This window comes from Calidithermus timidus DSM 17022 (genome assembly GCF_000373205.1).
Taxonomy (GTDB): domain Bacteria; phylum Deinococcota; class Deinococci; order Deinococcales; family Thermaceae; genus Calidithermus; species Calidithermus timidus.
Genome location: NZ_KB890698.1, coordinates 55,389 through 277,852 on the forward strand (window position 1 = coordinate 55,389; position 222,464 = coordinate 277,852).

At 66.5% G+C, this 222,464-nt stretch carries 199 protein-coding genes, 2 tRNA genes and 1 pseudogene (1 of these 202 only partly in view); 130 read left to right on the forward strand and 72 right to left on the reverse strand.

The genetic code is table 11. The features are described 5' to 3' along the window. The 3 genes from B047_RS0110730 to B047_RS0110740 all read right to left on the reverse strand — a co-directional run. On the reverse strand, nt 1–831 hold the 5' portion of the coding sequence (locus B047_RS0110730; RefSeq protein WP_018466968.1) for a carbohydrate ABC transporter permease. 117 nt of this gene lie to the left of the window's left edge; the window shows 831 of its 948 coding nt (coding positions 1–831); its start codon is at nt 829–831; the stop codon falls past the left edge of the window. A 108-nt stretch (nt 832–939) separates the two neighbouring features. Then, nucleotides 940–2,265 (reverse strand): ABC transporter substrate-binding protein, encoded by a 1,326-nt coding sequence (locus tag B047_RS0110735; RefSeq protein ID WP_018466969.1) that lies wholly within the window; start codon nt 2,263–2,265, stop codon nt 940–942. A 9-nt stretch (nt 2,266–2,274) separates the two neighbouring features. After that, nucleotides 2,275–4,101, reverse strand: coding sequence for a glycoside hydrolase family 2 protein (locus B047_RS0110740; RefSeq protein ID WP_040779772.1), 1,827 nt, complete (start codon nt 4,099–4,101; stop codon nt 2,275–2,277). Nucleotides 4,102–4,304: 203 nt separating this feature from the next. On the opposite strand from B047_RS0110740, the gene B047_RS0110745 reads away from it, so the two are divergent. Further along, nucleotides 4,305–5,267, forward strand: coding sequence for an ArsR/SmtB family transcription factor (locus tag B047_RS0110745; RefSeq protein WP_018466971.1), 963 nt, complete (start codon nt 4,305–4,307; stop codon nt 5,265–5,267). Nucleotides 5,268–5,376: 109 nt separating this feature from the next. Here the strand turns inward: B047_RS0110745 and B047_RS0110750 are convergent, their stop codons facing one another. Together B047_RS0110750 and B047_RS0110755 are read right to left on the reverse strand one after the other, a co-directional pair. Beyond that, nucleotides 5,377–6,585: a hypothetical protein gene (locus B047_RS0110750; RefSeq protein WP_020571949.1), complete on the reverse strand. Its 1,209-nt coding sequence runs from the start codon at nt 6,583–6,585 to the stop codon at nt 5,377–5,379. A gap of 9 nt (nt 6,586–6,594) precedes the next feature. Then, nucleotides 6,595–8,088, reverse strand: a complete 1,494-nt coding sequence (locus tag B047_RS0110755) for a phosphodiester glycosidase family protein (protein WP_018466972.1) — start codon at nt 8,086–8,088, stop codon at nt 6,595–6,597. A gap of 427 nt (nt 8,089–8,515) precedes the next feature. Here B047_RS0110755 and B047_RS16700 point away from each other — a divergent pair, with 427 nt between their 5' ends. After that, nucleotides 8,516–10,120: a DEAD/DEAH box helicase gene (locus tag B047_RS16700; protein WP_018466973.1), complete on the forward strand. Its 1,605-nt coding sequence runs from the start codon at nt 8,516–8,518 to the stop codon at nt 10,118–10,120. Between the two features lie 119 nt (nt 10,121–10,239). Here the strand turns inward: B047_RS16700 and ftsH are convergent, their stop codons facing one another. After that, nucleotides 10,240–12,120 (reverse strand): ATP-dependent zinc metalloprotease FtsH, encoded by a 1,881-nt coding sequence (ftsH, locus tag B047_RS0110765; RefSeq protein WP_018466974.1) that lies wholly within the window; start codon nt 12,118–12,120, stop codon nt 10,240–10,242. 181 nt (nt 12,121–12,301) lie between these two features. Between ftsH and B047_RS0110770 the strand changes: the two genes are divergently transcribed. Beyond that, nucleotides 12,302–13,219, forward strand: a complete 918-nt coding sequence (locus tag B047_RS0110770) for a nitrilase-related carbon-nitrogen hydrolase (protein ID WP_018466975.1) — start codon at nt 12,302–12,304, stop codon at nt 13,217–13,219. A gap of 15 nt (nt 13,220–13,234) precedes the next feature. Then, nucleotides 13,235–14,089 carry an NAD(+) synthase gene (nadE, locus tag B047_RS0110775; protein ID WP_018466976.1) on the forward strand — a complete coding sequence of 285 codons (855 nt, stop codon included), beginning with the start codon at nt 13,235–13,237 and terminating at the stop codon, nt 14,087–14,089. A 27-nt stretch (nt 14,090–14,116) separates the two neighbouring features. On the opposite strand, the gene B047_RS0110780 is transcribed toward nadE, so the two are convergent. Then, entirely contained in the window at nt 14,117–14,338 is a 222-nt protein-coding gene (locus B047_RS0110780) for a hypothetical protein (protein WP_018466977.1), read from the reverse strand. Between the two features lie 187 nt (nt 14,339–14,525). On the opposite strand from B047_RS0110780, the gene B047_RS0110785 reads away from it, so the two are divergent. Together B047_RS0110785 and B047_RS0110790 are read left to right on the forward strand one after the other, a co-directional pair. Continuing rightward, nucleotides 14,526–15,794: a carbohydrate binding domain-containing protein gene (locus B047_RS0110785; RefSeq protein ID WP_018466978.1), complete on the forward strand. Its 1,269-nt coding sequence runs from the start codon at nt 14,526–14,528 to the stop codon at nt 15,792–15,794. A gap of 135 nt (nt 15,795–15,929) precedes the next feature. Beyond that, nucleotides 15,930–16,652 carry a zinc ribbon domain-containing protein gene (locus tag B047_RS0110790; RefSeq protein ID WP_018466979.1) on the forward strand — a complete coding sequence of 241 codons (723 nt, stop codon included), beginning with the start codon at nt 15,930–15,932 and terminating at the stop codon, nt 16,650–16,652. Nucleotides 16,653–16,669: 17 nt separating this feature from the next. On the opposite strand, the gene B047_RS0110795 is transcribed toward B047_RS0110790, so the two are convergent. Further along, nucleotides 16,670–17,599: a nucleoside hydrolase gene (locus tag B047_RS0110795; protein WP_018466980.1), complete on the reverse strand. Its 930-nt coding sequence runs from the start codon at nt 17,597–17,599 to the stop codon at nt 16,670–16,672. A 96-nt stretch (nt 17,600–17,695) separates the two neighbouring features. On the opposite strand from B047_RS0110795, the gene B047_RS0110800 reads away from it, so the two are divergent. The 6 genes from B047_RS0110800 to B047_RS0110825 all read left to right on the forward strand — a co-directional run bounded on the left by B047_RS0110800 (nt 17,696) and on the right by B047_RS0110825 (nt 26,709). Next, nucleotides 17,696–18,832 carry a YncE family protein gene (locus B047_RS0110800; RefSeq protein ID WP_157205896.1) on the forward strand — a complete coding sequence of 379 codons (1,137 nt, stop codon included), beginning with the start codon at nt 17,696–17,698 and terminating at the stop codon, nt 18,830–18,832. 22 nt (nt 18,833–18,854) lie between these two features. Further along, nucleotides 18,855–20,741 (forward strand): carboxypeptidase regulatory-like domain-containing protein, encoded by a 1,887-nt coding sequence (locus tag B047_RS0110805; RefSeq protein WP_018466982.1) that lies wholly within the window; start codon nt 18,855–18,857, stop codon nt 20,739–20,741. Nucleotides 20,742–20,760: 19 nt separating this feature from the next. Continuing rightward, nucleotides 20,761–24,093, forward strand: coding sequence for an ATP-binding protein (locus tag B047_RS17245; protein WP_018466983.1), 3,333 nt, complete (start codon nt 20,761–20,763; stop codon nt 24,091–24,093). 71 nt (nt 24,094–24,164) lie between these two features. Continuing rightward, on the forward strand, nt 24,165–24,575 hold the full coding sequence (locus B047_RS0110815; RefSeq protein WP_018466984.1) for a hypothetical protein: 411 nt from the start codon (nt 24,165–24,167) through the stop codon (nt 24,573–24,575). Nucleotides 24,576–24,719: 144 nt separating this feature from the next. Further along, nucleotides 24,720–26,516 carry a S8 family peptidase gene (locus tag B047_RS16710; RefSeq protein WP_018466985.1) on the forward strand — a complete coding sequence of 599 codons (1,797 nt, stop codon included), beginning with the start codon at nt 24,720–24,722 and terminating at the stop codon, nt 26,514–26,516. Nucleotides 26,517–26,520: 4 nt separating this feature from the next. Then, on the forward strand, nt 26,521–26,709 hold the full coding sequence (locus tag B047_RS0110825; protein WP_018466986.1) for a hypothetical protein: 189 nt from the start codon (nt 26,521–26,523) through the stop codon (nt 26,707–26,709). Between the two features lie 24 nt (nt 26,710–26,733). Here B047_RS0110825 and B047_RS0110830 read toward each other — a convergent pair whose 3' ends face one another. Both B047_RS0110830 and B047_RS17250 read right to left on the reverse strand, forming a co-directional pair. Further along, complete coding sequence (locus tag B047_RS0110830; protein ID WP_018466987.1) at nt 26,734–28,776, reverse strand: molybdopterin-containing oxidoreductase family protein; 2,043 nt, start codon at nt 28,774–28,776, stop codon at nt 26,734–26,736. Between the two features lie 46 nt (nt 28,777–28,822). Then, nucleotides 28,823–29,278 carry a GNAT family N-acetyltransferase gene (locus B047_RS17250; RefSeq protein WP_018466988.1) on the reverse strand — a complete coding sequence of 152 codons (456 nt, stop codon included), beginning with the start codon at nt 29,276–29,278 and terminating at the stop codon, nt 28,823–28,825. 25 nt (nt 29,279–29,303) lie between these two features. Between B047_RS17250 and B047_RS0110840 the strand changes: the two genes are divergently transcribed. Next, entirely contained in the window at nt 29,304–29,561 is a 258-nt protein-coding gene (locus tag B047_RS0110840) for a hypothetical protein (RefSeq protein WP_018466989.1), read from the forward strand. A 12-nt stretch (nt 29,562–29,573) separates the two neighbouring features. Here B047_RS0110840 and B047_RS0110845 read toward each other — a convergent pair whose 3' ends face one another. Further along, entirely contained in the window at nt 29,574–30,635 is a 1,062-nt protein-coding gene (locus B047_RS0110845; protein WP_018466990.1) for an MFS transporter, read from the reverse strand. Between the two features lie 45 nt (nt 30,636–30,680). On the opposite strand from B047_RS0110845, the gene B047_RS0110850 reads away from it, so the two are divergent. Beyond that, complete coding sequence (locus B047_RS0110850; protein ID WP_018466991.1) at nt 30,681–30,878, forward strand: hypothetical protein; 198 nt, start codon at nt 30,681–30,683, stop codon at nt 30,876–30,878. Between the two features lie 108 nt (nt 30,879–30,986). Here the strand turns inward: B047_RS0110850 and B047_RS0110855 are convergent, their stop codons facing one another. From B047_RS0110855 to B047_RS0110870, 4 genes are read right to left on the reverse strand one after another with little or no spacing between them, the layout of a single operon-like run. Continuing rightward, nucleotides 30,987–33,200: an MMPL family transporter gene (locus tag B047_RS0110855; RefSeq protein ID WP_018466992.1), complete on the reverse strand. Its 2,214-nt coding sequence runs from the start codon at nt 33,198–33,200 to the stop codon at nt 30,987–30,989. A 21-nt stretch (nt 33,201–33,221) separates the two neighbouring features. Then, nucleotides 33,222–35,486: a primosomal protein N' family DNA-binding protein gene (locus B047_RS0110860; protein WP_018466993.1), complete on the reverse strand. Its 2,265-nt coding sequence runs from the start codon at nt 35,484–35,486 to the stop codon at nt 33,222–33,224. 39 nt (nt 35,487–35,525) lie between these two features. Further along, complete coding sequence (locus B047_RS18615; protein ID WP_018466994.1) at nt 35,526–38,144, reverse strand: GAF domain-containing protein; 2,619 nt, start codon at nt 38,142–38,144, stop codon at nt 35,526–35,528. A gap of 40 nt (nt 38,145–38,184) precedes the next feature. Next, complete coding sequence (locus B047_RS0110870; RefSeq protein ID WP_018466995.1) at nt 38,185–40,620, reverse strand: ATP-dependent helicase; 2,436 nt, start codon at nt 40,618–40,620, stop codon at nt 38,185–38,187. A gap of 207 nt (nt 40,621–40,827) precedes the next feature. Here B047_RS0110870 and B047_RS18720 point away from each other — a divergent pair, with 207 nt between their 5' ends. The 4 genes from B047_RS18720 (at nt 40,828) to B047_RS0110890 (ending at nt 42,596) form a co-directional block, all read left to right on the forward strand. Next, nucleotides 40,828–41,001 (forward strand): hypothetical protein, encoded by a 174-nt coding sequence (locus tag B047_RS18720; protein WP_420805380.1) that lies wholly within the window; start codon nt 40,828–40,830, stop codon nt 40,999–41,001. After that, complete coding sequence (locus tag B047_RS18725) at nt 40,988–41,734, forward strand: DUF2442 domain-containing protein (RefSeq protein WP_018466997.1); 747 nt, start codon at nt 40,988–40,990, stop codon at nt 41,732–41,734. Before B047_RS18720 ends, B047_RS18725 begins: the two co-directional genes overlap by 14 nt. Nucleotide 41,735: 1 nt before the next feature. Further along, nucleotides 41,736–42,227, forward strand: coding sequence for a hypothetical protein (locus tag B047_RS0110885; RefSeq protein ID WP_018466998.1), 492 nt, complete (start codon nt 41,736–41,738; stop codon nt 42,225–42,227). A 129-nt stretch (nt 42,228–42,356) separates the two neighbouring features. After that, nucleotides 42,357–42,596 carry a ferredoxin gene (locus B047_RS0110890; RefSeq protein WP_018466999.1) on the forward strand — a complete coding sequence of 80 codons (240 nt, stop codon included), beginning with the start codon at nt 42,357–42,359 and terminating at the stop codon, nt 42,594–42,596. Nucleotides 42,597–42,671: 75 nt separating this feature from the next. Here the strand turns inward: B047_RS0110890 and B047_RS0110895 are convergent, their stop codons facing one another. From B047_RS0110895 to B047_RS0110915, 5 genes are all read right to left on the reverse strand, one after another. After that, nucleotides 42,672–43,928, reverse strand: coding sequence for a class I SAM-dependent methyltransferase (locus B047_RS0110895; RefSeq protein WP_018467000.1), 1,257 nt, complete (start codon nt 43,926–43,928; stop codon nt 42,672–42,674). Nucleotides 43,929–43,997: 69 nt separating this feature from the next. Continuing rightward, entirely contained in the window at nt 43,998–45,164 is a 1,167-nt protein-coding gene (locus B047_RS16725; protein WP_157205897.1) for a methyltransferase C-terminal domain-containing protein, read from the reverse strand. Between the two features lie 50 nt (nt 45,165–45,214). After that, a complete protein-coding gene (locus B047_RS0110905; RefSeq protein ID WP_018467002.1) occupies nt 45,215–46,252 on the reverse strand; it encodes an NAD-dependent epimerase/dehydratase family protein in 1,038 nt (345 codons plus the stop codon). A gap of 10 nt (nt 46,253–46,262) precedes the next feature. Beyond that, a complete protein-coding gene (gene rfbF / locus B047_RS0110910) occupies nt 46,263–47,069 on the reverse strand; it encodes a glucose-1-phosphate cytidylyltransferase (RefSeq protein WP_018467003.1) in 807 nt (268 codons plus the stop codon). A gap of 212 nt (nt 47,070–47,281) precedes the next feature. After that, nucleotides 47,282–48,556, reverse strand: a complete 1,275-nt coding sequence (locus B047_RS0110915; protein WP_169336600.1) for a TolC family protein — start codon at nt 48,554–48,556, stop codon at nt 47,282–47,284. A 232-nt stretch (nt 48,557–48,788) separates the two neighbouring features. Here B047_RS0110915 and B047_RS18155 point away from each other — a divergent pair, with 232 nt between their 5' ends. The 9 genes from B047_RS18155 (at nt 48,789) to B047_RS0110960 (ending at nt 58,558) form a co-directional block, all read left to right on the forward strand. Continuing rightward, a complete protein-coding gene (locus B047_RS18155; RefSeq protein WP_018467005.1) occupies nt 48,789–49,061 on the forward strand; it encodes a hypothetical protein in 273 nt (90 codons plus the stop codon). A 276-nt stretch (nt 49,062–49,337) separates the two neighbouring features. Beyond that, entirely contained in the window at nt 49,338–50,351 is a 1,014-nt protein-coding gene (locus tag B047_RS0110925) for a LacI family DNA-binding transcriptional regulator (protein WP_018467006.1), read from the forward strand. A gap of 137 nt (nt 50,352–50,488) precedes the next feature. After that, nucleotides 50,489–51,727 (forward strand): ABC transporter substrate-binding protein, encoded by a 1,239-nt coding sequence (locus tag B047_RS0110930; protein WP_026234814.1) that lies wholly within the window; start codon nt 50,489–50,491, stop codon nt 51,725–51,727. Nucleotides 51,728–51,829: 102 nt separating this feature from the next. Further along, entirely contained in the window at nt 51,830–52,807 is a 978-nt protein-coding gene (locus B047_RS0110935) for a carbohydrate ABC transporter permease (RefSeq protein ID WP_018467008.1), read from the forward strand. A gap of 2 nt (nt 52,808–52,809) precedes the next feature. Continuing rightward, nucleotides 52,810–53,739: a carbohydrate ABC transporter permease gene (locus B047_RS0110940; protein ID WP_026234815.1), complete on the forward strand. Its 930-nt coding sequence runs from the start codon at nt 52,810–52,812 to the stop codon at nt 53,737–53,739. After that, nucleotides 53,723–54,754, forward strand: a complete 1,032-nt coding sequence (locus B047_RS0110945) for an endo-1,4-beta-xylanase (protein ID WP_040779749.1) — start codon at nt 53,723–53,725, stop codon at nt 54,752–54,754. Before B047_RS0110940 ends, B047_RS0110945 begins: the two co-directional genes overlap by 17 nt. Nucleotides 54,755–54,791: 37 nt before the next feature. Continuing rightward, entirely contained in the window at nt 54,792–56,135 is a 1,344-nt protein-coding gene (locus B047_RS0110950) for a GH1 family beta-glucosidase (protein WP_018467011.1), read from the forward strand. Then, on the forward strand, nt 56,136–57,728 hold the full coding sequence (locus B047_RS0110955; protein WP_018467012.1) for a glycoside hydrolase family 43 protein: 1,593 nt from the start codon (nt 56,136–56,138) through the stop codon (nt 57,726–57,728). 2 nt (nt 57,729–57,730) lie between these two features. Beyond that, nucleotides 57,731–58,558, forward strand: a complete 828-nt coding sequence (locus B047_RS0110960) for a glycoside hydrolase family 16 protein (RefSeq protein WP_018467013.1) — start codon at nt 57,731–57,733, stop codon at nt 58,556–58,558. On the opposite strand, the gene B047_RS18620 is transcribed toward B047_RS0110960, so the two are convergent. After that, nucleotides 58,522–58,896 carry a tyrosine-type recombinase/integrase gene (locus B047_RS18620; RefSeq protein WP_157205900.1) on the reverse strand — a complete coding sequence of 125 codons (375 nt, stop codon included), beginning with the start codon at nt 58,894–58,896 and terminating at the stop codon, nt 58,522–58,524. The two genes, B047_RS0110960 and B047_RS18620, sit on opposite strands and share 37 nt — an antisense overlap. A 63-nt stretch (nt 58,897–58,959) precedes the next feature. Here B047_RS18620 and B047_RS0110965 point away from each other — a divergent pair, with 63 nt between their 5' ends. From B047_RS0110965 to xylB, 7 genes are all read left to right on the forward strand, one after another. Further along, nucleotides 58,960–59,196, forward strand: a complete 237-nt coding sequence (locus B047_RS0110965) for a hypothetical protein (RefSeq protein WP_018467014.1) — start codon at nt 58,960–58,962, stop codon at nt 59,194–59,196. Next, nucleotides 59,177–59,593, forward strand: coding sequence for a TA system VapC family ribonuclease toxin (locus B047_RS0110970; protein ID WP_018467015.1), 417 nt, complete (start codon nt 59,177–59,179; stop codon nt 59,591–59,593). The genes B047_RS0110965 and B047_RS0110970 overlap by 20 nt, the downstream gene beginning before the upstream one ends. Nucleotides 59,594–59,809: 216 nt before the next feature. After that, nucleotides 59,810–62,020, forward strand: a complete 2,211-nt coding sequence (locus B047_RS0110975; protein ID WP_026234816.1) for a glycoside hydrolase family 3 N-terminal domain-containing protein — start codon at nt 59,810–59,812, stop codon at nt 62,018–62,020. A gap of 190 nt (nt 62,021–62,210) precedes the next feature. After that, complete coding sequence (locus tag B047_RS0110980; protein WP_018467017.1) at nt 62,211–63,359, forward strand: ROK family transcriptional regulator; 1,149 nt, start codon at nt 62,211–62,213, stop codon at nt 63,357–63,359. An 18-nt stretch (nt 63,360–63,377) separates the two neighbouring features. Continuing rightward, on the forward strand, nt 63,378–64,541 hold the full coding sequence (xylA, locus tag B047_RS0110985; RefSeq protein ID WP_018467018.1) for a xylose isomerase: 1,164 nt from the start codon (nt 63,378–63,380) through the stop codon (nt 64,539–64,541). Nucleotides 64,542–64,621: 80 nt separating this feature from the next. Beyond that, nucleotides 64,622–65,542, forward strand: a complete 921-nt coding sequence (locus tag B047_RS0110990; protein ID WP_018467019.1) for an aldose 1-epimerase — start codon at nt 64,622–64,624, stop codon at nt 65,540–65,542. Between the two features lie 150 nt (nt 65,543–65,692). Beyond that, nucleotides 65,693–67,174: a xylulokinase gene (gene xylB, locus B047_RS16730; RefSeq protein ID WP_018467020.1), complete on the forward strand. Its 1,482-nt coding sequence runs from the start codon at nt 65,693–65,695 to the stop codon at nt 67,172–67,174. A 6-nt stretch (nt 67,175–67,180) separates the two neighbouring features. Here the strand turns inward: xylB and pgeF are convergent, their stop codons facing one another. Further along, complete coding sequence (pgeF, locus tag B047_RS0111000; protein WP_018467021.1) at nt 67,181–67,906, reverse strand: peptidoglycan editing factor PgeF; 726 nt, start codon at nt 67,904–67,906, stop codon at nt 67,181–67,183. Nucleotides 67,907–67,987: 81 nt separating this feature from the next. On the opposite strand from pgeF, the gene B047_RS0111005 reads away from it, so the two are divergent. The 6 genes from B047_RS0111005 to B047_RS0111030 all read left to right on the forward strand — a co-directional run bounded on the left by B047_RS0111005 (nt 67,988) and on the right by B047_RS0111030 (nt 73,492). After that, entirely contained in the window at nt 67,988–69,076 is a 1,089-nt protein-coding gene (locus B047_RS0111005; RefSeq protein ID WP_018467022.1) for a prepilin peptidase, read from the forward strand. A gap of 63 nt (nt 69,077–69,139) precedes the next feature. Then, a complete protein-coding gene (locus B047_RS0111010; RefSeq protein ID WP_018467023.1) occupies nt 69,140–70,072 on the forward strand; it encodes a nitroreductase family protein in 933 nt (310 codons plus the stop codon). Nucleotides 70,073–70,097: 25 nt separating this feature from the next. Next, complete coding sequence (locus B047_RS17260) at nt 70,098–71,051, forward strand: GGDEF domain-containing protein (protein ID WP_018467024.1); 954 nt, start codon at nt 70,098–70,100, stop codon at nt 71,049–71,051. A gap of 115 nt (nt 71,052–71,166) precedes the next feature. Beyond that, nucleotides 71,167–71,637, forward strand: a complete 471-nt coding sequence (locus tag B047_RS0111020) for a hypothetical protein (RefSeq protein ID WP_018467025.1) — start codon at nt 71,167–71,169, stop codon at nt 71,635–71,637. A gap of 62 nt (nt 71,638–71,699) precedes the next feature. Further along, the gene (locus tag B047_RS0111025) at nt 71,700–72,386 is read left to right on the forward strand and encodes a response regulator transcription factor (RefSeq protein WP_026234817.1); all 687 of its coding nucleotides are present in this window, start codon (nt 71,700–71,702) and stop codon (nt 72,384–72,386) included. Next, a complete protein-coding gene (locus B047_RS0111030; protein ID WP_018467027.1) occupies nt 72,383–73,492 on the forward strand; it encodes a sensor histidine kinase in 1,110 nt (369 codons plus the stop codon). Before B047_RS0111025 ends, B047_RS0111030 begins: the two co-directional genes overlap by 4 nt. Here B047_RS0111030 and B047_RS0111035 read toward each other — a convergent pair. From B047_RS0111035 to carH, 6 genes are all read right to left on the reverse strand, one after another. Then, nucleotides 73,485–73,952, reverse strand: coding sequence for a c-type cytochrome (locus B047_RS0111035; RefSeq protein WP_018467028.1), 468 nt, complete (start codon nt 73,950–73,952; stop codon nt 73,485–73,487). The two genes, B047_RS0111030 and B047_RS0111035, sit on opposite strands and share 8 nt — an antisense overlap. A 153-nt stretch (nt 73,953–74,105) precedes the next feature. Continuing rightward, nucleotides 74,106–74,906, reverse strand: coding sequence for a DNA-formamidopyrimidine glycosylase (locus tag B047_RS0111040; RefSeq protein ID WP_018467029.1), 801 nt, complete (start codon nt 74,904–74,906; stop codon nt 74,106–74,108). 210 nt (nt 74,907–75,116) lie between these two features. After that, nucleotides 75,117–75,392, reverse strand: coding sequence for a hypothetical protein (locus B047_RS0111045; protein WP_018467030.1), 276 nt, complete (start codon nt 75,390–75,392; stop codon nt 75,117–75,119). A 65-nt stretch (nt 75,393–75,457) separates the two neighbouring features. Further along, nucleotides 75,458–76,381, reverse strand: coding sequence for a complex I NDUFA9 subunit family protein (locus B047_RS0111050; protein WP_018467031.1), 924 nt, complete (start codon nt 76,379–76,381; stop codon nt 75,458–75,460). A 28-nt stretch (nt 76,382–76,409) separates the two neighbouring features. Next, nucleotides 76,410–77,000, reverse strand: coding sequence for a transcriptional regulator LdrP (gene ldrP / locus B047_RS0111055; RefSeq protein ID WP_018467032.1), 591 nt, complete (start codon nt 76,998–77,000; stop codon nt 76,410–76,412). Between the two features lie 109 nt (nt 77,001–77,109). Then, a complete protein-coding gene (gene carH / locus B047_RS0111060) occupies nt 77,110–78,000 on the reverse strand; it encodes an HTH-type transcriptional repressor CarH (RefSeq protein WP_018467033.1) in 891 nt (296 codons plus the stop codon). Nucleotides 78,001–78,037: 37 nt separating this feature from the next. Between carH and B047_RS0111065 the strand changes: the two genes are divergently transcribed. Genes B047_RS0111065 through B047_RS0111075 form a run of 3 tightly spaced genes read left to right on the forward strand, consistent with a single transcriptional unit; the run spans nt 78,038 to nt 80,837 of the window. Continuing rightward, nucleotides 78,038–78,787, forward strand: coding sequence for a class I SAM-dependent methyltransferase (locus B047_RS0111065; protein ID WP_084784992.1), 750 nt, complete (start codon nt 78,038–78,040; stop codon nt 78,785–78,787). Between the two features lie 41 nt (nt 78,788–78,828). Then, nucleotides 78,829–79,656 carry a phytoene/squalene synthase family protein gene (locus tag B047_RS0111070; protein WP_018467035.1) on the forward strand — a complete coding sequence of 276 codons (828 nt, stop codon included), beginning with the start codon at nt 78,829–78,831 and terminating at the stop codon, nt 79,654–79,656. A 32-nt stretch (nt 79,657–79,688) separates the two neighbouring features. Continuing rightward, on the forward strand, nt 79,689–80,837 hold the full coding sequence (locus B047_RS0111075) for a lycopene cyclase family protein (protein WP_018467036.1): 1,149 nt from the start codon (nt 79,689–79,691) through the stop codon (nt 80,835–80,837). 108 nt (nt 80,838–80,945) lie between these two features. Here the strand turns inward: B047_RS0111075 and B047_RS0111080 are convergent, their stop codons facing one another. After that, nucleotides 80,946–81,350, reverse strand: coding sequence for an acyl-CoA thioesterase (locus tag B047_RS0111080; RefSeq protein ID WP_018467037.1), 405 nt, complete (start codon nt 81,348–81,350; stop codon nt 80,946–80,948). Between the two features lie 100 nt (nt 81,351–81,450). Here B047_RS0111080 and crtI point away from each other — a divergent pair, with 100 nt between their 5' ends. Together crtI and fni are read left to right on the forward strand one after the other, a co-directional pair. Further along, nucleotides 81,451–83,100: a phytoene desaturase family protein gene (crtI, locus tag B047_RS0111085; protein ID WP_018467038.1), complete on the forward strand. Its 1,650-nt coding sequence runs from the start codon at nt 81,451–81,453 to the stop codon at nt 83,098–83,100. A gap of 79 nt (nt 83,101–83,179) precedes the next feature. Then, nucleotides 83,180–84,184: a type 2 isopentenyl-diphosphate Delta-isomerase gene (gene fni, locus B047_RS0111090; RefSeq protein WP_018467039.1), complete on the forward strand. Its 1,005-nt coding sequence runs from the start codon at nt 83,180–83,182 to the stop codon at nt 84,182–84,184. Nucleotides 84,185–84,247: 63 nt separating this feature from the next. Here the strand turns inward: fni and B047_RS0111095 are convergent. Then, a tRNA-Met gene (locus B047_RS0111095) sits at nt 84,248–84,324 on the reverse strand. A 143-nt stretch (nt 84,325–84,467) separates the two neighbouring features. Here B047_RS0111095 and B047_RS0111100 point away from each other — a divergent pair. The 4 genes from B047_RS0111100 (at nt 84,468) to B047_RS0111115 (ending at nt 87,923) form a co-directional block, all read left to right on the forward strand. Further along, nucleotides 84,468–85,895 (forward strand): tetratricopeptide repeat protein, encoded by a 1,428-nt coding sequence (locus tag B047_RS0111100; RefSeq protein WP_026234819.1) that lies wholly within the window; start codon nt 84,468–84,470, stop codon nt 85,893–85,895. 88 nt (nt 85,896–85,983) lie between these two features. After that, nucleotides 85,984–86,766, forward strand: a complete 783-nt coding sequence (locus B047_RS0111105; RefSeq protein WP_018467041.1) for an SPOR domain-containing protein — start codon at nt 85,984–85,986, stop codon at nt 86,764–86,766. Nucleotides 86,767–86,850: 84 nt separating this feature from the next. Further along, complete coding sequence (locus B047_RS0111110) at nt 86,851–87,492, forward strand: redox-sensing transcriptional repressor Rex (RefSeq protein WP_026234820.1); 642 nt, start codon at nt 86,851–86,853, stop codon at nt 87,490–87,492. Next, complete coding sequence (locus B047_RS0111115) at nt 87,489–87,923, forward strand: hypothetical protein (protein ID WP_018467043.1); 435 nt, start codon at nt 87,489–87,491, stop codon at nt 87,921–87,923. The genes B047_RS0111110 and B047_RS0111115 overlap by 4 nt, the downstream gene beginning before the upstream one ends. Nucleotides 87,924–87,975: 52 nt before the next feature. Here the strand turns inward: B047_RS0111115 and B047_RS0111120 are convergent, their stop codons facing one another. Beyond that, nucleotides 87,976–88,419 (reverse strand): type II toxin-antitoxin system VapC family toxin, encoded by a 444-nt coding sequence (locus tag B047_RS0111120; RefSeq protein ID WP_018467044.1) that lies wholly within the window; start codon nt 88,417–88,419, stop codon nt 87,976–87,978. 26 nt (nt 88,420–88,445) lie between these two features. After that, a complete protein-coding gene (locus B047_RS0111125) occupies nt 88,446–88,742 on the reverse strand; it encodes a ribbon-helix-helix domain-containing protein (protein ID WP_018467045.1) in 297 nt (98 codons plus the stop codon). Between the two features lie 91 nt (nt 88,743–88,833). Between B047_RS0111125 and B047_RS0111130 the strand changes: the two genes are divergently transcribed. The 4 genes from B047_RS0111130 (at nt 88,834) to B047_RS0111145 (ending at nt 93,053) form a co-directional block, all read left to right on the forward strand. Beyond that, nucleotides 88,834–89,793: a polyprenyl synthetase family protein gene (locus B047_RS0111130; RefSeq protein WP_018467046.1), complete on the forward strand. Its 960-nt coding sequence runs from the start codon at nt 88,834–88,836 to the stop codon at nt 89,791–89,793. A gap of 351 nt (nt 89,794–90,144) precedes the next feature. Next, complete coding sequence (locus B047_RS0111135) at nt 90,145–91,422, forward strand: Glu/Leu/Phe/Val family dehydrogenase (RefSeq protein ID WP_018467047.1); 1,278 nt, start codon at nt 90,145–90,147, stop codon at nt 91,420–91,422. A 76-nt stretch (nt 91,423–91,498) separates the two neighbouring features. Continuing rightward, nucleotides 91,499–92,089, forward strand: coding sequence for a GNAT family N-acetyltransferase (locus B047_RS0111140; RefSeq protein ID WP_018467048.1), 591 nt, complete (start codon nt 91,499–91,501; stop codon nt 92,087–92,089). Nucleotides 92,090–92,141: 52 nt separating this feature from the next. Continuing rightward, nucleotides 92,142–93,053 (forward strand): 2-hydroxyacid dehydrogenase, encoded by a 912-nt coding sequence (locus B047_RS0111145; protein WP_018467049.1) that lies wholly within the window; start codon nt 92,142–92,144, stop codon nt 93,051–93,053. A gap of 55 nt (nt 93,054–93,108) precedes the next feature. Here B047_RS0111145 and uvrC read toward each other — a convergent pair whose 3' ends face one another. After that, the gene (gene uvrC, locus B047_RS0111150; protein ID WP_018467050.1) at nt 93,109–94,890 is read right to left on the reverse strand and encodes an excinuclease ABC subunit UvrC; all 1,782 of its coding nucleotides are present in this window, start codon (nt 94,888–94,890) and stop codon (nt 93,109–93,111) included. Nucleotides 94,891–94,988: 98 nt separating this feature from the next. On the opposite strand from uvrC, the gene B047_RS0111155 reads away from it, so the two are divergent. Next, nucleotides 94,989–95,393: an NADH-quinone oxidoreductase subunit 15 gene (locus B047_RS0111155; RefSeq protein WP_018467051.1), complete on the forward strand. Its 405-nt coding sequence runs from the start codon at nt 94,989–94,991 to the stop codon at nt 95,391–95,393. Between the two features lie 7 nt (nt 95,394–95,400). Here B047_RS0111155 and B047_RS0111160 read toward each other — a convergent pair whose 3' ends face one another. Beyond that, complete coding sequence (locus B047_RS0111160; RefSeq protein WP_026234822.1) at nt 95,401–96,219, reverse strand: cyclase family protein; 819 nt, start codon at nt 96,217–96,219, stop codon at nt 95,401–95,403. Nucleotides 96,220–96,709: 490 nt separating this feature from the next. On the opposite strand from B047_RS0111160, the gene B047_RS0111165 reads away from it, so the two are divergent. From B047_RS0111165 to B047_RS0111200, 7 genes are all read left to right on the forward strand, one after another. After that, nucleotides 96,710–97,120, forward strand: coding sequence for a HEPN domain-containing protein (locus B047_RS0111165; protein WP_018467053.1), 411 nt, complete (start codon nt 96,710–96,712; stop codon nt 97,118–97,120). After that, nucleotides 97,113–97,442, forward strand: a complete 330-nt coding sequence (locus tag B047_RS0111170) for a nucleotidyltransferase domain-containing protein (protein WP_018467054.1) — start codon at nt 97,113–97,115, stop codon at nt 97,440–97,442. The genes B047_RS0111165 and B047_RS0111170 overlap by 8 nt, the downstream gene beginning before the upstream one ends. Before the next feature lie 329 nt (nt 97,443–97,771). Further along, a complete protein-coding gene (locus B047_RS0111180; RefSeq protein ID WP_018467055.1) occupies nt 97,772–98,431 on the forward strand; it encodes a hypothetical protein in 660 nt (219 codons plus the stop codon). 11 nt (nt 98,432–98,442) lie between these two features. After that, complete coding sequence (locus B047_RS0111185; protein ID WP_018467056.1) at nt 98,443–99,999, forward strand: PulJ/GspJ family protein; 1,557 nt, start codon at nt 98,443–98,445, stop codon at nt 99,997–99,999. Nucleotide 100,000: 1 nt separating this feature from the next. Next, nucleotides 100,001–101,395: a hypothetical protein gene (locus B047_RS0111190; RefSeq protein WP_018467057.1), complete on the forward strand. Its 1,395-nt coding sequence runs from the start codon at nt 100,001–100,003 to the stop codon at nt 101,393–101,395. Between the two features lie 51 nt (nt 101,396–101,446). Beyond that, a complete protein-coding gene (locus B047_RS0111195; protein WP_018467058.1) occupies nt 101,447–102,529 on the forward strand; it encodes a hypothetical protein in 1,083 nt (360 codons plus the stop codon). A gap of 13 nt (nt 102,530–102,542) precedes the next feature. After that, entirely contained in the window at nt 102,543–103,235 is a 693-nt protein-coding gene (locus B047_RS0111200; protein ID WP_018467059.1) for a DUF4900 domain-containing protein, read from the forward strand. 147 nt (nt 103,236–103,382) lie between these two features. On the opposite strand, the gene B047_RS0111205 is transcribed toward B047_RS0111200, so the two are convergent. The 7 genes from B047_RS0111205 to B047_RS0111235 all read right to left on the reverse strand — a co-directional run bounded on the left by B047_RS0111205 (nt 103,383) and on the right by B047_RS0111235 (nt 113,688). Next, complete coding sequence (locus B047_RS0111205; protein WP_018467060.1) at nt 103,383–103,808, reverse strand: disulfide bond formation protein B; 426 nt, start codon at nt 103,806–103,808, stop codon at nt 103,383–103,385. A gap of 38 nt (nt 103,809–103,846) precedes the next feature. Then, on the reverse strand, nt 103,847–104,485 hold the full coding sequence (locus B047_RS0111210; RefSeq protein ID WP_018467061.1) for a hypothetical protein: 639 nt from the start codon (nt 104,483–104,485) through the stop codon (nt 103,847–103,849). Beyond that, the gene (gene ftsY, locus B047_RS0111215; RefSeq protein WP_018467062.1) at nt 104,482–105,396 is read right to left on the reverse strand and encodes a signal recognition particle-docking protein FtsY; all 915 of its coding nucleotides are present in this window, start codon (nt 105,394–105,396) and stop codon (nt 104,482–104,484) included. The genes B047_RS0111210 and ftsY overlap by 4 nt, the downstream gene beginning before the upstream one ends. 79 nt (nt 105,397–105,475) lie before the next feature. After that, entirely contained in the window at nt 105,476–109,390 is a 3,915-nt protein-coding gene (locus tag B047_RS16740) for an Eco57I restriction-modification methylase domain-containing protein (RefSeq protein WP_018467063.1), read from the reverse strand. A gap of 171 nt (nt 109,391–109,561) precedes the next feature. Continuing rightward, nucleotides 109,562–110,062 (reverse strand): RES family NAD+ phosphorylase, encoded by a 501-nt coding sequence (locus B047_RS16745; protein ID WP_018467064.1) that lies wholly within the window; start codon nt 110,060–110,062, stop codon nt 109,562–109,564. After that, nucleotides 110,062–110,505, reverse strand: a complete 444-nt coding sequence (gene parS, locus B047_RS16750; protein ID WP_018467065.1) for a type II RES/Xre toxin-antitoxin system antitoxin — start codon at nt 110,503–110,505, stop codon at nt 110,062–110,064. Before parS ends, B047_RS16745 begins: the two co-directional genes overlap by 1 nt. A 12-nt stretch (nt 110,506–110,517) precedes the next feature. Further along, nucleotides 110,518–113,688 (reverse strand): helicase-related protein, encoded by a 3,171-nt coding sequence (locus B047_RS0111235; protein ID WP_018467066.1) that lies wholly within the window; start codon nt 113,686–113,688, stop codon nt 110,518–110,520. A gap of 282 nt (nt 113,689–113,970) precedes the next feature. Between B047_RS0111235 and B047_RS0111240 the strand changes: the two genes are divergently transcribed. The 12 genes from B047_RS0111240 to B047_RS0111295 all read left to right on the forward strand — a co-directional run bounded on the left by B047_RS0111240 (nt 113,971) and on the right by B047_RS0111295 (nt 126,860). After that, entirely contained in the window at nt 113,971–115,365 is a 1,395-nt protein-coding gene (locus B047_RS0111240; protein WP_018467067.1) for a xanthine dehydrogenase small subunit, read from the forward strand. Next, a complete protein-coding gene (xdhB, locus tag B047_RS0111245) occupies nt 115,362–117,722 on the forward strand; it encodes a xanthine dehydrogenase molybdopterin binding subunit (protein ID WP_018467068.1) in 2,361 nt (786 codons plus the stop codon). Before B047_RS0111240 ends, xdhB begins: the two co-directional genes overlap by 4 nt. Next, complete coding sequence (gene xdhC, locus B047_RS0111250; protein ID WP_018467069.1) at nt 117,719–118,594, forward strand: xanthine dehydrogenase accessory protein XdhC; 876 nt, start codon at nt 117,719–117,721, stop codon at nt 118,592–118,594. Before xdhB ends, xdhC begins: the two co-directional genes overlap by 4 nt. 147 nt (nt 118,595–118,741) lie before the next feature. Continuing rightward, entirely contained in the window at nt 118,742–119,209 is a 468-nt protein-coding gene (locus B047_RS0111255; protein ID WP_211209154.1) for a nucleoside deaminase, read from the forward strand. A gap of 52 nt (nt 119,210–119,261) precedes the next feature. After that, on the forward strand, nt 119,262–119,756 hold the full coding sequence (gene uraD / locus B047_RS0111260) for a 2-oxo-4-hydroxy-4-carboxy-5-ureidoimidazoline decarboxylase (RefSeq protein WP_018467071.1): 495 nt from the start codon (nt 119,262–119,264) through the stop codon (nt 119,754–119,756). A 12-nt stretch (nt 119,757–119,768) separates the two neighbouring features. After that, nucleotides 119,769–121,079 (forward strand): urate hydroxylase PuuD, encoded by a 1,311-nt coding sequence (locus tag B047_RS0111265; protein ID WP_040779757.1) that lies wholly within the window; start codon nt 119,769–119,771, stop codon nt 121,077–121,079. A gap of 9 nt (nt 121,080–121,088) precedes the next feature. After that, nucleotides 121,089–121,820 (forward strand): metallophosphoesterase family protein, encoded by a 732-nt coding sequence (locus B047_RS0111270; RefSeq protein WP_018467073.1) that lies wholly within the window; start codon nt 121,089–121,091, stop codon nt 121,818–121,820. Between the two features lie 3 nt (nt 121,821–121,823). Beyond that, complete coding sequence (uraH, locus tag B047_RS0111275; RefSeq protein ID WP_018467074.1) at nt 121,824–122,177, forward strand: hydroxyisourate hydrolase; 354 nt, start codon at nt 121,824–121,826, stop codon at nt 122,175–122,177. A gap of 77 nt (nt 122,178–122,254) precedes the next feature. Then, the gene (locus B047_RS0111280; RefSeq protein ID WP_018467075.1) at nt 122,255–123,487 is read left to right on the forward strand and encodes an allantoate amidohydrolase; all 1,233 of its coding nucleotides are present in this window, start codon (nt 122,255–122,257) and stop codon (nt 123,485–123,487) included. Next, on the forward strand, nt 123,480–124,823 hold the full coding sequence (locus tag B047_RS0111285) for an allantoinase (protein WP_018467076.1): 1,344 nt from the start codon (nt 123,480–123,482) through the stop codon (nt 124,821–124,823). The genes B047_RS0111280 and B047_RS0111285 overlap by 8 nt, the downstream gene beginning before the upstream one ends. A 9-nt stretch (nt 124,824–124,832) precedes the next feature. Then, the gene (gene allE, locus B047_RS0111290) at nt 124,833–125,573 is read left to right on the forward strand and encodes a (S)-ureidoglycine aminohydrolase (protein WP_018467077.1); all 741 of its coding nucleotides are present in this window, start codon (nt 124,833–124,835) and stop codon (nt 125,571–125,573) included. A gap of 45 nt (nt 125,574–125,618) precedes the next feature. Next, complete coding sequence (locus B047_RS0111295) at nt 125,619–126,860, forward strand: M20 family metallo-hydrolase (RefSeq protein WP_018467078.1); 1,242 nt, start codon at nt 125,619–125,621, stop codon at nt 126,858–126,860. 57 nt (nt 126,861–126,917) lie between these two features. Here the strand turns inward: B047_RS0111295 and B047_RS0111300 are convergent, their stop codons facing one another. Then, a complete protein-coding gene (locus B047_RS0111300) occupies nt 126,918–127,991 on the reverse strand; it encodes an aminopeptidase (protein WP_018467079.1) in 1,074 nt (357 codons plus the stop codon). 57 nt (nt 127,992–128,048) lie between these two features. On the opposite strand from B047_RS0111300, the gene B047_RS0111305 reads away from it, so the two are divergent. Continuing rightward, complete coding sequence (locus B047_RS0111305; RefSeq protein WP_026234829.1) at nt 128,049–129,227, forward strand: E3 binding domain-containing protein; 1,179 nt, start codon at nt 128,049–128,051, stop codon at nt 129,225–129,227. A 50-nt stretch (nt 129,228–129,277) separates the two neighbouring features. Here the strand turns inward: B047_RS0111305 and uvrB are convergent, their stop codons facing one another. Then, nucleotides 129,278–131,281: an excinuclease ABC subunit UvrB gene (gene uvrB, locus B047_RS0111310; RefSeq protein WP_018467080.1), complete on the reverse strand. Its 2,004-nt coding sequence runs from the start codon at nt 131,279–131,281 to the stop codon at nt 129,278–129,280. Nucleotides 131,282–131,600: 319 nt separating this feature from the next. Continuing rightward, on the reverse strand, nt 131,601–134,333 hold the full coding sequence (locus B047_RS0111315; RefSeq protein WP_026234830.1) for an S-layer homology domain-containing protein: 2,733 nt from the start codon (nt 134,331–134,333) through the stop codon (nt 131,601–131,603). A gap of 801 nt (nt 134,334–135,134) precedes the next feature. Between B047_RS0111315 and glmS the strand changes: the two genes are divergently transcribed. Further along, nucleotides 135,135–136,949, forward strand: coding sequence for a glutamine--fructose-6-phosphate transaminase (isomerizing) (gene glmS, locus B047_RS0111320; RefSeq protein WP_026234831.1), 1,815 nt, complete (start codon nt 135,135–135,137; stop codon nt 136,947–136,949). Between the two features lie 251 nt (nt 136,950–137,200). On the opposite strand, the gene B047_RS0111325 is transcribed toward glmS, so the two are convergent. After that, nucleotides 137,201–137,277, reverse strand: a tRNA-Arg gene (locus tag B047_RS0111325). An 86-nt stretch (nt 137,278–137,363) separates the two neighbouring features. Here B047_RS0111325 and B047_RS0111330 point away from each other — a divergent pair. The 3 genes from B047_RS0111330 (at nt 137,364) to B047_RS0111345 (ending at nt 140,705) form a co-directional block, all read left to right on the forward strand. Further along, nucleotides 137,364–138,581, forward strand: a complete 1,218-nt coding sequence (locus tag B047_RS0111330) for an MFS transporter (RefSeq protein ID WP_018467083.1) — start codon at nt 137,364–137,366, stop codon at nt 138,579–138,581. A 175-nt stretch (nt 138,582–138,756) separates the two neighbouring features. Continuing rightward, nucleotides 138,757–139,353: a TRAP transporter small permease subunit gene (locus B047_RS0111340; protein ID WP_018467085.1), complete on the forward strand. Its 597-nt coding sequence runs from the start codon at nt 138,757–138,759 to the stop codon at nt 139,351–139,353. Beyond that, entirely contained in the window at nt 139,350–140,705 is a 1,356-nt protein-coding gene (locus B047_RS0111345) for a TRAP transporter large permease (protein WP_018467086.1), read from the forward strand. Before B047_RS0111340 ends, B047_RS0111345 begins: the two co-directional genes overlap by 4 nt. A gap of 52 nt (nt 140,706–140,757) precedes the next feature. Here B047_RS0111345 and B047_RS0111350 read toward each other — a convergent pair whose 3' ends face one another. Next, nucleotides 140,758–141,837 carry a TRAP transporter substrate-binding protein gene (locus B047_RS0111350; RefSeq protein WP_026234832.1) on the reverse strand — a complete coding sequence of 360 codons (1,080 nt, stop codon included), beginning with the start codon at nt 141,835–141,837 and terminating at the stop codon, nt 140,758–140,760. Between the two features lie 432 nt (nt 141,838–142,269). Here B047_RS0111350 and lysJ point away from each other — a divergent pair, with 432 nt between their 5' ends. After that, nucleotides 142,270–143,469, forward strand: a complete 1,200-nt coding sequence (lysJ, locus tag B047_RS0111360) for a [LysW]-aminoadipate semialdehyde transaminase LysJ (protein ID WP_018467089.1) — start codon at nt 142,270–142,272, stop codon at nt 143,467–143,469. Nucleotides 143,470–143,477: 8 nt separating this feature from the next. Further along, nucleotides 143,478–144,563 carry a [LysW]-lysine hydrolase gene (locus B047_RS16755; protein WP_018467090.1) on the forward strand — a complete coding sequence of 362 codons (1,086 nt, stop codon included), beginning with the start codon at nt 143,478–143,480 and terminating at the stop codon, nt 144,561–144,563. A gap of 29 nt (nt 144,564–144,592) precedes the next feature. On the opposite strand, the gene B047_RS0111370 is transcribed toward B047_RS16755, so the two are convergent. Continuing rightward, nucleotides 144,593–145,012, reverse strand: coding sequence for an OsmC family protein (locus B047_RS0111370; protein ID WP_018467091.1), 420 nt, complete (start codon nt 145,010–145,012; stop codon nt 144,593–144,595). Nucleotides 145,013–145,084: 72 nt separating this feature from the next. After that, complete coding sequence (locus tag B047_RS17265; protein WP_018467092.1) at nt 145,085–146,638, reverse strand: GGDEF domain-containing protein; 1,554 nt, start codon at nt 146,636–146,638, stop codon at nt 145,085–145,087. Nucleotides 146,639–146,914: 276 nt separating this feature from the next. Here B047_RS17265 and B047_RS0111380 point away from each other — a divergent pair, with 276 nt between their 5' ends. The 17 genes from B047_RS0111380 to B047_RS0111460 all read left to right on the forward strand — a co-directional run bounded on the left by B047_RS0111380 (nt 146,915) and on the right by B047_RS0111460 (nt 164,100). Beyond that, nucleotides 146,915–147,367 carry a tRNA (cytidine(34)-2'-O)-methyltransferase gene (locus B047_RS0111380; protein WP_018467093.1) on the forward strand — a complete coding sequence of 151 codons (453 nt, stop codon included), beginning with the start codon at nt 146,915–146,917 and terminating at the stop codon, nt 147,365–147,367. A 141-nt stretch (nt 147,368–147,508) separates the two neighbouring features. Beyond that, on the forward strand, nt 147,509–148,324 hold the full coding sequence (gene pyrF / locus B047_RS0111385) for an orotidine-5'-phosphate decarboxylase (protein ID WP_018467094.1): 816 nt from the start codon (nt 147,509–147,511) through the stop codon (nt 148,322–148,324). A gap of 91 nt (nt 148,325–148,415) precedes the next feature. Continuing rightward, on the forward strand, nt 148,416–149,489 hold the full coding sequence (locus B047_RS0111390) for a PA0069 family radical SAM protein (protein WP_018467095.1): 1,074 nt from the start codon (nt 148,416–148,418) through the stop codon (nt 149,487–149,489). 147 nt (nt 149,490–149,636) lie between these two features. Further along, nucleotides 149,637–150,188: an orotate phosphoribosyltransferase gene (gene pyrE / locus B047_RS0111395; protein ID WP_018467096.1), complete on the forward strand. Its 552-nt coding sequence runs from the start codon at nt 149,637–149,639 to the stop codon at nt 150,186–150,188. Next, nucleotides 150,185–151,327, forward strand: a complete 1,143-nt coding sequence (locus B047_RS0111400) for a stage II sporulation protein M (RefSeq protein ID WP_018467097.1) — start codon at nt 150,185–150,187, stop codon at nt 151,325–151,327. The genes pyrE and B047_RS0111400 overlap by 4 nt, the downstream gene beginning before the upstream one ends. Further along, a complete protein-coding gene (locus B047_RS0111405; RefSeq protein WP_018467098.1) occupies nt 151,324–152,328 on the forward strand; it encodes an NAD(P)H-dependent glycerol-3-phosphate dehydrogenase in 1,005 nt (334 codons plus the stop codon). Before B047_RS0111400 ends, B047_RS0111405 begins: the two co-directional genes overlap by 4 nt. A gap of 216 nt (nt 152,329–152,544) precedes the next feature. Beyond that, the gene (locus B047_RS0111410) at nt 152,545–153,459 is read left to right on the forward strand and encodes a sugar ABC transporter substrate-binding protein (RefSeq protein ID WP_018467099.1); all 915 of its coding nucleotides are present in this window, start codon (nt 152,545–152,547) and stop codon (nt 153,457–153,459) included. A 100-nt stretch (nt 153,460–153,559) separates the two neighbouring features. Further along, the gene (locus B047_RS0111415; protein WP_026234834.1) at nt 153,560–154,594 is read left to right on the forward strand and encodes an ABC transporter permease; all 1,035 of its coding nucleotides are present in this window, start codon (nt 153,560–153,562) and stop codon (nt 154,592–154,594) included. 4 nt (nt 154,595–154,598) lie between these two features. Next, nucleotides 154,599–155,441, forward strand: a complete 843-nt coding sequence (locus tag B047_RS0111420) for an ATP-binding cassette domain-containing protein (RefSeq protein WP_018467101.1) — start codon at nt 154,599–154,601, stop codon at nt 155,439–155,441. A gap of 75 nt (nt 155,442–155,516) precedes the next feature. Beyond that, nucleotides 155,517–156,524 carry an inositol 2-dehydrogenase gene (gene iolG / locus B047_RS0111425; RefSeq protein WP_018467102.1) on the forward strand — a complete coding sequence of 336 codons (1,008 nt, stop codon included), beginning with the start codon at nt 155,517–155,519 and terminating at the stop codon, nt 156,522–156,524. Next, on the forward strand, nt 156,521–158,398 hold the full coding sequence (iolD, locus tag B047_RS0111430; RefSeq protein ID WP_018467103.1) for a 3D-(3,5/4)-trihydroxycyclohexane-1,2-dione acylhydrolase (decyclizing): 1,878 nt from the start codon (nt 156,521–156,523) through the stop codon (nt 158,396–158,398). The genes iolG (B047_RS0111425) and iolD overlap by 4 nt, the downstream gene beginning before the upstream one ends. 42 nt (nt 158,399–158,440) lie before the next feature. Beyond that, entirely contained in the window at nt 158,441–159,367 is a 927-nt protein-coding gene (locus tag B047_RS0111435; RefSeq protein ID WP_018467104.1) for a TIM barrel protein, read from the forward strand. A gap of 9 nt (nt 159,368–159,376) precedes the next feature. Beyond that, the gene (locus tag B047_RS0111440) at nt 159,377–160,384 is read left to right on the forward strand and encodes a class II fructose-bisphosphate aldolase (protein ID WP_018467105.1); all 1,008 of its coding nucleotides are present in this window, start codon (nt 159,377–159,379) and stop codon (nt 160,382–160,384) included. Continuing rightward, complete coding sequence (gene iolC, locus B047_RS0111445) at nt 160,381–161,391, forward strand: 5-dehydro-2-deoxygluconokinase (RefSeq protein ID WP_018467106.1); 1,011 nt, start codon at nt 160,381–160,383, stop codon at nt 161,389–161,391. The genes B047_RS0111440 and iolC overlap by 4 nt, the downstream gene beginning before the upstream one ends. A gap of 36 nt (nt 161,392–161,427) precedes the next feature. Continuing rightward, nucleotides 161,428–162,432, forward strand: a complete 1,005-nt coding sequence (iolG, locus tag B047_RS0111450) for an inositol 2-dehydrogenase (RefSeq protein WP_026234836.1) — start codon at nt 161,428–161,430, stop codon at nt 162,430–162,432. Further along, a complete protein-coding gene (gene iolB / locus B047_RS0111455) occupies nt 162,429–163,265 on the forward strand; it encodes a 5-deoxy-glucuronate isomerase (protein WP_018467108.1) in 837 nt (278 codons plus the stop codon). Before iolG (B047_RS0111450) ends, iolB begins: the two co-directional genes overlap by 4 nt. A gap of 28 nt (nt 163,266–163,293) precedes the next feature. Then, entirely contained in the window at nt 163,294–164,100 is an 807-nt protein-coding gene (locus tag B047_RS0111460) for a DeoR/GlpR family DNA-binding transcription regulator (RefSeq protein ID WP_018467109.1), read from the forward strand. A gap of 3 nt (nt 164,101–164,103) precedes the next feature. On the opposite strand, the gene B047_RS0111465 is transcribed toward B047_RS0111460, so the two are convergent. From B047_RS0111465 to B047_RS18730, 5 genes and pseudogenes are all read right to left on the reverse strand, one after another. Then, on the reverse strand, nt 164,104–164,502 hold the full coding sequence (locus tag B047_RS0111465) for a (R)-mandelonitrile lyase (protein WP_018467110.1): 399 nt from the start codon (nt 164,500–164,502) through the stop codon (nt 164,104–164,106). A 128-nt stretch (nt 164,503–164,630) separates the two neighbouring features. Next, nucleotides 164,631–165,650 (reverse strand): aldo/keto reductase, encoded by a 1,020-nt coding sequence (locus B047_RS0111470; RefSeq protein ID WP_026234837.1) that lies wholly within the window; start codon nt 165,648–165,650, stop codon nt 164,631–164,633. A 15-nt stretch (nt 165,651–165,665) separates the two neighbouring features. After that, nucleotides 165,666–166,523: an aldo/keto reductase gene (locus B047_RS0111475; RefSeq protein WP_018467112.1), complete on the reverse strand. Its 858-nt coding sequence runs from the start codon at nt 166,521–166,523 to the stop codon at nt 165,666–165,668. An 8-nt stretch (nt 166,524–166,531) separates the two neighbouring features. Next, the gene (locus B047_RS18455) at nt 166,532–167,107 is read right to left on the reverse strand and encodes a zinc-binding dehydrogenase (protein ID WP_245533739.1); all 576 of its coding nucleotides are present in this window, start codon (nt 167,105–167,107) and stop codon (nt 166,532–166,534) included. Between the two features lie 66 nt (nt 167,108–167,173). Continuing rightward, a pseudogene (locus B047_RS18730) lies at nt 167,174–167,569 on the reverse strand (alcohol dehydrogenase catalytic domain-containing protein); the annotation flags it as partial. 100 nt (nt 167,570–167,669) lie between these two features. Here B047_RS18730 and B047_RS0111485 point away from each other — a divergent pair. Next, nucleotides 167,670–168,584, forward strand: coding sequence for an AraC family transcriptional regulator (locus B047_RS0111485; RefSeq protein WP_018467114.1), 915 nt, complete (start codon nt 167,670–167,672; stop codon nt 168,582–168,584). Between the two features lie 20 nt (nt 168,585–168,604). Here B047_RS0111485 and ppsA read toward each other — a convergent pair whose 3' ends face one another. Further along, a complete protein-coding gene (ppsA, locus tag B047_RS0111490) occupies nt 168,605–170,971 on the reverse strand; it encodes a phosphoenolpyruvate synthase (RefSeq protein ID WP_018467115.1) in 2,367 nt (788 codons plus the stop codon). 266 nt (nt 170,972–171,237) lie between these two features. On the opposite strand from ppsA, the gene B047_RS0111495 reads away from it, so the two are divergent. Beyond that, nucleotides 171,238–172,065 carry a pyruvate, water dikinase regulatory protein gene (locus B047_RS0111495; RefSeq protein WP_018467116.1) on the forward strand — a complete coding sequence of 276 codons (828 nt, stop codon included), beginning with the start codon at nt 171,238–171,240 and terminating at the stop codon, nt 172,063–172,065. Between the two features lie 28 nt (nt 172,066–172,093). Here the strand turns inward: B047_RS0111495 and B047_RS0111500 are convergent, their stop codons facing one another. Further along, a complete protein-coding gene (locus B047_RS0111500) occupies nt 172,094–172,876 on the reverse strand; it encodes a tRNA (adenine-N1)-methyltransferase (RefSeq protein ID WP_018467117.1) in 783 nt (260 codons plus the stop codon). Between the two features lie 66 nt (nt 172,877–172,942). On the opposite strand from B047_RS0111500, the gene B047_RS0111505 reads away from it, so the two are divergent. Continuing rightward, nucleotides 172,943–174,751, forward strand: a complete 1,809-nt coding sequence (locus B047_RS0111505) for an ABC transporter ATP-binding protein (protein WP_018467118.1) — start codon at nt 172,943–172,945, stop codon at nt 174,749–174,751. A 15-nt stretch (nt 174,752–174,766) separates the two neighbouring features. Here the strand turns inward: B047_RS0111505 and sufU are convergent, their stop codons facing one another. The 9 genes from sufU to B047_RS0111550 form a co-directional block, all read right to left on the reverse strand. Further along, a complete protein-coding gene (sufU, locus tag B047_RS0111510; RefSeq protein ID WP_018467119.1) occupies nt 174,767–175,186 on the reverse strand; it encodes a Fe-S cluster assembly sulfur transfer protein SufU in 420 nt (139 codons plus the stop codon). 9 nt (nt 175,187–175,195) lie between these two features. Continuing rightward, nucleotides 175,196–176,419, reverse strand: coding sequence for a cysteine desulfurase (locus B047_RS0111515; RefSeq protein WP_018467120.1), 1,224 nt, complete (start codon nt 176,417–176,419; stop codon nt 175,196–175,198). A 126-nt stretch (nt 176,420–176,545) separates the two neighbouring features. Further along, complete coding sequence (locus B047_RS0111520; RefSeq protein WP_026234838.1) at nt 176,546–176,848, reverse strand: Rieske 2Fe-2S domain-containing protein; 303 nt, start codon at nt 176,846–176,848, stop codon at nt 176,546–176,548. Between the two features lie 59 nt (nt 176,849–176,907). Further along, nucleotides 176,908–178,254, reverse strand: a complete 1,347-nt coding sequence (gene sufD, locus B047_RS0111525; RefSeq protein WP_018467122.1) for a Fe-S cluster assembly protein SufD — start codon at nt 178,252–178,254, stop codon at nt 176,908–176,910. 78 nt (nt 178,255–178,332) lie between these two features. Continuing rightward, a complete protein-coding gene (gene sufB, locus B047_RS0111530; protein WP_018467123.1) occupies nt 178,333–179,742 on the reverse strand; it encodes a Fe-S cluster assembly protein SufB in 1,410 nt (469 codons plus the stop codon). 147 nt (nt 179,743–179,889) lie between these two features. After that, on the reverse strand, nt 179,890–180,648 hold the full coding sequence (sufC, locus tag B047_RS0111535; RefSeq protein WP_018467124.1) for a Fe-S cluster assembly ATPase SufC: 759 nt from the start codon (nt 180,646–180,648) through the stop codon (nt 179,890–179,892). Nucleotides 180,649–180,878: 230 nt separating this feature from the next. Beyond that, nucleotides 180,879–183,683: a tetratricopeptide repeat protein gene (locus tag B047_RS0111540; protein WP_018467125.1), complete on the reverse strand. Its 2,805-nt coding sequence runs from the start codon at nt 183,681–183,683 to the stop codon at nt 180,879–180,881. 79 nt (nt 183,684–183,762) lie between these two features. Further along, a complete protein-coding gene (aceA, locus tag B047_RS0111545) occupies nt 183,763–185,055 on the reverse strand; it encodes an isocitrate lyase (RefSeq protein WP_018467126.1) in 1,293 nt (430 codons plus the stop codon). 320 nt (nt 185,056–185,375) lie between these two features. After that, on the reverse strand, nt 185,376–186,020 hold the full coding sequence (locus tag B047_RS0111550; RefSeq protein ID WP_018467127.1) for a GntR family transcriptional regulator: 645 nt from the start codon (nt 186,018–186,020) through the stop codon (nt 185,376–185,378). Between the two features lie 77 nt (nt 186,021–186,097). Between B047_RS0111550 and B047_RS0111555 the strand changes: the two genes are divergently transcribed. The 13 genes from B047_RS0111555 to B047_RS16765 all read left to right on the forward strand — a co-directional run bounded on the left by B047_RS0111555 (nt 186,098) and on the right by B047_RS16765 (nt 198,820). Further along, a complete protein-coding gene (locus B047_RS0111555) occupies nt 186,098–186,445 on the forward strand; it encodes a UxaA family hydrolase (RefSeq protein WP_018467128.1) in 348 nt (115 codons plus the stop codon). Then, nucleotides 186,445–187,620, forward strand: coding sequence for a UxaA family hydrolase (locus tag B047_RS0111560; protein ID WP_018467129.1), 1,176 nt, complete (start codon nt 186,445–186,447; stop codon nt 187,618–187,620). Before B047_RS0111555 ends, B047_RS0111560 begins: the two co-directional genes overlap by 1 nt. Before the next feature lie 36 nt (nt 187,621–187,656). Next, nucleotides 187,657–188,583 carry a hydroxyacid dehydrogenase gene (locus tag B047_RS0111565; RefSeq protein WP_018467130.1) on the forward strand — a complete coding sequence of 309 codons (927 nt, stop codon included), beginning with the start codon at nt 187,657–187,659 and terminating at the stop codon, nt 188,581–188,583. Next, on the forward strand, nt 188,580–189,575 hold the full coding sequence (locus B047_RS0111570; RefSeq protein WP_026234840.1) for an Ldh family oxidoreductase: 996 nt from the start codon (nt 188,580–188,582) through the stop codon (nt 189,573–189,575). Before B047_RS0111565 ends, B047_RS0111570 begins: the two co-directional genes overlap by 4 nt. Continuing rightward, the gene (locus B047_RS0111575) at nt 189,572–190,834 is read left to right on the forward strand and encodes an ABC transporter substrate-binding protein (protein ID WP_018467132.1); all 1,263 of its coding nucleotides are present in this window, start codon (nt 189,572–189,574) and stop codon (nt 190,832–190,834) included. The genes B047_RS0111570 and B047_RS0111575 overlap by 4 nt, the downstream gene beginning before the upstream one ends. 93 nt (nt 190,835–190,927) lie before the next feature. Further along, nucleotides 190,928–191,833, forward strand: coding sequence for a carbohydrate ABC transporter permease (locus B047_RS0111580; RefSeq protein WP_018467133.1), 906 nt, complete (start codon nt 190,928–190,930; stop codon nt 191,831–191,833). A 114-nt stretch (nt 191,834–191,947) separates the two neighbouring features. Next, complete coding sequence (locus B047_RS0111585; protein ID WP_018467134.1) at nt 191,948–192,778, forward strand: carbohydrate ABC transporter permease; 831 nt, start codon at nt 191,948–191,950, stop codon at nt 192,776–192,778. A gap of 87 nt (nt 192,779–192,865) precedes the next feature. Then, nucleotides 192,866–194,200 (forward strand): fucose isomerase, encoded by a 1,335-nt coding sequence (locus B047_RS0111590; RefSeq protein ID WP_018467135.1) that lies wholly within the window; start codon nt 192,866–192,868, stop codon nt 194,198–194,200. Continuing rightward, nucleotides 194,188–195,021, forward strand: coding sequence for a PfkB family carbohydrate kinase (locus tag B047_RS0111595; protein WP_018467136.1), 834 nt, complete (start codon nt 194,188–194,190; stop codon nt 195,019–195,021). Before B047_RS0111590 ends, B047_RS0111595 begins: the two co-directional genes overlap by 13 nt. Nucleotides 195,022–195,191: 170 nt before the next feature. Beyond that, a complete protein-coding gene (locus B047_RS0111600) occupies nt 195,192–196,181 on the forward strand; it encodes a tagatose 1,6-diphosphate aldolase (protein ID WP_026234841.1) in 990 nt (329 codons plus the stop codon). Nucleotides 196,182–196,299: 118 nt separating this feature from the next. After that, nucleotides 196,300–196,770, forward strand: coding sequence for an iron chaperone (locus B047_RS0111605; protein ID WP_026234842.1), 471 nt, complete (start codon nt 196,300–196,302; stop codon nt 196,768–196,770). Nucleotides 196,771–197,174: 404 nt separating this feature from the next. Further along, nucleotides 197,175–197,579, forward strand: a complete 405-nt coding sequence (tnpA, locus tag B047_RS0111610) for an IS200/IS605 family transposase (RefSeq protein ID WP_018467139.1) — start codon at nt 197,175–197,177, stop codon at nt 197,577–197,579. Next, entirely contained in the window at nt 197,489–198,820 is a 1,332-nt protein-coding gene (locus B047_RS16765) for an RNA-guided endonuclease InsQ/TnpB family protein (protein WP_245533737.1), read from the forward strand. Before tnpA ends, B047_RS16765 begins: the two co-directional genes overlap by 91 nt. Before the next feature lie 151 nt (nt 198,821–198,971). On the opposite strand, the gene B047_RS0111620 is transcribed toward B047_RS16765, so the two are convergent. After that, the gene (locus B047_RS0111620) at nt 198,972–200,189 is read right to left on the reverse strand and encodes a Gfo/Idh/MocA family protein (protein ID WP_018467141.1); all 1,218 of its coding nucleotides are present in this window, start codon (nt 200,187–200,189) and stop codon (nt 198,972–198,974) included. Nucleotides 200,190–200,259: 70 nt separating this feature from the next. Between B047_RS0111620 and glpK the strand changes: the two genes are divergently transcribed. Genes glpK through B047_RS0111635 form a run of 3 tightly spaced genes read left to right on the forward strand, consistent with a single transcriptional unit; the run spans nt 200,260 to nt 202,384 of the window. Continuing rightward, entirely contained in the window at nt 200,260–201,747 is a 1,488-nt protein-coding gene (gene glpK / locus B047_RS0111625) for a glycerol kinase GlpK (protein WP_018467142.1), read from the forward strand. Between the two features lie 59 nt (nt 201,748–201,806). Continuing rightward, nucleotides 201,807–202,148 carry a hypothetical protein gene (locus B047_RS0111630; protein WP_018467143.1) on the forward strand — a complete coding sequence of 114 codons (342 nt, stop codon included), beginning with the start codon at nt 201,807–201,809 and terminating at the stop codon, nt 202,146–202,148. Between the two features lie 11 nt (nt 202,149–202,159). Further along, a complete protein-coding gene (locus B047_RS0111635) occupies nt 202,160–202,384 on the forward strand; it encodes a DUF2905 domain-containing protein (protein ID WP_018467144.1) in 225 nt (74 codons plus the stop codon). A 42-nt stretch (nt 202,385–202,426) separates the two neighbouring features. Here the strand turns inward: B047_RS0111635 and B047_RS0111640 are convergent, their stop codons facing one another. The 3 genes from B047_RS0111640 to trxA form a co-directional block, all read right to left on the reverse strand. Then, the gene (locus B047_RS0111640; protein ID WP_018467145.1) at nt 202,427–202,825 is read right to left on the reverse strand and encodes a group III truncated hemoglobin; all 399 of its coding nucleotides are present in this window, start codon (nt 202,823–202,825) and stop codon (nt 202,427–202,429) included. 104 nt (nt 202,826–202,929) lie between these two features. Then, nucleotides 202,930–204,123: a cytochrome P450 gene (locus tag B047_RS0111645; RefSeq protein ID WP_018467146.1), complete on the reverse strand. Its 1,194-nt coding sequence runs from the start codon at nt 204,121–204,123 to the stop codon at nt 202,930–202,932. Nucleotides 204,124–204,189: 66 nt separating this feature from the next. After that, a complete protein-coding gene (gene trxA, locus B047_RS0111650) occupies nt 204,190–204,585 on the reverse strand; it encodes a thioredoxin (protein WP_275053194.1) in 396 nt (131 codons plus the stop codon). Between the two features lie 91 nt (nt 204,586–204,676). Between trxA and B047_RS0111655 the strand changes: the two genes are divergently transcribed. The 9 genes from B047_RS0111655 to B047_RS0111695 all read left to right on the forward strand — a co-directional run bounded on the left by B047_RS0111655 (nt 204,677) and on the right by B047_RS0111695 (nt 214,094). Beyond that, complete coding sequence (locus B047_RS0111655) at nt 204,677–205,057, forward strand: DUF309 domain-containing protein (protein WP_018467148.1); 381 nt, start codon at nt 204,677–204,679, stop codon at nt 205,055–205,057. A gap of 40 nt (nt 205,058–205,097) precedes the next feature. Beyond that, nucleotides 205,098–206,093, forward strand: a complete 996-nt coding sequence (locus B047_RS0111660) for an asparaginase (protein WP_018467149.1) — start codon at nt 205,098–205,100, stop codon at nt 206,091–206,093. A 76-nt stretch (nt 206,094–206,169) separates the two neighbouring features. Beyond that, nucleotides 206,170–207,330, forward strand: coding sequence for a pyridoxal phosphate-dependent aminotransferase (locus B047_RS0111665; RefSeq protein WP_018467150.1), 1,161 nt, complete (start codon nt 206,170–206,172; stop codon nt 207,328–207,330). 124 nt (nt 207,331–207,454) lie between these two features. Further along, entirely contained in the window at nt 207,455–208,444 is a 990-nt protein-coding gene (locus B047_RS0111670) for a P1 family peptidase (RefSeq protein ID WP_018467151.1), read from the forward strand. Then, complete coding sequence (locus B047_RS0111675) at nt 208,434–209,645, forward strand: M20 family metallopeptidase (protein ID WP_018467152.1); 1,212 nt, start codon at nt 208,434–208,436, stop codon at nt 209,643–209,645. The genes B047_RS0111670 and B047_RS0111675 overlap by 11 nt, the downstream gene beginning before the upstream one ends. A 70-nt stretch (nt 209,646–209,715) precedes the next feature. After that, a complete protein-coding gene (locus B047_RS0111680) occupies nt 209,716–211,215 on the forward strand; it encodes an ABC transporter substrate-binding protein (RefSeq protein WP_018467153.1) in 1,500 nt (499 codons plus the stop codon). A gap of 12 nt (nt 211,216–211,227) precedes the next feature. Next, the gene (locus B047_RS0111685; RefSeq protein WP_018467154.1) at nt 211,228–212,175 is read left to right on the forward strand and encodes an ABC transporter permease; all 948 of its coding nucleotides are present in this window, start codon (nt 211,228–211,230) and stop codon (nt 212,173–212,175) included. Beyond that, nucleotides 212,168–213,025, forward strand: coding sequence for an ABC transporter permease (locus B047_RS0111690; RefSeq protein WP_018467155.1), 858 nt, complete (start codon nt 212,168–212,170; stop codon nt 213,023–213,025). The genes B047_RS0111685 and B047_RS0111690 overlap by 8 nt, the downstream gene beginning before the upstream one ends. 277 nt (nt 213,026–213,302) lie before the next feature. Further along, a complete protein-coding gene (locus tag B047_RS0111695) occupies nt 213,303–214,094 on the forward strand; it encodes an SDR family NAD(P)-dependent oxidoreductase (protein WP_018467156.1) in 792 nt (263 codons plus the stop codon). 20 nt (nt 214,095–214,114) lie between these two features. Here B047_RS0111695 and lspA read toward each other — a convergent pair whose 3' ends face one another. The 4 genes from lspA to B047_RS0111715 all read right to left on the reverse strand — a co-directional run bounded on the left by lspA (nt 214,115) and on the right by B047_RS0111715 (nt 217,811). Beyond that, nucleotides 214,115–214,564, reverse strand: coding sequence for a signal peptidase II (lspA, locus tag B047_RS0111700; protein WP_018467157.1), 450 nt, complete (start codon nt 214,562–214,564; stop codon nt 214,115–214,117). 85 nt (nt 214,565–214,649) lie between these two features. Next, entirely contained in the window at nt 214,650–215,471 is an 822-nt protein-coding gene (locus tag B047_RS0111705) for a sugar phosphate isomerase/epimerase family protein (protein ID WP_018467158.1), read from the reverse strand. Nucleotides 215,472–215,515: 44 nt separating this feature from the next. Next, nucleotides 215,516–216,448, reverse strand: coding sequence for a vWA domain-containing protein (locus tag B047_RS0111710; protein WP_018467159.1), 933 nt, complete (start codon nt 216,446–216,448; stop codon nt 215,516–215,518). A gap of 115 nt (nt 216,449–216,563) precedes the next feature. Beyond that, nucleotides 216,564–217,811: an NAD(P)/FAD-dependent oxidoreductase gene (locus B047_RS0111715; protein ID WP_018467160.1), complete on the reverse strand. Its 1,248-nt coding sequence runs from the start codon at nt 217,809–217,811 to the stop codon at nt 216,564–216,566. Nucleotides 217,812–217,880: 69 nt separating this feature from the next. On the opposite strand from B047_RS0111715, the gene B047_RS0111720 reads away from it, so the two are divergent. The 5 genes from B047_RS0111720 to B047_RS0111740 form a co-directional block, all read left to right on the forward strand. Beyond that, nucleotides 217,881–219,161 (forward strand): thymidine phosphorylase, encoded by a 1,281-nt coding sequence (locus tag B047_RS0111720; RefSeq protein WP_018467161.1) that lies wholly within the window; start codon nt 217,881–217,883, stop codon nt 219,159–219,161. 52 nt (nt 219,162–219,213) lie between these two features. Continuing rightward, the gene (locus B047_RS0111725; RefSeq protein WP_018467162.1) at nt 219,214–220,134 is read left to right on the forward strand and encodes a M23 family metallopeptidase; all 921 of its coding nucleotides are present in this window, start codon (nt 219,214–219,216) and stop codon (nt 220,132–220,134) included. 61 nt (nt 220,135–220,195) lie between these two features. Continuing rightward, nucleotides 220,196–220,585 carry a bactofilin family protein gene (locus tag B047_RS0111730; protein ID WP_018467163.1) on the forward strand — a complete coding sequence of 130 codons (390 nt, stop codon included), beginning with the start codon at nt 220,196–220,198 and terminating at the stop codon, nt 220,583–220,585. A 99-nt stretch (nt 220,586–220,684) separates the two neighbouring features. Beyond that, the gene (gene accD / locus B047_RS0111735) at nt 220,685–221,539 is read left to right on the forward strand and encodes an acetyl-CoA carboxylase, carboxyltransferase subunit beta (protein WP_018467164.1); all 855 of its coding nucleotides are present in this window, start codon (nt 220,685–220,687) and stop codon (nt 221,537–221,539) included. After that, nucleotides 221,523–222,464, forward strand: a 942-nt coding sequence (locus tag B047_RS0111740) for an acetyl-CoA carboxylase carboxyltransferase subunit alpha (RefSeq protein WP_040779807.1), incomplete at its 3' end; no start/stop codon positions are given. The genes accD and B047_RS0111740, both read left to right, overlap by 17 nt.

A 222,464-nucleotide genomic window follows, 5' to 3' on the forward strand; every position in this document is an offset into this window, starting at 1 on the left:
GTTGCCGAAAGCCTCCTCGGTGATGTACATGATCACGCTCTGGGTGCTGCGAGCCGGGCCGCCGTTGGTGATGACCTGCGACTGCCCGAAGAGCTGGAAGGAGGCCAGCACCGTGGTCACGGTGATGAAGAGGGTGGTAGGGGCCAACAGCGGCACCGTGATGTGGCGAAACTTGGCCCACGGGCCTGCGCCGTCGATGTCGGCGGCCTCGTAGACGCTGTGGCTGATGCCGCCGAGCGCCGCGAGGTAGAGCGTCATGTTGAAGCCCACCGTCCACCACACCGTGCCCACGATGATGGGCACCCAGGCCCAGCCCTCGGTGGTGAGGAACTGGATTACGGGCAACCCCCAGAACTCTTGGCGGATGACGTTGACCAAGCCGCTCTGGTTGTCGAACATCCAGCGCCAGAGGATGCCCATCACCGAGACCGAGAGGATGCCGGGCATGAAGAAGATGGCCCGGAAGACTGCCCGCCCGAAGATGGGCCGGTACAGCAGCACCGCCAGCCCCAGCGCCGCGCCCACCAGCAGCGGCGTGCTGATGAGCGTGAAGAGGGTGGTGTTGATCAGGCTCTTCCAGAAGAACTGCGACTGCGGGGTGGAAGGGTCGAAGAGGTTGCGGTAGAAGGTGAGGCCCACGAACTCCTGCTGGTCGCTCAGCAGGTCCCAGCGGTGGAAGCTCACCCACAAGCCGTAGCCCACCGGGTAGACGGTGAAGACGAGGAAGAAGGCCGCATGGGGCAGCAGGTAGAGGTAAGGGACTAAAGGGTTGGAGTCGTTGAGGGCAAAGAGCCTTCCGCGCCGTGGGCTCCAGTCAGACGCGCGGGTCATTCGCACCTCCGGGGTTGAGCCGGGAGCCGGGGCTCGAGGCACCAGACGCTCCCTTGAGGGGTGGGCCTCCACCAGGAGGAGGTCGGTGGAGGCCCAAAGCGAGGGGGGTTAGCGGAAGTTGGGGCGGGCCTGGGCGATTTGCTTGTTGGCCTCGTCCACGCCCTGGTCGAGGGCCTGCTTGACGGGCTGCTTGCCCAGGTAGGCCCGCTCCCACGCGCCGTCGAAGGGCCCGAGCACCTGGCCGCCCCAGGGGAAGCCGCTGGTGGCGTAGATGCTGTCGAGTTTGTCGAAGATGCCGGAGATGGGCTGGGTCTCGAACTTCTTGTCCTGAGCCACGGCCCGCACGGTGGGCAGGCTGCCCGTCGAGGTCCAGACCAGGTTCTGCGGGGCGGCCGACATCCAGTTGATGAACTCCATGGCCGCGGCGCGCTTGTTGGGGTCGTAGCCCTGGCGCTGCACCGGGAGGGTGAGGTGGCTCGAGCCGCCCCAGGTGGCGTCCTGCTTGTTGCCGATGCGCGGGGGGAAGGCCACGCCGAAGGAGAAGTTGGGGGTCTTCTCGAAGCGGTCGAGGTACCACTGGCCCGAAGGGAAGAAGCAGACCTTGCCCTGGCTGAAGGCGGCGAGCTCGGCCTCTTCGGTGGAGTTGGGGCGGGCCACGTTCTCCTTCTGCACGAGGTCTACCAGGAACTGCACCGCCTCAACGGCCTCAGGGGTGTTGAAGTTGGCGTTGAGGTCCTTGTCGACGAGGCTGCCGCCGTTTTGCAGGATGGCCGAGTAGGCCATGCGGGCGCCCACCCAGTTGTTGTAGAGGCTGATGCCCCAGGTCTCGAGGTTCTTGGCGTCGAAGCCGGCCTGGCCGGGCTTGCGGCCTTCCTTGTCGGTGGTGCAGGCGCGGGCGGCGGTGAGCAGCTCGGCGCGGTTGGTGGGCACCTTGCTCACGCCCATCTTCTGCATGAGGGCCTTGTTGTAGAACATCACGTAGGCCACCGCCGAGATGGGCACGCCGTAGCTCTGGCCCTTGTAGCTGGCGGTCTCGAAGAGGGGCTTGAAGAAGCGGTTGGTGTCGATGTTCGCGCTGCGGTACATCTGCGGGGTGATGGGCGTGAGCGCGCCACGGGCGATGAAGCGGGTGATCTGGTCCTCGTTGACCACCACCACGTCGGGGGCGCGGCCCGAGGCGACGAGGGGCTCGAGCTGGTTCCAGGTGGTGCCCCAGGGCTGGGCGGTGGCCTTGACCACGATATTGGGGTGGGTCTCGTTGAAGCGCTTGACCAGGTCCTCCATCACCGGGCGGTCGGGGCCGGTGAAGCCGTGGAGGTAGGTGATCTCGACCTTGGGGCCGGTATAGCTCGACTGCGTTTGCGCGAGGATGAACCCGCCCGTGCCTAGGGCGCCCAGCAGGAGCGCCAAACCGATCTTGCCTTTCCTGTTCATCTTGCCTCCTTACACCGAAACGGCGGCCTTGCGTTGTTTGTCCAGCCAGCGCCGGGAATAGCCCAGCGGGTTGGCTTCGTCGTAGGGCTGCGCGGGCCCGCGGGTGGCGCGGCACAGCCGGTCGAGGTCGGCTTTGGGGGTGCGGTCGGCGTAGAGCAGACCGTTCTTCTCCTGGAAGGTGTCGGTGAGCTGAGTGTAGCAGAAGCCGGCCAGCCCCTCGCTGCGGTGCACGGCCTCGAGCAGCGCGCTGTAGTGCTCGAGGAAGCCCTCCGCGCTCTGGGCGCGGCTGTAGCCCCAGCCGTCGCCCTGTGAGAAGGCGATGCCGCCGAACTCGGTGAGCAGGGCCGGCTTCTCCTGCCACTCGAAGCCCTCCAGCGCCAGGCGGCGCCCGCCGGGGCGGAAGGTCTCGGCGGTCTTCGTAAGGGCCTCGAGGTCGGCGTAGCGCCGCAGGATCACCTCGGGGTCGGAGGTGTAGTCGTGGATGGCGAAGACGTCGCCCGCCGGCTGCTCCCAGCCGTCGTTGGCGCTGACGAGCCGGGTGGGGTCCTGGGCGCGGGTGAGGTGGTAGAGGCCCTTCACGAAGTCGCGCTGGGCGGCGTGGGTGGGCAGGTCGGGCACACCCCACGACTCGTTGAAGGGCACCCAGCCCACCACGCAGGGGTGGGAGCAGTCGCGCTCGATGGCCTCGAGCCACTCCTGGGTGAGGCGCCCTAAGGCCTCGGGGGTGAAGGTGTAGGCGCTGGGCATCTCGTCCCACACCAGCAGCCCGATGCGGTCGCACCAGTAGAGCCAGCGGGGGTTTTCGAGCTTCTGGTGCTTGCGCGCGCCGTTGAAGCCTAGCCGGCGGGTGAGCTCGACGTCACGGCGCAGCTCCTCGTCGCTGGCGGTCATGAGCCCCTCGGGCCAGTAGCCCTGGTCGAGCACCATGCGCAGGTAGTAGGGGCGCTCGTTGAGCAGGAAGCGCCGCCCCTCCAGCCGCACCGAGCGCAGCGCGGTGTAGCTGGACACCCGGTCGAGCACGGTCTCGCCCTGGAGGAGCTCGAGCTCGGCGTCGATGAGCTGGGGGTGCTCGGGGCTCCACAGCAGCCCGTCGCGTAGGTCGTCGATGCCGGGGTCGGGGAGGGCGAGGGTGCGCGCGAGGCGGGGGCCGCTCAGGGCGTAGCGGTCCTCGGCCAGCACCTCGCCGCCCGCCCGCAGCCGCACCCGCAGGCTGAGGCCCGGCAGGAAGGGGCCGGCGAGCCGGGCTTCCAGGCCGAGGCTCCAACCGGGCACGTCGGGGGTCCAGCGCAGCTTGGCGATGCGGGTGGCGGGGACGGCCTCGAGCCACACCGGCTGCCAGATGCCGGTGGTGCGAGGGTACCAAATAGAGTGGGGCTCGCGCTGCCAGTCCTGCTTGCCGCGCGGCTTGGCAAGGTCGTGGGGGTCGTCCTCGGCCCGCACGACGACCTCGAGCACGTCGCCGCCCCCCAGCGCGTCGGTGACGTCGGCGCAGAAGGGGGTGTGGCCGCCGGTGTGCTCGGCGACGCGGGCGCCGTTGGCCCACACCGTGGCGCGGTAGTCCACGGCGCCGAAGTGCAGCAGCAGGCGCCCGGCCTCGAGCTCCTGCGGGGTGAGACGCACGGCGGTGTGGTACCACACCGCGCGGTGGTAGCCCTGGTCCCCGATCCCGCTGCGCGGGCTCTCGGGGGCGTAGGGGACCAGGATTTCGCGGTCGAACTCGACCTCCTCAGGGCGGGTGAAGCGGACCTCGTTGTCGAAGGCGAAACGCCAGGTCCCGCCGAGGTCGCGCCAGTGGGAGCGCTCGAGCTGGGGGTTGGGGTGCTGGGAATCGGGCATGGGGAACTCCACAGGAAACCTTGACCGGAGGTGCTTTGTATGTAGCGAAATATTACAGCTCAGCGCGAAATATGTCAAGATTTGGCGAAATAAATGTGAGAATCGTCCACAAGAGACCTTCCGCGATGCTGCAACGGCTTCCGTGGGTTTGCTAATGTTTCGGATTTTCGTGTAACATCGAAATAAATGAGGGAGGGGTTAGCGTGCCAACATCCGGAAACCGCCGCCTGACCGTCGAGGGTGAAGCCGCCGTGCCCGTTCTGCGGGCCCTGGACTCCGAGACGCGCATGCTTATCTTCAGCCTGCTCTCGCACGAGGGTATGAACGTCTCGGAACTGGCCGAGGCCATGGGCATGGCCCACTCCACGGTGAGCACCAACCTCAAGATGCTCGAGGAGGCCGGGCTGCTGGTGGTGCAGTACGTCCCGGGCACCCGCGGCTCGCAGAAGCTCGTGGCCAAGCGCTACGACGAGATCCTCATCAAGCTGCCCGGCGTGGCGGTGGAGGCCGACCAGGACGTGGTGGAGATCTCCATGCCCATCGGTAACTACCACCGCATCGACGTCAAGCCCACCTGCGGCCTGGCCAGCGACAGCAAGTTCATCGGCATGCTCGACGACGTGCGCAGCTTCTACGAGCCCGAGCACGTCTTCGCCCAGCTCCTGTGGTTCGGCCAGGGCTACGTCGAGTACGCTTTCCCCAACAACGTCCCGCGCGGGGCGATCACCACCGAGCTCGAGCTCTCCGCCGAGATCTGCTCCGAGGCCCCGCAGTACGACCACAACTGGCCCTCCGACATCACCTTGTGGATCAACGGGGTGGAGGTGGGCACCTGGACCAGCCCCGGCGACTTCGGCGGCAAGCGCGGCAACCTCACCCCCGCCTGGTGGCCCGAGGACCAGACCCAGTACGGCGTGCTCAAGCGCTGGAAGGTGAACGCCGAGGGCTCCTTCATCGACGGCGAGGCCCTCTCACCGGTCAAGCTCGCCGACTTGAAGCTCGAGAACGCCAACCACATCGAGGTGCGCCTGGGCGTCAAGCCCGATGCCCGCAACGTGGGGGGCATGAACCTCTTCGGCCGCCGCTTCGGGAATTACCCGCAGGACCTCCTGATGCGGCTGCGCTATACGTTCCCGGAGGGGCAGAAGGTGCATAAAGTTAAGTAGGTCGGTGATTGGTAGCTAGGGGGATATCCCCCCCGTACGTGGGGAGGGCCGGGGGGGGGTTCTTCACCCCAAGCCCCCTCCTGCTGATGGCCGAAGGCTGACAGTTCCTTCACTGCTCGGGCAGCTCGAAGTAGCGCCTCAGCAAGTCGCGCACTTCGGGGGGGAGGGGTTCGGACTCGAGGTAGCGCTCTACCTGCCGCTGGACGCTTTGCGGGGGTTGGCCGCCGCGCCAGGGGTTGGGCAGGTTGCGCGCTTGGCCGCCGGGGTTGTCCGAGCGTCGCAGCGGAGCCTCGCCGGACAGGGGGCGCTTGGGGAGACTCGGGGGTTGGGACGGAGCCTGGCCGTTGGAGCCTGGGCTGCCTGGCTGCCCCTGCTCACCCTGGGCTTGCTTTCCGCCGCGGGTTTCCCGACCCCGCTGGCCGGGCTGGGGGTTTTGCTTTTGTTCCTGGTCCTGAGGGCTATCGTCCCTGGGCCCTCCCTCTGCGCTCCTGTGGGGCTGACCATCCTGCCCCTGTTGGTTGGGCTGGCCGGCGCCGACCTGCTCACCGGGCTGGTCACCCTGGCCGCCTTGACCCTGAACTCGTCCCTGGCCGTTTTGCTGGGGGTTTTGCCCCTGCTGGTCGGAGGGGCTGGACTGGGGCTGCTGTTGTGAAGTCTCCTGGCCCTGCTGGGGTGAGCCAGCTTCCTCGGGCGATGTGCTCTGTCCCTGCGGACTTTGGGGCGGTGAGGCTGGGTTTGTGGCGTCCTGCTGTGGGGGCGCTTGCTCGACTGGCTCCTGGCCCTCCTGGGCAGACTGCCCTGAGCTGGGGAGCTCGGGTGCGGTTGGGGTGCTGGACTGGGTACTGGCCGGCCTGGGGGGCTGTGGGTTGGTCTGGGCGGTGGGAGCTTGCGGAGGCCTGGAAAAGCCGGGAGTGGGTATGGGGGGCAGGATCCACACCAACCCGAGCAGGGTGAGGTAGATGCCGCCTGCGAGCCAGGGGAGCTTGGGTAGCCGGGCCTGGCGCAGGCTTTCTTTGGCTTCGGCCTCGAGCCGTTCGCGCCAGGGGTGGGTAGGGGGGGCCTCGAGGGCGCTGTGGTAGGCCAGGCCGTAGCGCTCGTCGAGCTGGCGCAGGGCGCGGGGGAGCTCGAGGCGGCTGGGGTAGAGCAGGGCGAGCAGGGAGAGCAAACCCCAGGTCGGGTGGACCCACAGGGCCAGCGGCAGCAGCAAGACCAAGGTGACGAGCGCCCACTGCAAGCGCCGCCTCCAGGCCAGGCGGCTCGCCCAGCGCCGGTGAGCGCCGGTGAATCTTCCAGGCCGCATGGGCACCCGGGCCTGCATGGTTCCAGCTTAGGGTCCGGCCTTCGGATAGAGAGCAAGCCCGTTCACAACCGGGCGTGGCCGGGACTCGATGAGCGGGGAGCGCAGCACGCCGCGCACATAAAGCTGGGAGGAGCCGCCGCCGTCCATACGGATGGCGCCCCAGGCTCCCAGGCTTTGCAGGGCCTGGGCCAGCACGGCGGGCGTGGTGGCCTCGGAGACCACCAGCCACACCCCGCCCTCCAGGGTCCAGGCCACCGCCGACTGCGGGGTGACAGCTCCCAGCGGACGGGGGTCGGTGAAGGGCTCGCGTTTGGGGTCGAAGACGTTCTGACCGGCCTGGATCAGCAAAGGTCCGGCCTCGAGGGCGTATTGCACGGGGGGCTCGAGGCTCATGCGGAGCTTGAGGGTCTCGCCCGTGCGGGCGATGGGCGTGTCGCTGGCGGGGAAGCTCAGGCCCCACTGCCCCGGCTTGAGCTCGGCGGGCGCGGGGAGGGTGGCGATGACCCGCTCCTGCTCGACAATAGCCACGTTCTCGCCGGGTCGTCCTGCGGGGCCGGGTGTGGTGTGGGCGGTGAGCCGCGCCCGCCAGAGGTTGACCCCTACCGGGTAGCGCTGCCCGCTTGCGACCTCGACCCAGGCTCCGAACTTGGGGAAACCCCCGAAGACCTGCCCGTTGCCCCATAGCAAGGCGCTGCGCCCGAAGGGGAAGTTAAGCGCCACCCCGTCCTGGATCCACAGCCCGATGGGGGTGGCGGTGCGGTTGTCGAAGTAGCCGCCGTTGAGCAAGGCCAGCGCTGTGGGGGCCATCTGCTTTAGGGGCTTGCGCAGGCCGGGCTGCCCCACCGGCTCCATGCGCCAGCTACCGGGGTCGGCCTGGATCATGTAGAGCCGGAGTGGTTCGGGTGTCCAGGCCCAGCGCTCGAGGTAGCTGATCCCCCGGCTGAGCACCTCGCGGGTTTCGGGCTGCAGGTAGTAGAAGTCCAGCACGAGGCGCCAGGGGTCTTCGAGGGTGTACTGTCGGTAGCGGTAGAGGCGCCCGGTGGGGGCTTGCAGGCTGAGCTGGGTGCCATGGGGTAAGTAGCGGAACTCCAGGCCGAGCTCGGGGGGGAGCCTCAGGGTCTCGAGGTCGGGGAGAAAGTAGGGCAGCTCGAGGCTCAGGCGGCCTGGATAGCTCCCTTCGCGCTTCTCGAGGGGCAGGGCCTCGGGCAGGTCGAACACCAGCCGTAAGCGCCCCGCGCCCCCCGAAAAGCGCACGCCCGCTTGGGGCACCTGCACCAGCCCCGCCGCGCGGACGACTTCCAGCGGCAAGCTGTTCTCGTTGGGGGGCGGCAGGGTGGGCTCGAGCGGCGGAGCCCAGCCGATGCCCTCGACGTAGACCAGCTCGAGGCCCTCTTTCTTGAAGACTACCGCGTAGCTATCGCGCAGGACGCTGAGTCCAAAGCGTTCGGCGGGAATGGCCGTGGGGGTTTGGGCAAACGCCAGGACGAGAAAGACACTCAGGGCAAGGACGCGAACCCACATCACACCCCATTAAACCCGAGATCGCACGGGAGGCCCACATACTCCCTTCGCCGCCCCGTGTCTTGGGACACTTACAAAAGGGGGGTGTGAGGGTCTACAAAGCCCCCGTCTTTCAAGCGTGGGATGTAGTAGACCCCTGATACCGGATTCAAAAAGATAATCACCCAAACCAAAGACCTTCAGAGGCTATCTTTTTGAATCCTAGAGCACTCCCTTCGGTCGGGTCAGTTCGTTCCCGAATGGGAACGAACTGACCGAATCTGGTATGAGACCTTTGACCCGCGTCCCTTGACCTGGGGCGCGGTTGCCCCCATACTGCTAGGGTTGGCCCTCAAGGCCAGAGGCTCGATAGCTGCATTTCCCCTCGATGGTTGAGAAAAACTTTCCGGGTGTGTGCGGTAGAGAGCCCGGAAAGGATCAGGTACAGATGGAGTTTTCTGCTTTTCCCCTCAAGAGCGAGGTGCTTGCTGCGCTGCAAGCCAAAGGCTTTTCCACCCCTACCCCCATTCAGGCGGCGGCCTTGCCGCTGGCCCTCGAGGGCCGCGACATCCTGGGGCAGGCCCGCACCGGCACCGGCAAGACGCTGGCCTTTGCCTTGCCCATCGCCAACCGCCTCGAGCCCTCGCGTGAGCGAGGCCGCTCGCCGCGGGCCTTCGTGCTCACCCCCACGCGTGAGCTGACTTTGCAGGTGGCGAAGGAGCTGGAGTGGGTGGCGAGCGAGCTGGTGGTGGTGAGTGTTTACGGCGGCACCGGCTACAGCAAGCAGGCCGAAGCCCTCAAGCGCGGCTGTGACGTGGTGGTGGCCACACCGGGCCGGGCCATCGACTACCTCGAGCAGGGCATCCTCGACTTGTCCAAAGTCGAGATCGCTGTGCTGGACGAGGCCGACGAGATGCTCTCGATGGGCTTCGAGGAGGACGTGGAGAAGCTCTTGCAGCAGACCCCCCAGACCCGCCAGACCCTGCTCTTCTCGGCCACCGTGCCCACTTGGGCCAAGCGCCTGGCCGACCGCTACCTCAAGGACTTCGTCCACGTCAACGTGATCAAGGACGAGCGGGTGAGCTACGAGGAGCTGGCCCTGCAGGCCCCCCTCCAGACCCGCCTCTCCACCCTGGCCGACCTGCTCTACGCCTATGCTCCCGAGCGCTCCATCGTCTTCACCCGCACCAAGGCCGAGGCCGACGAGGTGGCGCTGGGCCTGCAGGGGCGCGCCCTGGCGGCGGCGGCCATTCACGGCGACATGAGCCAGCGCGAGCGCGAGCTGGTGATGGGCCGCTTCCGCAGCGGGCAGGAGACCGTGCTGGTGGCGACCGACGTGGCTGCGCGCGGTTTGGACATCCCCGAGGTGGACCTGGTGGTGCACTACCGGCTGCCCGAGCAGACCGAGTCCTACCAGCACCGCTCGGGCCGCACGGGCCGAGCCGGGCGTTCGGGTAGGGTGATCGTCCTCTACGGGCCTCGCGAGCGCCGGGAGCTGGAGCAGCTCGAGCGCGAGGTGGGCCGTAAGTTCCGCCGCATCAATCCCCCCACGCCCGAGGAGGTGATGGAGGCCAAGTGGAAGGGTTTGTTACACCGCCTGAGCGGCCAGCCTGCCGCCGACCGGGCCATGTGGCGCGAGTACGCCGCCCGGCTGGTGGCGGAGGGGGAACTCGAAGCGGTGGCCGGGATGCTGGCGCTGCTTTTGGGTGGCGCGCCCGTGCCCAGGAGCCTGATCACCGGGGAAGAGGGCTTGGTCACGGTCAAGCTGGTCGGGGGTCGCCTGTCGGTTCCCCGTGTGGTAGCCGTGCTCAAGAAGGCCGGCGCTGGACGCATCGGGCGCATTCTGCTCACCGAGAGTGCCGCCTACCTCGATTTGCAAAGCGACGAACTCGAGGCCATCCAGTCCCAGCTCACCGAGTTCCACCTCAGCCGGGCGCACGAGATACCTGCTGAGGCGGGTGCGAGCCAGCGCGAGGAGAGGCCCCGCGGCCCCCGCCCCCCTGAGGGTCGCGAGCGCCGGCCCTTCGAGCGCCGTCGCCCGGTAGCCCGCTGAGTCAACTACCCTGACCAGAACCTGTTAGGGTTTGGTCAGGGTAGTTGACGCCTTCGCGCTAGCGTGTAGGAGGTGAAATCTGGTGAGCGACTTTGGCCTTGAGCCTTCGGCGTCCTACCTCACGCCCCGCCCAGGTTCGGCTTGATCTTGGGCACGATGCGCGGGGGGTCCTTTTCCTCCTGGTCCTTGGGGGGCTCGCTCGAGGGGCTTTCCTCCAGCGGCAGGCCCTGCACCACCCGCTCGAATTCCTCGGCGTTGAGGGTTTCGTACTCCAGCAGTGCCCTAGTGACCCGCTCGAGGACTTCTCGCTTTTCCTTCAAGAGTTGCATCACCTTCTCGTGCTGCTCCTCGAGCAGACCCTTCACCGCCTCGTCGATGCGGCGGGCGGTTTCCTCGGAGTACTGGCGCACGTCGTAACCGCCCAGGTAGGTGTCCTCGCGCACCTGGTAGGCCACGGGTCCGAAGTCCTTGTGCATGCCCCATTCGGTGATCATGCGGCGGGCGAGGTCGGTGGCCTGGCGGAAGTCGTTCTCGGCGCCGGTGGTGACGTCCTCGAAGACCAACTCCTCGGCGGCGCGGCCCCCCAGGGCCACGGCGATCTGGTCGGTGAGGCGCTTCTTGCTCCAGTGCAGGATGTCCTCCCGACGGGGCATGGCGAAGCCCAGCGCGCGCCCGCGCGGGACGATGGTGACTTTGTGGGGCGGATCGGCGTGTTCGAGGTAGTACATCGCCAGGGCGTGCCCGGCTTCGTGGTAGGCGGTGATCTCACGGTCGCGCTGGGTGAGCACCATGCTCTTCTTGGCCGGGCCCATGATCACGCGATCGGCGGCTTCCTCGAGGTCTTTCATGGTGATCTTCTTGCGGCCCTCGCGGGCGGCCAGCAATGCGGCCTCGTTGAGCATGTTTTCCAGGTCGGCCCCCACGAAGCCCGGCGTGCGGCGGGCCAGCAGGGCTAAGTCCACGTCCTCGGCCATGGGTTTACCCTTGGCGTGGATGCGCAGGATCTGCTCGCGGCCTCGCACGTCGGGGGCGTCGATGGCCACCTGGCGGTCGAAGCGGCCAGGCCGCAGCAGCGCGGGATCGAGCACGTCGGGCCGGTTGGTGGCGGCCATGATGATGACGGAGGAGTCCTTTTCGAAGCCGTCGAGCTCGACGAGGAGTTGGTTGAGGGTCTGCTCGCGCTCGTCGTTGCCGCCTCCCACCCCGCCGCCGCGCTTGCGGCCTACCGCGTCGATCTCGTCGATGAAGACGATGCACGGGGCGTGACGCTTGGCGGTCTCGAAGAGGTCGCGCACCCGGGCAGCCCCCACGCCCACGAACATCTCTACGAAGTCGGAGCCGCTGGCGGTGATGAAGGGCACCTTGGCCTCCCCGGCCACCGCGCGGGCGATGTGGGTCTTGCCAGATCCCGGCGGTCCCACCAGCAGCACGCCCTTGGGGATGCGCGCGCCCATCTCGTGGAAGCGGCTAGGGTTCTTGAGGAACTCCACGATCTCCTTGAGCTCTTCCTTGGCCTCGTCGCAGCCAGCTACGTCGCGGAAGGTGGTCTTGGGGGCCTCGGTGAGCACCTTGGCGCGGCTTTTGGTGAAGCTGAAGGCGCTATCGCCGGAAGGCCCGCGGTTGCGCGAGAAGTAGTAGATGGCCGCGAAAGCCAAGCCCACCAGCAGGATGGGCAGCAAGAAGCCCAGGAGGGGGTTCTCCCTGGGAGGGGGTGTCACATCGACGCTGATGCCCTGGGCGCGCCACTTCTCGAGGTCGGCGTTGCTCACGGGGGCGCTGGCGTTGGTGGTGAAGCGCTCGCCGTCGGTGTACTTGCCGCTGATGCGGGTTCCCTCGCTCTGGACCACGATCTCCTTTACGCGGTCGTTTTGGATGGCGTCCAGGAAGGCTCCGTAACCGATCTGGCCCTGGGGGGTTTGGTTTCCGGTCAAGCTGAATGCCCACGCGATGAGGATGGCTGCGATGAGCACGAACCAAAGGTTGAAGGGCAGTCGGTTCATCTAGGGTCCTCTCTCCTCTAGTGTTTATAGGGTACATCGCCTCAGGGGGATAAAGGTAGCCAAACACACCCAAAATGCCCTCTGGGGCGTTGAGCTTGGATTTATATTGCCCTCGGGCACCCGTCGCTAACCGTGAGCCACGAGCCAACGAGGCCGCTGCTCGAGGCGTAGACTAGCCGTGATGATTCGCCACGCCGTGCTGCAACTCAAACCCAAGAAAGGCCACCTCGGGCACAACCTCGAGCGCATCGGCCAGGCCCTGCGGGAAATCCGCCATCACCGCCCCGAGGTGGTGGTGCTGCCCGAAGCTTTCCTCTCGGGCTATTTCCTGCAAGGGGGGGTGCGCGAGGTGGCCCTGACCCAATCCGAGCTGACCGCGGCCATGAGCGCGCTCTACGACTCACTGGCCTGGGACGGCCCGCTGGACGTGGTGCTGGGCTTTTACGAGCAGGACGGGGGCATCTACTACAACAGCGCGGCCTACCTCGAGCTCGGTGGGCGCGGGCTGCTCAACGTCCACCGCAAGGTGTTTCTGCCCACCTACGGCGTCTTCGACGAGGAGCGCTACATCTCGCGCGGCAACCGGGTCGAGGCCTTCGACACGCGCTTTGGGCGGGTGGCCATTCTCATCTGCGAGGACTTCTGGCATTCCATCACCGGTATGATCGCCGCGCTGGACGGTGCCGAGATCATCTACGTCCCCTCGGCCTCCCCGGCGCGGGGCTTCGCGGGGGCCGAACCCGCCAACGTCATCCGCTGGAAGAGCCTGACCCAGGCGGTGGCCGCCGAGCACGGGTTGTACGTGGTGCTCAGCTCGCTGGTGGGCCTCGAGGCGGGCAAGGGGCTGGTGGGCGGCAGCGTGATTGCCGGCCCCGAGGGCAACCTCCTGGGCACGGCGCCGGTCTTCGAGGAGGCCGTGCTGTTGGGCGACATCGACTTGGCGCGTATCCCCCCGGTGCGCTACGACAATCCTCTACTGGCCGACATGGAAGCCGGGTTACCGCTGCTGATGAACGACCTCGAGCGGGTGATGGCCGGTTTCAAGGTGCTCGAGAAAACCCCCCGCCCGGTGCGCGGCAAGCTGCCGGTGCGGGGTTAGCCTGGGGTTGGGGTCATGCTCAAAGTCATCGAAGCCGTCCCCGGACGCGAAGTGCTCGAGCTCAACTACCCGCTGGTAGCCGAGTTCCTCACCCGCTTCATCGCCGAGGAGCTGGAGTGGCGCGGCTACAGCCGCGCGGTGGTCGCCAATTCGGGCGGGGTGGACTCCGCCACCACCATTGCCCTGGCCGTGCGGGCGCTGGGGCCTCAGAACGTCTTCACCGTGTTCATGCCCCACGCCATCTCCAGGCCCGAGTCCGCCGAGCACGCTCGGTTGGTGGCCGAGCACTACGGCACCCCCTACGAGGTGGTGGACATCACCCCTATGGTCGAGGGCTACGCCGCCCAGACCCCCGGCATCACCCCCCGCCGCCTGGGCAACGTCATGGCCCGCGCCCGCACCATCGTGGGCTTCGACAAGGGCGAGCAGTACAAGGCCTTGCACCTGGGCACCGGCAACAAGACCGAGCGCCTGTTCGGCTACTACACCTGGCACGACGTGGCCGACACCGGCCCCATCGCCCCGCTGGGCGACCTGTACAAGACCCAGGTCTGGGGCCTGGCCGAGTATCTGGGCGTGCCCGAGGTGGTGCGCGGCAAGCCCCCCACCGCCGACCTCGAGGCCGGTCAGACCGACGAGGGCGACCTGGGCATCTCCTACCGCAAGGCCGACGTGATCCTCGAGCACTACCTCAAGGGCTACCCCGACGCCTACATCGTGGGCCTGGGCTACACCGAAGCCGAGGTGGCGCGGGTGAAGAGCCTGGTCAACAAGACCCACTGGAAGCGTCACCTGCCCACCAACGCCGTGGTGAGCACCACCGCCATCCACGAGTTCTACCTGCGCCCGCTGGACTTCCGACTGGGCTAGGTCAAACTGCTCCAGCAGCCCGGCGATCTACCCGAGCAACCGCCCCGCCAGAGCGAAGATCAAGGCCAACAGGCCGGCGCTCAGGGCCAGGGCCAGCCAGGGTGGGCCCTCTTGCAGGTAGCGGAAGAAGCGGGTCTTGCCCAGCAGGGCCCGGCTCAGCGCCACCAGCAGCACCCCGCTGCAGAAGACCGTCAGCAGCACCACCAGGCGCAGGGGCTCGAGGCCGCTCAGCCCTTCCAGCCGCTCCACCCCTCCAGCTTATACCGGATTCAAAAAGATAATCCCCCAAAGCAAAGACCTTCAGAGGCTATCTTTTTGAATCCTAGAGCACGCCCTTCGGGAACGAACTGACCGAATCTGGTATCAGAGCCTGGCGGCGGGAAGGTTAACGATTCCCCAAAGCCCCGGCTTCCCCTGCGAGTGCATAATCGGTGGGATGTTGCGCGTCCTTCTCCTGGCCGCCGGGTTGCTCGTAGGCTGCCAGCAGAGCCCCTTCCAGGCCACCCCCGGCTTCGAATTGGGCCTGGCCAGCCCCGCCCTCGAGGTCAGCGCCGGGCAGAAAATCAGCACCAGGGTGCTCATCCGCGGCTCGGGTGTGGAAAGCATCGTGCTGAGCCTGGAAAAATCCGATGGGGGTGCCCTTCCCGAGGGGATGAGCGCCACCTTCAGCCCCAACCCCTCGAGCACCGACCAGGGGTACAGCCGGCTCGAGATCGGCGCTGCCTCGAGCCTGCCGGTGGGGGAGTACAGCCTGCGGGTCAAGGGTGAGGGCGGCGGGGTCACCCACGCCGCCGCGTTCAAGCTCACGCTAAGGGCTCCGCTGAGCTGTCCCGTGGGCGAGTTCTGCCTCGAGCTACCCTCCACGCTGGAGGTACCCCGCGGGCAGTACCGCCTCTTCGAGCTGAGGGTGCTGGGGTCGGGGGTTGCGGGCATCGCGCTTTACCTCGAGCAAGCCGACGGCAGCCCGCTGCCCGGCTTCGTCAGCCCGGCCTTCGACCCCGAGGGCCTCGAGGCAGGGGACCGGGGCTTGTTGGTGGTCTACGTCGAGCCCTCGGGCAGCCCCCAGGACGTGCCCCTGAGGGTGCGGGCGGTGGGCGGGGGCAAGACCAAGACCTATCCCCTCACCTTGCGCGTGCTGGCGGGGAGGGTTTGCGACTACGAACACGAGGAGAACTGCGCGGCCAGCCTGGGACCGGACCTCCTCATCAACGGCGGTTTCGAGCAGGTGGATCAGTACGGCCCGGTGGGCTGGGATGGCACCGCCAAGCCGGAGGTTCATCTCGAGAGCAGCGGGTCCCACTCGGGTCTGCGGGCCATCCGCATCAACGGCAACCTCTCCGACGGCGATTACTTCACCCAAGCCTCGCCCAAGCTAAAGCCCGCCACCACCTACCGCCTGTCGGGCTGGATCAAGACCGAGGGCTTCGTGGACGGAAAGATCAACGACTTCTACAACTTCGCCAACCTGCGCTACGTGGTGCTCTCGCCCAGCAAGATGGTCTACAACCTCCACGCCGAGTACAATCCCCGGCACATCTCCACCAACACCAACGGCTGGCAGTACTTCTACCGCGACTTCACCACCCCCCCAGACTTCGTGGGTGGCAGTCGCATCGACGTGCATTACAACGTCAACGAGGGCCAACAGACCGTGTGGTTCGACGACATCAAGCTGCAGGAGGTGCTGGGGTATAGCGCTCCATGAGCTTGTGGGGGCCGTACGCTCAGCGCCCCCATAACCCCGCCTCAGATTTTCGACGCAGCCTTCTGCGGTGATTTCATCTGCTTTTCGCGTCTTGCGCTTTGCACGCAACTTGTGGGCTGGCTTAGACTAGGCTCTGTGAACGGGTCCGACGCGCTGGCCGAATTGTTTCGTTTGCAGGAGAAAGACCTCGAGCTAGACCGCATCCGTGAGGAACAGGCCAACCTGCCTGAAGAACTCAAAGCCGCCCGTGCTCACTGGCAGGCCCTCGAAGCCGAACTGGCCAAGCGCCAGGGTGACTTGCGCGAGCAGGAGATGGAGTACCGGCAAAACGAGGCCGAGATCGCTAACCTCAAGGAGAAGCTGGGTCGGGCCAAGGACGCACAGCGCCAGGCTCAGAGCGCTCGCGAGCAGACCCAGTACGAGAACGTCATCCAGCAGCTTGACGACCGCTTCAAGGAACTCGAGGAGATCAACAAGCCCAAGCTCGAGGAGATCGTCGAGCTAACCGGCGAGGTCGAGCGGGTCAGGGCGCTGCTGGAGGAGGCCAGGCCCAGGCTCGAGGAACTCGAGGCCGCCAACGCCGCCCGCGTGGAGGCGCTCGAGGCCAGCTACCAGGTCAAGCTGGTCGAGCGCAACGCCCTGGCGGCCACCATCCCGGCCAGCTTGGTCAAGGAATACGAAGCCGTGCGCAAGTCTCGCAAGGGGCAGGGCGTCGCCAAGGTCGCCCGCACCGGCTCGGGGTACCGCTGCATGGGCTGCAACGTGCAACTGCCCATGAACGTAGCGCAGAAGGTATACCAGGGCAATCAGGTCGTGCGCTGCCCCTCCTGCGGGCGCATCATGTGGAAGGGCGAGTAGCCCCTGCAGGAAGCGCGCTAGCCGTAAGTCCCTATGCGCTCGACCAGAAGGTCGTAGAAGCGATCGGTGTCGATGTGCAGCCCCACCTCGCAGTTGGGGGCCTTTCCCGTCACCCGCCAGTAGTCGCAGACCGTGCGACCAAAGGCCAGCCCCTCGTTGGCCTCGATCTCCACGTGATAATGCCCGGTCTTGAAGAGTTCGGGCCGCAGCAGGTAGGCCACGGCGCAGGCGTCGTGGATGGGGGCTCCCGCGAAGCCATAGCGTTGTCGGTGATGGATTTGGAAGAACTCCAGCAGATCGGCGGTGAAGGCTCCAGCGCGCGTGCCCAGCGCACGGAAGCGGGCCACCCGCTCGGGCGTGGCGGGGGTCTGGTGGGTGAGGTTGAGCCCCATCATCACCAGCGGGATGCCCGCCTGGAAGACGATTTTGGCCGCGTGGGGGTCGCAGAGGATGTTGAACTCGGCGCTGGGGCTGTAGTTGCCGAGGTCGATGGAACCGCCCATCAGTACGATCTCGCGGATGGCCGGGCCGAGGCGCGGCTCGAGCCGCAGGGCCAGCGCGAGGTTGGTCAGGGGCCCCACCGGGACCAGCGTGACCTCACCGGGGTGGGCCAGGACGCTTTCGATGATGAAGTGTACGGCGTGCTTGTCCTGGGGCCGCTGGCGCGGCTGAGGCAGGTTGGGCCCCTCGAGCCCCGAGAGGCCGTGCACCAGCTCGGCGCTGATGCGCTCGCGCACGAGTGGGCGGTCGGCGCCGGGGTAGACCCCCACGCTCGTGCCCAAGACTTCCTGCACCACCAGCGCGTTGCGGGTGGTGCGCTCCAGGCTCACGTTGCCGTAGCTGGTGGTGATGCCCAGCACCTCGAGCTCGGGGCTCGCCAGGGCCAGCATCATGGCGATGGCGTCGTCGTGGCCGGGGTCGCAGTCGAGGATGATCTTGCGGGGCACGGGAGATAGTCTACCCTCAATACCTCCTGCGCCGTACGCCTAACGCTGAACTAACGCTCGCTGCCCTACCCTCCGGGTGGTGCTCCTGGGGGTGGCATGGATATGCGCGCACGGTTGTGGCTGAAGCCGGGCCTGCTGGCGCTTAGCCTGACGCTGGTGGCCTGCTCGCAGCGGGTCGCGACTACCGGGCATTGGGTACTGGTGAGCCAGGCTGGCTCGAGGAGCGTGGCCGTGGTGGACCCCGAGGAGGGACAGGTGATCAAGCGGATCACGGTGGGCATGTTGCCCCACCGCCTGCTGCTCGCCCCCGGTGGTCGCAGCGCCTATGCCGTGTTGGTGGGTTCGCAGGCGGTGGCCGAGATCGACCTGGCCTCCCTCACCCTCCGTCGCACCTTCCTCACCGCCCCCGTCCCCGAGCGGCGGGCGGACGGCAGCCTGATAGCGGGCCACCAGGAACACAACGCCTTCACCCACACCTCCTGCTTCGACTGCCACGGCGGGGGCTCGGCCCAGCCGGCCATCGTGGGGACGCGGCCCTTTGGAATCACCCTCAGCGAGGAGGGGGAAACCTTGATCGTAAGCCAGATCCGCGATGCCAGCCTGGCCCTGATCGCGCGAGAAAGCGGCGAACTCGAGCGCACCCTGCCGCTGCCCCCCAGCGCTCAGGCCCACGAACCGGTGGACGTAGCCCGACTGGGAGACAGCCTCTACGTGGCGCTGCGGCCCACCCAGCCCGCCACCACCCCCGCGGTCATCCGGCGGCTCGAGGCGAAGAGCCTGCAGGAGCAATCCGAGGCCCAGACCGGCAGCGACCCGGCCATGCTCCTCCCCGACCCCGAGCGCTCTCGCGTGCTGGTCTCCAACTTCGAGACCAACACCCTCACTGCCTTCGGTCCCTCGGGGAAGGAAGCCGTCTACACCGTGAACCCCGGCCCGCTGGGGATGCTGCTGTTGCCGGGCGGGCGTTTGCTGTCGCTGAACTACTACTCCAACTCACTCTCGCTGGTGGACCTCGACACCGCCGAGGTCGAGAGCCTGCCATTGGAGTTGGGCGACCGGAAGTACGCCAACCCTACCCACGCCGCGCTGCTTCCGGGCGGGCGGCAGGTCTACATCGTCTCCAGCGGTACCGAAGGCCACCTGCTGCTTTTCGACCTCCAGGAGAAGCGCGTCGTGCGGGATATCCCCATCGACGGGCTCTCCTTCGACGTTTTGGTGGTGCCCAAGCCTTAGGGCACAGAGGAAGGAAGGGGCTATGAGCGTGAAATTTTTGCTGGTTGGGTGTTTGGGACTCCTGTTGGCAGCCTGCGGCAGCGGCAGGCCCGGCACGGGTGGTAGCGGCACGGTCGCTGGCTTCGTGACCAACATCGGCAACGGGGCCAAGCTGGCCGGCGTGAGGGTGGAGGTGGTGGGGGGTAGCCAGTCCACCACCACCGACGCTTCGGGGCAGTTCAGCCTCAGCGGCCTGGGGAGCGGCACGGTCAAGCTGAGCTTCTACAAGGAGGGCTACGCGCCGGGTTACGCCACCTTGCAGACCACTCAGGAAGCGAGCGCTCTGGTGGCGCTCAAGAAGGAGGGTCCTGCCCAGCCCTACGACCCCAACACCAGCCGGACCCTCTACACCCTCACCGAAGCCGGGCCCTACGCGGTGATCTTCGCCCCCGGTAGCCTCGACACCACGGACACCAACCTGAAGGTGCTCATCACCCCGCTCGACCCCACCAAGGAGGACCAGGCCCTTCCCGGTCAGCTCCGGGCTGGCTCGAGCCCCCTCATCCCCGTCACCTTCGCCGAGTTCAGCATCCTCGACTCCTCCGGCAGGCGGGTCAACCTCAAGGCGGGGGCCTCGGCCATCGTCGAGCTGCCCATCCCGCCTGAGCTGCGCAAGGCTTACCCCCTCGGTACCAAGATCCACTGCTACGCCTACAACCCCCAGACCGGCCAGTGGGAGGACTTTGTCGAGGGCACCGTGGAGCCCTCCAGCGTAGACGGCAGCACCCCGGTGCTCCGGGCCAGCATCCGCCACTTCTCCTGGTACGGCGGCGCGCCCGAGGGGCAGAAGTGCCGCAATGCCGCAGTGCAGGTCGTCGACGCCAGCGGCAAGCCGCTGGAGGGGGCCACCGTGGTGGTGACCCCCGGCGTCAACGGCACCACCGACGCCAAGGGGGTAGCGAGCGTGTGGATCGCCGAGGGCAGCCCCAACCCCAAGATGTACGCCTACAAGGTCTCCTACAACTCCGACGGGCGAATACCCGAGCTGCCCAAGACCGCCAAGATCATCGACATCGGCTACTTCACCACCGACGATCTCGGCGTGATCCTGCCAGGACTGGTGGAGAAAGACTGCGCCAGCATCACGCCCTCGAGCGCCCCCCTGCGCCCGCAGGCGGGTAACCCCGGAAGCCCGGAGAACCCCCTGCTCATCCGCCTGGGGCCGGTGGGCCCGGCGGTGTACGACGTCGAGGCTTTTTTGCTGGCCTCCGGCCCTTCATCTTCGGCCTCTGTCCACCTCGCCCAGGGTATCCCCAACCCCGATGGTGAACTCGAGGACACCGAGCCCGTGGACGGGGCCAGGATCACCCTTGGCGACGGAAGCGGCCAGCCGGTGGTGCTCACGGGGCTTGGTGGGGGCACCTACGTCCTGCAAGGCAGCCTGACCCTGACCCCCGGCAAGCGCTACACCCTGACCATCGACGCCGATAACAACGGCAGCGTCGAGGGCAGAGGCTCCATCGTCGCGGTGGGCAACCTGGCCTGGGAGGCGGGCCTCGAGGGCTCCACCCGTCCCGCGCAGGGCTTTGTAGCCCGCTGGAGCGACTCGGCGAGCGGCGCCCCCGGCTACACCCCGGTCTACTACGCTTTCTTGAGCAGCGACCCCACCGACCCGGCTGGCTACGACTTCGACTACTACATCGGCCCCGAGACCGAGTTCACCCCTCACTCCAACGCCCAGGGAGCCACGGGCGACACCCCCCTCAGGCCGGGGAACTACACGGGTTTGCTGTGGGCCTTCAGCGGGGCTTTCGTCCCCGCGGGCAGCAACAACTACACCGTCAGCGACAACATCACCGGCCCGGGCATCGGCGGTCGCTTCTACAGCTACAGCCTGGCGGGCGAGGTGCACCTCACCCTCACGCCGTGAGGTCGGCTACAATTGGTTTGTGGAAAGCGGGGCCTGGGAACTGAGGTTGTTGGGGCCGCCCAGCCTGATCGGACAGGGCCGCACGCTGCTGCTGGAGCGCAAGCCTGCGGCCCTGCTGGCTTACCTGGCGCTGGAGGGCCCCACCCCGCGCTCGAGGCTGGCCGGCTTGCTGTGGCCTGAAGGCAGCGAGGCCTCCGCTCGCAACAACCTGCGCCAGGCCCTCTTCACCCTGCGACGCTACCCCGCCCTCTTCGAGGGCAGCGATCCCCTGGGCCTCGGCCCTCTGGTGGGCAGCGACGTGGCCGAGTTACAGAGCCTGCTGGCTTCGGGACAAGGAGACCTGCGGCTCGAGTACGGCGATTTACTGCAAGGTTACGACTATGACGACTGCCCCGAGTTCGAGGAGTGGCTCATCTACGAGCGTGGGCGCTTGCAGGAGCTGCGCGTCGAGGCGCTGAAGCTCATCTGTGAACGCCTGGAGCGCGAGGCTAGCCTAGCCGAGGCCCTTTCGTGGGCGCAGAAACTGCTGGAGGAAGACCCGCTCTCCGAGGCGGCCCACCGCCGGGCGATGCGGCTGCACTACCTGTTGGGGGATCGGGGGGCAGCTTTGCGGGCGTACCACCGCTGCCAGGAGGTTCTGCGGCGGGAGCTGGGGGTAGAACCGCTGGAGGAGACCCGCCTGCTGGCGCAAGAGATCGAGCGCGGGAGGGTGGTGACCCCCCTCCTCACCGCCCGTAAGCGCATCCCGCTCTCGCTCGAGCGTCCCCCCGTGCTGGTGGGGCGCGAGCGCGAGTGGGCGCAGATGGAGGAGGCCTGGGAGCGGGGGCAGCACCTCGCCCTCAGCGGGGAGCCGGGGATAGGCAAGACCCGTCTGGCGCTGGATTTTGCCACTTCCAAGGGTTGGTTCATCGTCTTCAGCGGGCGGCCAGGGGATGCGCTGGTGCCCTATGCCACCCAGGCGCGGGCCTTTCGCCAGCTGTTGGCCGAGAAACCCGGCCTCGAGTTTGCCCCCTGGGTGCGGCGCGAGCTCAGTCGTATCCTGCCCGAACTGGCGGACGAGGAGCCCCCGCCCCTGCAAAGCGAGGCCGACAAGCTGCGCTTCTTCGAGGCCCAGGGCGAGTTGCTGCGCCTGGCCGGCCAGGGTGCGGTGGCCTGGGTGCTCGACGACCTGCACCTCTTCGACCCACCCAGCCTCGAGGTGGCCTTTTACCTCGGCGGCAAGCCCGGCCTGCTGCCCAGGGCGATCCTGACCTACCGCAGCGGGGAACTGCGCCCGGAGGTGGAGGGCCGGCTGCGGCAGCTGGAGGAGGCCGGGGGGCTGTGCGGTCTGCGGTTGGGGGCGCTGTCCGAGGAGGCGGTGCGGCTGTTTTTGCTCGAGCTGCGGATTCCTGGCTTGGAACAGCACCTCGACTCGCTCATGGGCCTCACCGGGGGCAACCCGCTGTTTTTGCTGGAGACCATTCGCCACCTCATCGAGACCGACCGCCTCGAGCGGGGTTGGTCGGGCGAGGGTGGGTTGCCCGGCAGGGTGGGCAGCATCATCTCCCGCCGCCTGGAGGGGCTTTCTCCCGGGGCCTTACAACTGGCCAGGCTACTGGGGGTAGCGGGCAGCGACTTCTCGCTGGAGTTTGCCGCGCGGCTTTTGGAGCGCGAGGTGCTGAGCCTGCTGCCGGCTTGGGAGGAGCTGGAGCGGGCTCAGTTGGTCAGGGGCGAGCGCTTCAGCCACGACCTGATGCTGCAGGCGGTGCTCGCGGGGATGCCCCAGGGGGTGGCGGCGTTGCTGCACCGCCGCGTAGCCGCCAAGCTGGCTCAGGAGAGGGCCAACCCGGCCCGCGTGGCCGAGCACTGGCTCTCGGGGGGTGAGCCCCAGCGGGCAGCGCCCTTCCTGCTGGAGGCGGCCCGCCACGCCGAGCACGCCTCGCTGCTGGAGGAGGCCCTGCGCTTTTACCGACAAGCCGCCCAGATTCTCCAGGACCACGGCACCCCCGAGCAGATGTTCGACGTGCAGGAGGCCATCACCACCGTGCGGCTGCGGCTCGAGCCCTCCGAAAGCCATCCGACGCTGCTCGAGCGGCTCTTCAGCCTGGCCCGCACCCCCCACCAGAAGGCCAGGGCCTGCTATGCCCAGGCCACCGCCCTGCTGCGCACCGGGAGGGGTGAGCTGGTGGAGGAGGCCGCCCGCAGCGGCTACGAGCTGGCCCGGCACAGCGGCGACCCGGCGCTGGAGGCCCGCCTGCTCACCAGCCTGGCCTCGGCGCTGTGGCTCAAGGGGCGGCCTGGCGAGACCCTGGCCCTGCTCGAGCAGGCCCTTGCCCTCTACGAGCGCTTGGGCGAGCAGGAGGAACTCGCCGCCAACTGGGGCCGCGTCGCCGTCGTGCTCGACGCCCTGGAGCGCCACCGCGAGGCCCTGGAGCACCACCGCAAGGCGGAAACCACCCTGCGCCGGCTGGGCAACGAGTACCGCCTGCTGATCGTGCTCAACAACCAGGCCGTGAGCCTGGGCGCGCTGGGCTACAAGCGCCAGGTCCGTGAGGTTTTGCAGGAAGCCATGGGGCTGGTGGATACCCTGCAGGGGGTGGGCGAGGTGGCCGTGTCGGTGCCCATGCTGCTGGGCGATGCCCTGCGCGAGCTGGGCGACTACGGCGGGGCTTTGCACTACCTCGAGCTAGCCCACGCCCGCGCCAAAGAGCAGCCCTATTGGCGCATGGGTTTCCTGGCCAGGGCCCTGACCCTGACCTACCTCGAGCTGGGGCAGCCGGCGCGGGCTCAGGGCGTGCTCGAGGCCCTGCATCTCGAGAGCCTTCAGCCCGACCAGCGCAACTTCCTGCGCTTGGCCTGGCTTGGGCTGGCGCGGTGGCGGGGATACGGGGCAGGGGAGTCGCTGCGGGCCCTCGAGGCCGAGTTGGGCCCCTCGCGAAGCCTCCGCGCAGCCTTCTACGTCACTGCCTCTGCCCTGCTTCCTCCGGAGGAGGGGCTGCCCTGGGCGCGAGGGGCCCTCGAGCTGAGCCAGCAGGCCGATTTGGGCGGCCTGCAGATCGCTGCCCATGCCTGTTTGGAGCAGCTCCTGCTGGCCGTAGGCCAGCTCGAGGAGGCCGCAGCCCACGGCCGGGCCGCGCTCGAGTTGCGCGCGACCTACGAACCCGGCGACTTCTACTGGGGCGAGGTGCTGCTGGCCCACGCCCGCACCCTCGAGGCCCTGCGCCACCCCGAAGCCCCCACCTTCCGCCAGCAGGCCCAGAGCTGGGTGCTCCAGGCTGCTGAGCGCGTGCCCGCTGAATACCGCGAGAGCTTCTTGCACAACCCCGTCAACGTGGCCCTGCTCGAGCCCTCTAACCGCCTAACGCTCGGCTAACGCCCCCTCTTCTACCCTTCTCTTGCCGCCTGGCCGAAGAACGATCCGGCGGGTGGGCGGGGAGACTGCCGATGAAAAAACTGGCTTTTGCGGGCATTGCGGCCTTGATCGTGCTGGCGGGTTGCGCGGGGGGCATTGGCGGGGCGGGCGAGATTTCAGGCAAGGTCAGCCGCTCCGGGGGCTCGAGTGCCGGGGCTTTGGTCGTAGCCTGCTTGGTGGCCGATGATTGCGCGACCTATGGGCAGGCCACTGCCGCGGGCGACGGCAGCTACAAGATCACCGGGCTCGGCGATGGCAAGGAGTACTACGTGCTCGGCTTTCTCGATGTCAATGGCGACGGAAATGCCGACTACGTTGGCTGGTACGAGAACGTCAACGCCGACCCCACCGTGGTCAAGCCCCCCAAGGGTGGGGTGAACTTCACGCTGGTCGCGGTGACGGGAGCCGCGAAAATCGGGATGGTGTCCAATTTTTTCAGATAGGTATCCGCCTACGGATCTTCCTTTTACCCGGGGGCCCGTGGGTTAGTTCGTCACCGAACGGTGACGAACTAACCGAATCACAGAGTCAAGACAATCTCGGCCCTCCCAGAGGAGATATTCATGCAAATACACAAGTGGGTTGGCATGTTGGCTGCACTGAGCCTGCTGGCAGCCTGCGCTCCCCAGGGTGGCGGGAGCAACGGGGGCGACATCAGCGGCCAGGTCAGTCTGGGCAGCAGCATTCCCCAGGGGGGGACCGGCGGCGTTGTTAGCAAACCTGTTCTGGAGCGCGGCCTTTCCTTTGCGGTCGGAAAGATGGCCGGGCTGGCCACCGAGCAGGACTTCGTGGTCGGCGAGCTGATCGTGCGTTTCCGTCCCGGCGCGGTGCCGCGCCGGGACGCAACCATGATGGCCAATGGGCTCGAGCTCAGCCTGGTGCGCGACCTGGGCCTGGAGAACACCCGGCTCCTGCGGGCGGCGGTGCGGGACAAAGAGGCTACGTTGGAGTTGCTGAAGAGCTTCAAGAGCCGCAGCGACGTACTCTACGCCCAGCTCAACTACATTCGCCACGCCTTCAAAACCCCCGATGACGAGTTCTACCCCCTCCAGTGGCACTACCCGGCCATGAACCTGCCCCAGGCCTGGGACCTCGAGACCGGCACCTCCAGCGCCGTCACCGTGGCGGTCATCGACACCGGCATCCTCTCGGGCCACCCCGACTTTACGGGCAAGCTGCTGCCGGGCTACGACTTCATCAGCAACCCCAGCATGGCCAACGACGGTGACGGGCGCGACAACGACCCCGAAGACCCCGGCGACGAACCCGGTGGACAGGGCAGCTACCACGGCTCACACGTCGCGGGCACCGTGGCCGCGGCCACCAACGAGGGCAAGGGCGTCGCGGGCGTGAGCTGGGGGGCCAAGATCCTGCCCGTGCGGGTGCTGGGGGTAGGCGGTGGCACCGACGCCGACATCATAGACGGCATCTTGTGGTCAGCCGGCCTTAGCGTGAGCGGTGTTCCGGCCAACCCCAACCCGGCACAGGTCATCAACATGAGCCTGGGGGGTTCGGGCAAGTGCAGCGACCTTCCGCTCTGGCAGGACGCCGTCAACAAGGCTGGCGCCAAGGGGAGCATCATCGTCGCGGCTGCAGGGAATGAGAATGAAGATGCCAGTGGCTTCATCCCAGCCAGCTGTAGCGGCGTCATCACCGTCGGGGCCACCGAGACACGGGGCTACCGCTCCCCTTACTCCAACTACGGCGCCCGCATCGACGTGATGGCCCCCGGCGGCGACACCAGCGTCGACCGCAACGGCGATGGCTATGCCGACGGCGTGCTGAGCCCCATACGCAGGGATAGCGATGGGGTGTACATCTGGGCCTTCTATCAGGGCACCTCCATGGCCTCGCCTCACGTGGCCGGGCTGGTAGCGCTGATGAAGAGCAAGAAGCCCAGCCTCACCCATAGCGAAGCCCTCGCGATCCTCAAGCAGACTGCCCGCCCCCTAAGCGCGACCGCCTGCCAGCGCCCGAGCGCTTCGGATTGCGGCGCCGGGCTGGTAGACGCGGCGGCGGCCTTGCAGGCCCCGAGCGGGCCTCCGGGAAGCCTCAAAGGGACTCAACTCTTCGCCTGCTACTACCTGGCCGAGTCGGATAGCTGCGACCCCGGCAAGAGCCAGACGCTCACGCTTTCCCAAGACGGCTCCAGCGCGCCCTACAAGTTCAGCGGCCTTTCGGGCGGAGACTACGTCATCTACGGCTTGAAGGACGTCAACAAGAACGGGAGCCTTGACGCCGGGGACTACCTGGGCTTCTATCGGCAGGACGGTCAGGTCGCACTGGTCAAGCCTGGAGCCAGCGGTGTGAACTTCACCCTGGAGCTGGTGACGGGCGCAAGCGCCAGCAAGGCGCTCGAGCGCCTGCAATCCCTGAGGCGCTAAAGCCATGAATCCCCCTCCCGCTCAGACCTACATCGTCCGCATCTGGTGGGAAAAAAGCCCGGAGCGGGAGGGGGGGGTCTGGCGGGCTTCCCTCACGGAAGTCCACAGCAAGGAGCGCCACTACTTCAAGAGCCCCGAGGAGCTTCTGCGCTACCTTTCCCAGCGCCCTGACGAGCCACGCTCACAGACTTGAGCAGGGCTAAACGGTGCGCCCGGATCAGTCCAGGGCTTCCAGCCGCACCGGGTTGGAGTGAAAGGTGGAGCCCGCGCCCATGTCGGTGAGGTGCTCGCCGGTGAGCCAGTTCGCGCCCTTGCCGTCGGGGGCGTAGCGCTCCCACCAGATGCCCTCCAGCACCACCGTCCCCGGCATGGGGGCCTCGCTCACGCGGGCTTTGCGCACCACCGCGCCGTGGCGCGAGCGGATACGCACCCGTCTCCCGTCCTTCACGCCGTAGGCAGCGGCGTCTTTGGGGTGCACCAGCAGCACCGGCTCGCCACCCTCGCCCTGCACCAGACGCTCGACGTGACCATAGCTGGAGTTGAGGAAGTGCTTGGCGGGTGGGGTCATGAGGATGAGGGGGAAGGCCTCGTCGGGCTCGGTGAGGATCACGGGTGGGGGCGGGTCAAAGCGCACCTTGCCGCTTTGGGTGTTGGCCCCGTCCTTGAAGGGCAAAAACTCGCGGGGGGTGTTGAGCCGCACGAAGCCCTCGGCCTTGAGGCGCTCGAGGGTGATCCCCTCGAGCCAGGGGTGATCGCTTGCGAGGAGGCTTCGGGCCAAGTCCTCGGCGCTCCAGTAGAGGGTGGGCTCCTCCAGGGAGAGCCGCCGGGCGAGTTCGGCGAAGACCCAGGTGTTGGGGCGGGCCTCGCCCTGCGGCCTCATCACCGGCTCGTTCCAGGAGAGGTAGAAGTGGCCGTAGGCGGTGTAGAGGTCGGGGTGCTCGAGAAAGGTGGTGGCGGGGAGCAGGTAGTCGGCGTAGTGGGCGGTCTCGGTCATGGCCTGCTCGAGCACCACCGTGAAAAGGTCCTCTCGTGCCAGGCCCTGCTGCACCAGGGCGGTGTTGGGGGCCACGACCAGGGGATTCGAGTTGAAGACGAACAGCGCCCGCACGGGCGGGTCCAGGCGGGTGAGGGCGCTGCCAAGCTGGGTCATGTTGACGTGGCGTACGGCGGGATTGGGGCGAAAAAAGCCCTTGTGCTCGTGCGTTCCGCTGAGCAGGTGGGCCCCGCCCAGGTAGCTGCGCTCCAGCCGGAAGGCCCCCGAGGTGGTGAGCAAAGCCCCCCCACCCCGGTACTGCCAGGCCCCGATGAGGGCGGGCAGCAGCAGCACCGCCCGCTGGGCGCTGGCCCCGCCGGGGTGGCGGGTCATGCCGTAGCTGGTGCGGATGAGGCTGGCTTTGGCCCGGGCGAACTCGAGCGCCAGCCGCTCGATGGTGGCCGCCGGAACGCCCGTGACCGCTTCGGCCCGCTCGGGGGTCCACTCCTCGGCCACCGCTCGGTACCCCTCGAAGCCCTGGGTGGCTCGAGCCAGGTAGGCCGCGTCGTAGAGCCCCTCGCGCAGGATCACGTGGGCCATTGCATAGGCCAGCGCCCCGTCGCTGCCGGGCCGCAGCCTGACATGCTCGTCGGCGAAGCGGGAGGTGAGGTTCTCGTAGGGGTCTACGTGGACGATCTTCGCCCCCTTATGGCGGGCTTCTTTGAGAAGGGGGGTGAGGTGGGTGTTGGTGTGCAGGCTGTTGATGCCCCACAGGAAGATGAACTTCGCCTTGGGCACGTCCTCGGGATCGATGCCGTAGCGGGGTGAGCCGTAGGTGGCCTCCCAGGCCGCCGCTCCCGCCGTGGCGCAGATGGTCTCGTCGAGCTCACAGGCCCCGATGGCGCGGAAGAAGGCCAGGGGATGGGCGTACTGGTGCAGGCCCATGGTCCCGGCGTAGTGATAGGGCAGCACCGCTTCGCCGCCGTGCCGCTCGAGCACCTCGCGCAGCCGCTCGGCGATGGCGTCGAGGGCTTCCTCCCAGCTCACCCGCTCGAAGCGCCCCGATCCCTTGGGCCCGCTTCGGCGCATGGGGTAGAGGGGGCGCAGGGGGTGGTGGTTGCGCTCGGGGTAGCGGTAGGTCTTGACGCAGGCAAAGCCCCGGGTGAAGGGGTGGGCGGGGTCGCCCTCCACCTTCAGGAGCCGGCCCGCGTCGTCGTCGAGGGTGAGGATCAGCGAGCAGGCGTCGGGGCAGTCCAAGGGGCAGGTGGCTCGAGCCGTGCGGGTCATGTTCCCTATCGTACTGCGCGGGCCGCGGGGCTTTGTCACCTGGCTCCTACGGGCCGGGGCGGGCGTAGCCCAGCGCCAGGAATCCACTCTCGTCGGGCTCGAGGCTGCGCGGGGTGAAGCCTTGCGACTCCAGACAGCGCAGGCTGGCCTGGTTGTCAGGCTCCACCGAGGCCACAAAACGCCGGAAGCGGGCGAGGTTGGGGTGCTCGAGCATGGCCTGTAGCATGCGCCTACCGTAGCCCCGTCCGCGCAGATCGGGGCGCACCGCGAAGGCGAAGTGGAAGGTGGTGGGGTCGTGCTCGTCGGGCTCGCCCTGCAGGTAGCCCACGGCTTCCTGCCCCTGCCAGGCCAACCAGAGCTCGACGCCGGGGGTGCCGTGCTGCAACAGCCACCAGGCCGCGTCCGGAGGGGAGAGCCTGCGGGCGAGCTCGGGGTCTTCAAACCAGGCTTCGATCAGTCTTCGCCCCGCGTCATCCACGGGGGCCAGTCGCAGCCGTTCCACGCCTGAATCAGCATACGATGGAAGCATGGGTACTCCCAGGACTCAACTCCTCCTGGCCAATTCACTCATCTGGCTGCCGCTGCTGCTGGGCCTTTTCCACCTCAGCCCGGCCCTGCTGGCTACGCTGGCCCTGGGCGGCATCGTGCTCTCGTTGCTGGTGCTGTGGGTGGGGGTCATCGGGAGCATCCGTCAAGGACAGTCGGCGGCCAACCTGCCCCTGTTCGCAGCCTACGGCGTCGGGGCCACGCTCTGCTTGTTCCTAGCCCGCAGCCTCAGCCCCTGACCGCGGGGTCGCTCATCTCTGGAGCGCCCTGGCCGCCAGCCCCCAAGACAGCGCAGCTACCGAGAGGGCCAGCCCCAGAGCCAGTCCCGCGCCCAGGTGCAAAAACGGTGGATACACCAGCCCGGCCATTGTCCCGCCCAGGTAGAAAGCCGCCACATAGGTTCCGCTCACGCCGCTGCCCCCTCGCCCGGAGGCTGCCCCGCCCAGGCCCTGCGCGGTGAACAGCCCCGCCATCATCAGCACGAAGCCCAGCAGGATGAGCCAAGGCCGGTCGGGGAATTGGAGCAGCAGCCCGGCTGCGACCACCCCGAAGGCCAGCCGCAGGGCCCTCACCTCCCCGAAGCGGGCGGCCAGCCGCCCGGTGAGGGCGCTGCCGGGGATCCCGGCCAGGTAGGCCAGCATCACCCCCCCGATCTGGGATTGGGAGAGGCCCAGGGCCTCGAGGCGGTATGGCAACAGGTTGGCGACGAAGAAGTTGATGAACAGCAGGGAGAATCCCAGCCAGTACAGCGGCCAGGACGACAGCGAGTAGCGCGGGGCGGGCAGGTCCAGGGTGTCGCGCGCGCGCAGCAGCCAGAGAGCGGGGATCGCCAGCGGGAGCGTGAGCGCCAGCAAGGCCAGTCGCACCCCCAGCGCCTCCCCCAGTATCCCGCCCAGTGCCCGCCCCAACCCTCCGCCCAGCACGTTCCCCGCCACCCAAATCCCGGCCATCTGCTGCGCTCGGTTGGGGAAGAGCCTGGGCAGCAGGGCCAGCGAGAGCCCCGGAACCGCGGCGGCAGCTACCCCCTGCAAGCCCCGCGCCAGCGTCCAGACCTCGAGGCTTGGCGCCAGCGCTGCGACCACCCCGAACAAGCCCACCAGCAAGAGCCCCCCGCCCAACACCCGCCCCACCGGCAGCCGCAGCCGGGGGACGAGGGGCGAGAGCAGCACCAGGGCCAGAAAAGGCAGGCTGATGCCCAGCCCCGCCGAGCCGTGCGGTGCGCCAAAGAGGCGCTCGAGGGCGGGCAACAGCGGAACCGTGCTGTAGAGCGCAGCGTAGAGCAAGGTGCCACAGAGCAGTACGGCGAGGTGCATGACCCATGCTAACCACAGCGAGCTTCGTAACGCTGTCAGCCTGATATGGGGATCGTGGGCGACTGTTCCTTGCTGCTCTTCAATAACCACTCCACGGGTGGCACTTGCTTCGGCGACTCCAACGTGGTGGGCGACGTGACCTCCTTCGGCCTCAACGGTAATTGCGGGGGCACGGGCGGCGTGTACCGGGTGGACCGCAAGGACGACCTCGACTGGCTGGCGACCTTCGGCGTGACGCCGTGAGTGCCGGTTGTACGCCAAGCGCAAGACTTGCCCTTCTTCCTGCTGATCGCTTTCCCCACATTTACGCCGCACGCGAGGCAGCCGTAGGCGGTATGCGTGGGAACCGCTCTAGTGGCTCTCCAAGCTCACCTTGGGCAGCCTGCGGCGCAGGCGCTCGGGCAGCCACCAGTTCCACTTGCCTGCGAGGAGCATCACGGCGGGGACCAGGATCAGTCGGATCAGGGTGGCGTCGAGGAAGACCGCCAGCGCCAGGCCGAAGCCGATGGCCTTGTTGACCACCAGCTCACTGCTGACAAAGGCGGAAAACACGATGATCATGATAGCGGCGGCGCTGGTGATGACGCCGGCGGTGCGCTCGAGCGCCGCCTTCACCGCCTCGCGGGTGGACAGGCCGCGGAGGTGGTATTCCTGGATGCGCGAGAGCAGGAAGATCTCGTAGTCCATGGACAGCCCAAACAGCACCGCGAACAGGGTGATGGGCAGGCTGGGGTCGAGCGAGGCGGTCTCGGGGTCCACGTTGAAGAGTCCGCCCAGGAAGCCTTCCTGGAAGATCAGGGTGATCACGCCGTAGGTCGCGCCGATGGTGAGGGTGTTCATCAGGATGGACTTCAGCGGGATCAGCAGGCTGCGGAAGACCAGACTCAGCAGCACGAAGGTGGCGGCGAAGACCATCAGGATGGCGAGGGGCGTGGCTTGGATGAGCACGTTGTTGAACTCCATCGCCCCGATGGGGCTGCCGCCCAGCAGCACCTTGTCGAAGCCCGCCTGCCGGGCCTGCTGTCGCAGCTTCTGGGCCCACAAGGGGATCTCGGGGGCCTGAACCGGCTCCTTGGGGATGACCGAAAGGCGCAGGTAGCGCCGGTCCTGGCTGATGGAACGCTGGGTGAGGGAGAGCAGGTCGGCGAGGCCGCTGGAGCTATCGCCTAGCGAGACCCGCCCGGCCAGGAAGGGGGAGATCACCAGCCGCACCTCGGGGAGGGCGGAGAGGGATTGCTCGAGCTGGCTCCAGCGCCGCCGGGCCTCAGGGGTGAACCCCCCCTCACCCAGGTCGAGGAGTACCTCGAAGGCGTCGAGGCTGCCGCCGAGCTCGAGCGAGCGGATGAGCTCCAAACCCTTACGCGACTCCACGCTGGGGGAGAGCCCGAAGGCCCCGGTGTAGCCCAGCCGCATGCCGAGGAGGGGCCAGGCCAGCGCCAGCATGACTGCGGTGACGCTCACGGTGAAGAACCAGGGGCGGCGCATGACGGCCTCGGCCCAGCGGCGGAAGAGGGGCAGGGTCTGGCCGCTGCTGGCGGCCCTCAGGGCGAAACGCTGAGGCCAGTTGACCCGCTCGCCCAGCAGGCAGAGCAGCGCCGGGACGGCGGTGACGGAGGCCAGCACGGTGAGGAGGATGGCCAGCACCCCGCCCAGTCCCATCGAGCGGATGAAGGTCAGGTCGGGGACAAACAGCGAGGCCATGGCCACCGCCACGGTGAGCCCGCTGAAGGCCACCGCCCGCCCGGCGGTGCGGGTGGTGTGGATGGCGGCTTCGCGGGGTGGCTGCCCCCGCGCCAGCTCCTCGCGGAAGCGGTTGACCATGATCAGGGCGTAGTCGATGCCTGCTCCCAGGCCCAGCATGGTGATGACGCTCTGGGCGAAGCTGGAGACCTCGGTGAGCTGGGTGAGGCCATAGAGCATGGCCATGCCGACGGTGATGGAGATCAGCCCCACCACCAGCGGTATGCCCGCGGCCACGAAAGTCCCAAAGGCCAGGAGCAGCACCACGGCTACGAGCGGCAGCGCTACCAGCTCGCTGCGCCGGATGTCCTTCTCCACCAGGTGCAGGAAATCCTCGGTGATGGCGCTGGAGCCGGTGAGGTAGAAACGGGTCTGGGGGATAGCTGCCGAACGCAGCTCGGCGCGGATGGCGGCGATGACGGGGTCGGGGTTCTCCAGGCGGGTCTGGAGCACGGTCACCGTAACCCGGTAGTCCTCCGAGTGCAGCTTGAGGGGGCTGGGGGTGTCGAAGCGGGTTAGGCTCAGCACCCCCTCGATGCGCTCCAGCCGCCCCACCAGCCGCTCGTAAGCCTGGCGGAAACGCGGGTCGGTGGCGGGGAGGCCCTCGCTCACCACCAGCGAGCGGTCGGGGAGTTCTTGGCCGAAGGAGCGCTCGAGGATCCGCGCGACCTGCTGTGCCTCGCCGCTGGAGACCGAGGAGGCGCTGGCCGACAGCGCCTTGGGTGCGTGCTCGGCCAGGGGGGCGGAGAAGAACACCACGATTGCCCAGGCGATCAACACCGCAAAGGGATGGCGGGTGACCCAGTGACCAAGACGGGCGAACATACGGCCCCCAGCATAAGGCCCCTAATCCTCCAGCAGCCCTACGAAACTGTGCGGGTCGGGATCGATGCGCAGGCGGGCTCTGGCCGGAGGCAGGCCCTGCATGAGCTCTCGCAGGCGCTGGGTAGAGCCTTTTAGGAGCAGGTGAAATACGTACTGGCCGCGCACCTTGGGCACGGGGGCGGGGGCTGGGCCCAGCAGTTCGCCCGGCCGGGTGCGGCCCCGCAGGAACTCGGCCAGCTCCATCGCCGCGTCGCGGGCTACGGGCTCCTTGGCGTGGGAGAGCTCGAGCTTGATCATGCGTTGGACGGGGGGGTAGTCCAGCGCGCGACGCAGCAGCAGCTCGTTGCGCAGGAAGCCCTCGGGGTCGGCCTGCTGGAGGGAGAGGTGGGCGGGGTGGGCGGGATCGAAGGTTTGCAGCGCCAGCAGGGGGCGGCGGCGGGGGTGCAGCTCGGTGAGCTGCCACAGCAGGCGATGGTAGCGCTCTGAGGCGCGAAAATCCGAGTCCAGCAGGAAGCCTTCGGCGTAGGGCAGCAGCACCAGGGCCAGCTCGGGCAGGGTGGGGGCGCGCAGGATGGCGGTGGTGCCCACCAACAGGCCCGGTTCGCCCGCCAGGAGGGGCTCGAGCCTATCCTTCTCCTCGGCGGTGTAGCGGTAGCGGGGGAGGGAGGGAACCGCGGCTTGCAGGGCCTCGAGCAGCCACTCCACCCCCGGCCCCCTGGGCTCGAAGACTTCCGAGCCGCACTGCGGGCACAGCGGGGGAGCCTTCTCTTCGTGACCGCACTGGTGGCACAGCAGGCGGCCCGCTCGCCCGGCCCGGTGCAGGCGCAGTGGCAGGGCGCAGTCGGGACACATGGCCTTCCAGTCGCAGTGCTTGCAGCGCAGCAGGGCGCTGTAGCCCCGCCGGGCCACCAGCACCACTGCCTGGCGCTTCTTCTCGGCCACCTGCTGCAGCAGGTTGACCGCCGCTCCCGAGATGGGCCAGCCCCGCTCCTGTCGCATGTCGAGCAGGTGGAGGCGGGGGGGCTGGAGCGGCAGCCCGTGTCCCTGGCGCAGCTCCCACTCGGACTCGAGGCTGCTCACCAGCGAGACGGTGGTGTAGGGGATGCCCGCCAGCTTAGCCCGCAGCTCGGCCAGGTAGGGGATGAAGGCCCTCGAGCCCGCCGAGAGCTTGTAGGCGTCGCTGCCTTCCTCCATCACCACGATGCGGCGGGGGCTGAAGGGGAGCAGCAGGCCCTGGTAGGTCGAGAGGACCACACCCCCCGGGGACAGACCCTCACCGGCAATCCGATGGAAGATCTGGCGGCGCAGCTCAGGCGAGAGCTCACCGTGGAAGGGGAGGGCATGGGGAAAGTGCGGCAGACAGCGCTTGAGCTGGGCCACTTCGGGGAAGAGCACCAAGGTGGGGCCTTCGCGCACCAGGCCGCTGAGCGCGCGCAGGCGCAAGAGCCAGCGCCCCCCGCTGATGCGCTGCGCTTCGGGGGGTAGGGGCAGGGGCTCGAGGGCGCGCCCCTCGACAGCGGGACGATCCCCTATCGGGACAGCCTGCGGCTGTGCACCGATGGGCAGCTCGAGCGGCGACTCCTGGAAGGCGGCGTAGCCTTTTTCCACCAGCCCCCTGACCACGCCTGCGCTCACCCCGGCCTGCTGGGCCAGCGCGGCCATGCTCTCGGCCCGGCCCAGGGCGTGCAGGGTCTCCAGGGCCAGGCGGCCCTTGGCGCTGAGGGCAGTGTCGGGGGTTTTGAGGGGGACTAGGATCTGCCGCGAGGGGCGCTGCTCCTCGACGAGCTCCTCGAGCACCCCGCCCTCGCGCAGGTAATCCAGCAGCTTGGGGTCGTAGCCCCGGCCCTCCTGCCAGCCCTCCGCCAGGCTCTCCAGGCCGCTGGGCAGCACGCTGGTGGCGGTGCCGGGGAGCAGGCGCAGGCGGTGCTTGAGGGGGGGCTCGAGGAAGGGCAATAGGTCGGCCAGCACGCTGCCCAGCGGGGCGAAGAGTTCCTGGGCGGCCTGCTCGAGGAAATGGATGTCCTGGGGCCTGAGCCAGGGGTAGGGCTCGAGGTAGGCCACCGCGTGGCGCAGGGTGAAACCCTTGTGGGCGCTATCCTCGAGACCCACCACTATCCCCACCCGCAACTCGCCGCGCCAGGGCACCACCACCCGCCGCCCCAGTGAAGGGCTGTGCGGCCCCTGGCGATGCCGGTACTCAAGGGCCTCCTCCCCCTGGGGGGTGTGGGGGGGAAGGTAGCTCATGGGTTCGAGTGGCAGGGGCAGGGCCACGCGCAGCGCTTGCACGCCCCATACCATAATCGGGTTTGGCTCAAAAGGGGTGAATCAGGCCAGCAGATCGAGGAAGGCCCGCACCACCTCGGGGTCGAGGGTCTTGCCGGCTTGGGCCTCGAGTTCTGAGCGCACGGCCTCAGGATCCCAGGCTTCCTTGTAGGGGCGGGCGTGGGAGAGGGCGTCATAGACGTCTACCACGGCGAAGATGCGAGCCTCGAGCGGGATCTCCTCACCGCGCAGGCCCAGCGGGTAGCCCGAGCCGTCCCAGCGTTCGTGATGGTAACGCACCACGTTGAGGGCTACTTCCGGCAGGAAGGAGAGCGCTTGCAGCATCTCGTAGCCGATCTGGGGGTGGGTTTTCATGATGCGCCACTCCCCCGTACTCAGTTGCCCGGCTTTCTGCAGAACCTCGTCGGGGACTGCCATTTTGCCCAGGTCGTGCAGGTAGGCTCCCAGCCGCAGGCCTTCCAGGTCGGCAAAGCCCAACCGCTCTCCCAGGGCTTGGCTCAGGGCCACTACCCGGTCGGTGTGACCCTTGGTCTCAAGGTCGCGTAACTCCAGACCCAGGCCCAGCGCCCGCAGGGCGGCTTCGCGGGTGCGGGTGATCTCCTCGAGGTAAGTCGCCCGCTCTAAAGCCCGCTCTAGCCGCCGCGCAATGGCCTCGAGCAGTCGCACGGCATCGGGATCGAGGCTCACCACCCGGCTGAAGCTGCCCAGGGCCAGCAGTCCATAGGGCTCGCCTTTCTGACGCACGGGGGTGATGATCATGGAGCGGAAGCCCACTTCCAGGTAGCCCGGTAGGGCTTCGGGAAGGGTTTGATAATCCCGTGCATACAGGGTGCGCCCCTCCTGCCAGACCCGGCCTAACATCCCGTCTTGGGGGCCAATGGGGAAGTGGCGGTAGAGCTCCAGCAGCTTTGGTGGGAAGCTCCCTAGGTTCACCACCGGCCAGAAATGCGGTGGTTCGCCCTGGAGCATGTAAAACCCACCAGCCTCCATGCCGCTGAGGGCTAGCATGGTTTTGAGGGCCCGCTGGGCGACCTCGAGGGGATCGGTGAGGGTCTCGAGGTCGGCGGACATCTGCACCAGCGCCCGGTAGTCCTCGGCCCGGCGTTGGGCTTGCTCGAGCGCGGAGAGCCTGGAGATGGCGACCCCGGCTACCTGAGCCAGCGCCTCGAGGATGTAGCGGTCTTCCGGGGTGATGCGCCCTGGCCTCGCCAAGTCGCCCTGCCCGGCGGTGTCTACCGAGAGCACCCCGATAAACTGCCCTTCCAGGTCGGAGAGGGGGACCCCAAGGTAGGCCCCGGTGCTGCGCTTGCCGGAGGCGAACCGCGCTGCTTCCACCCCGGAGGCGTCGGCGACGAAGAGGGGTGCTTTGTTGCGGTAAACCTGCCACGCCATTCCCTGGCCGTGGTAAAAGCGCATTCCCACGGCCTGCTCGGCGGCATATCCGGCTGCTGCGATCACCTCCAGGCTCTCGTCGACTGGGTTCAGGCGGCTGAGCAGAGCGGAGACCGCGTGGGTCTGGCGCAGGGCCTCCTCTACAGTGCGCCGACAGACCTCCTCGACGCTGTGGGCCGGGCCGAGGGCCTGGGTGGCCTTGGCCAGGGCTTCGAGCCGCAGCACCTGTCGGGCCTGGGCGGCTTGGGCATCAAGCCTGGAGAGGACGCTGCCCACCCCCTGCGCCAGCACCTTCAGCAGCGCGGCGTCCTCAGGGGCGAAGGCCTGCTCGCCGTAGAAAGCCAGCACCCCCAGCGCCTCGCCCTGGGAGTTGAAGAGGGGCACGAAGGCAGCGTGGACGATCCCCTTTGGGATGGCCTGGCGCCCGTACGCCGGGTGGTAGCCCTGCGGGTCGGATCCACTGACCAGATAGACGCGGGGGTCGGAGAAGAGGGCGAATTCCACCTGGCGGCGTTCGATGGCCTGCCAGGACATTCCCACCCCCTTGGGGACGAGGTAGCCAGGGGGAAGGTCCGGGCTGAGGCTGCTCACCACCCGCAATACCTCGCCCTCGCGGCGCAGCGCGGAGGCCTGCTCGAGGGGCAGCAGCTCGGTGACGAGCTGCGGCAGGGAGGCCCACAGAGCCTCGGCGTCCTTGAAGCTGCTCAACGAGGCCAGCACCCTCGAGAGGGCTTCCTCACGCTGTAAACGCTGGTGCAGGCGCTCCTGGTCGCGTAGCGAGTGCAGCACCACCTCCAGGCTCTTGCCCAGCTCCTCGGCCAGCTCGAGGGCCTCTGCTGGGAAGGGTTCGGGGTTTCTGCGGTCGAGGTTGAGTACGGCTTCGATCTCCCCCGCCAGAGGGATGGGCACTACCAGCGTCCAGTGGAAACCCTCCATAGCAGCCTCGAGCTGCTTCAGCCCGGAGGGGTGGTATTCGACGCGGTGGGCCTGGGGGCGAGCCTGCAGGGCCTGCTGCAGGCTGCCGCCGTACCAGGCGAGGGTCTGCTCGAAGGAGAAGCGAATATCCTGCACCAGCCGAGGATCGAACCCGGCCAGGGCGGCGTAACGGTAGCCGTCCCTTCCTCGCACCACGATGCTGCCCGCGTCGGCAGAGGGGATGAGCTCGAGGGCCCCGTGCAGAGCCCGCTGGAAGAGCTCATCCGTGCTCACCGAGCCGACGAGCTGGCGCAGGAGCTCGAGCAGGGCTCGGTGGCTGTGAACGCGCTTCACGACAGCCGCAGTTTAGTCAGGCCAACCCCCTAAGACAAGGTTATCTAACCCTGCGCCCGCCCTCCTCGCTCCGCGATCCTCCGATGACCTCGAGCCGCGCGTAGCGCAGGGCCAGCCGCCGCAACCCGTCGCCGAAGGCCACCATCGCCACCCCATCCTCCAGGTGGACCACTGTGCCCAGTCCAAACTGCGGGTGGCGCACCTTATGGCCGGGGCGCAGCTTCTCGGGGGGGGCGGGGACGCGGGGCAGGAACTGGGCCAGGTCGCGGAATTCTTGGGGATCGGGCGGAGTCTCCAGCGGTCCCAGTGCCTCCCAGACCCTGCGCTGGGCGGGAGCGAGGCCCAGGGCCTCGAGCCAGCCTTCCCGCTCCGCCGCCGCGAACAGCCGCAGCACCTTCTGGGCTACGGCGCGGGCCTGCTCGAGCGGGACGGGCCACCATTGGTAGAGGTAGCGCTCCAGGCCCAGGGCGCTTAGGTCGCGGGCTAAGGTAAGGGTCTCGAGGCTGGAGAGCTCCTCGGCTGGCTTGAACAGCGCCGCCCCCAGCCGCTCGACCGCCTGCAGGGTCTCGGCGGCTTCCGCCTCGCGCAAAAAGCGCGAGGGCGTGCCGGAGAGGGGCGCATAGAGGTGGGTGTCGCCCTTACTGCGCGTGAGGGCCACATAGAACAGGCGGCGCTCCTCTTCGGTGTTGGGGTTGCCCCCGTAGGGAAAGGTGCCCTCGGTGCAGTCAGGGAGGAAGACCAGGGGCCACTCTAGCCCCTTGGCCCGGAACACCGTCATCAGGGTGATGGCCTCGGCCCCCTCCTCGTGGCCCAGTTGCAGATCGGCCAGACGATTCAGGTGCTCGCATAATTCCCGCGCGCTGCCTTTGTCGCGGGCATAGTCCAAGAAAGCCTTCACGCTGGCCACCTTGCCCTCCCCCACCTCGGGGAAACCGCTGTGGGCCCGCAGGTAGCGGCTGTATTCCAGCCGTGCGTCCAGGGCAGCCAGCACCCCCGCCGCCGGTTGCTCTTGGGCCTGGCTCAGCCACTCCAGCACCCCCGCCAGCTCCTCCAGCCGCTCGCCCAGGTGGGCTTCGGCCTCGAGGGCGGCCTGCCGCAGGGCCTGGCTCAGGGGGAGGCGCTGGGCGGTGGCCCGCTTGCGGATGGCCTCGGCCAGGGTGCGGCTCAGGTAGCGGGTGGGACGGTTGTAGGCCAGGTTCCAGGCTTGGGCCAGGCGGTCGGGGTCGGAGTTGGGGGTGAGCTCGAGCCGCCCGAGCTCGAGGTAGGCCAGCAGGGTCTCGATCTCGGGGCGGCGGTAGAAGGGCGGGCTGCCCACCACCCGGTAGGGGATCTGGGCCTCGATGAGGGCCTGTTCGATGTAGGGCGTCTGGGCGTAGAGCCGTACCAGGATGGCGATATCGCCCAGGCGCTTCCCACGCCGCAGGGCTTCGGCGATCTCTCCCACCAATGCGCGGGCCTGGTCGGGGACGCTCTGGGGGCTGTGGACGAAGACCTGTCCCTCGAAGCCTCGAGTCAGGCTCAGGCGCTTGGGTTCGCGCTGGCGGTTGTGGGCGATGAGGCGCCCGGCCAGGGCCACCTGGGCCGCTGAGCAGCGAAAGCTATCGCGGATGAGGTACTTCTTCGCTCCGTAGCGCCGCTCGAACTCGAGGATAAAGCGCGGGCTGGCCCCGCGCCACTCGTAGATGGTCTGGTCGTCGTCGCCCACTACCATGTAGTTGCGCTCGGGAGTGAGGAGGTCGAGGATCTCCGACTGGGCCAGGTTTACATCCTGGAACTCGTCCACCAACACTGCCTGAAAGCCCCTGGCCAGGGTTTGGGTCAATCCCCCGTGCCGCACCAGCAGTTCCCAGCCCACCAGCAGCAGGTCGTCGTAGGTTAGCACGCCTTCCTCCTGCCGCACCCGTTCGTAGAGGCGGTAGAGGTCTAAGTACCACTCGAGCCCCGCCGGAGCCTGGGCCTGCTGCGCCACCTTCCGGGCTTGGGGGGGCAGGGCGGCGGCCTCGAGGTCGGCGTAGTGCAGGTTGCCCTTGCAGGCCCCCACGTAGCTCAGGAAGTCCTCGAGGTCGAGGGTCTCGAGCTCGTCGGCGTAGTCCACCCGCAGCTCCCGCGCCCGACGCAGGGCTTTGGCCAGCAGCGCGCGTTCGTGCCCCTCGCCCAGCGGCTCGTCCTTCAGCGCAACGAGGCCCTCCTTGGCCGCCCGCCGCACGATCCACAAGCCCAGCGCGTGCAGCGTCGAGGTGCGCACCGCGTCGCAATGCGGCCATACCGAGAGGGCGCGTTTGAGGTCGGCCACGGCCATGCGGCTGAAGGAGGTCAGCAGGATGCGCCGGGGATCGAAGACCCGCTGCCGTACCAGCCGCTCGACCCGGTGCACCAGCGCGGTGGTCTTGCCCGCCCCGGCCACCGCGAACACCAGCGCGGGCCCGTGGTCGTGGGCCACGATGGCCTCTTGCTCGTCGGTCAGGCGCACCGCCATGGGCTTATAGACTACCAAAAGCTTACCGGAGGTGGTCACCACAAGATCAAAAGCCGGAAAACCCAAGCGAATTTGAAAAACCCAAGCGACTGTTGTACCTTATAGGAGGGAGACTGATATGCTCTTAGATAAATGCCAAGCCGTAGGATAGATGGATTCCGGATAGTTATATATCCCAACGATCATCGCCCTCCCCACGTTCATGTCATGACCACCGATGGTGAAGTCCTTATCCTTCTTGGCCTCGACGGAGAGGCTGTAGAGATTCGCGAGATTCGCGGGGGTGTCAAAAACGGCGATGTAGTGAGAGCTGTAGAGGTAGTGAGTCGAAACAACGACTCCCTGTTGGAATGGTGGCGAGAGATCCATGGTGACTGCTGATCTTCTTCAACAAATTGAGGCTGCCCGGAAGGCGGGTGAGCTGGCGGAGCGGTCTGAGCCCGTGGCTCGCCACGCCCGCTACAACCCACTGTCCCGGGAGCTCGAGGTCGAACTTAGAGATGGCCGCCGTGTATCGGTCAGCGTTGACCTGATCGAGGGGTTACAGGGGGCTAGTGACGAGGCGCTCAGCCAGGTCGAGGTGACCCCGGCTGGGACCGGTCTCCATTGGGAAGCGCTGGATGCCGACGTGAGCGTGCCTTTCCTCGTGAAGGGCGTTTACGGGACGCGGGCCTGGATGGCCCAGTTAGGACAGCGAGGTGGTAGGGTCAGCAGCCCGGCCAAGGCTGCAGCAGCTCGTGAGAATGGGAAGAAAGGGGGGCGGCCTCGAAAATCTTCGGCCTCACAGCCGGAGAAAGTTCCCATTGCATCCACAGACTGTACGGTTCAGCTGCGCTTGCCGCGCACCTTGTATCGGCAATTGCAGGAGGGTGCCCGGGAGGAGGGGGTGGCTCTCGAGGCTTACCTCCTAACCCTCGTGGCTCAGGGCGTGTCACACCACCGGCTGCACCTTGAACTCAACAACATCTGTCAACGGCTGGACCGCATAGAGTACCGGTTACTCGCGTGGGACTGGCAGATCGAAACTCAAGTCCGTGAGAACGCCTTTGAGTCCCTGCGTAGACCTCGCGTTATAGCTTTAGCAGAAAATTTCCAACGTTTCTTGGGGGCCTAGCGTGAGTAAGAAGTCTGCCAATACCCGACCAGCTCTGAGCCCCGCCGAGTATGGGAAGTTCATCGAAGGGTTGGAGCTTCTCGAAGTTCGGCTGGTTCGCCTCAATGTCGAAGCCAGGAGCTTCCCGATCAAGCCCGCTGATACCCGGCTCGAGGTCGCAGATGAGGCGAGCTACACACCCGTAGAAGGCGGCTTTGAAGTTTTCCACCGCTACTTGCTGCTCGCGACCAACGCCCAGCCATCTTCCGAACCCGTTGGAAGAATCGAAGCGGAATTCGGGTTGCGCTTCACGAGCGTTCAACCGATCGGCCAGCCATACTTCGAGATTTTCCGTGACATCAATCTCCCGGTGAACACCTGGCCTTACTGGAGAGAGCTGGTTCAGGCGATGACGGCGCGTATGGGATGGCCACCTATCACACTGCCTTTGTTGAAGCGGGGAACTCAAGCTGCCAGTAGGTCTATCGCCCAGAAAGAGAGGAAAAGGAAGTAGCCTCCACTGGCCGACTTTTCCATGTAGGGGCCCAATTGATATTGACAACTGGCGATTTTGCTTACAATAGGGCGCAGACGGTGGCCGCTCGGCCAGAGCCCAAACCGTTATCCCCCAGGAGGTGAAGCCATGCCCCACGTGATTACCGAGCCGTGCATCGGCGTCAAGGACAACTCGTGCACCGAGGTGTGCCCGGTTGAGTGCATCTACGACGGCGGTGACCAGTACTACATCCACCCCGACGAGTGCATCGACTGCGGAGCCTGCGTACCGGCCTGCCCCGTCTCGGCCATCTACCCCGAGGAGGACGTGCCCGAGCAGTGGCAGAGTTACATCGCTAAGAACCGCAAGATGGCGGGGCTGGAGTAGGCGGCTCGGCTGTCGGCCCTGGACCCTCCCCGCGTGCGGGGAGGGGTTTTTTCATCACGAGCCTATTGCCGAGTCCTACCTCGCCCCCACCCCCAGCATCTCGGGGTGCAGGCCCCGCTCGGCGAGCATCTTGCCGATCTCGGGGAGGTAGATGGGGTTCATGACGAGCACCACGTCGGGGCGGTAGGCCTCGAGGAAGTCCGGTCCTACCACCTTGTGGCCGGTGGCGGGCATGTAGAAGCCCTGCTTGTAGGGGTTGATGTCCACGGCGTACTCGATCTCGTCCTGCAGGCCCAGGGTGGTGAGGAAGGAGACGCCCTTCGAGCCCGCACCCCAGATCACCACCTTCTTGCCCTCGGCGTGCCAGCCCCGGATCAGGCCTTGCCAGTGGGCGATCTCCTGCACCACGGCCTGCTTGAACTGCGGGACGAGGGTGTTCAGCAGCTCGAGGTCCTCCTCCTCGGGCAGCGGCGCGTTGGGCTCGCCCGGGCGGGCGTAGAGCAGGATGTACTGGCCGTTGTAGGCCCGCAGGTTCTCCAGCACGTGGAACCCGGCCTGCCGGTGCAGGCGACCCAGCGAGCCCTGGGTGAAGTAGGAGGCGTGCTCGTAGAAGATGTCCCAGAAGGCGCACTCCTCGAGGATGCGGCGTACGTCGGGCACCTCCATGAAGTACAGCGCATCGGAGCGCATGTTGGCCCGCACCATGTGCACGAACTGCGCGACCTCGGGGATGTGCTCGAGGGTGTGGCGGTGCATCACCGCGTCGGCTTCGGGGGTGCGCCCGGCGTGCTTCTCGTACCAGTCGATGACGTACTCGATGATGCCCTGGGCCTCGGGCAGGCGACTGGGCACGGCGGCGGGATCCATGCCGATGCCGGTGTTGCCGCCTTGCTTGCAGACCTCGAGCAAGAACTCCCCCTTGCCGCAGCCGATCTCCAGCAGCTTCTTACCCCGGATACCGTAGTCCTCGACCAGCTTGCGCGCCAGCTCCCTGGCGAACTTGCCGAAGGTGGGGGAGAAGCCCTGGGTTTCCTCGTAGTTTTCGTCGTAGGAGAGCAGCGCGAAGTCGAACTCGGTGTTCTGGATGAAGCCGCAATTGGGGCAGTAGGCCAGCTCGAGGTCGCCCCGGGGCACCGTCAGGGCTTCTTCCCGCGTGGCGATGAGCCGGATGCAGTGGATGGGGATGTTGGGGGCGCGGTAGAAGGGCTCGAGGCGGGCGTGACCACAGGCCCGGCAGTGCTTAGCCCCCGGCTTGGCTTGGGGATAGGGGTTGGTCTGGGGTTGAGGGATGGACATGGTGTGAAAGCTCCGTTGGTTGATGCCTTCATGCATCAGCGCTCAGTGGAAGACTCGTGGCGTGTGGCGTAGGACCCACGACCCGCGCCCGGCGTTCTGCCTTATTCACCGCTTGACTCCCACCGCCTCCTCCACCGCCGGCCCCACGATCTCCGGGTGCGGCAGCGGCACGATGAACTTGCCGCCCAGGCGGGTGAACTCGGCCTGCTGCTCGATGATACGCTGGGCGTAGTCCCAGGCCAGGATCAGCAAGTAGTCCGGGCGGCTCACCAATGCGTGCTCGGGCGAGAAGACGGGCAGGTGGACGCCGGGGACGTAGAGCCCCTGCTTGAAGGGGTCGGGGTCGACGACGTACTCCACCACCTCGCGGCCCAGGCCCACATAGTTGAGCATCAGCACGGCCCGCGCGCTCGCTCCGTAGGCGGCGATGCGCCTGCCCTTGGCCCGCAACTCCAGCAGCAGCGCCAGCAGTGCCTCGCGGGCCGAGGCCACGCGGGAGGCGAATTCTTGGTAGAAGGCCAGGCCGGACATGCCCAACCGGCGCTCGAGCTCGAGGTAGCGGTACACCGAGGGCTCGGCGGGGCGGGTCTTGCTGGCGTAGAAGCGCAGCAGCCCTGGGCGGGTGGGGTGGCGCTCGAGGCGGAAGAGCCTGAGGCCGTGGCGCAGCAGCAGGGTCTGGATCGAGGTCACCGAGAAGTAGCTCCTGTGCTGGGGGTGCAGCGTGTCGAACTCACGTCCTTCGATGAGGTAGCGGATGTAGGGGCTCTCGAAGAGCGCTACGCCGTCCTCGTGCAGCGCCAGCGCGATGGCTGCGACGAAGCCCCCAGGATCGTCGGTCTCGGCCAGGGTGTTGTGGGCGAGGATCAGGTGAACCTTGGGGTGGTGCTGGGTGTAGTCGCGGCTGAGGTTTTCCACCCCCCGCACCTTCACCGTGCTTTGTTGCAGCTTGGAGCGCAGCTCGGCCAGGGGGTTGCCCAGCTCGAGCACCACATTCCCCTCGCCCAGGTCCAACTCCTCGACGAGCTGCTGAAGGTCCTGCGCGCTGCCCAGCCCGAAGTAGGCGAAGTCCTCAAGTTCGCTGAAGGGGGAACGGGTGGCGATCATCTGCTGCACCAAAGCGCAGCGCTGACACAACCCCAGCTCGATGGGCACCCGGCCCTCGAGCACCCCCAGGTGCTGGGCGGGGATGAGCCCTTGTGGTAGCTTGCCCAGCTCGAGGAAGCTCACGAGCTGAGCCGAACCACACGAGCGACAGCGGTGTATTTTTCTCACGATGATATCCTCACCCTTCCTCGCAGTGCTCACCGCCGGAAGCCTCGGGGTTATTGCACGGTCTCCTTCCAGTAGAGCCCCTCGTCGAGCCTGCCCTCGGCCTGGAGCTCTTTGATGCGCTTGATGCGCATGAAGCGCGAGCTCTTGAAGCTCTCCAGCGTGAGGGAGGGGTTGCGCCGGTATTCGTCATAGAGCTGCTCGATGCCCTTGCGCACCGTCCAGACCGGCTTGAACTCGGGTAGCACGGCCCTGATCTTGTCGCAGTTGACCCGGTAGTTGCGGATGTCGGGCTCGGCCCCGTCGGAGAAGGTGGCCTCGCTGCCGGGGACTACCTCGGCCACCATCTGGGCTACCTCACGCACGCGGTAGTTCTCGCTGGTCTGGCCCACGTTCAAGGCCTCCAGGTGCACGCGCTCGCGGGGGGCCTCGAGCGCCGCCAGGAAGGCGCGGGAGATGTCCTCGATGTGCACGAAGGGCCGCCAGGGCATGCCGTCCGACTTCATGGCGATCTGGCCGGTGAGATAGGCCAGGCCAGTGAGGTCATTGACCACCAGATCCGAGCGCAGCCTCTGCGAGAAGCCATAGGCGGTGGCGCAGCGCATGAAGGTGGGGCTGAAGTTCTCGTCGGCCAGGAGGGCGAGGTCGAACTCGCAGCGGATCTTGGACTCGCCGTAGGGCGTGACCGGGTTGAAAGGGGCGCTCTCGTCGAGGAAGTCCTGCGGCCCCGCGCCGTAGAGGCTGCACGAGCTGGCGAAGAGGAAGCGCTTGACCCCGGCTTTTTTGGCCGCCTTGGCCGTGCGCACCACGCCGTAGTGGTTGATGGCGTAGGTGGTCTGGGCGTTGAGATTGCCCAACGGGTCGTTGGAAAGGGCGGCCAGCGCGATCACGGCGTCGAAACCCACGAAGTGCTCGGGCTCGACTTGCCGCACGTCCACCCGGAGGGAGGGGATGGCAGGGGGCTCCTCGCTGAAGTGGCAGCCCTGGTAGAGGAAGCTATCCAGGCCCACCACTTCGTGCCCGGCCTTCTGCAAGAAGGGCACCATCACGCTGCCGATGTAGCCGTTGTAACCCGTAACCAGGATCTTCATGCATGCTCCTCTAAACCTGCCCGAATACTTTCCCGTCCAGGCTGCGGGCCTGCTCGTCCCAGATCTTCCAGGGAGCGCGCCCGCTTTCCCACAGCTTCTCGAGGTACACCTTGTCGCGCTGAGCGTCCATGGGCTGAAAGAAGCCCTCGTGCTTGAAGGCCATGAGTTCGCCGGCCATGCTCAGGCGCTCCCAGGTCTCGGCCAAGTCGCTCTGATCGCCTTCGATGTACTCGTCGCAGACCCCAGGTTCCAGCACCGCGAAGCCGCCGTTAATCCAGGCGCTCTCCAGGGGCTTTTCGCTGAAGTCGGCCACCCGGTCGCCCTCGAGGATGAGTTGCCCGAAGCGGGGCGGGGGGTGGACGGCGGTGAGGGTGGCCAGCTTACCGTGACCCTTGTGAAACTTCAGCAGTTGGGGGAGGTTGACCGTGGAAACCGAGTCGCCGAAGGTCATGAAGAAGCTTTCCTCGAGGTAGGGGCGCAGGCGTTTGATGCGCCCGGCGGTGTTGGTGTGCAGCCCGGTATCCACCAGCTTGACTTTCCAGTCGAGGGCGTGGGGGTTTTCCACCTCGATGGTGCCCCGGCCCAGGTCGAGGCTCATGTTGCCCGAGTAGGCCGCAAAGTCGGCGAACCACTTCTTGATGTATTCCCCCTTATACCCCAAGGCGATGATGAATTCGTTGTAGCCGTAGTGCGAGTAATGCATCATGATATGCCACAGGATCGGCATGTTGCCGATCTCCACCATGGGTTTGGGCTTGACCACCGTCTCCTCGGAGAGCCGACTGCCCACCCCACCCGCCAGAATCACTACCTTCACGCCTTGCCACCTCCTGAAAATCCCAACTTAAAGCTTAGAAGCCGCAGCGTGACAGCTCCGTTATGGAAGCCCAATCCCGTCTCCACCAGCCCACGATGGGCGGCGTTAACTGCTTTGGGGGGTGCGTAGCGTGGGCAACGGGAAGATAACGGGCAGCTTCACAAAGGGTCGTAGGCCGTACGCAAAACGCCACTTCCCCATGGCTTCCCACTTCACCGCCGCAGCGTCCAAGGCAGACCGGTGAGCTCGAGGTACTCGCTGACCGCATCGACGTACTCACTCCAAGCGAAGCTGTGGTCGATCTCGCTGCGGGCGTCGGCGACGCGCTCGAAGTATTCCTCGTCGGTGAGCTCGCCCCGGTCGTAGAGGGCTTTGCTCTGGGCGAGGTATTGCTGCTCCAACGCCATGGCCCGCTCACCCAGGGCCAGGCGGCGCTCGAGCAAGGCCAGGCGTTCGCGGCGGGCCTGGAGTTCGGCGGCGATTTGGGCCTGGAGGGTTTGCAGGAAGAGGCTCTGGCTTTGCACCCGGGCGCTTGCGCCGTAGGAGGTGTTGAAGATCAGGGCGTAGAGGTTGATCTCGGCCTCGAGGGTGAGGCCCCAACTGGGTTCTACGGTGGCGTTTGGGTCGGTGGAGGGCTTGCGTAGCTCGAGGCTGGTGCCCACCCCCAAAACCCCCTCGTTGAAGCTGAGCGCACCCCCGATGCCGAAGGCGTCGCGGTTGCTGCTCATCCCTAGGCCGATCCTGAAGGTGGGCAGCCAGGCAAAGTTGGCGCTGTGCGAGTCGATTTGAGCCTGGGTGAGGTTGGCCAGTTCGCTGAGGTACCTCGGGGTGGCCTTGGGATCGACCTCGGGCGTGGCGAAGCGCACGGTCCGGTTCTCGGCGGTGCCCCTCAGGCCGTAAGCAGCGGCATTGCGCTGGGCATCGTTCAGAGCGCTGCGGGCGAGCTCGAGGTTCAGGCGAGCCCCCTCGAGGCCGAGCTCGGCCCGCTGCACGTCGAGGTCGGTGGCTTGGTTCTCTTCGCGGCGCTCGCGGGTGGCGGCGAGGCGGGCCTGGGCCAACCCCACCCGAGCTTCGGCCTCGCGCAGGAAGAGCTGCTGCTGCCACACGCGGATGTGGGCTTGCAGAGCGGAGCGGGTGCTCTCGCGCTGTAAGCGCAGGTAGGCCTCGCGGACGTCCTCGAGGCTGCGCGAGAGTTGCCCGATGCTGCTGGAGTTGAGCGTCCAGCCCAGCTCAAAGCGCAGGCCGTAGCTGTTGGATGTGATGGTGTTGCCAAAAAAATACGGGTCGGGGGACTGGCCGTAGTTGAAGGTAGGCACCGCCCTGCTGCTGATCCCTAGCTGGGCGAGCTGCAAGGCCTGCTGGGCGGCGTCGAATTGGGTCTTGAGCAGTTCCAGGCGAGGGTCTTTGTACTGCAGGGCATCTTCCGGGCCGAAGGCAGCGGCCAGGCCGCCTAAAATCCAAACCACCGAGATTGCAGCACGTTGCAAAATGGATCCCATCTCTCCTCCGTGGGTTCGAGCCGCTGATAAAAACGATCCAAACGCCTTGCTCAGAGTGTAGCCACCTGGCGTAAAGTGGGCGTTAAGGATCGGCTGGCACTGGGCTCTTCCCCGCCACAGCTCCTCCGGAAGGCTCTCAGAATGGCCTGCCGTCGCCTGAAACGCGCCGCTTAACGGCCCAGGTAACGAGCGCCGTGTTCGCTGAGCTACACTGGAGGGCATGAGGGGATTCCGGCACGGGGTAGGAAGCCTGCTGCGCCTTGCCCTGATCGTGCGCCTGAGCTTACACGAGCGGCTGCGCTGGATATGGCTCCCCGGCCTCAATCCCCCGGCCATGTTTCGCCGCAGCGATCAGGCCCGGCTGCCTCTGAGCCTCGAGCAGGCCTACTACCCGGCCCAAAGCCGGGGCAGTATCGTGCTGATCCCCAAGGATGCGTACTACCGGGAAGCCGAGGAGCTGCTCGAGCGGGTGAGCCGGGATGGCGCAGCGTAAGTGATGCGCGAGGGTGGTCTGCGAATTTAGAAAACGCTTTCCAGTCCTCTTAGCGGCTACGATCTCTCGGTGACGGGACGTAAATCCTCTCCAGTAAGCAAATTTCTCGATTTAGGGTTTGAGATTGACCTCCTGGGCCGACAAAAGATCCCGGTGTGCAAAAATTATTCGATTCATAAAATGCCTGTTCTCAGGCTATTGACAGCGCTTTCAAAACATGCTTTACTGTGGCTCAATCAACACCGTTGCGGCTGAGCCATCGGCCTGGAGGGAAGCGTGCCTGATTCGGTCACCTTGAGCCACGTTGCGCGGGAAGCTGGGGTTTCCCCCAGTACGGTCTCGAGGGTCATCAACGGCACGGCGCGGGTCGCGCCCGAGAAGGAGCGCGCGGTCTACGAGGCGATCCGGCGGCTGGGGTACCGGCCCAACCTCTTCGCCCAGGGCCTGGCCAGGGGCAAGTCCATGAGCGTGGGGGTGATGACCCAGGACGTGGCCAGCCCTTACTACGGCGAGGTGATCAAGGGCATCGAGCAGGGGCTCGACGGCAGCCCTTACTATCCGATCTTCGCCAGCGGTCACTGGCGGCCCGAAGCCGAGCGCGAGGCTTTCAAGGTGCTCAGCGGGCGTAAGATCGACGCTTTGATCGTGATGGGAGGGCTGCTTCCCGACGCGGAGCTGCTCGAGATGGCCGCCCACCTGCCCATGGTGGTGATTGGCCGCACGGTGCCGGGCCTGGAGAAGGACTGCCTGCACGCCGACCAGGTACAGGGCGCTTATGAGGCCACTCGCCACCTCATCGAGCTGGGCCACCGGCGCATCGCCCACATCGCCGGGCCGCTGTACCAGCAGGATGCCCGCGACCGCCTCGAGGGCTACCGCAAAGCCCTCGCCGAGGCCAACCTCAACTTCGACCCCCGCCTGGTAGTCGAGGGCGACTACCACGAGCCCTCCGGCCTCATGGCCGTCGAGGCGCTGCTCTCTCGCGGGGCGCTGTTCACAGCCATCTTCTCCTCCAACGACCAGATGGCCTACGGGGCCCGCCTGGCGCTGTATCGCCGGGGTATCCAGGTGCCGGGGGAGATTTCGCTGGTGGGCTTCGACGACTTACCGATCTCGAGCTACACCACCCCGCCCCTCACCACGGTGGCCCAACCTACGTTGGAGTTTGGCCGCGAGGCGGCCAGGGCCATCCTGGCCAAGCTCGAGGGGCGGCCCTACTCCCTTCCCGCGCTGGCCAACAAGCTCATCATCCGCGAGTCCACGGCGCTGCTACGCCAGGGAGCGCGCTGATGCCCCATCCCCACGAACTCCCCGGAGCTTGCTCATGAGGCACGACCACGGTGAAGGAGGTGCGAGGATCCAGATCTGAAAGCGTTTGCAGACCCTTGACAATCGGCATTTGGAGAAGTCAGGCAAGGAGGCGCTGAATGAAGAAGACCGCAGTTGTGTTGCTGGCCGCGCTGGCCCTGGGCGGGATGGTCCTGGCCCAGAAGAAAGTGATCACGGTGGGGATCTTCCCCAACCTCGACGACGCCATCAAGGCGCAACTACCCGGTTTTAACAAGCTCTACCCCAACATTGAAGTCAAGCTGGTGACGCTGCAATACGCCGATCACCACAACGCCCTGACCACCGCGCTGGCTACCGGCCAGGGCCTGCACGACGTCGAGGCCATCGAAATCGGCTTCGTAGGCCGTTTTGCCGAGGGGCAGGGCTTCGAGGACCTCAACAAGCCGCCCTACAACGCCGACTTGTACAAGAAGCTCTTCACGCCCTACACCATCGCCCAGGCTACCTCCTCCGATGGCCGCTTCATCGCCATGCCCGTCGACATCGGACCGGGCACCTTCTACTACCGCAAGGACATCCTCGACAAGGCCGGGATCAACCCCGCCAGCATGATGACCTGGAACGGGTACATCGAGGCGGGCAAGAAGATCAAGGCCATGGACAAGAACATCTTCCTCATCGCCAACGCCGCTGACGTGGCCTGGATCAACATCTTCGCCACGGTGGGCGCGGGAGAGGGCTACTACTTCGACAAGAGCGGCAAGGTCATCGTCGACAGCCCGCGCTTCGTGCGCGCCTTCGAGTTGGCCAAGCAGATCCGCGACGCCGGGCTCGACGCCAAGATCGGGGCCTGGACCAACGAGTGGTACGACGGCTTCAAGAAGGGTACCGTTGCCACGCAGTTCTCCGGCGCCTGGTTGCAGGGGCACCTCCAGAACTGGATGGCCCCCGAGACCAAGGGTCTGTGGCGCGTGCAGCAGCTCCCCGAAGGGCTGTATGGCTCCTGGGGCGGCAGCTTCTACGGCATCCCCAGCGCCTCGAAGAACAAGGCCGAGGCCTGGACGCTGATCAAGTACCTCACCACCAACCGCGCCGCGCAGATCGCCGCCTTCAAGGCCATCGGGGCTTTCCCGGCGTTGCTGTCGGCCCAGACCGACCCGGTGTTTGAGGAGGGCGTGGACTTCCTGGGCGGTCAGAAAGCCCGCGTGCTGTGGCGCGAAGCCGCCCGCAAGGTCAAGCCGGTGGAGGCCAACAAGTACGACCGCGTGGCCAACGAGATCATCAGCACCGCGCTGTCGCAGGTGCTGGACGAGGGCAAGGACATCAAGGCCGCGCTGGCCGAGGCCAAGACCCTCATCGAACGTCGCATGCGCTAGGGCTGTCCGTAGCGGGAGGACTCGAGCCCACACCGGACTCGCTTCGGTGTGGGCCATACCTGAAAACCCCTACGGCGCTGCTTGAGCGAAAGGAGCGTCTGAGTGCAACACAGCAGCACCGCCCCTCCCAGGGCCAGCAGCCGGCAGATGCGCTGGAGCAACCTGCAGCGCCGCTGGGCCCCTTATGTCTTCATCAGTCCCTTTTTCGTTTTGTTCTTGGCTTTTGGGCTCTATCCCACGCTGTTTTCGCTGTACATGTCCTTCCAGTCGTGGTCGCAGACCGACGGCTGGGGCCACTGGAAGTTCGTGGGGCTGGAGAACTACAGCTTCACCCTCACCGATCCCATGTTCTGGCGGGCGATGTACAACACGCTCTGGCTGGGCGTCGTCTCGGGCCTGCCACAACACCTGCTGGCGATTCCGCTGGCCTTCGTCATCCACATGGGCCTCAGCCGCTTCAAGACCTTCGTCAGCGCGGTGTACTTCCTGCCCTACATCACCTCGACGGTGGCGGTGGCCCTGATCTTCAGCACGCTCTTCTCGACCCAGAAGGGCGTGATCAACCAGACCATCGCCTACCTCAACACCCTGCCGCTGTTCGGCTGGTTTTTGCCGGACGAGAACATCAACTGGTTCCTCAACTCCACCATCAAGTGGGGGATCGCGTTGGTGGTGGTCTGGAAGTACACCGGCTGGAACACCCTGCTCTACCTCTCGGCCATCCAGGCCATCCCCCGCGAACTCTACGAGGCCGCTTCGGTGGACGGGGCCACCCGCTGGCAGCAGTTCCGTTTCGTGACGCTGCCGCTTTTGCGCCCGATGATGTTTTTCGCGGTCTCGCTCACCATCATCGGCAACATGCAGCTTTTCGAGGAGCCTTTCGTGCTGCTCAACGGCGGGGCTAGCTCGGCCACGCAGGGCGGCCAGACCGTGGCGATGTACATGTTCCGCACCGCTTTCGAGTGGCTCGAGATGGGCACGGCGGCCTCCATCGCCTGGATACTGTTCGCCTTCATCGCTGTGCTGACGATCATCAACAACCTGGCCTTCGGGCGCGCAGCCCAGGGAAGGGGGGAGTGAGCATGGCCCTACAAGCACCCAAACCCACCGCTGGCCGCAACCTCGGCGGCAGCCTGGCCCGGTTGAGCGGCTACGGGCTGTTGCTGCTGGGCGGGCTGGTGACGCTGGCCCCCTTCTACTTCATGTTCGTCTTCGCCACCCACGAGCGCTCGGAGATCTTCGGCTCCCCGCCGCCGCTGTGGTTCGGGGGCGACCTGGCGACGAACTACCAGATCCTCCTGCAGAAGATTCCCTTTTGGCGGGCCTACTGGAACAATGTCTACCTGGCGCTGGTGGTCACGCTGTGCAACTTGTTCTTCTGCAGCCTGGCCGGATATGCCTTCGCCATGTACGAGTTCCGCGGGCGTAACCAACTCTTCGCCTTCGTGCAGGCTACCTTGCTCATCCCGGCCATCCTCAACCTCATCCCCTTCTACCTGGTCATGACCCAGCTCGACCGGGCCATGGATCCCCTGGCCAACGCCTTCGCCGGGACCTTTCTGGGGCGGATCCACCTCTTCGACTGGATCGACACCCCTAAGGCGCTGTGGTTGCCGGGCATGGCCGGGGCCATCGGCATCTTCATGATGCGCCAGTACATTGCCTCGGCCATCCCCCGCGACCTCATAGACGCTGCCCGCATCGACGGGTGCAGCGAGTTCGGCATCTACTGGCGCATCGTGCTGCCGCTGGTGCGCCCGGTGCTGGGCACGCTGGGCCTGATCACCTTCATCGGCTCCTGGAACCGCTTCGCCGACGTGGCGGTGATCCTGCGCAGCCAGGAGACCCAGACCCTGCCGGTGGTGCTGCGCACCCTGCAAGGAGCGACCGACGTGGAGTGGGGCGCGATCATGGCGGGAACCGCGCTGCTGGTGGCTCCGCTGCTCTTGCTGTTCGTCTTCGCCGCCCGCCAGCTCATGGAAGGACTGACCTCCGGTGCGCTCAAGAGCTAGCGCGTACTGGTTCGGCGTGGGGTTGGTGGTGGCGCTGAGCCTGGCTCAGACCCCTTCCCCCCAGTCCCTGCGCGCGCTGGCCGAGCGCCAGGGGCTGCTGGTGGGAGCCGCGGTGGACCTAGCGGCCCTGTACGACCCCCTCGAGCCCGAGTACGCCCAACTCCTCGCCCGCGAGTTCAACCTGGTGGTGGCCGAGAACGCCATGAAGTGGGCCTCCCTGAGCAACGCGCGGGGGCAGTACAGCTTCACCGGCGCTGACGCCCTGGTGCGCTTCGCCCGCCAGCACGGCCAGCGCTTGCGCGGCCACACCCTCATCTGGCACGAGCAACTGCCCGCGTGGGTGCGCAGCGGCACCTTCTCCCGCGAGGCCATGCTGGCGGTGATGCAGGAGCACATTCAGGCGGTGGCCGGGCACTTCCGCGGCCAGGTGGCCTACTGGGACGTGGTCAACGAGGCGGTGAGTGACCGGGGCGGCCTGCGCGAGACCCCCTTTCTGCGGGCGGTGGGCCCCGACTACCTCGAGCACGCCTTCCGCTTCGCCCGCGCCGCCGACCCCCAGGCCAAGCTCTTCTACAACGACTACGGCGCCGACGGCATGGGCGCTAAATCGGACGAGATCTACGCCCTGCTCAAAGCGCTCAAGGCCAAGGGGGTACCCGTCGACGGGGTGGGCTTCCAGGCCCACCTCGACAGCACCTTCTCGGTCCAGCAGGCGCGGATGCGGGAGAACCTAGAGCGCTTCGCCGACCTGGGCCTCGAGGTGCACATCACCGAGCTGGACGTGCAGCTAAAAGGGGCGGGCTCGCGGGAGGAACGGCTGGAGGCGCAGGCCCGGATCTACGCCGAGGTGCTGGCGACCTGCCGCGCGGTCCGCGGCTGCAGCGCCGTGACGCTGTGGGGCTTCACCGACGCCCACTCCTGGCGAGCCGCCGCCGAACCCCTGATCTTCGACGCGCTCTACCGGCCCAAACCGGCGTACCAGGCTCTGCTGCGGGCTCTGGGAGGCAACCCTTGAGCCTTTTCAGCCCAGTTTTGCCAACGAGGACAGCACTATGAGCATTCAACGCGACGACTTTCCCGCCGACTTCGTGTGGGGCACCGCCACCGCCGCCTACCAGATCGAGGGGGCGGTAGACGAGGATGGCCGCGCCCCCAGCATCTGGGACACCTTCAGCCACACCCCTGGCAAGACCCGCGACGGTGATACCGGCGACACCGCTTGCGACCACTACCACCGCTACCGCGAGGACGTGGCCCTGATGCGGGAGCTGGGCGTCAACGCCTACCGCTTCTCCATCGCCTGGCCGCGCGTGCTGCCCCAGGGGCGCGGTGTGGTCAACGGGGCCGGGCTCGACTTCTACGACCGCCTGGTGGATGCGCTGCTGGGAGCCGGGATCACCCCCTGGGCTACGCTCTACCACTGGGATTTGCCCCAAGCCCTCGAGGACGCGGGCGGCTGGCCCCGGCGCGACACCGCCTACGCCCTGGCCGAGTACGCCGCCGTGGTGGGGCGGCGCCTGGGCGACCGGCTCAAGCGCTGGATCACCCTCAACGAGCCGTGGTGCTCGGCCTACTTGGGCTACGGCAACGGGGTGCACGCGCCTGGTCGCCAGGACTTCGCCCTCTCCTTGCAGGCTGCCCACCACCTGCTGCTGGGGCACGGCCTGGCGACAGAGGCGCTGCGGGCGGCGGTGCCCGGGGCTCAGGTGGGGGTCACCCTCAACCTCACCCCCACCCACCCGGCCACGCCCGATCCCCGCGACCTCGAGGCCGCCCGCCGCTACGACGGCTTCTTCAACCGCTGGTACCTCGACCCGCTGTTCGGTTTCGGCTACCCGCTGGACATGTGGGAGCTCTACGGGCCGATGGTGCCCCACGTAGAGCCGGAGGACCTGAGGCGCATCGCCGTTCCTCTCGACTTCCTGGGCATCAACTACTACTCGCGCTCGGTGGTGCGGCACGCGGAGCAGGGTCCCCTGCTCGTCGAGCACGTGCGCCCGGAGGGCGAGTACACCTACATGAACTGGGAGGTCTATCCCGATGGCATCCGCGAGATCGTGGCGCGGGTGGCCCGCGAGTACCGGCCACGTTCCATCTACATCACCGAGAACGGGGCCTGCTATCCCGACGGGGTGGAGGACGACGGGGAAATCCACGACTCCAAGCGCCTGGAGTACTACCGTTCCCACCTCAGCAAGTGCGCCCAGGCCATCCGCGAGGGGGCGCCGCTGAAGGGCTACTTCGCCTGGAGCCTGCTGGACAACTTCGAGTGGGCCGAGGGCTACGACAAGCGCTTTGGGCTGTTCTATGTCAACTTCGCCACCCAGGAGCGCCGCCTCAAGCAGAGCGGGCGCTGGCTGAAGGGCTTCCTCGAGGGCGCTGCGGAGGCCGGTTGAATGATCCGCAACCCCATCCTCAGCGGCTTCAACCCCGATCCCTCCATCGTGCGCGTGGGCGAGGACTACTACATCGCCACTTCCACCTTCGAGTGGTATCCGGGGGTGCAGATCCATCACTCGCGCGACCTGGTGCACTGGCGGTTGGTGGCGCGGCCCCTCGCCCGCCGCTCGCAGCTCGACCTGCTGGGCAACCCCGACTCCGGGGGCGTCTGGGCCCCCTGCCTGAGCTACGCCGATGGCCGCTTCTGGCTCGTCTACACCGACGTCAAGACCTGGGCCCCCGGTGCCCCTTTCAAGGACACCCACAACTACCTCGTCACCGCCGAGCGCGTGGAGGGGCCGTGGTCGGAGCCGGTCTACCTCAACTCCTCGGGCTTCGATCCCTCGCTCTTCCACGACGACGACGGGCGCAAGTGGCTCTTGAACATGCTCTGGGACCACCGCAAGGGCCGCAACCCCTTCGGCGGAATCCTGCTGCAGGAGTACGACCCCGTGCGCCAGAAGCTGGTGGGCCCGGTGCACCACATCTTCCGCGGCACCTGCTTGGGCGTCACCGAGGGGCCGCACCTCTACAAGCGCGGCGGTTGGTACTACCTGCTCACCGCCGAGGGGGGCACCTCCTACGGGCACGCCGTGACCCTGGCCCGCTCGCGCTCGATCTTCGGGCCCTACGAGCTGCACCCCGCCAACCCCCTCCTCACCAGCCGGGAGCACCCCGAGCTCCCCCTGCAGAAGGCGGGCCACGCCTCGCTGGTGGAGACCCAGACGGGGGAGTGGTACATGGTCCACCTCACCGGCCGTCCGCTCGACCCACCCACCGCCCCACTGCGCCGCTGCAACCTGGGCCGCGAGACCGCCATCCAGAAGCTCGAGTGGGCCCCGGACGGCTGGCCGCGGCTGGCCGGGGGTGGGAACACCCCGCGCCTCGAGGTCGAAGCCCCCAAGCTCCCGCCCCATCCCTGGCCCCCGGAGCCCGAGACCGACCCCTTCGACGCCCCCACCCTCAGCCCGCACTTCCAGACCCTGCGCCTCCCCGCCGACGTCTCCTGGCTCTCCCTCAGCGAGCGTCCTGGCTTCCTGCGCCTCTACGGGCGTGAGTCGCTGATCTCGCGTCACCGCCAGAGCCTGGTGGCCCGCCGCTTGCAGCACTTTTACGCCGAGGCCGAGACCGCGCTGGAGTTTGAGCCCCGGCACTTCCAGCAGATGGCCGGGTTGGTGTGCTACTACGACACGCGCCACTGGGTCTACCTGCGCCTCAGCCGCGACGAGATACTGGGCAAGACCCTCAACCTGCTGCTGTGCGACGCCGGGCGCTACGACGAGCCGCTGGAGCGCGAGGTGAGCGTGGGGGAGGCCGCGCGGGTATACCTCAAGGTGCGCTTCGAGCGTGAGACCTTCCGCTTCTTCTACGCCCTGCAGGGCCAGGACTGGCAGCCCATCGGCCCCGCCTTCGACTCGGGCAAGCTCTCCGACGACTACTGCAACGGCCTCTCCTTCACCGGCACCTTCATCGGCCTGTGCGCGCAGGACCTGAGCGGGGCGCGGCTGCACGCGGACTTCGACTACTTCACCTACCGGGGGCTCGCGTAGAGATGAAACCAAACTTTCCCAAACTGCTGTTCCTCCTGGCGCTGGCCCTCCCCGGCGCCCTGGCTCAGGAGCTGCCCGGGTGGCGGCTGACCTGGGCCGACGAGTTTAACCTGCCGCTGGGCAGCCCGGTGGACCGCGGCAAGTGGAACGTGGAGACCGGCGGCTGGGGCAACGGCAACAGCGAGCTGCAGTACTACACCGAATCCACCCTCAACGCCGTGCACGACGGGCGCAACCTGGCGATCACCGCGCTCGAGCAGCGCAGACCCGGCCTGCGCTGCTGGTACGGCCCCTGCCGCTACACCTCCGCGCGGCTCAACACCCGCGGCAAGTTCGAGCAGCGCTACGGGCGCTTCGAGGCCCGCATCAAGCTTCCGCGCGGGCAGGGGTTGTGGCCCGCGTTCTGGCTGCTGGGCAACAACATCGGCACGGTGAGCTGGCCGCTGTGCGGCGAGATCGACGTGATGGAGAATATCGGGCGCGAGCCGCACACCGTGCACGGCACCATCCACGGCCCCGGCTACTCGGGCGGCGCGGGCATCGGCAAGCCCTACACCCTCCCCGCCGACTTCGCCGACGCCTTCCACGTCTTTGCGCTCGAGTGGGAACCGCAGGAGCTGCGTTGGTACGTCGACGGCGTGCGCTACCAGACCCGCACCCCCGCCGACCTCCCCGAAGGCGCCCGCTGGGTCTTCGACCGCCCCTTCTTTCTCATCCTCAACCTCGCCGTAGGCGGCGCCTGGCCCGGCATGCCCGACGCGACCACGCGCTTCCCGCAGCGGATGCTGGTGGACTACGTGCGGGTGTATGAACGGATCGATGGCCCATAGCCGGACGCCGGGTGTGGGTCGTGCGGCGTACGCAAAACGCCAGACGCGGGACGCCCCTCGCCCTCACCCAGACGATCCATCCCACGGAAGAGGCCCTGCAAGTCCATTTTGGCGCAGATGGCCGAGGTGCTGGGACTGGCGTGGCCCAGCAGGCAGGCCGTGGTATGCAGATCCCTTGAGCTTCGGTAGAACCGGGTGCCCGCCGTGTGCCGCAGCATGTGAAGACCACCATAACGGCTCGGCAGGCCGATGGCCCGGTAATGCCCGGTGATGCGCCACCACAGCCCGTTGGCGGAAAGCCGCCTGCCCAACTTCCCATTCTTGAGGCTCGGCAGCATCAGGTGCGGCTCTCCCGCCGGGGATAGCACTCGCCGGATTTTAGATTATGCTAATATGGCTGTATGCGCACCACCCTGGACCTCCCCGACCCCCTTTACCGGCACCTCAAGCTCCAGGCCGCCAAGGAGGGCAAGACCCTCAAGGAGCTGGTAGCGCGCCTTTTGGAGGAGGCCTTGAGCCGCCAAGCCCCCAGGGGTCTCCGCCCGCTGCCCCTGGTACCAGCCAAGGAACGCCGCATCCTCCCCTTGCGGGACGCCGACCTCTGGGAGCTTTTAGAGGATGGATCTTCCCGACCTTAACGTCTGGTTCGCCCTCCTGGTGCCGGAACATCCCTTTCACCCTCGAGCCCGATCCTACTGGGAGGAAGCGGATACCGTGGGATTGGTTCGCGTGACCGCCCTGGGCCTTTTGCGGCTTCTGACCAACCCCAAAGCCATGGACGGAAAGCCCATAGAGCTAGGGGAGGCGTGGGGGATCTACCGGGAGCTTAGGGTTGGCTCGGGGGTTCCCCTGTGGGAGGAGCCCGATGGCCTGGAGGAGACCTTGGCAAACTTGGTGGCGAAGGGATTTCCGCCGCGGCTTTGGACCGATGCCTACTTGGCCGCTTTTGCTATGGCCGGAGGGTATCGGCTGGTGACCTTTGACCGAGATTTCCTTAGCTTTTCTGGCCTGGAATGGCTGCTTCTCGAGGCGTGACATCCTCCCCCGAAGGCTGGCAGGAATGGTTGCCCGAAAGCAGGGCAACGCGGGGTTAGCATCCACAAGCAGCCCCAATCTGGTCGGGGTCTGCAACCCGCACCCCAAACGCTCAAACGGAAGCGTGCCGGATCGCTCTCAGGCATCGAGGATTGAGCTCACCACGAGCCACACGCCATGTGCCTACCACTGATAACCCACTCGAGGAGATCGGTTGTGATCAAAGGATGGAGATTCGCCCTCGCCTGTGCCGTGCTGCTGGGCTTTTGCCCTGCGCTGGCCCAGCCCCTCTACAAAGACCCCGCGCAGCCGGTGGAGAAGCGCGTCGCCGACCTGCTCGCGCGCATGACGTTGGAGGAGAAGCTGGGGCAGATGACGCAGGTGGCGGTGTCCAAGCTGATGTCGGACGGCTGGGGGCTGGGGCCGCTGAAGGGGGAACTACTCGAGCGCTACCTCGTGCAGCGCGGCATCGGCTCGGTGCTCTCGGGTGGGGGGATGGGGCCAGTGCCTAACACCCCTCGCGCTTGGGCCGAGATGACCAACGCCCTCCAGCGGACGGCGGTGGAGAAGGGCCGCCTGGGTATCCCCCTCCTCTACGGCGTGGATGCGGTGCACGGGCACAACAACGTTGTGGGGGCTACCCTCTACCCCCATAACCTGGGCCTGGCGGCTACTTGGAACCCAGTCCTGGTGGAGCAGGTGGCCCGGCGGGTGGGGCAGGAGCTGCGGGCTACGGGCACGCTGTGGAATTTCGCCCCCGTGGCCGACCTGGGCCGCGACCCGCGCTGGGGGCGCTTCTACGAGACCTTCGGCGAGGACCCGCTGCTGGCGGGCAGCCTGGTGGCCGCGATGGTGCGGGGTCTGCAGAATGGCCGCGTCGCCGCGACGCTCAAGCACTTCACCGGCTACGGCCAACCTTTGGGCGGCACCGACCGCAGCCCGGCCTTCCTGGCCCCCCGCACCCTGCAGGAGCTGTGGCTGCCGCCCTTCCGGGCGGGCCTCGAGGCCGGCGCCCTCACGGTGATGGCCAACAGCGCTTCGCTCAACGGCGTGCCGGTGCACGCCTCGCGCTACCTCCTCACCGACGTGCTGCGCGGCCAGATGGGCTTCAAGGGTGTGGTGATCTCCGACTGGAACGACATCGACAAGCTTGTGGGCGACCACAAAGCCGCCGCCGACCTCGCCGACGCCGTGGCCATGAGCATCAACGCCGGTGTGGACGTGTACATGGTGCCCATGGAGGTCGAACGCTACCTCCAGACCCTCAAGGAGCTCGTCGAGGCCGGCCGGATCTCCCGCGCCCGCGTCGACGAGGCGGCGGGCCGCGTCCTGCGGTTGAAGTTCCAGCTCGGCCTCTTCGAGCGCCCCTACGTCGAGGCAGCCGAGGCCGAGAAGGTGGTCGAGGCCCAGCGCCCGCTGGCCAAGCAGGCCGCCCTCGAGTCCATCACCCTGCTGGAAAACGCCGCCTCCACCCTGCCGCTCACCAGCGTCAAGACCCTGCTCGTCACCGGCCCCGCCGCCACCGACAAGACCATGCAGATGGGCGGCTGGAGCATTGACTGGCAGGGCAAGGAGGGGGCCAAGGCCCCCGGGGCGACGCTGCTCGAGGGCCTCCAGCAGGGCGCCCCCCAGGGCGTGAAGGTGGCCTACGCCGACCCCAAGGACGCCCGGGCCCTCGCCGCTGCGGTCAGGGCCTCCGACGCGGTGGTGGTGGCCCTGGGCGAGAAGCCCTACGCCGAGAGCGAGGGCAACAACCCTACTGGCGAACTCCCCGCCGAGCAGTACAAGCTGCTGCGCGAGCTCAAGGCCCTGGGCAAGCCGGTCGTGCTGGTGCTGCTCGCCGGTCGCCCCCTGGCCTTCCCCGACGACGTGTGGCTCGTTCCCAAGGCCATCCTCATGGCCTACCTCCCCGGCTCCGAAACGGGCAGCGCCCTGGCCGACGTGCTCTTCGGCCGCTACAACCCCAGCGGTCGCCTGCCCTTCACCTGGCCCAAGCACTTCGGCCAGGTGCCCTTCACCTACGACCGCTACCCCGACCTCTACCCCAAGGCCGAGCCGCTCTACCCCTTCGGCTACGGCCTGAGCTACACCGACTTCACCTACCGCCTACAGGCCGCCAGAGCCACCGCCAACGCCGTGGAGGTGGATGTCGAGGTGCGCAACACCGGCAAACGCGCTGGCAGCGACGTGGTGCAGCTCTACACCCGTTTCCCCCCGCTCGGCCTCCTCGCCCCCCGCGAACGCCTGGTGGCCTTCGCCAAGGTGAACCTCGAGCCCGGCCAAACCCGCACCCTCAAGCTCACCGTCCCCCTAGATCGCTTCGCCCTGGTACCGGGCGACGTGTTCAGCCTCGAGCTGCCGCGCGTGCTGCCTGGTCGCTACGTTTTGCGGGTGGGGGAGCAGACGGCGGGGGTGGAGCTGCGTTGATGGCCGATAGCTAAACGCCTCGTTGAAGTCGATCATCCGCCTGGGGCAGGCCAGATTACGCCCCCACTGGGCGCTCATCCCGCGCTGGCTCCCCCGCCGCCCGTTTGACGGGCTGGGCGGTCGTCCGCTAATATGTTCATGTCTCGAACTTTAGCCCACGGCCCAGCACGAACGCACGGAAGGAGGGTCCATGCCTGCTCGCTCCAAAACCACCAGCGCCAACTCGGGAACGGGGGTCCTGCGCCAGCTCAACCGCTCGCTGGTGCTGCGCACCCTCTGGCGGCGGCCGGGCCTCTCGCGCTCGGAGTTGGCGCGCGAGCTGGGGCTGGCTAAATCCACGGTCTCGGTGGTGGTGGCCGAGCTGCTCGAGGAGGAGTTGCTGCACGAGGGAGAGGAGGTGCCAGGGGGAGTGGGGCGGCCCTCGCGGGCCCTCGAGCTCGAGGGCGAGAAAAACCTGGTGTTGGCCTGGGAGATCAGCGTGGACTACCTGGCGGTGCGGCTGCAAAACCTCATGGGCGAGGTGCGGTGCGGCCAGGATCTGGAGCTGGGGCTGGGGCCCGACCCCGAGGCCTGCTTGGACCGGTTGGCCCAGGCCAGCAAGGAGCTGCTGCGGGGACTGGGCCACAATGTCTATCTGCGAGGATTATGCCTGAGCGTGCCGGGATTGGTCGAACCACGGCCGGGGCACCTCACCCTGGCCCCAAACCTGGGCTGGCAGGACCTGCCGCTGCTGGAGATGCTGGAGCACAAGCTCATCCAGCACAAAATCCGGGTGGAAACCCCGCCCATCCTCGAGAACGAGGCCAACGCCGCCGCGCTGGGGGTGTACACCCTGGGCGAGTGGCGGGTTGCCAATCTGGCCTATCTGAGCCTGGGCATTGGGCTGGGCAGCGGTCTGGTGCTCGACCGGCAGCTCTTTTGGGGCAGCCACGGCCACGCGGGGGAGATCGGGCACGTCCCCCTCGATCCGCAGGGGCCGCCCTGTCGCTGCGGCAAGCGTGGCTGCGCCGAGACTTTCGTCAGCCTCAAGGCCTGGCGGGCCGACCCCACCGAGGCCGGGCTGGAGCGCATGGCCGACAAGCTGGGGCTCTTGTTGGCCCAGCTTCTCAACCTGCTCGACCCCGATGTGGTGGTGCTGGGCGGGCCGCTGGTCGAGGAGGTCGGGCCCCGCCTGCTGCCGCTGGCCCGCGCCGCCGCCCGGCGCTACGCCCTCGAGCAGCCCGCCCGTACCGCCCAGATCGCGCTCTCGCCCTTTGGCCGCGACAGCGCCATCTTGGGGGCGGGCGTGCTGGCTATCCGCGCCTTTCTCGAGGCCCAGCGGAGCGGGGTGGACATCTGACATCACAGGAGCTTTGACATGGCCTATCAACCCAAACCCGAGCACAAGTTCAGCTTCGGCCTGTGGACCGTGGGCAACGTGGGGCGCGACCCCTTCGGTCTGCCCACCCGCCCGCCCCTCGAGCCCGACTATATCGTCTACAAGCTGGCCGAGTTGGGAGCCTACGGGGTCAACCTGCACGACAACGACCTCATTCCCCTCGATGCCTCCAAGGACGAGCGCCGGCGCATCCTCAAGCGCTTCAAGAAGGCTCTGCAGGACACCGGCCTGGTGGTTCCCATGGCCACGACCAACCTCTTCGGCGACCCTGTCTTCAAGGACGGTGCTTTCACCTCGCCCGACGCGCGGGTGCGGGCTTATGCCCTCCAGAAGACCATGCGGGCCATGGACCTCGGCGCCGAGCTCGGCGCGAAGACCTACGTCTTCTGGGGTGGGCGCGAAGGGGCCGAGGTGGACGCTGGGGGCAACGTGCTCGACGCCCTCGCTCGTTACCGCGAGGCGCTGAACTTCCTGGCCGAGTACTCCGAGGACCAAGGTTACGGCTACCGCTTCGCCCTCGAGCCCAAGCCCAACGAACCCAGGGGCGACATCTACCTGCCGGTGGTGGGGGCAGCGCTGGGCTTCATCGCCACGCTGGACAAGCCCCACCTCTTCGGCCTCAACCCCGAGGTGGCCCACGAGACCATGGCCGGCCTCAACTTCGTGCACGCGGTGGCCCAGGCCATCGACGCGGGCAAGCTCTTCCACATCGACCTCAACGACCAGAAGATGGGCCGCTTCGACCAGGATTTGCGCTTCGGCGCCGAGAACCTCAAGACGGCCTTCTTCCTGGTCAAGCTGCTGGAGGACTCCGGCTACGACGGCCCCCGCCACTTCGACGCCCACGCCCTGCGCACCGAGGACGAGGAGGGGGTCTGGGAGTTCGCCAAAGGCTGCATGAGGACCTACCTGATCCTCAAGGAGCGAGCCGAGCGCTTCAACCGCGACGAGGAGATCCAGGCCCTCATCAAAGCTTACAAAGTGCACGATGAGAAGCTCGCCGGGCTCAGCGCGAAGTACTCTCGCGAGGGTGCTCGAGCGCTGAAGGAGCTCGAGTTCGACCGTGAGGGGCTGGGTCGGCGAGGGCCGGGGTTGGAGCGGCTGGACCAGCTCACGGTCGAGCTGCTGCTGGGGGTGCGGTGAGGGGGGGTGTAGGGGGTAGGGTCGGCGATTGCGTTCCCTATTCGCTCATTCCTGCTAGAGTTGTCTTGGGTTAACAAGCCGTGAGACCCGAAATTCTGCACAACGACAGGCTCCGCCTCACGGTGCTCCCCGCGCTGGGAGCCAGCATCGCCGGCCTCGAGCTGCATCGCGAGGGTTTCTGGCTTCCCCTGTTGCGCCCGACTTCGCTGGCGGCCATCGCCGGCGGAGCTTCCCCCGAGACCTCGAGCTACATCCTGGCCCCCTACTCCAATCGCATCCGCGAGGGGCGCTTCAGCTTCCGGGGCCGGAGTTACCAGCTTTTGCCCAACTGGCCCGACGGGGTGCAGACCATCCACGGCGAGGTGCACGGGCGTCCATGGGCGGTGGTCGAGCGCAGCGAGGGCCTGTTGGTGTGCCACTTCAACGCCAACAACCCCCAAGCCCTCAACTTTCCCTTTCGCTACACCGTGCGGGCGGTGTACTGGTTGGGCGACAGCAGCCTGCGGCTGGGCCTGGAGCTCACCAACACCGGCGAGGAGGCCATGCCGGCGGGCTTTGGCTTCCACCCCTACTTCATGCGCCGCCTAGGCCTCACCCCCGACCCCTTGATTTCCTTTCGCGCGGCTTGGGTTTACCTCACCGGCGCCGAGCGCATCCCCACCGAACCCCCCGTCCCGATCCCCCCGGCCCTCAACTTCTCCAACCCCCGGCCCCTGGGCGAGGCCCTGCTCGATCACGTGTTCGGCGGCTGGGAGGGCACGCTCAGGCTCGAGTGGCCTCGCAGTGCTGTGCGGGTGGAACTCGAGGCCGACCCCGTCTTCTCTCACCTCGTGGTGTTCACCGCCCCTGACGGAAGCGTGGCCCTCGAGCCCGTCTCCCACGCCACCGACGGCTTCAACCTGATGGACCGGGGCTGGCCCAACACCGGCGTGCGGGTGCTGGAGCCGGGCGAAAGCCTCTCGGGCGAAGTGCGGATCAAGGTCAGGGCGGAGGGATGGTAGGGGTGGGGCAGGGGGGTTGTCGATGCTCAGCCACCAGCCTTCAGCAAAAAGCCTATGGTCCATTCCCCGCCGGCGGGAGGGAGGATCTCCTAGGAGAAGGGCGTAGAACGTCCCACCCCGCCCGGCCATCAGCGATCGCACAGGAGTTCCATGAAACCCGTTAGCATCGGCATCGATCTGGGAACCAGCGGCCTCAAGGCCCTGGCCCTCACCCCCGAAGGCCACAGCGTGGCCGAGGCCAGTGCGTCCTATCCCTTGCTCACCCCCCGGCCCGGCTGGACCGAGCAGAATCCCTCGGATTGGCTCGAGGCCGCCCGACGGGCCCTCGGCGAGCTGGCCGAGAAGCTCGAGGCCGCAGGCCATACCCCCGTCGCCCTGGGGCTCTGTGGGCAGATGCATGGGGCGGTCTTCCTCGACGCTTGGGGCGAGGTTGTGCGGCCTGCCCCGCTGTGGAACGACCAGCGCACCGCCGAAGCCTGCGCCGAGATCGAGGCGGCGATTCCGCGCTCCGAGCTCATCCGTCGCACCGGCAACCCGGCGGTGACGGGGTTTCAGCTCCCCAAGCTGCTTTGGCTGCGCCGGGCCGAGGGCGAGAACTTCGCCCGCACCCGGCGGGTGCTGCTGCCCAAGGACTACCTAGCCTTTGCCCTCACCGGCAACGCCACCACCGAGCCCTCCGACGCCTCAGGCACTGGGGGGCTGAACCTGGCCGCGCAGGACTGGGACAGCGAGCTGCTGGCAGCTTTGGGCCTAGGGACCGACCTCTTTCCCGAGTTGATCCCCTCGCACGGCGTGGTGGGCGGCCTCCGGGCCGATTGGGCGTGGGCCACGGGCCTGCCTGAGGGCTTGCCGGTGGTCGCCGGGGCAGGTGACAACGCCGCCGCTGCCATTGGGCTGGGGCTCTCCAGCGCCCGTCCGGGCGTGGGCAGCGTTTCGTTGGGAACGTCGGGCGTGATCTTCTTGCCCTTGGAGCGCCCCACCCCCGACCCCCAGGGGCGCATCCACCTCTTCTGCCACGCCGACGGCGGTTACCATCTGCTGGGGGTGACCTTGGCTGCCGCCGGGAGTCTGCTGTGGTACCGCGATCGGCTGACCCCCGGCGTGGCCTTCGACGCGCTGATGCAAGAAGCCGCCGCCGTGGCTCCCGGAAGCGAAGGGCTGCTGTTCATGCCCTACCTGGCCGGGGAGCGCAGCCCTCACCTCGACCCGGACTTGCGCGGGGCCTGGCTGGGCCTGAGCCTGGCCCATACCCGAGGGCACCTCACCCGCGCCCTGCTCGAGGGCGTGGCCTTTAGCCTCAAGGACGTGCTCGAGGTCATGAGGCCCCTGGCCACCATACGCCAGCTGCTGGCCATCGGCGGCGGGGCCCGTTCCGAGCTGTGGCTCTCCATCCTCTCGGCGGTGCTGGGGGCTCCCCTGGCCCGTACCCCCATCGAGGAGGGCCCGGCTCGGGGAGCGGCCCTGCTCGGCTTGGTGGGGGCCGGGGTCTACCAGAGCGTCGCGGAGATGCTGGAGGCCACCGCGCCCGAGGCCCAGGCCATTCCTGCCCACTCCGAGCCTGTCTACGCCGCAGCCTACGAGCGCTTCAAGGCGGCTTTCAGAGCGGTGGGGAGCCTGGCTCGAGGGGCGTGAGGGGTTTTATATGGGCAGTTGGATCAGGCCCCACATGCGCCCGGTGATCCCCCGCTCGCGGCGGTGGGAGAAAAAGCGGGGGTCGTGGAGGGTGTCGGCTCCCATCGCCCAGAAGTGCTCGCTTCGGATGCCCAGGCCCAGGGCTTGCTGCCGCAGGGCCGAGGCCAGGTCGAGGCAGAAGCGGCCTGGGGCGCTGGGGTCGGGGCGGAAGGTCTCGAGACCCGCCTGAGCGAAAGCTTCGGCCACCTCCGGCCCCACCTGAAACCCCGGCCCAGCCCCCGGCCCTAAAGCTATCCGGATGTCCCCTGCCCGGCTGCCATAGCGCTCTCGCAAAAGCCCCAACGCTGCCGGAAGAATGCCCGCTATGGTTCCCCGCCAGCCCGCGTGCAGCGCCCCCACCACCTGCCGCACGGGGTCATAGAGCAGCACCGGGTAGCAATCGGCCACCCCCACCCGCAGCAAGAGCCCCGGCGTATCCGTCAGCAGCCCATCCCCCTGCCACACCCCCGGCCCCTCGACCGCGTGCACCACGTTGCCGTGAACCTGATCCAGCGCGGCGACGGGCGGGTTGCCGAAGCGCTCGAGCACCCGGCGCTGGTTCTCCCGCACGTGCTCGGGGTGGTCGCCGGTGGAAGGGGAGAGATTAAGGCTGGCATAAGGCCCCTGCGAGACCCCACCCTCGCGGGTGGTGAAGCCGTGGGGAACCTCGAGCAGGGGAGAAGAGAGCAGCACGAAGACTATCCTAAAGCCCTGCTGGCGTTTTCCCTATGGCTTTGCACCGGCTCGAGGCGGCCTGCCGCGTAAAATACGCCCGTGACCTCGGCCCTGCTCATCGTGTTCGCCTTCGTGCTGGGAGCGGTGATCGGCTCCTTTCTCAACGTGGTGATCTACCGCCTTCCCGCGCGCAAGTCGGTGGTGTTTCCGCCCTCGAGCTGCCCCTCCTGTGGAACTCGCCTGGGGCCTGCCGAACTCGTGCCCATCCTCTCTTGGCTGCTCCAGCGCGGGCGTTGTAGGCACTGCGGGGCGCGGATTTCGGCCCGTTACCCAGCGGTCGAAGCCCTCACCGGGCTGCTCTTCGCGGCAGCGGCCTGGCTGCGCCCAGGGCTTCCCGAGTTGGTTTTGATCTGGGCCTTCATCGCCCTTTTGGTGGTGCTCTCCTTCATCGACATCGATACCTATACCGTGCCGGACGGCATCAACTTCGGCGGACTCTTCCTGGGCCTACTGGCCGCAGCCCTGCTGGCCTTCCCCCAGCCCTTCGACCAAGCCCTCGACGCGGCCCTGATCTGTGCGGGCATCATCGCCCTCATCGGCGGCTACGGTTCGCTGATCGTGCGGCGTTTGCGCGATGGTAAGCGGGAATACCCCGTGGGCCTACACACCCTGCACCTCGCGGCGATGGTGGGGGCCTGGTTTGGCCCGGCGGCGGGGCTGGTGGCGGGCTTTCTCAACTGGGCGCTCAACGCCCGCACCGGGCGGGTGTGGGCCCTGCCCGACGGCCTCACCCTGGGACTGGCCGCGTTGGGTCCCATCGTGGCCTACCTGGTCCCAGACTGGCCCTTCGAAAGCCTGCGCGGGCTTTTGATCGCGGCGGGGGGGTTGGCCCTTAGCGGCGGCCTGTACTGGGCCTTCCAACCCGAGCCCGAGGAGGACGAGGGTGAGGTGGTGGTGATGGGCTTCGGTGACGTGAAGCTGGCCGGGCTCTTGGGGGCCTGGGTGGGCGTGGGCCCCTTCCTGGTAGGCCTGATGGTGGCGGTGGTGGCGGGCGCGCTGGTCGGGCTGGCGCTGCGCGAGCGCAAGGTGCCCTTCGTGCCCTACCTGGCCCTGGGCGGGCTGGTGGCTTTCTTCTTCGGGCAAGACCTGATCAACTGGTACCTGGGCTACTTGGGCGTGGGGCCGTAGCCTCGAGCCCTCCGAGACTTACGCTCCAATCGCCTGAGACCTGAGGGCTTTAGGCTTTAGGGCATGGACCTCTACGCCCTCTTCCTCCGCCGCGCCAGCGTGCGCACGTTCAAGCCCGAGCCCCTGCGGGAGGGGGACCTCGACAAGCTCCTCCTGGCCGCCCAGCGAGCGCCCACCGATGCCACCGCGCAGATGTACAGCCTGCTGCGCGTGACCGACCCCGCCCTGCGCTCCGAGCTGGCCCGGCTTTCCGACAACCCCCACATCCAGGTGGCCGCCGAGTTCTTCTTGGTCCTGGCCGATGTGCATCGGCTGCGCCGTCTGGTTGAGCACCGGGGCGGAGCCTGGGGCTACTGGCCCCGCACGGCGGCCCACTTTGCCATCGTCGACGCGGTGCTGGCCGGTAGTGCGCTGGCGATGATGGCCGAGAGCCTGGGCTACGGAATCTGCTGGATCGGGGGGGTTCTGGAGTGCATCGAGCAGATCGGCGAGCTGTGCGCCCTGCCCGAGGGGGTGTTTCCGGTAGCCGGGCTGTGTGTGGGTGTGCCCGAGGAGATTCCCGCACCCCGGCCCCGCCTCAGTCGCACCCTGGTCGTTCACGAGAACCGCTACCGCGAGCCCGAGCCAGCCGAACTGGAGCAGGCCTACGAGGACATGCGTCCCATCACGCGTAGCGGCGACTGGTATAAGGTGTTGGGGCGCTACTTCACCCAGGGCGGCATCATGGAACAGCGCGAGCCGGCTTACCAGCGCTTCGCAGCCCGTGGGGGCTTCGACCCCGACCTGCCCCCAGGCTCGGAGGCCCCTTCCCTGGGAGGGCTGATCGAGCAGGCCCTCGAGCGGGGTTGGCGCGCGGTGCTGTTTCGGGAGGGGGTCTGCTGGCTCGAGCGCGAGGTAGAGGCCAGCCGGGGGCAGGGCCGGCCCGGTGCAGCGCTGAGTGAAGCCCTGGCTTCGGCGGGAAAACCATTCTGGCCACCCTTGTCCAAGGGTACCTAGGGGGGCTATGCTTGATGCAACAGGAATGAATTGGCTCGAGTCCCCTCAACAAAGGGCCTACCGCACGTACTGGCTCATCGCGGTGGTGGGGATGGTGCCGGCGTTGTTCATACACCCATTCTTCGGACGCTGGCCCGATTTCCTGCTCGACGGGGCCTACCTCGCCGCGACCGCGCTGGGCTGGTGGCTGGCCCGCCGCCTCGCGCCCAGGCCCGCCATCACCCTGCACCTGGTGCTGGGCTTCCTATTGGTGACGTGGTACATCGCCCAGCCCGAGAGCTTGCCCAGCCGCTTCGACTTCCGCGAGGAGGCCTACGTGGCCTTGGTAGCCCCTACCCTGCTGGGGCTGTCGGCGGTGTGGGGTGTGTGGGGCTTCGCCCTGGCGTTGTTGATGGGCTTCTCACGCCTGCAGAACTCCACCCTGCCCGAGCAGCTCAGCGCAGGCTACGTGCTGGCTTTCGTGGCCCTGGTGGGGCTGGTAATCCACTACGGCCTGCGCCGCCTGGAGGAGGCCCACGAGAATTTGGCCAACGCGGCTTTGCAGGACCCCCTGACCCACCTGGGCAACCGGCGGGTGCTCGAGGCCGACTTCGTGCGCCTGCAAGCCCTGGCCAAGCGGGCCGGGGTGCCGCTGCTGCTGACGCTGTGGGACCTCGATGACCTCAAGGGTGTCAACGACGGCCAGGGCCATGTGGCCGGGGATGCCTACATTCGCGACTTCGCCCAGGCCCTTCGGCTCAACGTGCGCGAGGGTGACGGGCTCTATCGGCTGGGTGGCGACGAGTTCTGCGGCCTGCACTTAGGCCTCTTTGAGGGTAGCTCGGTGAGCCTGCGGGTGCGGGCGGTGTTCCCCAACGTCTCGGTGGGCTGGAGCGAGGCGCTGGGCACCCTCGAGGAGACCCTGGCTCAGGCCGACCGACACCTCTACGCCGAGAAGGCCAGCAAGCGACCGATCAAGCTGCCCAAGTTACCCTCGTAACGGAGGCGGAGGGTGTTCTTCGAACGTTCACAATCCTTCCCCGATCGCTTCACTTCCCGGGGCTAGCCTGCAGACAGCCCTGGGAAGCGTGCTTTCCAGGCGAAAGGAGAAGCTTATGAACGCGAAGAAACTCCTCATCGGTGCAGCCTTGTTGAGCCTGGGTCTCTCGCTGGCCCAGACCCCCCAGCAGCCGGCCCAGCCCAACCGGCCCGCGCCGGGCCTCAGCCGCATGATGGACATGCGCGGGGGAAGCTTGCTGCGGACGGCAGCGCAGTTCCTGGGAGTGATGCCCCATGAGTTGGCTTTGCTGAGCAACGGGCAGAAGACCATCGCCGACGTAGCCCGCGATCTCGGAGCCGACGTGACCAGGCTCGAGGCCGCCCTGACCCAAGCCCGCAACCAGGCGATCGACCAGGCCGTGCAAAATCAGGTGCTCACCACCGAGCAGGCTGCGACCTATAAGAAGGCTACACCCGCCGTCGTCAAGGCCTTCCTGGCGCAGAAGCTCGACGCCAGCAGCTTCGGCTCCGGACGCGGAGGCTTTGGAGATTGGGGGCGGGGCTTTGGCCCTGGCGGGCGGCGCTAAGCCCGTGAGCTTGAGGACTCAGGGACAACCACCCGGTTGTCCCTGAGCTGTGGGGGCCTAGAATGGGTGCGGTGGCCGGTGGACTCATCCTGATCGTCGAGGACGAGGCCCGCATCGCCGAGGTGCTCGAGCGCTTCCTGCGAGCGGAGGGCTTTCGCACCGAACGGGCTGCCGACGGGCGGCGGGCGCTGGAGCTGTGGCGGGCGGCCCGGCCCGACCTGGTGCTCTTGGACCTGATGATTCCCCCGCCGGATGGCCTGGAGGTCCTGCGCACCATCCGCCGCGAGGCCCAGACCCCGGTGATCGTGCTCACCGCCCGCGTGGAGGAGATCGACCGGCTGCTGGGGTTGGAGCTGGGAGCCGACGACTACGTGACCAAGCCCTTTAGCGCACGCGAAGTGGTGGCCCGCGTCAAGGCCGTGTTGCGCCGGGTCAACGGGCGGCTGAGGGCCCCGCAGCGCTACCGGGTGGGGGAACTCGAGCTCGACCTCGAGGCTTTCCAGGTTCGCTGCCGGGGCCAGGCCCTCTCCCTCACCGCCACCCAGTTCCGGCTGCTGCACGCCTTCATGGCCCACCCCGGCAAGGCCTTCAGCCGCGGCGAGCTGCTCGACCTCTTCGGTGAGGAAGCCCCCGACGAGCGCACCATCGACGCCCACATCAAGAACCTGCGGGCCCGGCTGGGCGATTGCGGAAGCTTGCTCCAGACCGTGCGCGGGGTGGGCTACCGGCTGGCTGGGGAGCAGGCGTGAAGCTCACCACCCGCCTGATCCTCTCCTTTGCCCTGGTCGCGCTGTTTGCGGCGGGGCTGGGGGCTTTTCTGGCGATCCGGGCTGCCCAGACCGACGTGCGGCGCTTCTTCCGCGACCAGTTCGGCGAACAGCTCATGCCCCTTGCCCCCGCCGGGCCGGGGCGGCGTTTTGGCCCTCCGGGGCTGCGCGACCGTGAGCAACTGCTGGCCCGCTTGCGCAACTCACAGCTTCAGGCTGCGTTTTTCGCCGTGTTGGTGGGCCTGCTGGCCGGGGGCTACTTGGCCTATCGCTCGGTGACGCCTATCCGCCACCTCACCGACGTGACCCGCCGCTATGCCCGGGGAGAGCGCGGAGCGCGGGTCTTGGTGCGGGGCACCGACGAGATCGCCGAACTGGGAGCCTCCTTCAACCAACTCGCCGACCAACTCGCCGCCGAGGAAGCCCAGAAGCAGCGCATGGTGGCCGACATCGCCCACGAACTGCGCACCCCCCTCACCGTGCTGCGGGGCGAACTCGAGGCCCTCCAGGCGGGTCTGATGGAACCCAGCCCCACAAACCTGGGCCGCCTGATCGAGGAGGTGGACCTGCTGACCCGCCTGGTGCAGGACTTGCGCCTGCTGACCCAGGCCGACTCGGGGGGGTTGAACCTCAAACTGGGCGAACTCGAGCTCTCCAGCCTGGCTCGGGAAGTCCTGGCCGCCTTCCAGGCGCGGGCCGAGGCCAAGGGGGTGAGGCTGGAGTTCGGTGGGACCGAACTCTTCCTCACCGCCGACCGCGAGCGCTTGCTGCAGGTGCTCTACAACCTTCTCGACAACGCCCTGCGCCACACCCCCCAGGGGGGAGTGGTGCGGCTCGAGGTGCACTCCGAGGGCCCCTGGGGCCTGCTACGCGTGCGCGACAGCGGCCCCGGCATCCCCCCAGAGGACTTGCCCCACATCTTCGAGCGCTTTTACCGTGCCGACCGGTCTCGTACCCGTGAGACGGGGGGCTCAGGGCTGGGACTGGCCATCGCCAAGGCCCTGGTCGAGGCTCACGGCGGGCAGATCAGCGCCGGCAACGATCCTGCGGGTGGGGCGGTGTTCGAGGTGCGGCTGAAGGCTACTTGAGCCCCAGCTTTTTGCGCAGCTCGAGCACCTGGGCTGGGCTGAGCTTGGTGGCGCGTTTGGCCTTGACCTCTGCGGCGTTGAAGAGCTTGAAGTCTTTGGACAGGGCCTTGTCGTTGCCCCACTGGGTGGAGATGTGGTTGAGCACGCCCGCGACTTGCTCGTCGCTGAGCTGGGCGAAGGCGGGCATGGCCCCGTTGTACTTCTGCCCATTCACGCTGATCTCACCGGCGAGGCCGTAAAGCAGCACGTCGATCAGGTACTCGCGCCCACCCTTGGCCGCCAGGACTTGGGGAATGTGACCGGCCAGGGGAGGGAACACCCCGGGAATACCCGCCCCGTTGGCCTGATGGCAGCCCTGGCATTGCTGGTAGACGTTGCTGGTCTGTGGGCCAGGCTGCGCGCTCACCGCTACAGCGGCAATTCCTGCGGTCAAAAGGACGAAAAGGCCGCTTTTTTTCATGAGATCACCTCGAGCAGGCAGTCCTGCCTGCTCCTAAAGTCTATGCTAGAAATTAGGGAGGGATGTCACCGTGCCTTCCAAAAGCCCTCGTGAACCTGGACGGCCTCGAGCGCAGACTGCGACGGAGTGCTGCCCACGGGCGGCGAGGTGGGGCTAATGCTGGCACTGGGGGCAGAAGTGTGTACCCCGGCCCCCCACCACGGTCTTAGCGATCCGGCCCGTGCAACCGGGAGCCTTGCAGGGCAGGCCGGCGCGGTCGTAGGCGTTGTGCTCGAGCTGGAAGTAGCCGGGTTTGCCGTCGGGCTGCTGGTAGCTGGCATCGGAGAGGGTCGAGCCACCGGCGCTCACCGCCCGGCCCATCACCTCGCGGATGGCCTGGTACAGCCGCTCGACCTCCTCGAGCCGCAGGCTGCAAGCCGGGCGCTCAGGGTGGATGCGGCTCATCCACAGCGACTCGTCGGCGTAGATGTTACCTACCCCGGCCACCGCCTCCTGCCCCAGCAGCACCTCTTTCACGCGGCGCGGCGTGCGGGCTAGGGCCTGGCGAAAGGCTCCAAGCTCGAAGCTCTCGGAGAGCGGTTCAGGGCCCATGCGGCGCAGCAGGCCGATCTCGCGGTAGTCGCCGGCCTCGACCACCCACCACCTGCCGAAGCGGCGTGGGTCCACGTAGTAGATCACCGCGTCGCCCAGGTGGACGGTGAGCCGGGTGTGCGGGTGGGGCGTGAAGCGGAATCCCCCGGTCATCCCCAGGTGCACGATGGCCTCGAGCTCCCCCTCGAGCTCGAGCAGGATGTACTTCCCCCGCCGCCGGGTGCCCAGCACCGCCCGCCCCTCGGCCAGCTCGGTGCGCCGGTAACGCACAGGGTCGGCGTGCTCGAGGCGTAGCAGCGTGCGCCCCAGCAGGTAGGGCTCGAGGATGCGGCGGGTGGTCTCGACTTCGGGCAGTTCAGGCATAGTTGGCAGGCTCCAGCATGCGGAAAAGGTGGGGGAGAGACCGTGAGCTGTGGTGCTATGGTGGTGGTGCGCTGAACGTCGGGCGCGGGTCGTACGCAAAACGCAAGACGCCTTGTTCCCCCTTAGCAAGGGGGGATAAACCCTCCCCGCAGGCGAGGAGGGCTGGGGTGGGGGCTGCCACGAGCCTTTCGCGACCGATAACGGGTTGCTTCACTGCGCCATCCGCTGCCGCTTGGGGTTGGCCAGGGCGAGGCGGCTTTCGCGCAGGACGTATTGGGCGAGCACCTTGAGGGGGAGGTCGGGGAGCTCGAGGGCCTGGCAGACCGAGCGGTAGCGCTGGGGATCGGCGGCGCGGACCAGCGGGGCGACCTGGCGCCATACGGTGTAGACACGCTCCCGGTCGGTGAGGCTCTCGGGCTCGAGTTGCTCGAGGGGTCGGGGGGTGTACAGGCACAGGATGTGCGGGGGGCGACCGGAAGTCTTCACAGCCCGAGCATACGGCAGTGCCGGGGATAAACCGTAGGCCATGCTATCCACATGACCCGCGCGGCTCAGGAAGCCGAGGGGTGTCTAAGTTTTGTACCAAGCAAAAGCGGCAACTCGGCCTCGAGGCGGCGCTCCTCGAGGGCGAAGGCGGCCCGCATGGGGGCGGGGTCGGCGGTGTTTCCGGCCTTGAGCATGCGGTACTGGTCGAGGGTGATGGGCGTGAAGGGGAGGGCGTTGAGCAGCGGGACCGCCAGGTCCATGAGGGCTAGCGGTATGGGAAGGATCGGCTTGCGCGAGCCCAGGCTTTGCTTCATCAGCCGCAAGAGCTGGCGGAAGGTGTACTCCTGCGGGCCCACCAGGTCGTAGGTTTGAGCGACGGTGGCGGGCTTCTCGAGCGCCTGGGCGAAGGCCTCGGCCACGTCGCCCACCCAGACCGGGCGAAAGGGGAAGCGCCCGTCGCCGATCTGCGGGATGAAGGGGATCGGGGCGGTGACCAAGCCCTTGAGCACCCCGCCGAAGAATTCGTCGCCCTCGCCGAAGATCAGGCTGGGGCGGAAGATGGTCCACTCGAGCCCCGACCCCCGCACCCATTCCTCGGCCTCAGCCTTGGCCTCGTAGTAGCGACTGCCGGTGCCCCGCGCCGCACCCAAAGCCGACATGTGCAGCAGCCGCCCCACCCCGGCCCGCCGCATGGCGGCGATGGTATTCTTCACCCCCTCGACGATGGTGCCCTCGAAGCTCTGGCCCCCGCGCTCCCGGATCAGCGCCACGAGGTAGACCACCGCGTCCACCTCGCGCACGGCCGCCTCGAGCCCCTCCCCGGTCACCGCGTCGCCCCGCACGTGCTGCGCCCCCTGGCCCGCCCCCGCTACCCGCGGGGTGGGTCGGCCCCTGCGCGAGAGCGTGCGGACTGCGTGCCCCCGCGCCAGCAGTACGCGCGCCAGGTGGCTCCCCACGTACCCCGTTCCGCCGATGAGCAGGACCTTCAAGGCAGTCTCCCGCGGCGGGCCTTCCTGCTCACACCGCTTCCAGCAGTTGCGTCTCGGCCTCGGCCTCGAGGCTGTGCCAGTCCACGAGGTAGATCTTGCGGTAGCCGGTGTCGAGGATGCCCTCGTGGCGCAGGTCGGAGAGGAGCTTGCTCACCGACTCCCGGGTAGAGGCGGTGGCGTCGGCGATTTCCTCGTGGGAGGCCGTCACATAGACCCCGCGCTGGTCCTGACCGTGGGCGGCGGTGGAGGCGAGGTAGAGCAGGTAGCGGCAGATGCGGCTGCGGAGTTCCCCCCACTGCAGGTGGGTCTCGTAGGCTTGCACCTGGCCCATCTGGCTGGCCAGGCTGCCGGCGACTTGGCGCAGGTCCTCGGAGGAGAGGGTGCGGGGGTCGAGGGCGTGAACCGCGGCCTCGGTGAGGGCCTCGGCGGTGTAGCGGTGGTTGCGCTCAGATAGGCTCTCTTCCCCGAAGTAATCGCCCGGCAGTACGTGGCGCAGGGTGAGCTGGCGCCCGTCGGGCAGGATTTCGACGATGCGCACCAAGCCCCGCTCGAGCTGGTACAGCGCCTCGGCCCGGTCACCCGCGCGGTAGATCGCTTCCTTACGACGAACGCGTTTCATCAACCCACCTCCTCGAATGCAGCACCCCTAGCGCGAACACGACACCTCGACGCTCCTCGTGGCGTAGAAGCTGGAAGTCGTACAGGCGAACGAAAGGCTTGGCTCGAGCTTACCATAATCCCCCCTCCTTGAGCACCCGCGCCAGGCTGTCGGCCAGCTTGCGGGGGTCGTTGCCCAGATAGCGCGCGCCCAGACGCTCCACCAATCCCGGCAGCCCCTCGGCTGCCCGTCCGCCCACCACCACCACCGGGGCCAGGTCGGCGAGGGCGCCGTGGGGCAGGGACTCCAGCGAGACCGCCTGCGCTGCCGAGAGCACCACGGCTTGGGCCCCAATGCGCTGCGCGAAGCTGCGCAGGTCTTGCAGGGGGGTGTTGGGGCCTAGGTAGAACACCTGGTAGCCCGCCCGCCGCAAGAACAGCGCGCTGATCAGGCCGCCCAGCTCGTGCTGCTCGCCGGGCAGGGTCGAGACCACCACCACCGGGCCCAGCGAGCTGCCCATCAGGTTGAGCAATTCCTGCAGGCGGCCCCGCAGGTAGGTGCTCGCCAGGTGCTCTTGGGCGGTGGTGACGCGGCCCGAGTGCCAGCCGTCGCCGATGCGCCTGAGCGCCGGGGAGATCACCTCCATCACCACCTCCTCGAGCGGGTGCAGCCGGAAGGCTTCGGAGATGGTGCGCTCGGCGGCCTCGAGATCGGCCTGGAGCAGGGCGTTCTCGAGCTCGAGCGAAAGGGCCTCGGGGGGGCGCGGCCTCTCCTGGGTGAGGCCCTCGAGGTAGCGCTTGACCGCTTGCGCCGGGGTGACCCCCTCGGCGATGAAGCGCTTGATCTGCTCCAGCGCGTCGAGGTCGGCCTCGGAGTAGAGGCGGTGCCCACCAGGGGAGCGCTCGGGACGGGGAAAGCCGTAGCGCCGTTCCCACTGCCGCAGGAGCGCGGAGGACAGCCCGATGCGCTCCTCGACCTCCGCAATGGTGTAGACCCCCATGTCTTTGCGCGCAGTGTTCATCTTCTGTACAAGATTATGCTAGATTGTTGTCCAGGTTATGTCAAGTCTCGCTTGTCCCCGCTGCAAGAGCGCCTTCCTGGATGGCACTGCCACCTGTACAAGCTGCGGCTGGGTGTGGCCCCGGGTAGGTGAGTGGACCGACTTCCGCGGCGGGCGGCCGCTGAGCCCTGCCGCCGCCGTTAACCTCTGGTCCCTCACTGCCTGGGGCTACGAGGCCTGGCGGGTGCGGGCGCTTTCGCTGTTGTCGGGGCGGCCCTTCCCCCTGGGCGAGGAGCTGGACCGGATGCGGGCGAGCCTCGAGCCCGTGAGGGGCGGGGTGTTCCTCGACCTGGGCACCGCCACGGGCCTGTATGCCCGGGCTCTGCTGCAGGCAGGGGCCGCCCGGGTCTACGCCCTCGACCTCTCCCCGGCCATGCTGCGCGTGGCTCGGCGCCGAGCGCGGGGGCTTGGGGGCTTGGTACCCCTGCTGGCGCGGGCCGAGGCGCTGCCCCTGTGCCCAGCGAGCCTGGACGGGGTGGCGGTGGGAGGGAGTTATAACGAGTTCACCGATCCCGAGGCGGTGGTCCTTGAGGTCGTGCGGGTGCTCAGGCCCGGCGGGCGGCTGTGGCTGATGTTCACTCACCGCTCGGGCAGCCCTTTGCAGCGGGCCTTCGAGCGGGCCGGCTTGCGCTTCCCTCGCCTCGAGGATCTCCTCGCCCTGCTGGCCCCGTTCGGCTTTGCGCTTGAAGGTTGGCGCGAGGGCTCGGTGGGCTTTGTGGCGGGGACAAAACTCTCTGGTGGCGAGTAGCCCCATCCTTACGGCAGTACCTCTGGCGAAAGGAGGTCGCTTTGGAACCTAACTGGACCGAAGTCTCCGCGATCATCCGCCGTCACTCGGCGACCTTCTACCTCGGGAGCCTGCTCTTCCGCGGTGAGGCCCGCAAGGGAGCCTGGGCGGTCTACGCCGCCTGCCGCCTGGGCGACGACGCGGTGGACGAGTCGCCTGACCCCCGCGCCGATCTCGAGCGCTGGTGGGCGGGGGTGGGCCGGGCCTACGCGGGCGAGCCCGAGGCCGAGTGGGAGCGGGCGTTGGCCTGGGCGCTGGAGCGCTGGGACATCCCCCTAGAAGGCTTCGCCGACATGCGCCAGGGCTTCTTAGCCGACCTGGGCCCGGTGCGGTTGCAGCGCATGGACGAGCTGATGACCTATTGCTACCGGGTCGCGGGCACCGTGGGCCGCATGATCGCACCCATCGGTGGAGCCGGACCCGAGGCCGAAGAGGCCGCGATCAAGCTGGGACAGGCCATGCAGCTCACCAACTGCTTGCGCGACGTAGGCGAGGACCTGGCGCTGGGGCGGGTTTATCTCCCGGCTGAATTGCTCGAGCGCTACGGGGTTGCGCTCGAGGACCTGCGCTACGGGCGCGTGACGCTTGCCTACACCGCGCTGATGCGCGAGCTTGCCCAGCAGACCCGCCGGCTCTACCGCGAAGGCCTGCGCGGCCTGCGCCACCTCCACAATGGCCGCGCCGCCGTCGCCCTGGCTGCCTTGCAGTACCAAAGCATCCTCGACAAGCTCGAGCACAACGGCTGGGACAATCTCTCCCGCCGCGCCGCGCTCTCGCCCTACGAGCGCTTTAAGCTCCTGCCCAAGGCCCTGTGGATGCGGGGGATCTGAGCAGGCGTGGCGTATGCTGAGCACCTGAGGCCATGGCACAACGCTTCGACTATATCGTCGCGGGGGCCGGGGCCGCGGGGTTGAGCCTGCTGCACCACCTCGAGCAGGCCGGGCTCTCCGAGCGCCGCGTGCTTCTCCTCGACCGCGCGCCCAAAACCCACAACGACCGCACCTGGTGCTTCTGGGAGGCAGGGGAGGGGCCCTTCGAGGCCGTAATTTTCCGACGTTGGGGACGCTTGGCCTTCCACGCTCCAGGCTTCTCCCGCACCTTCGACATCGCCCCCTACACCTACAAGATGCTGCGGGGCCTCGACTTCTACCGCCACATGGACGAGCGCCTGGCCCGCTGGCCCCGCCTCACCCGCCTCTACGGCGAGCTCGAGGCCGTCGGCGACGGCTTCGTGCGGCTGGAGGGCCAGACCTACACCGCCGACTGGGTCTTCAGCAGCGTTCCCTCCTCACCCCTCGCCCCCCGCCCCCCGTACCACCACCTGCTCCAACACTTCCGCGGCTGGGTGCTCGAGGCCCCCCACCCTACCTTCGACCCCGGCGTCGCCACGTTCATGGACTTCCGGGTCGAGCAGCAGGGTGAGGTGCGCTTCGTCTACGTGCTGCCCTTCGACGAGCGCCGGGCGCTGGTGGAGTACACCCTCTTCTCGGCGCACCTGCTGAGCGAGCTCGAGTACGAGGCGGGTCTGCGGGCCTATATCCACGAGGAATTGGGACTCAGGGAGTACCGGGTGCTCGAGACCGAGGCGGGTGTGATTCCCATGACCGACATACCCTTCCCGGCTCGCCTGGGCGAGCGCACGCTGTACATCGGCACCGCCGGGGGCCAGACCAAGGCCTCCACCGGTTACACCTTCCAGCGCATCCAGCGTCAGTGCCGCCACATCGTCCAGTCCCTCGCCCAGGGCCGCGAGCCCGCCCCCCCGCCAAGTCCCGCCCGCTTCGCCTTCTACGACAGCGTGCTGCTCAACGTCTTCGCCAAAAAGCGCTACCCTGGTGCCCACGCTTTCCGTGACCTCTTCCGCCGCCGCCCGGCCCCGCAGGTGCTCAAGTTCCTCGACGAGTCCACGACGCTGCTCGAGGAACTCCCCATCCTCTTCAGCATGAACGTCCCCGTCTTCACCCTGGCCGCGCTGGACGTGCTGGCGTTGGCCGTCAGCCGTAAGCGCTAAGCAGCTTGTGCTGGACTCCACCTTGCCCCTCCCATAGAGAGGGAATATCCTCCAGCGGGAACAAGGCGTCTTGTGTTTTGCGTACGACCCGTCAACCGCCGTCCTACTTCACTCCACCGGATCCACCGGCGTCGGCTTGCCCTCCGCGTCGATGGCTACGTAGGTCAGGTTGCCCCGCGTCGCCAGCACCTTGGCCTCCTTGAGGTTTTCGCGGTACACCTCGACCTCCACCGTGATCGAGGTGCGGCCCACCCGCACCACCTTCGCCACCACCTCGAGCAAATCCCCCACCTTGATGGGCACCTCGAAGATGACCTCACCCACCCGCACCGTCACGCAGCGCTTGCGGGCTCGCCGGATCGCAGCGTAGGAGCCCACCTTGTCCATCAGGCCCAGCACAAAGCCGCCGAAGGCGTTGCCACCGGGGTTGGCGTGCTCGGGGAAGACCAGCTCGAGGGTGCGTGCGACACCCAAGGCTTCTTTCTCGCTGGTTGGATTCGTCAATTCGCTCATCGCTAGGCTATTCTAAGTTCTTGTTGCTCGACTTTCCCTCCGTAGCAACTGTGTTCCCGCAGCTAAATCGCGGCTCGAGGCCCTCGCTATTCTTGGGCTCATGAACTTCGCGCCCAAGAAAGCCCTCGTCATCGGCAGCGGTATCGGCGGGCTGGCCATGGGCATCCGCCTGTGCAGCCTGGGCTTCGACACCACCGTGCTCGAGAAGCTCGACGCCCCCGGTGGGCGGGCCTACGTGCGCCGGGCCCAGGGCTTCACCTTCGACATGGGTCCCACCGTCATCACCGTCCCGCACTTCATCGAGGAGCTGTTCAGCCTGGGCCGGGGCGATCCTAGGCTGGGCCAGCCCGACTTTCCCCCCGCCGTGCTGGGCGAGGATAAGCGGGTGCGGGAGGGTGTCTCGGGTGGCCCCAACACCTCGCGCTACGTCACCCTCGTTCCCATCCTGCCCTTCTACCGCATCTATTTCGACGACGGTACCTTCTTCGACTACGACGGCGACCCCATCCGCACCCGCGAGCAGATCCGGGCGCTGGCCCCCGAGGACCTCGAGGGCTATGAGCGCTTCCACCGCGACGCGAAGGCCATCTTCGAGCGGGGCTTCCTCGAGCTCGGCCACACCTACTTCGGCGACGTGGGCACCATGCTGCGCGTGGTCCCCGACCTGCTGCGCCTGGATGCGGTGCGCACGCTGTTCTCCTTCGCCAAGAAGTACTTCAAAAATCCCAAGATGCAGCAGCTCTTCAGCTTCGAGACGCTGCTGGTGGGGGGCAACCCGCTCAGTGTGCCCGCCATCTACGCCATGATCCACTTCGTGGAGAAGACCTGGGGCATCCACTTCGCCATGGGCGGCACCGGGGCGCTGGTGCGGGGCTTGGTGCGGAAGCTCGAGGAGCTCGGCGGGCGCATCCGCTACGGCGCCGAGGTGCGCCGGATCAACGTCGCCCGCCAGGGCGGCCGGAAGGTCGCCACCGGCGTCACGCTGGCCTCGGGCGAGGTGCTGCAAGCCGACGTGGTGGTCTCCAACGCCGACTACGCCCACACCTACCTCAAGCTCGTCGAACCGCAGTACCGCTTCTGGAACGCCGACCCGGTGGTGCGGGCTCGCCGGCAGAGCATGTCGCTGGTGGTGATCTACTTCGGCTTCAAGGCCGACGGCAGCGAGGGCGAGCGGCTGCGCCACCACAACATCATCCTGGGGCCGCGCTACGAGGGGTTGCTCAAAGACATCTTCGGGCGCAAGGTGTTGGCCAAGGACTTCTCGCAGTACCTGCACGTCCCCACCCTCACCGACCCCTCGCTGGCCCCGCCCGCTCACCACGCCGCCTATACCCTGGTCCCCGTGCCCCACAACGGCTCCGGGCTCGACTGGGAGCTCTTGGGCGAGCCCTTCGCGAACAAGGTGCTGGGCTTCCTCGAGCAGCGCGGCTACCTCCCCAACCTCTCCGAGCGCCTGGTCTACAAGAGCTTCGTCACCCCCGACTACTTCGAGCACACCCTGCTCTCCCACCTCGGCAACGCCTTCGGCCCCGAGCCCATCCTGACGCAGTCGGCCTTCTTCCGACCCCACAACCGCTCGGAAGACGTCGCCGGGCTCTACCTGGTGGGCGCAGGGGTTCAGCCCGGCGCGGGCACCCCCAGCGTGATGATGTCGGCCAAGATGACCGCCCGCCTCATCGCCCAGGACTTCGGCCTGCCCTTAGAGGGCAGTGACGCGCGCTCGCCCCAGGTGGTGGAGCCCGTAGCATGAGGCAGAAGGGTGAAGGGGTAAAAAGGTAAAAAGCGGAGAACACCCCTCACCTTTTGCCCTTTTAGCCTCCCGTGACCCTATGGACATCGCCGCTCGCAAGCGCAAGCACCTCGAGGTCTGCCTCGAGGGACCTGTGAACTACGCCCGCCTGACCACGGGGCTCGAGCGCTACCGTCTGGCCTACCGGGCGCTGCCCGAGCTGCGCTTGGAGGACGTAGACCTCTCGACTTGCTTCCTGGGCAAGCGGCTGGCCGCGCCCTTTTTGATCGGGGCCATGACCGGGGGTGAAGAGTACGGGGGGCGCATCAACCGGGCGCTGGCCGAGGCCGCCGAGCGGGTGGGGGTGGGGATGATGCTGGGCAGCCAGCGGGTGATGCTGGAGAAGCCGCAGAGCAGGGCCAGCTTCCAGGTGCGTGAGGTGGCCCCCACCGCGCTGCTGATCGGTAACCTGGGGCTGGTGCAGCTCAACCGGGGTTACACCGCCGAACACCTGCGCCGCGCGGTCGAGGCGGTGGGCGCCGATGCCCTTGCCCTACACGCCAACCCCCTGCAAGAGGCCGTGCAGCGCGGCGACACCGACTTCGCGGGCCTGAGGGCCAAGCTGGAGCAGGTCCTGCGGGAAGTCTCCTTCCCCGTATTGCTCAAGGAGGTGGGGCACGGCTTTTCGGGGGAGGTGGCCCGGGGGCTCGTCGGCCTGCCGCTGGCCGCGCTCGACGTGGCCGGGGCCGGGGGCACCAACTGGGCCAGGGTCGAGGAGCTGGTGCGCTACGGCGAGGTGCGCCATCCCGAGCTCTGCGAGGTCGGGCTGCCCACCGCCCAGGCCCTCGTCGAGTGCCGCGCGGCCCTGCCCGGCCTGCCCTTGGTGGCCTCCGGGGGTATCCGCAGCGGCACTGACGCCGCCAAGGCCCTGGCGCTGGGGGCGCAGGCGGTGGCGGTGGCGCGGCCCCTGCTGGAGCCTGCCCTGCAGGGCCCCGACGCGGTAGTGGCCTGGCTCGAGGACTTCCTCTGGGAGTTGCGCGTGGCGCTCTACGCCGTGGGGGCCCGCACCCCAGCCGAAGCCCTGGGGCGCGTCGTGGCAGTCTAAAGTTTTGATTAACCGAAGATTTATGAACAAAAAAACCGGCTCCAGGGCCGGTTTGCTCTACTTTGGTTGCGGGGACAGGATTTGAACCTGTGACCTTCGGGTTATGAGCCCGACGAGCTACCAGACTGCTCCACCCCGCGCCGTGAGGGTCTTCCCGCCAAGCCTCGCCAGGCTATCAGGGGAGCGTTCGGGTGTCAACCCATTAGTTCACCCTGGCCCAGCGTGCTCCGTTGCGCGTGCTAGAATTCCTGCCAGCATGACCCAAGATTTCGGGAGAAACGCTATGAAAGCAACCTGGTTGGCCCTTGTGCTCTCTTCGCTGGCTTGGGCCCAGCAGCCAAGCGTGGACGACCTCCTCAAGCGAGGGTTGGCCGCGCTCGAGGCGGGCCGCAACGCCGAAGCCGCACAACTGTGCGAACAGGTGGTCACCCGCGAGTACACCAACTACAGCGGACACTTCTGCCTTGGTCTGGCCCTCTACCGACAGGCTGACCTCAAGGGAGCCCGCTTCGAGTTCACCCAGCTCACCCTGCTGGCCCCCGACCGCTTCGAGGGCTGGTTCAACCTGGGCGTGACCCTCGACCGCCTGGGAGAGTCTGCTGAGGCCGCCCAGGCCCTGGCCAAGGCCATCGAGGTCGGGGAGAAGGCCGGGGTAGCCCCCGCCGACCTGCGCACTTCCTACTTAGGCCTGGCCAAGGCCCAGCGCGACCAGAAGCAGTACGAGCAGGCCGCCGCTACCCTGGCAGACGCGTTGAAGAAGTTCGCGAACGACCCGGAGGTCACCTTCCTATTGGCCGATAGCCTCTACCGCGCGGGCAAGCCCCTCGAGGCGCTGCCTTACCTCTACACCCTGCTCAACCAGAACCGCGCCAACGTGGGTGCGGTGAGCCTGGTGGCCGATATCTACGTGGGCCAGGGTCTGCCCGAGAGGGCCATAACCGAGCTCGACCGCTCCATCGCAGCGGCACAGGACCCCAAAGTAAAGGCTCAGATCGTCTACAAGAAGTCTTCGTTGCTCAGCGGAAAGGCCCAGCAGGACGCGCTGGTCGAGGCGACTCGGCTGGATCCTAGGCTCTGGACCGCCCAGTACGACCTGGGCCGCGTGCGCTACCAGGGTGGCGACTTCAGGGGAGCCCTCGAGGCCTTCCAGGCTGCCTACAACCAGGTGCCCGACGAGCCCCGTGTGGCGCTGGCGCTGGCCCTGACCTACGACCGCCTGGGTCAGTTCGCCGAGGCCGGGCGCTTTGCGGCCTTGGCGGCCAAGGTCTCGAGCGGGGCCGAGAAGGCCGAGGCCCTGTTCGTGCAGGGCAAGGCTGCCTACTTCCAGCAGCGCTATGACAGCGCCGAGGAAGTCCTGCTCCAGGCGGTACAGCTTAAGGCCGACCAGGGTGCGGCCTGGTTCTACCTGGGCCGCGCCCAGTTTGCCCTCAAGAAATACGAAGCGGCCACTGCCTCGCTCGAGCGCGCCCAGGCCCTCGAGCCCACCGGCGACACCGCCGCCAGCTTAGGCGCCGCCTACCTCGCCGCCAACCGCTTCTCCGACGCCGAGCGCCTGCTCAACCAGGCTGTGACCCTCAACCCCCGCGACGCGGTGGCCTGGTACAACCTGGGCATTGCCCTGCAAGCCCTCTCACGCAGCGCCGAGGCCCGCCGTGCCTTCCAGCAGGCGCTCAACCTGGGTTACGAGCCTGCGCGCCAGTTCCTGAAGTAAGCGCTGAAGGAGTGAATTTTTCATCGTCGGGCGGAAACCCCGCCCGACGATGGTTTGCAAGGTGCTGTGGGTGGGGTAGTTTAGAGGTATGGGTTGGCTGCGCAACAATTGGCTCGACCTGCTGATCTTCGTGCTATTTAGCCTGGTGGTAGCAGGTATCGTGTTTTTCCTCACCGGCATTAACCCCTTTCAGCGGCTCCAGACACACACTCCCCCGTCGCCCCAGCCTCCAGTGGAGCAGGTAACGCCACCACAGGAGGTCCAGCCGCAGCCCCAGATTCCTCGACCTCAGGACGACAGCGCCGCTGAGCCGGTCATCAACGCCTTGCCCATTCCCCAAGCGCCCAGCGAGACCCCGCAAGCCCAGCCCTCCCCAAGACCCCAGGAAGAGCCGGCCGTGCGCGAGACACCCGCACCCCAGCCCGCCTCGGGTAGCTGGCGGGTGGCGGTGGGCTCGTTCTCCAACGCACAGAACGCCTCGCGCCTGGCCCGGCAACTCGAGGCCCAGGGCTACCGGGTCCAGCTCGAGGCCGCCGGTGCGCTGACCAGGGTCACGGTGGGCCCTTACGCCACCGAGGAGCAGGCTCGAGGGGTGGCGCGCAGCTTTGCCGGGGCCCAGGTGTACCGGGGAGCCCGCCCCGCATCCCAACCCGGCGCCCAGGCCTCCGCCGCTTACGTGCAGGTGGGAGCTTTCAAGAGCCAGGCCTCCGCCGAGGCCCTGGTCGAGAAGCTGCGGGCTGAGGGGCTGCCGGTGGTGCTGGTCAAGGACGGAAGCCTGATCAGGGTGCGGGTTGGTCCCCTGGGCAACGACCGCGAGCAGGTCATCGCCAGCCTCAAGGCCATGGGGCTGCCGACCCTGGCCGTTCCCTAAGCTCAACCTATGATGGTCTGGAGGGTTCGGCGTTGGCTCGCGGGGCTTGTGCCCCCCGGCACTTGAAGTATGGAGGGAGTTGGAATGGCGAAAGTGCCCAGTGCAGCGATCTCACGTCTGGTGACCTATCTGCGTATTCTCGAAGACCTCGAGGCCAGGGGCGTCAACCGCACCTCGAGCGAGCAACTCTCCGAAGAGGCCCAGGTCACGGCCTTCCAGGTACGCAAGGACCTCTCCTACTTTGGAAGCTACGGCACCCGCGGGGTGGGCTACACCGTCCCGGTGTTGCGCCGGGAGTTGCAGCAGATCCTCGGCCTAAACCGCCGTTGGGGGCTGTGCATCGTGGGCATGGGCCGTCTGGGCCAGGCCCTCGCCGACTACCCCGGCTTCGACGAGCACTTCGACCTACGCGGCTTCTTCGACATCGACCCTGCCAAGCACGGCCTGAGCTTTCGTGGGATCGCGGTCGAGGCGCTGGAGAACCTGCCCAGGGTGGTGGCCGAGCGAAGGATTGAGATTGGATTAATAGCCGTCCCGGCGGATTCGGCCCAAAGTGTGGCGAACCGGATGATAGACTCTGGCCTGAGGGGCATCCTTAACTTCGCACCCGTCGTCCTCGAGGTGCCCAGGGAAGTGGCGGTGGAGAACGTGGACTTCCTGGCTGGCCTGAGCCGCCTGAGTTTCTTTATCCTGAACCCGCGTTTGAGGGAGGAGATGATCGGATGAAACAAGTGCGCTATGGGTTGATCGCAGCGATGCTGGTCGGGTTGCTGCTTACGGGTTGCTCTAACTTTGGGCTTATTTTTGGGGCCCCCACTGCTCAGCTTAGCGTTCAAGGCTACAGCTTCACCTACAACCAAACTTCCAACCAGTACGAGCTCAAGTTCACTCTGGTGGCTTTGCCGCTCAACGGATCGCCTTCAGGCGTGATTCGTAACCTCAACTTGAGCAATGGTGGGCAGGTTTCTATTAACCTGGCTATTGCGGCTTGTGGTCCTACGGATACCTGTACCGAGGCCACCAAAGACGTTTTGCTTGGCTTTGCCACTCCCCCATCGGGAGAGATCAAGGCAGTGTCTTATACCGCAGCGGGTAACAATAACATTGCTCGTGAGGTGGAGCTCAATCCACCCTTGGGGCTTTATCCCCTTTTCTAAGGGGCACTAACGCCCTCCGCTACGCGGATAACTCTGTTGACCGGATCTGGTATCAGACCAATACCACCCCGAACCCCTCGGCAGCCGCCGCCGCCGCTTGGGCTTGATCGGCCGTCCAGAACTCGAGCTGCCCAGGCTGGATGCCTGCTGCCTGCACGATGGTGAGGGCGGTGGCCAGGTGCATGGCATCGTAGGCCCGCAGCGCGTAACTGAGCAGCAGCCGCTTGGCTTCGAGGTAGGTACCGGGTTGAGGGGCAACCAGCTTGTATTCAAGCGAGACATGGCCCTCGAAAGCCATCAGCGCCAATTGAACCTCCCCGGCAGTGAATACACCGTTGCGTTCTTTGATACGAAAGGCGGAAACCACCTCGATGGGGGTCAGGGTGCTGGTGAGCACGGTAGCAGGGCTGCTCAGAAGGGCGATGACCTTTGCCGCTCCTTTTTCGTTGGGGTCGTAGCGCTTGACCAGGGCCGAAGTGTCGACGTAGCAGGCCATAGCTCCTCAGCAGGGCACCCCCATTGTTAAGCCCCTTGCTTACGCTCCTCCAGCACCGCCTCGGCCAGACCCAGTTTGCGCTGTCCGATCTGGTTGAGGTAACGCTGATAGGCGCTCTGTGCCTGGGTAGGGTTGGCAGGAATCGTGGGGGACTCGAGCAGGCCCTTGCTATAAAGCGCAGCCAGCACCGGGTCAGCGGTCTCCGGCAGCGCGTCCAGGGCCTCGCGGATGATCTCCGCCTCAGTGCGCCCGGTGGCTCGGGCCAGACGCTTGAGTTTGGCTTCCTGCTCAGGAGCCAAGTAAATCTGCTTGCGAATCATCATACATCATCAATATACATCACTTTGGCGTACCGCCCCCCAAATGGGTAGCCCGGAGCAGCCTGGTCTCAGGGGGGCTGCTATACTCTTGTGGATGAGCGTGAAGCCCTTCGCCACCTCCCTCGAGCTTCCCCTCGAGGCCTTCGAAGAGCGCCTGCGGGAAGTCATCCGCTCGGACGTGGAGTTCATCCGGCTGATCGAGGAGGACCTGGTGACGGCGGGTGGCAAGCGGGTGCGGCCACAGTTGGTGTTCCTGGCCAGCGGCGCGCTCGGCGGCGCCCCCCACGCGGTGGACATGGCCCTGGTGGTCGAGCTGCTGCACTCGGCTACGCTTTTGCACGACGACCTGGTAGACGACGCCGAGACCCGGCGGGGCCAGGTGGCGGCTTTTCGCAAGTACGGCAACGCGGTCTCGGTGCTCTCCGGCGACTACCTGCTGGCCCGCCTGATGCACCTGCTGGCCGAGATGGGCCGGATGGAGTTGGTGGCCCTGGTGGCCCAGACTGCCCGCGAGCTCTCCGAGGGGGAGGTCTTGCAGTTCCAGGTGGCCGCACTTGCGGATTACTCGCTGGAGGCTTACGAGCGCATCATCACCGGCAAGACCGGCTCGGTGACGCGGCTGTGCTGCGAAGGGCCGGCGGTGCTGGCGGGCGCTCCTGTTCAGCAGCGCGAGGCGTTGGCGCAGTTCGGCTTGCTCTACGGGCAAGCCTTCCAGATGCGCGACGACTACCTCGACCTCATGGGTTCACCGGAGGTCTTGGGCAAGCCGGTGGGTGGGGACGTGCGCGAGGGCAAGCTGACCCGCGTCACCCTGCGGCTGCTGGAGGAGTTCCCCGAGGAGGTGGGTGCGATCCTGCGGCGCAAGGGGGAGGGATTGGGCGACCTCGAGCGCCTGCGCACCCTCGCCACCCAATCGGGCATCGGCCGGGAGATCGTGGAAGCCATCCACGAGCGGGTCGAAGCGGCGGTGGCACGCTTGGGGGCCCTGCCCCCCAGCCCCTACCGCGACGCGCTCGAGGCGCTGGCCCGTAAGGAGTTGTCGCGCCTTAGCTGAGCAGAGGGTCGATAGCCGATAGCCAAAAAGGTGTGGCCTGTGCGGGAAAGCACTCCACCCCGGACCTCCCTACGGTCGAGGGTCTAGAGCTGAGGCGTCTTGCGTTTTGCCTTTAGCGCTGGACCTTCGACGTAGGACGTACGACGTATCCCGCAATGCATAATACCGGATTCAAAAAGATAATCACCCAAACCAAAGACCTTCAGAGGCTATCTTTTGAATCCTAGAGCACTCCCTTCGGTCGACCGCCCCGCCTTGGCGGGGCGGCGTTCCCATTCGGGAACGAACTGACCGAATCTGGTATAAGCAGGCTGTATTCTATACAGGGCAATAAGAGCCAACGGAGCAGCTATGCGAAGTGAACCGCTTTCGTACCTCTCAAGTGAGAACAACGGCCCCTGGGAGATCTACCTCGAGCAAGTCGAGCGCGTGACGCCTTACTTGGGCAAGCTGGCCTACTGGGTCGAAGACCTCAAGCGACCCAAGCGTATCCTGATCGTGGATATCCCCATACGCATGGACGATGGGTCGGTGGCCCACTTCGAGGGCTACCGGGTGCACCACAACACCTTCCGGGGCCCGGCCAAGGGCGGGGTGCGCTACCACCCTGACGTGACCCTCTCCGAGGTCATGGCCCTGGCGGCCTGGATGACCATCAAGAACGCGGCGGTGGGGGTGCCCTACGGCGGCGGCAAGGGGGGCATTCGGGTAGACCCCCGCAAGCTCTCGACGGGCGAGATCGAGCGCCTGACCCGGCGCTACACCTCCGAGATCGGCATCCTGATCGGCCCCAACAAGGACATCCCCGCCCCTGACGTGGGCACCGCCGAGCGTGAGATGGCCTGGATGATGGACACCTACTCCATGAATATCGGCCATACCACCCCCGGCGTGGTGACCGGTAAGCCCATCCAGGTAGGGGGTTCGCTGGGCCGCCGCGACGCCACCGGGCGCGGGGTGTTCGTGGCGGCGGCGGTGGCGGCGGAGAAGCTGGGGATGAACCTCGAGGGGGCCCGCGTGGCCATCCAGGGCTTCGGCAACGTGGGCAACGCCGCCGCGCGCATCTTCCACGACCACAAGGCCCGCATCGTGGCGGTCTCGGATGTGACGGGAGCGGTCTATAACGAAGCCGGGATCGATCCTTACGACCTGACCCAGCATGTGCAGTCTACGGGGGGGGTGCGCGGCTATCCCAAGGCCGAGCCCATCCCAGCAATGGACGTGCTCACCGTGCCCTGCGAGTTTTTGATCCCGGCGGCGCTGGAGAAGCAGATCACCGAGGCCAACGCCTGGAAGGTGCAGTGCAAGGTGGTGGTCGAAGGGGCCAACGGCCCCACCACCCCGGCTGCCGACGACATCCTGGCCGAGCGTGGCATCCTGGTGGTGCCCGACGTGGTCGCCAACGCGGGCGGCGTGACGGTGAGCTACTTCGAGTGGGTGCAGGACTTCAACAGCTACTTCTGGACCGAGGCTGAGATCAACCAGCGCCTCGAGCAGATCATGCGCAACGCCCTCGAGGCGGTGTGGCAGGTGCACGAGGAGCGCAAGGTGAGCCTGCGCACGGCGACCTACATCGTCGCCGCGACCCGCGTGCTCGAGTCGCGCGCGATGCTGGGCTTGTACCCATAGGGCCGCTGAGGCGCTTAGCCGGAAGTGGGGTCGGGGGTTCACCTCCGACCCCTAAAACTTGACGTATCCTGAAGCTGTGCTGATCTCCGATACCTGGCCCCGCTCCGGGCGGGTGACCCTCAAACCCTTCGGCGAGGGCCTCACCGAGGAGGAGTGGCGGCGCTTTTACGAGTGCTTCCGCGACCCCGAGATCGCCGAGTGGAACGGCAGCCGTCCCCTGCGCATGCCCATATGGCTGTTCAAGCGGGTGGTGATGGGCGAGGTGGCCCGGGGCGACCGGCTGGGCTTCGGCATCCTCGACGAGTGGGGGGAGTGGTTGGGCACGGTTGAACTCTACGACCTCAGCCGCAGCGAAGCTACCTTGGGCATCCTGATCGGGGCTAAGGACCGTTGGGGCCAGGGCTACGGCACCGAGGCGGTACGGGCGGTGTTGCGCTACGCCTTCGAGCGCATGAACCTGCAGCGGGTCAAGCTCAAGACCTTCAAGCACAACCTGCGGGCCCAAAAGGCCTTTCAAAAAGCGGGCTTCCGGGTGGTCGCGGTGCTTCCCACCCCCAGTCCACGGGTGGCCCTTTCGCTCGGCCCGGTGCGTCCCAAGCCAGAGGAGCGGCGGCTGGAGGACGTGCACATGGAGATCACGCGGGAGGAGTGGCAGAGCCTGGGGTGAGGGGGCGAGTGGTCGAGGCCAAAGCGTCTTGCGTTCGACGTATATTTAGCCCATGTTCCTGCTCGTGCAAGAAGGGGTTGAACCTCGCTACCTCGAGGGCATCCCCGCTCAGATCGTCTATCTGCCCAAGCAGGGTCCCTTACCCGCTGAAGCCGCCCAGGCCGAGTTTGCCGTGGCCCCCTATGGTTCAGCCCGGCGCTTCTTCGACGAACTCCCCAAGCTCGAGGCCCTGAAGGTCGTGCAGACCCTCACCGCCGGGGTGGATTGGATCTTGCCCAAGCTGCCCCCCCACCTCATCCTCTGCGATGCTGCCGGGGTACATGACGTCCCGGTTTCGGAATGGGTGGTGGGGGCCATCCTGGCTGCCATCAAGCGCTTCCCCGAGTTCCGTGACGCGCAGCGCGAGCAGCGTTGGGCCTACCGGTGGGTGGGAGACCTCGAGGGCTCCACGGTGCTGTTTTTGGGATACGGCTCCATCGCCCGGGCCACCGAGAAGCGCCTCGAGCCCTTCGGGGTACAGTTCATCCGGGTAGCCCGCAGCGCGCGGGAGAACGTCTACGGCTTCTCCGAGCTCCCCGATTGGCTTCCTCAGGCCGACGTCGTGATCAACCTGCTACCCCTCACCCCTCAGACCGAGAAACTCTGCGGGGCCGGGTTCTTCGCCCAGATGAAGCCAGGGGCCCTCTTCGTCAACGCCGGGCGGGGCAAGACCGTCGATCAGGACGCTCTTATCGAGGCGATCAAGGCCAAGCGCATCCGCTTCGTTTCCGACGTGACCGACCCCGAGCCACTGCCCGAGGGGCACCCGCTGTGGTCACTGCCCGAGGTATTCTTCACGCCACACATGGCCGGTTCGACCCACAAGCTCTTCGAGCGGGGGTTCCGCCTGGTGCGCCAGCAGGTCGAGCGCTACCTGCGGGGAGAGCCTCTGCTCAACGTGGTGGTGCGGGAGAAGGGCTACTGATACCAGGGCGATTCGAGTTATCCACAGAGTTATCCACATCCTCTGTGGATAACTCCTACTCAAGCGTAGAAAGGGCCTCGAGCACCGCTCTGGCGCTGCGCCTGTCCATGCCCGGCAGCTTGGCCAACTCCTCGGGGCTCATCGCGCGCAGTTCCTCGAGGGTGGAGAAGTGGTTCAAGAGGGCCATCTTGCGGCTGGGGCCGATGCCTTTGATGCCGTCGAAGACGCTCTTGAGGGCTTTTTCAGTGCGCAACTTGCGATTGAACTGCAGGCCGTTGTTGTGGGTCTCGTCGCGCTGGTAGATCAGGAGTTGCAGCGCGGGGTGGGTGAGGGGGAGCTCGATGGTCTTGCCGTCGGGGAGCACCAGGGTTTCCTCGCGCTTGGCCAGGCCCACCAGGGGGATGTCGAGCCCGGCCCTCTCCAGCGCCTTCTTCGCCGCCCGCACTTGGCCTAAGCCGCCGTCGATGAGCAGCAGGTCGGGCAGGGGCATGCTCTCGGCCAGCGAGCCGGTGAAGCGGCGGTAGACGGTCTGCTCCATGGAGTAGAAGTCGTCGGCGGCGCCCTTGAGGCCCTTGATCTTCATGCGGCGGTATTCCGGCTTCTTGGGCCTCCCCCCCTCGAAGACGGTGATCGAGCCCACCACCGCCTCGCCCATCAGGTTGGAGATGTCGTAGCCCTCGATGCGGTAGGGACGGCGCGAGAGGCCCAACACCTCGGCCAGGGCCTTGAGGCCGGGGTGGTCGCCCTTGCGCTCCATGAGCTTGAGCTCGGACTCGAGCGCGCTCTGGGCGTTGCGCTGGGCGAGCTCGACGAGGCGGGTCTTATCGCCGCGCTGGGGCACGCGCACTTCGACCCTGCGCCCTTTGGAGCTTAGGAAGGCCGAAAGCGCATCCTGGTCGTCGATGGCGAAGGGCAGCAGCACCAGGGGCGGGAGGGGGGTGGCCTCGAGGTAGTAGTCGCGCAGGAAGGCCCTGAGCAGCTCCTCGTTGCTGTCCTCCTTGACCCCCTCCGCGAAGCGGCTGGTGCGGCCCAGTATCTGCCCGCCGCGCACCTGGTAGAGCTGGATCACCACGTAGTCGGCGGCGCGGGCGAAGCCCAGGAAGTCGAGGTCGCCCAATTCCACGTCATAAGCCTGCTGGGGGGTGCCGAAGAAGGCCTGCACCGCCCTGATCTGGTCGCGGATCTCGGCGGCGCGCTCGAAGTCCTGGCTCATGGCGGCCTGGCGCATCTGGGCCTCGAGGCCCTCGAAGAGCTCGCCCACCTTGCCGTCGAGCAGCTTCTCGACCTGTTTGACCGCGGCGGCGTAGGCTTCGGGGTCGGCCCGGTCCACGCAGGGGGCTAAGCAGCGGCCCATCGAGAAGTTGAGGCAGGGGTAGCGGCGCTTCTTCATGGGGAAGCCGCTGTTCTTGCGCAGGGGGAAGAAGCGGTCCACGAGCCGCTTGATGCGGCGCACCGCGCCGCCGTCGGGGAAGGGGCCCCAGTAGCGGGCGCCGTCGGGCAGGATGCGGCGCACGATCATGAGCATGGGGAAGGGCTCGTTGGTGAGCTTGAGGAAGGGATAGTGCTTGTCGTCCTTCATCAGGACGTTGTACTTGGGGCGGTGCTGCTTGATGAGGTTGGCCTCCAGCAGCAGCGCCTCCACCTCGTCGCGCACGACGATGAACTCGAGGTGACTGGCCTCCCGGCTGATCCGCAGCGACTTGCCCTCGGCGTGGAAATAGCTCGTCACGCGGGCCTTGAGGTTTTTGGCCTTGCCTACGTAGATGATGCTTTCCCTTTGCTTCCAGAGGTAGACCCCTGGTTCCTCGGGCAGGGGCGGCAGGTCGGCGAGCTGCATCCAGGCTACTTTAGCGCAGCCACGTTGGCGACGTAGTGAGCCGGGTCCCGGGAATAGCCCTTTCCCCCTCCCCTTTCCCGCTTGGTAAACTGCTCACCATGAGCGCCCTTCACGACCCTCACCACGACGAGATGCTGTACAAATCCTGGGTCCAGGTCCTCGACTGGATGCGGGAATACGCCGCCCAGAAAGGCGTGCTCTTCACCAAGGAGTCCGACTTCCCCGACTTCATCTACCGCATGGAGCGCCCCTACGAGGTGCCCACCACCATCATGGCTGCCTCCCTCTCCGACGCGCGGGGTGAGCCCTTCTTCTTCGCCTCGGTCTCGCCGCGCCACGCCGAGCTCAAGCACATCCAGTTCCGCGTGCCCGGCGGGCACATCCACTACCACGCCCACTGGGAGGAGGGGAAGGGGCTGGTGCTGGAGGGCAAGATCCCCCTCACCAAGGAAAAGCTCTTCGCCATGGCCGACCGGGCCCAAAGCGCCTTAGCCAAGGCCTGAAATCCGGCTACCACAGCGCGAGCACCCGCGCCGGCCCGCCCGAGGCGTTTTTGTGCTTGGGGCCGCCCACCACCACCATCGCCCCGCTGGGCGGCACGTTGGCGAGGCCGGCGAGGTTCTCCAGGCCGTACTTTCCCGCCCCCAGCACCGTGACGTGGGTCTTGAAGTCCTTGGAGGCGCCGAAGTCGAGCGAGAGCGTGTCCACCCCGATGCCCACGATGTCCCGCTCCTTCACCAGCAGCTCGGCCGCCGCCGGGTTGAAGCCGGGGTAGTGCTGTACGTTGGCGCTGTCGAGATTGACGAAGGCCTTGGGGTCGCCCACCTTCGCGTCCCAGCCCGAGTACATCGCCACGAAGGCCCCCGCCGGGATGCGTCCGTTGGCCCGCTCCCAGGCCAGGATGTCGTCGGGGGTCACCTCGGCGTCGGGGTTGGCGTCGGCTTTGGCCTTGATGTTGAGCACCACCAGCGGCGCGATCAGGCGGCTGGCGGGCAGCGTCTCGGCGGTGGGGGCTCCGTCCACGAAGTGGGCCGGGGCGTCCATGTGGGTGCCGGTGTGCTCGTCGAGGGTGAGGGTGTTCTTGTAGAAGCCGTTGTTCTTCACGGTGACCAGCAGATCCATCTTCATCTGCGCCGCGCCGGGGAAAACGGGGAAGTCGGACGAGACCACGTGGGTCAGGTCGGCCACGTTGCTGAAGGCCTTACCCTGCACCTGTGCGTGGGCCTTGCCCACGGCGGTCGCCACCGCCGCGGCTCCCAAAGCCATCCTGAACAGCTCCCTGCGCGAGAGCGCCTGCTCCACCAACCCCATCACGTGCGGTGCACACATAGGCGACCTCCATCCTGGTGAAGAAGTTATCTCGACGTAAAGGGCAAAACGCGGAATGAGCCGAGTCTACGCCGGGCGCTCGAGCCCGCGCAAGGGCTCGAGCGGGGGGTGTTGAAAGCGCTCCGTACACTGGAGCAACGCGCCTATGGTCGCCCGCTCATCAAGGGGAGGCATGTGGAGCTGCGTCCCGCCCCAGTGCACGATCCTTGGTTGGGCACGCATAATACCCTTTCATGCTGAGGCCTTCGCCCTAGGCCGCCAGTGGAAGAGGATGTGCCGCCATGTCCGCCCTCCGGTGCCGGGGCCTTGGGGTGCGCAGGGAAAAGCCCATAGATCTCAGTTTTCGACGCTTGGTGCCGCAAGGCAGAACCCCCGGTTACGGGAGTACTCCCAAGAATCCCACGGCTTCAACCGTGTGGGGTGTCAAAAGTTGTGATAAGAGTCTGGAGTCCGACGCAACCAACCACGATGGGTGCGCTAGAATCAGAGAGTGAAGCTATTCGACCAGGAGGAGTACGCCCGCTGGTGGGGCCAGGCCAAGCACCCCCTGGCCTCGGCCCGGCGCGACGCCCAAGCGGGCGACTTCGACTGGGCCAGCTTCAAGGCCCAGCAAGCAGGCGAGTACGCCCTCAAGGGCTTATTGCGGGGGTTGGGGCAACCTGCTTACGGCCATGCCCTGCTGCGGCTGCTAGAGGCATTGGCCGGGGCAGGAGTGGAAGCGCCCGAGGCCCTCTGGGAGGCCGCGCGGGAACTCGACCCGCACTACATCCCGGCCCGCTACCCGGATGCTTTTCCGTCGGGGAGCCCATTTCAGTTTTACTCGCGCAAGCGGGCCGAGGCCGCCCTGGAAGCAGCCCAAAGCGTGCTGGAATGGGTAGAGGAGGTGCGAGGCTGTGCTTGAAACTGCCCTGGCCTGGCGAGAAGTCGAACGCGATGCCCTACTCGAGCAGGCCCGCCGCTTTGCCCGGCAAGTGCGCGAGCGGCTGGGTGAGGCCCGGATCTGGGTGTATGGCTCGGTGGCGCGGGGGGATTTCAACCTGGAAAGCGATGTGGACCTGCTGGTGGTTTCGCCTCACCTGCCCCCCGATCCCCTCGAGCGTCAGCGCTTTCTGACCGGCCTGGCCTGGGGGCGGCTCGAGGCCCGGGGATTATTGCCTGACGAACTCGCTCATCTCCAGGCCAAGGGGGCGCTGGCTTTTTTGGAAGAGGGGCTCGAGGTCTAGGAAGCCGGCATCGCCCGCAGCGCCATGCCCTTGATGCGCAAGGCCCGCAGGTTGCCCGCCTTCACGTTGGGCCGCACCACCACGTTCGACACGATCCCTACCCCGGCCCCCTCGGGTGACTTCGTGGTTGTCGGTGTAGAAGACCGGGTTAACTCAAAACTTGCACCTATTCATACCGGATTCAAAAAGATACTCTTCAAAACCAAAAACCCAGGGGCTATCTTTTTGAATCCTAGAGCACTCCCTTCGGTCGGGTTAGTTCGTCACCATTCGGTGACGAACTAACCGAATCTGGTATCACTCAGCCCAGGATATATGCACCAGGGGACTTGAAGGACGAGAGGCCCGAACCGGATCTGGATGCGCTCCAGGTGGACGTGCGGCAGACCTACCACAACCTCCTCCAGCGAGAAGGAGAGCTCTACGTCCGGTTCTATCCCTACGACCAATATCCCGGGGTCGTCGTCGAGAAAGTGGACCACATGGGCTATCGGAGCGCGATGGAAATTTCCCCGGATGTGGTGAGCATCGTGCAAACCTGGGGCAGCGATACCTACTGGGATCGTTGGTGGGCCGACAAGGAAGCAATTTACTACGGCGGCACCGTCGATAACGGGGAGTACCGGGTCATGCCCGACTGGGTGGCCGAATTCCCGCCCCACAGCCCGGAGCGGATCGAGGCCTTGGCAGAACGGCTTGGGGAACGCCTACATTCCTTCCTCGCGGAGGTCAATGAAAAGGAAGCCAAGACTTACGACCTTAAAGCTACCGTACTGGCCCTTTTGGAAGAGGGCTACCGGCCAAACCCCGTCTTTTACACTTACGAGGGCAATCCTTGCGCCGAAGTGGTTTTCCAAAAGGAGGGCGATTCGAAGACCCTTTCAATAGGCCCCCTGCAAAGAGTTGAGACGCTTGAGGGGGGGGAGTTCTGTTACGAACCACCCACCTGGCTCAAGAAAGCCTCTTTGGAGGTGGAACGCGAGTTATGAGAAGGGCAGGCGTGACCCTGGTAGAGCTGCTGTTGGCAATCGCTGTGGCCAGCCTGTTGGTGGCCGGAGCGGTGCGGCTGATGACGGTCTCCTCCGATCAGCAGCAAGCGGTGCTGCAGGGCGCCGACTTGCAGGCCGAGCTGCGCCGGGCCAACAGTACCGTGCAGCAGGTGCTGGCCGAGCGCCCCTTCCTGTTGCCGTTGCGGGGGGCTCCGGCGGGCTTCGAGTTCCTCCAGGGCCTGCCCGAGAGCCGCTTCCAGGTGCTGGGAGTGAGCGCCACCGGTCTCAGCGTGCGCTTTCTCAACCCCTCCTACGACCCCCGGGCCCTGCGTCGGGTGGTGGTGGTGGACACGGGGGGCAACGGCTACGTCTACACCCTCTCCCGGGTGACCGCCCTGGACGCCGCCACCGGCCTGTACAGTCTGGAGGGTACGGCCTGCGCCGTGCCGGGCGGACGGGGCCTGCGGGGGGTGGGGGCTACCCTGGCCCGGCTGGGTAGCGGGGCGGCCCTCAACACCTTTGCCGGGAGCGGCAGCCTGGGAGCCGGGCAGCTCTTCTTCCAGCAGGAGGACGGCGCTCCCGAGGCGCTGATGAGCGCGGCCGCCCCGAACCTGCGCTACGTCTACCGGGCCCCGGACGGCCAGACCCTCTACCGCGAGACCCCGCTCCTCTTCGAGCAGTCGGGGGGACAGCGCTACGACCTGGCCGGCTTGTCCCTCTCCTTTGAGCTTCGCAGCGGCCAGAACACCAAGGAGGCTCGCCGCTCCCTGGAGAGTGACCTGCTCTTCCAGGCCGATGCCGGGCTGGGCCTGCGCCGCCTGGACTGCAGCGCCGCCGGGCCCCCGCCCCTGGCCGCCGGGGACTGGCAGGTGAAGGTGATCGGCCTGGACCCGGGGGTGGAGGCCTCGGTGCCCATCGACGGCCCCGGCGGCTTCAACCGCACCCTGACCGCCGCCGCCGTCCTCTCCGGCCTGCAACAGGGGGTCTACCGCCTCTCGGCGAACGGCGTGGTGCACCCTGCCCTGCCCTTCGTGCGCTACCGCCTGACCGCTCCCCCCGAGGGCCGCAGCCTGGAGGTGGAGGTGGGCGGGGCCAACCGGCCGGTCACCACCGTGGCCTATACCCGGCTGCGGGGCCGTTTGCGGGTGCAGGTGACCAGCCAGCCGACGGGCAATCCGCCGCGCAACCTACCGCAACCGGTCACCCTCCAGGCGGAGGGCACCTTTGCCCGCTACAACCCCTCCTTGCCTGAAGGGACGCAGGTGCTCGAGGTGGAGCCGGGACGCTACACCCTCACCTGGCTCGAGCTGTCCGACCCCTCCGGCCTGGGCAAGTGGGTCCCCGACCGCGCTGCCGGCTACAGCGTGGATGTGCCCAGCGAGGGCGAGGCCGACGGAGGGGTGGTGCGCTACAGCTTCAAGCCCTACCCTTATAAGCTGCGCCTCACCCTGGAGTACCAGGGCGCCGACGTTCCTTCGGCAGAGCCTATAGTCTGCATACAGCCCAGCGATGAGATCTCAGGCTCGATCCCTCCCGAAGCCGAAATCAGGGATTGCCTGTGGAGGTGATATGCACAAAGCGCTACTGTTCTCGCTCGCCTTGACCCTGGCCTCGGGCCTGGCCCAACAACAAGAACAACTCCCGACCCGGGCCGTCCACGATAGGGGCTGGGGAACCTTCGACTACGAGTTCGCCCCCAAGTCCGACGGCAGCCCCACCGACTACACCGTCTACGCGCTGACCCGCCGCCCCCAGGTGGGGGTGGAGATGAGGCCGCTGGACCGAAATAGGAGACCGGTCAACACCGCTGTGCAATCCGTGCGGCTCGACCCCCGCCAGGTGCAGAAGGTTTGGGTAGGGTACACCAATGAGAAGGTGGCCTACCTGCGCATCGACCAAAGGGTAGATGTGACGGACGGGGCTCTATACCGCGGGGGCGTGCAGGTGCTCTACAAGCATGGGATAGACTACGGCAACCTTCTGTGGGGGACGCTTTGGGCGAGCACCTTCGGGCTGGTGAGCCTGTTCTGGTGGCCCAACACCTCGGTGACCCAGACCTACACCGAGGCCATCCCCCTCGACTCTCCTCCCATCACCTTCGAGTACAGCGGGGGTGGGGGTTGTTTTGCTTTTCAGGGCTTCTCGGGCCGATTCGCCGTCGACCCCTCCCTGATGCAACCCGGGAAGCTGTACTACATCAACACCGGGATGCTCTGCGACGGACCCGGCAACGGAATCAGGGGTTACGCCCTTGGCATGACCAACCCCGTTGCGGTGAACTACGCCATCGAGGGCGTAACCCGCTACCACGACGGAGGCGGTTTCTCCGTGGCCTCGCTGGGACGTGACGCCCAGGGGGGCCAGGCGGAGTGGTTGCTGGACCGTTTACTCATCCCCAATGGACGCACCTGGCCGCAGTCCTCTCCCTCCTACCCCGTCGAGCGCGCGTGGAGTGATTCAGTGTGTCTGGAATACAACCGCGGCGATCCGGGTGAACCCCGCGGGTGCCAGGTGAGCGTCCCACTGAGCCGGGTCTGGACCGACACCCCCCAGAACCCGATCGCCGTACCCCTGAATCCCCACCTCGACGGCAGCGTGTCCAGCCGTCAGATCAGCCACGAGGGAAAGGAAGCCACGGTGCTTGAGGTCAGCCCTACCCTCACCTGGAGCCGGGTCGTCATCACCGACCGCTTCGATGTCGGCGGTCGGGCCGTCGTGACCTTCAGCAGCCGCAGCTCCAGCTACCCGGACAAGGGGTACACCCGCGGGACCAACCTCACCACCGGCCAGGTCTACGAGCTTAGGAACGACGGGAGCGGCCTTGATAAATTCATCAAGCCCGGGCGTTACCACTTCGACTACCTCTGCGGCTGGACCAGGGACGGGGGCTGGGATGTGGTGCTCGGGGACGGGGATGGGCTGTCCCCCTGCCTTGCCTCGGGGCGGGAGGATACGATCAACTGATCCTCTCATAATCGCCCGCCGGGCAGTCGAACTCGCACTAGAATGGGTCTCATGAAGCGCATCGCACTGCTGATCCTGGTTCCCGCTCTGCTGGCCGCCGCCTGCAACCGCGTTGAGCCCCCGCCCCCCCCGCCGCCGGCGGATCCCCCCGCCGACGGCCCCATCGTCTGGGGCAATGCTGCTAATAACCCCGAGCTGGTCTTCTACTACTTCAAGCAAGCGGCCCGGGGCCTGGAGGTGACCACCTACATCGAGTCGCCGGACGGGAAGCAGCGCCACCAGTGGTACGGCACCCCGGACGTTCCCGAGAGCAGGAAGCTGTATTCCGAAAAGCAGAGCTTCGGCTTCGATCAGGGCTACATCCTGCACTACGGCCAGGACGTAACCTGGGACAAGCGCTTCGGCGGGCGCAAGTTCTTCTGGAAGTACGGGTTCAAGATCGACCTCGAGCGGGGCTTCCCCTGGAAGTTCGAGGCCCCGGTGGGGCCGGTGACCTTCCTGGAGCTCGATCGCTTTCCCTGGGAGGAGCGGCCTGGGCTGGCGGGCAAAACCCCGAGGGACGATGCGGTCTGGAGCAGCCTCAACACGGTTCCGGTGAGCGGCCCCTTCATCAGCTGCTTCCAGCAGGACTCGGGGCATTACTACCCCAAGGGCATCTACATCTCCCTCTGGAAGTCGGCCTCTGTTCAGGGGCGGGAGGTGGGTCAGCTAGATCTGCCCCCCAGCTTTACCGAGCTCTGGTCGTGGACCAACGGGGTGTACAAGGGGATGGGTGAGGCCAGGGATGTTCTCACCAACCACTCCATCGGGGTGGACTCCCCCGAGATCGTCCTGAACAACCGCACCGACAACTGGGTGATCTACTACGCCGCCGCCCAGGGCAGAGGGCCTTTCCTGCACCCCTGGGAGAAGCGGCTGTGGCGGGTGATGGGGCGCAACTTCGGCGCGGTGGAGCAGCCCGACGGCAGCGTGCGCTGCGAGAAGGGCGATTGGCGCGTCGAGGAGGTCACCGAGCCGCAGGAGCTGGTGGATTTCTACATGGACCTGCTCTACCGCTCCACCAACCAAAACCCAGACGGCCTCCCCGAAGGCACCCTCATCTTCCCGCCCCACCAGCCCCCCAACTGGCCCTGAGCGAGATATCGGTATGCTCTCCCTGCGCTATCTACTCCTCGGCATACCTTCGGGCGGCCTGCTGGGCCCGGTGGCGGTGGCCTGGACCCTGGGCCGCCTGACCTGGCGGCGGGCTCTGGTCCTGACCGCCCTGGCCCTGCCCCTGTGGGCGCTGCCGATCTGGCAGCCTTACCTCTGGGCGACGCTGCTCTGGCTGGTTGGCCTGACCGCCCTCAACGCCTGGGCCGGCGGGGGGCTGCGGGAAGGCCGCCACTGGCTGCTGGGGGCCGGGGCGGTGCTGGGCCACCTGTTGCTGGCCCTGGGGCTGATCCTGCTCTTCCTCGTCTGGTTTTTGTCCGAACAGGGCCATTTCGTGTGGCCCCGGGAGTGGATCCTGGGCATAGGCGCGGCGCTGACCCCGAGCGGGCTCCTGCTGCTGGACAACGCTTACGATTTGGCCGGGAAGCTCTACCTCCTCGACGGCACGGCGGTGCTGGAAGGTCGGGTGCACGTGGCGGGGGTTCTGGGAGTGCAGGGGAGCCCCTGGTTCGCCGGAGCGGTCACCTCCGGCAGCTGTCCTGCGCTGGGTGTGGACGGGAGCTGTGTGGGGCGAGGGAGTGGACCTGGGTGTGACCGGCCTGCGGATCTCAAACCTGAGCCTCACCGGCTGGACGCCCAGCCTGGTCCTGAACAACGACTCGAGGCAGCATCGGCGCCGAAGATCTGATCGGGGGCGAGGCCGGCCAGGGCACCGCCTATGTGCTGGGGGCTCTGGCTATGGGGCTTGAATGGCGCGGGTCGTACGTCGTACGCCAAACGCGAGGCACCTCGATCCTCGACGGCGGGGAAGCACGGCCCGCACGCTTTTTAGCCATCAGCCCTGTTTGGGTCGGATCAGGAGCATCGCCACGCTGATGAGCGCGAAGGCGATGAGGGCTTGCAGCGGGATGGGAAAGCTGGGGATGTACTCGACCGAGCAGGGCACGGTGCTGCTGCACACCGCCGAGGTGTCGAGCAGGCCGCGCTGCTCGAGCAGGTGGATCACGCTGATGCTACCGCCCACCAGGGAGAGCGGCAGCACGTAGTACTTCACCTTCAGGTCGCCGCGCCACAGCGCGGTACCCAGGATGAACACCAGCGGGTACATGGCGATGCGCTGGTACCAGCACAGCGTGCAGGGCACGAACTTGCGCACCTCGGAGTAGTAGAGGCTGCCCAGCATCGCCACGATGGCCACCAGCCAGGCCAGGGCCAGCAGGAGAGAGCCCCAGTCCAGCGGGCTTTTGTTCTTCGCGTCCATATCAAAGCCATTGTAGGGGGTGCTGTAGGGGCATTTGCCTAGGCGGGTCCGTAGCGTACGAAACGCTGCAACACCTCGCCCGGAAACTCCGCCGCGCTCCCGGCCAGGCGCAGGAAGGGCATGGGAGCGATGCGCCCCAGCAGGCCCACACCGGCCCCGGCGCCCTGCCGGGTGGGCACTACCCCGGCCATCAGCCCTACGCCCCGGTAGGTCACGACGGCCCCCACCGCCTCGCCGTAGAGGTAGGCGAAGAAGGCGCTCGAGCCCTCCTTGCGCAGCAGCTTGCCCAGCGCCTGGGCAAAGGGAAAACGCCACTCGGGGGCGCCGTAGGCCTCGGTGAGGACGCGCGACAGGCTCCAGGCCTCGCTCCAGGGCACCTGCTCGGTCCAGAAGGAGCGCTTGGAGGGCTGGGCCTGGCACAGCTCGAAGGTGGCGGAAGGGGAGAGGCCTGAAGCCGCCAGCTCCGGCAGTGCCGGATCGTCCTCGGGCAGGGTGAAGGCCAGCGGAAGACCGGCCTGGGCGAAGCGGGCCTCGAGCCCGTCCAGTGCGCCCGGGTCGAAGCCAAAGGCGGTGTTGGCGAGCAGCAGCGGGAAGCTGGGCTGGAGCAGGTAGGGAACGCCCGCTACCTCCCCGGCTTGGGCCGCGAGGGGCTGGAAGAGGTCGAAGAGCTTGCTCACCCCAGCAGTGCCTCGACGAACTCGCCCGCGTCGAAAGGCTGCAGGTCGTCGGCCTTCTCGCCCACCCCGATGAACTTGATGGGCACGCCCAGCTCGCGCACGATGGGCACCAGCACCCCACCCTTGGCGGTGCCGTCGAGCTTGGTGACGATGACCCCGGTGAGGCCGGCGGTCTCGTTGAAGCGCTTGGCCTGCTCGAGGCCGTTCTGACCCGTCACCGCATCGAGCACCAGCCACACCTCGCCGGGCTCGCCGGGGTCGGCCTTGGCGATGGAGCGCTTGACCTTGGCGAGCTCCTCCATGAGGTTGTGCTTGGTGTGCAGCCGCCCGGCGGTGTCGACCATCAACAGGTCCACGCCGCGCGCCTTGCGGGCCGAGGCCGCGTCGAAGGCCAGGGCCGCGGGGTCGGAGCCCTCCTCGCCCTGGATCACCGGGATGCCCAGCCGCTGGCCCCACAGCCCGAGCTGGGCCCCGCCTGCCGCGCGGAAGGTGTCGCCCGCGCAGAACATCACGCTCTTGCCCTTCGAGCGGTAGTACTGCCCCAGCTTGGCGATGGTGGTGGTCTTGCCCACGCCGTTGACCCCCACCATCAGCACCACCTTACCCTGAGGCTCGACGGTGGCCTTCTTGGCATCGGGCTTGAAGCCCAGCTTGCGCAGCTTGGCCCGGCGGGCGTCGGGCTCGAGTTGCAGCACCAGCGCCTCCTTCACCGCCTCGCGCAGGTCGCGCTTGCCCGAAGCCCGCACCTCCTCGAGGATCTCCTGCGTGGCCTCCACCCCCACGTCGGCGGCGATGAGGGCGTACTCGAGCTCCTCGAGCACCTCCTCGGGGTTGCCGCTCCAGGGGATGGCCTTGGTGATGTTTTCACGGGTTTTGGTAAGCCCCTCGCGGAGGCGTTGCAGCCAGCTCATAGACCGCTTAAGTCTAAGCTATCGGGGAAGGGTCGTTTGGGAGTACGCACGAACTGCTTTACGAGTTCTGAGCGATGCCCTACTCCTCTGCATCCGAATCCTCTGACACCGGGCGGGCGGACTGGTTTTTGGCCGCGGACTGCTGGATCAGGCGCACCTCGGGGATGCTATCCAGGGAAAAGACCAGGCTGCGCAGCGGGTGGTTGGGTTCGGATAGCTTGCGCACCAGCGCCCGCAGCTCGTCCAGAGTGGGGTTCTGGGGCCAACACACCTCCGAGAGCACCCGCAGCGGAAAGCACCCCGCCCGGTGCAGCTCCTCCGGCAGGTACAGCTCGTACACCAGCGCATCCACCACCTGCTCCAAAACCCTCACCACCTCGCCAGCGCCCTCCCGCGCTGCTAGCAAAATGTAGTCCACCAGCCGGGTAACCAGCGCCTCGGCTTCGGGGGTGGGTTTGGGGATGGGGATTTGTTCTACGTATATTGACTTATATCGCATAAAATCGCCACGAACTTTTGGCGAAATATACCCAAAGAACCAAGTTACCAGCGTAGAGTTCAACAACCCTAGAAGATAATTGTCTGCCGTTGGAATGAGAAATAGTGTACAGTCAACGTAGTATCCTTCGGTGTCAAGAGCAAAGTTGTTGCTAATTGAGATGTCAGGATAAACAATCTTCGGCTGCTCGAACTCTTTCCAGTAGGCACAAGCTCGGAGCTCCCAGTAGTAGTGCCCTTGGTCGTATCGCTGGATGAGCTGGTTGCGATACTTTTGCATGAAAGCATGGATTGCAGGGTAGGTTTTCTCGAAAATCCTCTCGGCCTCCTCCTGGGGTTTACCCGACCATGGGTGCCGAACATTCTCGGAGGATTCTATCTTGATCAGGTATTGCTCGCTAAAGTCCACTTGCCAGCGCTTCACGTCCCGCCCGCGCAGGAAGGGCTTGAGCACCTCGGCGCTGCTTGGGTGTTCGGCCATCAGGCGGTCGCGGGTGGCGCGGTCTACCACAAAGGCTTCGTTTAGGCCGGTCTTTATACCGTAGTAGAACCTACCCCCCACGTACTCGCCCAGCGGCGTGCCGGCTTTGCGCAGCTTGTCCAGTAGGGCCAGGGTTTCCTGGCCTTCGATGCGCCAGCCGTCGTCGGTCAGGCTGGACTGGGGCATGGGGAAGTGCGCTTGCTCGAAGGTGTCGCGGAAGTTTTCGATGTTGTGTTGGGGGTTCCAGTTCAGCACCCGCATCACCTGGCCGCCCTGCCGGGCGTTTTGGGTCAGGAGGATGCTGGGGTAGGCGATGGCGGTAAAGACCGGGGCATCGCCGAAGTCTACCAGCAGCCGGATGCGGGTCTGGCGGGCCAGGTGGTGGCGTAGCTTGGCCCCGTAGGCGCTGCGGAAGTATTTGTTGGAGCAGATGTAACACAGCACCCCGCCCTCGCGCAAAAGCTTCAGGCCCAGGCGAAAGAAGTAGACGTAGAGGTCGGCGGTTCCGACGTATACGTCGGGGTATACCCGCTGATAGAGGGGTTTGTCGGCCTTAATTTTCTCCTGGCGGATGTAGGGGGGGTTGCCAATGACGATGTCGAAGCCGCGCTCGAGGCCAAACATCCAGTGCGCATCGAAGAAGCGGGCAAAGTCGTTTTGGTTGTAGGGGTCGAACTGGGCCATGCGGCGGGCTTCGTCGCTGGCAAAGCCGCTGTGCTCGAGGATTTGGGCAATTTCGGCCCGGATTTGCGCGTCGCGCTGGCGCAGGGCTTTCTTTTTGGCGAAGCTGCGGGCCAGAAAGTGCTGGTGGCGAATTTTCTGGAGCTCGGCCTCTTTCGCCTCAACCTCGAGGGGCAGCATGGCCGCCTGCTGGTTTAGGGGAACGAGCGAGTTGGCGGCCACAAACTTGGTCTCGAGGTTGGGCAGGGGCAAAATACCCCGGTTGGGGCGGGTGTCGTCGTGCTTCTGGTCTACCACCAGGGCAATAAAGCAACGTAGCTTGGCAATCTGGACGGCGATGGGCTGGATGTCCACGCCGTAGATGCAGTTTTCAATCAGGTAGAGCTTGCGGGCGTAGTCGGGGTAGGTGAGGTGGGGGTCGAAGGCGTCGCGCAGGGCTTGGAGGCGGGCCTGGAGGCGCTCGAGCACCTCGCGTTCGGCCTTGGTGCGGGCTTCCTCGAGGCTGATTTTCTGGATGGTCTGTAGGTCGAGCTTGAGCCTTTGCACCTCGGGGTCGCCCTCGATCTCGCGCCGCAGGTTCTCTTCTTGCCGCTCGCGCCAGAGTTGGCCGCCGGGGTCGAGCTGCTCGAGGATGTGCACCAGCTTTTGCAGCGCCCCCAGCAAAAAGGCCCCCGAGCCACAGGCCGGGTCTATGATTTTGCACTCGTCTATGGCCTCGATAATCCACCGTTTTTCTTCCTCCGAGAAGGGCGGGGTTTCGTTGTGAAAGGCCAGCAGTTGGCGCAGGCGGGCCTCGAGGTTCGTCTGGATCCCGTGGCCGCCGCTCAGCTTTTCGTGCAGATAGACCCGCAGGCTCTCGTCTACCATGAAGTCCACCACGTCGCGGGGGGTGTAGAACGAACCGGTTTCCTTGCGGGCGGTCTCCTCGGTCTCGGGGTTGTAGGCGGCCAGCAGGTTCTCGAACACCTTGCCCAATAGTTCGGGGTCGAGGGCCACTTCTTCCTCGATGGGGGTGTTCTCGCTGACGGTGAATTTGTAGCTGTTCAAGAGTTCAATCAGGCCCCGCACCCGGTAGCGCTTACCTTTGGTTCCATAAAAGCTGTTCAGGTCGGCTTCTAGCTCCTGGGCAAAAAAAAGCTCGTTGGGCACATAGGCCCGGCGCTCGGGGCGATCCGAGAAGCCGTCTATGCGCTGCTCGGGCAATCCCAGGGCCTTGTCGGCCTCGCGATCGAGGCACTCGAAGAGGCCGCCGTTTAGAAAGGGGACGCTCGAGAACACCTGCAAAGCGGCTTGAGGGTCGCGGAAGGCCGATTGGTAGCGGTAGAGGCTGTGCACCATGTAGCCGGGGTTGTAGCCGCCTTTGTCCTCCTTGAAGCGCCGCCCCTCGCCCATCTCGGTATTGAGGGTGGCGAAGAACAGGTTTTGCAGGATGGCCTGGTAGTAGGTGCTGTCCTGGGGGTCTTCTGGCTTGAAGTCTTTGAGAAAGGTCTTTAGCTTGCTCGGCTCGAACAGCTCATCGGGAACCAGCCCTTTCTCCCGCAAAAACCACACGAAGATCAGGCGGGTGATGAGCCGGATAAGCTGCATCTGAAGCTTGCGCTTTTTCTCGGCGGGTTGGGTTTCGGCCCCTAAGTCCGGGAACCGGACGCCTGGGTGCGTAGAGGCCCAGTAAAACCAGTTGGCCAGCTCCCGATAAAAGCGCTGGTTGAGTTCTTTGGTGTCCAGTTGCTTGCGCCAGGCCCGGTCTAGCTCCACAAAGTGCGTAATGGTTTTGCTGGCGCTCAGACTGGAGAGGGCCAGGTCGGCCAGGATGTCCAGGTGGGCGCGGTGGGGCTTTTGAAAGCGGATGTCCTTGATGAGCGTGACCTTGTTCCGCTCGATCACGTCCTTGCGCTCGTCCCGCTCGTTAACCCGCCGCTCTACGGCAGCGATGGTCAGGTACTCGCCGTACTTGAAAAGCACCATCACCGGCATGGGGAAGGCCCGGCTCAGCCTGCGGGTGAACTCGGCCAGTTGGCCCCGGGTGTACTCAAGCTCTTTGAGTTCCAGGGCCACAAACACGTAGGACTTCACAATTTGGTTCTCGTAGCGCCCCGCACCCAAACCCAGGCGAATCTCCTCGGTGGTGAGCTGGAACAAGAAGCAGAACTGGCGGGTATGGGCCTTTAGCTCGGAAAGCCTTTCGGGCTCGGGTAGGTCGTCCAGGTTGAGGGGCGCGGTGCGGCTGCTCTGGTAGCCCAGCGAGCGCCAGAGGGTGCGTGCGGCTTGCTCGAGGGGCTTATCGGCAAAATCCCTTAGAGCAATTACGAGATTCTTGCGCAGCTCCTGGTTCATTAGCCATAAATATACCGTTGCGGCACCTGCGGCAGTTTTTGACCAAGGGGTGCTGGAGTTTTCGCGAAAAGGCGGTTCTGAACCTACTTGTTTAGCCTGGGGTCAAAGGTAATACCGGATTCAAAAAGATACTCTTCAAAACCAAAAACCCAGGGGCTATCTTTTTGAATCCTAGAGCACTCCCTTCGGTCGGGTTAGTTCGTCACCATTCGGTGACGAACTAACCGAATCTGGTATAAATACCCGCTGCTCCCCGATGTGTACCTTGGCATAGTCGGGGTGGAGTACGTTCAGCACGTAGTTATGTTCCCATGTCACCACGGCACTGGGCACCCGTAAGAGCGCGCTCTTGCCCTCCTGGGCCCACCGGCTCCCCAGGCGCTTGGTGCTTTGGGGAGCCGGGCTTTGCTGCCAGTCGGGGGGTAGCTCGGGTAGTTCCGCCACCAGGCTTTCGTCGAACTCCACCGGAAAAGCGCGGTACTCCGGCAGCTCGTCGTAGCTCTCGGCGTGTACCAGCACCTCGAGGGCGGCCAGGCTGGTGGTGGAAGCAAGGTAGACCACCCGCGTTCCTGGGTGATTCCAGCGGTTGCCATAGCGGTAGCTGCCCTCGCCGTCGAAAGCCGTATCGGCCCGCGCAACGCTCACCAGCCGCCAGGCCTGTATCACCGCCATTAGGCGGGGCCTCCATCCAGGAGGCGCTCCAGCACCCGCTCGACTTCCTCCGCCCCGATGGGGGTGCTGGCGTACTCGAGGGGGGTTTTGCCCCCGAGGGCACGGTTGGGCTTTTTGAACCACCGGGCCACACCCTGCTCAGTGCGGAAGACCTGCTGGGCTTGTGCCACCAGTCGGGCGATGCGCAACAGGCGTTCGCTTTCCTCAGGGGTGAAGCGCCCGGTCTTCTTGCGACGGGCCAATGTGGTGAGGGGAAGCTGCACGACCTCGGCCAGCGCCTTTTCGGTAGTGTCCAGGGCGTGAACCAGGGCTGCCCACCCCTCCACCGGCAGGCCACTCTTGAGCTCCCGGATGCCTTCGTCGGTACTGTGGGGGTTCAGGCCGAAAAACGCCAGGGGCTCGAGGGTAGGGTCGGTGCGGGCGGGGAACATGGCAATTTCCATTTGGCAACTTGATTATACCAAATGGTTCTTGGGCTGTTCCAGAACGACCAGCCAGGTCACCAGCTCAAAAGGGGTTTCTTCAGTGACCTGCTCTTCCTGCTTGGGCACCATGCCCCCACGCCCTGTAAACAGGCTTTGCGTGGCTTTGCGCTGGAAGGTCTGGCGAATGCTGTCTAAGGCCGCGCGCAGCAGAGCAGAGGGCTGCTCGAGGTTTTCCAGATTGCCCGTTTGCTTGTCGAAGTAGTCGTGCAGGGTTTGGTCGGCCTTGGGTTGGTTGGCGCAAAGGGTGCGGTAGAGCTCGAGGGTCTGCTTGGCCTGGGCATAGGTGTAGCGCACCGTGCCATCGGAACGCACATATACCAAAAAGTAGGGACTCAGGGGGTTCAGGCCGACGTTGGCCGCAGGGCCGGTCTGGCGGAGGCAAAAGACGATGCCTGGCTGGGCGGTAGCGGTTTCGCTCACCAGGGCAAACAAGCCCAAGGGGGCGCTCTCGAGGGCCTCCCGGTGTTCGTCCAGAAAGTTGTTCAGGTCCATGCGGAAGTCGTCGAGGCTAAAGTCGGTCAGGGTCACGCCATCCTCGAGGTCTTCCAGGTCGAGCACCTCGTCCTTCAGGCGCAGGAGTTGGTGGTCGCGGTAGGAGAGGTCGGTGCGCACCTGTTCGGGGGTCAGGGGGTTGTCCTGCGCGGTGGCGGCGAGGTCTACCAGGGCCATACGGGCTTCTACCCGGTTCTTAAGGTTCAGGTAGGCATTCAGGTCGCCGGTGGGCCAGAAGTTGACCATCTGGATACTCTGGTTAGGGCTGCCGATGCGGTCTATGCGCCCGAAGCGCTGGATGAGCCGCACCGGGTTCCAGTGGATGTCGTAGTTCACCAGGTAGTCGCAGTCCTGGAGGTTTTGCCCCTCGGAAATGCAGTCGGTTGCAATCAGAATGTCGATCTCCTGGTCTTGGGGGAAGTTGGGCAGGCGTTCGCGGCGCTTGGCGCGGGGCGCAAAGTTGGTCAGAATGGCGCCAAAGTCGCTCTGGCCCAGGGTAGCCCGGTTCTCGCCGGTTCCCACCACCAGCCCGATATGCACCCCCTGGGCCCGCGCCCAGGGCTCGAGCTGTTCGTAGAGATACTTGGCCGTATCGGCAAAGGCGGTGAAGACCAGGGCTTTGCGGTTGGGCTGGCCCTGCTTGTTGCAGGTGGGGTTTTTGATTTTGGCCTCGAGCAACCCCCGCAATTCGGCCAGCTTGGCATCGCGTTCGGGTGTGACCGTGCGGGCCACGCTCAGAAGGTCGTTGAGCTGTTCAAAGTCGGCCCGCAGGTCTTGTAGCCAGCGCTCCACATCGAGGTGGCGCAGGTCGTACTTGATCTGTTTGCCCACCTGAAGGGCTTCTTGCAGCTCCTCGTCCTCTTCGGCCTCGAGTTCCACCGACTCCAGTTCGCCGTTTTGCTGGCGGGCTTTGAAATCCTCGAGCTTGCCGATCAGCTCTCTTATCTTTTCGCAGGTGCGCTCCAGGGTCAGGGCAAAGGAATGCACGCTGCTCTCCAGGCGCTTGAGGAAGTTGACCTTCATCATCCCGATCAGGTAGCGCTCGCGGTTGGCCTGGGTAAAGTTGGCCACGCCATCGCGCTCGTACCGCTCACGGAAGTCCTCGAGCACGTAGTTGAACGGGTTAAACAGGGCCAGCCGGTACTTGTCTATGTCGCTATGCACATCGTTGTATTCAGGAAAAATGCCCTCAATATCAATCTGAGCGTAGATGGCTCTGGGCTTTTGCCGCTCGGGGAAACCCCCTAGCCGGGCCATCTCGTGGGCGTAGTAGGTCTCAATATGTTTACGTGAGCGGGCCAGGGTCAGGCCATCGAGCAGCTTGAAGAAGGCTGGGCTCAGGCGCTCGAGCAGCTCTTCCGGAACGCGGAGCTCTTTGAGCGCCCACTGGTTGAATTCCCGCTGGGCCACCGCCAGCACGTCCTTGAGGCTCGAGACCCCCAGGGACTCGCCGAAGACGCCGTCTTTCCCACCCGAAATCAACATGAGCTGGTTACGCAGGTCGGAGAGGTCGGTGTTGACCGGGGTGGCCGAGAGCAGCAAGACCTTGGTGGGCACCCCTGCATTGATGATGTCTTCCAATAGCCGCTCGTAGCGGCTCTTGCGGATTACCTGCCCGTCCGAGCCTCGCCGCCCCCGGTTGTTGTTGCGGAAGTTGTGGCTCTCGTCTATGACCACCAGGTCGTAGTTACCCCAGTTGAGCGTTTGGAGGTTGATGTCCCCCACCACGCCACTCTCCCTGGATAGGTCGGTGTGGGAAAGCACCGTGTAGGCAAAGCGGTCTTTGAGGAAGGGGTTGAGTGGACTGTTGTTGTGAGCCTGGTAGACCGTCCAGTTCTCCCGCAGCTTCTTGGGGGTGAGCACCAGTACCCGGTCATTGAGGTTCTCGAAGTACTTGATGACCGCCAGTGCGGTATAGGTTTTGCCCAACCCCACGCTATCGGCCAGGATGCAGCCCCTGTGGGTGAGCAGCTTACGGATGGCCGCCTCGGCCCCGTGGCGCTGGAACTCAAACAGGGTTTTCCATATCTCGCTTTCGCTCAAACGTTGGCGTTGCTTGAGTTCTGGCCCTTCGCCGGCACTTTGCTGGGGAAAGAGGTGGTAAAGGGTTTTATAGTAGACAAACCTTGGGGCAGTAGGGGTGTAGAGGCGCTCGAGGTAGTCCAACACCTGCTGCTTTACGTCCTCTACAAGCTCGGTGTTGTTCCAGAGTTCCTCGAACCACTCCCAAACATCGTCACGGTCGCGGCGATCGGTGACCTCTATGTTCAGCTCGATGTTGCTGCGTTTGCCCAGCCCCAGCCCCTGCACGGTAAAGTTGCTGCTGCCCAGGATGGCTTCCTGGTAGTCGCCCTGTCGGATCTGGTAGACCTTTCCGTGCACAAAGCCCGGTCTTCGAACCGAACGAACCTCGACTTTTTCCTTGATCCAATCGGCGCACAGACGGGCTACCCGGCTTTGCTTGAGCTGCTGGGCAAGCTCGAGGGAGTCCTGCTCAATACGGGCGGTGGGGGGGCGTTGTTTGCTGGGGTCAAGGGTACGCACAAAGTTCGGCTCGCCAAACAAGAAGCGCATGCCGGATATGGTGTCGAGTTGGGTCTTGAGTGCCTCGTAGGCATAGATGGTAAAAAATGCTGATACCACTGCCATTTCTGACCCTGGGCGAATTTTTTCGCGCAGGAAATCGCCTACCGAGCCTCTGGAATGGTTGTCCTTCAAGCTGGATGCAACGGTTGCTCGAGGCATATAGCCTATTTTAGGCACTTTTATCTTTCCCCCAACTTCAGGCGGCGCTATAGGGGGTCGGGCAGCTCTGGTGTAGTGCCCATATGGCAAAAGCCCCATTCGGAGCCAGCCTGTGATTTTCTAAGCGGCAGCGCCTAGAATGGATGATTAACGGTGTACCGGATGGGTGCTCGAGGGGGTTCATAGATGGAATTCGTTCTCAACGGTCGGCGGGTGCAGCTGGAAAAGTTCGCGCCCCAGACCACGCTGCTCGATTACCTGCGGGCTTCGGGGCTCACCGGCTCCAAGGAGGGCTGTGCCGAGGGGGAGTGCGGGGCCTGCACGGTGGTGCTGGTGCGGGAGGGGCCGGCGGGCACCGAGTACCGCGGGGTCAATAGCTGCTTGCTGTTCCTGCCGATGCTGGCGGGGCAGGAGGTCTACACGGTGGAGGGGCTGGCCCAAGGCGGCAAGCTGGCCGAGGTGCAGGCGGCGATGGTACGGCACGGCGGCTCGCAGTGCGGTTACTGCACGCCCGGCTTCGTCATGAGCCTCTTCGCCGAGCAGTACCGCCCCGACCGGGGCCCGGACTTCGACCTGCACGCCCTGTCGGGCAACCTCTGCCGCTGCACGGGCTACCGCCCGATCAAAGACGCGGCGCTCTCGCTGGGGCCCGCCCCCGACGACGCCTTCAAGGCCCGGCTACGCGAGCCGGCCCCGGCGCTGGGGCCGGCGGTGTACGAGAGCGAGCAGGGGCGCTTCGTGCGGCCGGGGAGCCTCGAGGAGTGCCTCACCTTTCTGGCCCTGCACCCCGAGGCCAAGCTGATCGCGGGTGGAACCGACGTGGCGGTGGAGTCGAATTTGCACTACAAACGCTGGGAACTGCTGGTGGGCCTCGAGGCCATCCCCGAGCTCAAGGTTTTCGAGGAGCGGGGCGATGCGGTGGAGATCGGGGCGGGGCTCAGCCTGGGCGAGCTCGAGCGCCGCTGGAAGGGAGCGCCCCAGGCCGTGCGCGACCTGCTCCCGCTGTTCGCCTCGCCCCTGATCCGCAACAGCGCCACGCTGGGGGGCAACCTGGGCACGGCCTCGCCCATCGGGGACTCCCCGCCGGTGTTGTTGGCGCTGGATGCGGTGGTGCGGATCGCCGGGAAGGACGGGGAGCGCGTGGTGCCGCTGGCCGAGTTCTTCAAGGGCTATCGCCAGACCGCGCTGGGCCGGGGCGAGGTCATCGTCTCGCTGCGGGTGCCCAAGCCCTACCCCACCTACAGCCGCTTCTACAAGGTGGCCAAGCGGCGCATGGACGACATCTCCACGGTGGCGGCGGGCTTCGCCCTCGAGCTCGACGACGTGGGCCGGGTGGCGCGGCTCCGGCTGGCCTACGGTGGGGTGGCGGCCACGCCGGTGCGGCTGTTCGCGGTGGAGGAGGCCCTCACCGGCCGACCCTGGAGCGCCGCGAGCCTGCGGCGGGCCCAGGGAATGATCGCCGAGGCGATCAAGCCCATCAGCGACCACCGGGGCAGCGCCGAGTACCGCCTGCGGATGGCACAGAAGCTGCTGGAGAAGTTCTACTACGAGACCACGAGCGCGGAGGGGGTGAGAGGATGAGGGCCGAGGACAGATTCCTTTTTGGGACCAGCTACGTCGGTACGCCTGTAGGCAAGGCCATTCCCCACGAGAGCGCGGTGGAACACGTCACGGGGCGCGCGCTCTACACCGACGACCTATTGGCCCGCTTCCCCGAGCTGCTGCACGCCTGGCCAGTGCTGGCGCCGCACGCGCACGCCAGGGTGCTTTCGCTCGAGCCTTCGGGGGCGCTGGCACTGCCCGGCGTGGTCACGGTGCTCACCGCCGCGGACGTGCCCGGCGTGGGCCACTCCTCGCACTACCACGATGAGCCCCTTTTCCCCACCGAGGTGATGTTCTACAGCCAGCCGGTGGCCTGGGTGCTGGGGGAGAGCCTCGAGGCCGCCCGGATGGGGGCGACCCGCGTCGAGGTCGAGTACGAGCCCCTTCCGGCCATCCTCAGCCTCGAGGAGGCCATCGCTGCCGAGAGCTTCCTGGCCGGGCCGCTGCGCCTGAGCCGAGGCGACGCCGCCGCCGCGCTGGCGCGGGCCCCCCACCGCCTGAGCGGGGAGGTGCGCATCGGCGGGCAGGAGCACTTCTACCTCGAGACCCACGTGACAATCGCCCACCTCGACGAGTCGGGCGGGGTGATGGTGCATTCCTCGACCCAGCATCCCAGCGAGACCCAGGAGGTCGTGGCGATGGTGCTGGGCCTGCCGCGCAACCAGGTCACGGTGCAGTGCCTGCGCATGGGCGGGGGCTTCGGCGGCAAGGAGACCCAGGCCAACCCCTTCGCGGCCATCGCCGCGCTGGGGGCTTGGAAGACCCGCCGCCCGGTGCGGGTGCGGCTGCCACGCCACCTCGACATGGCCCTCTCGGGCAAGCGCCACCCCTTCCTGGGGCGCTACGAGGCCGGCTTCGACGACGAGGGCCGCCTGCTGGCCGCCCGCATCGAACTCTACTCCGACGGCGGCTATAGCCTCGACCTCTCCGAACCCGTGCTGTGGCGGGCGATGTTCCACAGCGACAACGCCTACTTCGTGCCCGACCTCGAGGTCACCGGCCACGTCTGCAAGACCCACAAGACCTCCCAGACCGCCTTCCGCGGCTTCGGCGGACCGCAGGGCATGGTGGTCATCGAGGACCTGCTCGACCGGGTGGCCCGCAGCCTGGGCCTGCCGCCGGAGGTGGTGCGCGAGCGCAACTTCTATCGGGAGGGCCAGAGCACCCACTACGGGCAGGTGGTCAAGGACGCCGGGCGCATCCACGCCATCTGGTCCGAGCTCAAGGCCAGCAGCGAGCTCGAGCGCCGCCGCGCCGAACTCGCCGCCTTCAACGCCTCGAGCCCCCACGTCAAGCGGGGCCTCGCCATCACGCCGGTCAAGTTCGGCATCTCCTTCACCGCCACCTTCTACAATCAGGCCGGAGCGCTGGTGCTGATCTACCGCGACGGCAGCGTGCAGATCAACCACGGCGGCACCGAGATGGGGCAGGGGGTGCACACCAAGGTGCTGCAGGTGGCCGCGCAGAGCCTGGGGGTGCCGCTGGAGCACATCCGCATCATGCCCACCCGCACCGACAAGGTACCCAACACCTCGGCCACCGCCGCCTCCACCGGCTCCGACCTCAACGGCGCGGCGGTGCGGCAGGCTTGCGAAACCCTCAAGGAGCGGCTGGCCCCGGTGGCGGCCCGCTACCTGGAGTGCCCCCCCGAGCGGGTGCGCTTCGAGGAAGGCCGCGTCTTCCCCGAGGGACAGCCCGAGCGCTTCGTGCCCTTCGCAAGGGTGGTGGAGGCGGCCTACTTGGAGCGCATCCCCCTCTTCGCCCAGGGCTACTACCGCACCCCGGACATCCACTTCGACAAGGGCAAGGGGCAGGGCAAGCCCTTCCACTACTTCGCCTACGGCGCGGCGGTGAGCGAGGTGGAGGTCGATGGCTTCACCGGCGAGTACCGCTTCCTGCGCACCGACATCCTGCACGACGTGGGCGACTCGCTCTCCCCGCTCGTCGACCGCGGCCAGGTGGAGGGTGGCTTCGTGCAGGGGCTGGGCTGGCTGACGCTGGAGGAGCTGGTCTGGGACGCGCAGGGTCGCTTGGCGACAGGCGGGGCGAGCACCTACAAGCTGCCCTCCTGGTCGGAGCTGCCCGAGCTGCTCAACGTGCGCTTCCTCGAGCGCGCCACCGAACCCGGCGTGATCTACGGCTCCAAGGCGGTGGGCGAGCCCCCATTCATGCTGGCGATCTCGGTGCGTGAGGCCCTCAAGGATGCGGTGGCCGCCTTCGGCAAGGGCGGCATCGTCGAGCTCGATGCGCCCTCCACCCCGGAGCGGGTGTACTGGGCCATCGAGAAGGCGCGCGCGGAGAGGGAAGTGGCGGTGGGGGACGATCCTCTGCCATGACAGGGCGGGCCGATGCGCCGGGGGGATTGATGGACTGGGACTGGACCGCCAAGCTACGCGAGCTCGCCGAAGGGGGTGAGGCGGTGGTGATCGCGACCGTGGCGGCGGTGCGCGGCCACGCCCCGCGCGAGGCGGGGGCCAAGATGCTGGTCACGGCGGGTGCGGCCTACGGCACGGTGGGCGGGGGGAACCTCGAGGAACTCACCCTCCAGAGCGCCCGCGAGATGCTGGCGGGGCGTGAGCCGGGCCCCCGGCTGCTCACCGTGCGGCTCAACCCCAAGGAGGGGGAGTTCGGCCTGCAGTGCTGCGGCGGCGAGGTGACGCTGCTGCTCGAGCCCTTCAGCACCACCCGCCCGGCCATCGCCATCTTCGGCGTGGGGCACGTGGGGCTGGCCTTGGCCCGCGTTTTGTGCTTGTTGCCCATCGAGTTGTGGTTGGTAGACTCGCGTGCGCACATGCTGTCCGACGAACGCCTGGCCCCGCTGACCGGGGGCGAGGCCCGCCTGCACCCCCGCCACCTGCCCATCCCCGAGCAGGCCATCGCCGAACTGCCCGCCGGGGCCCACCTGGTGGTCATGACCCACGACCACCACGAGGACCTGGCCCTGCTCGAGGCCGCCCTGCGCCGCGGCGACCTGGGCTTCATCGGCCTGATCGGCAGCAGCGTGAAGTGGTCCAACTTCCGCCAGACCCTCAAGGCCCAGGGCTTCGGCGAGGCCGAGCTCGAGCGCGTCACCACCCCCATCGGGATCGAGGGCATCCGGGGCAAGAAGCCCGCCCACATCGCCATCGCGACGGCGGCCCAGTTGGTGCAGGTGCTCGAGGGCGAAGGCGCGTCTACTCCCTTGCCGAAAGGGAAACTCGAGGTTTAAGCTTGCGTTGTACCAGGCTGTTCTGCATGGATAACCAGACCTGGGAACCCTTTCCCGCATAGCGATGGGTTTGCGTTCCAACCATGCGAGCCGCAGGAGCCCCTTGGGGGTGACCTGCTGGCTCGAGCGCGTGCGTTGGAGGTGACGATGAAACGTGAGTTTATGCAGGAAGCGGCCCGGCTGGCGCTGGAGAACGTGCAATCGGGGCTGGGCGGTCCCTTTGGCGCGGTCATCGTGAAGGATGGGCGCATCATCGCCCGTGGAGCCAACTGCGTCACCCGCACCAACGACCCTACCGCCCACGCCGAGGTGGTGGCCATCCGCGAGGCTGGGCGGGTGCTGGGCACCTTCGACCTCTCAGGCTGCGAGATCTACAGCAGTTGTGAGCCCTGCCCCATGTGCCTGTCGGCGATCTATTGGGCCCGCATCGGCAAGATCTACTACGGCTGCACCGCCAAAGACGCCGCGGTCATCGGCTTCGCCGACCAGTTCATCTACGACGAGCTTTCCCGCCCTAAGAGCGAGCGTCGCCTGCCTTTAGAGCAGCTCGAGCGCGAGCTGTGCCTGCGGGCCTTCGAGGCCTGGGAGCAGGACGCGAATAAAATCCCGTATTGACGCGGACGGCGATTGCCTATGGCAAAAAACCGGCAATACGCACCCTTCACCTATGCGACTCGACGCGATCAACCAACTCGACAAGGAAGCTTTCGTAGCGCTGCTGGGCGGCGTTTTTGAGCACTCGCCCTGGGTGGCCGAGCGCTCGTGGGCTTCGCGGCCCTTCGCCAGCCTCGAGGCGCTGCACCAGGCGATGTGCTTCGCCATGCGCCAGGCCCCGGCCACCCAGCAGATCACGCTAATTCGCGCCCACCCCGAGCTCGCCAGCCGCGCCCGGATGAGCCCGGACTCGGTGCAGGAGCAGCGGGGCGCCGGCCTCGACCGCCTCACGCCCGAGGAATACGAGCGCTTCCAACAGCTCAACCGCCTCTACCGCCAGAAGTTCGGCTTCCCCTTCATCCTCGCGGTCAAGGGCAAGGATAAAAACGACATCCTCCAAGCCCTCGAGGCCCGCCTCCCCAACGACCGCGAGAGCGAGTTCGAGACCGCCTTGAGCCAGATCGAGCGCATCGCCCGCTTCCGGCTCGAGGCGCTGGTGGAGGAGTAAGAGGAGGTCCTTTTGAACCCGTTGCATCAAGACCGGCTGAGGCTGATCAAATGGCCCTGGATCCTCGCGATGGGGGTGCTGCTGGCGCTGGGCTACGTGCTGGTACAGGTCAACGGCTGGCAGGCCCACGCCCGCGAGTGGCTGGGCCTGGTGGTGCGCTGGCTGCACATCGTCTACGGCATCGCCTGGATCGGGGCGAGCTTCTACTTCATCTTCCTCGAGAACGCCCTCGAGCGCGTGGGGGTGCGCTCCGAGCTCTCGGGCAACATCTGGACCATCCACGGCGGGGGGATTTACTACCTCGAGAAGTACAAGACCGCGCCCAAGGAGCTGCCGCCCTACCTGCACTGGTTCAAGTGGGACGCCTACTTCACCTGGGTCACGGGCTTTTTGCTCCTGGTCATCGTGTACTACGCCGATCCCAAAGCCATCCTGCTGGCGCCGGGGAGCCCGCTCTCGGATGGGGCGGCCATCGCGCTGGCGGTGGGGAGCTTGGTGGCGGCGTGGCTGGTGTACGTGGCGCTCTCGCGCACGGTGCTGCTCTACCGCCCGGCCTTGTTTTTGTTGGTGGGTGGGGTGCTGGTGGCGGTGGCGGCCTGGCTGCTCTCGCAGGTGTTCAGCGGGCGCGGCACCTTCATGCACATTGGGGCCATGCTGGGCACCATCATGGCGGGCAACGTCTTCTTCGTGATCATCCCCTCGCAGAAGGCGCTGGTGAGGGCTGCGCAGCGGGGCGAGGCCTTGGACCCGGCCTTCGTGAGCTGGGTGCAACTGCGCAGCCGCCACAACAACTACATCACCCTGCCGGTGCTCTTCACCATGATCGCCCACCACTTCCCCACCACCTACTCCGGTGGCCTGGGCTGGCTGATCCTGCTGCTGCTCTTCGTGGCCGGGGTGGCGGTGCGGCACTTCATCAACGTCACCGAGCAACGCCACCACACCACGCTCAAGGAGGGTGGGGCCATGCCCTACTTGTTGGTGTTGGCGCTGGCGCTGGTGCTGGGGGCCTTCTACCTCAGCGCGCCTGAGAAGTCGGCAGCCGCTGCCGAAGGCCCGGCGGTGCCCTTCAGCCAGGTGCAGGGCATCGTCGCCGCGCGCTGCCAGGGCTGCCACTCGAGCCGCCCCACCCAGCCCGGCTTCGCCTCGGCCCCGGCCGGCTTCGTGCTCGACACGCCCGAGCAGATCGTGGCCCAGGCCCAGAAGATCAAGCAGGTGGCCGTGGACTCCGAGTACATGCCGCTGGGCAACCTGACCCAAATGACCCGCGAAGAGCGCGAGCGGCTGGGGCGCTGGGTCGAGCAGGGGGCCAAGGGGCCTTAAAGTAGGCATATGCGGATCGCCCTATTCTCCGACGTTCACGGTAACCGCTTTGCCCTCGAGGCCGTGCTGCGAGACGTCGAGGCGGCCAAACCCGACGCCATCGCCAACCTGGGCGACCAGGTGTGGGGCGCCGCCGACCCGGCGGGAGCCTGGAGGCTCCAGCAGGGCCTGGGGGCGGTCACGGTGCGGGGCAACACCGACGAGTTCCTGAGCGACCCCGAGGGGGTGCGCAAAGCGCATACCGGCGTTGCCCTCCCCCTGGCTGCCTGGCTGCGCGAGCAGTTGGGGCCGGGCGTCCCCGAGGCCCTGAAGGCCCTGCCCACCGTGGCCGAGCTGGCCGAGGGCGCGGTGCTGATCGCCCACGGCTCGCTGCATAGCCCCCACGAGGCGCTCTTCCCGACTGCGCAGGCCAACACCCCGGTGGGGCAGGTTTCGGCGCGGATGCTCGAGCAGGTCGCGGCCTATCCCAAAGCCCGCGTGGTGGTGGTGGGGCACACCCACACCGAGATGATCGCGACGGAGGGGCCGATCAGCTTCGTCAACGCCGGGGCGGTCTCCCGCCAGAAGGACGGCAACCCGGTGGCTCGTTGGGTGCTGCTCGAGGAGCGGCAGGGGAGCTGGAACGTGAGCTTCCGCCGCGTGCCCTACGACTTCGAGGCCGCCGCCCGCTGGGCGCTGGGACATTCCCCCATCGGCGAGCAGGAGGCCTGGCAACTGCGCAGTGGAAGATTGCCGAGGTGAGGCATGGCCCGACTTTCGACCCACGTCCTCGACACCGCCCACGGCAAGCCCGCCGCCGGCTTGCGCATCGAGCTGTTCGCGGTTTCGGGTAGCAAGCAAATCCTGCTGCGCGAGGCCGTGACCAACGCCGACGGCCGCACCGACGAGCCCCTCTTGTCGGGCGAGACCATCCCCACCGGCACCTTCGAGCTGGTCTTTCACGCGGGGGAGTACCTGCGGGGGAAGGGCCTCGAGCTCCCCGACCCGCCCTTCCTCGACCAGGTGGTGGTGCGCTTCGGCATCGCCGAGCCTCATGGCCATTACCACGTGCCGCTGCTGCTGTCGCCCTACGGCTACAGCACTTATCGGGGGTCTTGAGGGGTTGTACGCCCCACGTCGAACGCAAGACGCAAGAGGCTGAAAGCACAGCCTGAGAGTTCCCCTACCACCTGCTTATGACCGATCTCGAAAGCCTCACCCAGCGTGTTTTGAGCGCCTGCGCCGATCTGGCCCGCATGAGCCAGGAGCCGGGGCGCATCACCCGTACCTTCCTTTCCCCGCCCATGCGCCAGGTTCACGCCTACCTGAAGGAGTGGATGGAGCGGCTGGGGATGTCGGTGTGGGTGGACCCCATCGGCAACCTGCGCGGCTACTACCCGGCCAACAAGCCCACCGCGCCGCGATTGCTGCTCGGCTCGCACCTCGACACCGTGCCCAACGGGGGCGCTTACGACGGGGCCTTGGGGGTGGTGCTCGCCGTCGCCCTGCTCGAGGCCCTCGGGGGGCGCAGGCTGGGCTTCGGGGTCGAGGTCATCGGCTTCTCGGAGGAGGAGGGGGTGCGCTTCGGGGTGCCCTTCCTGGGGAGCCGGGCGCTGGTGGGCCGGGCCGACGCCGCCTTGCTGGCGCTGAAGGACGAGCAGGGGGTGAGCGTGGCCCAGGCGCTGCGGGACTTCGGCCTCGAGCCCGAGCGCGTCCGGGAAGCCGCTCTGCAGGGGGAGGTGCTGGGCTACCTTGAGTTCCACATCGAGCAGGGCCCGGTGCTGGAGAGCCTGGAGTACCCGCTGGGCCTGGTGGAGGCCATCGTGGGGCAGAGCCGGCTCGAGGTGGGCTTCCGGGGCAAGGCGGGCCACGCCGGCACCACCCCCATGCACCTGCGCCGCGATGCGCTGGCGGGGGCCGCGGAGTGGATCGGCCTGGTCGAGCGCGAGGCCTGGGGCGAGCCGGGGCTGGTGGCGACGGTGGGGCAGATCCAGGCCCTCCCCGGCGCGGGCAACGTGATCCCCGGCGAGGTGCGCTGTAGCCTGGACGTGCGCCACGCCTTCGACGAGGTGCGCACCCGCTCGGTAGCCCACCTCATCACCCGCGCCCAGCAGGTCGCCCAGCGGCGGGGCCTCGAGCTGGCCTGGGAGGTCAAGCTCGACCAGGGGGCGGTGCCCTGCGACCCCACGCTGCTCGAGCGGCTGGAGTGGGCCGTGCAGGACTGCGAGTTGCCCGTCCACCGCATGCCCAGCGGCGCGGGCCACGACGCGATGATCCTGGCCGAGCGGGTGCCCAGCGCCATGCTCTTCCTGCGCAGCCCCGGCGGCCTCAGCCACCACCCCGACGAGCGCGTGCTGCCCGAGGACGTGACCGCGGCGTTGCGGGTGGGCTTGCGCTGGCTGGAGATCCTGGAGGAACACGGTGTTTGACCTGGTGCTGCGCGGCGGGACGCTGGTCCTCGAGCGGGGGACCGTGGCGGCCGACCTGGCGGTGGAGGACGGAAAAATCGCCCAGGTCGGCCCGGAACTGGGGGCGGGCCGGGAGGAGATCGACGCGCGGGGCCTGCACGTCTTTCCCGGCCTCATCGACGTGCACGTGCACTTCAACGAGCCCGGCCACGAGGACTGGGAGGGCATCGCCACCGGCAGCGCGGCCCTGGCGGCAGGGGGCGGCACGCTGTTCTTCGACATGCCGCTCAACTCCATCCCCTGCGTGCTCGACGCCCGGAGCTTCGACGCCAAGCTCGAGGCCCTGCGCGCGAAGTCCCTCACCGACTTCGCCCTGTGGGGTGGGCTCACGCCCCATAACCTCGAGCGCCTCCCCGAGCTGGCCGAGCGCGGCGCGATCGGCTTCAAGGCCTTCATGTCCAACTCGGGCCTTCCCGAATTCCCCCACGCCGACGACTACACCCTCTACCGGGGGATGCAGACCGCCGCCCGGCTGGGCCTGCCGGTGGCCGTCCACGCCGAGAGCGACAACCTCACCGCGCGGCTGGCCGCCGAGATCCGGGCCAAAGGCGGGAAGGGCGTGCGCGACTACCTGGCCTCGAGGCCGCTGCTCGCCGAGCTCGAGGCCATCCAGCGGGCCACGCTGCTGGCCCAGGAGACCGGCTGCAAGCTGCACCTCGTCCACATCAGCTCGGGCCGGGGGGTGGTGCTGGCCGCCGAGGCCCGCGCACGCGGGGTGGACGTGAGCCTGGAGACCTGCCCCCACTACCTCTTCTTCGACGAGGAAGACCTGGAGCGCCTGGGCGCCGTCGCCAAGTGCGCCCCGCCGCTGCGCCCGCAGGCCGAGCAGGAGGCCTTGTGGCGGGCCGTACTGGAGGGCTCGGTGGACCTCGTGGCCTCCGACCACTCGCCCTCCTCGCCCGACCTCAAGGAAAACCCCGACTTCTTCGCGGTGTGGGGCGGGATCGCCGGGGTGCAGTCCACGCTGGCGGTGCTGCTCGAGGCCGGCTTCCACCGCCGGGGCCTGCCGCTGGAGGCCGTCGCCCGCCTCACCGCCCACAACCCCGCCCGGCGCTTCGGGCTTGGGGGGAAGGGGGGGCTCGAGGTGGGCCACGACGCCGATTTAGCCCTGGTGGACCTCGACCAACCCTTTACCCTGCGTCCCGAAGACCTCTTCTACCGCCACCAGCAGAGCCCCTACCTCGGCCACGGCTTCCGCGGCACCCTCCGGCGCACACTGCTGCGGGGGGAGACGGTATTCTTGGACGGGAAGCCCGCCGCGAGCGTCCAGGGCCAACTGGTGCGCCCCAAATCCTAGGAGACCGCCATGCAGCAACTCGGCTTCACCCGCAGCAGCGTTCAGCCCGACCACGCCCTGCTCACCCCCGACACCTTCATCCGCGCCCTGCTCCCGGGGATGAGCAAGGCCGTCGCCATCGTCCACACCGCCCCGGCGCTGGGGGCCGCCTTCACCGAGTACACGGTCGAGTTCGAGGCCGGAGGCCGCGTAGGGCCAGCGCCCGAGGCCGTGCAGCGCTTTGTGTACGTGCTCGAGGGCGAGGTGGTGCTCGAGGTAGGCCGCAAGAAGCACAGGCTCAAACCCGGCGGCTACGCCTACGTCCCCGCCGACGTGGCCCACAGCCTGGCCTCGAGTCAGCCCAGCCGCGCGGTGCTCATCGAGAAGCCTTACCAGGAGCTGGGGGGCGTAGAACCTCCCAAGCTCTTCGTGGGCGACGAGGGCAAGATCCCCGGCACCCCCCTGGGCGGCGACGAGGCTTTGCAGGTGCGGGTGCTCCTCCCCGACGTCATGCCCCACGACTTCCAGGTCAACACCATGACCTTCGCCCCCGGCGCCAGCCTGGCCCTGGTCGAGATCCACCTGATGGAGCACGGCCTCTTGATGCTGCAGGGCGGGGGCATCTACCGCCTGAACGAGAAGTGGTACCCCGTGCAGGCCGGGGACTTCATCTACATGGCCCCCTACTGCCCGCAGTGGTTCGGCGCGCTGGGCAAGACCCCGGCCAAGTACCTGCTCTACAAGGACTGGAACCGGCACCCGCTCGAGTGAAGCCCATATATCGGCAAGACCCCGGCCAGCACGACGGGAGGATTCATGGAAGTTCACGTCGACATCGACCGCCTGAGCCAGGAGCTCGAGACCCTGGCTTCCTTCACCGACAGCCCGCCGCCCTCGGTGACGCGGGTGCTCTACACCCCTACCGACCTCAAGGCCCGCGAGTACCTCAAGGGCCTGTGCCGTGAGGCGGGGCTCGAGGTGCGCGAGGACCCGCTGGGCAACACCTTCGCCCGCTGGGCCGGGGAAGACCCCCAGGCGGGCGCGGTGGGCACCGGCTCGCACATCGACGCCATTCCCCACGCGGGCCGCTACGACGGCACGGTGGGGGTGCTGGGGGGCCTCGAGGCCCTGCGGGCGCTCAAGTCGGCGGGGTTCCGGCCCAAGCGCTCGCTCGAGCTGCTGATCTTCACCTCCGAGGAGCCCACCCGCTTCGGCATCGGCTGCCTGGGGAGCCGCCTGCTCTCGGGGGCCTTGAGCCCCGAGGCGGCCCGCGCCCTGAGGGATTCCGAGGGCGTCGGCCTGGAGGAGGCACGGCGGCAGGCGGGCTTCGGGGGGGAGCTGGGGCGGGTCCCCCTGCCCCAGGGCTACTACTCGGCCTTCGTCGAGCTGCACATCGAGCAAGGGCCGCTGCTCGAGCGCGAGGGCCTCCCGCTGGGCCTGGTGACGGCCATCGCGGCCCCGGCCGCGGGCTGGTTCGAGCTCGAGGGGCAGGGTGGCCACGCCGGGGCGGTGCTGATGCCCGACCGCAAGGACGCCTTCACCGCCGCCGCCGAGCTGGCGCTGGCCGTCGAGCAGGCCGCCCGCGAGAGCGGCAGCCCCGACACCGTCGCCACCACCGGCATTTGCGAGGTGTTCCCCGGCGCGGTCAACAGCATCCCCAGCCGGGTGCGGCTGAGCCTCGACCTGCGCGATACCCGCCTCGAGACCCGCGACCGCGCCTTTGCCCAGATCCAGCAGCACGCCGAGCGCATCCGCCGCGAGCGCGGGGTGGAGGTGCGCTACACCCCCACCAACGCCGACCCCCCCGCCCGCTGTGGCCTACAGGTGCTCGAGGCCCTGCGCCACGCAGCCCAGGCTTGCGGCCTGCCCTACCTCGAGATGGTCAGCCGCGCCTACCACGACTCGTTGTTCATGGCCCGCATCGCCCCTACCGCCATGCTCTTCATCCCCTGCAAAAACGGCTGGAGCCACCGCCCCGACGAGTACGCCTCCCCCGAGCACATCGAGCAGGGCGTGCGGGTGCTGGCTCACGCGCTGGCGGAGTTGGCGGGAAGCTAAAGGCCCCTCAAGAGCCGAGGGTTCAGGGTCAAGGCGTTCGACGTAGGCCCCCTGCCCTCAAACCCCCACGAACTTCCCGTCCTCCTGCAACACCTCCCCATCCGCCAGGATGCGCCCGCCCTGGCGCAGGTCGAGCACCAGGTCCCAGTGGATCGCCGAGCGGTTGGTGCCGCCGGTCTCGGGGTAGCTGTTGCCCAGCGCCAGGTGGACGCTCCCGCCGATCTTCTCATCGAAGAGCACGATGCCGGTGGGCTGTTGGATGCCGTAGTTGGTGCCGATGCCCAGCTCGCCCAGGAAGCGGGCGCCGGGGTCAGCCTCGAGCATCCCCAGCAGGTACTCCTCGCCCTGCTCGGCGCGGGCTTCCACCACCCGGCCCCGCTCGAAGCGCAGATAGACCCCCTCCACCCGCTTGCCCGAGACCACGGCGGGCAGGTTGAAGCGCACCTCGCCCTCGGCGGAGTCCTCCCAGGGCCCGGTGAAGACCTCACCGCTGGGCATGTTGCGCTTGCCGTCGGAGTTGACCCAGCTGCGGCCCTCCACCCACAGGTGCAGCTCGGTGCCGGGGGCTTCGATGCGGATCTGGCTCACCTTTTCTAAACGTTTGATTAAGGCCGCCTGAAAGGCCGAGAGTTCGCGCCAGGCCGCCACCGGGTCGGGGTGTTGCAGGAACAGGGCCTGCTCGACCATCTCGCGAAATTTCACGCTGCTCATCCCGGCCTGCTGGGCGTAGCCGGGGGTGGGATAGAGGGTCAAGCTCCAGCGCTTCTTCAGCCGCAACTCGCTCAGAGGGCGCCAGGCCTTCTGCCAGCGGGAAAGCACCGCGCTGGGCACGTCGGAGAGCTCGAGCGGGTTCTCCAGGCTCTGGATGCGCAAGGAGGCGTCGGCCTGTTCCATAAGGGCGCGGCGGGTGGGGGGGATGCGCTCGAGCCACTCCCCGCCCCTGAGCAGGAAATCGCGCTGCTGGCCGGGGTATTCCAGCAGGATCAGCGGGTAGGCGCCGCGCTCGAGCAACAGCGGGTTGAGGGCTTGCAACAGGGGCAGGGCGGGGGTCTGGGCCTCGATGAGCACGTTCTGGCCGGGCCGGGCCTCGAGGCAGTAGTCGGCCAGGAGTTGGGCAAAAGCTCGTTCCACGGCCCCAGGCTAACATTCACTGGCCCCCTGTCGGGGTTGCGTTATCATAAGCGGGAAATGAGCGATCCGCAGATCACGCCTTTGGCCCGTCGCCTGGCTGAAGAGAACGGCATCAACTGGCGCAGCCTCACGGGCAGCGGTCCCGATGGAACCATCGTCGAGCGCGACATCCTGGCCTATCTGGCCAAGGTGATGGCCGGTGAAATCACCCTTCCCCCCGCCCCCGACCCCGGCCCCCCAATGCCGGCCCCTGCCGAGGTTCCCAGCTTTGCCCAGGCCCAGGCCGCCCTCGAGCGCGAGGGGATCAGCCTGGGGGAGCTGGTGCCCGAGCCTCAGGTGGCCGACGAGCTGGACTTCGAGCTCGACCTCGACCTGTCCACCACCCAGGAAAGCTTCTCCCCGGCCCCCGCCTCCCCCGAGCCCGAGCCGACGCCGCCCCCCAGCTTTTCCAAACCCCTCGAGGCCTGGGAAGCCCCCTCGGCCCCCGAGCCCGAGCTGAGTTGGGAGCCAGCGGAGCCCAGTATTCCCCCGGCCCCCTCCTGGCCCCTGCCCAGCGAGCCCGCTGGCGCTGCCCCGGCAGAACCCATGCCTGCCCCCACTTGGGAGATGGCCGCGCCCGTGGCTGAGCCCGAAGCTGGGCCAGCCCCCGAGCCCGCTCCTGCGGCCATGCCCGACCTACCTCCCTTGCCGAGCTTCGAGCCCCCAGCGCCCGCCATGGCCGTGACCCCGGAGGCCGAAGCCGAGCCTGTTGTGGCGCCCGCCCCAGTCCCTGTGCCAGTGGCTCGAGTCCAGCTGCGCCAGCGGCTGATTAACCTGGCCGCTGCCCGCGAAGCCGCCGAAACCCTCAGCCAGGCCTGGCGGCAGGAGGTGGACCTCGCCGTCTTGCTCTACCGCGCTGCCGACAAGGCCCTGTCCGACCTCGACATCGCTCAGCTCGCCCTCAAGGGCGAGCTCGAGGGCGACAGCCTCAAGGGCTACCGCGTGGCACCCGCCCACACCCTGCGCGGCACCCTGGAAAACCTGGCCGCCGCCCGCGAAGCCGCCGACGGCCTGGTGATCTTGGCGCTCGAGGGCGACGAGCTGGTGCTGTTCCCCGGCGCCGAGGTGCTCGCCCTCTCCCAGCCCAGCGAAGGTCAGGCCCTGCTCTCCTACAGCGGCAGCCTCGCCGCCGCCAAGGCCGGTGCCCTGCTCGAGCGCGTGAGCTACTACCTCGAGCGGCCCATCCTGCTGGCCTGAACCCTATCAACCAAGTAGGGGTGCACCGCAGCGCCCCTACAGCGTTGAGCTTAACGCCGCCTTCTGCCGCGCCGGTTCTTGCCCGCCGTGGTCGGCTCGGGCAGGCCCTTCATGCGGGCTTCCAGCGCGCGGATCTGGTCGCGCAGCTCCATGGCCCGCTCGAAGTCGAGCGCTTCCGAGGCCTTCCACATCTCCAGCTCGAGCTGCCCCAGCGTTTCGGCCAGCGCCTCGGGGTCCTCCAGCAACACCTCGGCGGCGGCCTGCTCGTAGTCATCGGGCCGGATCACCTTGCGCACGGTCTTCTGCACGGTCTGGGGGGTGATGCCGTGCTCGGCGTTGTAGGCCTCCTGCAGGGCGCGGCGGCGGTTGGTCTCGTCGATGGCGGCCTGCATGGCCTCACTCACCGCTTCGGCATAGAGGTAGACCTCACCCCCTGCGTTGCGGGCGGCTCGCCCGATGGTCTGGATCAGCGAGCGCTCGCTGCGCAGGAAGCCGGTCTTGTCGGCGTCGAGGATGGCCACCAGGCTCACCTCGGGCAGGTCCAACCCCTCGCGCAGCAGGTTGATGCCCACCAGCACGTCGAAGTGGCCCAGCCGCAGGTCGCGCAGCAGTGCCTGGCGCTCGAAGGCATCGAGCTCGTGGTGCAGGTAGCGGGCCCGGATGCCGTGCTCGGTGAGGTAGGCGGTGAGCTCTTCGGCCATACGCACGGTGAGCACCGTGACCAGCACCCGTTCCTTGCGCTGGGCCCGCACCTTTATGGCCCCCATGAGGTCTTCGATCTGCCCCTGGGCGGGCTTCACTGTGACCTTGGGGTCTAAGAGGCCGGTGGGCCGGATGATCTGCTCGACCACCCGCCCGCTGTTCTCCAGCTCGAAGGGCCCTGGCGTGGCCGAGACGAAGACCAGTTGCCCCACCCGCTCCAAAAACTCTTGGAAGCGCAGCGGGCGGTTATCCAGCGCCGAGGGCAGGCGGAAGCCGTAGTCCACCAGCGTCTTCTTGCGCATGTAGTCGCCGTTGTACATGCCGCGAAGCTGCGGTACCGTCACGTGCGACTCGTCGAGGAAGGCGATATAGTCCTTGGGGAAGTAGTCCAGCAGGGTATAAGGCGGCTCGCCGGGGGCCTTGCCGCTGAGGAAGCGGCTGTAGTTCTCGATGCCAGGGCAAGTACCCATGACCTCGAGCATCTCCAGGTCGTAGAGGGTGCGCTCCTTGAGCCGCTGGGCGTAGAGGATCTGGCCCTGCTCCTCGAGTTCGGCCAGGCGCTGCTCGAGCTCGGCCCGGATCTGTGGGATGGCCTCCTTGAGCCGCCACTCGGGGGTGGCGTAGTGGGTAGCCCCCACCAACACCACGCCGGGCAGGTCCCGGATGCGCTCGCCGCTCACCGGGTGCATCACGCTGATGCGCTCGACCTCTTCGCCGAAGAGCTCGACGCGGATGGGCTCGGTGCCGTAGGCCGGCCAGACCTCGAGCACCTCCCCCTTGGCCCGGAACTTGCCGGCCTCGAGCTGCAAATCGCCGCGTTCATACTGCAAATCCACCAGCCGCTCGATCAGCACGTCGCGCGGCCAGCGCTCGCCCACCTGCATCACGAAGCTCATGTTCCGGTAGTCCTCGGGCGAGCCCAGGCCGTAGATGGCCGAGACCGAGGCCACCACGATCACGTCGCGCCGGGTCAGCAGGCTGTGGGTCGTCGAGTGGCGCAGCCGCTCGATCTCGGGGTTGACCGCCGCGTCCTTCTCGATGAACAGGTCGCGCCCCGGCACGTAGGCCTCGGGCTGGTAGTAGTCGTAGTAGCTGATGAAGTACTCCACCGCGTTCTCGGGGAAGAGCTCGCGAAACTCGGCGGCCAGTTGGGCCGCCAGCACCTTGTTGGGTGCGAGCACCAGCGCCGGACGGCTTAGGGCGGCGATGGTCTGGGCCATCGTCACCGTCTTGCCGGTCCCCGTCGCCCCCAGCAGGGTGACGTAACGTTCACCATCCTCCAGCGCCTCCACCAGCCCCCTAATGGCCTTCGGCTGGTCGCCTTTCGCTTCGGGTCCCTGGTAGCGGAACATAGGTTCTCAATTCTACCGAGGAGCAGTGTATTCTGTCTACATCAGAATGCAACCCCACCAAAAGATCTGCACCCCAAAGCCCCTTATTTTGGGATCGTCGGTGAGAAGAAGCGCTGCTTCGACCTGGCTTCTTTGGGCTGCCAGGGTGCGATCAAAGGGATCTTTATGGTCGGTAGGGAGTTGTGGGGCAATGACTACATGAGCACCCTCAATAAATAGCTCATCTGCCAAGAACACGTTTGAGAAAATCACCCCCTAGCACTACACGATCTCAACAAAAATCCCCACCCGAAGGTGGGGACTTGGCTCGCATCCGAGCTTAGAAGGAGTAGCTGTAGGAGATGCGGAAGCCGTAGCTAGGGGTCTGAGTGCCAGCAGTGCTGTTCACCAAGTCGCCCCAGTGTGCGAAGACCCCGAAGCCGCCGTAGGTGTAGTTGACGTACAGGCCGCGCAGCTCGAAGTTGATGGTAGAGCCTGTGGTATCGTCGGAGTAGATGTAGCTGGTGGTGTAGTCGAAGAGGTGGTTCTCCACGCCGGCTGTAGCGGAAGCGCTGCTGAGGCCCGTGCCGCTATAGGAGGCGTAGGTGACGTTGAGCTTGGCACCTGCAGCCAAGAAGTCGGTCAGGCCCAGCCCGAAGTTGTAGTAGGTTTCACCACGGGAGGAGCCGATGTTGGAGGTACGCTGCACGTAGGCGCCCGTCAGGTTGGGCTTGAGGAAGCCCAGGTTCAAGGGGTCGGTCGTGAGCTGTACGCCGAACTTCAGGGCAGAGCCGCTGGCGCTGCCGCTTGCCGCGTCGAAGTAGAAACCGGGCTTGATGGCGATGGGACCGAGTTTGGTGTCGAGGTCGGCGTTGACCAGGATGTCGCCGCGGTCGTAGTCACCCGCAGCAGCCGTTTCGATTTGCCTGTACTCGACGCCCAGGTTCAAGCCCTTAATGAAGGCGTTATCGGCCTTGCCATCGTGAGAGAGCTTGAGACCGTACTTGCTGTCGAAGCGGTCGCTGCTAGGCAGCAGGGTACCACTGGCGTCGGTAGCGTTGTAGAAGTAGCCCATCGCGCTGAAGCCAGCGAAAAGGTTGGCGGTAATGTCCCCACCCAGGCTGTTCACAACGCTGCTGGAGCTGTCGTAGAAGTCCGCATCGTGGTCGTACAAACCGCTGACGGTGATGAAGCCCAGACCCAGGGTAAGCTTCGCACCGTAGCCGCGCTCGTTGTTGCTGTAAGGACGCGTGTCGTTGCGGCTGGTCTGGAAGTCGATCGACAGACCGGCGTTGTTGGCGTTGTAGCCGCTCGCATTGAAGTTCGGGTCAATGGCGCGGTAGTTCGCCTCGATGGTGATGGGGCCCAAGGAGATGCTGGGCTGGACGTAGAAGGCCTGGTCAACGATGAGGTCGTTGGAGAAGTCCCAGTTGGGGAGACTGGTCGGCTTGGTAGCGACGTACTCACCCTTCAGGTTCAAGAAGCCCAACGCTTTGCCGTTCCAGTCCACCGCGAAGCCTGCACGCCCGGTGCCGTCGGTGTTGCGGGTGTTGTACTCGGCGTAGTTCAGGCCCACGTTGAGACCGAGCAGGTTGTAGACCGAGCGCAGGCCGAAGTAGTCGTTCACCGCCGAGGGGTCACTACCGAAGCCCGTGCCGCTGTTATTAGCAGTGCTGCCCATCACCACGGTGAGCTTGGGGCTCAGGAAAAACTTGTTGGCTTCAAAGGTCACCCTGGCTCCACGCCCTAGACCGCCGGTGTAGTTGGGGTCGGCGTTGGACATGAAGTAGTCGGTGAACTTGAAGTCGTTGAAGCGGGAGTAGCGGAGGGTGAAGGGCTGGCTGTCGATGTTACCGGCCAAGTTGACCAGCAACACCTGAATGGCATTGTCCTCCAGACGAACAGCCCCATCCTGGGTAAAGCGCAGCTGGGCACGAGCCTCGTCGAGGTTGAAGCCACTGCCAGTGCCTACGGGAGTCCGCTTGACGCTGAAGGTCAGGATAGCACGGGCGCGGGTATCGCCGCCGCTGAAGAAGTCGGGGTTGTCGATGGTTTGCCCATCGTCATTGGCGTCCCAGGTGTAGTCACCCCAGACGTTGGGGTACAGACGCTCGATGTCGTAGTTGGCCCCGGTGGTGTAGCTGTAGCCGTAGCGGGCGGTCAGGTTACCAGTGAGGGTGAACTTGTACCCTTCCAGTGCGGCCACGCGCTTGTCCAAGCCCGACACGGCGGTCTCGAGCGCGCTCACCTTCTCGGAGAGGGAGACGAGGTCGGTGCGCAGGGCCGAGGCGAACTCCTGCAGCGCGGCGACGTCCTCGAGGGTGGCGTACTGGCTGAGGTCGATGGCCGGCTGACCCTGGAGATCGGCCAGGGCCTTCTCCACCGCGGTCACGCGGTCCTGCAGGGAGAGCACGTCCTGGTTCAGCAGCACCGCCAGCTCGTTGAGGGACGAGATGCTGTCGGCGTTGGCCTCGACTTCGCTCTTGAGCGCGGCCACGTCGCCTTCGACGGCGTCAAGACGCCCACCCAGCTCCTGGGCCTGGGCCAGGGCGGTATCGGCAGCTACGGAGGCGGCCTCCACCCGGTCGGCCAGGTCTTGCAGGGCCTGCTGGTCCATCGCTTCCCCGGTGGGGGCCTGGGCACCCTTCAGCTCGTCGATCTGGGCCTGCAGGGCGGCGATGTCATCCTTGGTGGCGGCGTTGTCCTCGAGGGCCGACACGCGCACGCCCAAGGCGGCCAGCTCGGCGGCCAGCTCCTGAACGGCGTTTTGCAGCGCGGCCTTCTCCTCCTCGGTCATGGCCGTCACGGCCTCGGTGGTGGGCCCTTTGCCCTTCTCAGCCTCGAGCTGCTGCAGGAGGCGGTAGATGATCAGGGCGGCCTGATAGCGGGTCAGGTTCTCGTTGCCCCGGAAGGTGCCGTCGGGGAAACCAACGATGATCCCCCGAGCCGTGATGGCCTCCACGGCTTCCTGAGCCCAGTGTCCGGCGGGAACGTCGGAGAACTGAGCTGCGCCGAAGCCCATGGAGAGCACGGTCAGGAGACCGGCCAACATGATGACTAGCTTCTTCCTCATAAGCCTCCTCACCCCTCGTGGGGGTTGGAACTGTGGGTCGCGGGGTGGGAATGAGCCTGAGGCGAGTTGCCGCGTTTCCTCTCTCTGGCTAACCCTTTCCGCTTCCCAGATGTGCAGGCAAACCTCACCCCTCATTGGGCTAAGCTACTTCTCACCTTGCACATCCGGCGGCATCATACCGATGCAAGGCCATAAATGTCAAGTTTTTTCACGCTCCAGGCCCAAAAAGTCTTAAGCTATACTGCCATCTGGGCATGACCTGGGCATGACGCACGGTCGGACCCCGAGAAATTCAGTCACAGACGGCTCTGTAGAAAGGAGGGGTGGTAGAGAACCACGGGGAGCGCAGGGGGTAGAGGGGTGGTTACGATAGACCGAGTTCAAACTTCTTTCTACCTTACGCGGCGGTGGAGCCCGAATGCACGAACAGCGGTGCAATGGGGTATATCCGGCATCGAACCCAGCCGGTAAAGAGCGAAGGATTCCGCGGATGCCACCAGGGAGCGACCCCTCCCTCCCGTCTGGAGCAAGCTCCAGCAAGCGTCAGGCAAAGCCATCACCGTGAGGGGTGGACAAACCGGGCGCAGGGTCGAGAATGCGCGAGAAAAACCCTACAGTGGGTCCAGAGCGCCAGATTTGGGCTCGAGATGGCGGGGCGGTCCTTTGGGGTGACCCATCGGGCCCCTTGCGAGAGCGCCCGCGGGTTTAAGGCGTCTGGTCCTGATATGGCCATCGGCGGCTCCCACAGGGGGTCTTATGACATGGCAGCACCGGGGGTGCTGCGCGGTGAGGAACTGAACTATGTGCGGAATCGTGGGATACGTGGGTTTTAGGAACGCTACCGACGTGTTGATGGAGGGCTTGAAGCGCCTGGAGTACCGGGGCTACGACTCGGCGGGGGTTGCGGTCAAGGTGGGGGGTAGGCTCGAGGTGATCAAGAAGGCGGGCAAGCTCTCGGTGCTGGGCGATGTGCTCAAAGACGAGAAGCTGCCGGGGCACTTCGGCATCGGGCATACCCGCTGGGCCACCCACGGGGCGCCCAACGACCCCAACGCCCACCCCCACACCACCGAGGACGGCCAGATCGCGGTGATCCACAACGGCATCATCGAGAACTACCTGCCGCTGAAGGAGGGCCTGCTGGCGCGGGGTCACCGCTTCAGCTCGGAAACCGACTCCGAGGTGCTGGCCCATCTGATCGAGGAGAAGTACCGGGGCGACCTGGTGGAGGCAGTGCGGCTGGCCCTCTCGGAGGCCTACGGGGCCTATGCGTTGGTGGTGGCCCACCAGGACCACGAGGAGATCGTGGTGGCCCGCACGGTGAGCCCACTGGTGATCGGCCTGGGGGAAGGGGAAAACTTCGTAGCCTCCGACGTGCCCGCCCTGCTGCCCTACACCCGCCGGGTGATCTTCTTGCACGACGGCGATATGGCGGTGGTGAGCCGGGAGGGCGTCAGGGTCACCGACCTGCAAGGAAACGAGGTGCGGCGGGAAGTGGTGGAGGTGGACTGGAGCCTCGAGGCTGCCGAGAAGGGCGGCTACCCCCACTACATGCTCAAGGAAATCTACGAGCAGCCGCGCGCGCTGGAGAACACCCTGGGCGGGCGTCTGTCCGAGGCGCGTGCGGGCGTCGAGCTGGATTTGCGCCTTGATCCCACCCGCTTCGACCGGATCCACCTCGTGGCCTGTGGTACGGCCTACTACGCGGGCTGGGTGGGCAAGTACCTCATCGAAAGCCTGGCCCGCGTGCCGGTCGAGATCGATGTGGCCAGTGAGTACCGTTACCGTGATCCGGTGGTAGACGACAGGACCCTGGTCATCGCCATCAGCCAGTCGGGGGAGACCATCGATACCCTCGAGGCCCTGCGCGAGGCCAAGCGCAAGGGGGCGGGAACGCTGGGCGTGATCAACGCCAAGGGCAGCAGCATCACCCGCGAGGTCGACGACACACTCTACATCCACGCCGGGCCCGAGATCGGGGTGGCCTCGACCAAGGCCTACATGGCCATGCTGGGCGCGATGGCCATGCTGGCGGTGTGGATGGGCCGGGCTCGGGGCGTCCTCCCAGAGGCAGAGGCCAGGGCCTTTTTGGGCGAGCTGCGCAAGATGCCCCGGTTGGTGGAACAAACCTTAGAAAAACGCCAGGAGATTGCGCACATCGCCGAAAAGTACCATCAGGCCGCCGACTACCTTTTCCTGGGCCGCCACATCCAGGCCCCTACCGCCTACGAGGGGGCCTTGAAGCTCAAGGAGATCAGCTACATCCACGCCGAGGCCTACCCGGCTGGCGAGATGAAGCACGGCCCCATTGCCCTCATCGACGAGCACTTGCCGGTGGTGGTGCTCACCACCGAGAGTCCCATCTACGAGAAGACCCTCTCCAACATCCAGGAGGTGCGGGCGCGGGGCGGGCGGGTGATCGCGGTGGCCACCGAGGGCGACCTCGAGGTCCGTCGTTTCGCTCAGGACGTGATCTACGTGCCCCGCACCCATCACCTGCTGGCCCCCATGGTCTCGGTGGTTCCCCTGCAACTGCTGGCCTACGAGACCGCGGTGCTGCTGGGGCGAGACGTGGACCAGCCGCGCAACCTGGCTAAGAGCGTGACGGTCGAGTAGGGTCGTACATCTCACGCAAGACCCCGGTTTGCTGATCGCAGCCTCGCCTACGTCCCCGGCATCTTCGCTGCCGGGGACGCTGGTCTCGAGCAGGAAGGGGTCGCGCTTCAAGGCCCAGCCGCTGGGGCACTTGCCCTCGAGCCCTAGGTCGGTGCCGGTGAGGGCGCCGGCCGCGCCCATCATAGGACGGTCGCATCAAAAACAACCCCTCAGCTCAGAGCCCGAAAGCTCGTTCCTGAGGGGTTTTTCTCTGGCGGGCGCGGCAGGATTCGAACCCACGACCTACTGATCCGTAGTCAGTCGCTCTATCCAACTGAGCTACGCGCCCAAATGCGTCCAATAGGGTAGCACAGGGCCTAGGGAGTGTCAACTTGAGGGAAGGCGGTGTCCTGGGCTTCGTATACTGAACCTCAAATGTCAGCCAATACGACCCCCTGGTTCGCGATCCTTTCCTCCTATTGGTTCGCCACCAGCTTCAAGTGGTTCCTGATTCCCCTGGTATTGCTCCCGGCCCTGGTAGATCGCCTGGTTCCCGAGACCGAGCGAGCGGCCCGGCTGGGGCTCATCTATGCCATCACCATCGCACTGGCGCTGATGGGGCCGCCGCTGTTTGGCTATCTGTCGGATCGGGTGGGTCGGCGGATGCCTTTTTTGGGTATCGGGGCGGTGCTGACGGCAGTGGCCCTGCTCTGGATGGCCTTCGCACCTAACTACACCCACCTGCTGCTGGCCTACATACTGCTCCAGCTCTCCGACGACCTCTCCACCGGCCCCTACTCGGCCCTGATCCCAGACCTTGTAGCCCGCTCGAGGCGCGGGGTGGCTTCGGGATGGATGGGTACCCTGCAGGTATCGGCCCAACTGCTGGCTGGGGGGGTGGGTTTCCTGCTGCCCAACCTGCAACTCCAATTGCTCGTCATCGCCCTGGTGAACCTGGCGGCAGCGGCCTTGGTGATCCGCAGCGTCGGCGAGGTGCCGGGACTCAAGCCCAGCCTGCGCGGCCTCGCTCCGAGCCTGCTATCCCCTTGGCGCAACCCCGACTTCCGCTGGGTCTGGGGAACGCGTTTTTTGGTGATGTTGGCGGTGTTTGCCATGCAGAGCTACCTGCAGTTCTACCTCGAGGACGTCGTGCGTAGCTTCCAGGCCTTTGGCCGGGTGCTGGCCGCTGAGCCCTTCCAGGCGGTGGCTTTGCTGGGGTTGTTGATCGCGTTGGGCGCTGCGGTGTCGGCCATTCCGGCGGGAGGGGCCTCCGACCGGCAGGGGCGCAAACGGGTCATCTATTTCGCGGGAGCGGGCCTAGCTGGGGCGGTGCTGCTGATCCTCCTGTTCCCCCGCTACGACCTCTTGCTGGTGCTTTCGGTGGTGTTTGGGGTGTTCTATGGCGCCTACGTGGCGGTAGACTGGGCCTTGGTCTCGGACGTGCTGCGCGACCCCCACTCCCACGCCACCGACATGGGCCTGTGGCAGATCTCCATCGTGCTGCCCCAGGTGGTGGCCGGTGCCCTGGGGGGGATGCTGGAGCGCTTCAATGCTCAGGTGCCCGGCCTCGGCTATACCCTGCTGTTCTTGTCGGCGGCGGCCTGCTTCGTTGCGGGAACCTGGCTCGTGAGCCGAATCCGGACTGCCCGTTGAGGCTAAGGTATGTTTATGCTTGCGACGCGTGTAGATATTCCATTCCGAGTGCAGCAGACCTGTGGGAGAAGATGCCTATGATGGGGCCGATCATCCAGCTCGGGCGGTTGACGTGGCTGTGCGTGCCAAATAGGATGGCGGGCGACGAAATGCACAAGGTTATGAGGAGGCGGTTGTGAAGGCACTTCTTGGCTTATCGCGCGTCATAGACAGCCTGAACACCTGGATCAACCGTGGCGTGATCTGGCTGATTCTCCTGGTTACGCTGGTGGCGGCGGGCAATGCGGTGATGCGCTACGGACTCAAGATCAGCTCGAACGCCTGGCTCGAGTTGCAGTGGTTCATGTATGGCCTGATCTTTTTGCTCGGCGCCAGCTACACCCTGCAGAAGAACGGCCACGTGCGGGTAGACGTACTCTACGGCAAGTACCCACCTAGGTTGAAGGTCTGGGTGGATCTGCTGGGCACGCTCTTCTTCCTGATCCCTACCACCGTGGTTATCTTCCTCACCACCTTGCCCTGGGTGCGCGCTTCCATCAGCATCCGCGAGATGTCCCCAGACGCTGGGGGGCTGCCCTACTGGCCCATCAAGCTGGTGTTGCCCATCGCCTTCGCCCTGCTGTTCTTGCAGGCCATCTCCGAGCTGATCAAGCGCATAGCCATGCTCACGGGGCATCTGGAGATCCCACAGTACATGACCGAGGAAGAAGCCGAGGTTCAGGAGGTCAAGGCAATCGTCGAGCAAAACGATCAGAAGGAGGATGGGCAGTGAGCTTCGAAGTGATGGCCCCGCTGATGTTTGTGGGCCTGGTGGTCTTTCTCCTGCTGGGCTACCCGGTGGCCTTCAGCCTGGGCGCGGTGGGGCTGCTCTTCGGCTGGATCGGGGTGCAGTACGACTTTATCCAGCCGGTGTTCCTGCAAAATATCCCTTTGCGCATCTTCGACACCCTCAAGAACCAGACCCTGCTGGCCATCCCTTTCTTCACCTTCATGGGGTTGATCCTCGAGCGCTCCGGCATGGCCGAGGAACTGCTGGACACCGTGGGTCAGCTCTTCGGGCGGCTGCGGGGGGGCGTGGCTTTTGCGGTGATCCTGGTGGGGGCGATGCTGGCCGCCACCACCGGTGTGGTGGCGGCTTCGGTCATCGCGATGGGCCTGATCTCACTGCCGGTGATGCTGCGCCACGGCTACTCCCCGCGCATCGCCTCCGGGGTGATCGCGGCCTCGGGCACCCTGGCCCAGATCATCCCGCCCAGTCTGGTGCTCATCATCATGGCCGACCAGCTCGGCGTGAGCGTGGGCGACATGTACCGGGGGGCCTTCGTCCCTGGCTTCATCCTCACCGGGCTCTACCTGGTCTACGTGGTTTTGGTGGCCCTGATTAACCCCAAGGCCGTGCCCGGCCTGCCCGAGGAGGCCCGCACCCATCGGGGCGCCCAGCTGGCTTGGCGGGTGCTCACGGTGATGATCCCGCCTTTGGTGCTGATCTTCCTGGTGCTGGGCACCATCTTCCTGGGCATCGCTACCCCCACCGAGGGGGGGGCGATGGGCGCGGTGGGGGCTCTGGTGCTGGCCCTGGCCCGCCGTCGGCTGAGCCTGAAGGTGCTGCTGCAGGCCATGGAGTCCACTGCGCGGCTGACCTCCTTCGTGACCTTTATCCTGGTGGGCTCGCGCATCTTCAGCCTGGTCTTCGTGGGCGTGGACGGTGACCGCTGGGTGGAGAACCTGCTCGAGACCGCCCTCCCCGACAACCCCATCGCCTTCTTGCTGGTGCTCAACCTGCTGGTCTTCCTCATCGCCTTCTTCCTCGACTTCTTCGAGATCGCCTTCATCATCATCCCCCTCATCCTGCCGGCGGTGACGGGCATCATGGAGGGCCTTTATCCGCAGGACTACAAGATGGGGCTCTACTGGTTCGGGGTGATGCTGGGCGTGAACCTCCAGACCTCCTTCATGCATCCGCCCTTCGGCTTCGCACTCTTCTACCTGCGTAGCGTGGCCCCTCCCAGCCTCAAGACCAGCGACATCTACTGGGGCGCGGTGCCCTTCGTGGTGATCCAGGTCATCATGGTGCTGATCGTGCTGTTCAACCCTTGGTTGGTGACGAATTGGTTGGCCAAATAGCGCCCATCGCAAGAACCCCCGCCTTTGGGCGGGGGTTCTTGCCACTACAGGATCAAATGCCGGGGAAGGCAAACTGCTCGTAGCCCAGCTCCTGCACCGCCATCTCGCGGTAGCTCTCATCGCGGAACTTCTTCCAGGGGGTGTAGATCTTCTTGAACGAGGCGTTCTTGGCGGCTTCCTCCTCGTAGATCTCGAAGGCGGCCTTCTGGGCGGCCTTGAGGATCTCGTTGGAGAACTTGCGCAGCTTGACCCCGTTCTTGAGCAGGCGCTGCAGGGCGGGCGGGTTCTGCGCGTCGTACTTGGCCAGCATGTGGACGTTGGCCTCGGCCGCCGCGGTCTCGAAGGCCATCTGGTAGTCCTTGGGCAGCTTCTTCCACTCGTTGAGGTTGACGATGAAGGACAGGCCGGGGCCGGGTTCCCACCAGCCGGGGTAGTAGTAGAACTTGGCCACCTTGTAGAAGCCGAGTTTTTCGTCATCGTAGGGGCCCACCCACTCGGCGGAGTCCACGGTGCCGCGCTCGAGCGCCGGGTAGATCTCGCCGCCGGCGATGGCCTGGGGCACCACGCCCAGCCGGCTCCAGACCTGGCCGCCGATGCCGGGGATGCGCATCTTGATGCCCTTGAGGTCGGCCAGGCTGTTGACCTCCTTGCGCCACCAGCCGCCCATCTGGGCTCCGGTGTTGCCGCCGGGGAAGTTGATCACGTTGAAGTCGACCAGGAATTGCCGCATGGCCTCCACGCCGCCACCGTAGTACCACCAGGCGTTCTGCTGGCGAGCGTTGAGGCCGAAAGGCAGGGCAGCGTCGAAAGCCATGGCCAGGCTCTTGCCCACGTAGTAGTACATCGCAGTGTGGCCCACCTCAACAGTGCCTTGCTGCACTCCATCGAGCACCTGCAGGCCCGGAACGATCTCGCCGGCAGGAAAGGCGCGGATCTGGAACTTGCCGTCGGTGAGCTGGCTGACCCGCTCGGCCAAAATATCCGCCGCCCCGAAGATGGTGTCGAGGCTCTTGGGGAAGCTGCTGGCCAGACGCCAGCGGATGGTGGGAGCAGCTTGGGCGTAGACGGGCCCGAACACCGAGCTTGCCGCCACAGCTACACCGGCTTTTTTCAGCATTTCACGACGGTTCATGATTCCTCCTTGGCTTGTAGCATCCGCACCAGCACGGACACGAAGCATTTGAGCGCTGAAGCGGTGTGAGTCAACCCCTCGAGCCCGCCTGGCATTGAAAGATGCGCTGTGATTATATGCAATGGATATGGGCCTTTCAACCTGATGAAAGTGCGCGATGGCGATGGCTATGTAAATACACGAACACCCTTTCTGCCATCCTAAGCAGGGCGCGGCTTTGGCTGAGTTCCCAGCGGCAAAAGAGGCCTTAGCACGTAGCGGTGCTTGACAGGAGGTGTAGAAAGTCTTAGCCTGAGCCCGGCATGTTCGTGTCCTCGCGCAAACCCGTGCGACGGGAGGTGGGTTAGGCCCTATAGGCTTTGAACCCTGCTCCCGGCCCTTTCGCATGGGCCGGGTTTTTGTTTGGGGAGGCGAACGTAGAATGGAGGGAGCATGCAGACGGCGCTGAACTGGCTCGAGGTGGAGAAGACCCACGACTCCGGCGTGTACAACAAGCACGACGTGGTGATCGTGCGGGGTGAGGGTGCTCGCGTGTGGGATAGCGAGGGCAACGAGTACATCGACTGCGTGGGTGGCTACGGGGTGGCCAACCTGGGGCACTCCAATCCCCACGTGGTCGAGGCCGTGCAGCGACAGGCGGCTACGCTGATGGTGATGCCCCAGACCCTGCCCAACGACAAGCGGGCCGAGTTTTACGCGGCCATCACCGGTATCCTGCCCCCCTCCTTGCGGCGGGTGTTCCCCTGTAACTCGGGCACCGAGGCCAACGAGGCAGCGCTCAAGTTCGCCATGATGGCTACGGGCAAGCGCAGATTCGTTGCGGCCATGCGCGGCTTCTCGGGTCGCACCCTGGGTGCGGTGGCGTTGTCGTACGAGCCGAAGTACCGCGAGCCCTTCGGTCCCTACGGCCACGAGGTGGTGTTCATCCCCTACAACGACGTCGAGGCCCTGAAGGCTGCGGTGGACGAGCACACGGCGGCGGTCTTCCTCGAGCCCGTCCAAGGCGAGGGGGGGGTGCGCCCGGCGACGGCGGAGTTCCTCCAGGCCGCCCGCCAGGTTACGTCCGAGCGCGGTTGCCTGCTGGTCCTCGACGAGATCCAGACCGGTATGGGCCGTACCGGCAAGCGCTGGGCCTTCGAGCACTTCGGCGTCGTGCCCGACATCCTCACCATGGCCAAGGCCCTGGGCGGGGGTGTGCCCATTGGTTGCATGGTCATGACCGACGCGGTGGCCGACAAGATGCCCAAGGGCGGTCATGGCACTACCTTCGGCGGCAACCCGCTGGCGATGGCCGCGGGGGTGGCGGCGATCGGCTACCTCGAGCGCACCCGCCTGTGGGAACGCGCCGCCGAGCTTGGCCCGTGGTTCATGGAGCAACTGCGTTCCATCGGCTCGCCTAAGGTGCGCGAGGTGCGCGGCCTGGGTCTGATGATTGGCGTGGAGCTCAAGGAGAAGAGCGCGCCCTACATCCAGCGCCTCGAGCGCGAGCACCGCGTCCTCACCTTGCAGGCCGGGCCTAACGTGATCCGCTTTTTGCCGCCCTTGGTCATCGAGCAGGCCGACCTTGCGCGGGTCGTGGAGGCGGTGCGCGAGGTGCTGGCCTGGAGCCCCAAGGCAGAGCAGGTGGGGTGAGGCGGCCTATGGAAGCGCTGGAGTTTCTCAAGGGGGCGCTCGAGATCCCCTCGCCCTCGGGGTCGGAGCGCCTGGTGGCGCAATACCTGGTTCATGGCATGGAGCGCTTAGGCCTCAAAGCCTGGGTGGATGAGGCCGAAAACGCCCGTGGGACCTGGGGACACGGCCCTTTGCAGGTTGTGCTGCTGGGCCACATCGACACCGTGGCCGGGGTGGTCCCGGTGCGGGTGGAGGGGGACAAGCTCTTCGGGCGGGGTTCGGTGGACGCCAAGGGCCCCTTCGTGAGCTTCGTGCTGGCGGCGGCGGGGCTGCCGGAGGAACTCAAAAGCCAGATCACCGTGCACCTGGTTGGAGCCACCGAGGAGGAGGCCCCTAGCTCCAAGGGGGCCCGCTACGTGGCCGACAAGCTCGAGCCCGATTACGTGGTGATCGGGGAGCCTTCCGGTTGGCAGGGCATCACCCTGGGCTACAAGGGCCGCTTGTTGGTCAAGGCTCGCCGCCAAAAGGATCACTTCCACTCCGCACACCACGAACCCAACGCCGCCGAGGAGCTCATCAGCTACTTCACCTCCATCAAGGCCTGGGTCGAGGCCATGAACGTGGGCCAGGGGGCCTTTCACCAGATCCAGTACACCCTGCGCGACTTCCGCATCGAACCGGCCGAGCTCGAGCAGGTGGCCGAAATGTTCTTCGACCTGCGCCTACCCCCCCGCCTGCAGCCCGAGGACGCGGTGCGGCACCTGCTGGCCTATGCTCCCCCCACCATCGACCTGGTGTTCTCCGGGCGCGAGGTGCCCTACGTAGGCCCCAAGGACACCCCCCTCACCCGCGCCATGCGCCTGGGCATCCGCCAGGTGGGGGGAACCCCGGTGTTCAAGTACAAGACCGGCACCTGCGACATGAACGTGCTGGCCCCCCACTGGTCGGCCCCCATGATCGCCTACGGACCCGGCGATTCTACCCTCGACCACACCCCCTACGAGCACGTGGAGATCCCCGAGTTCCTCAAGGCCATCGAAGCCTTGCGGACGGCGCTGGTTCAGCTCAGCCGCAGCGGGGTTCCAACGGGGGTAAATGTGGATGAAAGCCGGTAGCTATCCTTTGAACCTTCTCCTCGCTCCGCTTAGATGAGCCTGGCCTCGAGCGTGATCTCGGGTACGGCGGCCAGCGCCTTCGAGACGGGGCACTTTGCCTTGGCCTCCTGGGCTAGCTCCTGGAATTTCTCCTCGGAGAGGCCGGGAACTTTGGCTTCGAGCCGCAGCTCGATCTTGGTGATGGTGGGCCCTTCGCCCAGGTGAACGCTGGAGCTGGCGTGCAGGCGCTCGGGGGTGAAGCCGTTGTTGGTCAGCAAGGCCGAGAGGAACATGGCGAAGCAGCCCGCGTGGGCGGCCCCGATCAGCTCCTCGGGGTTGGTGCCGGGCGCGTTTTCGAAGCGCGAGGCGTAGGTGTAGGGGCCTTCATAAACCCCGCTTTGCAGCTTGAGGTGGCCTTTACCCTCCTTGAGGGTGCCCTGCCAGACAGCTTCCGAGGTACGTACGGGCATAGCTTCCTCCAAAAATCAGCATATCTACCGCCCTTGAGGCGCATTTGTCCTCTGGTCTACTATTGCCTCTGTCTACTGCAAAGTCGTCCTGCGCGGCTCGAGATCCTGGCTGCGCGGGGCTTCGGTGACCATCACCCGGTTACGGCCAGCCTCCTTGGCCTGCAGCAGGGTCCAGTCGGCTTGGAGGACCCAGGCCTCGAGCAAGCCCTCCGAGGTGGGGATGCCACCCCCGGTGAGGCCCGCCGAGAGGGTGATGTTCCAGGAGATGGGCTCGACCTCCAGCGCCCCCAGCTCGGCCCGGATGCGCTCGAGCACCCGCCGGGCCTCCTCCAGCCCTGCCCCGTAGAGGAACAGGGCGAACTCCTCGCCCCCCCAGCGCACCGCCAGGTCCTCGGTGCGCAGGTGGCGGCGCAGCACCCCGGCCAGGGTTTGCAGCACCCGGTCGCCCACCGGGTGGCCGTAGGTGTCGTTGATGCGCTTGAAGTGGTCGAGGTCGAGCATGGCCACGCTCAGAGGGCGCTGACTGGTGTGGCAGAGCTCGATCAGGCGGGGAATCTGGCGCTCGAGCCCCCGGCGGTTGAGTAGGCCGGTGAGGGGGTCGGTGAGGGCGCGGTGGCGCCACTCTTCCAGCGACAGCGCCGAGCGCAGCTTCTCGGCCACGAAGGGGCCCAGCACCTCGAGGTCGTGGGCGTCGGAGGGGCTGGGGGTGTGTTCGAAGTACAGCCGCCCCTCGGCTTCATGGGCGTAGAGGGGAAAATGCTTGGCGTAAAGTGTGACCTTTCCCACCCGCACGGATTCGCGGTTGCGGATTTCGATGCCCACCAGGTGAGGGAATACCGGCTGCAGGGCATCCAGCACGCGCTGCATCAACCCGGCTGCCCCGAGGTTTTGGGTGGTCTGTACCCCGGCCTCCAGCTCACCCAGCCGCTCCAATAGCGAGGTCCAGCGCTCCAATCTCTCCTCGGCCCACTGGCGCTTGCGGTAGAGCAAGCCCGAAAAGGCCAGCACGATCACCAGCAGGGGGTAAGCCGCCAACAGCGCTGCCTCGACCAGCATCGACGGGTACAGCAGGCTGGCGGTGTGGATGAACAGCAGATAAACTCCCAGGGTGCTGGCGATGCCCAGCAAGTAGGGCCAGAATCTCGCCTGCCGCTCTAGATCACGTGCCTCGAGGTAGGCCCCCAGGCCCATGAGGGCGTAGCTGCTGCCCCACATGCTGAAGTCCAACATGCCCAGCGCGGGTTGCCCCAGCCAGTAGTACGCACTGTGCACGCTCACCCGCATGAAGATCCCCAGACCTAGCAGTAAGCGCCCCACCGAGGCCTGACCTCGCAGGGCGGGCTCGAGCACCGGCAGGGCGAAGATCATGAGCAGGAGATCCAGCGACGAGACTACCGCGGAGAGCAGGGCCGAAGGGCGGGCCAGCAGAGCGACCGTGCAGAGCAGCAAGGCGGGCACCAGCAACAAGACCCAGCGCGGGGTGGCCCGCACCTCGAGGCGGATGAGGGTGGTCATCCAACTGGCCGCTCCTGCGTAGAAAAACACGTCGGCGGGGGTGATTACCGCACCGAAGCCCTGGCTGCGCTGAACCCACCAGGTTAGCTCCTCCAAAGCCCACAGCAACAAACCCCACGCCGCTCCCTGCCAGACGGGCCGACGCCTTGCTTCGCGCAGAAGCAATAACCCAAATCCCAGAGCTATTACGCAAAGCAAAAGTTCAGCCCCTAGCACGTTACTCCCTGCGGGTATCCTAACATGAGGATAGGGCGCTTCTGGTTCGATTGGGGTAAAAAGTGCTTATGGAGGGACAGGAAGCCGGAAAAGGCCGTCGGTGCTTGGAGAGCTGTAATTATCGACGTAGAGGTGGCCTGATGGCTATCGACCGGCGGCTATAGTGGGCCTATGTTGCGCGTGGTGCTCTACCAGCCCGACATTCCGCAAAACACCGGCAACATCGCTCGCACCTGCGCTGCGGCAGGGGCTGAGTTGCACCTGATCCGTCCCTTTGGCTTCCGCTGGTCGAGTGATCCCAGGCTCAAGCGGGCCGGCCTGGACTACTGGCCTCACGTGCATTACGTGCTGCACGACTCCTGGGCAAATTTCGTCGAGCAGTTGGAAGCGGGGGCGAGGGTGTGGGCCTTCAGCTCTAAAGCCCGGCAGCCCTACACCGACGTTGGGTACCAGCCCGGCGACTACTTGCTCTTTGGCCCCGAAACCCGCGGCCTGCCCGAGGAAATCCTGCGCCAGTTTCCCGGAGTGAGCATCCCCATGCCCGGCCCGGTGCGATCGCTCAACGTCTCGGTGGCGGTGGGCATCGCCTTGTTCGAGGCACTGAGGCAACTGAGGAGCGATTAAGTACAGCGTCGTACAGGTATCTATGCGACGGTGTATTAAGTACCCCACGGGAAGCGTTTGTCGGCACGCTCCAAGACGCGAAGCTTCCCGTAAGAGCCCCGGATGAGGGAAAACCAAGCGGAGAGTGCTTAGTATGGGGGCGTGGTCTTTGATTTCGTCGAAGAAGTCTTGCAGCGCCCCCCGCTGGTCTTGGGCGTTGACCCCCGCCCCGAGCTACACCGGGTAGAGGGGGTTCGCGAATCGCCCCTGCGGCACATCCGCCGTTACACCCTCGAGCTGATGGAAGCCTTGGCCGCCAGGCTGTGTGCGGTCAAGTTCCAAGCAGCCTTCTTCGAAGCGCTGGGGCCGGAGGGCTTCGCGCTGATGCACGAGTTGGTGGCTGGAGCACGGGTATTGGCCCTGCCGGTGATCTTCGATGCCAAGCGCGGAGATATCGGTTCTACCGCCGAGGCCTACGCCAGGGCCTACCTCGAGGCCTATCCCGGCAGCGCCCTCACCGTCAACCCCTACCTAGGCGAGGACGCCCTGGAACCCTTCCTCCAGGCCGCCTTGGGCAGCCGCGGCGCGCTGTTCGTGCTGGTCAAGACCTCCAACCCCGGTTCGGGCTTCCTCCAGGACCTGCGCTTGGCCGACGGGCGCAGGCTCTCCCAGGCGGTGGCTGGCTGGGTGGCCGCGCAGGCCGAGCGCTGTCGGGTGGGGGAGTGGAGCCGGGTGGGGGCGGTAGTGGGGGCGACCTATCCCGAGCAGGTGGACGAACTGCGTTCGGCCATGCCCCGCTCCCCCTTCCTCCTGCCCGGCCTGGGGGCTCAGGGTGGGCAACCCCTGCGGGGAGCCGGGCTGCTCAACTCGGCCAGTCGGGCGCTGTACTATCCGGGGGGAAAGCCGCAGCTCGAGGCCGCCGTGGCCCAGGCCGAGGCCTACCTGAGCGCGCTCAGCGCACCCACCCCGTCGCTTTGAAAACCACCCGGCTCAGGCTGGCCCAGGTTCCTGGGAGGGCTCATTACGCCAATAGCAAAATTTTGACTCACAATATGCTACCATTTATTCCATGGGCTTCCCCGACCACCCTCACCCCAGCATCGTCGGGCGTGGCGCAGCCTCCAACCCCTCCAACCGCTTCGAGCGGCTGCAGGTCACCCTCGACCCGCACGACGACTGCTTCGAGCCCGAGGCGATCAAGCCACAAACCCAGTATTTCAAGGACCATTCCCGCTCGATCCTCGCCCGCAACGACTCCCCCGACGTGGGGGCCAAGGTCAGCATCAACCCCTACCGCGGGTGCGAGCATGGTTGCGTGTATTGCTATGCCCGGCCCACACACGAATACCTGGGCTTCTCCCTGGGCCTGGACTTCGAGAGCAAGATCATGGTCAAGACCGACGCGCCCGAGCTGCTGCGCAAGGAACTCGCGCACCCGCGCTGGCAGCCGCAGGTGGTGATGTTCAGCGGTGTGACCGACATCTACCAGCCGGCCGAGCGCCACTTCGAGCTCACCCGCCGCTGCCTCGAGGTCTTTCTCGAGTTCCGTAACCCCGTGGGGATGGTCACCAAGAACTACCTCATCACCCGCGACCTCGACCTGCTCGTGGAGATGGCCCGCTACCGCTGCGTGTCGGTGGGCATCTCGCTCACCACCCTCGACGAGGAACTGCGGCGGCTGATGGAGCCGCGCACCTCGGCGCCCAGGCGCCGCTTGGCGGCCATCGAGGCCCTGGCGAGCGCCGGGGTGCAGGTGGGGGTGATGACCGCGCCCATCATCCCCGGCCTCAACGACCACGAGATCCCCGCGCTGATCCGCGAGGCGGCCCAGGCCGGCGCCAGGTGGGCCGCCTACACCGTCGTGCATCTACCCTACGGGCTCAAGGAGCTCTTCACCGACTGGCTCTCCCGCCACTACCCCGAGCGCAAGGAGAAGGTGCTCGGGCGCATCCGGGCTATGCGGGGTGGCCAGCTCAACGACCCCCGCTTCGGCTACCGCATGACCGGCGAGGGTGTATTTGCCGACCAGATCCGCCAGCTCTTTCGCGCCGCCTGCCGCAAGGCGGGGTTGCCCAAGCCTGCCTACCGGCTCACCACCGAGCACTTCCGGGTGCCTGGGGTGCACCAGCCCCGGCTGTGGTGAGGGGTTCTCATCGGCTCGAGGCCGCTCCCCAAGCCGTCGCAGTCCCTCGCTGGGTGCCTCAACGCAGGTCGTACGTCCTGCGTCGTACACAAGACGCCCCTTCTTCACCTCCCGTGGCAAACTGTGTGCCCCTTAGCATAGAGCCTGATGGACGTGCTTCAGATGTACCGCGAGACCGGAGCCCTGCACGAGGGCCATTTCCTGCTCAGGAGCGGGCGGCATTCGCCGATGTTTTTGCAATCGGTCACCCTGATGCAGCACCCCCTGTATGCCGAGGCCATCGGGGAGGCGATTGGTAAGCTGTTCGAGGACGTGGGGCTGGAGTTCGTGATCGGCCCGGCGATGGGCGGGGTGACGCTGGCCTTCGTGGTGGCGCGGGCCCTGGGGGTGCGTTCGCTCTTCGCCGAGAAGGACGGCGCGGGCGGGATGTACGTACGCGAAGGGCTCACCATTCACCCCGGTGACCGGTTCCTGGCGGTCGAGGACGTGATCACCACGGGGGGCTCGGTGCAGCGGGCCATCCGGGCCGCCGAAGCCAAGGGGGGAGTGTGCGTGGGGGTGGGGGCCATCGTGGACCGCAGCGGGGGCCAGGCCGATTTCGGCGTGCCCTTCAGGGCCCTCACCGCCCTCGAGTTCCCCACCTATGATCCAAGCGACTGTCCGCTGTGCCGCCAGGGGGTACCCTTACGAGAGATATGACCGTGCCGAAGGCTCAATACCCAACACACAACGTCGAAGCTTTATTGCCGAGGGCGGGGCGGCGAGGGCTGAGTAGCTGCTCCCTCCTCACCCGCTGCGGCCTGGGCTTGCTTTTTGCCTTGCTCTTTACCCTCAGCCTTGGTTTTTCCCTGGCCCATGGTGAAGAGATCGAGGCCGCGAGGCAGGCGGTTCAGGAGTGGCAGGCCGGGAAGTATACCGTAGACCCTAGCCAGGCCTTCGGCAAGCCCGCCGAGGAGTCGGTGCGCATCCTCGAGCGCTACATCGCCTTCCCGCCCCCGCCGCAGGGGCTCGAGGTCAACCTCGAGTCGCCCCTGGCGGAAGAGAGCACGCGGGGCAGCGTGGTGAGCTTCCCGGCCAGCGTAGGCGAGCAGACCGGCGAAGTGCGGGTGCTGTTAAAAAACGGCGAGCCAACCCGCATCACTTGGGTGCCCGCCGGGGGGCAACTCCCGCCGTGGATCGAGAGCCCGGTGACTTGGGGGGTGTTCGTCCTGGTGTCGCTGGGCTGGGTGCTGGCCCTGCGGGGTGGGGGCATCCTGGCGCAGTGGTGGCGCGAGGGCTGGGCCCTGGTGCGCGCTCACGCCCGGTTGTACCTCACGCTCAACGCCGTGCTCTACGGACTGTTCATCCTGGGCTCCCTGGCGGCCTACGCCTCGCCCGAGATGGCGGGCTTGGTGCAGCGGCTGGTGGGTGGCGCCCTCGAGCAGATCGGCATCGGGGAGGGGGGCGTAAGGGGCGGGGTGCTCGAGTTCGCCCTGCTGATCTTCTACTGGAACTTCACCCGCGGCCTGGTGCTCACCACCGCCATGCCAGGGCTGTTGTTGGGGGTCCCGGCCCTGCTCATCAACGCCTTCCGCTACTTCTTCTTCGGTTTCGCCCTGAGCCCGGCGCTCTTCCCCACCGTAGCCTTCCTGGCCCATGTGCCCACGCTGATCATCGAGTTGCAGGCTTACATCCTGGGCACTTTTGGGGGGATGGTGCTGGCGGGCAGGGTGCTGCGCGGTGAGGGCTTTCGTCCGGGGTTGCGGGCGGTGGGCCTGATGGTCTATCTGGGTGGCTTCTTCCTGCTCATAGGCGCCTGGTACGAGGCTTTGGAGATCGTGGTGCTTCTGGGGCGATGAGCGATCCCTCCACCTCCTCCTCGGGCAAGGTCGCGGTCATCGGCGCGGGGGCCTGGGGTACGGCGATTGCCCTGCTGATGGCGCAAAAGGGCCTCGAGGTAGCGCTGTGGGCCCGCCGAAGGGAGCAGGCCGAGGCCATGCTGGCCATGCGGGAGAACCGGGAGTACCTGCCGGGGATCGCCCTGCCCGCCAACCTGCAGCCCACCTCCCATGCCGCCGAAGCGCTCGAAGGCGCGGCTTTGGCGGTGGTGGCGGTGCCCTCGAGGGCGCTGGCCGAAACGCTCGCCCCCATGCCCAGGGCCCCGGCCTATCTCTCGCTCACCAAGGGATTGGCCCACACCGACTGCGGCCTCACCCGCATGAGCCAGGTCATCGCTGAGGTGACGGGAGTGGAGCGCGTGGCCGCCCTCTCAGGCCCCAACCTGGCGGAGGAGATCGCCCGCTTCCAGCCCGCCGCCTCGGTAGTAGCCGCCTCCGACGCCGAACTAGCCCGGTGGGTGCAGAAGATCCTTAGCGGCCCCAGCTTTCGGGTCTACACCAGCAACGACCTCGTGGGGGTGGAGCTGGGCGGAGCCCTCAAGAACGTCATCGCTCTGGCGGCGGGCATGGTGGATGGCTTGCGGCTGGGCGACAACGCTAAGGCCTCACTGATGACCCGCGCCCTGCGCGAGATCGTGCGCTTCGGGGTCGCCCAGGGGGCGCAGAGCGAAACCTTTTACGGGCTTTCGGGTCTGGGTGACCTGATCGCCACCTGCACCAGCCTGCACTCGCGCAACCGCGGGGCCGGAGAGAGGATCGCCCGCGGGGCTACATTGCGGGAACTCGAGGCCAGCAAGCAGGTCGTCGAGGGTATCTACACCGTCAAGGCCCTGCACGAGTGGGGGCAGCGCTCGGGGGTGGAGATGCCCATCACCGAAGCGGTCTGGCGGGTGATTTACCGGGGCGAGAAGCCGCTCGAGGTGCTCTCGGCGTTGATGGGGCGAGAGGCCAAGTCGGAGTAGGGGATTTCAACTTTCTAATACGAAACTTTTTTCTTCGTTTCGCTTTCATTAAGACCCAAGAATGATTGACAAACGAAATATGCCGCGCTTACAATACCGCTGACCTGAGAGTCTAACGGTCGCCGCCGACGGTCTTAGGAGAGCATCCTGTGGCTAACCAGTGACGGGTTAGGTCTGGGAGGTGTTTTTCTGTGTCCCGGCGGGGGAGGTATGGGTATGAAGAAATTGCTGTTGGGTGCGCTGTTGGTGATGGGGATGGGCCTGGCCATGGCTCAGCAGATTCGCATCGTCGTGGTCTCCCACGGGCAGGCGGCTGACCCCTTTTGGTCGGTGGTCAAGAACGGGGTGGACCAGGCGGCCAAAGACATGAATGTGCGGGTGGAGTACCGAGCGCCCGAAACCTTTGACATGGTGCGCATGGCCCAGCTCATCGACGCTGCGGTGGCTTCCAGGCCCAATGCGATCGTGGTTTCGATTCCCGACGCCAAAGCCCTGGAAAGGTCGATCACCGCCGCGGTGAAGGCGGGCATCCCGGTCGTCTCGATGAACTCCGGCTCCGACGTGGCCGAGAAGCTAGGTGTGCTGCTTCACGTGGGCCAGACCGAGTACGAAGCCGGTCTGGGGGCGGGCAAGCGCATGAAGGCGGCGGGCGTGAAGAACGCCATCTGCATCAACCAGGAAGTCGGCAACGTTGCGCTCGACCTTCGCTGCAAAGGGTTCTTTGATGGGCTGGGGATCAAGCCCAACGTGATTCCCGTGAAGATCGGCGATCCTACGGGCATCAGGAACGCAGTCGCCGCCGCCTTGCAGAAGGACCCCACCATCGACGGCGTGCTGACCCTTGGCCCTACGGCTGCCGAGCCCGTGTTGCAGGCCATCGAGGGCAAGAAGCTGGTCTTTGGCACCTTCGACCTTTCGCCTGCGGTGCTCAAGGCGCTGAGCGAGAAGAAGATGGCTTTTGCCATCGACCAGCAGCAGTGGCTGCAGGGCTACTTGCCCATCGTGATCCTGGCCAACTACGTCCGCTATGGCCTGCTGCCGGCCAACAACGTCATCCTCACCGGGCCGGGCTTCGTCACCCCCGAGAACGCCGCCCAGGTGATCGACCTGAGCAAGAAGGGCATCCGCTGAGTCGCTGGCGCCGGTTGGGTGGAGCTTTTGCGGCTTCGAGGCCCCCAACGAAGGCTGTTGGGGGCCTCTTTTTCCAGAAGAGCATTCGGGGAGTGAAAGCATGGCGGTGAGAACACAGGACGAGCGGTTGCGGCCCATAAGCCTCTGGCAGCGACTATTGCTGCGCCCTGAGCTCGGTTCGATCGCGGGCCTGATCGTGGTGTTCGGTTTTTTCGCGATTGCCGCGGGGGATAGCGGTTTCCTGACCTGGGCCGGCACGCGCAACTACCTCGAGGTCGCCGCACAGCTGGGCATCCTGGCGGCGGCGGTAGCCTTGCTGATGATCGGGGGTGAGTTCGACCTCTCGGTGGGCTCGATGATCGGGGTGGCGGCGGTCATGATGGCCATTCTGAGCCACCCCGATTACGGGGGCTTGCCCATCTCCTTTTCCCTGGTGATCACCCTTGGCTTTGCCCTGCTGATCGGTTACTTCAACGGCTGGCTGGTGCTGCGAACCGGGTTGCCCTCCTTCATCGTGACCCTGGCGATGATGTTCATCCTCTCGGGCGCGAACATCGGCTTTACCAAGCTGATCACCAAGCTCACCATCGTCTCGGGGCTGGGGGATTCGCTGGCCAAGGACCCCTTGAGCTTCCTGTTCACCGGCGCTTTATTGGGGCTTCCGGCAGCGGTGTGGTGGTGGTTGGCGGCGACGCTGGTGTTGAGCTGGGTGCTGCTGCGAACCCCTTTTGGCAACTGGATTTTCGGGGCCGGGGGTGACCCTACCGCCGCCCGCAACGTGGGGGTTCCGGTGCGCCGGGTGAAGATCACCCTCTTCATGCTCACCGCGGCAGCAGCAACTTTGGTGGCCGCGATCCAGGTGATGGGCCTGGGCTCGGCGAACGTACTCCAGGGGCAGGGTAAGGAGCTCGAGGCCGTCGCAGCCTCGGTGATCGGCGGCTGCCTGCTGAGCGGGGGCTATGGCTCGGTGATCGGCGCGGGTATCGGGGCTTTGATCCTGGCCATCGTGCAGCAGGGCATCGTATATACCAACATCGACCTCGACTGGTTCAAGGTGATGGTGGGGGGCATGATCCTGGGCGCGGTAATCCTGAACAACTACCTGCGCAAGCTCTCCCTGCAGGTGCGGAGGTGAGGTCATGACGCCACTGATCGAGCTGCGCAAGGTGAGCAAGTACTTCGGGCCGGTGGTCTCGCTCAAAGACATCGACCTGAGGGTCTACGCGGGCGAAGTCCACTGCCTGCTGGGCGACAACGGCGCGGGCAAGAGCACCCTGATCAAGGCCCTTTCGGGGGTGCACCAACCCTCGGAAGGCCAGATCTACATGGAGGGGCAGCCCGTGGTCTTCAACTCGCCCAGGGATGCCCTGGACAAGGGCATCGCCACCGTCTACCAAGACCTGGCCATGCTGCCTTTAATGAGCATCAGCCGCAACTTTTTCCTCGGGCGCGAGCCCAAGCGGAAATTCGGTCCGTTCAACCTCTACGACGGGCATTTCGCCGCCAGGGTGGCCCGTGAGGAACTGCGCAAAATCGGCATCGACATCCGCGACCCCGACCAGCCGGTGGGCACCTTGTCGGGGGGCGAGCGGCAGTCGGTGGCCATCGCCCGGGCGGTCTACTTCGGGGCCAAGGTGCTCATCCTCGACGAGCCTACCTCGGCGCTGGGGGTCAAGGAGTCGGCGGTGGTGCTCAAGTACATCGTGCAGGCTAAGCTCAAGGGTCTGGGGGTGATCTTCATCACCCACAACGTGCACCACGCCTGGGCGGTGGGGGACACCTTCACCGTGCTCAACCGGGGCCGCAGTTACGGCACCTTCAAGAAAGCCGAGACCACCCGCGAGCAGCTTTTGCAGATGATGGCCGGGGGGGAGGAGCTGGAGGCCTTGTCGGTGGAGCTCGAGCTCATCGCCAAGAAGGACCCCACCACCGCCGCCCAGATCGAGCACAAGGCGGCGGAGGAGTTGCACAAACCCAATTGAAGCCAATGCTCGATCGCTGGTAGCCGAAGTGCAGCAAACGAAAAACGTATTCGGACGAGACCCGTAGGAGGTTTTGTGAAAGCACTGAACATGGCCATGATCGGCGCAGGCCGCATGGGCCTGGCCCACGCCCGGGTGCTGGCCGGATTGGCCGAGTGCCGGGTGGTGCGGGTGGTGGACACCCTCGCCCAGAACGCCGAGCGGGTGGCCGCCGAGCTCGGGGCCGAACCCAGCACCCACCTCGAGGACGCCTTCCGGCCCGAGGTGGATGCGGTGATCGTCACCACCCCCACCCCCACCCACGCCGAGGTGGTGGAGGCCGCGGCCCGGGCGGGCAAGGCCATCTTCGTGGAGAAGCCCATCGCCGAGAGCCTGGAGGCCGGGCGGCGGGTGGTGGCGGCGGTGGAGCGCGCGGGGGTGCCCTGCCAGGTGGGCTTCCAGCGCCGCTACGACCCGGCTTATGTGCGGGCCAAGGCGATGATCGAGGAGGGGGCGCTGGGGCGGCTGGAGGGCATCCGGTTGGTGGGGCGCGATCCGTATCTGCCCCGGCTCGAGTTCCTCAAGACCAGCGGGGGCCTCTTGGTGGACATGGGCATCCACGACCTGGACTCGGCCCGCTTTCTGCTGGGCGAGGTGGCCGAGGTCTATGCCATTGGAGGCGTGCTGGTCGAGCCGGAGCTGAAGCAATACGGCCTGTTCGATACCGCCGTGGCCACCCTGCGCTTCGAAAGCGGCGCGGTGGGAACCCTGGAGGTGGCCTTGCGCACGGCCTACGGCTACGACATCCGCTGCGAGGTGTTGGGGGAGCGGGGCCGCATCCACATCGAGCGCGACCGCCGCCCCGACCTGACCCTCTACGACGAGCGCGGGGGAAACTTCGACCGCCCCCGCAACTTTGAGGAGCGCTTCCCCGAAGCCTACGCCGCCGAGATGGTGGCCTTCGCCCGCAACCTACACGCGGGCAGGCCCCTGGAGCCTGGCGTGCGCGACGCCTGGTACTCGCTGCGGCTGGCCAAGGCCGCCCAGCACGCCCTGGAGACCGGACAGATGGTGAACGTGAAGGAATTTGGAGGAGAACTGTGAGCACCCAGCGGCTTACCGTGGCCCAGGCCCTGGTCAAGTTCCTGGCCGCCCAGTTTACGGAGCGGGACGGCCGGGAGGAGCGCCTTATCCGGGGGGTCTGGGCCATCTTCGGCCACGGCAACGTATCGGGGCTGGGCCAGGCCCTGGAGGAGTACGGCGACGCGGTGGGCCTGCCCACCTACCGCCCCCAGAACGAACAGGCCATGGTGCACGCGGCCATCGCCTACGCCAAGCACAAAAACCGCCTCTCCACCTTCGCCTGCACCGCCTCGGTGGGGCCGGGATCCACCAACATGCTCACCACCGCGGCCACCGCCACCGTCAACCGGCTGCCGGTGCTGCTGTTGCCCTCGGACTACTTCGCCAACCGCCTGCCCGACCCTGTCTTGCAGCAGCTCGAGCACCCCCTCGAGCACGACGTGAGCGTGAACGACGCCTTTAGGCCCCTCTCCCGCTTCTTTACCCGCATCACCCGGCCCTCCCAGCTCCTCTCCGCCCTGCCCGAGGCCATGCGCGTGCTCACCGACCCCGCCGAGACCGGGGCGGTCACCCTCTGCCTACCCGAGGACGTGCAGACCGAAGCTTACGACTGGCCCGAGGGCTTCTTCGCCAAGCGAGTCTGGCGCATTCGCCGCCCCACGCCCGAGCCGGAAGTACTCGAACAAGTGGCCGAACTCATCAAGAGGGCCAAGCGCCCGCTGATCGTGACCGGAGGGGGCACGCTCTACTCCGAAGCCCACACCCAGCTCGCCGCTTTTGCTCAGACCTACGGCATCCCGGTGGCGGAGTCGCAGGGGGGCAAGGGGGCTTTGCCCTGGGATCACCCCCTGTGCGTGGGCGCGGTGGGTTCGAACGGGGGAACCGCCGCCAACCGCCTGGCCAAAGAGGCTGACCTGGTCCTCGCCATCGGCACCCGGCTGGGCGACTTCGTCACCGCCTCCAAGACCGCCTTTGAGAACCCAGAGGTGAAGTTCGTCGGGGTGAACGTGCTCCCCTTCGACGCGGCCAAGCTGAACGGTCTGTCGCTGGTGGCCGACGCCCGGCGGGCCCTGGAAGCGCTCGGCCAGGCCCTGAAGGGCTTCGCGGGCACCCCGGCCTCCTACCGCGAAGAGGTGGAGCGGCTCAAGCGCGAGTGGGACGAGACCGTTGCGGCTTACCGCACGCCCCGGCCCGAGAAAAAGGAGATGGCCCAGGCCGAGGTGATCGGCCTGGTGAACGAGGTGTATGGCGGCAAGGCCACCGTGATCTGCGCGGCGGGGAGCCTGCCGGGCGACTTGCTCAAGCTCTGGCGCTGCGAAGACCCCAAGGCCTACCACCTCGAGTACGGCTTCTCCTGCATGGGCTACGAGATTCCCGCCGGGCTGGGGGTGGCGCTGGCCGAGCCCGGGCGGGAGGTGGTGGTCTTCGTGGGGGATGGCAGCTACCTGATGATGAACTCGGAGATCGTCACCGCGGTGGCCGAGGGGCTGGATTTTACGGTCATGCTGATCGACAACAAGGCCTTCGGCTCGATTCGCGGCCTGCAGATGTCGCTGGGCTCGCCCTCCTTCAACAACGAGCTGCGGGCCCGCAACCCCCAGACCGGCCGCACCGACGGCCCTCCGGTGGGGGTGGACTTCGCCGCCCACGCCCGGGCCATGGGGGCGAGGGTGTGGAGCCCCAGGAACTACCGCGAACTGGAGGAAGCCCTCAAAGAGGCCCGCAAAGCCCGGGGCGTGAGGGTGATCGTGGTGCCGGTGAGCCTGGACGACCGCATCCCGGGCTTCGAGGGCTGGTGGGACGTGCCGGTGGCCGAGGTCTCGAGCCAGCCCGGGGTGAGGAAGGCCCGCGAGGACTACGAGGCCTACTTGAAGAAGCAGCGGCGCTATTTCTGAGACGCAAGACGCTTAGGACCTCCTGGAAAGGAACTTTGGACAATGGCGATCCGTTTTGGCAACGCCCCATGCAGTTGGGGCACCATCGAGGGCTGGGGGCAGGGCATCGGCTACGCCCAGATGCTCGATGAGCTTGTGGAAACCGGTTACCGCGGCACCGAGCTGGGCGACTTTGGCTACATGCCCACCGAGCCTGAGCGCTTGCGGCTGGAGCTTAGCTCGCGTGGCCTGACCATGCTGGGGGCCTACGAGGGGGTCTACCTCAAAGACCCCGCCCTTCACGCCGCCGGCGAAGAGCGCGTGCTGCGCACGGCCCGCCTCTTGAAAAGCGTGGCCGACGTGGGCGACGGCTGGCAGCCCTTCGTGGTGCTGGCCGATGAGCATAGCCGCGACCCGCTGCGCTTCCAGAACGCCGGGCGTGTCCGGCCTGAGCTGGGCCTTTCGGCCTCGGAGTGGAAGACCTTCGCGGCGGGGGCCACGCGCATTGCCCGGGCGGTGCGGGACGAGACCGGCTTGCGCACGGTATTCCACCACCACTGCGCGGGGTACGTGGAGGCTCCCTGGGAGATCGAGGCCTTCCTCGAGCACACCGACAGCGCGATCATCGGGCTGGTGTTCGACACGGGGCACTACCTCTACGGGACGGGCACCAACGAGCCACAGCAGGTGCTGGAGGGCCTCGAGCGCTTCAAGAGTCGGGTGGGGTACGTACACTACAAAGACTGCCACCCCCTCGTCGCCAGTGAAGCCCGTAGCAAGAGCTGGAACTATAAGGAGGCCGTCGGCAAGGGCGTGTTCTGCGAGCTGGGCCAGGGCCAGATCGACTTCGGCGCGGTGACCCAGAAGCTTTTGGCGCTGGGCTACGACGGCTGGATCACGGTGGAGCAGGACGTGCTGTCGGGCATGGGCCAACCCAAAGAGAGCGCCAAGCGCAACCGCGAGTACCTGCGGGCTGTGACCGGCCTCTAGGGGGTGGGGATGCTGCTGGACGCGCTGCAAGCACGCGAGCTCTTCAAGCTGGCCCTAAAGCGGCGCTTTGCGGTATTAGCGGTCAACGTGGACAGCCCCGCCGCCCTCACCGACTGCCTCGAGGCCGCCCGCCGGACGCAGGCTCCCATCATCCTCCAGACCAGCCTGTGGCAACTCAACAGCCACAGCTTCGGAGCCGGCGATGCCCTCACCGGGATGGCCCGCTTCATCGCCCAGCTTGCGGTGCTTGCCACCTCCGAGCGCTATGGCAATGTCCCGGTGCTCTACCACACCGACCACATCAAAGGCCCCCAGACCCTAAAGATCCTGGGCGCTGCGATTCGGGGTCTGCCGGTAAAGCTCGAGGGAAGCGAGGTGCGGCTGCGGGCTTCTACGCTTTCGCTGGATTCTTCCGAATTATCCGAGGCACAAAATATCGCTACCGTCAAGCGACTTTGCCAAATCGCAGCCGAGAGCGGCCTCGAGCTCACCCTCGAGATGGAAGCCGGGGTGGACGAGGGCCCGACCCCGCTCGAGGTCGCCGAGCGCCTGCTGCTCGGCGTCGAGCGCGAGTACCCGGGCAAGGTCTACCTGTGGGCCCCTGGGGTGGGCACGCGGCACGGTTTGGGCGATCAGAGCGCTTTTTCATCGGACGCGGTAGCCCAACACCAGGCCCTTGCCTCTCGGCTCACCGGGCGGCCTATCGGCATCGCGCTGCATGGCTCGTCGGGTTTGAGCCCAGCCAGCCTGCAAGCGGCGGTGCGGGCCGGGGTATGTAAGGTTAACTGGTCGTCGGAAAGCCTTTTGCTGCGCTCGAGGGCGGCCCAGGAGTACTACGCCACCCATGTCGCCGAGCTGCAGCCGGGTCACCCGCGCTGGAAGGCCGCTGCCATGGACGACGGGCTGCAACGCTACATTGCAGAGCGCTATGTTCCGGTGGTGATGGAGCGCATCCGGCTCCTAGGCGGGTCGGGCATGGCTCCGCTGCTGCTGGAGCACCTGGGGGTGTCGGCGTGAGCACGCGCTATGACCTCATCGCCATAGGCCGTTCCTCGATCGACCTTTACTCCAACGACATCGGGGCGGCTTTCCCCGATATCCGCACCTTCGGGGCCTACATCGGCGGGAGCCCCCTCAACATCGCCGTCGGGGCGAGCCGCCTGGGGCTCAAGACCGCCCTGCTGACGGCGGTGGGGGTGGACAAAATAGGGGAGTTCATCCTCGAGCGCCTGCGCCGCGAAAAGGTAGAGACCCGCTTTATCCCGCAAAAGCCCGGAACCCGCACCTCGGCGGTGCTGTTGGGCATCGAGCCCCCGGATCGATTCCCCATCACCTTCTACCGCGAGAACGCCGCCGACATCCAGCTTTCGATCGATGATGTGCTCCATACGCCCATTGGCCAGGCCAGAGCAGTGCAGCTTTCTGGTGTTGCCCTGGCCAAAGAGCCCAGCCGCAGCGCTACCTTCTTTGCCGCCGAACAGGCCAAGGCTGCGGGGGCCACGGTCTTTTTGGACCTCGACTTTCGGGCCGACGGCTGGCACGACCCCCGCGCCTACGGGGTGCAAATCCGCGCCTTATTGCCGATGGTGGATGTGGCCATCGGCACCGAGGAGGAGGTCAACGCGGCCATGCTGCGCCGAGCCGAGGACATCACCATCCGCCACTCGCAGATCACCGCGCCGGAAATCCGGGGCGACCTGGAGGCCAACATCCGGGCCTTGCTGGGCAAGGGGGTGGAGGCCCTGGTGGTCAAACGGGGGGCCAGGGGGGCCGATGTGTACTTGCCGGACGGCAGCGTCGTGAACGCCCCTGCCTTCGAGGTGGAAGTGCTCAGCGTGCTGGGTGCGGGGGATGCTTTTGCCGCGGGTTTTATCTATGGGCGCTTGCAGGGCTGGGACTGGTACAAGAGTGCGCGCATGGGCAACGCTTGTGGGGCCATCGTCGTGACCCGGATCGGCTGTGCGGAATTTGCCCCGTACTTGGGCGAGGTGCTCGAGTTCATCCGGTCTAAGGGTGGGTTTTGATGGCGCTTGTGTTTGCCAAACTTATGGGAGGTTCACATGAGTAAAACCTATGGTGTCGCTTTATTGGGTGCAGGACGGATGGGGATGGAACACGCCCGCACCATGCTGGGTGTGGCCGAGGCCCGGGTGCTGGCGGTCGCCGATCCCAATGTCCAAGCGGCAGAGGCGGCTGGAGGCTTGCTGCGGGCGGAGAAGGTCTACGCTGACCCCGAGGAGGCCATCCACCACCCCGGCGTGGAGGCGGTGGTCATCGTCACGCCCACCGACACCCACGCCCGCTACATCGAGCTAGCAGCCCAAGCCGGCAAGGCCATATTCTGCGAAAAACCCGTGGCCAAGGACCTGGAGGAGACCCGGCGGGTGCTGGGGATCGTAGAGCACAAAGGGGTGCCCTTCCAGATCGGCTTCCAGCGCCGCTACGACCCGCCCTATGCGCAGGCCAAGCGCAAGATCGAGGCGGGGGAGATCGGGCAGGTCGAGCAGTTCATCGCGGTGATGCGCGACCCCGCCCCGGCCCCCCTGGACTACCTCAAGGGCTCCGGGGGCATCTTCATCGACCAGTCCATCCACGACATCGACTGCGCGCGCTTTTTGGTGGGGGAGGTGGAGGAAGTCCACGCCTGGGGCGCGGTCAGGGTGGACCCCAGAATAGGCGAGATCGGCGACGTGGACACCACCAACCTGAGCCTGCGCTTCGCAAGCGGCGCGCTGGGGGTGATCCAGAACTCCAGGCGGGCGGTGTATGGCTACGACGTGCGCACCGAGGTCTTCGGCTCAGGGGGCAAGCTGGTGATGGATGCCACCCCCAAGACCCCTCTGTGGCAGTACGGCGACGGGGTCAGGGCCGACCACTACCACTTCTTCATGGACCGCTTCAAGGAAGCCTACCGGCTGGAGCTCGAGGCCTTCTTCGGCTTCTTGAGCAAGGCACAGATCCCCACCCCCGGAGCCAGAGATGCCATAGAGTCCCTGCGCATCGCGTTGGCGGCGACCAGGAGCCTCAAAGAGGGGCGCAGCGTGCGACTGGAGGAGATCCCATGAGCTCGCCCAACCACCTCAGGCCCCGCTCGGGTGTGGGCAACCTCGTCGCGGTCAGCCCGGCTTCGGCAGGGTGGAAGTACCTGTCCTTCCAGGCCGTTGCCCTTCCGGCAGGCTACACCCAAAACGGCAGCTCCGGCGCTCGGGAGGTGGCCGTGGTGCCCCTATCGGGCGAAATACGGCTCGAGGTGGGGACCCAGTCCTTCGAGCTAAGGCGCAGGGATGTCTTTTCGGAGTTGCCTTCGGTCTTGTACTTGCCGCCGCGCACCGAATACCGGATCCAAGCGCTCACGGACGCCGAGTTTGCCCTGGGGGGCGCGCCCGCGGAGGGACGCTACCCCGTGCGGCTGTTCAGGCCCGAGGAAATTCGGGTGGAGATGCGGGGGGGAGCCAACGCCACCCGCCAGGTGAGCCACATCCTGGGGCCACAGCTTCCCGCCGAACGCCTGCTTTTATACGAGGTCTACACGCCCTCGGGTTTCTGGTCGGGCTGGCCGCCGCACCGCCACGACGGACGGATGGGCTCGTTGTATATCGAGGAGACCTACTACTACAAGATCCAGCCCGCCCACGGCTTCGCCATCCACCGCAACTACAGCCCCGAGGACGGCCTAGACGAGCTTCTGCTGGCCAAAGATGGCGATCTGATCCTCGCGCCAAAGGGCTATCATCCGGTTGTGGCGCCGCCCGGGTCCAACGTGTACTACCTCAACTACATGGCCGGCGAAGCCCTGAACGAGGCTCGAGCCACGCCGCCGGTGGATGACCCCGATTGGGCTTGGATGCGAGAGGATTGGGCGGGGAAGCCGCTGAAACTTCCCATCGGGAAGCCTTGAGCTAAGCGACCAATAGGAGAGCCAGAGCATGAAGACCGAGGATCGGCGCAGGAAGATCGTCGAACTGCTGGAGCAGAGGGGTTCGGTTTTGGTAGAAGACCTGGCGGCTGAGTTCCAAGTCAGCCAGGTGACCATCCGCAAGGACCTGACGGAACTGGAAGGACGCGGCCTGCTGCACCGCACCCACGGGGGGGCCACCTATACCCACAAGAGCCTGTTCAACCCTTCCTTCCGCGAGAAGATACACCTTCAGCAGGCCGAGAAGCAGGCCATCGTCAAAGCCGCCCTGGAGCACATTGAAGAGGGCGACACCCTGATTCTGGACGCGGGCAGCACCACCCTGACCCTGGTGCGGCTGATGAAGCGGTACTTCCGCTCGCTGTACATCATCACCAACTCCATACCCATCGCCAGCGAGCTGGTGGATACCCACTTTGAGCTTTTGCTGACCGGCGGCCAGGTGCGCCACCACAGCATGGCCCTCATTGGTCCGGCGGCGGTGCGCACCCTCGAGGTCTACCACGCCGACAAGGCCTTCATGTGTGCGACGGGCGTCTCGGCTCACAAGGGCTACAGCACTCCCAACCCCTACGAGGCCCAGACCAAACAGGCCATGCTGAGGGCCGCCGACACCGCCTTTGCCCTGGTGGACTCCAGCAAGCTGGGGCGGGCGACTTTGGCCAGCTTCGCCGCGCTGGAGGAGATCGACCTGCTCATCACCGACGAGGGCGCGCCTAAGGACTTCCTGGAGTACCTGGAGCGCCAGGGGCTGAAGTACCGGGTTGCCGAGCTCGAGGCTGGCCCCGCCCTCAAGCAGGTCTCTAGGGTAGGCTGACGCTCAGCCCTGGTACTGCGCGTCGTTAACGGGCTCGAGCCAATCCACGGCTCTGCCCTCCAGCGCCTCTTGGAGGGCCAGGTGAACCATGGGGGCCTGGTCGGTGGCCCCGTGCCAGTGCTTGACCCCTGGCGGAATCCAGACCACGTCCCCTTCCCGGAGGGTCTCCTTGGGTCCGCTCTCCTCCTGTACCCAGCCTGTCCCCTCCAGAACGATGAGGGTCTGCCCCAGGGGATGGGTGTGCCAGTGGGTGCGGGCCCCCGGGGCAAAGCGCACCCGGGCCACCCGAACCCGAGCCGGTGGCGGGGCTTCCAGAAGGGTTTCCACCTCCACTTGCCCGGTGAAGTAAGCAGGGTTGCCTGCGGTCTTGGGGTGGGCTCCTTTTCGGTGTACCTGGAGCATGCTTACCTCCTTTCAGCGTATCAGCGTACCCACTCTACCCGCACACGGCCCGCTTCCAGGCCTTGTCTTGGGGTTGCCGGCTCGAGCACTTCCCCACACCGGACCCGGGTGGGGGCGCTGTAGTGTGGTTAAGCGATCCCACCTTTAGGCGGTGCTTCCACGTAGGTCATCCGCTCCAACTCTTCGGGGTAGCGCTCGCCCACGACCTGAGTGGAGGCTTCCTCTAAGGCTTGTAGGTCCTCCGCTGAGAGCTCCAAGCCAACTGCCCCGATATTCTCCTGAAGGCGGTGAAGCTTAGTTGTGCCCGGAATCGGCACAATCCAGGGCTTCTGCGCCAGCAACCACGCAAGGGCAATCTGTGCCGGGGTGGCCCCTTTCTGCTCGGCCATGCGTTGCAGCAGGTCCACCAAGGCTCGGTTGGTTTGGCGTGCCTCTGGGCTAAAACGTGGAATCCGGCTCCTAAGGTCAGAAGGGGCAAACGAGGTGCTTTCGTCAATCGCCCCGGTCAGAAAGCCTTTGCCCAGTGGGCTATAGGGAACGAAGCCGATACCCAACTCTTCACAAATGGGCAAAATCTCTGCCTCCGGCTTGCGCCACCAAAGCGAATACTCGTACTGCACCGCGCTTACCGGGCACTCAGCATGGGCCCGACGGAGCGTCTGGGGGCCCGCCTCGGAAAGGCCGAAATGCTTCACCTTCCCCTCTTCTATCAGCTCCTTGACCGTGCCCGCCACATCTTCAATAGGCACCTTGGGGTCGACGCGGTGCTGATAAAGGAGGTCTATGGCCTCCACCCGCAGGCGCTTGAGAGAACCTTCCACCGCTCGCCTAATCTGCTCAGGGCGACTATCTAAACCGTTGGCGGGGCTTGGGCGACCATCTTTATCGTATTGGAAACCGAACTTGGTAGCGATGACCACTTGTCCCCTAAAAGGCTGCAGCGCCTCGCCCAAAAGCTCTTCGTTTAGAAAGGGGCCGTAGACCTCAGCGGTGTCAAAGAAGGTTACCCCTAACTCCACGGCTTTACGGATCAGGGCGATCATTTCCCGCCGCTCCGGCGAGACGCTGTAGCCCCCCGTCATGGTCATGCAGCCCAGTCCGATGGCCGAGACTTCCAAGCCGCTACGGCCGAGTTTCCGCCTTTTCATGAACATCCCTCCGCTTTAGTCTGGAAGCCGATACTGGCACAGCCGCTGCACAGTGCTTGGGTCACGGTGATCTAAAAAAAGGCTGCTCCCCGTATCCAAAAGAGCGATGGCATCCATATCAGCCGGCGTTAGCTCAAAGTCAAACACGCTAAAGTTTTCCTCTATGCGCTCCGGACGTGCAGATTTGGGGATCGCGATGATCCCACGTTGAAGCAGCCAGCGCAAGACTACTTGAGCCACGGACTTTCCATGCTTTTCTGCTAGGGAACGCAGAAGGGGGTTTTGGAAGAGGTTGTTCCTCCCTTCGGCAAAAGGAGCCCAGGCCATGTGCTGCACGCCGTGTTCCAGCAAAAATCGCTGGGTGGGCCCCTGCTGGTAAAAGGGATGGGTTTCCACTTGGTTGACGGCAGGCACCACCTCGTGATGCAAGATGAGGTCCATCAAGCGATCCGGATGAAAGTTGCTGACGCCGATGGCCCTCACGCGCCCCTCGTGGTAAAGCTCTTCCATTGCCCGCCAGGTTCCGTGGACATCGCCGTAAGGCTGATGGATTAAGTAGAGGTCCAAGTAGTCCAGACCGAGGCGCTTCAGAGAGCGTTCAAAGGCGATTTTGGCTCGCTCATAGCTGGCATCCTGAATCCACAACTTGGTCACGACGAAGAGGTCCTCTCGGGGAAGGCCGCTTTTACGAATGGCCCGGCCCACCGCTTCTTCGTTCTGGTAAGCCGCCGCGGTGTCAATCAATCGGTAACCCACCGCCAGGGCGTGGGAAACCGCCCGCTCACATACCTCCAAATCCGTGATCTGGAATGTTCCGAAACCCAAAATGGGCATCTCTACACCGTTGTGGAGTGTTGCCTTGTGCACGGGCATACCTCCTCTTAGGGTTCCAACAGCACCTTGATGGCCCGGCGTTCGTCCATGGCTCGGTAACCTTCCGCCACTTGGTCCAAGGGCAGGGTTAGGTCAAAAACGTGGCCAGGCTGGATACGCCCTTCTAGCACATCCGTCACCAGCTCAGGCATGTAGGCCCGCGTGGGGGCTGGCCCGCCTGCCACCACTGCGTTTTTAAAGAAGGTAGGGGTGGCAGGTATGCCTGCATGGTGTGGTACACCAACCCGCCCGATGGCCCCGCCCGGCCGCACCATCTCCACAGCCATTTCCACGGCCTCTTGGGTGCCTACGCACTCCAGAACGGAATGGGTTCCAAGGCCCCTGGTAAGCTCCCGCACACGCTCAACCGCGGCCTCGCCGCGCTCGGTAACCACATCGGTAGCTCCAAAGGCCCGTCCTAGGTCGAGGCGGTCGGGGTGGTGTCCGAGCAGGATGAGTCGCTCTGCCCCTAGGCGGCGAGCCGCCAGCACACCACATAGTCCCACAGCGCCATCACCAATCACCGCGACGGTCTTTCCGGGAGCCACACGAGCCGTTACCGCCGCGTGATGGCCGGTGCCCATCACGTCGGTAAGGGTAAGAAGGTGGGGGAGAAGTCCTCGGTCTTTTTCGGTTACCGGCACTTTGAAGAGCGTGCCGTCGGCATAGGGTACCCGTATTGCCTCCGCCTGGGCTCCGCCTATACCTGGGGAACCGAAGAAGCAAAGGTGCTCGCACGCGGTGGTTAGCCCTTCTTGGCAGAGTTCGCAGCTTCCGTCGGAGATAGCAAAGGGCATGAGGACCACATCTCCGGGCTTTAGGGTGCGCACCTCAGGGCCAACTTCCTCCACTACCCCTACAGCTTCGTGCCCCATGGGCCGTCCGCCCTCCGGGATGGGGTCAAATCCTCGGTAGGGCCAGAGATCTGAGCCGCAGATGCAGGAGACCAAAACCCGGATAATGGCGTCCGTAGGTTCCTGAATCGCGGCGTCAGGCACATTTTCCAGCCGAACGACTTTGGGTTCATACATCACTGTGGCCCGCATATTCGCCTCCTTGTTTTAAGATGGCCTTTCTCTTCCCCGATGTGTTGCCCGATTCTCCGGAGTTTTTGCCTGATTCTCCGAGCTTGGCTATGATAAGGCCGTGTTGGTCGGCAGCAAGGCTCAGGTGGATAGCCTGGTGGAAAGGCTTTCTCGCTATGCAAAGGAAGATGGCAGTTTCCCCTTACCTTTGCCCGGGGTCTACGTGTACCGGAACTCCCAGCGGGAATCCGAGGTCCGGCCGGCGCTGTACGAGCCCGCGGTTTGCCTGGTGGCCCAGGGAGCCAAGGCGGTCTTCTATGGGCAGGAGATGGTGCGATACGACCCGGCCCACGTCCTCATCAGCGCGCTAGACCTGCCCCTCAAAGCCCAGGTTCTCGAGGCTTCCCCTACGCGACCTTTCCTCTGCTTGAAGCTCGTTCTGGATCCCGTGGAGGTGGCGGAACTGGCGGCCAGGGTTTACCCAGAAGGAGTTTCCCCTGGCGAAGCGCATCCGATCTTCGTAGGAAAGACCACCCCTGCCCTTCTAGACGCCGCCTTGCGGTTTTTAAAGGCGTTAGAGGAGCCCAGCGAACAAAAGCTTCTGGCCCCCCTCTACCGGCAGGAGCTGCTTATCCGCCTCCTGCAAGAAATCCCCGCTTTGGCCCGGCTCAGCCTTTTGGACCCCCACTTGCGCCGCGTTGCTCGGGCTGCAAACTACATCCGAGCCCACTTCCGTGAGCCCCTGGATGTGCGGGCTCTGAGTCAGCTGGCCCACATGAGCGAAAGCGCTTTTTACGAGCACTTTAAGCGCGTAACCTCCCTAACCCCGTTGCAGTACCAGAAAGCCTTGCGCCTGCAGGAAGCGCGAAAGCTTCTCTTGGATGGACTTTCTGTGGCGCAAGTGGCGCGGGAGGTGGGCTACGCCAGCCTCTCCCAGTTTGCTCGAGAATACCGCCGTTTCTTCGGTGCGCCCCCCTCCAGGGATAGCGCCAGGCTGCGGGAGCAAGGTGGGCTGGTTGGCTCGCAGGCTGGATGAAAAGCGCAGCCCAGGCGGGTTTAGCCGCTCACCTTTTCCCGTTGCTTCTCGGCTAGGTAGAGCCAGGTCTCGAGCACGCTGTCGGGGTTGAGCGAGATGCTCTCGATGCCCTGCTCTACCAGCCACAGCGCGAACTCGGGGTGGTCGGAGGGGCCCTGGCCGCAGATGCCGATGTACTTGCCCATCTTCTTGGCCGCCCCGATGGCGCGAGCGAGCAGGAACTTCACCGCCTCGTCCTGTTCATCGAAGAGCTCGGCTACCAGCCCCGAGTCGCGGTCGAGGGCCAAAGTGAGCTGGGTGAGGTCGTTGGAGCCGATGGAAAATCCGTCGAAGAGCTCCAGGAACTGCTCGGCCAGGATGGCGTTGGAGGGTACCTCGCACATCATGATGAGCTTCAGGCCGTCTTGGCCGCGCTCGAGGCCGTGGGACTTCAGGACCTCGATCACCTGCCGTGCCTCACCTACGGTGCGTACGAAGGGGACCATGATCCATACGTTGGTCAGACCGAACTCGTCCCGTACTTTTTTGAGTGCCTGGCACTCGAGCGCGAAAGCTTCAGCAAAATCGGCGCTGCGGTAGCGTGAGGCGCCCCGGAAGCCGATCATGGGGTTTTCTTCCTTGGGCTCGTAGAGGCTGCCGCCCAGGAGGTGGGCGTACTCGTTGGACTTGAAGTCCGATAGGCGCACGATCACGGGGTGGGGCGCGAAGGCGGCGGCGATCATGGCCACACCCTCGGCCAGCTTTTCGCGGAAGAAGTCGGCGGGGGAGGCGTAGCCGGCGCTGCGCCGCTCGATCTCGGCCTTGAGCGCGGGCTCGAGGCGCTCGTAGTCCAGCAGGGCCTTGGGATGGATGCCGATGACGTTGTTGATGATGAACTCCAGGCGCGCCAACCCCACCCCGGCGTTGGGCAGGTTGGCGAAGCTGAAGGCCCGCTCGGGGCTGGCGACGTTCATCATGATCTTGACCGGGATCTCGGGCATCTTGTCGAGCTCGATGCGCTGGAGCTCGAACTTCGGCGCCCCGGCATAGACCCGCCCGGTGTCGCCCTCGGCGCAGGAGACCGTCACGGTGGCGCCGTCTTGCAGCACGCGGGTGGCCTCGCTGGTGCCCACCACCGCCGGGATGCCCAGTTCGCGGGCCACGATGGCCGCGTGGCAGGTGCGCCCGCCCCGGTTGGTTACGATGGCCGCGGCCCGCTTCATCACCGGCTCCCAGTCGGGGTCGGTCATGTCGGCCACCAGCACGTCGCCCGGCTGCACGCGGTTCATCTCCTTGGGCGAGTGGATCACCCGCACGGGGCCTATCCCGATGCGCGAGCCCACCGCGCGGCCCGTGACCAGGATTTCGGCCCCCTCGCTCATGCTGAAGCGCTCGATGACCCGCCCGCTGCGGCTTTGCACCGTCTCGGGCCTGGCCTGCAGGATGTAGATCTGCCCGTCCAGGCCGTCCTTGGCCCACTCGATGTCCATGGGGCGGCCGTAGTGCTCCTCGATTAAGAGGGCCTGGCGGGCCAACTCGGTCACCTCGGCGTCGGACAGCGAGAAGCGGCGGCGCTCCTCGGGGGAGGTCTCCACCGTTACCACGCCATTTTCGCCGTAGACCATCTTCTGTAGCTTGCTGCCCAGGCTGCGCTGGAGGATGGCCTTTTTGCCCGCGCGCAACCCCGGCTTGTAGACGTAGAACTCGTCGGGATTGACCGCGCCCTGCACCAACATCTCACCCAGGCCCCAGCTCGAGGTGATGAAGATCGCCTCGCGGAAGCCCGATTCGGTGTCGAGGGTGAAGGCCACGCCGCTCGCGCCCAAATCCGCGCGCACCATGCGCTGCACCCCCGCCGAAAGCGCCACCTCTTCGTGGGCGAAGCCGTGGTGGACCCGGTAGGCGATGGCCCGGTCGTTGTACAGCGAGGCAAAGACCTTCTTTATATGCAGCAGGACGCTATCCACGCCCTTGACGTTCAAGAAGGTCTCCTGCTGACCGGCAAAGCTGGCCTCGGGCAGGTCCTCGGCGGTGGCCGAAGAACGCACCGCGACGGAAAAATCAGCGCCGGACTGGCGCTGAAGGCGGATATAGGCGTCTACGATGGCTACCTCGAGGTCTTTGGGTAGCTCAGCGGCCTCTACGGCAGCTCGGATCTGCGCGCCTACGCGGGCTAGCTCGTCCACGTCGTCGATGTTCAGACCTTCTAGGGCTTTGCGGATGCGCTCCTCGAGGCGGTTGTGGGCCAGGAATTCCCGGAAAGCCAGCGCGGTGGTGGCGAAGCCGCCCGGCACCCTTACCCCGGCCTGGGAGAGCTTGGCGATCATTTCCCCGATGGAGGCGTTCTTGCCCCCTACGTGCTCGAGGTCTTTCATGCTGAGGGTGTCGAACCAGCGAATGTAGGCCATGGGCTTCCTCCTGGGATCCAGGGTGCACCAATCGGTGGTGTGTAAAAAGCTGGGCCGGGGTTCTTGTGTACACCGTTACGGGCTTTGTAACAACAACACCTACACTATCTGACCGGGGATTTATGGCCCCTTGATACCGGATTCAAAAAGATCCTCTTCAAAACCAAACCCCAGAGGCTATCTTTTTGAATCCCAGAGCACACCCTTCGGTCGACCGCCCCGCCAGGGCGGGGCGGCGCCACCGAATCTGGTATTACATTGAAGCCATGGACCAGCGTTCTCGAGCGGTGTTCATCGTTTCCGACCACACCGGTCTGACCGCCGAGGCGGTGGCCCGTAGCCTGCTGGCCCATTTCGAGGGGGTGCGTTTCGAGTACTTAACGCGCCCCTTCACGGACACCGAGGCCGAGGTGCAGGCGGTGGTGGAGGAGATCAACGAGCGTTACCGCAGTGGGGGCGTGCGGCCCATCCTCTTCACCACCCTGACCAATCCCCGCCTGCTGGCGCAACTCGAGACCGCCCCTGCCCTGTTCTTCGACCTGTTCACGCCCTATCTGGGCGTGCTCGAGGCCGAGTTGGGCCAGCCCACCACCCCCCGGGTGGGCCGCTACCACAGCATCGGCGACGTGAGCGCCTACTTCACCCGTATCGACGCGGTGGACTTCGCCCTCACCACCGACGACGGGGTAGGGGAGAAGCACTACCAGCTCGCCGACGTGATCCTGATCGGGGTCTCGCGGGCGGGCAAGACCCCCACCTGCCTCTTCCTGGGCCTGCAGTACGGCATCCGCGCCTCCAACTACCCCCTGGCCGAGGACGACTTCGAGCGCCAGCGCCTGCCTGAGCCGCTGAGGCCCTACGCGAACAAGGTCTTCGGCCTGACCATCGACCCCCGGCGGCTGCACCAGATCCGCACTCAGCGCAGGCCGGGGAGCAACTACGCGGCTTTAGAGCGCTGCGAGTACGAGGTGCGGCGGGCCGAGCAGCTCTTCCGGGCCAACGGCATCCGCTTCTTCGACACCACCGCCGCCTCCATCGAGGAGATCGCCACCGCCATCGTGCAAAGCGCCCACCTGACCCGGCGCATCGGGTAGGACCGAGGAGGGTCTCCCACGGGCCGGCTCACCGCTCCCTACTCCCCACCAGCCGCCGCAACTGCACCAGGAAGGCGGTGTGGCCCACCTGCTGAAACTTGGGGTGGGCGATGGGGGGCCGGATGTCCCACTCGCGGTGGATGACCTCGAGCGTGCGCTCGTGGAGGTAGGGGAGGGCCTGGGCCTTGAGCTGCTTGAGCAGCGTGACCACCTGGGTGAGGTTGGGCAGGTAGCACACCACGAAGCGGTCGGGCTTGAGGGCGGGGGTAAGGGCGGGGAGGACGGCCCAGGGCTCCATCAGGTCGAGGGCAACGCCGTCGAAGGGTTCGGCGGGGGGCTCGAGTTCGGCTACGTCGCCCAGCACCCACGTCACGTTGCTCCAGTCCTCGAAGGCTTGCAGGTTGTGGCGGGCCTTTTGTTGGTGGCGCTCGCGGCTCTCGTAGCTCCAGACCTCCCCGCCGGGGCCCACCGCGCGGGCGAGGAAGAGGGTGAGGCCGCCCGAGCCCGAGCCGGCCTCGAGCACCCGCATCCCCGGGGCCAGGTCGAGCAGGAAGGCGATGGCGGCGGCGTCCTTGGGGTAGGTGGGGGTGGCCTCGCGCGGCATGTGCAGCACGTAGTCCTCGAGGGTGGGCTTGTGCACGCTGAAGGGCTCGCCCTGCGGTGTGGCGACGGTGCGGCCATATCCGGCCCCCAGGACCTGCTCGTGCCGGATGGAGCCCCGCTGGGTGTCGAAGCTGCCGCCCTCCTTCAGGCGGAAGAGGTAATTGCGCCCGCGCCGGTCCTGCAGCAGGACCCACTCGCCGTAGTTCACGAAGGCCAGTCTACCAACCGTGTCCGGGGCGAGGGTCGGCCCCTGAGGAAGGGCTAGAATGCGCTCATGTTTTCGCTGCCGCGCAGCCGCCGCGAGCCCGCCCGCCCCCCCAGCCGCCGCGACCTGGGCCAGTTGCGCCGCCTGCTGGCCTACACGAGGCCCTACCGCTGGGGGTTGGTGGTGGCCGGGCTCGCCAGCCTGGTCTCCACCGCCTTCAACCTGATCTTTCCCCAGGTGGTGGGCCGCTTGATCAACGCCTCCTTCCTCGAGGCCAACCTCGCCCGCCTCGACCAGCTCCTGTTCGTGTTGCTCGGGGTCTTCGCGGGACAGGCCGTCTTCAGCGGGGTGCAGAGCTACCTGGTGGCCCGCGCGGGCGAGGGGGTGGTGGCCGACCTGCGCAAGTCGCTCTACGCCCACCTGCTCACCCTCTCCCCCCGCTTCTTCGAGCGCAACAAGACCGGCGACATCACCAGCCGCCTGACCTCGGACATCGCCACCGTGCAGGCGGTGGTCTCGAGCACCCTCGTCCAGCTCTTCACCCAACCCTTGGTGCTGGTGAGCACCCTGCTGATCCTCTTCCTCACCAACTGGAAGCTCACCGCGCTGATCCTGGCGGTGGTGCCGGTGGTGATCCTGGCGGCGATCTTCCTGGGCCGCATGATCCGCCGGGTCTCCAAGGAGTTCCAAGACCGCGTGGCCGAGGCCAACGCCCGTGCCGAGGAGACCCTCTCGGGCATTCGGGTGGTGCAGTCGTTCACGGCAGAGGGGCTCGAGGCAAAGCGCTATAGCGAGCTGATCGGCAACTCCTTCCGCGTAGCGCTGCGGCGGGCGCTGCTGGGGGCGGTGCTCAACCCCGTCGTCTTCTTCGCGATCTTTGCCGCGCTGGGGCTGGTGCTGTGGTACGGCGGGCGGCTGGTGGTGCTGAAGGAGATCAGTCCCGGCCAGCTCTTCACCTTCGTGCTCTACACCTTCAACATCGCCGCCACGGTGGGCACCTTCACCGGCATCTTCACCCAGATCCAGAGCGCCCTGGGCGCTTCCAGCCGCATCTTCGAGCTGCTCGACGAGCGCCCCGACCTGGTCGAAGCGGTCCAGCCCAGGCCGTTGGAGCGGGTGCAGGGGTGGGTGCGCTTTCAGGACGTGCGTTTTGGCTACGGCGAGCGCGGCGAGGTGCTGCGGGGGGTGAGCCTCGAGGCCAGACCCGGTCAGGTGGTGGCCATCGTGGGTCCCAGTGGGGCCGGAAAGAGTACCCTGGTGGCCCTGATCCCGCGCTTTTACGACGTGACCGGCGGCAGCATCGCCATAGACGGCCTCGACGTGCGGGAGGTCGCCTTGCGCGAGCTGCGCTCGCACATCGGCATCGTGCCCCAGGAGACCCTGCTGTTTTCCGGCTCCATCGCGGAGAACATCGGCTACGGTCGCCCCGGCGCGAGCGAGGCCGAGATCGTCGCCGCGGCCAAGGCAGCCAATGCCCACGACTTCATCAGCGCCTTCCCCGAGGGCTACGGCACCCTGGTGGGCGAGCGCGGGGTGAGGCTCTCGGGCGGTCAGCGCCAGCGCATCGCCATCGCCCGCGCCCTGCTCAAGGACCCCCGCATCCTCATCCTCGACGAGGCCACCAGCTCGCTCGACTCGGAGTCGGAGATGCTGGTGCAGGAGGCGCTCGAGACCCTCATGCGAGGCCGCACCACCTTCGTCATCGCCCACCGCCTCTCCACCGTGCGCCGCGCCGACGTGATCGTGGTGCTCGAGGCGGGCCGGGTGGTGCAGCAGGGTACCCACGAGGAGTTGCTGGCGATGGGCGGCCTGTATCGCGACCTCTACGAGCTGCAATTTCGCGAGGAGGGGGAAGTGGAACCGTTCCGCAGGGCGTAAGCTGGACTGTCGACCCTACTCCTTCAGTGCCTCTTCCAGCGTGTTCCACGCCAGCGTGGCGCACTTGACCCGCGCGTGCAGCTTGTGCACCCCGGCCAGCGCCTTGAGGTCGCCAAGCTCGGGCGCCGGCTCGGCCCCGTCCACGATCATGGCTTTGAACTTACGGGTGAGCTCGAGCGCTTCCAGCGGGGTCTTGCCCTTGATCAGTTCGCTCATCAGCGAGGCCGAGGTCATGCTGATGGCGCAGCCCTGGCCCTGCCAGGCGGCCTCGGCAATGCGCCCGTCCTCTAAGCGCAGGTAAAGCTCCAGGCTATCGCCGCAGGAGGGGTTGACGCCGGGCATCCTCACGCTGGCGTCCTCGAGGGCGCGGAAGTTGAGGGGGTGCTTGTAGTGGCGCAGCAGGATTTCCTTGTAGAGCTCCTCGAGCAGCTTCATTACGCCCCCCTACAGCCAGTCCTTGAAGAACCCCCGTACCTGCTTGAGCCCCTCGACGAAGCGGTCGACCTCCTCGAAGGTGGTGTAGAGGTAAAAGCTGGCCCTGGCGGTCGAGGCCAGGCCCAGCTTGCGGTGCAGCGGCTGGGCGCAGTGATGCCCCGCCCGCACCGCGATGCCGTACTGGTCGAGGGCGCAGGCCACGTCGTGGGCGTGCAGGTTGCCCAGGGTAAAGGCCACCACCCCGCCCCGGTCCTCCCCGCGCGGGCCGAAGGTGCGCACCTCGGGGAGCTCCGCATCGAGGCGCTGGAGGCAGTACTCGACCAGGGCGCGATCGTGCTGCCAGACCTGCTCCATGCCCACGCCCATGAGGTATTCGGCTGCCGCGCCCAGGGCGATGGCCTCGGCGATGGGGGGGGTTCCGGCCTCGAAGCGCTGGGGCGGCCTGGCGTAGCTCGAGCGGTCGAGGTGAACCTCCAAGATCATCTCCCCCCCGCCCAGGAAGGGGGGCAGCTCCCGCAGCACTTCGGCGCGGCCCCACAGCACCCCGGCCCCCGTCGGGCCGCACATCTTATGCCCGGAGAAGGCGAAGAAGTCGGCTCCCAGGGTCTTGACGTCGATGGGCATGTGAGGTGCGGACTGGGCCCCGTCTACCACCACCAATGCGCCTGCGGCTTTGGCCCGGCGGGCCACCTCGGCCACCGGGTTGACCGTGCCCAGCACGTTGGACATGTGCACCAGGCTCACCACCCTGACCCGCTCGGTGAGCAGTTCGTCCAGCGCGGTGAGCTCGAGCCGCCCCTCCGGCGTGACGGGGATGGCTTTGATGCGGGCGCCGGTGCGCCGGGCGACGAGGTGCCAGGGCACCAAGTTGGCGTGGTGCTCCATCTCGCTGAGCAAGATCTCGTCGCCCTCGCGCAGGTGGTGCAGGCCCCAGGCGTAGGCCACCAGGTTCAGCGCCTCGGTGGTGTTGCGCACGAAGACGATCTCCTCGGGCTCGGCCCCGATGAAGCGGGCCAGGATGCGTCGGGCCTGCTCATAGGCTTCGGTGGCGGCGAGGGAGAGCGCGTAGGCTCCGCGGTGGACGTTGGCGTAGGACTCGCGATAGAAGCGCGACAGCGCTTCGATGACGGAGTGGGGCTTCTGGCTACTGGCGGTGGAGTCGAGGTAGACCAGGTCGGGCTTTCCCGCGATCAGCGGAAAGTCCTGACGGATGGACTCGAGGGTAAGGGGCATCTTCGTCTCCCTTCGGGGCCGTAGCTTGAATTCTAACCGCATTTGTCGGGACCGCCATGCCCTGGCCCCCTTCAGCTTAGGCAAGGGAGCCGGGGACTTTTGTCGGAGCTTTTGCTCGGTGGCCTTCTAGACCTCGAGCCAGACCTGCCCGTTCTCCAGCTTGGCCTTATAGGCTTTTACCGGGCGTGGGGCGGGCATGGTCTGCTTGCCGGTGCGGATGTCGAACTTGGCCCCGTGACGGGTGCACTGGATGGTGTAAGCCTCGAGCGGCCCGTCGGAAAGGGGATTCTTGTCGTGGGTGCAGATGTCGGAGATGGCGAAGACCTCTTCGCCCACCAGCAGCAGCAACACCGGGGTCTTCTCGCCCTCCACCCTGACCACCAGGCGGCCGTTCTCGAACTCTTCGGGGGTAGCGACGGGGATCCACATAGCGAAGTCGAGCGCCGAACGCCAAAACCCTCGGCTTGCGCGGCGTTCGGCCTTGGGCATTAGAGCTTGACCTTCTCCTCGATGATCCCCTCGATGTGCTGGCGCAGCGGTTCGATGGGGATGCGCCTGAGCACGTCGGCGAGGTGGGCCTTGACCAGGATCTGCTGCCCGACGTGCTTTGGCAGGCCGCGGCTCATGAGGTAGAACAGCTGCATCGCGTCGACGGGGGCAGTGGAGGAGCCGTGCGAGCACTTGACGTCGTTGGCGCCGATCTCGAGCTGCGGTACGCTGTCGGCGCGGGCGTCGGGGGAGAGCAGCAGGTTGCGGTTGGTCTGGTAGGCGTCGGTCTTCTGGGCACCGGGCTCGAGTTTGATCAGCCCTGCGTACACCGTGCGGCTTTGGTCCTTGGCCGCACCCTTGTAGAGCACGTCGGAATAGGCATGGTCGGCGACGTGGTGCTGGAGGGTGTAGTGATCGACGTGCTGGTTGCCGGAGGTGAAGTACAGGCCCAGCATCTCCGAGTACGAACCGGCTCCCAGCATCTGCGACTGCACCTCGGCGCGGCTGATGGTGGCCCCCATGTTGACGACCAGGTCGTTGAGGGTGGCGTCGCGGCCCAAGTGGGCCCGCTGGCGGTGGAAGTGGTAGAAGCCCTCGCCCAGGGTCTGGATGTGGGCGTGACGCACCCTGGCCCCGCTGCCGAGCACGATCTCGGTGGCCGAGAGGTTGACCGAGGGGGGCACCTTCGGGGGGGAGAGGTACTCCTCGATGTAGACCGCTTGAGCGTTGGCTTCGCTCACGATGAGGGTGCGGCCCACCGACAGCGCGTTGCCCTCCAGGTACTTGAACACCCCCAGAGGCTTGGAGAACTCCACGCCCTGCGGCACGTAGAGAAAGACCCCGTGGGTGAAGAGCGCGCTGCCCAGGGCGGGAATCTTGCTGTTTTCAGGGCGGTTCTGCTGCGAGCCCACCAGGTCGGAGGCGTTCACCGCCTTGAACAGCGCCTCCTGCACCTGCTTGGGGTGGGACTTCAGCGCCTGGTGCAGGCTGGTGAGCACCACGCCCTGCTGGGTGAGTTCCTCGGGCAACTCGGCGTACACCAGCTCAGGCCCCACGAACACCGCGAAACCCGCCAGGTCGGCCTGGGCGATGCGGGCCTGCACCGCTTGGGGCAGCTCCTCGCGGGTGCGCGGGGGCGCGTTGGTGGGCTCCTCGAGCGCCAGCCCCTCGAAGGGGACCTCGGTGATGTCGGTGTACTTCCACTCCTCGGTGCGGGGGGTGGGGTAGGGCAGCTTGGCGAAGGTGTCCCAGGCGGCCAGGCGCCGCTCGAGCAGCCACCGAGGCTCGCCCAGCTTCTTAGAGACCTCGAGCACGAGGTCGCGTGAAAGGGTTGAGGTCAGCTCCATCGTTTCTCCACAGACATGCGTATAGCAAATAGCCGAGGGCGCTAGGCTTTGCCGCCGGCTACCGGCTAGGGGTGGGTTTCAGCCCACCGAACCTTCCATCTCGAGCTCGATGAGGTGGTTGAGCTCGACGGCGTACTCCAGCGGCAGCTCCTTGGCGACGGGCTCGATGAATCCGCGCACGATCAGGGCGGCGGCCTCATCCTCGGGCAGGCCGCGGCTTTGCAGGTAGAAGATCTGCTCGTCGTTGAGGCGGCTTACCGTGGCCTCGTGGCCCACGCTGGCGGTGTCGTCCTCGATCTCCATGTAGGGGTAGGTGTCGGTGCGCGACTCCTCGTCGATGAGCAAGGCGTCGCACTCGACGTTGACCTTGACGTGCTTGGAGCCTTCGTACACCTTGATCAGGCCGCGGTAGGACGAGCGGCCCGAGCCCTTGGAGATGGACTTGGAGACGATGGAGCCGCTGGTGTTGGAGGCCGCGAAGATCAGCTTGCCCCCGGCGTCTTGGTGCTGGCCGCTGCTGGCGAAGGCGATGGAGAGGATGTCGGAGCGGGCCCCCTCTTCGATGAGGTAGGAGGAGGGGTACTTCATGGTGAGCTTGGAGCCCAGGTTGCCGTCGAGCCACATGTGGTAGGCGTCTTTGTGCACCAGCGCGCGCTGGGTCACGAGGTTGTACATGTTGTGCGACCAGTTCTGGATGGTGGTGTAGCGGCTCTTGGCCCCCTCCTTGACGATGATCTCGATCACGCCGGAGTGGAAGGAGTCGGTGGAGTAGGTGGGCGCGGTGCAGCCTTCGATGTAGTGCATCTCGGCGCCTTCGTCCACGATGATGATGGTGCGCTCGAACTGGCCCAGCTCGGCGGTGTTGACGCGGAAGTAAGCCTGCAGGGGCAGCTCCACCTTCACCCCCTTGGGCACGTACACGAAGCTCCCGCCCGACCACACTGCCGAGTTGAGGGCGGCGAACTTGTTGTCCTCGGGGGGGATCACGCTGGCGAAGTACTCGCGGAAGAGGTCCTCGTGCTGCTTGAGCCCCTCCTCGATGCTCACGAAGATCACGCCCAGGCGTTGTAACTCCTCCTTGACCTGGTGGTAGACCATCTCCGAGTCGTACTGCGCCCCCACCCCGGCCAGCACCCTGCGCTCGGCCTCGGGGATACCCAGCCGCTCGTAGGTGCGGCGGATTTCCTCGGGCACCTCGTCCCAGCTTCGGGCGTCGCGGACTTCGGCGGGCTTGGCGTAGAAGTAGATCTCGTCGAGGTTGAGGCCCGAGAGGTCGCCGCCCCACTTGGGCATGGGCTTGGATTCGAAGATCTCCAGCGCCCTCAGGCGGAAGTCGAGCATCCACTGGGGTTCGCCCTTGTGGTAGCTGATAGCCTCCACGACCCGGCGATTCAGGCCCTTCTCGGCCTTGAAAACCGGCTTGACCTCGTCGACGAAGCCGTATTTGTACTCACTGCCTATGGTGGCAACATCGAAGTTATCGGACATCTTTAGGTTCCTCCGGGTAGAGCCAGAAGGCGAAAAAGTGAAAAGGCGAAAAGGTGAAAAGCAGCGGTGAAGCCCTTAGCTTTCCCTTTTGACCTTTTTCCCTTTTCACCTCCTAGCTTTGTAGCCCTTGCCAGCTCTCCGTGCGGGTCAGCTCCCAGCCACGACGAGTTCTTTGACCCACTCGTAGCCCTCGGCCTCGAGCCTGAGGGCCAATTCGGGACCGCCCGAGGTCACGATGCGGCCATCCATCATCACGTGAACCACGTCGGGGATGATGTAATTCAGTAGGCGCTGGTAGTGGGTGATGACCAGCGCGGCGAAGTTGGGGGAGCGCATGGCATTGACGCCCTTGGCCACGACCTTGAGGGCGTCGATATCCAGGCCCGAGTCGGTCTCATCGAGGATGGCGTAGGCGGGCTCGAGGACCAAAAGCTGTAGGATCTCGTTACGCTTCTTCTCCCCGCCCGAGAAACCGTCGTTGAGGTAGCGGCTCAGGATGCCCTCGTCCCACTCCAGCACCTCCAGCGCCTTCTGGAGCTTGCCGTAAAACTCCATCACGCTCACGTCCTCGCCTTTGCGGGCCTGTAGGGCCAGCCGCAGGAAGTTAGCGTTGGTCACGCCGGGTACCTCGACGGGGTACTGGAAGGCCAGGAACAACCCCTTGCGGGCGCGTTCATCAGGCTCCAGTTCCATGATGTTCTCACCGTCCACCAGGATCTCGCCCTTCTCGATGGTGTAGCTGGGGTCTCCGGCGATGATCTTGCCCAGTGTACTCTTGCCCGCTCCGTTGGGGCCCATGATGGCGTGCACCTGGCCTTTGGGGACCACCAGATTCACGCCCTTGAGGATCTGTTCGCCGCCTTCGATAGAAGCGTAGAGGTTCCTGATCTCGAGCTGGTTGGCCATTCGTTTTTCCTCCGCGAGTCTGGTCGGTACGGACTTATTGCAAACCGTTACCGCTAGCAATAAGAGTATAGGGCCTTAACCCTATAATCTCTAGTAGTCTAGTCGGAATTGATCCGCGAGTTTGAGCATTGCGCAAGAATTGGCTACCAAACCACGCTGCGCCGGGAGCCCCTGGGGAGGAGCTGGTCAGCGTGGCGCCAGCCATACCTCTTGGCCCTCGAGCCCTGGAGCTATCGACGATCGGCCATCGGTACCGGTGGGCTCAGCAGCCACATGGCCAGGGCCTCGCTCGCCTCGAGCGGTTGAAACGGCCCTAGGCGTTCCTTGAGCAGCTTGGGCGGCCAGACCCTGCCCAGCAGCCGCCCGAGCTGGACGCGGAAGGGCTCGGGGAGGTGGCTCAGGTTTTGCAGCCGCTCCCAGGCAGCCTCCTCCTGCTTGAGGCCCAGCAGGGCCTGGGCCTCGAGGGCGCTCTTCCAGGCCTGGGTACCGGGGTCGGATTCCAGACTGCTGAGCTGGACCAACTGGGCCAGTACCTCGCCCCAACGTCCCTCGCGGCCCATCGCGTCGGCGTAGCCCAGCCGGGCCTGATCGCGTAGGTAGGGGTTTTCCAGCCGGAGGAAGGGATGCATGAGGGCCTGGGCCGCGCTCGGCTCGAGCAAGAGTGACAGCATCAGCGCGGTATCGAGCATCAACCCGGTGTAGCGGTCGCCTTTGGGCGATTCCTGCTGCAGCTCCTTCCACAGGCCCTCGAGCAGGCGCTGGGCCCGGGGGGCGGCCTGACCCCCGCGAAAGGGCGGGCGGTAGGGGTCGCCGGTCTCCCAGACCCAATAGGCCACCGCCAAGCGGAAGATGGTGCGCCGGTAGCGGTAGAGGGCTTCGCTGCGACGTTCGCGCGCGCCCCGCAGATAGCGCTCGGCCTCGGTGGTGAGGCTGAGGGCCTCCCAGGGATGGTGGCGGGCGGCCTCGAGCACCCCCGCCTCGCTCTGGGCGCGGGCGCGGGTGAAAGCGTCGGGGGCCTCGGCGATGGCCCGGTAGAGGTGCTGGGCTGCCTCCTCGTAGCGCCCGATGCGGCGCAGGGCGGTGCCCAGCCGGGCCCGCACACGCGCGGCCTCCTCGGAGGCGGTAGGGGTCAGACCTGCCAGGGCGCTCTTCATGCGCTCGACGGCCTCCTCGCCCCGCCCCAGCCGCATCAAGAGGTCACCGGCCTGGTAGCGGGCGCGGCTGGAGAGCAGCGGGTCGTGCTGGACTTGCTCTAGCGCTTCCAACGCCTCCTTGAAGCGGCCCGCGTCCTTGGCCACCAGCCCTTGCCACAGTCGCACCCGGTCGGCCAGGAAGGGCGGGATGGGCAGGGCCAGGGCTTGTTGCACGTCGTCCTCGGCCTGGGCGTAGTCACCCTGCCAGCGGGCGATGGCCGCGTGCACCAGCAGCCCCTCGGCCAGTACCTCCCCGCTCAGGGTGGAGAGGTCGGGCAAAAGGGCCTGGGCGGCTGGATAGTCGGCGGCGTCTACCTTGGCTTCCGCCGCCTTGACCCGCGCCCAGGCCCGGGTGGCTGGGTTCTTCGAGCCTGAGAGCAGCTCGAGCGCCTCCAGCGCCTCGGGGTGGGCATACTGCCCCAGCACTGCGCGGTAGCGCACCAACACCGTGGCCAAGGCCTCGCGCTGCTCAGCGGGCCACTCCTGCGAGCCTGCCCACAGGCCCGGCAGCAGCGAAAGCCTCGAGGGGTCGGCAGCCAGCAACCCCAGTAGCACCTCGAGCGCGCCCGCCCCCCAGGCGTGGTGCAGGGCCCGGAAGAGGTCGCGCTGGTGGTAGTACTCGAGCGCCAGGGCGTGCAGGCGCCGGGCCTCGGCGCCCGGCACCTCAGGCAGCAGGGTACGCAGCACCGGGCGCACCAGCGCCTCGCCCTGTCCCCGGCCCGAGCCGTCGCTGGCCGGTTGCAGCAGCGCGCGCTCGGCCTGGGAGAGGGTGGAGAGGCTGCGGCCCAGCGCGGCCTCGAGCAGGGGCACCGGTACCGCCGGGTCGGACTCGAGCGAGAACACCGCCAGCGCCTCGAGGATGGGCTGCAGCGCGGGGTCCTGGCGCAGGTCGCTGGAGGGCTGGGCCTGATGCTGAGCGGCCTCGAGCAGCACCAAGCGCGAGAGCTCGCCGAAGTTGCGCCCGGCCTGATTGACCAAGGCCTCCACCCGCTCGGGGGGCAGGTCGGGCAGCCGGTCGCGCACGTAGCGGCGGGCCTCGGCCCGACTGGGGGCCGAGAGCGGGCTGTAGCTTAGGCTGGCCGGGGGCTCGCTCAGCGCGGCGATGTAGGGCACCGAGAGCTGGCGCAGCAGGGGCTCGAGCCACAGCGTCAGATTGGTGCGCTCGCCCCCCACCCGCAGCGGCAGCCCGCCGAGCTGCCCCTCGGCCTCGGCCCGCAGCAGCAGGGGAACCCCCTCCCGCTCGATGGCCTCCTTCAACAACCCCTTGATCTCGTCCTGTAGGGCACTCTGTAGCGCGTAGGGTTGGGTGGGGGAGAGCTGGGCCAGCAGCGCCTCGAGGCCCTCCCGTATCCCCAGCCGCTCCCCGATCAGGTAGAGCTGGGGCGCCATCTCGCCCCCCAGGTTCACCCGCAAGCTGCTGGGCAGGGTGCGCTCGATGGCCCCCAGCAGCACCCCCTTCCCCGTGGCCGGGCCGCCCACCACCACCATCTGCACCCGCTCCCCGGCTTCCACCCCCCGCACGAAGCGGCGGAACAGCCGTCGCTTGTCCCGTCCCAATGCCCGTCGCGCGGCCTCCTGGGCTAGTTCGCCCGGGAAGGGCGGGGGCTCGAGCCCCACCTCCCGGAAGAGATCGACGAGCACCTCGAACAGCCGCAGCTTCTCGTCGGGCGAGCCCAGGTCCTTGTAGAGGATGTTGCGGACCGTGCCGGCCCGCCCCCCGCGCTCGGCCAGCACCGCCTCGAGCCAGCGCAGACTCCCCCGCCGCCCCCGGTGGTCCTGCCCCGAGAGGTGTGGGCGCAGGGTCTCGAGGTGTTTGAGCCAGGGTGTAGCGGCTTCACTCACGGTGTATACACTATACGCCAATGGTCAATAGTCGATAGCCCCATGACCTGGCTATCGACGATGGGCTACCGACCCGCGCTCAGTGGAACTGTGCCTCTTCGGTCGAGCCCGCCAGCGCCGCGGTGGAGGCCTGTCCGGCGGTGATGGCCAGCAGCACCTCGTCGAAGTAGCCCGCGCCCACTTCGCGCTGGTGGCGCACGGCGGTGAAGCCTTCCCGCTCGGCGGCGAACTCGAGCTGCTGCAGCTCCACGAAGGCGCTCATGCCGCGCTCCTTGTAGCCGCGGGCGAGCTCGAAGGTGCGGTAGTTGAGGTTGTGCCAGCCGGCCAGGGTGATGAACTGGAACTTGTAGCCCATCGCCCCCAGCTCGCGCTGGAAGCGGGCGATGGTTTCGTCGTCGAGGTTTTTCTTCCAGTTGAAGCTAGGCGAGCAGTTGTAGGCCAGCATCTTACCCGGGAACTCCTTGTGCACGGCCTCGGCGAACTTGCGGGCTATTTCGAGGTCGGGCGTGGAGGTCTCCATCCACAGGAGGTCGGCGTAGGGCGCGTAGGCCAGCGCGCGGGCGATGCAGGGCTCGAGGCCATTGCGCACACGGTAGAAGCCCTCCGGCGTGCGCTCTCCGGTCACAAAGGGCTTATCGCGCTCGTCCACGTCGGAGGTGAGCAAGGTGGCGGCCTCGGCGTCGGTGCGGGCGATGATCAGGGTGGGCACGTCCAGCACGTCGGCGGCCAGGCGGGCGGCGTTGAGGGTGCGGATGTGGGCCTGGGTGGGGATGAGCACCTTGCCGCCCAAGTGCCCACACTTCTTTTCGCTGGAAAGCTGGTCCTCCCAGTGCACCCCGGCGGCCCCGGCCTCGATCATGCTCTTCATCAGCTCGAAGGCGTTCAAGGGGCCGCCGAAGCCGGCTTCGGCGTCGGCCACGATCGGGGCGTACCAGTAGCGCCCACTCCCGCCCTCGGCCCGCTCGATCTGGTCGGCCCGCATCAGGGCGTTGTTGATGCGTCGCACCACCTGCGGCACCGAGTTGGCTGGGTAGAGCGACTGGTCGGGGTAGGTCTGCGCGGCCAGGTTGGCATCGGCGGCCACCTGCCAGCCCGAGAGGTAGATGGCCTCGAGGCCCGCCTTCACCATCTGCACTGCCTGAGCCCCGGTGTAGGCCCCGAAAGTGTTGACGTAGGGCCGCTCGTGCAACAGCTCCCACAGCCGCTCGGCCCCTCGCCGCGCCAGGGTATGCTCGACCTGAAGGCTGGGCCGCAGCCGCACCACGTCCTCGGGGGTGTAATCCCGCCGAATCCCCTTCCAGCGCGGGTTATTCTCCCACTCCTTACGCAGTTTATCGGCTTCCAGTCGCATTTCAGGGGTCAGTTTGCTCATGCTCTTCCTCCTAAAGAATGCACTCCCTCGAGCCTTGGATCACCCCTTGCCCGGGTTGCGCGTCCACCCCCGAGAAAGCTCGTGGCGCTCGGTTGTGTGGCGGGTTAACGCTGGGTGAGCGTTACGGTTCTGATTGTGCGGGAAGCCTCCAGGAACTTTGATCGTGTATAAGTTGTACACGAACACCTCGAGACTGGTGTAAACCACTTGAGGCTACACGAGCGGAGAATACACAAGCGCCTTTGCAGCAATCGCCGAGCCTTGGGGTATTAGGTGGCCGAGCGAAGATCACGGCATCGGGGGTTTTGATGCAGCCCCCGCTAACCCTGAAAAAACCGGGTCAGGGCCTCCCTCGCCCGCTGCACGTGCGCCCGCATCGCGGCCTCGGCGCCCTCGGCATCGTGGCGGCTGACGGCCTCGAGCACCGCCTCGTGTTCGGCCAGGGAGAGTGGCAGGCGGCCGGGGATCACCGCCGAGGAGTTGATGAGCAGCCGGATCTGGCCGTCGATGGTCTCGGCCACGGCCAGCAGGCGCTTGTTGCGGGAGGCTTCCCAGAGGGTCTTGTGGAACTCGAGGTCGAGGTCGCCGTAGGCCTCGAGGTCGCTCGCCTGGGCGGCCTTGCGCTGCTGGGCCAGGATTTTCTCGAGCTTCTTGGGTAGGGTTTTGCCGTTGTTTTCCACCGCCAGCCGCGCCGCCAGGCCCTCGAGCACCTCGCGCAGGCTGTAGATCTCGCGGATGTCTTCGGGCGAGGGGTTGCTCACGAAGTAGCCCCGGTGGGGGATGGCCTGTACCAACCCCTCGCGCTCGAGCGCGGCCAGGGCCTCCTTGATGGGGGTAGGGGAGAGCCCGAGCTCCTCGGCCAGCACCCGCACCACCAACTTACGGCCTGGAGGGAGCTTGCGGCCCAGAATGGCCCTGCGCAGGGCCTTGTAGGCCTCACGGTTGAGGGTGGTACGGCTCAGCATCTCAATTGCAAGTTTAGCACGATTGACGACAAAAGATTTTAGATATAAAATCTCGCTGCGTACAAAAGGAGGCAGGCGTGGCGCATAGAGCCCTGGCGCACAAAAGCACAGACGACGTGGCGGTGGCGGTGAGCGAGCTCAAAGCGGGCGAGACCCTTACCATCGAGGCCCTGGACGGGGGTGAGCCCCATGAGGTCAAGGTGCTCGAGGCCATTCCCTTGGGCCACAAGATCGCCCTGCGCGACTTACCCGAGGGGCACGTGGTGATCGAGTATGGCGAGAAGATCGGGCGGATGACGCAGGCGGTGAGGAAGGGCGGTTACGTGCACACCCACAATATCCGCACGCTGCGATGGGCTAAAGCAGGTAAAGCGCCTGTGGCTCGGAGCACCGCGGGGAGGTCGGCAAAGAAGGGGGGGCGGTGATGGCTCGCAAAAAAGCCTCCTCCCTTCAACTCAGCGGATACCGACGTCCTAACGGGAAGGTCGGGGTGCGCAATCACGTGGTGGTACTGCCGGTGGACGACCTCTCCAACGCCGCCGCCGAGGGGGTGGCTCGGCTGATCAACGGAAGCGTGGCTCTGCCGCACCCCTATGGGCGCTTGCAGTTCGGCGAGGACCTCGAGCTCACCTTCCGCACCTTGAGCGGTCACGGGGCCAACCCCAACGTCTACGGGGTGGTGGTCATCGGCATCGAGCCCAGGTGGGCCGAGCGGGTGGCCGAGGGCATCGCCCGTAGCGGCAAGCCGGTGGAGCTTTTCTCCATCGAGCGCCACGGCGACCTCAATACCATCAACATGGCCGCTCGAGCGGCCTACCGGCTGGTGCAGGAGGCCTCCGAGCTTCGGCGCGAACCCATCAGCCCCTCGGAATTGGTGACTTCGATCAAGTGCGGGGAGAGCGACCCTACGTTGGGCCTGGCGGGCAATCCCGCTCTGGGCCGCGTGGTGGACCGGCTGGTGGACTTGGGCGCCAGCGTGATCTTTGGGGAGACCTCCGAGCTCACCGGCGGCGAGCACCTCATCGCGGATCGCTGTGCCACCCCAGCCCTCAGGAAGAAGTTTCAGGAGATGTACGACGCCTACATCCAGATGATCGAGGCCCAGGGCGTAGACCTCTTGGGCTCGCAGCCCACCGAGGGCAACATCCGCGGCGGTCTTTCCACCATCGAGGAGAAAGCGCTGGGCAACATCCAGAAGACCGGCTCCCGCCCGGTGAACAGGGTCATCGGCTATGCCGAGCCGGTGGGGCCGGGACAGGGCTTGGTCTTCATGAACTCCTCCTCGGCGGGGGCCGAGCACGTCACCTTGTGCGCGGCGGCAGGGAGCGTGCTGCACTTCTTCACGACCGGTCAGGGCAACGTGGTGGGTCATCCCCTCATCCCCGTGATCAAGATCTCCCCCAACCCCATCACCTGCTCCACCATGAGCGAGCACATCGACGTGCCGCTGCCCGACCTTCTGCTGGGCGAGATCGGATTGGACGAAGCCGAAAGCCGCATCATGGACGTATTCGAGCGCACCGTGAACGGGCGCATGACCGCCGCCGAGTTGCTGCGGCACAACGAGTTCGTGATCACCAAGCTCTACCCCAGTGCTTAGTGGCATGTCCATGACCAACAGTAGCTTTTACCAGCCATGATCCTCGTCTGCGAGTTCATCACCCCCAGTGGCCTCGAGCGCCTGCGGCACAGCGGCGTCGAAGTCCATTACGACCCCGACCTCTGGAAAGACCGCGGCGCGCTCAAGGCCCGGCTGGCCGAGGCGAGTGCCCTCATCGTGCGCAACCAGACCCGCGTTGATGCCGAGCTGCTCTCGGCGGGGCCGAAACTCAGGGTCGTGGGGCGACTGGGGGTGGGACTGGACAACATCAACCGGGCGGACTTAGAGGCCCGGGGGGTGAAGCTCTACTTCGCCCGCGGGATCAACGCGGTGGGGGTGGCCGAGTACGTGATGGCGGCGATGCTACACCTCTCGCGTAAGCTCGCCGCCGCCGCCCAGCACGTGGCCGAGGGCGGCTGGAACCGCAGCGCCTTTGGGGGTTTCGAGCTCTCGGGCAAAACGCTGGGCCTGATTGGGCTGGGCGAGGTGGGTTTGCGGGTGGCGAAGCGGGCTGGGGCCTTCGGTATGAGGGTCGTGGCCGCCGACCCCCAGCGCCTGCCTTGGGAGAGCGCGGTGGAGGAACTGGGGATCACCCTCACCTCCGTCGAGGAGGTTCTGCGGCAAGCGCAGTTCCTCTCGCTGCACGCGCCGCTGACCCAGGAGACCCGCCACCTCATCCGCGCCGAGACCCTCGCTACCATGCCCAAGGGGGCTTACCTCATCAACACCGCCAGGGGTGAACTCGTGAACAACGAAGACCTCGCCGCGGCGCTGCGCTCGGGTCGGTTGGCGGGGGCGGTGCTGGACGTGGTGGACGAGGAGCCCCTCCCCAAGCGCCATGTGCTGCGGGCTGTGGATAACCTGTGGATAACCCCTCACGTGGCCGGGCTCACCGCCGAGGCCCAGGAAGCGGTGGGCCTGCGGGTGGCCGAGGGCGTGTTGGCGGCGCTGGGGGTCGGATGAAAATCGCTTACGCTCAGCTTCTGGAAGTCGTGCAGGGCCACTTTGTCGCCCTGGGGCTCAGGGTGGAGCACGCAAGGGCCATGGCCGAGGTGCTTTTAGAGGCCGAACTCGAGGGCAACGCTGGGCACGGCCTCTCCCGTATCCCGCAGTACACCCACCAGCTCAGGGCCGGGGGGCTCAACGCCCGGCCCGCGATGCGGCTCGAGCACACCCGCCCCTCGGTCGCGCTGCTCCACGCCGACGGTGCCCCTGGCCCGGTGGCCGGGCTCTTTGCGGTGCAGGTACTTGCCAAGCTGGCTAAGGAACAGGGGAGTGCGAGCGTGGCGGTGCGGAATGCGGGGCACTCGGGGGTTTTGTCGGCTTACGTGGGAAGGCTGGCGCATACCGGCCTGGTCGGCCTGGCTTTTGCCAATACCCCACCCGCCCTTCATCCGGGGCCGGTGCTGGGCACCAATCCCCTTGCCCTGGGTGCGCCTGCCGAGCCCGAGCCGGTGGTGATCGACACCTCGGTCGCGGTGGTGGCGCGGGGCAAGGTCATGGGCGCTGCCAGGCGGGGTGAGCCCATCCCCGAGGGTTGGGCCGTGGACAAGGAGGGTCGGCCCACCACCGACGCCAGAGCCGCGCTCGAGGGCTCCTTGCTGCCCATCGGCGGCGGCAAGGGCTTTGCCCTGGCGGTGCTGGTGGAGGTGCTGGCGGGGACGCTGGCCGGGGCGGTGCTCTCGCCGGAGCTGCCCCTGCCCTGGGCTCCGCCGGAGCAGGCGGCAAAGCCGGGGCTGTTGCTGGTGGCCTTCGACCCGGCGGCCTTTGGCGAGGGTTACCGTGGGCGGGTGGCGCAGATGGTGGGGGCGCTCGAGGCCGCCGGGGCCCGCATCCCCGGAGCCCGGCGGGCGGCGTTGCGGGAGAGGGCTATGCGCGAAGGCGTCGAAGTCGGCGAAGCTTTGCAGGTTGAGCTGGGTAAACTTGGGTTGAACGTACAAGGAGGAGTGGCATGAAGAAGCTGTTTTGGCTCGTGTTAGCGATACTCGTGGCTTCCGTGGCGGTGGCCCAGCAGGCCACCCGGCTGCGGGTGTTCATCGGAGGGCAGCAGCGTCCCGATGTGATGCGCAAGATCCTGGACGCCTACCAGCAGCGCAACCCCGGCGTGCGGGTGGAGATCGAAGTCGGTGGGGCCACCTCCGACCAGCAGCAGCAGTACCTCACCACCGTGCTGGCCTCACGCGATCCCTCGATCGACGTCATCCTCATCGATGTCATCCGGCCTGCCCAGTACGCGGCGGCCAAATGGTCGGATACCCTCGACAAGTACCTCCCGGCGGCCAGCAGGGCCAACCTGCTCAAGCAGTACCTCCCGGCCTACGCCAAGGCCAACGTCATCAACGGCCAGCTCATCGCCCTGCCCAGCTTCGCCGACGCGCAGTTCCTGTACTACCGCAAGGATCTGCTCGAGAAGTACAACTTCAAACCCCCCACCACCTGGGACGAGGCCATCAAGCAGGCCCAGACCATCCTGGCGGGCGAGCGCAACCCTAACCTAGGCGGCATCGGCTTCATGGGCAACATCTCCGAGGGCACGGTGTGCAGCTTCCTGCTGCCCGTCTGGGCGGCGGGGGGTGACGTGGACGACGACTCCGGCAAGCTCATCCTCACCGAGGCCCAGGCCCGCAACTCCTTGCAGTTCTGGCTCGACCTCATGGACAAATACAAGGTCTCCCCGCCCAACATGGCCGAAAAAGCCCAGGACACCATCCGCCAGGAGATGCAGGCCGGACGTTGGATCTTCGGGACGCTTTTCGCCTATGCCTGGAACAGATTCCAGAACGACGCCGACAGCCAGGTTAAGGGCAAAATCGGCGTGGTGCCGCTGCCTAAGTTCGAGGGTGGGCGCTCGGCGAGCTGCTTGGGCGGCTGGCAGTGGACCATCTCCGACTTCTCCAAGAACAAGGCCCAGGCCTACAAGCTGGTGCGCTACCTCAGCAGCCCCGAGGTCTCCAAGGTCCTGGCCATCGAGGCCTCCAACCTGCCGGTCTTCCCCGCACTCTACAAAGATCCCGACGTACTCAAGGCCAACCCCTGGTTCGCCGACGCCCTGCCGGTAGTGCAGGCCGCCCGCGCACGCCCCGTCCACCCCCGCTACCCCGAGGTAGCCGATGTGCTGCGCAAGGCGCTGAACGCGGTTCTGGCCCGCACCAAAACGCCGGAGGCCGCGGCCAAAGAGGTCATCAGCGGCTTGCAGGCGATTTACGGGAAATAAGGCCGAGGCTATGCCATACGTCGTGCGTTCTGTACGGGTACTTCTGGTGCGATGCGCTTTGCGTACGACGTATGACCTAAGGCGGGAACGACGATGAACCGACCCCAGCCCCGCTACCGCAGAAGCTTTGGCGACCTAAGCGAGGGGGCGCTGGCCTTCTGGCTGCTGCTTCCGGCTGGACTGCTGCTGGGCCTCATCGCCCTGTATCCGGTACTCCGGCTCGTCTACACCAGCTTTTTCCAGTACCAGCTCACCCTCGGGCCCGAGGCCAGCTTCAACGGGCTGGAGAACTACGCCGCTGCCCTGCGCGACGCCCGCTTCTGGAACGCACTGAAAAACACCTCGCTCATCGTGCTGATCACCGTTCCAGGGGCGCTGGTGGTGGGGCTCTTGCTGGCTTTGCTGGCCAATTTGCCCTTCCGGGTGAAGTGGCCGGTGCGGCTGGGACTGCTGTTGCCCTGGGCCCTGCCGCTGGTCTTCGTGGGCCTGATCTTCCAGTGGTTCTTCGACAGCCAGTACGGGGTGGTCAACGACCTCATCGTACGGCTGGGGGGTGAGCGGCAGTTCTGGCTGTTCAGGCCCGACCTGGCCTTCTGGGCCATCTGCTTCACCATCATCTGGAAGACCAGCTCCTTCGTAGCGTTGATCCTGCTGGCGGGCTTGCAAACCATCCCCAAGGAACTCTACGAAGCCGCCGAGGTGGACGGGGCCAACCCCTTTCAGCGCTTTTGGCGCGTGACCCTGCCGCTTTTGACCCCTGCCATCCTGGTGGCGCTGATCTTCCGCACCATCACCGCCTTCCAGACCTTCGACATCCCCTACGCCATGACCAAGGGCGGCCCTGGCAACGCCACGGAGACGCTGGCGATGTACGTACGCGTGACCAGCATCGAAAACCTCAACTTCGGCTACGGCTCGGCGCTGGCGGTGCTGCTGTTCTTGCTGAGCATGGCGATCACCGTGATCTACCTGCGCTACGTGAGGGGGGCAGATGAGTAGGCTGCGCCGTAGGGGTCGTACGTCGTACGTCGTACGCGGAAGAGGCAAAACGGGTAGTTCGTGCTTTGGGGCGCTTAGTGCTTGGCGGGTTTTAACCGCGGCCCGGGGGGCTGTATGAACCCCTTCAAGAACCCGCGCCTGTGGGTGTGGCTCGCAGCGGCCATCGTGGTGGTCAACGGCTTCTTCCCCTCGGTGTGGATTTTTTTCACCTCGCTGAAGCTCGAGGGCGAACTTACCCGCATCCCCATCACCTACTGGCCGCAAGACCCCACCTTCCAGAACTACCTCCAGGCCTTTCGCGAGCAGCCCCTGGGCCGCTACTTCCTCAACAGCGTGATCGTGGCGGTGGGTTCGACCCTGCTGTGCGTGGGGGTGGCGAGCCTGGCGGCCTATGCGCTGGCCCGGCTGCGCGTGCCCCGGCGCAACCTGATCCTCTCGCTGCTGGTGGGGGTCTCGATGTTCCCGGTGGCCTCGCTGATGGTGCCGCTGTACCAGATCTTCAACGAGCTGGGCCTGCGTAACAACTACCTGGCCCTGATCCTGCCCCACGCCGCGCTCTCCCTGCCGGTGGCCACCCTCACGCTCGTGAGCTTCTTCGCCGGGATCCCACGCGACCTCGAGGCGGCTGCGATGGTGGACGGCTCGAGCCGCCTGGGGGCCCTGTGGCGCATCGTGGTCCCGCTCTCGGCGCCGGGGGTGTTCACCGCCGCTATCCTGGCCTTCGTCAATAGCTGGGACGAGTTTTTGCTGGCTTCCACGCTGCTCCCGGCCAAGGCCATGCGCACGCTGCCGGTGGGCATCCAGCTCTACCAGGGCGAATACGTCTTCCCCTGGCCGCTGATCTCGGCGGCCTTGGTGGTGGCGCTGGTGCCGGTGGCGCTGGTTATCGCCATTTTCCAAGAGCGGGTGGTGGGCGGCCTGACCCAAGGAGGGGTCAAGGGATGAGGCAAGAAGGCGTACGTCGTACCTCCCACGCCGTACGCGAAAAGGCGTGCGGTTCTGGGCGTTTTGCGCCTTGCGTTTAGCCATCTTATGTTGCGCATCGGACTTGTCCCCATCGTGCGGCCCCTGTTCCGGGGGGCCCGCTTCGGCCTCGAGCGCGCCTCGAGCCAGGCCCTTCGGCGCCTCGGAGGCGAGCTGGGCTTCGAGCTGGCCTACGTGGCCGACCCCGTGGCCGAGGTTGCCCAGGCGGCAGCGGCGGCGAAGGCAGCTCAGGCGGCTGGGCTAGACCTGCTGCTGGTCGAACACGTGACCTTCGCCACGGGGGAGGTGTTCTTACCCCTCCTAGAGCTCCCCATGCCGGTGGGCCTGTGGGCACTGCCCGAGGTGTGGGACACGGGTCCGCTGCCCCAGAACGCGATCTGCGGGCTGAACCTGGGGGTTTCGCTTCCGTTGCCGGGGCGGCAGATGCCGCTGAAATGGTTCTACGGCGCACCCGAGGACGAGTGGTTCCGCGAGCGCCTGGGCCTGACCCTCCAGGCCCTGCGGGGGGCCAAGGTCCTGCGCGAGGGCCGGGTGTTGTGGCTGGGGGGCACCGCGCCGGGCTTCTTCGCCTTCGACGCGTTGCCCGAGACGGGGATGCGGGTGGAGCGGGCGGGCCTCGAGGTGCTGTGGGAAGCGCTGGAGGGTGTGCGGGAATCCGAGGTGGACGAGCTGGCTGCCGCCTTCGACGAGTTGGCGGAGTACCCGCTGGAGCCGCTGCGCCAGACCTTCCGGCTCGAGCTCGCCCTGGCCCAGGTGGCCCAGGGTTACGACGGGGTGGCCATCCGCGAGTGGCCGGAAATCCCCGACCGGGTGGGGGTGATGGCCTACTCGGCCATGGCCCGCCTGGCTGACCGGGGCTATACCTTCGCTCCCGAGGGCGACGTGATGGGGCTGGCCGGGCAGCTGGCGCTGCAAGCCGTCTCGAGGCAGGCGGCCATCCTGCTCGACATCTCCCACTTTGGAAGCAAGGGGGTGATGCTCTGGCACGGCGGCGAGGCCCCCAGAGCCTGGGCGGGCGGCCCCACCCGTTTGGTCCCGCACTTCAACCGAGGGCTGCCCGCGGTGCGCGACATGCCGCTCAAGGCAGGGCCAGTGACCGGCCTGCGGCTGTTGCCGGGGCGGCGGGCGGTGGTGCACGGGGGCTATTTGAGCGGGGAGAAGGGCTACGACGGGGACTCGAGCTGGCTTACCCAGGCCAGTTGGGCTGGACAGGAACTGAGCCCCAAGCAGTTCCTCGTGAGCTGGCTCAACCACCGCCTCCCCCACCACCTGGCGGTGGGGATGGGCGAGCACCAGCCGGCGCTGCTGGAGCTGTGCGGGTGGTTGGGCCTGGAGGTGCTCCCGGCCAAAGCGGAGGAAAGTGGGTGGGTATGGCGCGCGTGATCACCCTGGGCTGGGCCTGCCTCGACCAGCGCTACTACCTCGAGCGCTTTCCCCCCACCCACAGCCGCACCCCGGTGCGGGCCTTTCGCCAGGCCATCGGTGGGCCGGCAGCGGTGGCGGCCCAGGCCGTTGCCCGGCTGGGCGCAGAGGCGCTGCTGCTCTCCCGGCGCGGCTCGGACGCGCTGGGGGAGAGCCTCGAGGCCGCCCTCCGCGCCGAGGGGGTGCGAAGTCGCTTCACCCTGGGCCGGGAAACCCCCGTCAGCGCGGTGCTGGTGGCTCCAGACGGCGAACGCTACATTTTCCCCTACCGCCCCGACCTCCCCGCCGAGCCCGACTGGGAGGCGGAGGAGGTGCTGGAAGGCGTGGGGGCCGTGCTGCTGGACCACCGCTGGGTTCTGGCCGGGCTGCAGCTGGCCCAGGTCGCCCGCGAGCGGGGCATCCCGGTGGTGCTCGACCTCGACCACGACCGCCCCGAAGCCTGGGAACTGGTGCCCCTGGCGAGCCACGTGGTGGCCTCGGAGGAGCTGGCCCGGCAGGTCGGTGGGCTCGAGGCCCTGCTGGAGCGCATTCCGGGCTGGGCCGCCGTGACGCTGGGAGCCGAGGGCGTGCGTTACCGTGGGGGCCACCTCCCTGCTTTCAGGGTAGCGGTCAGGGACTCAACGGGCGCGGGGGACGTGTACCACGGCGCCTTCGCCCTGGGCTTGGCCGAAGGGATGAGCGAGGAAGAGGCCCTGCGCTTTGCCGCCGCGGCCGCCGCCTTGCACGTGCAAAACGGTGAGCCTCCGGGAAGGAGGGAGGTCGGGGCATTGTTGGCCTCGTAATACCAGATTCGGTCAGTTCGTTCCCGAATGGGAACGAACTGACCGACCGAAGGGAGTGCTCTAGGATTCAAAAAGATAGCCTCTGAAGGTCTTTGGTTTGGGTGATTATCTTTTTGAATCCGGTATAAGAGCCCAGGGTTTTACTGAGGAAGTGTAGTTGGAGGCGAATTATGAAGACCACCCCTGCTAAAGCCCGTGCGTATAGCCGCATCGGAGATGGAGCGATGCGCTTTGGCACCCTGGCCATTGACCAGCGTCCACCCCTGATGCACCTGGTGGCCAAAGCCCTGGGCAAAGACCCCGAGGACGTGGCCTCGGAAGTGCGCGAACTCAAGGGCCTGCTGGCCGAAACCCTAGCCAAGAGCGTAACCGGCATCCTGATTGACCCGCACTACGCCTTTCCGGCGGCCATGCCTACCCTGCCGCGGGAGACCGGTCTGATGCTGACCCTCGAGCACCACCGCTTCGAGACCGTAGCGGGTGGCTGGCGCAAGAGCGCGCTGATTCCGGGCTGGAGCGTGGAGCAAGCGGTGCGGATGGGCGCCGACGGCCTGAAGCTCTTGGCCTGGCACCGGCCCGACGCCCCGCCCGAGGTGGTGGAGCACCAGCTCGAGTTCGTGCGAAGGGTGGGCGAGGAGTGCAAAAAAGCCGACCGCCTGTTCATCTTCGAGGTGCTGCCCTACCCCCTCCCCGGCGAGGACGAGGCTGCCTACCACGCCAAGCTGCGCGAGCTCTCGCTCGAGATCGCCGCGGCCTTTGCCGACCCCGGATTCCACGTAGACCTCTACAAGCTCGCTATCCCCGGTTCGGCCAGCTTGGTCAAGGAGTGGGGCGGCCAGGGCTATAGCCTGGACGACCTCGAGGCCGACATGCGTGAATATAGCCGGCTCCCGGCCCCCTGGCTGCTGCTCTCCGGTGGCCTCAACGCCGACCAGTTCGCCCAGGTCTTCGAGCGCGCCGCCAGCGCCGGGGCGCGGGGCTACCTGGCCGGGCGGGCCATCTGGCAGCACCCGCTGCGCTACTACCCCGACCTGGCCGCTACCCGTGCGGCCTTGCTCGAGGAAGGCCGCGAAGCCCTAGATCGCCTCAACGAAATCCTGTGGGCGATTCCCCCGATGCGGCTCGGGGTGGATTGGGAGCTTGTGGGGGTGGCGGGGTAGTGGTTCTATTTAATGATGCGGGATACGACCGCGAGAGCCCGGTTTTGGCATCACTATGACCGGAAGCCCCATGGGTGCACGGACCCAATCCGCGAAGCTATTGAGAAAGGAGACGCCGATGCCAGAGAAAAAGGCTCCGCGCAGGCCCACAAAGGCTGCTAGCGCAACCGGCAAGACCGTGGAGGGGTTCACGGCGGAGGAACGGGCCGCCATGAGGGAGCGCGCCCGGGAGCTGAAGGCGGGTAGGGCCGATGGGGAAAGCGCCGTGCTCGAGAAGATCGCCGAGATGCCGGAACCCGACCGTTCCATGGCCCTCAGGCTCCACGCCCTCATCAAATCCAACGCGCCGGAGCTCTCGCCGAGAACCTGGTACGGCATGCCTGCATATGCCAACCGGGAAGGCAAGGTGGTCTGCTTCTTCACCCCTGCTTCGAAGTTCAAGACCCGATACGCCACCTTAGGCTTCAACGACGTGGCAAACCTCGACGAGGGTAACCTATGGCCCACCTCCTTCGCGCTGAAGGGGCTGACTGCCGTCGAAGAGGCAAAGATCGCCGAACTCGTGAAGAGGGCGATGGGCCGAGACTGAGCTGCTTAAGCCGAGGTTGCTTCAGGGGTTGGACTATGCGCCCTTGCGTGGCTCGAGCGCATAAAATGAGAAAACCTACCGCGAGTGCGTGATGTGGGGCACGCCGATCGAGGGCGATTACAAAAGGGGGGTGTGGGGGTCTACAAAGCCCCCGTCTTTCAAGCGTGGGATGTAGTAGACCCCTGATACCGGATTCAAAAAGATAATCACCCAAACCAAAGACCTTCAGAGGCTATCTTTTTGAATCCTAGAGCACTCCCTTCGGTCGGGTCAGTTCGTTCCCGAATGGGAACGAACTGACCGAATCTGGTATGAGTACCGGCATCGCCGGGCCGCTGTGCGGCTTCACTACGTGCGCCCGGTGTTAGCGCACGTAACACGCTGAGCGGCAGGCGTGCCATACTGTGGTAGCGACAGCACCCTACAAACACAACCATACCTCCGTCTCGCTACTGCGATACCACTTCGTGTGGTGCCCCAAGCGCCGCCGCAGGATTCTGGTAGGCTCGTTGGCCGAGCGCCTGGAGATTCTGCTCAGGGAGAAGGCCGCCGAGCTTGGGTGGGGAATCATTGCTCTGGAAATCATGCCTGACCATGTGCACCTGTTCATCTCGGTAGACCCTGACCTGGCCCCGTCCCAGGTGATACACCGCCTCAAGGGCTACACCTCCCGTATTCTTCGCAAGGAGTATCCCCACCTCATCCGCCTCCCCGCCCTGTGGACACGCTCGTACTTCGTTTCCACGGCGGGTATGGTGAGCAGCAAGACTATCGAACAGTACATTGCCGCCCAGAAAACGAGGGACTGATGACCCACCGCAAAGTATTCCGTTTCCGCATGGAGCCTACCCAAGAACAAGGGGAGGCTCTGCTGCGGATGGCGGGCGCTAGGCGTTGGGCGTGGAACTGGGGCCTGGCAAGGCGTAAGGAGGTCTACGAACGAACCAAGAAAACCTTGCCTATTGCTCAGCTTTCGAGCGAGTTGACGGCGTTGAAGAAGCGCCCTGAGACGGCATGGTTGAAGGACGTGGACAGCCAGCTCTTGCAGCAGGCCCTCAAAGACCTCGACCGAGGCTACCAAGCCTTCTTTGGCAAGCGGGCCAGATTCCCCAGGTTCAAGAGCAAGAAGAGGGACGAACCCCGCTTCCGCATCCCTCAGCGGGTCAAGGTAGAAGATTCCAAGGTGTATGTCCCGAAAATAGGTTGGGTCAAGATTCGCCAAAGCCAGCCGATAGACTGTACCCTCAAAGGCGCAACCTTCAAACGGGATACCGATGGGCATTGGTACGTCGCCCTGACCGCCGAGTTCGAGATGCCCGATGTCCCCTTGCCGCCCGCCAACCCCGAAAAGGTGGTGGGGATTGACCTTGGGCTCAAAGACTTCGCCACCCTGAGCGATGGAACCCGCAGTGAAGCTGCACCAGCAGCCCGGCAATGCCGGTACTCAATTGCCCAACCTAAGTTCTACCGCAAGGCCGAGCGCAAACTGAAGAGAGCTGCCAAAGCGCTTTTCCGCAAGCAGAAAGGGAGCCGAAACCGAGAGAAGGCTAGAAAGCGACTGAACCAGGTACACACCCAAATCAAGAACCAACGCCAGGACTTCCTCCACAAACTGACCACCGAACTCGTCCAGAAATACGACGGGCTGTGTATCGAAGACTTGAGCCTCAAAGGGATGGCGAGAACCAAGCTGTCCAAGTCGGTTCTGGATGCTGCCCTGGGCGAGTTCCGGCGGCAGTTGGAGTACAAGGCGGTCTGGCATCGCAAGCACCTGTGGTGGTTGACCGCTACTTCCCCAAGCAGCAGGCTCTGCTCTGTGTGCGGGGCCATCCACCAGGCCCTCACCCTTGCGGATAGGGTCTGGAGGTGTGATTGCGGCGCGGTGCATGACCGAGACCTGAACGCGGCCCACAATATCCGCGCCGAAGGGATAAGAAGCATCCCCGTCGCCGTGGGGCACACGGAGACGCAAAACGCTTGTGGAGAGTTGGTAAGACCACATCAGCAGTCGTGGCACGACTCGGTGAAGCAAGAATCCCACGGCCTTTAGCCGTGGGAGTGTCAAGGAGAACAGCCGAACCCTGAAATTCGAAGCCCACGAATTTGAGCTCGAGTAGGCTGGAAACCTACCCATCCAGCATGGCTTCAGCAAATACGGATGCGAGGTTACCGACCCCGTCGATTCCCTGTGCGCCCCACTATCACCCCAGGTGCCCCAGCCCATTCGCCTCCAGCAGCTCCCGCACCCTCACCTTCTCCCCCCGCTTCACCGACTCCTCCGCCGCCACCCCCACCACCACGCTCCAGAAGCCCTCCTCGGGCGTGGCGGCGGTAGAGGGCTGGCCGTCCATGGCTTCGATGAAGCGCAGGTGTTCGTAGTAGGTGGCCCCGCTGTGGCCGCTTTCCTCGATGAGGGCGGGGTAGCTGGGGGTCATGGTGCGGGAGGTGCGGTCGGGGAGGGCGATGACCTCTAAGTAGTTCTCCCACTTGGAGTAGGCCTGCCCGTTCACGCCCTCGCTGGCCTTGAGGCGGCCTTCGTCGCCGCAGATCACGAGCTCCTCGTAGACCATGGGGGCGAACATGCACAGGTTGAAGTTGGCCCGCACCCCGTTTTCGTACTCCACAATCACAAAGGCGTTGTCCAGGATGTCCGAGCGTTCGCCGTCGTACTCGAAGTCCTTGAAGTTGACGGCCTGGCTGCCCGAAGCGTAGACGCTCACCGGGCGCGAGGCGGCAAACAGGTTGAACAGATCGAAGTAGTGGCAGCACTTCTCCACCAGGGTGCCGCCCGAGTACTTGGAGAACTTGTTCCACTGCTTGACCTTGTCCAGAAAGGGCTCGCGGTGTTCCATGATGGTCAGGGTCTTGATCTCGCCCAGGCTGCGCCGCACTTTGGCCTCGTGGATGGCCTCGACGTAGATGGGCTTGTAGCGGTATTGCAGCCCGATCTGTAGCACCTTGGGGTAGTTTTGCGCGATTTGCCATATTTCGTAAGCATCGCGCAGGTTGGTGGCCATGGGCTTTTCCAGCAGGATGTGCTTGCCCGATTGCACCGCCACCTTGAGCACCTCCAGGTGGGTGTGGTTGGGGGTGCAGATAATCAGGCCGTCCACCGCCGGGTCGTTGCAGGCGGCCTCGAGGCTGTCGTAGACCACCAGGGGCTCCTGGGAGAACTCAGCCTTGACGCGCTTGGCACCCTCGACGCTGGAGGGGTTGGGGTCGTAGACGCCGTGGACGGTGCAGCGCCCCTCGAGCAGCGTCACCCGGATGTGCTCCTGCCCGTTCACCCCCACCCCGATCACGTTGAAGCGGTACTTGAGGGGGCCGGGGTTCATCAGGAAGCGATCCTCCATGGGCACGTAGGCGAATTTCGGCATCAGCGCGTGGAGGCGATTGGCGAACTCCTTGTTTTTCTTCACGGGGCAATTATAAATCTTAGATTCAAAAATAGCCCACCGGTAGAATCAGGTGTTCGAAAGGAGGCCCCAGATGCCCTACGTCTTAGCCCTGGACCAGGGAACCACTTCCAGCCGCGCCATCGTCTTCGACCTCGAGGGAAAGCCGCTGGCTCAGGCCCAGCAGGAGTTCACCCAGCACTTTCCCCAGCCTGGCCTTGTCGAGCACGACCCCCTGGAGATCTGGCAGTCGCAGCTCCAGACCGCCCGCGAGGCCATCCGGCGTTCCGGGGTGGCGCCCTCCCAGCTCGTGGCCATCGGCATCACCAACCAGCGCGAGACGGTGGTGCTTTGGGAACGCGCGACGGGCAAGCCGGTGTACCGGGCCATCGTCTGGCAGGACCGGCGCAGCGCGGGAATCTGTGAGGAGCTCAAGGCCCACGGCTACGAGGAGGTCTTCCGCCAGAAGAGCGGGCTGGTGCTGGACCCCTACTTCTCGGGTACCAAGCTCAAGTGGCTGCTGGACGAGATTCCGGGCCTGCGCGAGCGGGCGGGGAAGGGCGAGCTGTGCTTTGGCACCGTCGATTCCTGGCTGATCTACAACCTCACCGGCGGCCAGGTGCACGCCACCGACGTCTCCAACGCCTCGCGCACCCTGCTGTTCAACCTGCAGACCCTCGAGTGGGACCCCCACCTGCTGGGGGTGCTGGGCATCCCCAAGGCGCTGCTGCCGCAGGTGCGGCCCTCGGCGGGGGTCTACGGCCACACCGTGGCCGAGCTGCTGGGGGCTTCCATCCCCATCGCGGGCGTGGCGGGCGACCAGCAGGCTGCGCTCTTTGGGCAGGCCTGCTTCAAGGCGGGTATGGCCAAGAACACCTACGGCACGGGATGCTTTCTGCTGATGAACACTGGCCACAAACCGGTGGCTTCGCAGCGGGGCCTGCTGACGACGGTGGCCTGGCAGCTCGAGGGGGAGCGACCCGAGTACGCGCTCGAGGGCAGCGTCTTCATCGCGGGGGCGGTGGTGCAGTGGCTGCGCGATGGGCTGGGCATCATCCAGAAATCCAGCGAGGTCGAGGCCCTGGCCAAGAGCGTGCCCCACACCGATGGGGTCTACCTGGTTCCGGCCTTCGTAGGGTTGGGCGCGCCCTACTGGGACGCCTATGCGCGGGGCACCATTGTGGGGCTCACGCGGGGCAGCACCAAGGCCCACATCGCCCGGGCCGCCATAGAGGCCATCGCCTACCAGGCCCGCGACCTGGTGGGAGCCATGGAGGCCGACTCAGGGCTCCGGCTCAGTGAGCTGCGCGTGGACGGCGGGGCCAGCGTCAACGACATGCTGATGCAGTTCCAGGCCGACATCCTGGGGAGGGCGGTGTTGCGCCCCCAGGTCACCGAGACCACCGCGCTGGGCGCGGCCTACCTGGCGGCCATCGGTGTGGGGGCGCTGAGCAAAGCCCAGATCGCCGAACGCTGGGCAGTGGACAGGCGCTTCGAGCCGCAGATGAGCGAGGAGGAAAGAAGCCGCCTCTACGCCGGCTGGCAGAAGGCGGTGGAGCGGGCGAGGGGTTGGGCGCTGTAGCTCGCGCTTCACATCCCCGCTGGCGGCTTTATCCCCTATAATCGGGGTGGAGGAGTGCTATGGCGAGCCCAATTCAGGAGATGCTCGAGAAAGCCCGGCAGGTGGCCGAGAATACCCTAAGGGAAGCCGAAGCCCGCTTGGGCGAGGTCAAGGCCAGCCTGGATAAGGACAAAGACGGCATCCCCGATGCCATCGAGGGGCTGATGCGCCAGGCCCGCGAGGCGGCGGAAAAGGCCAGGGCCAAGCTGGGTGAGGTCGGAGCCAGCTTGGACAAGGACAAAGACGGCATCCCCGATCAGCTCGAGCAGCTCTCCGAGCAGGCCAAGCAGGCCGCCGAAGCCGCCAGGGCCAAGGCCGAGGAGCTGGCCAAAGCCGTCCGCGAGCGCATGGGGGGAAGGTAGGGTCTGTGGGGATGGAAGCCGGGCGCTGGCTGGTGCTTTTGGGGGTGCTGCTGGCCCTGCTGGGGCTGGCGATGATCTATGCCCCGAAGCTTCTGGGCTGGTTCGGCCACCTGCCAGGGGACATCCGCCTGGAGCGCGATGGCTTTCGGCTTTACTTCCCCCTCACCTCGATGCTACTGCTCAGCTTGGCGCTGAGCCTTCTGCTCAACCTGCTCGCTCGCTGGTTTCGCGGCTAGTGAAGGCGGCTACCTTAGGGCTGACCGGTAGTCGGCGGGCATTTATCCCTTGGCGTCCAGGAAGGCCATCGGCAATCCCGTAGCCTCCACGATGCGCGAGAGCATGGTCTGGGCGATGGAGCGGGCGTACTGCTTGGCGACCTCGGCGTTCTCCCCGGCGAAGTGCTCATCGACGGTGGTGGTGAAGAGCTCGAGCCAGCGCTCGAAGTGCTCGGCTTTGAGGGGTTTGCGGGCGTTGAGCGCGAGGTGCTTGTACATCATGCCGCCCTTGTAGGCCCCCGTGCGGAAGAGGATGTTCTCCCAGAAGTCGTGCATGGTGGGGAGGTGGGCCTGTAGGTCGAGCCCCTCGAAGAGGTGGCCGATCAGCGGGTCGCGGGTGGCTTTGCCGTAGAAGGCGTTGACCACCACGGCGATGTCGGCGCGGGAGGTGATGTCCGGCATGGAGAGCAGCATAGGGCAGGGCTGGGGGTGGCTACAGTGAGCAAAGTCCCTGCCTATGACTGAACGCTGCCGATAGTCGATGGCTAAAGGCAAGACGCTCGACTTCAATACGCCACTTTTAGCCCCTCGAGGTAGCGGAATACGTTCTTGGGTTGGTATTTGAACTCCTGGGGCAGCAAGCGCAGCTCGGGGAGGCGCTCGAGCAGCACCCTGAGGGCGGTCTGAAGCTCGACGCGGGCCAGCGGAGCCCCAATGCAGTAGTGCAGCCCGGCGCCGAAGGCCAGGTGGGGGTTGGGGTTGCGGGTGATGTCGAAGGCCTCGGGGTCGGCGAAGACGGCGGGGTCGTGGTTGGCGGAGGCGTAGTAGAGCACCAGCTTGGTACCGCGCTCCCAGCGCCACCCCTTGTACTCGAGGGGCTCGAGGACGTAGCGCTCGAAGAATTGCAGCGGGGTGTCGTAGCGCATCATCTCCTCGACGGCGCTGGGGATGAGGCTAGGGTCGGCTTTGAGGCGGGCGTAGGCTTCGGGGTGGGAGAGCAGGGCCTTCATGCCGTTGCCCATGACGTTGACCACCGCCTCGTGTCCGGCGTTGAGCAGCAGGATGCAGTTGTTGACGAGCTCTTGTTCGCTCAGGCGCTCGGGCTCGCGGTCGTGCACCTGGAGCATGGCGCTGAAGAGGTCGTCGCCGGGCTGCTGGCGCTTGAGGGGGATCATGGCCCGCAGATAGGCCGCGAACTCCTGGGCGCAGCGGATGGCCTCGGCTTCCATGGCCTTGGTGCGCTCGGGTTCGAACCAGCCGATGATGCCCTTGGACCAGGGGACCAGGTGGTGACGGTCGGCCTCGGGGATGCCCAGCAGGTCGGCGATGACGGTGACGGGGATGGGCTGGGCGAAGTCGTGGATCAAGTCGGCCTGGCGGGAGGGGCGCTTGAGCAGCTCGTCTACCAGCCGCTCGCACAGGGCGTGGATCTTGCCCGAAAGCTCGCGCACGCGCTTGGGGGTGAAGGTTTGGTGGAAGACCTCCTTGATGCGGGTATGGTCGGGGGGCTCGAGCTCGAGGATCGAGCCTAGGCGGGTCTGCTCGAACTGCCACTCGTACTCCCCCCACCGCGGGTGGTTCTCCAGCACCCTCCCCAACCTGCGGTCGCGCAGGAGGGTGTTGACGTCGTCGTAGCGGGTGAGCACGTAGGCGCCCCACTTCTCGAAGAAGAAGATGGGGCTTTCCTCGCGCAGGCGGCGGTAGGTGGGGTAGGGGTTGGCGAGGAAGGCGAGGTCGGTGGGGTCGAAGGATGGGGTCATAGTAGCGGATAGCCCAAATGTAGCAAAAACCCCGGCCAAAGGACCGGGTTATAAGCGGTGACAGCCTCAGGCGCCGGTTTGCTGGGGGATGTGCTTTTGCAGCCGGGCCTCGAAGTTGCGCTTGGGCTGGGCGCCCACGAGCACCTCGGCGGGCTCGCCGTTCTTGAAGAGGATGATGGTGGGGATGCTCATCACGCGGTACTTCATGGCCGTCTGGGGATTGGCGTCCACGTCCAGCTTGCCCACGGTGACCTTGCCTGCGTACTCGCTGGCCAGCTCCTCGATGATGGGGGCCACCATGCGGCACGGGCCGCACCACTCGGCCCAGAAATCGACCAGCACCAGCTCGTTGTTCTTCAGGGTCTGCTCAAAATTGGCATCGGTCACTTCGATCGGCTTCGCCATAGCTTGCACCTCTAGAACCTGCTTTCTTTCCGTCCGGCTTGTCGTGAGAAACCCCAGCCAAGCGGGCGCACGGGCCTACTCTAGCACCGTCCCACCATCCTAAGGGGAGCGGGGGCACCTTCTGGGTAAGCGCTGATACTTTGGGTAAGTGGACTGGCTCGAGGACGACCCCCTTTGGGACGGGGCAAGCCCCATACACCTGGCGAACACCCCCGAGTTCGCCCGGGCCCGCGAGCTGTGGCAGCGTGGGGCGTTCTGGGAAGTGCACGAGGTGCTCGAGCCCTTGTGGGTGCGGCTGGAGGGCGAGCAGCGCGAGGTGGTGCACGGCCTGATCCTGCTGGCCGCCGCTTTGCACAAGGCCCGCTCCAGCCCCACCGGGGGCTGGCGCAACTTCGCCAAGGCCCTGCGGCACCTGGAGGGTCTGCCGGGCGTCTATGCCGGGCTCGACCTGAGCCAGACCATCGCCGAGGTGCGGCGGGCGCTCGAGCAGCCCGGCTACCACCCTCGGCTCTGCTTTGCTTCGTCTTGAGCGGGCCACCCCTGTGCGCACGGGACGGTAAGCTAGGGGCGTGCAATCGTTCGTCTACGCCTACCGGGGCGGTCTGATCGAGAACCGCCACCGCCTCTCCCTCGCCATCGTCGATCCCGCAGGAAAGCTGCTGGCCTCCAGCGGCGACCCCCAGCTCAGGGCCCACCTGCGCTCCAGCGCCAAGCCCTTTCAGGCTCTGGCCCTCTACCTGAGCGGGGCGGTAGGACGCTTCGGCCTCACCTCCGAGGAGGTGGCCCTGGCCTGTGCCTCCCACGATGGGACGCCCCGCCACGTCGAGGTGGCCGCGGGCTTCCTGCGCAAGCTCGGCCTCGAGCCCTCCGCCCTGGTGTGTGGCATCCACCCCCCCTTCTCCCGCAGCGCCCGCAAGGCGCTCGAGCACGACGGGCACAAACCCACCGCGCTGCACAACAACTGCTCGGGTAAGCACACCGGCATGATGGCCGCTGCGTTGGCGATGGGGGAGAGCCCCCAGGGCTACGAACAGCCCACCCACCCCGTCCAGCGGCTCAACCTCCAGACCCTGCGCGACCTCTCTGGCGTGCCCGACGTGCCTTATGGCGTGGATGGGTGCAGCGTCCCCACCTTCGTGCTGCCCCTGGCCGCCGCCGCTAAGATGTTCGCTCACCTGGCCGCCCCCGAGAGCGCCCCCGAGCCCTACCGGGCGGGTCTCGAGGCCGTCTACCAGGCCATGCGCACCCACCCCGAGATGGTGGCTGGCTTCGAGAGCATCGACACCGTGCTGATGCAGAAAGTGCCCGGCCTCCTCGCCAAGCGCGGCGCCGACGGTTACTACGGCATGGCCCTGCGCGAGAGCCCTTGGGGTCCCATCGGCGTCACCCTCAAGGTCGAAGACGGTTCGCAGGCCGCCCGCGAGCCCGCCGTGGTGCGGCTTTTAGAGCTCCTGGGCGCGCTCTCGCCCGAGGAGCCTTTGGAGTGGCGCAGGCCGCTGCTCAAGAACCTGCGGGGGCTCGAGGTCGGCTGGCTGGAGGCGAGGCTCGAGCTGCGGTGGACTTGATGTTTGGCTATGGGGGTCGCGGTTTTGGTATACCGGCCCTTGACCTCCGACCCTCGAGCCTTGACAATCTACGGGTATGCGAGGCTTGTCCCAGCGCGTCAAGGCGCTCAAACCCAGTGCTACGGTAGCGGTCAACGCCAAGGCCCTCGAGCTGCGCCGCCAGGGCGTGGACTTAGTCGCCATGACGGCGGGCGAGCCCGATTTCGACACCCCCCAGCACGTCAAGGACGCGGCCATGCGGGCCATGCAGGCGGGCAAGACCAAGTACGCACCCCCGGCGGGCATCCCCGAGCTGCGCGAGGCCATCAGCGCCAAGTTCAAGCGCGAGAACGGGCTGGAGATCCCCCCCGAGCAGACCGTGGTGACGGTGGGCGGTAAGCAGGCCTTGTTCAACCTCTTCCAGGCCATCCTCGATCCCGGCGATGAGGTGATCGTCATCGGGCCCTACTGGGTTTCCTACCCCGAGATGGTGCGCTTCGCGCAGGGCAACCCCGTCGAGGTGCTCACCGGCCCCGAGTCGGGCTTTGTGCCCGACCCCGAGGAGATCGAGCGCAAGGTCACGCCGCGCACCAAGGCGCTGGTGCTCAACTCGCCGGGCAATCCTACCGGCGCGGTGTACCCGCCCGAGGTCATCAAGGCCATCGCCGAGCTGGCCAACAAGCACGACTTCTACCTCGTCTCCGACGAGATCTACGAGCACCTGATTTACGAGGGCGAACACTTCTCCCCGGCCTCTATAGCCCCCGAGCGCACCATCACCGTCAACGGCGCGGCCAAGGCCTACGCCATGACCGGTTGGCGCATCGGCTACGCGGGCGGGCCCAAGGAGGTGATCAAGGGCATCATCGACGTCTCGAGCCAGTCCACCACCTCCCCCGACACCATCGCCCAGTGGGCCATGGTCGAAGCCCTCACCAACGTCGAGGCCTCGAGCCGCTTCATCGCCATGGCCCGCGAGGCTTACCGCAAGCGGCGCGACCTCATCGTAAAGGGCCTCAACGACATCGGCCTCACCACCCCCATGGTCAACGGCGCCTTCTACGTGCTCTGTGACACCAGCCGCATCGACCCCGACGAGAGCAAGGCGGCCTTGCGGATGCTCGAGGAGGCCAAGGTCGCGGTGGTGCCCGGCACCGACTTCGCCGCGCCCCACCACGTGCGCTTCAGCTACGCCACCAGCGAGGCCAACATCCACAAGGCGCTCGAGCGCCTGGCCGAGTTGCTCAAGGTCGGATAAACGCCGCGAGCCCATGGCTCGTGACGCGCGGCCTCCCACTGCGCGCTTCTTTCGCCGCCAGCCCTCGCTTTTGCCGAGGGGCTGATGATCGATGGCGTGCAAGGCGGTATGCTAGGGCTGGCCAATGAAAGCGGGTCCATTCAACGCTATTACCGACGTGCCGGGGATCAAGGTGGGGCACTACACCGACGCCTTCAACCTCACCGGCGTGAGCGTGGTCTTGGTCGAGCAGGGGGCAGTGGCCGGGGTGGATGTGCGCGGGAGCGCGCCGGGAACGCGGGAAACCGACCTGCTCCACCCGGCCAACCTGGTCGAGCAGGTACAGGCCATCGTGCTCTCGGGAGGAAGTGCCTATGGCCTCGAGGCCGCCGGCGGCGTGCTGCGCTACCTCGAGGAGCGCGGCCTGGGCTACCGGGTCGGCGAGCGCGAAGTGGTGCCCATCGTGCCGGCGGCGGCGCTCTTCGACCTCTCCGTGGGCAGCTATGCGGTGCGACCGGGCGCTGAGCAGGGCTACCAGGCGGCGCTGGCGGCCCACGGTGGGCCGGTGGAGCAGGGAAACGTGGGAGCTGGGACCGGGGCCAAGACCGGAGGGCTCAAGGGGGGGCTGGGCAGCGCCAGCGTGGTGCTCGACGACGGCCTGCGGATCGGGGCCATCGTGGGGGCCAACGCGCACGGGCGGGCCTGGGACCCCGTGAGCGGGGAACTCTACGCCCGCTGGCTCGAGCTAGGAGGGGAGTTCGGCCTCAAGCACCCGCCACGCCTCATTCACACCCCCCCGGACTACTCCTACATGTTCGACAGCCCCCTCCAGCTGCACAACACCGTGATCGGGGTGGTGGCCACCAACGCTCGACTGAGCAAGGCCCAGGCCCAGAAGGTGGCCATGATGGCTCACGATGGCATCGCCAGGGCCGTCACCCCGGCCCACACCATGTTCGATGGGGACGTGATCTTCGCCCTGGGAACGGGCGAGGTCGAGCTCTCGACGCCGGCTCAGCTCAGTCGCCTGGGGGCCCTGGCCGCCGACGTCTTCGCGCGGGCGCTGATCCACGGCCTGCTGCACGCCCGCTCGGTGGGGGGCTTGCGCTGCTACCGGGAGGTCTATGACGCCTGAGGACCTCGCCGCCCTCGCCCGCCGCGCCGCCGAGGCGGTGGAGGCTGAAGAGGTGGTGAGGCTAGCGCAGAAGCTCGTGCAGATCGAGAGTTACTACCCTGGCCCCGGCGAAGGGCCGGTGGTGGCCTACCTCGAGCCCTACCTGCGCGGGCTGGGTTTGAGGACCACCGTGCAGCCGGTGGCTCCGGGCCGCCTCAACCTCATCGCCGACCTGGGCGAGGGGCCGGGTGGCCTGATCCTCGAGGGTCACACCGACGTGGTGACCCACGGGCGGCTGGAGGACTGGCAGGTGCCCCCCTACGCCGGGCTCATCCAGGACGGCAGGCTCTACGGGCGCGGCTCGTGCGACATGAAGGGTGGGCTGGCGGCGGCCATCGTCGCGGCGACCACCCTCAAGCGGGTGCTGGGTCAACCTCCCCGTACCCTGCGGCTCGCCATTCCCTGCGATGAGGAGGGTTTGATGGCGGGCATCAAAGCCTTCGTCAAGGCCGGCTATGCCGAGGGCTTTGCCGGGGCCATCGTCTGCGAGCCGGAGGAGATGGAGGTATGCCTGGTGCAGAAGGGGGCCATGCGGGTATGGGTGCATTTTGAGGGCAAGATGGCCCACGGGGCCATGCCTTATGCCGGAATCAACCCCATCCCGGCTGCCGCCTGGTTCGTAGGCCGCATGGCCGAGCTGCAGCTATGGTTGCAATCCACCCCCGACCACCCCTACCTGGGCAAGGGCTGGGTTACGCCCACGGTGCTCGAGGCCAGCGCGGGGGAGGGGCAGTTCAACGTGATGCCGAGCTACGCCCGCGTGGGGCTGGACATCCGCACCAACCCCGACCACGACCACGCGCGCATTTACCGGATGCTCGAGGCCGAGCAGCTGGAGTGCATGCGAAGCTTTCCCGGGGTGCTGGTGGGGCTCGAGGTCTTCGAGGATCGCCCTCCCACCCAGACCGACCCCGCGCAGGCGGTGGTGCGGGCGACCGAGCAGGCCCTCTCTTTACTGGGGATGCCGGTGTGTTATGGTGGAGTTCCGGGCGCGACCGATGGGACTTATCTCTGGGCCTGGGCCAACTTGCCCATCGTCACCATCGGGCCGGGCGGGCGGAGAACGCCCCACCAGGCCAACGAGTTCGTAGAGATAGACGACCTCGTCGCCGCGGCGCGACTATACACCGCGATTTCCGTTCTGATGCTCTACAGGGACTGAAACTCGCGAGGTGAAACCGCCGTGGCGACGGTCCTTTTAGGGCATCTGAAATCCTCAAAGGAGGGCAAAGATGACGAAAGGTTGGTTTTGGGTACTGGTGCTGCTCTTGGGCCTGGCCGTCGCGCAGAACCGGGGGGGGAGCCTCACCGTGGCCATCCAGACCGAGCCCACGGTGTTCGACCCCAGCCAGGCCGCCGGGGCCGACATCGCGCGCATGGTCTACGACAACGTGCTGCAGGGGCTGGTCAAGCGCAACGTCAAGGGCGAGATCGTGCCCTCGCTGGCCGAGCGCTGGACGGTTTCGGCCAGCAGTCTGACCTACACCTTTTACCTGCGCAAAGGGGTCAAATTCCACGACAGAACGCCCTTCGATGCCGCCGACGTGGTGGCCAAGTTCAACCGGGCCAAAGACCCCGACACCAAGCGCAGCGGGCACATCCGGCCCGAGCTCTACCGCGACATCGCCTCGGTGAGCGCGCCGGACAGCTACACGGTGGTCTTCACCCTCAAGCAGCCCAACCAGGACTTCCTCTTCACCCTCTCCCTGCCCGAGAGCACCATTGGCCCCCGCGAGCGCAAGCTCGAGGAGCAGAGGGTCAGGCCCATCGGCACCGGCCCCTTCCGCTTCGCGGCTTGGGAGCGTGGGGTGGGGGTGCGGCTGGAGCGCAACGAGGCGTACTACATCCCTAACCTGCCCTACCTCGACCGGGTCAACTTCCGCTTCATGGGCGATGGCGATGCCCAGCTCGCGGCCTTACGGGCGGGCGACATCGACGTCATCGCTTACTCCATGCTGCCCGAAAACGCCCAGATCCTCTCGCGCGACCCTCGCTTCAAGGTCTTCAGCGGTAGCGGCACCGCCGAGGCCGTGGCCTCGATGAACAACTCGAGGCCCCCCTTCAACGACATCCGGGTGCGGCGGGCCATGGAGTACGCCGTCAACAAGGACGAGCTGATCCAGGGGGCCATGCTGGGCTACGGCACCAAGATCGGCTCGATGCGCTCGCCGGGCGAGGCCTGTTACGAAGACCTCTCGAACTTCTACACCTACGATCCCAACCGCGCGCGGCAGTTGCTGGCCGAAGCCGGCTACAACGCCCAGAACCCCTTGAAGTTCACCTTCACCCTGGCCGCCGAGTTCCCCTACGAGCGCCGCATCGGCGAGGCGCTGGCCGCCCAGCTCAACCGGCTGGGCGTGGTGCAGGTCAGCATCCAGGTCGTCGATTTCGGCACCTGGATCCAGAAGGCCTTCCTGGCTGCCGACTACCAGATGACCATCATCGGGCACGTCGAGGCCAACGACATCGGGCGCTACGCCAACCCGAACTACTACTGGCGCTACAACAGCCCCCAGGTCCAGCAGCTCTACACCACCTACCTGCGCACCAACGACCCCAAGAAGGCCTGTGACGCGCTCAAGGCCATGCAGCGCAAGCTGGCCGAGGACGCGGTGAGCATCTGGACCATGAGCCTGCCCGCGCTGGGGGCCTACCGCGCCAACGTGATGAACTGGCCCGGCGCTTCGCTGAGCCCCGGCATCCTGCTGGCCGAGGTGTATTTGGCTAAGTGATGTCGTGCAGCCATGTGGCCCTACCTTGTGCGTCGCTGCGTCGTCGCCCTGGCTACGCTGTGGCTGGCCTCGAGCCTGGTCTTCCTGGCGCTGCTCGTCATCCCCGGTGACCCGGCTTCCATCATTCTGGGCTTCGGGGCCGACCCCGAGCGGGTAGCGGCGTTGCAGGCCCGCTTGGGGCTGGACAAGCCGCCCCTCGAGCGCTACGTGCTGTGGTACGCCGGAGCCCTGCGGGGCGACCTGGGCGAGTCCATCCGCTATAGCTCGCCTGTGAGGAGCGAGATCGCTCGAGGCCTGAGCGTGACCCTGCCGCTGGTGCTGGTCGCGCTGACGCTGGCCACTTTGATCAGCGTGCCGCTGGGTATCCTGGCCGCGCGCCGGGCGGGGAGCTGGCTGGACGTGGGCATCTCGGCGGGAGCCCTGCTGGGCATCGTGCTGCCCTCGTTTTGGGTGGGGCTGATGTTCATCTACTTGTTCATCGTGCAGCTCAAGCTGCCACTGCCCACCAACTTTCCCATCGAGGGCTGGCGCGATCCCCAGCGCGCGTTGCTGGCCCTGGTCCTGCCCATCCTCACCGTGACCCTTTCCCGCTCGGCCCTGCTGGTGCGCATGGTCCGCGGCAGCGTGCTGGAGGTGCTCTCGCAGGACTATGTGCGCACCGCACGCTCGAAGGGCCTCTCCGAGCGGGTGGTGCTCTACAAGCACGCCCTCAGGAACGCCGCCTTGCCGGTGGTGACGGTGCTGGGGCTCGAGTTCTCCCAACTCCTCATCGCCGCCGTGATTGTGGAGACGGTCTTCGGTCTGCCGGGGCTGGGCTCCTTGTCGCTCACGGCCATCAGCGCCCGCGATTTTCCCCTGGTGCAGGGCATCGTGGTGGTGCTGGCGGCCTTCATCGTGCTGGCCAACCTGATCGTGGACCTACTCTACGCCTACCTCGATCCGCGGGTGAGCTATGCGTGACCGATCGGCCAATGGCGTCTCCATAGGGGGCAAGAGCACCTGGCGGCGCCTGCCCCTGGCGGTGAAGATCGGTGGCCTCATCATCCTGCTGGTGCTCTTGGGCATGGTGACGGGCTGGCTCAACCCCACCGACCCCAACGCCACCGGCCCCAACCGGCTTTCCCCGCCCTCGCCCCAACACCCCCTGGGCACCGACCTGCTGGGCCGCGACCTGCTGGCGAGGGTGCTGGCGGGGGCCCAAAACGCCCTGTACGTGGGGGTAATCGCGGTGGGGATCGGGCTCTCGCTGGGGGTATTGCTGGGGATGCTGGCAGGCTACTTCGGCGGCTGGATCGACTCGCTGCTCTCCTTCGTGCTCGACAGCCTCTACGCCTTCCCGGCCCTCCTGCTGGCCTTGCTGTTCGCGGCGGTGTTCAACCCCGGAGCCACCAGTTCCATGGCGGCCATCGGCATCGCAGCGGTGCCGGCTTTTGCCCGGCTGGCCAGGGCCGGGGTGCTCTCGGTCAAGGCCCAGCCCTACGTCGAGGCTGCAAGGGCACTGGGGATGGGCTCGGCCCGCATCATCGTCCGCCACGTGCTGCCCAACATCCTCGGACCCCTGGTGGTGCAGGCCAGCCTGGCCTTCGCCGCCTCCATCCTGGCCGAGGCCGGGCTGTCCTACCTGGGCCTGGGCACCCAGCCCCCCACCGCGAGCTGGGGCCGCATGCTGCGCGAAGCCCAGAGCTACCAGGAACTCTCGGTCTTCCCGGTGCTGTGGCCGGGCCTGGCCATCGCCCTCACGGTGCTGGGCTTCAACCTGCTGGGCGACGGGTTGCGCGACTGGCTCGACCCCAGGCGGCAGAACCGCTAGAGGGGGCCCGTGGGGGACCTGGGGAGCCGTCAGCTATCAGCCGTCAGCCATAAGCAAAAGGCTCGAGGCCCGCGGCCTGTGGCTAGTGGTGAAAGGGACCCCACCCCGCCCCTCCCCGCGGGCGGGGAGGGGGTATCCCCTCTGCCCCCCTTGCTAAGGGGGGTGAAGAAGGGGTGTTTGGCGTTGGGCGTTTGGCTATCGGCTATCGACCATCGACCATCACCGCCCCACACACCCCCTTTAGCGTTAAGCTGGGTCGAACCAAAGGAGGAACTCGATGAATTACGCCGACATGTTTCGCCTCGAGGGCCAAGTTGCGCTGGTGGTGGGCGGGGGTTCGGGCATCGGGCAGGCTTCGGCTGAAGCCCTGGCGGCCCACGGTGCGCGGGTGGTCGTGGCCGATGCGCGGCTGGAGGGGGCCAGCCAGACCCTCGAGCGCATCCGGGCGGCGGGAGGAGAGGCCGAGGTCGCACACCTCGACATCCGCGACGGCGCGGCGGTGCGCGCGCTGGTGGGGGATATCGTCGCCCGCCATGGCCGGCTGGACACCGCCGTCTCCACTCCCAGCATCAACGTGCGTAAGCCCCTGCTCGAGTACACCGACGAGGAGTTCGAGCGGGTGGTTTCGCTCAACCTCAAGGGCACCTTCCACGTCCTGACCGAGGCGGGACGGGTCATGGCTAAGCAGGGCTCGGGCTCGCTGATCGCTTTTTCCTCCATCCGCTCGCTGGTGGTAGAGCCGGGGCAGGGCGTCTATGCGGCCACCAAGGCCGGAACTGTGCAACTGATCCGCACCCTGGCCGCCGAACTCGGCCCCCAGGGGGTGCGGGCCAACGCCATCGGCCCCGGCGTGATCGACACCCCCCTCACCGCCCCCATCAAGAACCAGCCCGAGTGGTACGCCGCCTACCGCGCCAAGAGCGTCTTCGGCCGCTGGGGCAGGCCCGAGGAGGTCGCCGGAGCGGTGGTGTTTTTGGCCTCGAGGGCCTCCTCCTACGTCACCGGCACCATCCTCTTCGTCGATGGTGGCTGGACGGCGGTGGACGGGCGCTTTACGCCGCCGCTGTGAGAAGAGCTATGGGCACCCGCTCACCACTTCCTGCGCCGCTGGGGCAAGAGCAAGAGGGCCACCCCGATCACCACGCACATGTCGGCTAGGTTGAAGATGGGGAAATCGCGGATGGGGGCGACGTTGGTGGTCATGTCGATGTAGTCCACCACCGAGCCGCGGCCGATGCGGTCGATGGCGTTGCCCCAGGCCCCGGCTGCGATCATCGAGAGGGCCACCGTCTGCACGCGAGAGAGGCGAGGGTTGCGGTAGAGGTAGTACAGGATTCCGAACCCCACGGCTACGCTGATGTAGGAGAGCCACTGGGCCCCACCCGTGAACAGCCCGAAAGCAGCCCCCGTGTTGTAGACCAACGTGAAGTCGAGCAGGCCGGGGATGGCGCTTTTGGAGCCCGAGCTAAGGTGCTGGATCGCGGCCAGCTTGAACACCTGGTCGAGCGCAAGCAGGAACGGGACGATGAACAACGGCATGGCGGGAGTCTATTCGAGCGGGCATGAGCTTGCAAGGAGGAGTTCTCACCGCCCACAGCCGCCCCTTGCTATAGGCGGTATGCGTTTAAACGAGCCCTCTGGAGCGCAGCCACTCCAGGCTCACCCGCGCGCTCTCCAGCGGCCTGGGGCTCTCGTCCTGCTCGACGAGCAGCCAGCGCACCCCGCTCGCCTGCGCGGCCCGCACGGCGGCCTCGACCGGCACCTCGCCCCGCCCGAGCTCGACCGTCCGGCGCCCCTCGTGGTCCTTGAGGTGCACCAGGGGCAGGCGGCCCGCGTACTTGCGCACGTAGGTGGCCGGGTCCTGGCCCCCGGCGTGGGCCCAGGCGACGTCGAGCTCGGCCTCGAGGCTGGGCGCGGCGGCGAAGAGGGCGTCGAAGGCGGGCCGTCCCCCCACCTTCTCCTCGAACTCGAACTCGTGGTTGTGGTAGACCAGCCGGAGCCCCGCCGCCCGGCAGGCCTTGCCCAGCCGCTCGAGCCGCCCGAACAGCTCGCGCCACTTCGCCTCGCTGCCGCGCAGCCCCGCGTCGAGCCAGGGGCACACCAGGTAGGGCGTGCCCAGGGCGCGGGCCAGCGCGACCTGGCCGTCGAGGCCCTGCTCGAGCTGCTCCAGCGGGACGTGCAGCCCGGCCACCTCGAGGCCCAGCCCGTCCAGGAAGCGCCTGAGCTCGCCGGGGTTGAGCCCGCCGTAGACCCCGGCGAACTCCACCCCCTTGTAGCCCATCGCCGCGACCTGCTCGAGGGTCTCCTTGAAGCGGTCGCCCAGCAGGTCGCGCAGGGTGTAGAGCTGGAGCCCGACCCTGGGGCGCGGGGTGTTCTGGGCCCGGCCCAGGCCCTTCGCGGCCAGCGCCGTCGCGGCCACGCCCTGCAGGAATCGCCGTCGGTTCATCGGCCTCATGCCCCCTCAGTCATACCGGCCCGCCGCATGAGGTGCTAGATGACCCGGCGGTTCCAGTTGGCGAGCAGCAGGCTCGAGGCCAGCAGCGCCCCGGCCAGCAGGCACAACAGCGCCGTGACCTCGCTGCGCTGGGGTTTCCACGCCGTCTGGCGCTGCAACTCACGATAGACCTCGAGCAGCCGCTCGGCGGAATCTACGGCGAAATAGCGCCCCCCCGTGACGTCGGCGATGCCCCGCAACTCGGCCTCGTCGAACCCGGCGAAGGGCACGTTGGGGTCGGAGCTGTTCACTGACCCCACCCCGATGGTGTGGACCACGACGCCCAGCTTGGCGGCCTCCCGCGCGGCCTCCTCGGGCTCGATCCCGGTGCGGTTCTGCCCGTCGGAGAGCAGGATCACCGTGGCCGAGCCCAGCACCTTGCCGTCCTCGCCCAGCGGGAAGGCCCGGACGCTCTCCATCAGCCCCTCCCCGATGGCGGTGTTGGGGCGGCGCTCGAGGTAGCCGATCTGCTCGAGCACCTCGGCGTGGTTGCCGGTGAGGGGCGCGTTGAGGACGGCGTACCCCGCGAAGCTCACCAGCCCCACCTTGATCCCCTCGGGCAGCCGCTCCACGAAGTCCTTGGCGGCGGCCTTGGCCGCTTCCAGGCGGCTGGGGGCGATGTCGGTGGCCCGCATGGAGCCGCTTACATCGATGCTGAGCACGATCCCGGCGCTCTGGTCGGGGAGGGGGATCGTGGCCTGGGGCCGGGCCAGGGCCAGCAGGCTCAGGAGCAGGGCGAGCCCGTAGAGCCCCAGTGGCAGGTAGCGCCCGGGATTGCGGCTGTGTGCCGTGGCCTGCCGCCAGCGCTCGAGACCCGGCAGCAGACCGTACCCTTCGCGGGCTTTCCGGCGCACCACCCGCCAGTAGAGCCACGCCAGCAGCGGCAACAGCAACAGAGCCACCAGGAGGTGGGGGGCCTGGAAGGTCATGGACGTAGGGTAGAGCAGGGCTTCCCTCTCATGTTGGGGCGCTGTCACGCTTTGGGGGTGAGGGGTTCCGGGCTTCGGGTGACGGGGGCTCGTGCTCACCCCTTCTCCGCCGGTTCTAGCGTTTTGCGCCCGGCGTACAACTGTGCGCCTGAGCAGTAGCCCCCTCGCTCATCAGCGCCTCGGCCCTGTCCACCACGTATTCCGCAAAGGGCATGGCCGCGGTGAAGGCGGGGGAGATGGCGTTGAGCACGTGCAGCCCTTCGGCGTTGCCCTCGAGCTTGAAGTCCATCACCAGCTTCTTGGCCCGGTGGTCGTAGAGCTGGGCCCGGATGCCGGGGCGGCCCCAGGTGCGGAAGTTCTCGGGGCGGGTGCCCTCGAGCATCTGGGCGGCCTGGCCTACCAGGTAGCGCTGGGAGTACTTGCGCAGCTCCTCGAAGGCCAGCCGCCGGAAGTCGAAGTCGTTGCGCAGGAACAGCATGGCCTCGTCGCGCAGCACCCCTAACGCTTCTACGAGGTTGAAGCCCCCCAGGCCGCTGTAGTTCTCGCGCCAGAAGGCGGGGATGGCGGTGGGCCCGATCTTGGCCTTGCCGTCTACGGTGACGGTGAAGTGCACGCCCAAGAAGGTGTTGCGCAGGTCGGGGACGGGGTAGATGTGGCGCTTGAGGCTGCCCTTGGGCTCCGAGCCGTAGAGGTAGAGGCCCTTGAAGGGCAGGATGCGGTAGTCAAGCCCGATGCCGAAGTCGTGGGCCACTCGGTCGGCGTGTAGCCCGGCGGCGTTGATCACGTAGCCCGCCTCGATGTCGCCCTGTGGCGTGCGCACGGCCTTGCCCCGGCGGCCCAGGTAGGGGTTGGAGAGCCAAAACTCGATACCCTGGGCGCGGGCCTCGGCCACCAGCGCCTTCATGCACTCGAGGGGATCGACGGTGGCGGTGTTGGGCGACCACAGGGCGAGCTGGGTGGTCTTGACCCGGGGCTCGAGTTCCTTGGCCTCCCGCTCGCCGATGAGGTAGGTCTCGACCCCGTTGAGGTCGCCGCGGCGCTTGAGCTCCCGCAGGCCCTCGAGCTCGCCCTCCTGCTTGGCCACCACCAGCTTGCCGCACTCGTTGATGCTCAGGCCGCGCTCCTTCACAAAGGCCTTCCAGCGCTCGTTGCCCAGCCGGGTGAAGCGGGCTTTGAGCGAGTCGGCGGTGTAGTAGAAGCCCGCGTGCAGCACGCCCGAGTTGCGCCCCGAGCCGTGGGCGGCGATGTCTTTTTCCTTTTCCAGCACGGTGATGCTGGCCTTGGGGTGGCGGCGGCGCAGCTCGAGGGCCACGCTCGTGCCTACCACCCCGCCACCGATGATGAGGAAGTCTACGGTCTTCACGGCTTGCTCCTATCCCCTAGCCTATGCTAAGGCGGTGCTATCCCGGGCTGGGGCGTTAGGATTGGTGGCATGAACCCAGTCGCTTTCATCGCAGCCAAGCGCGACGGCCACGTCCACTCTCGAGAAGAGCTCGAGGCCTTTCTCGGCGCCTATTTGCGTGGGGAGGTCCCCGACTACCAGGTCTCGGCCTGGCTGATGGCGGTGTTCTGGCGCGGCATGACCCCCGAGGAGACCACCGCGCTCACCCAGGTCATGGCCGACTCGGGCCACCGCCTCGACCTCTCGGCTTATCCACACCCTGTGGATAAGCACTCCTCCGGCGGGGTAGGTGACAAGACGACGCTGGTCGTAGCCCCCATCCTGGCCGCCTGCGGCTGCACGGTGGCCAAGATGAGCGGGCGGGGTTTGGCCCACACCGGGGGCACCATCGACAAGCTCGAGAGCATCCCCGGCTGGAGCGGCGAGTTGAGCGAAGGGCGTTTTCACGAGCTGGCCCGCCGGGTGGGGCTGGTCATCGCCGCGCAGTCCAAAGACCTGGCCCCCCTCGACGGCAAGCTCTACGCCCTGCGCGACGTGACCGCCACCGTGGACTCGCTGCCCCTCATCGCCTCCTCGATCATGAGCAAGAAGCTCGCCGCTGGGGCCCGCACCATCGTGCTCGACGTGAAGGTGGGGGCCGGGGCTTTCATGAAGACCCACGACGACGCCCGTCGCTTGGCCCAGACCATGATCGCCATCGGCAAGGGGGCGGGCCGCCAGGTGCGGGCGGTGCTCTCGAGCATGGAGCGCCCGCTGGGGCACGCGGTGGGGAACGCCATCGAGGTGCGTGAGGCCATCGCCACCCTGCGCGGTGAGGGGGCGGAGGACTTACGCGAGCTGGCCCTGGCCCTGGCGAAGGAGGTGCTCGAGGCCGAGGGGATGGACCCGGCCAGGGCACGGGAGGCGCTCGAGTCTGGTGCGGCCTTGGAGCAGTTTCGCCGCTTCGTCGAGGCCCAGGGGGGCGACGCGGGGGTGGTGGATCATCCCGAGCGGCTGGAGCTGGCCCCCGCGGTCTGGGAGCTCAAAGCCACCCAAGATGGGGTGGTGGCCGCCGTGGACGCCCTCGAGGTCGGCCTGGCCGTCCTGGCGCTGGGCGGTGGCCGCCTCAAGAAGGGCGAAGCCATCGATTTGGGCGTAGGGGCCTGGCTGGTCAAAAAGCCCGGCGAGCGGGTGCGGGCGGGGGAGGTGCTGGCCCGGCTGCACCACCGGGGCAGGGGGGTGGAGGAGGCCACCCGGCGTCTTAATCAGGCCTACCGATTGGCAGCGGATGCCCAGACCCCTCCCTTAATCCTCGAGGTGCTCCGGGGTTGACCGGGTCGAATTGTCTTGACCGGACTGTAGGCCACATGTCATTCTCACAGCCGTGCGCCGTAGACGACCGGCCCGTTACACCCTATGGCTGGCCCGCACTGGCGCGGCCCCCCGCACCTTCTCGCTGCCGGTGTGGCTTCCGGCGGTCCTCGTGGTCTTCCTGGCCGCCTGGAGCGCCTTTAACCTATACCTGTGGAACCGTACCGCCGAGATGCGCAGCTTACAACTGCGCCTGGCGAGCTTGTCCACCCAGGCCCGCCAGCTCACCCTCAAGCTCGAGGCCGAGAAGACCCGTAACGAGGCCCTGAGCCAGGAGGCCCAGGCGGTCATGAAGAGCCTGGAGAGCCTCGAGGCCGAGATCAACCGCCTGCGCGAGCGGGCTGGAATGCCCAAGATTCGGCTCACCCCCGCCCGCAGCGCCCCCAAGGAACCTAAGGGCGGAGCTGCCCTGCCCCCGGAGGCTGGGAGCCTGTTCCTGCTGGCTAGGGGCCAGCTCGCCGAGGTCGCCGGCGACCTCGGCGAGCTCGAGAGCCGCCTCGATGCCACGCTGCGCCGTGAGGAGGCCATGCCCCGGGGCTACCCCTTGAGGGGCTACTTCCGCGTCGCTTCCTACTTCGGCAATCGCCGCAACCCCTTCGGCGGGCGCGGCTACGAGTTCCACGACGGGCTGGACTTCCCCGCTCCCTACGGCACCCCGGTCCACGCCACCGCTCCCGGCGTGGTGATCCAAGCGGGCTGGAACGGCCCCTTCGGGCAGTCCATCACCCTCGACCACGGCTACGGCTACCGCACCCTCTACGGCCACCTTTCGCGCTTGGGGGCCAGGGTGGGAGAGCGCTTGGAGGCCGGGGAGGTGTTGGGCTGGGTGGGCTCCACGGGCCGCTCGACCGGTTCCCACCTGCACTACACGGTCTTCCGCTACGGGATAGCTGTAGACCCCATGCCATACCTGGATGCTTTAGCCGCCCGTTAGCAACGCCTAATGCTGCTCCGGGTCCCTGGGTGGACCGGGCAGGGCAAGGTAAACTAAGCCGATGTTGAGCCGCGGAAAAACTTCACCCAACGCTTCGCTGACCTACCTGGCTGAAGGCAGCGAATTCGAGGGCACCCTCAAGGCCAAGGGGCAGGTGCGCATCGATGGAGTGGTGCGGGGTTCGGTATTGGTGGAGGGCGAACTCGAGATCGGTCCCAGCGGAATCGTCGAGGGCGAGCAGGTGCGGGCTAAGAACGCCCACGTGCAGGGCAAGGTCCGCGCCGCCGTCTCGGTGGAAGGCAAGCTCACGCTCACCAAGAGCGGGCAGCTCGAGGGCGACGTGCGGGCCAGAGCCCTCGACATCGAGGCCGGGGCAGTCTTCATCGGGCGCAGCCAGACCGGCGAGGTCAAGGCCGCCCTGCCCCAACCCTCCAAACCCGCCAGCGAGTGAATCCTGGGCAGCCCGGAGGGCCATTCGTACGGCCCTCCGGGATTTTTTTGAACTGCGTAAAGGCAAAACCCCGCTCAAACGCGGTAAAGTAGTTGGGCTGTGGCCCTTGAACGTTTGTTCCGCCGTCGGCGCACCCAGGGCGAAGTCCGCGACGTCCCCGAGCTGTGGACCCGCTGCCCAGGCTGTGATGCGCCCATCTACAAGAAAGACCTCGAGCAAAACCTCTACGTCTGCCCCAAGTGCGGCCACCACATGCGCTTTCCCGCCCTGCGCCGCATCGAGTCCCTGGCCGACGCTGGCTCCTTCGAGCAGACCACCCGGCTCAAGCCCGCCGACCCGCTGGAATTCGTGGACACCGAGCCTTATGTCAAGCGTCTCGAGCGCTACCAGAAGGAGGCCGGTCGCCCCGACGCCATCGTGGGAGGGCGCTGCCTGATCGGGGAGGTGCCCAGCGTGCTGCTGGTCATGGACGCGGCCTTCGCCGGGGGTTCGATGGGCAGCGTGGTGGGCGAGGAGATCGCCCGGGGAGCTGAGCTGGCCGCCCAGGAGAACCGCGCCTTGGTGATCGTCTCGGCCTCGGGGGGAGCCCGTATGCAGGAAGCGGCCCTCTCGCTGATGCAGATGGCCAAGACCACCCTGGCCCTCGACCGACTGTGGGCCAGGCGCCTGCCCTACGTCTCCATCCTCACCGATCCCACCACCGGGGGCGTGACCGCCAGCTTTGCCGCCATCGCCGACGTGATCTTCGCCGAGCCGGGGGCCCTCATCGGCTTCGCTGGGCCCCGGGTGATCAAGCAGACCATCCGCCAGGACCTACCCGAGGGCTTTCAGCGCTCGGAGTTCCTGCTCAAGCACGGCATGGTGGACCGCGTGGTGGACCGTCGGAAGCTGAAGGAGGCGGTGGCGCGGGTGCTCAGGCAATTCGCGGGGGGTGCGCGTGCCGCTGGAGTTTGAGAAGCCCATCCTCGAGCTCGAGGCCCGCATCGCCGAGCTCGAGAAGTACGCCCAGGAGAGTGGGGTGGGGCTCGAGGGCGAGCTCTCGGTGCTCAGGGAGCGGCTCAAGAAGCTTCAGGACGACACCTATGGCAGCCTCACACGCTGGCAGCGGGTGCAACTGGCCCGCACGCCGGGCCGCCCCACCACCCTCGACGTGTTGGGCGGGGTCTTCCAGGACTTCTTCGAGCTCTACGGCGACCGCACCTTCTCCGACGACCCGGCCATCGTGGGCGGCTTGGCCTACCTCGAGGGCACTCCGGTGGTGGTCTGCGGCCAGCAGAAAGGCCGTGACACCAAAGAAAACATCCAGCGCAACTTCGGCATGCCCCACCCCGAGGGCTACCGCAAGGCCATGCGCCTGATGGACCTCGCCGACCGCTTCCGCCAGCCCTTCATCGCCTTCATCGACACCCCCGGAGCCTACCCCGGCATCTCCGCCGAGGAGCGCGGTCAGGCCTGGGTCATCGCCCAGAGCATCCAGCGCATGGCCCGCCTGCGGGTTCCGGCCATCGCGGTGATCCTGGGCGAGGGCGGCTCGGGCGGGGCGCTGGCCATCGGCGTGGGCAACCGCGTGCTGATCCTGGAGAACGCCTGGTACTCCGTCATCTCGCCGGAGTCCTGCGCCGCCATCCTCTGGCGCGACGCCAAGGAGGCGGCCAAGGCCGCCGAGGCCCTCAAGCTCTCGGCCCCCGACCTGCTGCAACTGGGCATCGTCGACCGTGTGATCCCCGAGCCGGGCGGCGGGGCCCACCGCAACCCGGCGGCCACGCTGGCCAACCTCAAGACCGCGCTCCTGGAGACCCTGGCCGAGCTCAAGGACCTGGGCCCGGAGGAGCTCTTCGAGGACCGCTACCGGCGCTTCAGGGGCCTGGGCGTCTACGCC

What these genes read in the sequence shown, in the direction of transcription:
- B047_RS0110735 (WP_018466969.1), bottom strand. Translation starts at nt 2,265, where the DNA reads ATGAACAGGAAAGGCAAGATCGGTTTGGCGCTCCTGCTGGGCGCCCTA.
- B047_RS0110740 (WP_040779772.1), bottom strand. Translation starts at nt 4,101, where the DNA reads ATGCCCGATTCCCAGCACCCCAACCCCCAGCTCGAGCGCTCCCACTGG.
- B047_RS0110750 (WP_020571949.1), bottom strand. Translation starts at nt 6,585, where the DNA reads ATGCAGGCCCGGGTGCCCATGCGGCCTGGAAGATTCACCGGCGCTCAC.
- B047_RS0110755 (WP_018466972.1), bottom strand. Translation starts at nt 8,088, where the DNA reads ATGTGGGTTCGCGTCCTTGCCCTGAGTGTCTTTCTCGTCCTGGCGTTT.
- B047_RS16700 (WP_018466973.1), top strand. Translation starts at nt 8,516, where the DNA reads ATGGAGTTTTCTGCTTTTCCCCTCAAGAGCGAGGTGCTTGCTGCGCTG.
- ftsH (WP_018466974.1), bottom strand. Translation starts at nt 12,120, where the DNA reads ATGAACCGACTGCCCTTCAACCTTTGGTTCGTGCTCATCGCAGCCATC.
- B047_RS0110770 (WP_018466975.1), top strand. Translation starts at nt 12,302, where the DNA reads ATGATTCGCCACGCCGTGCTGCAACTCAAACCCAAGAAAGGCCACCTC.
- nadE (WP_018466976.1), top strand. Translation starts at nt 13,235, where the DNA reads ATGCTCAAAGTCATCGAAGCCGTCCCCGGACGCGAAGTGCTCGAGCTC.
- B047_RS0110785 (WP_018466978.1), top strand. Translation starts at nt 14,526, where the DNA reads ATGTTGCGCGTCCTTCTCCTGGCCGCCGGGTTGCTCGTAGGCTGCCAG.
- B047_RS0110800 (WP_157205896.1), top strand. Translation starts at nt 17,696, where the DNA reads ATGGATATGCGCGCACGGTTGTGGCTGAAGCCGGGCCTGCTGGCGCTT.
- B047_RS0110805 (WP_018466982.1), top strand. Translation starts at nt 18,855, where the DNA reads ATGAGCGTGAAATTTTTGCTGGTTGGGTGTTTGGGACTCCTGTTGGCA.
- B047_RS0110815 (WP_018466984.1), top strand. Translation starts at nt 24,165, where the DNA reads ATGAAAAAACTGGCTTTTGCGGGCATTGCGGCCTTGATCGTGCTGGCG.
- B047_RS16710 (WP_018466985.1), top strand. Translation starts at nt 24,720, where the DNA reads ATGTTGGCTGCACTGAGCCTGCTGGCAGCCTGCGCTCCCCAGGGTGGC.
- B047_RS0110825 (WP_018466986.1), top strand. Translation starts at nt 26,521, where the DNA reads ATGAATCCCCCTCCCGCTCAGACCTACATCGTCCGCATCTGGTGGGAA.
- B047_RS0110830 (WP_018466987.1), bottom strand. Translation starts at nt 28,776, where the DNA reads ATGACCCGCACGGCTCGAGCCACCTGCCCCTTGGACTGCCCCGACGCC.
- B047_RS0110840 (WP_018466989.1), top strand. Translation starts at nt 29,304, where the DNA reads ATGGGTACTCCCAGGACTCAACTCCTCCTGGCCAATTCACTCATCTGG.
- B047_RS0110845 (WP_018466990.1), bottom strand. Translation starts at nt 30,635, where the DNA reads ATGCACCTCGCCGTACTGCTCTGTGGCACCTTGCTCTACGCTGCGCTC.
- B047_RS0110850 (WP_018466991.1), top strand. Translation starts at nt 30,681, where the DNA reads ATGGGGATCGTGGGCGACTGTTCCTTGCTGCTCTTCAATAACCACTCC.
- B047_RS0110855 (WP_018466992.1), bottom strand. Translation starts at nt 33,200, where the DNA reads ATGTTCGCCCGTCTTGGTCACTGGGTCACCCGCCATCCCTTTGCGGTG.
- B047_RS0110870 (WP_018466995.1), bottom strand. Translation starts at nt 40,620, where the DNA reads ATGGCGGTGCGCCTGACCGACGAGCAAGAGGCCATCGTGGCCCACGAC.
- B047_RS18720 (WP_420805380.1), top strand. Translation starts at nt 40,828, where the DNA reads ATGACCACCGATGGTGAAGTCCTTATCCTTCTTGGCCTCGACGGAGAG.
- B047_RS18725 (WP_018466997.1), top strand. Translation starts at nt 40,988, where the DNA reads ATGGTGACTGCTGATCTTCTTCAACAAATTGAGGCTGCCCGGAAGGCG.
- B047_RS0110890 (WP_018466999.1), top strand. Translation starts at nt 42,357, where the DNA reads ATGCCCCACGTGATTACCGAGCCGTGCATCGGCGTCAAGGACAACTCG.
- B047_RS0110895 (WP_018467000.1), bottom strand. Translation starts at nt 43,928, where the DNA reads ATGCATGAAGGCATCAACCAACGGAGCTTTCACACCATGTCCATCCCT.
- B047_RS0110905 (WP_018467002.1), bottom strand. Translation starts at nt 46,252, where the DNA reads ATGAAGATCCTGGTTACGGGTTACAACGGCTACATCGGCAGCGTGATG.
- B047_RS18155 (WP_018467005.1), top strand. Translation starts at nt 48,789, where the DNA reads ATGAGGGGATTCCGGCACGGGGTAGGAAGCCTGCTGCGCCTTGCCCTG.
- B047_RS0110930 (WP_026234814.1), top strand. Translation starts at nt 50,489, where the DNA reads ATGAAGAAGACCGCAGTTGTGTTGCTGGCCGCGCTGGCCCTGGGCGGG.
- B047_RS0110940 (WP_026234815.1), top strand. Translation starts at nt 52,810, where the DNA reads ATGGCCCTACAAGCACCCAAACCCACCGCTGGCCGCAACCTCGGCGGC.
- B047_RS0110950 (WP_018467011.1), top strand. Translation starts at nt 54,792, where the DNA reads ATGAGCATTCAACGCGACGACTTTCCCGCCGACTTCGTGTGGGGCACC.
- B047_RS0110955 (WP_018467012.1), top strand. Translation starts at nt 56,136, where the DNA reads ATGATCCGCAACCCCATCCTCAGCGGCTTCAACCCCGATCCCTCCATC.
- B047_RS0110960 (WP_018467013.1), top strand. Translation starts at nt 57,731, where the DNA reads ATGAAACCAAACTTTCCCAAACTGCTGTTCCTCCTGGCGCTGGCCCTC.
- B047_RS18620 (WP_157205900.1), bottom strand. Translation starts at nt 58,896, where the DNA reads ATGCTGCCGAGCCTCAAGAATGGGAAGTTGGGCAGGCGGCTTTCCGCC.
- B047_RS0110965 (WP_018467014.1), top strand. Translation starts at nt 58,960, where the DNA reads ATGCGCACCACCCTGGACCTCCCCGACCCCCTTTACCGGCACCTCAAG.
- B047_RS0110970 (WP_018467015.1), top strand. Translation starts at nt 59,177, where the DNA reads ATGGATCTTCCCGACCTTAACGTCTGGTTCGCCCTCCTGGTGCCGGAA.
- B047_RS0110980 (WP_018467017.1), top strand. Translation starts at nt 62,211, where the DNA reads ATGCCTGCTCGCTCCAAAACCACCAGCGCCAACTCGGGAACGGGGGTC.
- xylA (WP_018467018.1), top strand. Translation starts at nt 63,378, where the DNA reads ATGGCCTATCAACCCAAACCCGAGCACAAGTTCAGCTTCGGCCTGTGG.
- xylB (WP_018467020.1), top strand. Translation starts at nt 65,693, where the DNA reads ATGAAACCCGTTAGCATCGGCATCGATCTGGGAACCAGCGGCCTCAAG.
- B047_RS0111010 (WP_018467023.1), top strand. Translation starts at nt 69,140, where the DNA reads ATGGACCTCTACGCCCTCTTCCTCCGCCGCGCCAGCGTGCGCACGTTC.
- B047_RS17260 (WP_018467024.1), top strand. Translation starts at nt 70,098, where the DNA reads ATGAATTGGCTCGAGTCCCCTCAACAAAGGGCCTACCGCACGTACTGG.
- B047_RS0111020 (WP_018467025.1), top strand. Translation starts at nt 71,167, where the DNA reads ATGAACGCGAAGAAACTCCTCATCGGTGCAGCCTTGTTGAGCCTGGGT.
- B047_RS0111025 (WP_026234817.1), top strand. Translation starts at nt 71,700, where the DNA reads ATGGGTGCGGTGGCCGGTGGACTCATCCTGATCGTCGAGGACGAGGCC.
- B047_RS0111035 (WP_018467028.1), bottom strand. Translation starts at nt 73,952, where the DNA reads ATGAAAAAAAGCGGCCTTTTCGTCCTTTTGACCGCAGGAATTGCCGCT.
- B047_RS0111040 (WP_018467029.1), bottom strand. Translation starts at nt 74,906, where the DNA reads ATGCCTGAACTGCCCGAAGTCGAGACCACCCGCCGCATCCTCGAGCCC.
- ldrP (WP_018467032.1), bottom strand. Translation starts at nt 77,000, where the DNA reads ATGAAACGCGTTCGTCGTAAGGAAGCGATCTACCGCGCGGGTGACCGG.
- carH (WP_018467033.1), bottom strand. Translation starts at nt 78,000, where the DNA reads ATGAACACTGCGCGCAAAGACATGGGGGTCTACACCATTGCGGAGGTC.
- B047_RS0111065 (WP_084784992.1), top strand. Translation starts at nt 78,038, where the DNA reads ATGTCAAGTCTCGCTTGTCCCCGCTGCAAGAGCGCCTTCCTGGATGGC.
- B047_RS0111075 (WP_018467036.1), top strand. Translation starts at nt 79,689, where the DNA reads ATGGCACAACGCTTCGACTATATCGTCGCGGGGGCCGGGGCCGCGGGG.
- B047_RS0111080 (WP_018467037.1), bottom strand. Translation starts at nt 81,350, where the DNA reads ATGAGCGAATTGACGAATCCAACCAGCGAGAAAGAAGCCTTGGGTGTC.
- crtI (WP_018467038.1), top strand. Translation starts at nt 81,451, where the DNA reads ATGAACTTCGCGCCCAAGAAAGCCCTCGTCATCGGCAGCGGTATCGGC.
- fni (WP_018467039.1), top strand. Translation starts at nt 83,180, where the DNA reads ATGGACATCGCCGCTCGCAAGCGCAAGCACCTCGAGGTCTGCCTCGAG.
- B047_RS0111100 (WP_026234819.1), top strand. Translation starts at nt 84,468, where the DNA reads ATGAAAGCAACCTGGTTGGCCCTTGTGCTCTCTTCGCTGGCTTGGGCC.
- B047_RS0111105 (WP_018467041.1), top strand. Translation starts at nt 85,984, where the DNA reads ATGGGTTGGCTGCGCAACAATTGGCTCGACCTGCTGATCTTCGTGCTA.
- B047_RS0111110 (WP_026234820.1), top strand. Translation starts at nt 86,851, where the DNA reads ATGGCGAAAGTGCCCAGTGCAGCGATCTCACGTCTGGTGACCTATCTG.
- B047_RS0111115 (WP_018467043.1), top strand. Translation starts at nt 87,489, where the DNA reads ATGAAACAAGTGCGCTATGGGTTGATCGCAGCGATGCTGGTCGGGTTG.
- B047_RS0111120 (WP_018467044.1), bottom strand. Translation starts at nt 88,419, where the DNA reads ATGGCCTGCTACGTCGACACTTCGGCCCTGGTCAAGCGCTACGACCCC.
- B047_RS0111125 (WP_018467045.1), bottom strand. Translation starts at nt 88,742, where the DNA reads ATGATGATTCGCAAGCAGATTTACTTGGCTCCTGAGCAGGAAGCCAAA.
- B047_RS0111130 (WP_018467046.1), top strand. Translation starts at nt 88,834, where the DNA reads ATGAGCGTGAAGCCCTTCGCCACCTCCCTCGAGCTTCCCCTCGAGGCC.
- B047_RS0111135 (WP_018467047.1), top strand. Translation starts at nt 90,145, where the DNA reads ATGCGAAGTGAACCGCTTTCGTACCTCTCAAGTGAGAACAACGGCCCC.
- B047_RS0111145 (WP_018467049.1), top strand. Translation starts at nt 92,142, where the DNA reads ATGTTCCTGCTCGTGCAAGAAGGGGTTGAACCTCGCTACCTCGAGGGC.
- uvrC (WP_018467050.1), bottom strand. Translation starts at nt 94,890, where the DNA reads ATGCAGCTCGCCGACCTGCCGCCCCTGCCCGAGGAACCAGGGGTCTAC.
- B047_RS0111155 (WP_018467051.1), top strand. Translation starts at nt 94,989, where the DNA reads ATGAGCGCCCTTCACGACCCTCACCACGACGAGATGCTGTACAAATCC.
- B047_RS0111160 (WP_026234822.1), bottom strand. Translation starts at nt 96,219, where the DNA reads ATGTGTGCACCGCACGTGATGGGGTTGGTGGAGCAGGCGCTCTCGCGC.
- B047_RS0111190 (WP_018467057.1), top strand. Translation starts at nt 100,001, where the DNA reads ATGCACAAAGCGCTACTGTTCTCGCTCGCCTTGACCCTGGCCTCGGGC.
- B047_RS0111195 (WP_018467058.1), top strand. Translation starts at nt 101,447, where the DNA reads ATGAAGCGCATCGCACTGCTGATCCTGGTTCCCGCTCTGCTGGCCGCC.
- B047_RS0111200 (WP_018467059.1), top strand. Translation starts at nt 102,543, where the DNA reads ATGCTCTCCCTGCGCTATCTACTCCTCGGCATACCTTCGGGCGGCCTG.
- B047_RS0111205 (WP_018467060.1), bottom strand. Translation starts at nt 103,808, where the DNA reads ATGGACGCGAAGAACAAAAGCCCGCTGGACTGGGGCTCTCTCCTGCTG.
- ftsY (WP_018467062.1), bottom strand. Translation starts at nt 105,396, where the DNA reads ATGAGCTGGCTGCAACGCCTCCGCGAGGGGCTTACCAAAACCCGTGAA.
- B047_RS16740 (WP_018467063.1), bottom strand. Translation starts at nt 109,390, where the DNA reads ATGAACCAGGAGCTGCGCAAGAATCTCGTAATTGCTCTAAGGGATTTT.
- B047_RS16745 (WP_018467064.1), bottom strand. Translation starts at nt 110,062, where the DNA reads ATGGCGGTGATACAGGCCTGGCGGCTGGTGAGCGTTGCGCGGGCCGAT.
- parS (WP_018467065.1), bottom strand. Translation starts at nt 110,505, where the DNA reads ATGGAAATTGCCATGTTCCCCGCCCGCACCGACCCTACCCTCGAGCCC.
- B047_RS0111235 (WP_018467066.1), bottom strand. Translation starts at nt 113,688, where the DNA reads ATGGCAGTGGTATCAGCATTTTTTACCATCTATGCCTACGAGGCACTC.
- B047_RS0111240 (WP_018467067.1), top strand. Translation starts at nt 113,971, where the DNA reads ATGGAATTCGTTCTCAACGGTCGGCGGGTGCAGCTGGAAAAGTTCGCG.
- xdhB (WP_018467068.1), top strand. Translation starts at nt 115,362, where the DNA reads ATGAGGGCCGAGGACAGATTCCTTTTTGGGACCAGCTACGTCGGTACG.
- xdhC (WP_018467069.1), top strand. Translation starts at nt 117,719, where the DNA reads ATGACAGGGCGGGCCGATGCGCCGGGGGGATTGATGGACTGGGACTGG.
- B047_RS0111255 (WP_211209154.1), top strand. Translation starts at nt 118,742, where the DNA reads ATGAAACGTGAGTTTATGCAGGAAGCGGCCCGGCTGGCGCTGGAGAAC.
- uraD (WP_018467071.1), top strand. Translation starts at nt 119,262, where the DNA reads ATGCGACTCGACGCGATCAACCAACTCGACAAGGAAGCTTTCGTAGCG.
- B047_RS0111270 (WP_018467073.1), top strand. Translation starts at nt 121,089, where the DNA reads ATGCGGATCGCCCTATTCTCCGACGTTCACGGTAACCGCTTTGCCCTC.
- uraH (WP_018467074.1), top strand. Translation starts at nt 121,824, where the DNA reads ATGGCCCGACTTTCGACCCACGTCCTCGACACCGCCCACGGCAAGCCC.
- B047_RS0111280 (WP_018467075.1), top strand. Translation starts at nt 122,255, where the DNA reads ATGACCGATCTCGAAAGCCTCACCCAGCGTGTTTTGAGCGCCTGCGCC.
- allE (WP_018467077.1), top strand. Translation starts at nt 124,833, where the DNA reads ATGCAGCAACTCGGCTTCACCCGCAGCAGCGTTCAGCCCGACCACGCC.
- B047_RS0111295 (WP_018467078.1), top strand. Translation starts at nt 125,619, where the DNA reads ATGGAAGTTCACGTCGACATCGACCGCCTGAGCCAGGAGCTCGAGACC.
- B047_RS0111305 (WP_026234829.1), top strand. Translation starts at nt 128,049, where the DNA reads ATGAGCGATCCGCAGATCACGCCTTTGGCCCGTCGCCTGGCTGAAGAG.
- uvrB (WP_018467080.1), bottom strand. Translation starts at nt 131,281, where the DNA reads ATGTTCCGCTACCAGGGACCCGAAGCGAAAGGCGACCAGCCGAAGGCC.
- B047_RS0111315 (WP_026234830.1), bottom strand. Translation starts at nt 134,333, where the DNA reads ATGAGGAAGAAGCTAGTCATCATGTTGGCCGGTCTCCTGACCGTGCTC.
- glmS (WP_026234831.1), top strand. Translation starts at nt 135,135, where the DNA reads ATGTGCGGAATCGTGGGATACGTGGGTTTTAGGAACGCTACCGACGTG.
- B047_RS0111330 (WP_018467083.1), top strand. Translation starts at nt 137,364, where the DNA reads ATGTCAGCCAATACGACCCCCTGGTTCGCGATCCTTTCCTCCTATTGG.
- B047_RS0111350 (WP_026234832.1), bottom strand. Translation starts at nt 141,837, where the DNA reads ATGAACCGTCGTGAAATGCTGAAAAAAGCCGGTGTAGCTGTGGCGGCA.
- lysJ (WP_018467089.1), top strand. Translation starts at nt 142,270, where the DNA reads ATGCAGACGGCGCTGAACTGGCTCGAGGTGGAGAAGACCCACGACTCC.
- B047_RS16755 (WP_018467090.1), top strand. Translation starts at nt 143,478, where the DNA reads ATGGAAGCGCTGGAGTTTCTCAAGGGGGCGCTCGAGATCCCCTCGCCC.
- B047_RS0111370 (WP_018467091.1), bottom strand. Translation starts at nt 145,012, where the DNA reads ATGCCCGTACGTACCTCGGAAGCTGTCTGGCAGGGCACCCTCAAGGAG.
- B047_RS0111380 (WP_018467093.1), top strand. Translation starts at nt 146,915, where the DNA reads ATGTTGCGCGTGGTGCTCTACCAGCCCGACATTCCGCAAAACACCGGC.
- B047_RS0111390 (WP_018467095.1), top strand. Translation starts at nt 148,416, where the DNA reads ATGGGCTTCCCCGACCACCCTCACCCCAGCATCGTCGGGCGTGGCGCA.
- pyrE (WP_018467096.1), top strand. Translation starts at nt 149,637, where the DNA reads ATGGACGTGCTTCAGATGTACCGCGAGACCGGAGCCCTGCACGAGGGC.
- B047_RS0111400 (WP_018467097.1), top strand. Translation starts at nt 150,185, where the DNA reads ATGACCGTGCCGAAGGCTCAATACCCAACACACAACGTCGAAGCTTTA.
- B047_RS0111405 (WP_018467098.1), top strand. Translation starts at nt 151,324, where the DNA reads ATGAGCGATCCCTCCACCTCCTCCTCGGGCAAGGTCGCGGTCATCGGC.
- B047_RS0111410 (WP_018467099.1), top strand. Translation starts at nt 152,545, where the DNA reads ATGAAGAAATTGCTGTTGGGTGCGCTGTTGGTGATGGGGATGGGCCTG.
- B047_RS0111415 (WP_026234834.1), top strand. Translation starts at nt 153,560, where the DNA reads ATGGCGGTGAGAACACAGGACGAGCGGTTGCGGCCCATAAGCCTCTGG.
- B047_RS0111420 (WP_018467101.1), top strand. Translation starts at nt 154,599, where the DNA reads ATGACGCCACTGATCGAGCTGCGCAAGGTGAGCAAGTACTTCGGGCCG.
- B047_RS0111435 (WP_018467104.1), top strand. Translation starts at nt 158,441, where the DNA reads ATGGCGATCCGTTTTGGCAACGCCCCATGCAGTTGGGGCACCATCGAG.
- B047_RS0111440 (WP_018467105.1), top strand. Translation starts at nt 159,377, where the DNA reads ATGCTGCTGGACGCGCTGCAAGCACGCGAGCTCTTCAAGCTGGCCCTA.
- iolG (WP_026234836.1), top strand. Translation starts at nt 161,428, where the DNA reads ATGAGTAAAACCTATGGTGTCGCTTTATTGGGTGCAGGACGGATGGGG.
- iolB (WP_018467108.1), top strand. Translation starts at nt 162,429, where the DNA reads ATGAGCTCGCCCAACCACCTCAGGCCCCGCTCGGGTGTGGGCAACCTC.
- B047_RS0111460 (WP_018467109.1), top strand. Translation starts at nt 163,294, where the DNA reads ATGAAGACCGAGGATCGGCGCAGGAAGATCGTCGAACTGCTGGAGCAG.
- B047_RS0111465 (WP_018467110.1), bottom strand. Translation starts at nt 164,502, where the DNA reads ATGCTCCAGGTACACCGAAAAGGAGCCCACCCCAAGACCGCAGGCAAC.
- B047_RS0111470 (WP_026234837.1), bottom strand. Translation starts at nt 165,650, where the DNA reads ATGAAAAGGCGGAAACTCGGCCGTAGCGGCTTGGAAGTCTCGGCCATC.
- B047_RS0111475 (WP_018467112.1), bottom strand. Translation starts at nt 166,523, where the DNA reads ATGCCCGTGCACAAGGCAACACTCCACAACGGTGTAGAGATGCCCATT.
- B047_RS18455 (WP_245533739.1), bottom strand. Translation starts at nt 167,107, where the DNA reads ATGGGCACCGGCCATCACGCGGCGGTAACGGCTCGTGTGGCTCCCGGA.
- ppsA (WP_018467115.1), bottom strand. Translation starts at nt 170,971, where the DNA reads ATGGCCTACATTCGCTGGTTCGACACCCTCAGCATGAAAGACCTCGAG.
- B047_RS0111495 (WP_018467116.1), top strand. Translation starts at nt 171,238, where the DNA reads ATGGACCAGCGTTCTCGAGCGGTGTTCATCGTTTCCGACCACACCGGT.
- B047_RS0111505 (WP_018467118.1), top strand. Translation starts at nt 172,943, where the DNA reads ATGTTTTCGCTGCCGCGCAGCCGCCGCGAGCCCGCCCGCCCCCCCAGC.
- sufU (WP_018467119.1), bottom strand. Translation starts at nt 175,186, where the DNA reads ATGAAGCTGCTCGAGGAGCTCTACAAGGAAATCCTGCTGCGCCACTAC.
- B047_RS0111515 (WP_018467120.1), bottom strand. Translation starts at nt 176,419, where the DNA reads ATGCCCCTTACCCTCGAGTCCATCCGTCAGGACTTTCCGCTGATCGCG.
- B047_RS0111520 (WP_026234838.1), bottom strand. Translation starts at nt 176,848, where the DNA reads ATGTGGATCCCCGTCGCTACCCCCGAAGAGTTCGAGAACGGCCGCCTG.
- sufD (WP_018467122.1), bottom strand. Translation starts at nt 178,254, where the DNA reads ATGGAGCTGACCTCAACCCTTTCACGCGACCTCGTGCTCGAGGTCTCT.
- sufB (WP_018467123.1), bottom strand. Translation starts at nt 179,742, where the DNA reads ATGTCCGATAACTTCGATGTTGCCACCATAGGCAGTGAGTACAAATAC.
- sufC (WP_018467124.1), bottom strand. Translation starts at nt 180,648, where the DNA reads ATGGCCAACCAGCTCGAGATCAGGAACCTCTACGCTTCTATCGAAGGC.
- aceA (WP_018467126.1), bottom strand. Translation starts at nt 185,055, where the DNA reads ATGAGCAAACTGACCCCTGAAATGCGACTGGAAGCCGATAAACTGCGT.
- B047_RS0111550 (WP_018467127.1), bottom strand. Translation starts at nt 186,020, where the DNA reads ATGCTGAGCCGTACCACCCTCAACCGTGAGGCCTACAAGGCCCTGCGC.
- B047_RS0111560 (WP_018467129.1), top strand. Translation starts at nt 186,445, where the DNA reads ATGGCTCGCAAAAAAGCCTCCTCCCTTCAACTCAGCGGATACCGACGT.
- B047_RS0111565 (WP_018467130.1), top strand. Translation starts at nt 187,657, where the DNA reads ATGATCCTCGTCTGCGAGTTCATCACCCCCAGTGGCCTCGAGCGCCTG.
- B047_RS0111570 (WP_026234840.1), top strand. Translation starts at nt 188,580, where the DNA reads ATGAAAATCGCTTACGCTCAGCTTCTGGAAGTCGTGCAGGGCCACTTT.
- B047_RS0111575 (WP_018467132.1), top strand. Translation starts at nt 189,572, where the DNA reads ATGAAGAAGCTGTTTTGGCTCGTGTTAGCGATACTCGTGGCTTCCGTG.
- B047_RS0111580 (WP_018467133.1), top strand. Translation starts at nt 190,928, where the DNA reads ATGAACCGACCCCAGCCCCGCTACCGCAGAAGCTTTGGCGACCTAAGC.
- B047_RS0111585 (WP_018467134.1), top strand. Translation starts at nt 191,948, where the DNA reads ATGAACCCCTTCAAGAACCCGCGCCTGTGGGTGTGGCTCGCAGCGGCC.
- B047_RS0111590 (WP_018467135.1), top strand. Translation starts at nt 192,866, where the DNA reads ATGTTGCGCATCGGACTTGTCCCCATCGTGCGGCCCCTGTTCCGGGGG.
- B047_RS0111595 (WP_018467136.1), top strand. Translation starts at nt 194,188, where the DNA reads ATGGCGCGCGTGATCACCCTGGGCTGGGCCTGCCTCGACCAGCGCTAC.
- B047_RS0111600 (WP_026234841.1), top strand. Translation starts at nt 195,192, where the DNA reads ATGAAGACCACCCCTGCTAAAGCCCGTGCGTATAGCCGCATCGGAGAT.
- B047_RS0111605 (WP_026234842.1), top strand. Translation starts at nt 196,300, where the DNA reads ATGCCAGAGAAAAAGGCTCCGCGCAGGCCCACAAAGGCTGCTAGCGCA.
- glpK (WP_018467142.1), top strand. Translation starts at nt 200,260, where the DNA reads ATGCCCTACGTCTTAGCCCTGGACCAGGGAACCACTTCCAGCCGCGCC.
- B047_RS0111630 (WP_018467143.1), top strand. Translation starts at nt 201,807, where the DNA reads ATGGCGAGCCCAATTCAGGAGATGCTCGAGAAAGCCCGGCAGGTGGCC.
- B047_RS0111635 (WP_018467144.1), top strand. Translation starts at nt 202,160, where the DNA reads ATGGAAGCCGGGCGCTGGCTGGTGCTTTTGGGGGTGCTGCTGGCCCTG.
- B047_RS0111640 (WP_018467145.1), bottom strand. Translation starts at nt 202,825, where the DNA reads ATGCCGGACATCACCTCCCGCGCCGACATCGCCGTGGTGGTCAACGCC.
- B047_RS0111645 (WP_018467146.1), bottom strand. Translation starts at nt 204,123, where the DNA reads ATGACCCCATCCTTCGACCCCACCGACCTCGCCTTCCTCGCCAACCCC.
- B047_RS0111665 (WP_018467150.1), top strand. Translation starts at nt 206,170, where the DNA reads ATGCGAGGCTTGTCCCAGCGCGTCAAGGCGCTCAAACCCAGTGCTACG.
- B047_RS0111670 (WP_018467151.1), top strand. Translation starts at nt 207,455, where the DNA reads ATGAAAGCGGGTCCATTCAACGCTATTACCGACGTGCCGGGGATCAAG.
- B047_RS0111675 (WP_018467152.1), top strand. Translation starts at nt 208,434, where the DNA reads ATGACGCCTGAGGACCTCGCCGCCCTCGCCCGCCGCGCCGCCGAGGCG.
- B047_RS0111680 (WP_018467153.1), top strand. Translation starts at nt 209,716, where the DNA reads ATGACGAAAGGTTGGTTTTGGGTACTGGTGCTGCTCTTGGGCCTGGCC.
- B047_RS0111685 (WP_018467154.1), top strand. Translation starts at nt 211,228, where the DNA reads ATGTGGCCCTACCTTGTGCGTCGCTGCGTCGTCGCCCTGGCTACGCTG.
- B047_RS0111690 (WP_018467155.1), top strand. Translation starts at nt 212,168, where the DNA reads ATGCGTGACCGATCGGCCAATGGCGTCTCCATAGGGGGCAAGAGCACC.
- B047_RS0111695 (WP_018467156.1), top strand. Translation starts at nt 213,303, where the DNA reads ATGAATTACGCCGACATGTTTCGCCTCGAGGGCCAAGTTGCGCTGGTG.
- lspA (WP_018467157.1), bottom strand. Translation starts at nt 214,564, where the DNA reads ATGCCGTTGTTCATCGTCCCGTTCCTGCTTGCGCTCGACCAGGTGTTC.
- B047_RS0111705 (WP_018467158.1), bottom strand. Translation starts at nt 215,471, where the DNA reads ATGAACCGACGGCGATTCCTGCAGGGCGTGGCCGCGACGGCGCTGGCC.
- B047_RS0111710 (WP_018467159.1), bottom strand. Translation starts at nt 216,448, where the DNA reads ATGACCTTCCAGGCCCCCCACCTCCTGGTGGCTCTGTTGCTGTTGCCG.
- B047_RS0111720 (WP_018467161.1), top strand. Translation starts at nt 217,881, where the DNA reads ATGAACCCAGTCGCTTTCATCGCAGCCAAGCGCGACGGCCACGTCCAC.
- B047_RS0111730 (WP_018467163.1), top strand. Translation starts at nt 220,196, where the DNA reads ATGTTGAGCCGCGGAAAAACTTCACCCAACGCTTCGCTGACCTACCTG.